Annotated in this window: 143 protein-coding genes, 1 tRNA gene and 1 pseudogene; 74 read left to right on the top strand and 71 right to left on the bottom strand. The window is 39.9% G+C overall.

Features of this window, described 5'->3' with window-relative positions; genetic code table 11:
* Positions 1–107: 107 nt before the first annotated feature.
* Complete coding sequence (locus ACC612_RS07600) at positions 108–377, top strand: hypothetical protein (protein WP_371853899.1); 270 nt, start codon at positions 108–110, stop codon at positions 375–377.
* A 77-nt stretch (positions 378–454) separates the two neighbouring features.
* Here ACC612_RS07600 and ACC612_RS07595 read toward each other — a convergent pair whose 3' ends face one another.
* Positions 455–934, bottom strand: coding sequence for a DNA-deoxyinosine glycosylase (locus tag ACC612_RS07595; RefSeq protein ID WP_371853898.1), 480 nt, complete (start codon positions 932–934; stop codon positions 455–457).
* 279 nt (positions 935–1,213) lie between these two features.
* On the opposite strand from ACC612_RS07595, the gene ACC612_RS07590 reads away from it, so the two are divergent.
* On the top strand, positions 1,214–2,350 hold the full coding sequence (locus ACC612_RS07590; RefSeq protein WP_371853897.1) for a tyrosine-type recombinase/integrase: 1,137 nt from the start codon (positions 1,214–1,216) through the stop codon (positions 2,348–2,350).
* Positions 2,351–2,757: 407 nt separating this feature from the next.
* Positions 2,758–3,303, top strand: coding sequence for a YkgJ family cysteine cluster protein (locus ACC612_RS07585; protein ID WP_371853896.1), 546 nt, complete (start codon positions 2,758–2,760; stop codon positions 3,301–3,303).
* Between the two features lie 272 nt (positions 3,304–3,575).
* Here ACC612_RS07585 and ACC612_RS07580 read toward each other — a convergent pair whose 3' ends face one another.
* Together ACC612_RS07580 and ACC612_RS07575 are read right to left on the bottom strand one after the other, a co-directional pair.
* Positions 3,576–4,145: a hypothetical protein gene (locus ACC612_RS07580; protein ID WP_371853895.1), complete on the bottom strand. Its 570-nt coding sequence runs from the start codon at positions 4,143–4,145 to the stop codon at positions 3,576–3,578.
* A 427-nt stretch (positions 4,146–4,572) separates the two neighbouring features.
* A complete protein-coding gene (locus ACC612_RS07575; protein WP_371853894.1) occupies positions 4,573–5,373 on the bottom strand; it encodes a hypothetical protein in 801 nt (266 codons plus the stop codon).
* A 197-nt stretch (positions 5,374–5,570) separates the two neighbouring features.
* Here ACC612_RS07575 and ACC612_RS07570 point away from each other — a divergent pair, with 197 nt between their 5' ends.
* Positions 5,571–5,732, top strand: a complete 162-nt coding sequence (locus ACC612_RS07570; protein WP_371853893.1) for a hypothetical protein — start codon at positions 5,571–5,573, stop codon at positions 5,730–5,732.
* A 159-nt stretch (positions 5,733–5,891) separates the two neighbouring features.
* Here the strand turns inward: ACC612_RS07570 and ACC612_RS07565 are convergent, their stop codons facing one another.
* Positions 5,892–6,662: a hypothetical protein gene (locus ACC612_RS07565; RefSeq protein WP_371853892.1), complete on the bottom strand. Its 771-nt coding sequence runs from the start codon at positions 6,660–6,662 to the stop codon at positions 5,892–5,894.
* A 114-nt stretch (positions 6,663–6,776) separates the two neighbouring features.
* Here ACC612_RS07565 and ACC612_RS07560 point away from each other — a divergent pair, with 114 nt between their 5' ends.
* From ACC612_RS07560 to ACC612_RS07540, 5 genes are all read left to right on the top strand, one after another.
* A complete protein-coding gene (locus ACC612_RS07560) occupies positions 6,777–7,607 on the top strand; it encodes a viperin family antiviral radical SAM protein (RefSeq protein WP_371853891.1) in 831 nt (276 codons plus the stop codon).
* Complete coding sequence (locus tag ACC612_RS07555) at positions 7,594–8,217, top strand: AAA family ATPase (RefSeq protein ID WP_371853890.1); 624 nt, start codon at positions 7,594–7,596, stop codon at positions 8,215–8,217. Before ACC612_RS07560 ends, ACC612_RS07555 begins: the two co-directional genes overlap by 14 nt.
* On the top strand, positions 8,214–9,029 hold the full coding sequence (locus ACC612_RS07550) for a viperin family antiviral radical SAM protein (RefSeq protein ID WP_371853889.1): 816 nt from the start codon (positions 8,214–8,216) through the stop codon (positions 9,027–9,029). Before ACC612_RS07555 ends, ACC612_RS07550 begins: the two co-directional genes overlap by 4 nt.
* 42 nt (positions 9,030–9,071) lie before the next feature.
* Positions 9,072–12,083, top strand: a complete 3,012-nt coding sequence (locus tag ACC612_RS07545; protein WP_371853888.1) for a tetratricopeptide repeat protein — start codon at positions 9,072–9,074, stop codon at positions 12,081–12,083.
* Between the two features lie 227 nt (positions 12,084–12,310).
* Positions 12,311–12,970 carry a hypothetical protein gene (locus tag ACC612_RS07540; RefSeq protein ID WP_371853887.1) on the top strand — a complete coding sequence of 220 codons (660 nt, stop codon included), beginning with the start codon at positions 12,311–12,313 and terminating at the stop codon, positions 12,968–12,970.
* Positions 12,971–13,047: 77 nt separating this feature from the next.
* Here ACC612_RS07540 and ACC612_RS07535 read toward each other — a convergent pair whose 3' ends face one another.
* The 14 genes from ACC612_RS07535 to ACC612_RS07470 all read right to left on the bottom strand — a co-directional run bounded on the left by ACC612_RS07535 (position 13,048) and on the right by ACC612_RS07470 (position 41,657).
* Positions 13,048–13,803: a hypothetical protein gene (locus ACC612_RS07535; protein ID WP_371853886.1), complete on the bottom strand. Its 756-nt coding sequence runs from the start codon at positions 13,801–13,803 to the stop codon at positions 13,048–13,050.
* Positions 13,803–15,803: a BREX-3 system phosphatase PglZ gene (gene pglZ, locus ACC612_RS07530; protein WP_371853885.1), complete on the bottom strand. Its 2,001-nt coding sequence runs from the start codon at positions 15,801–15,803 to the stop codon at positions 13,803–13,805. The genes ACC612_RS07535 and pglZ overlap by 1 nt, the downstream gene beginning before the upstream one ends.
* Entirely contained in the window at positions 15,800–18,730 is a 2,931-nt protein-coding gene (locus ACC612_RS07525) for a DEAD/DEAH box helicase (RefSeq protein WP_371853884.1), read from the bottom strand. The genes pglZ and ACC612_RS07525 overlap by 4 nt, the downstream gene beginning before the upstream one ends.
* A 2-nt stretch (positions 18,731–18,732) precedes the next feature.
* The gene (locus ACC612_RS07520) at positions 18,733–20,571 is read right to left on the bottom strand and encodes an ATP-binding protein (protein ID WP_371853883.1); all 1,839 of its coding nucleotides are present in this window, start codon (positions 20,569–20,571) and stop codon (positions 18,733–18,735) included.
* A gap of 1 nt (position 20,572) precedes the next feature.
* Positions 20,573–23,248, bottom strand: coding sequence for a DNA methyltransferase (locus ACC612_RS07515; protein ID WP_371853882.1), 2,676 nt, complete (start codon positions 23,246–23,248; stop codon positions 20,573–20,575).
* The gene (locus ACC612_RS07510) at positions 23,245–24,354 is read right to left on the bottom strand and encodes a YhcG family protein (protein ID WP_371853881.1); all 1,110 of its coding nucleotides are present in this window, start codon (positions 24,352–24,354) and stop codon (positions 23,245–23,247) included. Before ACC612_RS07510 ends, ACC612_RS07515 begins: the two co-directional genes overlap by 4 nt.
* Before the next feature lie 66 nt (positions 24,355–24,420).
* Positions 24,421–28,161 carry a DUF6079 family protein gene (locus ACC612_RS07505; protein ID WP_371853880.1) on the bottom strand — a complete coding sequence of 1,247 codons (3,741 nt, stop codon included), beginning with the start codon at positions 28,159–28,161 and terminating at the stop codon, positions 24,421–24,423.
* A complete protein-coding gene (brxF, locus tag ACC612_RS07500; RefSeq protein ID WP_371853879.1) occupies positions 28,158–28,673 on the bottom strand; it encodes a BREX-3 system P-loop-containing protein BrxF in 516 nt (171 codons plus the stop codon). The genes ACC612_RS07505 and brxF overlap by 4 nt, the downstream gene beginning before the upstream one ends.
* Positions 28,674–28,953: 280 nt before the next feature.
* Positions 28,954–31,353, bottom strand: a complete 2,400-nt coding sequence (locus ACC612_RS07495; RefSeq protein ID WP_371853878.1) for an ATP-binding protein — start codon at positions 31,351–31,353, stop codon at positions 28,954–28,956.
* Between the two features lie 3 nt (positions 31,354–31,356).
* Positions 31,357–32,469 (bottom strand): exonuclease SbcCD subunit D, encoded by a 1,113-nt coding sequence (locus tag ACC612_RS07490; RefSeq protein WP_371853877.1) that lies wholly within the window; start codon positions 32,467–32,469, stop codon positions 31,357–31,359.
* Between the two features lie 84 nt (positions 32,470–32,553).
* Positions 32,554–33,000: a ribonuclease III domain-containing protein gene (locus tag ACC612_RS07485; protein ID WP_371853876.1), complete on the bottom strand. Its 447-nt coding sequence runs from the start codon at positions 32,998–33,000 to the stop codon at positions 32,554–32,556.
* A complete protein-coding gene (locus ACC612_RS07480) occupies positions 32,997–35,138 on the bottom strand; it encodes a hypothetical protein (protein ID WP_371853875.1) in 2,142 nt (713 codons plus the stop codon). The genes ACC612_RS07485 and ACC612_RS07480 overlap by 4 nt, the downstream gene beginning before the upstream one ends.
* Entirely contained in the window at positions 35,135–38,575 is a 3,441-nt protein-coding gene (locus ACC612_RS07475) for a hypothetical protein (RefSeq protein ID WP_371853874.1), read from the bottom strand. The genes ACC612_RS07480 and ACC612_RS07475 overlap by 4 nt, the downstream gene beginning before the upstream one ends.
* A 22-nt stretch (positions 38,576–38,597) precedes the next feature.
* Positions 38,598–41,657 carry an ATP-dependent helicase gene (locus tag ACC612_RS07470; RefSeq protein WP_371853873.1) on the bottom strand — a complete coding sequence of 1,020 codons (3,060 nt, stop codon included), beginning with the start codon at positions 41,655–41,657 and terminating at the stop codon, positions 38,598–38,600.
* 327 nt (positions 41,658–41,984) lie between these two features.
* Between ACC612_RS07470 and csa3 the strand changes: the two genes are divergently transcribed.
* From csa3 to ACC612_RS07440, 6 genes are all read left to right on the top strand, one after another.
* A complete protein-coding gene (gene csa3, locus ACC612_RS07465) occupies positions 41,985–42,584 on the top strand; it encodes a CRISPR-associated CARF protein Csa3 (RefSeq protein WP_371853872.1) in 600 nt (199 codons plus the stop codon).
* 285 nt (positions 42,585–42,869) lie between these two features.
* Positions 42,870–45,227, top strand: coding sequence for a TerB N-terminal domain-containing protein (locus ACC612_RS07460; RefSeq protein WP_371853871.1), 2,358 nt, complete (start codon positions 42,870–42,872; stop codon positions 45,225–45,227).
* On the top strand, positions 45,215–46,552 hold the full coding sequence (locus tag ACC612_RS07455) for an ATP-binding protein (RefSeq protein ID WP_371853870.1): 1,338 nt from the start codon (positions 45,215–45,217) through the stop codon (positions 46,550–46,552). Before ACC612_RS07460 ends, ACC612_RS07455 begins: the two co-directional genes overlap by 13 nt.
* Positions 46,549–48,717 carry a DEAD/DEAH box helicase gene (locus tag ACC612_RS07450; RefSeq protein ID WP_371853869.1) on the top strand — a complete coding sequence of 723 codons (2,169 nt, stop codon included), beginning with the start codon at positions 46,549–46,551 and terminating at the stop codon, positions 48,715–48,717. Before ACC612_RS07455 ends, ACC612_RS07450 begins: the two co-directional genes overlap by 4 nt.
* Positions 48,718–49,044: 327 nt before the next feature.
* Positions 49,045–49,404, top strand: coding sequence for a hypothetical protein (locus tag ACC612_RS07445; RefSeq protein WP_371853868.1), 360 nt, complete (start codon positions 49,045–49,047; stop codon positions 49,402–49,404).
* A gap of 22 nt (positions 49,405–49,426) precedes the next feature.
* Entirely contained in the window at positions 49,427–49,642 is a 216-nt protein-coding gene (locus ACC612_RS07440) for a hypothetical protein (RefSeq protein ID WP_371853867.1), read from the top strand.
* 340 nt (positions 49,643–49,982) lie between these two features.
* On the opposite strand, the gene ACC612_RS07435 is transcribed toward ACC612_RS07440, so the two are convergent.
* Positions 49,983–50,066: transfer RNA gene (locus ACC612_RS07435), tRNA-Leu, on the bottom strand.
* A 194-nt stretch (positions 50,067–50,260) separates the two neighbouring features.
* Here ACC612_RS07435 and ACC612_RS07430 point away from each other — a divergent pair.
* Entirely contained in the window at positions 50,261–51,019 is a 759-nt protein-coding gene (locus ACC612_RS07430; protein WP_371853866.1) for an MBL fold metallo-hydrolase, read from the top strand.
* Between the two features lie 103 nt (positions 51,020–51,122).
* Here ACC612_RS07430 and ACC612_RS07425 read toward each other — a convergent pair whose 3' ends face one another.
* Positions 51,123–51,665: a DJ-1/PfpI family protein gene (locus ACC612_RS07425; RefSeq protein ID WP_371853865.1), complete on the bottom strand. Its 543-nt coding sequence runs from the start codon at positions 51,663–51,665 to the stop codon at positions 51,123–51,125.
* A 268-nt stretch (positions 51,666–51,933) separates the two neighbouring features.
* Here ACC612_RS07425 and ppsA point away from each other — a divergent pair, with 268 nt between their 5' ends.
* The 5 genes from ppsA to ACC612_RS07400 all read left to right on the top strand — a co-directional run bounded on the left by ppsA (position 51,934) and on the right by ACC612_RS07400 (position 59,862).
* Positions 51,934–54,348, top strand: a complete 2,415-nt coding sequence (gene ppsA, locus ACC612_RS07420; RefSeq protein WP_371853864.1) for a phosphoenolpyruvate synthase — start codon at positions 51,934–51,936, stop codon at positions 54,346–54,348.
* 138 nt (positions 54,349–54,486) lie between these two features.
* Positions 54,487–55,527, top strand: a complete 1,041-nt coding sequence (locus ACC612_RS07415; protein WP_371853863.1) for an AI-2E family transporter — start codon at positions 54,487–54,489, stop codon at positions 55,525–55,527.
* Between the two features lie 499 nt (positions 55,528–56,026).
* The gene (locus tag ACC612_RS07410; RefSeq protein WP_371853862.1) at positions 56,027–57,319 is read left to right on the top strand and encodes a hypothetical protein; all 1,293 of its coding nucleotides are present in this window, start codon (positions 56,027–56,029) and stop codon (positions 57,317–57,319) included.
* 3 nt (positions 57,320–57,322) lie between these two features.
* The gene (locus ACC612_RS07405; protein ID WP_371853861.1) at positions 57,323–57,589 is read left to right on the top strand and encodes a hypothetical protein; all 267 of its coding nucleotides are present in this window, start codon (positions 57,323–57,325) and stop codon (positions 57,587–57,589) included.
* Positions 57,590–57,927: 338 nt separating this feature from the next.
* A complete protein-coding gene (locus ACC612_RS07400) occupies positions 57,928–59,862 on the top strand; it encodes a hydantoinase/oxoprolinase family protein (protein ID WP_371853860.1) in 1,935 nt (644 codons plus the stop codon).
* Positions 59,863–59,974: 112 nt separating this feature from the next.
* On the opposite strand, the gene ACC612_RS07395 is transcribed toward ACC612_RS07400, so the two are convergent.
* From ACC612_RS07395 to larA, 3 genes are all read right to left on the bottom strand, one after another.
* A complete protein-coding gene (locus tag ACC612_RS07395; RefSeq protein WP_371853859.1) occupies positions 59,975–60,865 on the bottom strand; it encodes a DMT family transporter in 891 nt (296 codons plus the stop codon).
* Between the two features lie 34 nt (positions 60,866–60,899).
* Complete coding sequence (locus ACC612_RS07390) at positions 60,900–62,504, bottom strand: DEAD/DEAH box helicase (RefSeq protein WP_371853858.1); 1,605 nt, start codon at positions 62,502–62,504, stop codon at positions 60,900–60,902.
* A gap of 715 nt (positions 62,505–63,219) precedes the next feature.
* Positions 63,220–64,458, bottom strand: a complete 1,239-nt coding sequence (gene larA / locus ACC612_RS07385) for a nickel-dependent lactate racemase (RefSeq protein WP_371853902.1) — start codon at positions 64,456–64,458, stop codon at positions 63,220–63,222.
* A gap of 364 nt (positions 64,459–64,822) precedes the next feature.
* On the opposite strand from larA, the gene eif1A reads away from it, so the two are divergent.
* Positions 64,823–65,161 carry a translation initiation factor eIF-1A gene (gene eif1A, locus ACC612_RS07380; protein WP_371853857.1) on the top strand — a complete coding sequence of 113 codons (339 nt, stop codon included), beginning with the start codon at positions 64,823–64,825 and terminating at the stop codon, positions 65,159–65,161.
* 105 nt (positions 65,162–65,266) lie between these two features.
* On the opposite strand, the gene ACC612_RS07375 is transcribed toward eif1A, so the two are convergent.
* Positions 65,267–65,473: a TRAM domain-containing protein gene (locus tag ACC612_RS07375; protein ID WP_298683665.1), complete on the bottom strand. Its 207-nt coding sequence runs from the start codon at positions 65,471–65,473 to the stop codon at positions 65,267–65,269.
* A gap of 516 nt (positions 65,474–65,989) precedes the next feature.
* On the opposite strand from ACC612_RS07375, the gene ACC612_RS07370 reads away from it, so the two are divergent.
* Together ACC612_RS07370 and acnA are read left to right on the top strand one after the other, a co-directional pair.
* On the top strand, positions 65,990–66,415 hold the full coding sequence (locus tag ACC612_RS07370) for a hypothetical protein (protein WP_371853856.1): 426 nt from the start codon (positions 65,990–65,992) through the stop codon (positions 66,413–66,415).
* Between the two features lie 284 nt (positions 66,416–66,699).
* The gene (acnA, locus tag ACC612_RS07365; protein ID WP_371853855.1) at positions 66,700–69,477 is read left to right on the top strand and encodes an aconitate hydratase AcnA; all 2,778 of its coding nucleotides are present in this window, start codon (positions 66,700–66,702) and stop codon (positions 69,475–69,477) included.
* Between the two features lie 101 nt (positions 69,478–69,578).
* Here acnA and ACC612_RS07360 read toward each other — a convergent pair whose 3' ends face one another.
* The 5 genes from ACC612_RS07360 to ACC612_RS07340 form a co-directional block, all read right to left on the bottom strand.
* Positions 69,579–70,190: an ABC transporter ATP-binding protein gene (locus ACC612_RS07360; RefSeq protein WP_371853854.1), complete on the bottom strand. Its 612-nt coding sequence runs from the start codon at positions 70,188–70,190 to the stop codon at positions 69,579–69,581.
* Complete coding sequence (locus tag ACC612_RS07355) at positions 70,180–71,157, bottom strand: oligopeptide/dipeptide ABC transporter ATP-binding protein (RefSeq protein ID WP_371853853.1); 978 nt, start codon at positions 71,155–71,157, stop codon at positions 70,180–70,182. The genes ACC612_RS07360 and ACC612_RS07355 overlap by 11 nt, the downstream gene beginning before the upstream one ends.
* Positions 71,158–71,215: 58 nt before the next feature.
* Positions 71,216–72,073, bottom strand: coding sequence for an ABC transporter permease (locus tag ACC612_RS07350; RefSeq protein WP_371853852.1), 858 nt, complete (start codon positions 72,071–72,073; stop codon positions 71,216–71,218).
* Entirely contained in the window at positions 72,070–73,053 is a 984-nt protein-coding gene (locus tag ACC612_RS07345; protein WP_371853851.1) for an ABC transporter permease, read from the bottom strand. Before ACC612_RS07345 ends, ACC612_RS07350 begins: the two co-directional genes overlap by 4 nt.
* 127 nt (positions 73,054–73,180) lie before the next feature.
* The gene (locus tag ACC612_RS07340; RefSeq protein ID WP_371853850.1) at positions 73,181–74,827 is read right to left on the bottom strand and encodes an ABC transporter substrate-binding protein; all 1,647 of its coding nucleotides are present in this window, start codon (positions 74,825–74,827) and stop codon (positions 73,181–73,183) included.
* Between the two features lie 518 nt (positions 74,828–75,345).
* Between ACC612_RS07340 and nikR the strand changes: the two genes are divergently transcribed.
* On the top strand, positions 75,346–75,789 hold the full coding sequence (gene nikR, locus ACC612_RS07335; RefSeq protein WP_371853849.1) for a nickel-responsive transcriptional regulator NikR: 444 nt from the start codon (positions 75,346–75,348) through the stop codon (positions 75,787–75,789).
* Between the two features lie 131 nt (positions 75,790–75,920).
* Here the strand turns inward: nikR and ACC612_RS07330 are convergent, their stop codons facing one another.
* Positions 75,921–76,151: a DUF1699 family protein gene (locus ACC612_RS07330; protein ID WP_371853848.1), complete on the bottom strand. Its 231-nt coding sequence runs from the start codon at positions 76,149–76,151 to the stop codon at positions 75,921–75,923.
* 392 nt (positions 76,152–76,543) lie between these two features.
* Here ACC612_RS07330 and ACC612_RS07325 point away from each other — a divergent pair, with 392 nt between their 5' ends.
* From ACC612_RS07325 to ACC612_RS07295, 7 genes are all read left to right on the top strand, one after another.
* Complete coding sequence (locus tag ACC612_RS07325) at positions 76,544–79,831, top strand: disaggregatase related repeat-containing protein (RefSeq protein WP_371853847.1); 3,288 nt, start codon at positions 76,544–76,546, stop codon at positions 79,829–79,831.
* 273 nt (positions 79,832–80,104) lie between these two features.
* Positions 80,105–80,866, top strand: a complete 762-nt coding sequence (locus tag ACC612_RS07320) for a class I SAM-dependent methyltransferase (RefSeq protein WP_371853846.1) — start codon at positions 80,105–80,107, stop codon at positions 80,864–80,866.
* 27 nt (positions 80,867–80,893) lie between these two features.
* Complete coding sequence (locus tag ACC612_RS07315) at positions 80,894–82,492, top strand: ABC transporter substrate-binding protein (RefSeq protein ID WP_371853845.1); 1,599 nt, start codon at positions 80,894–80,896, stop codon at positions 82,490–82,492.
* Between the two features lie 117 nt (positions 82,493–82,609).
* The gene (locus ACC612_RS07310; RefSeq protein WP_371853844.1) at positions 82,610–83,554 is read left to right on the top strand and encodes an ABC transporter permease; all 945 of its coding nucleotides are present in this window, start codon (positions 82,610–82,612) and stop codon (positions 83,552–83,554) included.
* A 4-nt stretch (positions 83,555–83,558) separates the two neighbouring features.
* Positions 83,559–84,434 carry an ABC transporter permease gene (locus ACC612_RS07305; RefSeq protein ID WP_371853843.1) on the top strand — a complete coding sequence of 292 codons (876 nt, stop codon included), beginning with the start codon at positions 83,559–83,561 and terminating at the stop codon, positions 84,432–84,434.
* Positions 84,431–85,381, top strand: a complete 951-nt coding sequence (locus ACC612_RS07300; protein ID WP_371853842.1) for an ABC transporter ATP-binding protein — start codon at positions 84,431–84,433, stop codon at positions 85,379–85,381. The genes ACC612_RS07305 and ACC612_RS07300 overlap by 4 nt, the downstream gene beginning before the upstream one ends.
* A 2-nt stretch (positions 85,382–85,383) precedes the next feature.
* Entirely contained in the window at positions 85,384–86,052 is a 669-nt protein-coding gene (locus ACC612_RS07295; RefSeq protein WP_371853841.1) for an ABC transporter ATP-binding protein, read from the top strand.
* Between the two features lie 165 nt (positions 86,053–86,217).
* Here the strand turns inward: ACC612_RS07295 and ACC612_RS07290 are convergent, their stop codons facing one another.
* Complete coding sequence (locus ACC612_RS07290) at positions 86,218–86,877, bottom strand: TetR/AcrR family transcriptional regulator (RefSeq protein WP_371853840.1); 660 nt, start codon at positions 86,875–86,877, stop codon at positions 86,218–86,220.
* A 190-nt stretch (positions 86,878–87,067) separates the two neighbouring features.
* On the opposite strand from ACC612_RS07290, the gene ACC612_RS07285 reads away from it, so the two are divergent.
* Complete coding sequence (locus ACC612_RS07285) at positions 87,068–88,003, top strand: SAM-dependent methyltransferase (RefSeq protein ID WP_371853839.1); 936 nt, start codon at positions 87,068–87,070, stop codon at positions 88,001–88,003.
* A gap of 81 nt (positions 88,004–88,084) precedes the next feature.
* A complete protein-coding gene (locus ACC612_RS07280; protein WP_371853838.1) occupies positions 88,085–88,897 on the top strand; it encodes a nitroreductase family protein in 813 nt (270 codons plus the stop codon).
* A gap of 35 nt (positions 88,898–88,932) precedes the next feature.
* Here ACC612_RS07280 and ACC612_RS07275 read toward each other — a convergent pair whose 3' ends face one another.
* Together ACC612_RS07275 and ACC612_RS07270 are read right to left on the bottom strand one after the other, a co-directional pair.
* The gene (locus tag ACC612_RS07275) at positions 88,933–89,511 is read right to left on the bottom strand and encodes a TetR/AcrR family transcriptional regulator (protein WP_371853837.1); all 579 of its coding nucleotides are present in this window, start codon (positions 89,509–89,511) and stop codon (positions 88,933–88,935) included.
* Positions 89,512–89,563: 52 nt separating this feature from the next.
* Positions 89,564–90,802, bottom strand: coding sequence for an aldo/keto reductase (locus ACC612_RS07270; protein ID WP_371853836.1), 1,239 nt, complete (start codon positions 90,800–90,802; stop codon positions 89,564–89,566).
* A gap of 226 nt (positions 90,803–91,028) precedes the next feature.
* Between ACC612_RS07270 and ACC612_RS07265 the strand changes: the two genes are divergently transcribed.
* The 8 genes from ACC612_RS07265 (at position 91,029) to larC (ending at position 99,178) form a co-directional block, all read left to right on the top strand.
* On the top strand, positions 91,029–91,604 hold the full coding sequence (locus ACC612_RS07265) for a TetR/AcrR family transcriptional regulator (RefSeq protein WP_371853835.1): 576 nt from the start codon (positions 91,029–91,031) through the stop codon (positions 91,602–91,604).
* A gap of 92 nt (positions 91,605–91,696) precedes the next feature.
* Positions 91,697–92,824: an MBL fold metallo-hydrolase gene (locus tag ACC612_RS07260; RefSeq protein WP_371853834.1), complete on the top strand. Its 1,128-nt coding sequence runs from the start codon at positions 91,697–91,699 to the stop codon at positions 92,822–92,824.
* A 311-nt stretch (positions 92,825–93,135) separates the two neighbouring features.
* Entirely contained in the window at positions 93,136–94,119 is a 984-nt protein-coding gene (locus tag ACC612_RS07255) for an alpha/beta hydrolase (RefSeq protein ID WP_371853833.1), read from the top strand.
* A gap of 14 nt (positions 94,120–94,133) precedes the next feature.
* Positions 94,134–95,075, top strand: coding sequence for a DUF3737 family protein (locus tag ACC612_RS07250; protein ID WP_371853832.1), 942 nt, complete (start codon positions 94,134–94,136; stop codon positions 95,073–95,075).
* A 189-nt stretch (positions 95,076–95,264) separates the two neighbouring features.
* Positions 95,265–95,606 carry a cyclophilin-like fold protein gene (locus ACC612_RS07245; RefSeq protein WP_371853831.1) on the top strand — a complete coding sequence of 114 codons (342 nt, stop codon included), beginning with the start codon at positions 95,265–95,267 and terminating at the stop codon, positions 95,604–95,606.
* A gap of 344 nt (positions 95,607–95,950) precedes the next feature.
* Positions 95,951–97,150, top strand: coding sequence for an aldo/keto reductase (locus ACC612_RS07240; protein ID WP_371853830.1), 1,200 nt, complete (start codon positions 95,951–95,953; stop codon positions 97,148–97,150).
* Positions 97,151–97,190: 40 nt separating this feature from the next.
* Positions 97,191–97,982 (top strand): nickel pincer cofactor biosynthesis protein LarB, encoded by a 792-nt coding sequence (gene larB, locus ACC612_RS07235; RefSeq protein WP_371853901.1) that lies wholly within the window; start codon positions 97,191–97,193, stop codon positions 97,980–97,982.
* Between the two features lie 5 nt (positions 97,983–97,987).
* Positions 97,988–99,178, top strand: coding sequence for a nickel pincer cofactor biosynthesis protein LarC (larC, locus tag ACC612_RS07230; protein WP_371853829.1), 1,191 nt, complete (start codon positions 97,988–97,990; stop codon positions 99,176–99,178).
* A gap of 627 nt (positions 99,179–99,805) precedes the next feature.
* Here the strand turns inward: larC and ACC612_RS07225 are convergent.
* From ACC612_RS07225 to ACC612_RS07215, 3 genes are read right to left on the bottom strand one after another with little or no spacing between them, the layout of a single operon-like run.
* Positions 99,806–100,501, bottom strand: a complete 696-nt coding sequence (locus ACC612_RS07225; RefSeq protein WP_371853828.1) for an ABC transporter ATP-binding protein — start codon at positions 100,499–100,501, stop codon at positions 99,806–99,808.
* Positions 100,502–100,503: 2 nt separating this feature from the next.
* Positions 100,504–101,706, bottom strand: a complete 1,203-nt coding sequence (locus ACC612_RS07220) for an ABC transporter permease (RefSeq protein WP_371853827.1) — start codon at positions 101,704–101,706, stop codon at positions 100,504–100,506.
* Positions 101,693–102,865, bottom strand: coding sequence for a COG1361 S-layer family protein (locus ACC612_RS07215; RefSeq protein ID WP_371853826.1), 1,173 nt, complete (start codon positions 102,863–102,865; stop codon positions 101,693–101,695). The genes ACC612_RS07220 and ACC612_RS07215 overlap by 14 nt, the downstream gene beginning before the upstream one ends.
* A gap of 195 nt (positions 102,866–103,060) precedes the next feature.
* Between ACC612_RS07215 and ACC612_RS07210 the strand changes: the two genes are divergently transcribed.
* Positions 103,061–103,900, top strand: coding sequence for a TrmB family transcriptional regulator (locus ACC612_RS07210; RefSeq protein WP_371853825.1), 840 nt, complete (start codon positions 103,061–103,063; stop codon positions 103,898–103,900).
* A gap of 88 nt (positions 103,901–103,988) precedes the next feature.
* Here the strand turns inward: ACC612_RS07210 and ACC612_RS07205 are convergent, their stop codons facing one another.
* Both ACC612_RS07205 and ACC612_RS07200 read right to left on the bottom strand, forming a co-directional pair.
* Positions 103,989–104,792, bottom strand: a complete 804-nt coding sequence (locus ACC612_RS07205) for a methyltransferase domain-containing protein (RefSeq protein ID WP_371853824.1) — start codon at positions 104,790–104,792, stop codon at positions 103,989–103,991.
* 118 nt (positions 104,793–104,910) lie between these two features.
* Complete coding sequence (locus tag ACC612_RS07200; RefSeq protein ID WP_371853823.1) at positions 104,911–105,339, bottom strand: hypothetical protein; 429 nt, start codon at positions 105,337–105,339, stop codon at positions 104,911–104,913.
* A 247-nt stretch (positions 105,340–105,586) separates the two neighbouring features.
* Between ACC612_RS07200 and ACC612_RS07195 the strand changes: the two genes are divergently transcribed.
* Positions 105,587–106,564 (top strand): radical SAM protein, encoded by a 978-nt coding sequence (locus ACC612_RS07195; protein WP_371853822.1) that lies wholly within the window; start codon positions 105,587–105,589, stop codon positions 106,562–106,564.
* A 148-nt stretch (positions 106,565–106,712) separates the two neighbouring features.
* On the opposite strand, the gene ACC612_RS07190 is transcribed toward ACC612_RS07195, so the two are convergent.
* From ACC612_RS07190 to ACC612_RS07150, 9 genes are all read right to left on the bottom strand, one after another.
* Positions 106,713–107,273, bottom strand: coding sequence for a cysteine hydrolase family protein (locus ACC612_RS07190; protein ID WP_371853821.1), 561 nt, complete (start codon positions 107,271–107,273; stop codon positions 106,713–106,715).
* 246 nt (positions 107,274–107,519) lie between these two features.
* Positions 107,520–108,401: a PhzF family phenazine biosynthesis protein gene (locus ACC612_RS07185; protein ID WP_371853820.1), complete on the bottom strand. Its 882-nt coding sequence runs from the start codon at positions 108,399–108,401 to the stop codon at positions 107,520–107,522.
* A 21-nt stretch (positions 108,402–108,422) separates the two neighbouring features.
* Entirely contained in the window at positions 108,423–109,013 is a 591-nt protein-coding gene (locus ACC612_RS07180; RefSeq protein ID WP_371853819.1) for a GNAT family N-acetyltransferase, read from the bottom strand.
* A gap of 43 nt (positions 109,014–109,056) precedes the next feature.
* Positions 109,057–109,287 (bottom strand): hypothetical protein, encoded by a 231-nt coding sequence (locus ACC612_RS07175; RefSeq protein ID WP_371853818.1) that lies wholly within the window; start codon positions 109,285–109,287, stop codon positions 109,057–109,059.
* Positions 109,288–109,300: 13 nt separating this feature from the next.
* Positions 109,301–112,063: a heavy metal translocating P-type ATPase gene (locus ACC612_RS07170; RefSeq protein ID WP_371853817.1), complete on the bottom strand. Its 2,763-nt coding sequence runs from the start codon at positions 112,061–112,063 to the stop codon at positions 109,301–109,303.
* Between the two features lie 20 nt (positions 112,064–112,083).
* Positions 112,084–112,293 (bottom strand): heavy-metal-associated domain-containing protein, encoded by a 210-nt coding sequence (locus ACC612_RS07165; protein WP_371853816.1) that lies wholly within the window; start codon positions 112,291–112,293, stop codon positions 112,084–112,086.
* Positions 112,294–112,627: 334 nt separating this feature from the next.
* Positions 112,628–112,771 (bottom strand): hypothetical protein, encoded by a 144-nt coding sequence (locus ACC612_RS07160; protein WP_371853815.1) that lies wholly within the window; start codon positions 112,769–112,771, stop codon positions 112,628–112,630.
* Between the two features lie 336 nt (positions 112,772–113,107).
* Complete coding sequence (locus ACC612_RS07155; protein ID WP_371853814.1) at positions 113,108–114,007, bottom strand: EFR1 family ferrodoxin; 900 nt, start codon at positions 114,005–114,007, stop codon at positions 113,108–113,110.
* A gap of 63 nt (positions 114,008–114,070) precedes the next feature.
* Positions 114,071–115,087 carry a restriction endonuclease gene (locus ACC612_RS07150; RefSeq protein ID WP_371853813.1) on the bottom strand — a complete coding sequence of 339 codons (1,017 nt, stop codon included), beginning with the start codon at positions 115,085–115,087 and terminating at the stop codon, positions 114,071–114,073.
* Between the two features lie 253 nt (positions 115,088–115,340).
* On the opposite strand from ACC612_RS07150, the gene trxA reads away from it, so the two are divergent.
* Both trxA and ACC612_RS07140 read left to right on the top strand, forming a co-directional pair.
* Positions 115,341–115,745 carry a thioredoxin gene (gene trxA, locus ACC612_RS07145; protein ID WP_371853812.1) on the top strand — a complete coding sequence of 135 codons (405 nt, stop codon included), beginning with the start codon at positions 115,341–115,343 and terminating at the stop codon, positions 115,743–115,745.
* 11 nt (positions 115,746–115,756) lie between these two features.
* On the top strand, positions 115,757–117,268 hold the full coding sequence (locus ACC612_RS07140; protein WP_371853811.1) for a methanogenesis marker 14 protein: 1,512 nt from the start codon (positions 115,757–115,759) through the stop codon (positions 117,266–117,268).
* Between the two features lie 44 nt (positions 117,269–117,312).
* Here ACC612_RS07140 and polX read toward each other — a convergent pair whose 3' ends face one another.
* Together polX and ACC612_RS07130 are read right to left on the bottom strand one after the other, a co-directional pair.
* Positions 117,313–119,037 (bottom strand): DNA polymerase/3'-5' exonuclease PolX, encoded by a 1,725-nt coding sequence (polX, locus tag ACC612_RS07135; RefSeq protein ID WP_371853810.1) that lies wholly within the window; start codon positions 119,035–119,037, stop codon positions 117,313–117,315.
* Positions 119,038–119,070: 33 nt separating this feature from the next.
* On the bottom strand, positions 119,071–119,748 hold the full coding sequence (locus ACC612_RS07130) for a DUF166 domain-containing protein (RefSeq protein ID WP_371853809.1): 678 nt from the start codon (positions 119,746–119,748) through the stop codon (positions 119,071–119,073).
* Positions 119,749–119,821: 73 nt separating this feature from the next.
* Between ACC612_RS07130 and ACC612_RS07125 the strand changes: the two genes are divergently transcribed.
* The 3 genes from ACC612_RS07125 (at position 119,822) to tmk (ending at position 123,314) form a co-directional block, all read left to right on the top strand.
* Complete coding sequence (locus ACC612_RS07125) at positions 119,822–122,458, top strand: cation-translocating P-type ATPase (RefSeq protein ID WP_371853808.1); 2,637 nt, start codon at positions 119,822–119,824, stop codon at positions 122,456–122,458.
* A gap of 71 nt (positions 122,459–122,529) precedes the next feature.
* Complete coding sequence (locus ACC612_RS07120) at positions 122,530–122,658, top strand: hypothetical protein (RefSeq protein WP_371853807.1); 129 nt, start codon at positions 122,530–122,532, stop codon at positions 122,656–122,658.
* 44 nt (positions 122,659–122,702) lie between these two features.
* Positions 122,703–123,314, top strand: coding sequence for a dTMP kinase (tmk, locus tag ACC612_RS07115; protein ID WP_371853806.1), 612 nt, complete (start codon positions 122,703–122,705; stop codon positions 123,312–123,314).
* Between the two features lie 56 nt (positions 123,315–123,370).
* On the opposite strand, the gene ACC612_RS07110 is transcribed toward tmk, so the two are convergent.
* Both ACC612_RS07110 and ACC612_RS07105 read right to left on the bottom strand, forming a co-directional pair.
* Positions 123,371–123,628 (bottom strand): hypothetical protein, encoded by a 258-nt coding sequence (locus ACC612_RS07110; protein WP_371853805.1) that lies wholly within the window; start codon positions 123,626–123,628, stop codon positions 123,371–123,373.
* A 20-nt stretch (positions 123,629–123,648) separates the two neighbouring features.
* Positions 123,649–124,359, bottom strand: coding sequence for a HisA/HisF-related TIM barrel protein (locus ACC612_RS07105; RefSeq protein ID WP_371853804.1), 711 nt, complete (start codon positions 124,357–124,359; stop codon positions 123,649–123,651).
* A 47-nt stretch (positions 124,360–124,406) separates the two neighbouring features.
* On the opposite strand from ACC612_RS07105, the gene ACC612_RS07100 reads away from it, so the two are divergent.
* From ACC612_RS07100 to ACC612_RS07090, 3 genes are all read left to right on the top strand, one after another.
* Complete coding sequence (locus tag ACC612_RS07100) at positions 124,407–125,105, top strand: (5-formylfuran-3-yl)methyl phosphate synthase (RefSeq protein WP_371853803.1); 699 nt, start codon at positions 124,407–124,409, stop codon at positions 125,103–125,105.
* A gap of 211 nt (positions 125,106–125,316) precedes the next feature.
* The gene (locus ACC612_RS07095) at positions 125,317–126,273 is read left to right on the top strand and encodes an NAD-dependent epimerase/dehydratase family protein (protein ID WP_371853802.1); all 957 of its coding nucleotides are present in this window, start codon (positions 125,317–125,319) and stop codon (positions 126,271–126,273) included.
* Positions 126,274–126,330: 57 nt separating this feature from the next.
* Positions 126,331–126,579, top strand: coding sequence for an AbrB/MazE/SpoVT family DNA-binding domain-containing protein (locus tag ACC612_RS07090; protein WP_371853801.1), 249 nt, complete (start codon positions 126,331–126,333; stop codon positions 126,577–126,579).
* Between the two features lie 44 nt (positions 126,580–126,623).
* Here the strand turns inward: ACC612_RS07090 and ACC612_RS07085 are convergent, their stop codons facing one another.
* The gene (locus ACC612_RS07085; RefSeq protein WP_371853800.1) at positions 126,624–126,947 is read right to left on the bottom strand and encodes a transcriptional regulator; all 324 of its coding nucleotides are present in this window, start codon (positions 126,945–126,947) and stop codon (positions 126,624–126,626) included.
* 281 nt (positions 126,948–127,228) lie between these two features.
* Between ACC612_RS07085 and ACC612_RS07080 the strand changes: the two genes are divergently transcribed.
* From ACC612_RS07080 to ACC612_RS07040, 9 genes are all read left to right on the top strand, one after another.
* Positions 127,229–128,803, top strand: coding sequence for a glycosyltransferase family 2 protein (locus ACC612_RS07080; protein WP_371853799.1), 1,575 nt, complete (start codon positions 127,229–127,231; stop codon positions 128,801–128,803).
* A gap of 132 nt (positions 128,804–128,935) precedes the next feature.
* The gene (locus ACC612_RS07075; RefSeq protein ID WP_371853798.1) at positions 128,936–130,645 is read left to right on the top strand and encodes a polysaccharide deacetylase family protein; all 1,710 of its coding nucleotides are present in this window, start codon (positions 128,936–128,938) and stop codon (positions 130,643–130,645) included.
* Complete coding sequence (locus ACC612_RS07070) at positions 130,639–131,415, top strand: hypothetical protein (protein ID WP_371853797.1); 777 nt, start codon at positions 130,639–130,641, stop codon at positions 131,413–131,415. Before ACC612_RS07075 ends, ACC612_RS07070 begins: the two co-directional genes overlap by 7 nt.
* The gene (locus ACC612_RS07065; RefSeq protein ID WP_371853796.1) at positions 131,412–132,083 is read left to right on the top strand and encodes a methyltransferase domain-containing protein; all 672 of its coding nucleotides are present in this window, start codon (positions 131,412–131,414) and stop codon (positions 132,081–132,083) included. The genes ACC612_RS07070 and ACC612_RS07065 overlap by 4 nt, the downstream gene beginning before the upstream one ends.
* 42 nt (positions 132,084–132,125) lie before the next feature.
* A complete protein-coding gene (locus ACC612_RS07060; protein WP_371853795.1) occupies positions 132,126–133,199 on the top strand; it encodes a DUF354 domain-containing protein in 1,074 nt (357 codons plus the stop codon).
* Between the two features lie 65 nt (positions 133,200–133,264).
* A complete protein-coding gene (locus tag ACC612_RS07055) occupies positions 133,265–134,308 on the top strand; it encodes a polysaccharide deacetylase family protein (protein WP_371853794.1) in 1,044 nt (347 codons plus the stop codon).
* 263 nt (positions 134,309–134,571) lie between these two features.
* A complete protein-coding gene (locus ACC612_RS07050) occupies positions 134,572–135,750 on the top strand; it encodes a glycosyltransferase (protein WP_371853793.1) in 1,179 nt (392 codons plus the stop codon).
* Positions 135,751–135,979: 229 nt separating this feature from the next.
* The gene (locus ACC612_RS07045) at positions 135,980–136,501 is read left to right on the top strand and encodes a hypothetical protein (protein WP_371853792.1); all 522 of its coding nucleotides are present in this window, start codon (positions 135,980–135,982) and stop codon (positions 136,499–136,501) included.
* 56 nt (positions 136,502–136,557) lie between these two features.
* Positions 136,558–137,046 (top strand): serine protease, encoded by a 489-nt coding sequence (locus tag ACC612_RS07040; RefSeq protein ID WP_371853791.1) that lies wholly within the window; start codon positions 136,558–136,560, stop codon positions 137,044–137,046.
* Positions 137,047–137,056: 10 nt separating this feature from the next.
* Here ACC612_RS07040 and ACC612_RS07035 read toward each other — a convergent pair whose 3' ends face one another.
* The 6 genes from ACC612_RS07035 to ACC612_RS07010 all read right to left on the bottom strand — a co-directional run bounded on the left by ACC612_RS07035 (position 137,057) and on the right by ACC612_RS07010 (position 146,363).
* Positions 137,057–137,524 (bottom strand): hydrolase, encoded by a 468-nt coding sequence (locus ACC612_RS07035; protein ID WP_371853790.1) that lies wholly within the window; start codon positions 137,522–137,524, stop codon positions 137,057–137,059.
* A 144-nt stretch (positions 137,525–137,668) separates the two neighbouring features.
* Positions 137,669–138,265, bottom strand: a complete 597-nt coding sequence (pdxT, locus tag ACC612_RS07030; RefSeq protein WP_371853788.1) for a pyridoxal 5'-phosphate synthase glutaminase subunit PdxT — start codon at positions 138,263–138,265, stop codon at positions 137,669–137,671.
* A 29-nt stretch (positions 138,266–138,294) separates the two neighbouring features.
* Entirely contained in the window at positions 138,295–139,191 is an 897-nt protein-coding gene (gene pdxS / locus ACC612_RS07025; protein WP_371853786.1) for a pyridoxal 5'-phosphate synthase lyase subunit PdxS, read from the bottom strand.
* A 95-nt stretch (positions 139,192–139,286) separates the two neighbouring features.
* A complete protein-coding gene (gene gyrA, locus ACC612_RS07020) occupies positions 139,287–141,773 on the bottom strand; it encodes a DNA gyrase subunit A (RefSeq protein ID WP_371853785.1) in 2,487 nt (828 codons plus the stop codon).
* 10 nt (positions 141,774–141,783) lie between these two features.
* Positions 141,784–143,688, bottom strand: coding sequence for a DNA topoisomerase (ATP-hydrolyzing) subunit B (gyrB, locus tag ACC612_RS07015; protein ID WP_371853784.1), 1,905 nt, complete (start codon positions 143,686–143,688; stop codon positions 141,784–141,786).
* Between the two features lie 395 nt (positions 143,689–144,083).
* Positions 144,084–146,363: a PGF-pre-PGF domain-containing protein gene (locus tag ACC612_RS07010; protein WP_371853783.1), complete on the bottom strand. Its 2,280-nt coding sequence runs from the start codon at positions 146,361–146,363 to the stop codon at positions 144,084–144,086.
* Positions 146,364–146,814: 451 nt separating this feature from the next.
* Here ACC612_RS07010 and ACC612_RS07005 point away from each other — a divergent pair, with 451 nt between their 5' ends.
* Both ACC612_RS07005 and ACC612_RS07000 read left to right on the top strand, forming a co-directional pair.
* Entirely contained in the window at positions 146,815–146,988 is a 174-nt protein-coding gene (locus ACC612_RS07005) for a hypothetical protein (RefSeq protein ID WP_371853782.1), read from the top strand.
* A gap of 26 nt (positions 146,989–147,014) precedes the next feature.
* On the top strand, positions 147,015–147,581 hold the full coding sequence (locus ACC612_RS07000) for a cysteine hydrolase family protein (protein ID WP_371853781.1): 567 nt from the start codon (positions 147,015–147,017) through the stop codon (positions 147,579–147,581).
* 93 nt (positions 147,582–147,674) lie between these two features.
* On the opposite strand, the gene ACC612_RS06995 is transcribed toward ACC612_RS07000, so the two are convergent.
* The 5 genes and pseudogenes from ACC612_RS06995 to ACC612_RS06975 form a co-directional block, all read right to left on the bottom strand.
* On the bottom strand, positions 147,675–147,875 hold the full coding sequence (locus ACC612_RS06995; protein ID WP_371853780.1) for a hypothetical protein: 201 nt from the start codon (positions 147,873–147,875) through the stop codon (positions 147,675–147,677).
* 111 nt (positions 147,876–147,986) lie between these two features.
* A complete protein-coding gene (locus ACC612_RS06990) occupies positions 147,987–148,451 on the bottom strand; it encodes a desulfoferrodoxin family protein (protein WP_371853779.1) in 465 nt (154 codons plus the stop codon).
* A gap of 57 nt (positions 148,452–148,508) precedes the next feature.
* Entirely contained in the window at positions 148,509–148,763 is a 255-nt protein-coding gene (locus ACC612_RS06985) for an AcrB/AcrD/AcrF family protein (RefSeq protein ID WP_371853778.1), read from the bottom strand.
* Positions 148,764–148,774: 11 nt separating this feature from the next.
* Complete coding sequence (locus ACC612_RS06980) at positions 148,775–149,050, bottom strand: monomethylamine transporter (RefSeq protein WP_371853777.1); 276 nt, start codon at positions 149,048–149,050, stop codon at positions 148,775–148,777.
* Between the two features lie 6 nt (positions 149,051–149,056).
* Positions 149,057–150,428, bottom strand: a pseudogene (locus tag ACC612_RS06975) (APC family permease).
* Between ACC612_RS06975 and ACC612_RS06970 the strand changes: the two are divergent.
* Positions 150,374–150,808, top strand: a complete 435-nt coding sequence (locus ACC612_RS06970) for a sensor histidine kinase (protein WP_371853776.1) — start codon at positions 150,374–150,376, stop codon at positions 150,806–150,808. The pseudogene ACC612_RS06975 and the gene ACC612_RS06970 overlap by 55 nt on opposite strands.
* A gap of 2 nt (positions 150,809–150,810) precedes the next feature.
* Entirely contained in the window at positions 150,811–151,218 is a 408-nt protein-coding gene (locus ACC612_RS06965; protein ID WP_371853775.1) for a response regulator, read from the top strand.
* A 144-nt stretch (positions 151,219–151,362) separates the two neighbouring features.
* Here ACC612_RS06965 and ACC612_RS06960 read toward each other — a convergent pair whose 3' ends face one another.
* On the bottom strand, positions 151,363–152,133 hold the full coding sequence (locus ACC612_RS06960; protein WP_371853774.1) for a tetratricopeptide repeat protein: 771 nt from the start codon (positions 152,131–152,133) through the stop codon (positions 151,363–151,365).
* A gap of 765 nt (positions 152,134–152,898) precedes the next feature.
* Between ACC612_RS06960 and ACC612_RS06955 the strand changes: the two genes are divergently transcribed.
* The 3 genes from ACC612_RS06955 (at position 152,899) to ACC612_RS06945 (ending at position 154,027) form a co-directional block, all read left to right on the top strand.
* Positions 152,899–153,345, top strand: coding sequence for a PepSY domain-containing protein (locus tag ACC612_RS06955; protein ID WP_371853773.1), 447 nt, complete (start codon positions 152,899–152,901; stop codon positions 153,343–153,345).
* A gap of 82 nt (positions 153,346–153,427) precedes the next feature.
* Complete coding sequence (locus ACC612_RS06950) at positions 153,428–153,670, top strand: hypothetical protein (RefSeq protein WP_371853772.1); 243 nt, start codon at positions 153,428–153,430, stop codon at positions 153,668–153,670.
* A 63-nt stretch (positions 153,671–153,733) separates the two neighbouring features.
* Positions 153,734–154,027, top strand: coding sequence for an ArsR/SmtB family transcription factor (locus ACC612_RS06945; protein ID WP_371853771.1), 294 nt, complete (start codon positions 153,734–153,736; stop codon positions 154,025–154,027).
* A gap of 505 nt (positions 154,028–154,532) precedes the next feature.
* On the opposite strand, the gene ACC612_RS06940 is transcribed toward ACC612_RS06945, so the two are convergent.
* The 4 genes from ACC612_RS06940 to ACC612_RS06925 form a co-directional block, all read right to left on the bottom strand.
* On the bottom strand, positions 154,533–155,336 hold the full coding sequence (locus ACC612_RS06940) for a tryptophan-rich sensory protein (RefSeq protein WP_371853770.1): 804 nt from the start codon (positions 155,334–155,336) through the stop codon (positions 154,533–154,535).
* Between the two features lie 221 nt (positions 155,337–155,557).
* Positions 155,558–155,641 carry a type II toxin-antitoxin system HicA family toxin gene (locus tag ACC612_RS06935; RefSeq protein WP_371853900.1) on the bottom strand — a complete coding sequence of 28 codons (84 nt, stop codon included), beginning with the start codon at positions 155,639–155,641 and terminating at the stop codon, positions 155,558–155,560.
* 42 nt (positions 155,642–155,683) lie between these two features.
* The gene (locus tag ACC612_RS06930) at positions 155,684–155,890 is read right to left on the bottom strand and encodes a type II toxin-antitoxin system HicB family antitoxin (RefSeq protein ID WP_371853769.1); all 207 of its coding nucleotides are present in this window, start codon (positions 155,888–155,890) and stop codon (positions 155,684–155,686) included.
* Positions 155,891–155,991: 101 nt separating this feature from the next.
* Positions 155,992–157,194, bottom strand: coding sequence for a Fic family protein (locus tag ACC612_RS06925; protein ID WP_371853768.1), 1,203 nt, complete (start codon positions 157,192–157,194; stop codon positions 155,992–155,994).
* 396 nt (positions 157,195–157,590) lie between these two features.
* Between ACC612_RS06925 and ACC612_RS06920 the strand changes: the two genes are divergently transcribed.
* The 3 genes from ACC612_RS06920 (at position 157,591) to ACC612_RS06910 (ending at position 161,822) form a co-directional block, all read left to right on the top strand.
* On the top strand, positions 157,591–157,974 hold the full coding sequence (locus ACC612_RS06920; protein ID WP_371853767.1) for a B12-binding domain-containing protein: 384 nt from the start codon (positions 157,591–157,593) through the stop codon (positions 157,972–157,974).
* A 174-nt stretch (positions 157,975–158,148) separates the two neighbouring features.
* Positions 158,149–158,397, top strand: coding sequence for a hypothetical protein (locus tag ACC612_RS06915; protein ID WP_371853766.1), 249 nt, complete (start codon positions 158,149–158,151; stop codon positions 158,395–158,397).
* Between the two features lie 155 nt (positions 158,398–158,552).
* Positions 158,553–161,822 carry a tetratricopeptide repeat protein gene (locus tag ACC612_RS06910; RefSeq protein ID WP_371853765.1) on the top strand — a complete coding sequence of 1,090 codons (3,270 nt, stop codon included), beginning with the start codon at positions 158,553–158,555 and terminating at the stop codon, positions 161,820–161,822.
* Between the two features lie 50 nt (positions 161,823–161,872).
* Here ACC612_RS06910 and ACC612_RS06905 read toward each other — a convergent pair whose 3' ends face one another.
* The gene (locus ACC612_RS06905; protein WP_371853764.1) at positions 161,873–162,265 is read right to left on the bottom strand and encodes a zinc-ribbon domain-containing protein; all 393 of its coding nucleotides are present in this window, start codon (positions 162,263–162,265) and stop codon (positions 161,873–161,875) included.
* 100 nt (positions 162,266–162,365) lie between these two features.
* Between ACC612_RS06905 and ACC612_RS06900 the strand changes: the two genes are divergently transcribed.
* On the top strand, positions 162,366–163,406 hold the full coding sequence (locus ACC612_RS06900; RefSeq protein WP_371853763.1) for a YhcG family protein: 1,041 nt from the start codon (positions 162,366–162,368) through the stop codon (positions 163,404–163,406).
* Between the two features lie 44 nt (positions 163,407–163,450).
* Here ACC612_RS06900 and ACC612_RS06895 read toward each other — a convergent pair whose 3' ends face one another.
* Positions 163,451–163,777, bottom strand: a complete 327-nt coding sequence (locus tag ACC612_RS06895) for a hypothetical protein (protein WP_371853762.1) — start codon at positions 163,775–163,777, stop codon at positions 163,451–163,453.
* Positions 163,778–163,801: 24 nt separating this feature from the next.
* On the opposite strand from ACC612_RS06895, the gene ACC612_RS06890 reads away from it, so the two are divergent.
* Both ACC612_RS06890 and ACC612_RS06885 read left to right on the top strand, forming a co-directional pair.
* On the top strand, positions 163,802–164,026 hold the full coding sequence (locus ACC612_RS06890; RefSeq protein WP_371853761.1) for a hypothetical protein: 225 nt from the start codon (positions 163,802–163,804) through the stop codon (positions 164,024–164,026).
* Positions 164,027–164,038: 12 nt separating this feature from the next.
* Positions 164,039–164,476, top strand: coding sequence for a site-specific integrase (locus tag ACC612_RS06885; RefSeq protein WP_371853760.1), 438 nt, complete (start codon positions 164,039–164,041; stop codon positions 164,474–164,476).
* A gap of 247 nt (positions 164,477–164,723) precedes the next feature.
* Here the strand turns inward: ACC612_RS06885 and ACC612_RS06880 are convergent, their stop codons facing one another.
* Positions 164,724–166,364: a hypothetical protein gene (locus ACC612_RS06880; RefSeq protein WP_371853758.1), complete on the bottom strand. Its 1,641-nt coding sequence runs from the start codon at positions 166,362–166,364 to the stop codon at positions 164,724–164,726.
* Positions 166,365–166,685 lie beyond the last annotated feature (321 nt).

The raw sequence follows: 166,685 nt of genomic DNA, 5'->3' as shown, positions 1-166,685 counted from the left end.
GTTCCGATAGGAAAGCATATATTATCGTTGGGAATAATGTCAATTGTTCTTAGTTTTGTTTGCATTTTTGGTCGAATACAACAAAATTAAGAACACTTATATTACTTTTGACTGTCAAAGTTGGGTTTAAAGATGCTTTTGTTTTAACATTGGATCATGAGCACCCTAAGAAACATAATCTTGTTGTGTCTTTGAACATTATCAATAAAATGAAAGGTGATATACCACCTAGGCAATTCAGAGAGATTGTTATTGCATTAGGTGATTTCTTTAAACAAGAAACGAGTGAAAGAATGGATACCAGAAAATCACAAGCTCTTGAGAGGGTTTTAAGGGAAATATATCTAAATTATTATGAAAAAGAAATAACCGCATAGCATGTGGTTATCTTTTTACTTTTCTATTCCAAGTTTCATCATTGATGACTCCAAAAATGATGAATATGATCATTTTTTTAAAGTAGACCAGTTATTGCGTTCTTCCATTGTTCAGAGCGACCAATTGAACCATTATTTGCAGAACTAGAAGATGGAACCCTTAAAACCTCTACATTATTTAGTATTTTGCAATTTTTTTTGTATTTTTCTTCTGCTGCTTTTCCATTACAGATTATTTTCTTTACTTGAGTTAAATGAGAAAAGTCATTATACTCTGGTTTTTTGATGTTTTTGTCTAAACTCCCTTCTATTTCAGCAGATTCTATAACATCCCATAATCCTATTTTGTATTCCTGTAGAATATTGATTCTGTTTTTATATTCTAAATTCAAAAAGTCGGTATTAAGCACATCACTCATTATATTCCAGAATTGATTTCGAGAATCATAATAATATTGATTTTCATCCCTTGATTTTTCACCGGGAAAAGTTCCGATAATCAATATTTCTGTATTGGCATAAATTATTGGATCTAAACCTTTGGTTCTTTTGTTCATTACAAACATTCACACCCTTCAAATATGATAAACTTTGTCAATTAAACAAGTACTTAAAATTAAAACTGTTAGATAAAAGCGTACACTTATTCGAGCCAAGAAATAATTAAATAAAATAATTAAATTTTTGAAGAGTGGCATTTTTGAAGCTTAACTACAACTCTTTAAAATTATGCGAGGGGTGGGATTTGAACCCACGAAATCCTTCGATACCAGATCTTAAGAAATGAGTGAATTACAATACCAGACTATTAATATGATGAAATCATATATCAAAGTATGCGGAAATTGCCAGAATTTGAGGGTGGGAATGCCAAGATAGCCGAGGGCTTCTTAAGGCATATGAAATTGAAAGGAAAGAAAGAGAAGACCATAAATGGCGATATGTGGCAACTGGCCAGTTTCCTTAAGCATTTTGATTACAAGCCTGCCGACGAGATCACCAAGGAAGAATTAGAGGATTTCTTCATATATCGAAGAGAAAGCTGCAGACCAGCTACAGTCCACAACAATTTCATCTTTACCCGCACATTCTACAAATGGCTTTTACCGGAACAATGGGAGGATATGTTTCAAGACATTACTGTAAAAGCTCCAAAAAACAGGCTTCCTGTTGAGGAATTGCTTTATGACCATGATGTAAAAAAATTGCTGATGGGGTGCAACAAACAGAGAGACAGAGCTCTTTTGATGCTTTTATGGGATAGCGGGGGGCGTGTCAGTGAATTAACAGGGTTGAATGTTGGCCACTTTGAGACAGATAAATATGGAGCTGTTATAATCGTTGATGGAAAAACAGGAATGAGAAGAATCAGATTAATAGACTCTGTCCCGGATATGCAGCTCTGGCTTAACCAGCATCCAGAGAGAGATAATCCGCAGGCTCCTTTATTCGTTACAGATAGGCTATATGATGGCGAATATAGAAGACTTGACCGACACACAATTGCAAATATCATTAAAGGAGCTGCTGATAAGATAGGCTTCCGGAAAAAGATACATGCCCACGCGTTTAGACACGGAAAATTAACTGATCTTGCAAAGAAAGGTTTCAACGAAATGGAATTAAGGATATTTGCAGGATGGGAGGATACTTCCACTATGCCTGCCACTTATCTTCATTTATCAGGGGCAGATGTGGATAAAAAATTACTGCAACATCATGGTATTATAGAAGAAAAACCCGAGGAAGAGAAAACCGGACAGTTGAAACCAAGGGAATGTCCAAGATGTGGAAACAAGAATCCAGCCGATGCAAAGTATTGTAGCCATTGCTCCTTAGTACTTGATGCCAAAACAGCAATGAATTTGAAAGAAGATAGTATAAAGGCTGCAGATGCCTTTGCCAAGCAGATGCAGGACCCGGAGTTTATAGCTAAAGTTGCCCAGATGATGGCACAACAAATGAAAACTTAATCTTCTTTTTTTATTATATTAACTCCAAAATCATGGGATTTACATTAGAAAATTTAGATATTAATAATAAGGCTTTGTAGAAATCGTCTCTTTTCGAGGAGCGAATCAAATCTAAATTTTCAAATAATGTGTCTGTATATATCGGTCTAGAAATGATGTTTCAGGCCAATGATACTGATTTTTAGAGGGATTCTACAAAGCCAATAGTAATGGATTATTTAACTGATTTTGCTCTTAATTAAGAATATAAATGTCTTCAATGAGAAAAATTAGAATATTATGATGGCGTGAACAGAATACATTTACTTTTTGAATATCAATAGAAGGGTTTGCATATAAATGGAACATTGAAACAATATAATGTGTGATTTAGAAATGTATATATGTAATCTTGTCAATTTTTTATCATGTATGAAGTGCTTAGGTTAAGAGATTTACCGTTTTTCCAAACAGTTCAAGAAATACTCTCGTTTTATACATGTCCACCAACATGTCCTGCAATCTGCTGTAAAGTTACAGACATTGATGTGGATGAAAAGGATAGAAAGATATTGAAGAAGGCAGCGAAAGGGAATACAACCATGATTAAACCTTCCACTGAATACGAAAGCCGCCATTATAAAATAAATCCCCCATGTCCTTTTCTGGAGCATGACAAATGTAGTGTATATCACAGAAGGCCAACTATTTGCAGGTTATTCCCGTTTAACATTTGTCACAATCCAGAGGCATTAATTCTATATCCCTGTGATGTAGGAGCAAGCTTATTCGATGACTTTATAGATTATTCTAATTGTGTACTAAGGCAACCCATTTCAGAAAAAATGATTAGCGACTTTAGACAATCGCATAGTTCTTTTACTCTAGAAACAGATAGGGATTTGCCAATTGCTATGATTGGCATTGAAATCAGCGACCTTGTACCTTTCAAAAAGTATCTGGAATCGAAATAAGTTGCAGGGACTCGAAAAGGATTCTCATGCACAGAGTGGAAGCTTTATTCCTTCCTTTTCATCAATATAATAGTAATCAATTATATGAACTATAAGTGTATACAAATATGCTAATGATTATGCGCCCATACCTTAGTGGCTCGACATAATCAGCCATGATTGCATCACGTTCCATCAATCGAGCCATTGATTTATTTTAAAGTTCATATATGGGAAAATGCTCAACATTTGATGGGTATATAAGAAATTGCTGAGAATTCAGACGCTGCAAATCAGGTTGTCAATGATCTCAACTCGAGTTCTAGCATGTGTATATCTTCGTCAACAAGTTCCTTTAATTCATCATACATTTTAAGAGAGTTGTCTGTGGATATATAATTACTACAGTGACCGTCTTCAGTGAAAATTCTAAATATGGCTTTTGTACGCTTTTCTTGGAATAGATACTTTTTCCAGCGCATGTCAAAAACATTCAAGCAGCCATCATATGCATCATCACGGTCACCCGAATACCATAACTCCCTTGGCTTGGTATTATTGTCTTGCTGAACATCGCCCCACATATCTCCATCTTCGGTCTCTTTGTATTCATTCAAGAAATCTGACAGTGGATAATACAGATCTTCAAGCTGCTTTGAGATGAATTCTACCTTCCTATCTTTTTTACTATCATCCAATGCATCTCTGGTATGTATCATTTGTATCATAGTAATTATAGCAAGTATACCGGCAAAAAATACATTTATTCTTGATGCGATTTGTTCCGGTAATCCAAGTGCAGATATTGCTAAGAATCCAAGTAATAAAACGGATAGAAGCAAATACTTTGTTGAGTATCTCATGGTAATTAAATAGATCTACTTCTTGAAAACAATTTGTTCGAATTGGATTCCATGGTCTCCTTCGTATGGTTTGGTATAGTTATTCTTGCCAACCTATATCGTTGGAGGGATACCGGCGGGGAAAACATCATATGTATTGTGGTGAGTACCATTGTCCTTACGTCGGTGTATGAAGATGCTTACAAAAAATACAAATAGGACTATAGATAATCCCGGAATCTGTAGCAGCGTAAAGTAAAATCTGGCCCTCTGTCATAATCAGTCCTCATTAATCATATAATTAAACAATATTGCAACAAATTGCAACTTGATATAGTATCCAATAAGGCGCGCATAACTAGCAACCAATACTTAACATTTATTTGGGTAGAACTTAAATAAACGTGCGACACGTGTGCTGTGAATCCCACAATATCTAGGCTATCATTTAAGCAAAAAGATAGGGATAGTTCTTGTTCATTCTTTCAAGCATGTAAAAAAAAGGAATCCAATAATGCTGTGCGTCCTGCTCACTCGCTTTCATCCTTTTAGTAAATATACTTTGAAGAATATTTTCGGGAACATCATACAGTAATTCAACGTCTTCAATCCCAGACATATATCCTTCGATCCATGCTGGGTAGGGATTGAACTTAGGATCATTTACATCTTCTAATATTTTTCCCAGAATGTCCAGTCTTTTATTTTCAGAGCTGTTAATAAAGTTTAGCACAAACTTAAACGCAAGTACATTTTCACAAATGATGCTCATCAGTTGTTTTTGATCTTCTGGGCTCAATTGATGATCTAAACTCACAGATTTGAGGTTGCAGGTGTCCCGCAGGTAATTTACGTCATCTTTTTCTGAAAGAGAGACATTCCTTGCTGATAAATAATCAAGTGTTTCTATTTTAGGGATTGCGGTGGCAAAAGTGTTTATGAGTTGATATGCATTTGTTCTGAAATAATTCGAATTAATGAGCCTATAAAAATCACGGAAATTCTCATAGTATATTGTTATAAATTTATTAAAGTCATCTATTATGAAAAAATACAAATCACTGCCATTCTTGAAATCGGGATCTTTGTAAACTAATTCCATTTCAACTAATTGATCCAAATGATTTGAGATTCCTTTGTTCTCTCTGATTTGGTGTTCCACTCTCAAATATTCGCGAATGTCTCCTTTTTTTGCTTTTCCACCCTGGTTCAACAAAAATAGCAAAATTTCTTTCTTTGTCTCTCCCACAGGCTTTGCGTTTCCCCTACCTCGTGTCATGGTTTAACTAACGTATCAATCATATTTAACAAATCGTATTAGGTACCCATTGGTATGGTATACCCTTGTATTTGAACAATTCTCAAACCCTCGGGTTCCCTTGCCAAAAAAATCGCAATAAACAGTTAAGATCATTCAGTTATTACCAAACAAGTGAGGCTTAACTGATGGTTGACCTTGAACCAAGTAATTTGTTACATCGAAATAAAACACCTGCGGAATTTGCCAGAGACCATAAGGATATTCTTGAAAATCTGGCGAAGCATGGCAGTCCTATAGAACAGGCAATGGCAAAAGCCTACATAGAACTCTATGGGAATTCTGAATGATTGCTGAAAAAAAGTAAAAATCAGCACTGAAGTATTTCGAATTTCTGAAAGAGAAAACCCGTCAATATTGATGAAAGCTGGCTTATGAGAAATAAGTTGAAAATGCGAAAAGGATGCGAATGACAAAACATAATCTTTGATAACTTGAATCAAGGAATTCTATTTCCCTTTGAGACTCACAAATTTCAAAGTAAATTCCCCATCAGAGGTCAAAATGTACTCTTTCTCTTTCTTGCTGCCTTCGATATGCCTTTCATCGATAAGATTCCAGTTGAGAAGGTCTCTTGTCAAGGAGTTAAATACACCATCTTTTAGATTCCTGTCGGCTCTTTTCTTATCTCTTATCGGAATATATTCCTTTGAGAGTTTTTCAAACAAACTTTTTCTTGGCATTTTCTTCAAATTTTCATCATCAGAAGGCTTTTGTTCATCCAGGAGTCTTAATATGGTTACCCTGTTTGGGTTTGCCTGAAAATCTTCAATGTGCACTTTGGGGATTGAGATTGTTTTAGCTATTTTTTCTATATTTATGTGGTAAGGTGTTGCTTCGAACCATAAAGCCATCATGAATAGACCAATTGATAATGCTTTGGTTCCGCTGGATACGTTAAAGTAGTATTTAGCATGGGGGCTTTTCTTATATATTTCAAAAACTGCCTCCTTGATATGGTCAAGAGTGTCGGCTTCTATAATAATCTCATGTACTCCTTTTTGTGCAATCGGAGTGGCTAGTTCTTTTAAATGTTCTATAGACCTTCTGATATTTTCTCTTGTTTTCTGGTTTTTTGGATCATCTGTATCTTCGTATATTCTTTTTTCAGCAATGACATAAACTTCGGATGCGGGTGAAATATTGTAAATCGCTATTGGAAATGTGTTGTGAACATTCTCTCCAGCACTCATTATGTGGATTTTTTCATTTTTTATCATACTATGGCTCCTCTATGTTTGATTAAAATTAGTTTACTATTTAATCAATCTATTTATTAAACAATAGGTAAATCTAAAAAATTAATATATTTTTTTAAAATGCATTTTCATCTGATGATAAGCAAAACAATTAGATCCGTAAACTGGCACGTAACCATGAACTGCAACTACAAGTGCAGGTTTTGTTTCTACAAAAACATGAGTGGGGAATTCAAAGATATCGAAAAAGCTAGAAAGAAACTTGAAACATTAAAAGCAAAAGGGATTGAAAAAATCAATTTTGCTGGTGGAGAGCCACTATTGTACAAAAACCTGGACCATCTTTTGAAGACGGCAAAATCTATGGGCTTCACAGTTAGCATTGTCACAAACGCAGCTCTACTCCATGAGAATAATCTCAGGAAAATGAGTGAGTATGTGGACTGGATTGGTATATCTGTTGATTCTGCTGATGAAGTAATTGAAAAGGAACTGGGAAGAGGAAACGGAAATCATGTTGAACATGTCCGCAGGGTTTGTGAATTCGTTCACGAATATGGCATGAAGTTAAAGATCAACACCACAGTCACCAAAATGAGTTATTCTGAAGACATGAAATCTATTATATCGTCTCTCTGTCCAGATAGATGGAAAATCTTTCAGATACTTCATATGAAAGGCCAGAATGATGATGCATTAGATCTTACTATTACCAAGGAAGAGTTCAATATTTTCAGAAGCATAAATGGTGAACTTGTACTCAAGAATGGTGCAGCTCCGACATTTGAATCTGCTGAAGATATGCTGGAATCCTATTTCATCATAGGTCCGGATGGAGACATTCTCTTGAGCAAAGGCAATCAACGCTCATCAATACCTTTTGAATCACTTGAGCATATGGAGCTCATTGATCTGGTTGATGCAGACAAGTACCGAGAAAGAGGAGGCGATTATGACTGGAAATAAACTAGTCATTCCTTCTTCAGAAACCCTCCAGGATAATCTGAACTTACCTGAGAGAAGTTCATTGAGAAGAATCTGCTTTACGGGCGTAAGGGGAGTTGGAAAATCAAGTGTACTGCAGGAAATAAACAAAGAAGATATCAATGTGTGTTTTACCTCTGGTTCTGATATTCTGCAGTATATGATGGGAGATGCTTACTCTCAGTTCGAATTCTTCCCTGAGTACAAGAAATATGGTTACAGATTGAAGATAAGGGATACACTTCACAAAATACAGGAAGAAAATGGTATGGATTTACTAGTTGATTCTCACCTAACGGTCTACAATTTGAAGTCTGGTGAAATTGATGTGATCTTTACTCATATGGACTATGAGTTTTACACGGATATAATCCTGCTTGATTCATATCCTGAACGCATTCTTGATCATCGCCAAAGAGATACTAAAAAGAAAAGGATCACTAATCTGGCCATCATTCGGGATGAACTTAATTTTGAAAGAAGGAAAGCTGCTGAGATTTCAAAGAGATATGGAATAAGACTCCATGTAGTTCAGATGGGTGAGGATGCTGCTGAAAAAATGATAGACATTTTATTCAGGTGCAAAGTATGAAGGATCTGAGAAAGGTTTTTCAGCCAAAGACCATCATTGATTCGGTAAACTGGCATGTTACATTGAAATGTAATTACAATTGCAAATTTTGTTATGTAAAAAAACAAAAATCAATGATAACCGAAATACTCGACGCAGAAACTATATTGTCAAGATTGCATGATTTGGAATTTGAGAAGATAAACATTGTTGGAGGAGAGCCTTTGCTTTACCCTTTTGTATATGACATCATAAAAATGGCAAAGAAGATGGGATTTGTAACAACTCTCAGAACTAATGGATCACTTTTGACAAGTTCAAAGATTGAAATACTATCTCCGTATCTTGATTGGATAGAACTTCCTCTTGATTCAAATAGAGAAGAAATTGAAAAAGAACTAGGAAGAGGATGTGGAAAGCACATACAGAAAATTCTGAAGGTTTCGAACATTCTTAAATGTACTGATGTCAGATTGAAGATAAACACCATTATTACACAACTAAATTGCAAAGAGGATTTGAAACCAATTATAGGTGTCTTAAATCCAGACAAGTGGGAAATATTGCAGGTACCTGACATAAATGATGAAAGTAGTTCGAAGTTCTTAATCAGTAATCGAGAATTTCTAAATTACCAAAAATTGAATGAAGACATTATATTGAAATCGGGAGAAAGGCCTGTTTTTACTCAATGTAGATATCCTGTTGATTCATATTCTATGCTACTAACTTCCAAAGACATCCTTAATAACTCAAAAAATAGATATACAGTATTGAGATTAAAATGTGCTGGAAATATAGAAACAATTGAAAAAGACAGTATTCACGATTGATTTTGTCTGTACAACTGATTTTACTTTGGAGTGAGTGGAAGAATGAGTAAAATTGACTATAACGTAATCAAAGAGTTTTTCTTTGAAACATATTTAATTGATAATCATCTCAAGGTAAGAGGAAAATTTAAACAGTGTACGACAGAGATAGAAAAAGAAAAGCTGTACCATCATTTTCAATTGAATAATCTTTTTTTGATCAGGAGATGCTCTGATCCTGGCTTCTATCTTTTTGTCCTCAACAAAGTAAACAAAGATGAAAAAATAAAAGTTATCGTGAAAAACTATGCAAGTAAATTACTCACTTCAAGTTTTAACTTTGAACAAGAACTATTTGGATCTTTCTCTGGTGAAATTGAAGAATCATTTTTTGACAAAGAGATTAAAAACCCAATAACTTGGCCTTTTTCATCGCCAATAGATATAGCCAAGAACTTTGGTGAGGTGAATGGAAATTCTTTATATTATTTTTCTAAAAGACTTCAGCATTCGATTGATAAAGGGGATGAAAATGAATTCTTAGTGATTTCACAACTAATCAGTGATTACGAATCTGGGTATTTCAAAGGCTATCAGATATTTAGTGAGGATAACTTATATGGAGAACAAATTGGTTCACATCGCTGGTTATACTCTCATAGCCAATACATACTTGAAAATATAAAATTCAGTTCACATTACTCATTTTCTCATTCTTTTAGTATTCACAATTTAGTAAAATTGAATCCTCATGATGTTAGATTTGTGAAAAGCCTTGTGAAAATATTGGGAGAAATGACAGCTGATGAAGAACTCTCAATGATAGATACTTTAATAAAATACAATAAATTTATAAATGATGCTTTTTCAGTTGCTTCACTTATTTGGTTCAATTCGCATAGCGAAATGGATAAAATAGACATTTTAAATAATGAATATCCTTTTGCAATATCTGAAAATACAATTGAAGAATATGAGTCTGCTATATGTGAATATGGTTTCAATAAGAATGAGAAAAATGATTATTTTGATTTATCGATATTTGCGCATGAACTTTTTCAGTCATGTTTTTTTGAAGAAGCTAGAATAATTTGGACCTATATCCTGAAAAACACGGAGAAAACAAGTACTATGTTCAGTTGTTATGATAATTTAGCAACAACTCTTCGGGAACTTGGCAAATATGATGAAGCTCTATATTATTACAATAAATCACTTGTTTTAGCGGAAGAACTTAGTAAATCAGAGAACCAGAACGAAAAAAAGAATTTTGACTGGAAGCAATTGACCAACGATGAAACTGAAAGACAAATATTAAGACACGTCGAGAAATATATTGATAAAAACTGCGAGTATACATCTAAGATGGCAGTTGAGTTGAAAAATATTGGGGAAATGTACTATAAATTGGGGAAAACTGAAATTTCCGAAAAATCATTCCTTGAAACTGAAGAAAAATGTCTTGGATTATCCCTCTCTGAAAAAAGTTCTATCTTTTTCAATTTAGCCTGTGCAAATAGAAGATTGAACAGATTCAATGAAGAATTCAAGTATTTGTCAAAAGTACTAAAAGAAAAAGGGATAAATCCACAGGCCGAAGAACGTGCTCTAGATAGAATGAATGTACTCAATTCTATGGAATTTATGTTGCATGATGGTGGTTTTGATTATAATAAATTGAAAAAAATTGAAAACAAAATAGAAGTTGATAAACTTTCAGAGATTGGACTATCACTTTTCCATACATTTCAATTCACAAAATCACTGCCCTATTTCGAAAAGGAGTATGAGATTGAAAAACTCAATGGTTTTTCTTGTTTCAATTCACTAAATTATATGGCGACATATAATCTATACTGCTGTAATCTTCTAAAAGCAAAAGACTTGTGCAAAGAACTAATCGATAACTCTCATAATCCTATTTTTGTTGCCATTGCTAAAATCAATATGGGTCTAATTGAGATTAAAGAGACCAATTTTGAGGAAGGGATCAAGCAACTTGAAGCGTCTTGTGACATATTTAGCCAACTAAACGAGGGATTATTAGAATTTATAATTACGATTATTAACACATCAACTTTGTTGTGGTCAAAGGGAAATGTTGATAAAGTCATTGATTCGCTTGAAAAGAAAATAATTTCAAAGAACATTGATTTTCATCTAGTAGCTGGTTGCGCCTACTTGGAAGTGGGATTCTTCGGAAGTGCATTAGAATATTTTGAAAAAGGACTAACAAAAAAAGTGGATATCGAAACAAAAGCACTTCTCTTGTACAATAAAGGACTTGCATATTCCAGCATTGGTAAAACAGATGAAGCGATAATGAACTATCAAAAATCCCTCGATTGCTTAAAAAGTGTTTATGCCTGGGAAGCAATGGCAAGAGAATACAGAAGGGAATTAGAGACTTTAAAAGCAAAGGAATGTGTTGAGGAAGCAATAAAATTGGCTTCCGAAGAGGATAAAGCGAGTCTCAAATATATAAAACAAGAACTTGATTTGCTCTCAAGCGAAAGGCTGAATCTGAACTCTTTAAAAGACGATAATATCAGAAAAACGTTATATTCTGCTGAAAAACTGATGATCAGTGATATCAAGAAAATGGAAGATATCAATGACCGTGATTTCTCTACAGCTTTGCATTATTATGGTAAAGCTCTAGAGAATATGCTTGACAATCAGATTTCAAGCAAGATACGCCAAGTTATTTACGATAATTTTGGAGACTGTATTTGCGAAGAATACAACTATTTATTAGGCAGGGACTTCCCTCAATACCTAAAATACATGCTTGACAAAAACAGAAAAGGATCTATTGGATTAAATGGTTGGAGAACAATATTGCAATATCTAAATGAAAAAAGTAAGAATCCTGTATACCAAAAGTTCAAGGATGAATTACAAAAACGTTATACTACAGAGGATATACAAAAAATAAAATTTGCATGTGGTATGATTAGTGCTTATAGGAACCAATCGGTACATAAAGATGTAAAAAGCTATGATGAGGTCCTAAAAGTAAGGCAAAAGATAGTATTGCATTTGAACAATGTCATTTACACGTTATATAAATGATGACTTAATCATTAAGACCTTCAAAATCAAAATAATCATTGTTTGAACTATTCTAAATAAACTTGGATTTGAAAGGATAAGAGCAACTGAAAGCTTTCTTATGGCAACATGAATTATCAGTAGAGTTACTTTTAAAAACAATTAAGAGGATTCTATTATTTTAATGTAGACAGGATACAATATAATTCAACAACAACTTTATAATATCTTTATCTAATTAAAAGTCGATGCAAGTAACTGTTTTCACGGAAGAATCAGGAATAAAATTACCAGAAATTAAAAAGTGGAAGAATTCACTCGGCAGGGGAAAAGATATTGGTAAAGATAAAGAGATAAAAGCATTACTTGAAGAAAACAACCTTTCTCTACCAGAGCACAACATTGAATTAGAAAAAAGGTATCGTGAGATTTTGCAGGACTACTTAAGGCCTGCAAGAACAATGTTTGCTGGTATGTTTACCGAAGTTCGTGATTTCAAAGATAATTTGTCTAATTACAATATATCCCTTTACATAATATCCGGCAGATATGGCCTTTTGGGACAAGATGAAGTTATAATACCTTATGTCTCCAACATCTCTAGTGTTAATGATATTGAGATTCTTGACAAAAGAACCGGTTTTAGCCAAAGAATGCTGGAAAAAACTACAGAATCAACTATCGTAATTATACTCTTGCCAATACAGTTTATCAGTTATCTATTAACTATAGATTGGTTTTCTTTTTTAAACTCTAATTCTACAATTGTGTTAGTTACAAGCAAGCACTTTAAAGAAAAGTTTTCAGATATGCCTAATATAAAACTATTGGAAAGAAGGGGTGTTGCAAGAATGGGATCATATAATCGAGAAGAGATAATTTCAATTATTGAATCTTTAAGCGAATAATTACTTGTGTAGATTCCATCATTTTTTGCATAATGAAAGTACAGTTATCAAGCCAGAATAATGGTAAAAGTATAATCTTACTTCTCCTTTAACTCCAAATAATCCTCATCAACCCCATAATGAATTGTGTTAATTCGATTTGTTTTTTGCAAAATGGAACCAGCTGTTATTAATGGTACTTGGAACGGGAAAAGCGCAGGCGAACTTGTTATCATTTTCAAAGAACATTTTCCTTCCTGCATTGCGTATAGTATTGATTCGATAAGTAAAACAGATGTATCTTTCTCAAGCATAGGGAACTGTTTTGCTCTTTTATAACATCCCTTACACTCCGAATCCTTCAAAACATCCCATACTACAAGAGAGCGAATTACATATCTTGCGTATCTACTGACGGTTTGTCTATCGCCATACTGCTCTTTAAGCCTGTTGATTATCTGCTGGTGAGTAACTATTTCCTGGAGATTCAATAACCTTCCAATATGCAAAGCTACATTAAACCAAAATGGATAAGCTGCCGAGATCATAGCCCAGTGGATTGCAAGAGCTTGAGAGGGATACTTGCTCAGCATTGAAAGTGCTGAATCACGAAGGGGTATGATTTCTTGATCAGGTGATACCCAGATTTTCATTAAAATATTGACAACAAACTTACATGTGTTCTCACTACGCTGTTCTTCTGAGCCACTGCCTCTGTGGACTAAAAGATAATCGTTCAACTCCTTACGTATCGATTTTTCATCAATTCCTGCAAGAAGCATACTGGATGTTTTTTCCATCCATTCATAGCGAATAACCTGTTTTATACCAATGGTGTCGTGCCTTTCACTCATTAATGAATCCTCTTTTCAAATATCACCATAGGTACGATGACTTCTTCTATGGAGATTCCACCATGCCCGACTATGACTTCTCCTTCCTTTACAAATGCATCGCTCCCTTCAGCCAGCAGTGGGAAATAGTTCGGAGGTAAACCTATTGGATCCCATTTAACTGCAAAAGGTAATGTTTTGGCAACTGAATCTCTCAGTTCGGAAGTTGGATAAACCCTTACTCTTTCACCACGAGTTTCAGCTATAGCTCCCTCGGAAGGACGTCCTTTTCCACTACATTCGATATTACCATGGTCTGATGTTAGCCACACCTGGTAACCATGATCTAAAAGGTATCCGATAAGAGAGGAAAGAAATCCTTCCTTACACCATTGTTTGATCTGATTATGCATGCCTGCAGTACCTAACTGCATTCCATGCATTATCTTGTCAACCTTATCTACAACCAGACCAATGACTTTGGATTGATCGAGATTCAAGTTTTCATCAAGGATTTCACTGGCATTGCCATCTCCCAAACTGCGCTGGTAACCAATTTCCAGACGTGACAAACCCAGTTCTTCCCAGAACTGCCGCCATAGATTGCTTTCATTGTTTGTTGTGTTAATCGACATTGGATAGTAAACAGGTGGTCTACCTGAGAAAGCTGCCTGCCTTGATACGGAAGTCAATGTAGGTATCCAGGCAAAAGTCGCTGATTCTCTCATGACAAGACCAGGGTCTTGTTCATGGAGGATTTTTCTGATAGTGACCCATTGGTCAAGGGAAAGACCATCGACAACAACAAGAGCTAACTTCATGTCTCCCTCAGATTCCAGTTCTCTTGCCATACGACGAGGAACATGGTGAAGCATTGCAGGATTTGTCGGAGGAAGGTTGATCAGGCCAGCATAATGTCTGATAAGCCAATTTGTAAAGTTGGTATCTACAAGATCACTGATTTGCTTATATTTTTCCAGTTTTTCCCTTTGGTCCGTTGTATGAATCAGAGCTCTTAATTCTGCCCATTTCATCGCGAAGTCGATCCATTCTAAGTAGCGGGACTCAGGATAAGGAAGCGTTTTTTCGATAATCTCAAGAAGGCTGTTAATACGAAGCTTGGGATCAATGTCATGCCTTTTAGATATACCGCTTATGATCCAGGGATTGGTTTCGATACAAATGTCAGTTTTTTGAACTGGAGTGAGTTTGCCTTCAACAAAAAGATTGTCAACGTAAACACGGATGTCTTCGTGATTGAATGGCAATGTAATTGGTCCTGTATATTTCATATTGTAAGCCGACGTTTCTTTAATGATCTGATTTCTATGAGCCAGCACATCAAGGAAAAGGGGCCAACGTTCCTGTAGAAACGCAAAAAAAGCTCCATCATCGGAGACGATAGTGTCAAGTGGCCAGTCATGAAAACGATTGTTATCTTTTAATAGCTGAACTAGTCGATCACACAAGACCGGCGGTATTTTGAGCTTATTGTAATGAATCCTAAGTAGTGTACGAAGTAGTTCTACATCATTGTTGATAAGATTTGCTGCAATTCCAAAAACATGTAAAAGTATAAAATCCTTGGTAGTATTATCACCTAGCTTATTTGGAGAATACTTGGTTTGAGCATCAAATAACTCATCTAAAAAACTGCGATCCAGTTTTTCGATAACTGGATAGCTGAGATTGGGAAAAAGATCTCCAAGATTGAAGGGTAATTGTCTCCCGGCTTTAAGGAGATCATGAGGCAGATCATCTAGCTCGGAGTTATGTAGCCTAAGTATGACTCCCTGTTTGGTTTGTATTCCCTGATCCCACAAGCTTCGGTATCCTGACTCATAGGCATACCGGAATTCAACAGGATCATTGAAATCAATTAGATCAAAACCGCGGCTTTTGAGTTCAATTGAGAGTCTTTCTTCGGTAAGCAGGTCGTCAGGGTCATTTACTATGGTAAGTTTGCTTACATTTGGTATGAACTCACTGAGTATAATGTCTCTCCAGCTACCTGTACTCATAAGTCTCTCCTTTGTATTTGCATCAGCAACAGTGGTTTTATCTCCGGTACGGTCTGCCTTGCAATTTCAAGCTCTTTTTTCCATTCGTTCTCTTCAGAGATGCATTTGTCCAGACGGTATTGGCGAACTTCGGGAAGACCTATCCGCTCAATAGCTTTTCTCCTAGCTGTAAATGCGTGATACCCTCTTGTTTCTTCATGTTCAATGGCAGAAATATGTTGCTGTTGCAGAGCATCAAAGTGTTTTTTCCCGGCAGATTCGGCAGCATTGATAAGTTTCTCATATGCTTCTGTTGATGCTTTGTGTTCAAGAGAACGCAAAACCTTGAGCTTGGTTGTCTGCAGCAGATCCCATATATGGCGGGCAGTTGGAAGAAACAACTTTCCTTGGTCAGAAACAAAGACACTTAGATACATTCGTCTTATCTGTGGAATTGTCATGGCATGACTGGTATTGTGTGTGCCTGCAAGCAAGCGGATCTCGAACAGTCCCCACAGACCGGATATGTTGGATGATAATTCATCTATGGAAACACATGGTATTGGTTGTCCTGATGCTATCATTGGTAGATTGAGGGCCAATCCTCTGATCTTATTATCTTCCAGATTAAGTAACGAAATGTCATTACTGAGTTCGGCTTGATTTGAACTGAAGGTACACTTCATAGAAACTTTACTGTCAGGCCACTTAAGTTCCCACGAATCTCTTTTGCGCATTGCCTGACCACCGTGGGAGTTGAGATAACCAACTGTCATACTCTCTACCCAATGAGGCAGGGGATGAGAGCGAAGACGTTCTGCGGTTTGCAGGTCCGGTTCCTCGGAAATCCCGTAGATAGGTGATGATTCGCGGATCTCGTGGATCTCTTCCCTTATCTTTGATACGGTATAATCAACTGAAGTTTCAATATTTTCAGGATCAAGAATCGCTGAAGCAAAAACACCTTCAAACAGCTCTCCGGCCTGAGCGGAGTCAAGCACATCTCCTGTTTTGTCGATACCAAATTCATCCAGAATGACAGAGAGCTTCTGCTCCAGGACTTCTCTGACCCTGAATTCTATTGAGTCCTGGAAAAGGAAGTTTATTGCCCTTACGGTCTTGATCTGGCCAATACGGTCCACACGACCGATACGTTGTTCCAGCCTCATTGGATTCCAGGGAATGTCATAGTTTATGATAACATGACAGAACTGCAGGTTCAGACCTTCGCCACCTGCGTCGGTGGAGATGAGTATACGGGCCCTGTTGCAGAAGTCGTCCTGGAACTTTTTTCGTTCGTCCATATCCATGGAACCGTTAAGTGTCACTACAGAGATACCTCTGGCTTCAAGGAATTCCTTGAGCATCTGTTGGGTTGGGACGAACTCGGTGAATATCAGTAATTTGAGGTCTGCTTCATTTTCATCAGCCTGAAGCTGATATATCCATTCTATCAGTGTTTCTGCCTTGGCATCCGGTCCTTCCTGCTCACATTTACAGGCAGCTTCAAGGAGTTTTTCCACCTGGATTCTTTCGTTCTGCATGGCGGAAATACGGAATTTGAGCAGCTGATCAAGCAATTCCTGCCCACCCATGTCATAAAGTTCATCGATGTCATCACTGGAATCTGTTATTTCTTCCAGGCGCTGAGAAGTTCGAAGTTCTATGTCTTTGAGAACTTCAAGCCGACGCTCCAGTGTAGTCCGAATAGCTCTTGTACTTGAAACCACGAGCCTTTGCATCAGTATCATCAGGAAGCCAATGTGCTGCTTCTTTTCCCTTAGTGCCTGGTTATAGCCTTCGCGGACGTATTCGGTTACAGCCTCATAGAGCATCTGCTGTGATCTGTGTCTAACTTCCCATGCCACAGGTACCATCTTAGTTACACGAGGTTTGAATAGCGGCTTACCTTTTCCATCAACTGCCTTGCGTTTCTCCGTACGGATCACATAAGGCGCCACACGCTCACGGGAAACACTGTCCATATCCGGGAAGGTTTTGTCATCCAGCAGGCTCAGCAAACGGTGAAATGCATCACTTTTACCCTGATGTGGTGTTGCTGAAAGCAATAGAAGGTACGGTGCAGCCTCTGCCAGTCCTCTTCCAAGCTTATATCTGGCAACCTGATCCGTGCTACCTCCCAGTCTGTGTGATTCATCAACAACGACCAGATCCCACCCCGCGGTGATCAGGTCTTCAAACCGGGAGCGGTTATATTCATCAATACGTTCCTGGCTCCATCCCCTGCGCTTATCCATGGGCTTGACAGAGTCAAGGGATACGATCACCTGATCGAACATCCTCCATGGATTTGCATGCTGCAGTTCATCAGGTTCATCCAGGAATCGAAGCTTAGTACCCTGTGCCCAATAGCGGGAATAATTGCCGCTGATCATTCTTTTTATCGTCGCAAGGTCCTCGCCGAAAACGAGCTGGAAATCTTCATTGAAATGCGTATGCATCTCACTGACCCACTGGGTAGCCAGACCCTTTGGTGCAACAACAAGGATACGACGGACCAGTCCCCGTAATTTGAGCTCACGCATGATAAGTCCTGCTTCAATGGTCTTTCCAAGACCAACCTCATCTGCCAGCAGGTATCTTACCCTTTCTCCTGAAACAGCTCTTGAGAGAACACGTATCTGATGCGGAAGTGGAATGACATTAGACTCCATCGGAGCCAGCAGTACAGGCCCATCCGAATCACATGAACCACCCTCCAGTACCTCAGCCACCTTTGCCGCTGCAGCGACATAAGCAATCCGGTTTGCCTCGATCTCCGGCTGGATCTCTGCATCTAGTGGTCGCAGTGCTGACTGCGGAACCCTGACCACAGTATCCTGATTTGGAAGCCAGATACGGTAAACTATGTTTCCCCACAGGTTCTGTTCTTCTATTATTTTGCAGGGGGAATTGTGGAGGGTGGAGTATTGCCAAATAGTTGTCATTTTCAATTAATTCTATTGGCTATTTCAAGGAACCATAATTTTACTTCTTCATATCCATTTCTTGCTTTTAAGCGGTCAAGGGTCATTTTGTCCGCAGCATCTTCATTTAGCCAATGTTTAAGGCGTCTACGTTGAATTATTCCTTGACCGTTAAGTGCTGCTTTTATCTCGCTTTCTACGTCACAGTCATCTGTTAAATTAAATGAGAAAACTGTATTTGTGACTGGACTTAAAGCTTCATTTATCGAATCTAAATGAAGATAATTTTCCATCTCCCTTTTAATTGTTAAAAAAGCAATTGAACCGTCATTTCTGTAATTTACGGAATCTCTTGAGGATTGATACTTGTATGTGCCGTCAGTTTGCAGTTCATCTCGATCATATATATGAACCTCGGGTAAACCAAGGTTTTTGAGATAATGCTGATTTACCCACTCTTGAAGTGTGCTTCCTCCAAGCACAACTAAAGCTACTTTAGGGTTTGCAAATATATCTATAAATGAACTGTTTTCGGAAATGAAAAGAAAATTCATTCTTTTTAAAAATCTTAAATCGTGAGGACCTTCTACACATACTAAGACTTTGGCACGTTTATCTGGGATTACTCCTAAGTCGGAAGCTACTTGCTCTATCACGTCATCTGTACCTAATTTTATAGAGCGCCCATTCTCAGAATCCAGAATAATGTGGCGAATAGAATCAACAGGCAACAATGAAGCTAATCCGGGAACATGTGTTGTTAACAAGACTTGACAGCCATCTGATTCTGCAATGGTCTGAAGAGCTGTAATAACTTTTTGTTGATTGTTAGGATGCTGGGCAGTTTCTGGTTCTTCTACAGCATAAATTATATTTCCTTTAGCATGTTCTTCCCTGAGCCTTTCGGCTTCCGCACGGAAAAAGCTAAACAGTATAAGTCTTCGAACACCACTTCCTCTTTTGTTTATAGGTATACCATCATCGGTGATAAGTGATAACTTAAATAATCCTTCCCATTTTGGATCAGATTTGAACTCCGGGTTTAATTGAGAAGCAAGCGCACTATCAAAGTCAGACAGTTTTACTAAAGTTCTACTTGCTACTTCCAAAGCGCGCGATTGAACTTTTTCTTTTACAGTGTCTAATTCATCTTGAACTTCCTGTAAAGCTTGTCTTATTGCAATTTTCAATGGATCTTGAACTTCATCATCTTCGTCTGTAGATGATCTGTCTGCTCTGAATAAAGCATAGTCGGGAAGGCATTTTGAAAGATTTTCCCATATTGCTTTAGCATCCTCTTTGTCTAACTGTGTCTCAACTTTTTTAAGTTGTAAATCATTACATTTTTCCCATATTGCTCTTCTTAAAGCTACGTTTGAACGTCGGTCCACAGACCCGTTTACACCAAACCTTTCAGCCATAGATTTAAGGTCACTATTCTTTTTGTGGAGCAAATTCTCAAATCCAGAAGCTGTAGGATGCATACAGACTGCAGATACTTTAGGTTTACCAATTTTACCATCCGAAAACGGATATATTTTATGAATTTCAAGATCATGATTCTGATTCAAAAGATATTCTTGAGACAATAACGTTGTGGATGTAGAGTCTATAGTAATTTCTTCTGGTAAATTAGTGAAAACACATCCTATACGCACTTCACAAGTACAACCAGAATGTACACATACATCACTAGAGTCCATTTTTCCTAAAGGATGATCAAAGAAAACTGCTAGAGCATCAAAAATCGTAGATTTACCTATATCATTTCTGCCAATAAATGCTGTTAATTGATTAATTGGTATTCGATGTTGATTTTTGTATCCTCTATAATTTTGTATCACTACTTCTTTAAGGAACATCTCATTCTCCTCCAACCCTAGTCACAGCCTGATCATACCACATCAACAACTTCGGATCCTCTTCCAGCACACTATTCGGTATCAGGTCAGCCACCTTAATAATAGTAGAATAATCCCTCTCCTGCCATGCCTTCTTAAAACCAGTCCGCACAGCCTCCATCCTGAACACTTTGAGTTTCTTCGTAGACTGCTTGTACTCATCAAACTCTTTCAACAGGGACCTCTCACGCAGTTTCTCCAAGTCACCCGCCTTGTTAGGATCAGGCACATACCATCTGTCCTTAGCTTTTGCCATCAATGCAGGATCATCTTTCTGTAGGTTACGCATCTCCGGCCAGTTAGTAGAAAGATAACCATGTATCTGGCTTGGCACGTCACCAATACTATTGTAGCTGAGGAAATTCTGGTTTAGCAATTCCCTCAGGTCCAGTTGCTGCTCGTTCTTGCTCCATCCGCCAAGTTCCTGCATGAACTGCGGATTGATATCCTGGAATGTCTGCGGCTTTGCCTTAAGAAGCTGACGCAACCACTGGATTGCAGAAGCCTCGTCCGAAACGAAAAGTTTTGTCTGGATGAGCTGTCCTGATGTCAGTTTCTTCCGGTCGTACTCTGCAGCCTGTTCAGGCAGGAAGTACATACCATCGCGCTCAATGAACCGCTGGCCAAGCCCTATCTGGAACTCTTGGCTTGAGATTGGCACGGGATATCCTTTACGGACGTAGTAGGCTACCATCTGATCGAAAAGAATTCTTGGATCACGTTCTGGTATCAGTTGCAATAAAGCACCTTGATATTTGGTAACTGGAAGGTATTCTAAGTGAGTTCTTACAAAATCCCAGACACCTGCTTCAGTTTGGGCTTCTTTCTGGAAGCGTTCTTCAAAGCCACCATTGGGCCTGTAGGCAGAGATAACTAGGTCCTGCTTAACTGCTGTTGGGGTTGTGACAGCCTTAAAAGTACCTTGTTTTTTATCAAGAGCTGACACATTGGCAACGATAAAGCCTGCCTCAGCAAGAGCAGCCTGTATTGAGTTCCATATAGATGCTTTTGTGTTTGAAAATTCCACTGTTATCCAATGACCTGGTTTTAGAATTCTGTAAGCTTCTTGAAATGATAGTGTCATTAATTGACGATATTCTGCCTCTCCTTTTCCCTGACTCTTATTAACAATTGCTTCAAAAGAGTACTGTGTAAAAACTCGAAGCCAAGACTCGTTTATGAAATTTAATTCTGAGTACATTAAATTGCGTCCAAAAGGAGGATCCATAAAAATGTAATCTACAGAAGCATTGGGTATAAAACTTCTCACAGTTGCTGTTTGAGTACTTATTACACACCTTTTATCAGATGATATTAGATTAATTATATCTGGTAATAGTGTAATTAGTTTTCGTACTTTACGATTGATTACCTCTAACGCATTTTTCTCTTGGATTATGTCGGCAATTGTTAGTGTGCCCGGTTGGCCACCGCCTCCACCAAAATAGGATTGTTTTTTATTAATGTAGTTTTGAACTGATAGGAAAGCCCATATTAGATAATTGCGAACTTCAACATTTGAGATACTCTTTATATTTTTGTAGAGTGTACTCGCAACCAGTAAACTCCTAGGCAAATAAAAATGATTTACCTGAGTAAGTCCAGAATGTTGTCTTGGAACATACATATCACCGAATCTATCGCCTTTGAACATCATTAGTTCTGTGGGAACTTCAGTGTTCTTAATGACATCTAAGCATCGGCGTATAAGTAACTCATCATTAAAATTTGGTTTTCTGCTATTCTTATGTCCATTTCGAGATTCATAAATTTTAACAATACTGCGTTTCACCTCTCCATCTGCAGAACGAACTTTTGTTAAAGCAGATTTTTCAATTAATACCAAACAATGAGGACACTTCAATTCACTTTTAAATTGTTCTGATTCATCAACTAATATTTCCCAAAAAATAATTTCCTCACTACAATTTGGACAAAAGTAATGGTCGGACCAGACTGCATATTGAAGTATCCCACTTTGGGATTCATCTTCAGATACATACACCCAACCAATTTCTTGGTTTGTGCGTTCTAAGACTTCTTCCCATGTCTTTTTCAAGTCAATATCTTTAATAGGATGACAGTAATTATATGCAATAAAGGTAGCATAGGGGCTAAGATCCGCTACAATTGATTTTCGATTGAGAGAAGAAGCAGCAAGAGCTGTCATTCCCGTACCACAAAATGTATCCGCAACTATATCCCCCGGTACAGTAAAATGTTGAATATAATGCTGTATTGCTCGATAAGGCACTTTGGTGTGGTATGAGTGGGCATTGTAGATAGGATCGTTCTTGCCTTCGCTCACATCGGCTGCAAAGGGTTCCCTGTGGTACTTGAAGTCTGCAGGTTTATCAGGCTTTTCTGATTCCCATTCTTTGATGAAATCCGCGATCCAGGGATTCGGACAGGCGGTGTAGTATGGTGGGTCACTCAGGTGCAGGATGTCTTCGTTCGAGCCGATGGGAAAGCCTTCGATTTTGCGGAACTCCGGGTCCTGCAGTTTTTCGCGCAGCTTCTCGGTGAAATAATTGCGGCGGTCTTCTTCGTTTTCGAAGGTCATTCCAAGGCAGGTGACCTGCTTTGGAGATTTACTGCTGCCTTCGGAGAAATTGTCATATAAAGTAGTATCAGTCATTTTTCGATCACCTTTCTGTCCTCAAGGAAATTGCGTTCACGTTTGAGTTCCCTTTCCAGCTCCTCTTCTGAAGGCAGGTACATCATATATTTCGAAGCAAAAAGCTGCTTGCTCTCGTTCAGAACAGAATACTTGGCGATAGCCTCATTCTTTTCAGAGCACAGAATAAGTCCCACAGTCGGGCTATCACCCTCCAACTTGAACTTATCCTCATACATACGGACATAGCTATCCATCTGTCCGATATCCTGATGCGTCAGTGCACCTATCTTCAGGTCGATCAGTACAAAACACTTAAGGATATAATTGTAAAACACCAGGTCCACGTAAAAATCTGTATCCTCAAAACGCATCCTCTTTTGCCTGGCGACAAAGGAAAAACCTTTCCCAAGCTCCAGGAGGAAACTTTGCAGGTTATCAATAATAGCAGTTTCCAGAACATTCTCCCGCAGTCCCGGATACTCCTTCAGGTTCAGGAACTCCAGAACATATGGGTCACGGATGAACTCTTCAGGCTGCACCTGCACTAATTTTTCCCGGGCTTCCTGGCGCACAGCCACCTTGTCCCGGCTTGCCAGCAGGCGGTCGTAATACAAAGTGGATATCTGCCGGTCCAGTTGCCGGGTAGACCAGTGCTGGTCAGCCGCCTCGTGCATATACCACTCACGGGCCTTTTCATTTTCCACACGCAAAAGCAGCCGGTAATGGGTCCATGAAAGCTCTGGCCTTAACTCATAACCTCTTTCAACAGATTCGTGACTCATTGCGTCACATTTTCCGGCAGGCAGAGATTTGTGACGCACTGCGCCACATTTTGAGAACTTCAGGTAGAACTGCCGCATGTATCTGAGATTGGATGCATCAAATCCCCTTCCGAATTCCTTTGTAAGCCGGAATGAAAGGTCACTTAATACGGCTTTCCCGTATTCTGCACGTGCTTCCCCTCTCTGCTCATGTTCAACTATCAGAAATCCGATCTGCCAATAGGCCTGCACCATAGAAAAATTGATGGCCTGGTAAGCATTATTCCGGGCACTTTGCAAAACAGAACGTATCTCACTATAAAGTACATCAACTTCTTCTAATTCACGTTCATTTGCACCCATCAAAGATTCAGCTCCTCTGAACAGTTAGACAAAGAGTACACCTGCATCTCATATTGCTCATGTTTTTCACTCCAGCACTATCCTCACCTTAGCCGGGTCCTTGCCTCTTGTGAGACTGTCAACATAGTCATTGAGTAGGCTCTTGAACTCAGCCGGGCTCGCGGGCCCTATTTCTGCAAGCATTTCAACGAGTTCTGATTTCTTCACCGGGATCTTCTGCAGGCCGGCCAGAACGGTCTTGACTGTCTGTACAAAATCATTATTTAAAGGCTGAGGTAGCTCTTTTGTAGATATAAACTCCTGCACCAGTTTTCTGGAATCTTCATGGAGAAGCTCGTTTACATTTGACTGCGTGACAGGGTCTTCCAGATTATTCAGAAGTGTCTTAGTCCACTGATCAATTATCTGGTCCAGCTGAGTATCCATTTGGTCCAATAGAACAGATGCCTGAACTTCACCCTCCATCGATAGCCTAAACTGGCAATGCGGACACACAGGACCGGAACTTAGGTCCTTTTCCGTAAGATTGAAGCAGCTCTTAAGCCCTGCCAGCCTGTTCTGAAAATCAGTAAGCTGTTGCCTTGGCATGAGATCAATACCTACGAGTTTGACTAAAGTGTGCAGACGCGCATCATTCATCAATGCTGCTTTTTGCTTATCACCATTGGCGCCCAGGCGTGATTTCGTATGTAATGAAATGTAGATATTGATGTATTCCTGCTTAAGCTGCTGCAGCTTAGTGTTTATTTCCTGGGATTTGCCGGAAAGTGCAGAAAGATTTGCCTGCTGCAGATCGGTCATGATATCTTTGCGAATGGCATTCAAACGGTCAACCCACTCATGATCAGCAGGCAATGCCGCCTCTGCTGTTGTTAACCATGAAACGATAGAACCATGATTCATCGCAAACTCACGCAGAGACTCAAGATCATCCAGTGCCATAACTGCTTTTTCGTGGGACGACACCTCTTGCGCACTATATCGGAAATTCTTAAGTTTTCCAGGTGTTGAGTAAACCTGCAACGATTCAAAGAATACTTTTGCTTTGTCTATTCCATCGGTCTGGTTAGCTAGGTCAGTACCGATAAGCAGATTCTGTCCCCAGAATGAAACGCCTTCACGCATAGTCTGTTGTGCAGTGACGATACGTTTGACAATCTTTTCCACGGCATTCTGGAGATTCTGAACAGGCTCGTCCTTGCCCTGGGTAACAAGCTGTGCCATACCCTCCGGCATACCCAAAAGCTCGAAAAGCGCTTTAAGTGCTGGTAAATTCCATTCCTTGGGCTGTTCGATATGCTTGAAGCGGGTCAGATCATCCATAGAAGTGGCAGCCAACTGCTGAAGTCCTGTGGCATCGAACTTTTTGCCTGGGATAGACAGTACAATATCACCGGAATATACAAGTGCTGCAAGAACCACTACCACCCATTCCGGTTCGAGCCGTGCAGCTCTTGGATCCATATATTCAAGTCCATGGTCATCAAATACGATCTCACTGCGGTTCACAACCTGCCCATGACCTTTTGTTTTAAAGGTGTCGAGAATGAATTTAGCGTATCTGGACCTATGAGAATCTATTCTCTCGCCATCTAGCAGTTCCAAAGCATCCAGAACAGCAGTTGCTTGTTTGGTACGATTTTGACCTGCAATAGCCCTCAAGGCATCCTGAGCAGCTTGTTCCCTATTATTTCCTGTTATCAAAACTGAGAAGAACGGATACTCAGGAGCCTGGTCAGTGAAACGTGGTTCCAGGCACAGGCCTGCAATAGTGTTGACCAGATCACGGAAATTAACACTCTCTTGCGAGGTTAAACCGGAAAATCCTTTGATCGACTTTCCTTTTGCCCATTCCACCATTAACTTTGTACGTCCCTGATACGTTACCTCAAAAGTATCAGTCATATGTTTCTGCAGCCACTGTACAAGCTTCTTCAGGAATCCGTTTGCTTTTGATTCGTAGGTCGCTTTGGCATGGCCTGAAGATGTAGAAGCAAGGTCCAGAGCAGCAGCATATCCTCTTAAAGCTGCCTGGAATTCATCGTCTGTTCCTTTCAGCCGGAAAAATACCTCATCGGGATTCTTTTCATTGATATAGCGCGATAATTTAGCACTATAATCGAAGATTTGGATGAAATACAAATAGAAATCACGCTGAGGCACGGCAGTAGAACGCTCATCCGGAGAACCGAAGAACAGATAACCAGTCCGTGCGGCTCTGCGCTCCCGCCATTCAAGTTCATGCTGCCATATCTTGTAACCTGTCACATATGTCGAGTCCGTGCACTCCATTACTCTTTTCAGAGCTTCATAGTAATAACGATCAAGCTGGGAATCATCAAAGGTCTCTGCTCGCTTTTCGATCAGAGCATCGAAATCATCGGTCTTCTTCAGATCGAGATAGAACTGCCTGTTTTCCTGATTAAAGGAAATGAATTGTCCATTGACGGTCTTATGGATTTCACGTAGGACTGTTTCAACATGGGTTTGAAGGTCTTTATCTGGATCATCACTACCCATCTCGTCTATCATTGGTTCAAAAAGTAATAAACTGTCACGAAGCTCTTCAGCCGTAGTACCAAGGGTTGCGTATATATCACCTGTTGTAAGGCGATGTACAGACAGCGCATGTATCAGGCGCAAAGCCATTGGTTTATAAACTGGTCTGGTAAAAGCCTGCTGTATTCGGGACTCTAAAACCTGACTGCAATCTACTACTGCCCTTACCTCAGGAATGGACCGGAACGAAGCATTCTGCTTAAGTGTATCCCAATAACTGTCATAAGAGATTATACCGGGTCGATCTTCAGGTACCTCTTTGCTCATAATGGATTTCATTTCCATTGAGAGCGTTTTGAGAACTTCACGTTTTTCAATTATCCTGACACGTTCAAAAGTATCAATATAATCTGGATGTACTGGGAAAAGGCGGATAAATTCATCCATTCGTTCATTAAGCCCACCGTAGAACTTTGCAAATGGAGTAAGATATTCACGTATCAGTGCCTGCTGTTCAGCTGTTTTCTTAAGTAAACGCTCGGAAACGACAAACTTTACATCATTACGTGCAATTACAATCTGCTCGAAGCGGTCCTTCACTCTGCGAATACTGTCAGCTACAAATGCAAAACGCGGACTATCAAATATGGCCTCCTGCACACCAGCCATAAAGCGGAAGCGCAGGTCTTTGCAAACCTCTCCTACTTCCCTCAGGAAATTCAGATCAAGAATTATTTCCTGATCTTTGCGGGTACGTAAATAATCCAGGAGTTCATCCACAACCAGAAGCAGTCCATGATCCGGGTATACCTGGTGGAAAGCTGTCATCATTTCTTCGAAGGCTCTTTTATGGCTGATCACTTGACCTGCTTCAGGAAAAACATAATTGATTTGCAGTTTGTCAAGCTTCTCCTCAAGTTCAGCTACCAGAATATCGCGCAATGACATCGTAGTTGCGCCAATCTCTGTACGGATAACCTTGAACCTGCCAGCAATCTGTTTTGCGGAATCGGCAACATCTTTATGGCTTATTGAATCTAACAAAGAAGCGTCTTCTGCAAGGCTGGAAATAACTGACATCAAATGTGATTTACCGGTTCCATAATTGCCCACGACCAATATTCCCTTATTATCTATTGGCTGATCGAATTGTAATTGAGGAATGACAAGACCAGTAAGCCTCTCTGCCATTTCGTCTGAAATTACATAGGTATTTACTAAATGATGAGCTGTAGTGGATTTGTCAGCATCTCGTAGCTGAACCACCGATTCAATTGGGTCGAATTGAATAAGGTCTTTATACATCATATTTTGTCCTGCCTATAAGTTAACTTTATTAGATCCTCTGTTTTCGTTTTGTCCATATTCACTATCAGTATATCTTCTGAGTCATAATTTTTGTATTCTGGGTGGCCGGGTTCAGCATATATCAGCTTTCCATCTTCTGAATGACCAGTCCAAGATGCTATGAAAATGTATTTTCTTGAGAGTTTTTGCAGAATTCTAAGAGGATCCTGTTTTAATCCCTTATCAAAAAGAATCTCAATGTTATCCAGAATCTTTATTGAATGTTCATCGTCAACAATATCATCCAAAATTTGAGAGAGACGGAGAGAACGTTGCTTCATTGTCAATTCTAGTAATTGCTCCGAAAGCTTCAAATTAACATTAATGACTGGGATACCAAGTTCCTCAGCAACATCTTTAAGGAGAGTAGTTTTACCTGAGCCAGCTTCCCCAACTAGCAGAACAAGTTTGTAATACAAATCATCTGTCTCTTTCAGAGATTGCCTTAACTTGTCTTGAGTTGTATGTATCATACTTTCTCCGCATCAATACTTAAACTCACTAATTATTTTTAAACTTACCTGTTTATTTTGATTATAATCCTTATAGTAAACCTGTTTCATCACTTACTTATTAAACTATCACTAAAGTGAAACAAATACATACACCACCTCCAACTATTGGCAGTGTCTTTATTTTGCTGTAAATTCCCCTGTACCTCTTGTATGTTCCTAATCGTCCATAGAAAAATGAGGATTTCGATTTTTTTCATGTCGACAATTTCTTTTCTAACATGTTATATAAAAGAAAAGACTACAGCTCAATTATAGTTCCTTGTTCTCCCCAGTCCTTATATGCATCGTTATGACTGAACAAAAACACCTGCCTAGTCTGAGAAATTTCCTCAAAGAATGTTTTAACTGATGCCAATCTTATGGCATCAAAAGTATGCATGGTATCGTCTAAAAAAACAGGAACGCTCCTTTCGCCAGAAATCAGGTCTCCAATTATTATTCTCAAACCAAGGTATATTTGATCCTGTGTTCCTCTGCTTAGTGTATCAATGTTAACAAATGACTCCATCTCAGGAACCTGGACAGCTAGATCCATGTCAGAACTTAGGGAAATCGTTGAATATTTGTCATTGGTAACTCTTGATAACCAGGGTGTCATTTTCTCTGCAACCTGTGGTGCAAAACGTGCCTTTATCTCTTTATCAGTCTCATCCAGATACTTTAATAATATCTCTAGAAGCTGAGCTTTGTACTTCATTTTTTCTTTTTTATTCTGTAGATATTCAATTTCCTCTTCTAGTTCAAGGTCGTTAATATCTGAATTGAGACTTTCTTTTACTCTGCCCTTTGATTCTGCGTACTCACGGTCTATTTTGTCAACTTCTCTTCTAAGATTATCAATATTCACTATTGAATTGACCTCTTCTTCGCTAAACGACACATAGTCAAGTTTCTGTTCTTGCCATTCTACATCCAATTTTATTAACTCCGAAGCATTTGTTCGAAGTAATTCTCTAAGTTCTTCCTTCGAGTTACTAGCTAAAAGATTATTCAATGCCTTCTTTTTCTCTTCTATTGTCACACGGTATCTTTTCAATTGAGATACTTCGTGTTCAAAGCTATCATATGAATAATTTGGAATACTACGTATAATTGAATCTAATTCTGATGAATTTGAATCAAAGCTCGCCTTTTCGGCTGAAACATCACCCTCTAGCTGTTCTATTCTGGAGCGCAACACTTCAATATCTCGAAGAAGTTTAATGTATTCTTTTGACCTATCTTGGAATGTAAGAGGATCAAATGAAGGTATATTCGATTTTATTTTAGAGAATTCTTTTTCATACTCATTTTTTTCAGCTATCAAATGTTCATCAGGTTTCTCTGTACTTTTTGCATTAAATGTTCTATATGCAAGAATACCTAAGACAATACCTACAGCAGTACCTGCAATAATATTGCCAAGAATCATACCTGCAATTAACCCTGCAACAACCAAAATGAAACTAACAATATACCCTTTTTGAGAAGATGGAGGTGAGGCAATTTCTGGTTGTTTTTCAATCTGGGGGGAGATTATCTTCCACCTGTTTATCTTAGAGTTAATATTTTGAATCTCTTCCTCTGAATAGTTATCAAAACCATCATATTGATTCTGAATCCCATTCTTGTTATCCAATTCCTTTTTTACGTCATTAGCTACTTTTTGCTTATCTTCAAGGCGTTTTTTAGCTTCATTACAAGAAGTGGTTAAACTGTGGATCTTATGTTGTTTCTCATCAGAAAGAGTACTATATTTTTGTTCAAGGGGTTTCGATTCAGATTCCGTATCAAATACTTCTTTTTCAAGAGAGGAAATCTGATCTAAGCTACTCTGTGCTTTTTTATTAGCACTTTCAATTTGTTCTATCCTCTTTTCAATTCGGTTTTTAGCATCGTACAGCTTTTTTCTATTTTCTAATTCTTCCAAACGACTACTCTTTAGATTTAATTCACTCTCCAGATCATCTTTTGCTTTTGTATTCTTAGTATGATTCTGTTTTTTAGTTCGAGCTTCAATAAACTGTGAGTTTAGCTTACCAATTTCCTGTTCAATTTGGGGAATTTTTGCTCCTCTTCTACTTGTAGAAATGAGGTCTTTGTGCATATTATTTACATTTGCAATGACCTTTGACAGGGAGGAATCAACTTCTTTTGATCCCGCTGTAGACTGTTCGATCATTTCTTTCAATCTATTGAATGTAGTCTTTTCAGCAGAGTTTTTTTGCTGCAATATCGTAATATCATTTTGCCCGATAACTAGTGTACTAGAAAAAACACGCAATTCCTTGAATCCAAAATGTTTGTCTACAAAATCAGTAATTTTACTTTTACTACTTGAGATTTCTGTGAACTTTGTTCCCACTTTTTTCCATAGACTTGATTTGTTATTTTTGATGTCTCTTTTGATTTTATATAATCCATCATCCAAATTGAAATCCAATTCAACAGTGCATATATCGCCATTATTCCATGAACAGAAATATTCTTTTTCCGATGGTTTGCAATCAAACAATGATACCAAAATTGCATCTAATATTGTTGATTTCCCTGCTTCATTAGGACCTGTTATAACATTGATCTTATCTGAGAACGAGAACTCTTCTTTGCTGGCAAATTGCTTAAATCCATGAACTTCCAGTCTTTCCAGATTTATCATTGTTTAACCTCCAAATAAGCTTACACCAAGCATATACGCCTCTGTTAACCGTTTCTTTTCCACAGGATTTTCACATTCTTTGATAGCACCAAGCATTTTGCGTTTAAATATACTGATAGCGGAGTAATCACTTCCAATAGTCAGATCCTCTGGAAGAAGAAGTTCGGTTTCAACTTTAAGATCAAAATATTGGTTATTGAAAGCATTTAGAATATTTTCAATATCTATGAAATTGCCCTCTTTAGCCCATCCCTTTATCTTCCAGCGCAGAAGTTTATTTCTATCACTATTCTTCTCTAATATATCAGCTATTTTGGCTTCATCCCATTCTTCTATTGATTCTGGAATCTGTACATAGGTCTTTTCTCCTACGGGTATCTTTTCTATTTGTACACCCGCTGAGTCAACATTGACTGCAGCAACATAACGTTGACCTATTTCATCATATCCCAAACTCTCAGGACTTCCTGGGTACAAGGCAGGAGGCTTAGAAGTAACCTGTCTGTAGGAATGAAAATGTCCAAGTGCTACATAATCTACATCAAGCTTTTCAATGTCGTTCACTGAGATAGGACAATATTGTGAACCTTCAGCATTACTGGACCACAGATTATTAGCTGGTTCTACAGATCCATGAATTGCAACTATTGTTGGTGTACCTTCAACCGTTTCAAAATTTCGTTCTTGTAACTTCGGAACTGTCCTGTTTTCTTCACTAAAAGCACTTGCAAAAACAATCAAACCAGGTAGTTCAATTCGTTCAAATCGTCCTGCATCTTTTACGATAATTGTGTCACTTGGAAAACTCGCTTTATTGTATAGTGAATCATCACCAATTGGATCATGATTCCCTGGAACTATAACACACCACTTGCCAGATGAACCAAGTTTTGAAAGAACACTTGAAACCATTGAAATTGTGGCTGCATTAACAGCACGTTCATCGAACAGGTCACCCACAATTAAAAGCCCATCCAGATCTCTGTCAATTACCAGATCAACAATCTTACGTAAAGTTTGTAGAATATCCTCTCTACGAATATTTCCTTTTTCATCTCCAAGACCTTTGAACTTAGCACCTACGTGAATATCTGCTGTGTGAAGAAAACTAGCCATTCCTAAACTCCATTTTATTTTTAACCTATTTAACTTTTTTATACAAATATATATCGAATTACCTTATAATGTTGTGGTTGAAAACTACTCATCAAACCACATAGCTATCTGATTCTTAGTATTATCAAAACCTCCATCTAAATAGATGGCACCTGCAATTGCTTCCATTGTCTCGGCCAGTAAGTGGTCACTTTCAACATGATTCTGAATTAATTGACCCTTTCCTAACTTTATGTGATGCGTGATACCTAATTTTTTAGCAACTAATGCAAGCCCTTCTTTCTTTTCTGCCTCACTCCTCTGTATAGTGATAGCTCCCCTTGTAGAATTACCGTTCAGCATCATTTTTTCAGTTAGAACTAGCTTCAGAACAGCATCTCCTATAGTTTGAAATTCACTCTGATTTCTGCATTCATGCTCATTTGAATATGCTTTAGTCGTAAGAGCCTGGTCCAGTAAACTTTGATTCTTGAATTGATATCCAAGTGTAGTCTCTATAGAATCAATATTCAACATGATTTTCCAACTCATTGATCTTTCTCCATTTCCATGTATTCACGTATATACTTGAATGGGAATGGCAAAACAGTACTTTGTCCTGTTCTTACAAAATCTACATCCATTGTGGGAAGTATGTCTTTGAATACAAGTTTCGAATCATTAACAGCTTTAATCTTACGAAGATGGCAGGCATTTGAGAACGAGTACTTAGATACACTATCCTTACGTGCTCCTACAAAATAAAATGCTTCAGACTCATTTTCTCCAAAATATTTTATGTCTATAGACGAATCAAAAAATGTATTTAGATTATCTTTGCTCTTTGAAAAATGTAGCCTCACGCCATATTTATCGTAAAGGGTGCTTCTTAGTTGAATTGCTTCCTTTGAATTTCTCCCAAGACAAGAATTCAGTATTCCCTTAAATTTTAATTTTGAGAGCTCTTGAGAGGCGAGCATTTTCAGCTCTTCTTTTAATTGCTTCACTCTTTCAAGTTTTAAATCACTTGTTTCAGCAAAACATTGTTCAACAATAGAAAACAACTCAATCCCTGTTCGCATTCCTTCGGGTAATTCAGCATCAACTTCTTTAACAACCTCCTTGATTTGGACGAAATACGGAATTGTTATTTCTTCGGTACTGTAAATCAGATTTTTGTCTCCATTTCCAGAAATGATAAGTCCTTCTGGAAAAAGATGGGTTCTACGGGAATTACGTTTTACCTCTGAAAGTAACTCCACATCTTCTTCATTTTCTCCATACCAATTAAGAGAAGTCGGATTGATTGATCTGAGATCAAAATGACCATCTGGATAAATATCCATGAATACAATTATTTTTCCTTTTTGATCATAACTCGCAAATGTCCATGTCTTTTTTGCTTCTAACTTAGTCCAATCAAAAAGGCTTAAGTGTCCCTCTCCGATATCTCTCTTAATCAATTGTTCTTTGACAATTGTTTTAATCATTGAGTTTGTTGAAGATTCATCCGATAGTACTTCTTTATTATCTATTGTTATATTTTGTCTATAACTATTGGAATCAGATGCCAAGTATTCATCTTTCTTATTATTTTTTTCATAATGCTCTTTATTATAGATGATTCGAAAGTTAAAAGAATCCTTTTTATCTCTTTTTCCTACGGTTATCAATTTATGATCTGTTAGGTATGGAGAAAAAGCTTCCTTTAATGTCTTAACCATATTTGATGATTCTTCTGATCCGATTCTATCTACTATATGGATAGGTTGTCCATCAAGCTTTGAACGAAGATGCTTTGGGTCTTTTAAGATAGTTTCTGTTAATTCAATGGTATGTGGTTCATCCAATTGTCTAAATTCAATTGACATATACTCAGAAAGGTGTTCTTCAATACCATCTATAACTTGATGCAAAATACCTACTCGACTTCGGTCATAATCTCTGACTGAACCAAAGTTGATAAAATCAAGGTGAGCTTTTGTATTCCTAAAACCAACTGGAATATAAGTTATTTTTGCATCTGGTTTCCCATCACTAGGTAGCCATCGACGAAGAGTACCCGTTCCTTCATGCAAAACATATTTTTGATGTTCATCTACTTTTTTAGCATCTATTATTTCTGCTTTTATGTCTCTACGAATAGCTATGAGCTTACTAAAACGTTTTATTTCGACTTTAAGCAGATGATTATTACTATCAATTGAGACTCTGGCAGCATCAATATAATCTTGCTTTTTAAAATTCTGATCAGGAACAACAAATAATCCACCTGTAAGATTACAGTAATAGAATTGTTCATAGCGTGATCTGGAAGATGCAAGTGAATTTATCAAAATTTGAGCAAGCCAATCTTCGCAGATGCAAGCAAAATCATCAGTTCTCAATGCACTCGGAGAAACTTCAATGACAGCCTCTTCTGAAAAATCGCCATCTATTCTAATCCTTGATATAAGTTCATAAGTATCAAGTTCATGTTTACCGATTTGTCTTTTGAACATCGCATACGCATATTTGCTATATTCATACATCACAGCATGTGCTTTGTAATCATCTCCAATTAGAAGGTCTAATTGATGAGCACCATTCCAATTACCTTTGTTCTGCCTTGTAAACCGAATAAATGCAAAATCGCGTTTAATAGCTTCAATGTTAAAGTCAAATTTCAGAAGATTTGTTTGGATACTCACTTATAGCACTCCTCTCCGATAAATTTTAACGCTTCACTGCTGATGGATTGATTTTTGCAGATAAATGGAATTTCTATAATTTTACCATCTGTAGAAATTATTGGCTTGAAAGACGCTTCTGAATTACCGAGAATATTTACAATAAGCACCTTCTCTGCATTGCATTTCTCCATTTTACCACGAATCTTTGCAATTACATCCTCTGCATTAACAGCAAATGTATCGTCCCAGAACTTAAAATCAAAATAGATGTTATTTGATGTTTTGAAATCAAAAAGTTCAAATTCCGAAACATCAAGTTCCTGAAGTTCAATTCCCATGAACTCATGCAGAATGAATTTCCCACTGACCTCTCCCAATGCTCCTTTATAGATATTATTGAAGATTGGTGGTGCAATTATAAGTTCACCCTTTTCAAAACATGTAGCCCATCCATTTTCAGAAAATAGCTGGAACAAAGGTTTTATCGACATCAGTTCAGCAAGTCTTGCAGCCTTTTCACTGACTTCCTGAATACCTCTGTCCTCTGAGAAAAAGACATCTATTTCTCCATAATCTCTTTCCTGAGAATATCTATAGTGGTTCCCTGTAACTGGAAGGTCAATGTAGATAAGACTCCACCTTGGATCACAATTGTTCTTGTCAATGATTGTTGGATGTTTAAGTACCTGTTCTCTAAGACCTTGCCAGGTCTTTATGTTATTCTCATCCCAAGGAGTTCTCAATTGCTGATGAATAAACGATGAAGTTCTACCACTTCGACTCGAAGCTCTGTTCTCAAAGTAAACAATTTCTTCTGGAACTATAATTTCTTCAGCTGCCGATTGTTTTAAAGCAGTATATTCGCGGACAGGTATCACATCTTCAGGCAAATGGAAGTTGGCCAAATTTTTTCTTATCGATGAATCTGCAAGGATATGTATCACAGGTGACTTCATGTTCGTCCTGCATATTCGTCCAACTGCCTGAATTATCACCTTATTAAGGAAACGTGTGTATGCATTGGTTTGATAAAGGTCAGTAAAGTCTTCAGCATTCCTTTTTAATTTGTATTTACCTACATGTCTATGAAAAGCTTCATCGAGCTTGCTCTTAAATGCTTTTGGAGATATTGAACCATTTTCAACAAGAAATTCTAATTGGAATATGTATTTGATGAAATCTTCATCTTTAATGTCATTCCCATATATGTTTACGAGAATATTTGTAGGCTTATCCAGATATATAGCACCGATATCCATTTCTTTTCTTTCAATGAAATCATTGATCTGTACTGGTTGGAATGATTCTGGAATTGGATGCTGCATATTTTGTCCAGCACCTAATGTTTGGTAGGACGATATGATCAGACGCTTCTTCCCTTCTCCAATAGCAGATAATAGTTTATGTTTATTTATTTCAAAGTCGTCACTTTTTAGAACTTGAATAATTTCACATACAGGTCCTTTGATAGCGATATCTGATGATTCTGCAATCATTTGTGCAAAATCATGAATTATCTTTAAATCGAATTTGGGATCTTCAAATTCTGGAAATTTATTGAAAAAACACAAAAAGGAATTGATATCAGGATTATCCAATAAGTATTTCCAAACCGTGAGGATTCGAGTATAGCGAGATAGGATGTATTCTATGCTCTGATCATCATCCTCTGAGTTATGAACTTGGACCCTGGTTTTAAGTGCTAAAGCGGCTTCTTTATCCTTTAATAAGTCTTCAAGCTTGATCAGTGGATCTTCTGCTTCAATAAAACTCGTTTTGATTGAAACGTTATCATACCCTTGAGTCCTCTCACAAAATTGTTCTTTCAATCTATCCAATTGCTCTCCTGAAAGTCGGACAAATCTATTACCAAGACAGGAACGTAAATAATCTAGATCATAATTGCCTATATTTGTATGAAGTCCTGCAGTGGCAGATATTCCAACTACCATTGCTTGTGAACAAATATTTGCAAGGAAGGATTCAGGTGTCCTGGAAAAGTTGTACATGTAAATATTAGATTGAGTGTCATGCTCGTCGCTGTCCACAATATCATAATATCTAAAACCAGAATCATAGAATCCATGGTTCTTTAGAGATGGAGTACCTGATCTCCGTCCATAAGGAATTTCTCCTTCCATAATGGTCTTTGTGAGAAATTCTACATCATCCCTATCCAACCTGAAATGATTAAGAACTGTACGCACAGATGATTCAAGTGGAAACTCCTCTTTACATGAATCTTCTTCCTGCTTAAGATGCTTATAGTTCTCGGCTAGGTTGCTAACTCTTTTTTGGAAGTAAGTCAGGAATCGAGCGATATCTGTCAACAAACTGTGAACATTGATACCATCTGTTTTATCTCCATATGCCACAGTCTTGATCCAATTTATACGGTTAGTTGAGTCAGACTCAATTTCTATCCTTTTATTTTTAGTATCAAGGACATGATGGAACTGATAGTCATAAAACAGAAAGTTCCTTTTGGTAGTTGAAATAACATCATGAGACTTGCATGTGTGATGTAAATGGTATTTATAGAATATTTTTTCAGCTTTTTGCTTGAAAATGTCAGCCATCATATCAAATGAAAGCCAGTTATTCTGTTCTTTCTGTGATTTCCTGTGGTTTGATTCTTTGAGAAGATTTTCTGGAAACTCACTCTGCACAAGACGATCATGTATGTTTAAAAACAGGTTAAGCATATTGACATGATGCTTAATACCTGATTCTATTATGCGATTTAATACAGTTTCTTTAGTCGCGTCAAATTCATCAATAAAGACTAAAGAGTTGTCACTATATTTGTTATAGAAATAATATGACTTTTCTACAAGAGGCGAATTCTTCAGAATAAACTTATCCATACTCATGAAGAGAATTGTCTTATCTTCAACAAAAACAGCAGGGTATAGTTTGCCAATCCATTGATAATTGGAATCATCTCCAATAGCATCCAGACGTTTTTTCTTAGATTCAAAATTACGATAAAGGTCATCAACAATCGATTTTCTAAAAGCAGGTTCCAGATTTTTCTCAATATCTTTTCTGAAGATTTCTGATATCGTTTTATTAAAAGGATTTGTGTTCAAAATTTTAATAGACTTGATTAACTGTGAATAAATATCTGTTTTGAACTTATCAGGAATAAATGCATCCAGATATGGAAGGTTTTCTATTACAGTCTTGGAATTTGAATCAATGAACAAGACATGTTTATCATAGGCATCTTCCTTGCCGTCGGTTATGAAGCGTTCCCTTAGCTCATCATAAGGAAGGTTTTTCTTGAGATTTGTTACAAATATAATCTTTCTGTTTTGATCAGCAAATCTCTGGTAATTTTCGTAGATGAAACTCAATACGTCATATGTTTTACCAAATCCAGTAGGCATGCTGAGTAGAAGCAAGCCATTTGCAGTATCATCCAGACAGTGTTGTTCAAGAATTTGTTTCATTTTTACAACCTATTGTATGGTATTATTCTCGGTTCAAATCACATATTCCCTTATAGTCACAGAACCGACAGTTAGGTTCTTCCTTCACTTCAAAATCTTCCCCTAATATGCGAATTACATTTTCCTTGATCTTATTAACAACAGCCTCAACACCTTCCTCGCTCACATCAATCAACCTCATTTCAGCAACACCAGGATTCACATACATATGGCCTGCCTGCATTGGTAACTTACCATACATTTCCCTTACAGCAGTGCAGTAAAGAGCTATCTGGACATCATCAAGCAACTCTTTTTTGGAGTAAGGAGTCTTATTTGTCTTGTAATCGATAACAATATAATCTCCATCAGGTGTCTTATCCAGACGATCTATAGAACCTCCGAACTTAGCACCATCAAGACTTAGGTCAAACCATTTCTCGACCTCGATTGTTTCATTGGGATTAGTACTTTCAAAATCCATCCAGAAATCAAGCATCTTTTGCATCTTGTCGTGTTCTTGATGTTCCTGTGTTTCAGAATCAAAACCAGAAGGATCCCATATAGACTCAAGTAGTTCTCTAGCTACAGAAATATCAGGGCTTTCTCCCTGCATCATCAACCTGGACATTTGCTCATAAACCGCATGAACATCCGTACCTACCTGGAAAAAGGTCTTTTGTGGTGTTGGTATTTTGAGCACATAACTATACTTGAACTTAAGCGGACAATCTTCATACATCCTGATAGCTGATGCAGAAAAACGCATATCATCTTTAACCAGTGGTGGTAACTTGCCGTCAACCATTAATTCCAATTCATCTGAAGGAACCGGATTTACCCGCAATAGTTCTGAAGCATCAAAAGCCTGAAGGTTACCATTTGATTCAAGTTCCCTAATCTGAGCAAGCACAATCAAAGACTCAATAGCCTGTTTTATCTGTCCCTGACTAGTATATGTTCTTACAAGACGTTCAAGCTCATCCTTTTTCCTTTTCAATGTCGAATCTTCAACAACATCGCAGTTCTCCTCATAGCAGGGAGCTTCAATGAAGTCCACAAGTGGATTGTCCACATATCCAATATTCTCAAGGAACTCACTGGGTTTTACACCACGTTTATTGCCTGTATACCTCTCTGGAAATACAAGGTAAAGTTGTTCTTTTGCCCTTGTCATTGCTACATATGCAAGCCTTCGTTCCTCTTCAAGGTGCAAGGTTTTATCATCAGCATCTCTCTGAACACCCTTTGCCAACTCGGTAGGAACAGTAAACTTCTTACGTGTGAGCTGAAGTGGAAGGTGTCTTGCCGCCATATCACATACAAAAACAACCTTTGCTTCCTTCCCCTTTGACTGGTGTATTGTCATTATCTTGACAGCATTGTCATCGGTGGACTCTCCATCTTCAATTTCAAGATTGAAAACGAGGTCTAAATGTTCAATTACCATCTCAAACTCAGAACCACCATCTATAAGTTCAAGATCTTCGACCATGGACACTAGCGAATTAAGGATTTTGATGTTCTTTCTTGATTGAACGCTGTCCTCTTTTAGTTGTGAACGATAGATATCTGCCATATCTGTAAGCAGGTACTTGACAGTGTCAGAAGGTAGATGATTTTTCTTAAATTTAGTAAGCTCATCAAGTCTTGCAACAATGGACTTTACAAGAGGTTCCTGGGTAATACCAGCTTCCTCAAGATGGTGTGACAGAACAGAATAGATACCATCACCTTGAATATCCTCTTCCTTACTTAACTTGCGTGCAAGCATATTGATTTTCTGAAGATTATGTTCACTTAAGCCTTCTCTACCAAATATCTTTGCAAAAGCAACACCATTATTGAATGGGTCTGCCACTACTCGCATATAGGCAATTGCTTCCTGAACTATAGGGAAGTGGTTCAACTGCAATGAGCCAACATATTCTGAAGGTATGAGGTACTTATGGAGTGCATCACTGAATTTTTTACCGTCAGCACATTTCCTTGTTAATATGTAGATATCTTTAGGTTCCAATCCCTGTTCGTTAATTAATTGATTGATCTCTGATGCCACCCATTCAGCTTCGCTTGTATCATCCGGCGCCTTCACTACCATGACCTTTGAACCGTCACCATTTGCAGAAACTATTTCCTTTTCTTCCCTCTCCGGATTGAATCCGATAAGCTGTCTGGAAAGTTCAACTATTTGTGAACTGGAACGGTAATTTAACTCAAGAGCTATCTTTTCAATATCAGGATAGTACTCCTGCAACTGCCTTATATTAGAAAGATAGGCTCCCCGAAAACGATAAATACACTGGTCATCATCTGCCACGCATGTCAGGTTATTTCCATCTGCCAGTAGACTGACCAGATATAGCTGAGAATAGTTTGTGTCCTGGAATTCATCAACAAGAATGTAATCATAACGACTTCTGACTTCGTTCCTGACAACACTGTTTTTCTCAAGCAACAAACACGTCTTTGAGATCATGTCGTCGTAGTCAAGGAAGTCCCTGTTATGTTTATATTGCTGGTAATGTTCATAGAACCTGGCAAGATCCCGTAATTTCAGAAGAGTGTCAATTTTTTCTTCATCCAATTTGGCTTCCAAGGATAGCTGTGTATCAACATAATTATGGATGTTTGAGGGTAGTATTAGATGATCCTGGAACTGGGAAACACCTTCAAGCAAGTTGTCAATAAGATCATAAGGAGATGCTGGAATGGTGATGTTCTCAAACCCGAATATGTCGATGTGTTTTATGCCCCATACACTCGAATGCTCTTTTGAAATAAGCCTGGCCCTAGAGTTTATTCCAAGGTCAAAGGAGAATTCTCTGATGATATTATTGCAAAATGAATGGAATGTAGATACCTCGATACCGCTTCCAGAGTTTCTGTTTCTCTCTATTCTTTCTTCCATCTCTCCAGCAGCCTTGTCCGAGAATGTCAGAGCCAGTATCCTTTCAGGTTTGAGGCCGTTCTCTATAAGTTTCACGATCTTCTCAGTTATTGTGAAGGTCTTTCCCGAACCCGGGCCTGCTAGAATGAGCAGGGGTCCTTCTGTGTAGGATACTGCTCTTAACTGGTCTGAATTTAGTTTTGTTCCAACCAATATCATCTCTCCTTTTTACAAAATCAAATTAGTCTGCCATCAATTTCAATTAAAATCTTTTTATTTAATCCTGCTGGAATTTCATGATTGAGGACAGAATAACCTGTTGCTACCTTCTCTATATCCGTCGCGTACCACCGCTCCAACCAGGCACACCTATTCACTAAACAATACATGTACCATATTTGTTTGTAAATGTTTACTATATACAAACTATATTAGATATAAAGTCTCTGATAGTACACATATATATGCCTATATAGTGACTTGTAATTAATGATTCCTGATTAATAACAAATATATACCATTCATTTGAATATAACAACAATGACAGATTCAACCTTAATAACCACGCTTTACAACCTTGAACCTGTGCTGGTATGTGTGACCAGGCTTTCCCCTTCAAGGATAATCATTCTTACCGAAGAAAATGCAGTTGAAAGAAAGGTCCAAGCAGAGAATACACTCGAAGCCACCTTTGGCAAGGTGATAGAGGTCAAAAAAGCAATTACATCATTATATGACCCCGTAAGGGTTGCAAAGGACGTTGCCGACATTATCGAAAAAGAGCATGCTTTAGGCAGAAGTGTCCTGATAAATGTATCCGGAGGAAGAAAACCCCAGGCATTTGGTGCATTGTTTGGTGCTTATGCCCGCAGCGACATGGTTAAGAAGGTGGTGTATGTCACTGAAGAAGATAATTTCATGATCGAGTTCCCCATTCTAAGCTTTAACTTATCTCCTACAAAAAAGGCAATTCTGGAGCTTATACAAGGTGGAACATCTGCAGTAGAGAACATTGCCGCCAATGTGGGCATCTCAAAAGGTATGGCATATAACCACTTGAGGGAATTAAAGGCGATGGGATATATTTCGGATAATGGTGGGTATTCACTAACGGATTCTGGTAGGTTAGCAGTTATATGATCAATAATTCGGAGTAGTATCTGGCAGCGTAACTAAAAATACTGTAAAAATATGTAGTCGTGTTTGTTGAACTTTAAGAAGAGAATTTTAATAAAAATATTTGAAGAGTTTTTACTATTCCTACGGATATAGCCCCGAGAAAAAAGAGAAATACTACACGATGATAAGTAAAGTGTGAGGAAATTACTGCAAAAGAACAAGACTTAAGAAGATTAGTGCTATCTTTTATAGAAAACACTTCATGAATAAAAATCTGATTTAATTAATGTTTTCAGGCATGTGATTATGAGTAAACTTGAAAAACTTCAACCGGATGCGACTGTGAAATATATTTCCGCAAATAGTAGACGAAGAAAATTACCTGGAAAAGGTTTTAGAATCCTTTCTTTTATGCCAGCTTTTAATTGGATCTCGTTGCTCTATCTCGGCCTGATTAACTCCAGTACTCTAAATGTCATGTGTGCTATCGCTTATGCAGTAATAACATTTACAAATACCTCCTTATCTGCTCTTATTTGGATATTGGGTATAGTTCATTATGATATAGCATATCGAAACGTAAAAACGCAGATTATCGGCGATTCGGTGAAGTCCACTACACAAACAAAAACAACTCCTATTCAGAATAGCACCTCGGTATCTAATGGATTTTCCGATATTGTTGTTCCCGAGGAACAAGAGTTAAAACAATCAATTTCTGTAATGCCTTCTTCTGTGTTGGAAGGTGTTAGGGGTGACTTTTCTCCTAAAAGCACTTCCACAGCCAGTGAGTTTCCCAATGTTGTTGCTTCTAAGGAACAGGAGTATAAAAATAGATTTTCCGATATTGTTGTTCCCGGAGAACAGGAGTCTAAACAATCACTTCCTGTAAAGCCTTCATATGTTTCGGAAGATGTCAGTGTTTTCGTTTCTGAAAATACTGCTGTCTCTAATGGATTTTCCGATATTGTTGTTTCTGGAGAACAGGAAGAAAAACAGTCAATTCCTGTAAAACCTTCATATGTTTCGGAGAATGTTAGTGTTTCCATTTCTCTTGAAAACTCTTCATACACAAAGTTTTTCACAGATATGAAGAGGAATGCTTTAAGAGAAGAGAAAACTGCAGCATTTGTCCCCTTTAAGACTTACTATCCAACGTATGACAGTATGAACAAGGATCAACAAGCATGGTACTTTTATTGGCGCTCACAAATTCGCCAAGGAAATTACATGGATACCGATGTGAGTTACATTTTTGTGTTGGTTTATGAGCTTCTCAGCGGTATCGGGTGGCAAGATCCACAGGAGGGACATCAAAAATTCATCCAATTATGGGCAGCATATCGAAAAAAATCCTCTTCCTTAGAGTATTATCTAAGGAGATGGACATTTGATTTCACGCAGCAATACAATTTGGAATATAGTTTTTCCGGTGTAGATGATCATTCTATATTATATCCCTCTTCCATGACAGATATTTTAATATCACGACATGCGGAAGATATGCCGCTTAAGCTTCCTTTCTCGTTGATTAATAACTTATGTGATTATCCTCTTGTTAACAGCAAATTTTACAAAGATGGGAATCAAGATCTCATGCATGAAGCGATCCCAAGGGTGATTACACTAGCAGATTCTGCTTTACGTAAAAATAAACAAAAAGGAATTTTAGATACTTATGGACCACCTGGTATAGAAAAGCAGGAATATTATGCTTTTACAAGTGCCGTATGCCCATACGCCAACAAAAAAACATACGCTACCGCAAAGGATTACTCCACATATCCCAAGTTAAGAGTCTATATCAATGAGCTTGTCAGGTATAGCGAAAATACTCTGCGTGAATTGCGAGGATGCAAGGGACGATTACGCGGTGTAACGATTGATGAGGAAACTGCAAAACTGGTTAAAAAATTCTTGAAAAAGCAATATGGGCTACAGGCGACACAAGAAAATGAGCCTCTGAAAGAGCCAAAAGTCCTATTAGATGTTGAAAAGATTAAAAAACTCAGATTAGATTCAGATGCTGTGCGTACAGCGCTTGAAGTGAAGGAAACAACCATTCCTGATAAAAAAGCGTTATTAACCGATGTTCAAGAAGTCACCGCAATCTATACCGCTATTTCACCCAGCGCACGCAATCTTTTAGACCGATTGGAGAAATCATCATGGGAGTGCAGTGCAACTCAGGGAGATGAAACTTTGATAGCGGAGATTAACCGTTTGGCTGAACGTTATCTCGGTTGCTCACTTTTAGTGGCAGAGGCTTCCAAAATAATCGCCGAAGATGATTACCAGGATGAGCTTGAGTATATTTATAAGAACAAAACTGCAACTTTATCCGAAGGAAATGGCTCTAGATTATTTGATTCATCAGTATTAAAACCTGAGATGAAAGAGTTTGTTGATTCTCTTTTACCGGTACAACAAAAATCTCTCTATGTGCTGATAACAAGTGAAAAACCACAGAGTGATTTAGAAACAATTGCCGATGAAGCACTTACAATGCCGCAGCTCCTCTTAGATGATATTAATGAGCTGGCATTGCAGATAATTGGAGAAATTATTGTTGATACTGCAGATCAGAAACCTCAGATTTTGGACGAATACATAGATTTACTCAAACAATCTGTTGCAAGGGAGAAAATAAAATGCAGTCTGTAAAGATCAGTCGCCGTGAGTCAGCGGCTCTTATGAACTCATTAACCGCAGGAGTGGTGCCCAGAATCGGTCTGCGACATATAGCTGTTGGCAGAAAAAGTGAAGTAAATGCCTTTTTACATGACCTTGCGACCATCGAAGACGGTGGTGCATCTTTCCGCTTGGTTTCTGGGCAATACGGCAGCGGAAAAAGCTTTTTGCTGCAAATGATTCGTAACAATGCAATGGAACGGAATTTTGTAGTAGCCGATGCAGATTTGTCCCCAGAGCACCGTCTTACCGGAACAAAGGGTCAAGGGCTTGCTACCTATCGTGAGCTTATGCAGCATCTTTCAACGCTCACAAGACCAGAAGGGAGTGCGCTTGAATCTATTCTGCAAAAATGGATCAGTTCTTTACAGTCCAGTATAACAAAAGCAAAAGGTTTTCATCCAGGTGACCCCGAAATTGTTGATGCTGTCAGCAGTGAAATAAGCGAAGTCTTGACCGATCTGTCTGAAATGGTATACGGTTTTGCGTTTTCTTCTGTTATTGAGGCTTACTGGCGAGGAATGAAAACTGGGGATGAAAATTTGAAGCAGGCTTCGTTGCGATGGCTTCGAGGAGAATTTGCTACAAAAACCGAAGCTCGTCAGTATCTATCGGTGGATTGCATCATAGATGACCAAAGCTGGTATGAATTTTTAAAGTTATTTGCTGTTTTTGTAGCCAAAACTGGATATAAAGGTTTGTTGTTGTTTTTGGATGAAGGCGTGAATCTTTATAAGATTACACACAAACAAGCCAGGGATAGTAACTACGAGAAAATATTAACTATTTTTAATGATACCATGCAGGGGAAAGCGCAATATATTGGTGTTTTTCTTAGCGGAACACCTCAGTTTATTTACGATGAACGCAGAGGCCTTTTTAACTATGAAGCATTGCGCTCACGTCTTGCTGATAATCGTTTTGGTGCCCAGGGTTTTGTGGATTATACGAGTCCTGTAATTAAGCTCAATCAACTCTCTGTCGAAGAGATTTACGTATTGTTACAACGACTTTGTGAACTTCATGGTGCGTATTACACATACTCGTGCCCTTTTGGAGAAAAAGAACTCGTTGCCTTTATTAACACTGTAATTGCACGTTTAGGTGCGGATCAATTGTTGACCCCACGTGAGATTACTAGAGATTTTTTAGGTCTTCTGAATATTCTGCATCAAAATCCCAATCTTACTTTTGATATGCTGATAACAGAAAGAGGATTCTCAGTAAAGAGTGCGGAACTAAACCCTGAGGATGTATCCATAAAAGATGATGATCTCTTCGCCGAGTTTGATATATGAGCCAGACAGCTTTTGAGCGCTATGCGCCATTTATACAAGAATATATTTATAGAAAACAGTGGACAGATCTGCGTGAGGTCCAGGTCGAGGCTTGTGAAGCAATTCTGGACACAGATGATCATGTTATCATCGCTTCAGGAACTGCTTCTGGCAAAACAGAAGCGGCTTTTTTTCCCATATTGACCTCTCTATATCAAAATTATCCAGATACAATTGGCGTTATGTATATTGGACCGTTAAAAGCGCTGATTAACAACCAATTTGAAAGGCTTAGTGAATTGTTTGAGGAAAGTTATATCCCTGTCTGGCCTTGGCACGGGGATGTATCGCAAGCGATGAAAAAACGTGCGCTAAAAGAGGCACAGGGAGTACTCCAAATTACGCCTGAATCACTGGAAGCATTGTTGATGCTCCGTTCTGGTGATGTAACACGTTTGTTCTCTGATTTGCGATTTATAATCATCGATGAAATTCATGCGCTTATGGGAACAGATCGTGGTTTGCAAGTGCTTTGTCTCTTATCACGGTTAGAAAAAGTTGCAAACTGTAAACCTAGACGCATTGGACTTTCCGCAACGCTGAATGACTATGAAACGGCCATGCAATTTTTAGCAGCAGGAAGCAAACGAAAAGTACAGGCAGTGGGTATCAAACATCACAAACGTACAATTTCATTGTGCGCTGAAAGTTTTATACTACCCAATGACCCTGAAGAAGCCGAAAAAGTTATGCAGGAATATAATGATTTTCTTTATGAAAACTGCCATGGTAAGAAGTGCTTGATTTTTACTAATAGTAGAGGTGATGCAGAAAAAACAATTGCCGACATGAAAGAAATTGCACTGAAGAAGAATGAGAGAGATGTATTTTATGTCCACCACGGCAGTGTTTCAGCCTCTCTCCGGCATGAAGCGGAATCTGCTTTGAGAGACATTAATGGACCTACCGTTGCAGCTGCCACACTGACATTGGAATTGGGCATCGACATTGGCGACTTAGATTCTACTATACAAATTGGTGCACCCTATTCCTGCGCAAGCTTTGTGCAGCGTCTTGGGCGTTCTGGAAGACGCAGTGGAAAATCGCAAATGATGTTTCTTGACGTATATAAACCATCAGACAGAAACCCTTTTGAGCAAATGCCATGGGAATTATTGCGTACCATTGCAATCATTCAGCTTTATCTTGAGGAGCACTGGGTAGAACCATTTGAGCTTAAGGCAAAACCGTTCAGCTTGTTGGCACATCAAACGCTCAGCACTTTAATGACATTTGGTGAACTTAGTCCCTCTGAGCTAGCAAGAAATGTCTTGAAGCTTCCCGCTTTCTATAGTACAGTCAACCAAGAGGAATATCGCAAACTATTGCAGCACATGCTGGCTAATGACTATTTGCAGCGTATTGAAGACGGAAATATCATCGTTGGCTTAAAAGGCGAAAGGATTACAAACCATTATTCTTTCTATGCGGTGTTTCAAGATGAACAGGCTTATCATGTACACAGTCAAGACGGCGAAATCGGCACATTGGACAGCTGTCCAATTGTAGGCGAAGTCTTTATTTTGGCTGGTCGAACATGGAAGGTACTTGATGTTGATGAAGAACGTAAAATCATATATGTTAACCCTGTAAAAAACAACCGCATACCATGTTGGAATGGTTCTGGAGGCCGTATTCATACAAAAATTATCCAGAGAATTAGGCAAATTTTGAGGGAGGATATTAGATATAGTTATTTGCAGCCTAAAGCATCGCAGATCATAGATGATGCGCGCTTTATTGCCAGAGAAGCAGGGATACTGCAAAAAAGTATTATTCCTTATGCTGAGCGATCGTTTTACTTGTGTCCGTGGGTAGGAAGTAAAACATTAGAGACAATTAAGAATCTGCTAACATGCAGTCTGAAAGATTCACTTCGAATTTATTCCGTTTTTGAGGGACATCATTATTTGCAGATAACAAGTGACATGTCTGTTGCCGAGTTTACCGATAAGCTGTCCAAACTTCAAATCAACTTCCATGACCCCGATTTGGTACTACCCGAAAATCAAGTACCAAGAGTTGATAAATATGATAAAATGGTTCCTGATGAATTATTGCGAATGGCATTTCTTTATAACGAATTGGACGTGAAAGCGGCCGTTGAGGTACTGAAAGGACTATAATAATAGAGCGAGGTGCAACTGCACTCGCTGTGTTTTTTCCCATTCACTTAGAATAAGATTCGTTGTTTATTGGTTTCATGTGGCTCAATAACTTCTGGATAATCCTTTCTCAGATTTCTCACAAATCTTTATGCCTTGTGAATTGGCATCTGGTAAGTAAATTGAAATTGTTCTTCCTATTTTCATGGATTGAGCCTCAAAAATGAATGCTATTACGGATTAACTTCAGGACATGTCTCGCCCACATTATACATAACTTGATACTGATTACCTGGTTTAATCAAACATAGTAAATAATTATTTATCCAGACAGTATAATATATTCTTATGTTCAATCTTATTCAAGAAAATCTTGACCTCATGCTTACAGGTTCTACAATGGCACTTTTTGGTGGTATTTTCTATACAACTACCGCTTACTCCTTTAACAGTGGAGGCAAATTTTGTAGTAAAGAAAGAGCTCTTTTAATATATTTAATTTCCATTCTTTTAAGTGGATACCTTACTTTATTTGTCCAAGAATTCTGGCAAAGTATTACAGCACAATTTTCATTGCTGAATATGTTAGGCGCAGTTATTATAGTGGGTATGAGTGCAGTAAATCATTCTATTAAGAACTGGAAATTTACAGACAAAAAATCTCTTGTGATTTATGCTTTAGGAGTTATTTTGCTATTCTTCTTTTAACAAAAAAGGGAAAACAGGAAACATGAGTGTAGATTCAGATGCATTTAAAAAGCTCAAGCCAAAAGCTAAGGATGAAATAGTTAAACGCTTTAATGACATTGAATCCGAATTAAATGTCAAAATTCCAACTAGCTTTATGCAATTGGTTGATGAGGAATTTGAGACAAAGTGCCCAAACAATCTAGAAGAGTTTTATAATTGGATTTCATATATTCATAAAAATTTTATGCCTTTTTAGATGAGTTAGTTACACAAAGCGAAAAATTAGATTCACAAAGCATAGATTTTATTGATAGATTAATAACTCAACTTTATAATTAGACAAATGGAAAAAGACTTGGTAACAATTCATGGTCCCATTTCCCTAAAATCGGGAATTATTAGAAACAAAATTGCTCATGCTGATTACTATCATGAAAGTGATTCAAAAAAGCTAATTTTTGGAAATAAGTCTTATGAAGTAAAAACGGTGAGGGATACTTTTAGAAGTTTCTATGGATTTTATTGTTATTTACTTCTGATATTTTTAGAAGAAAGGAATCTTTTTGATTTGCTAGATAAACTGAAAGAAATTAAAATGCGAGGGATGGGATTTGAACCCACGAATTCCTTCGAAATCGGATCTTAAGTCCGACGCCTTTGACCAGCTGGGCAACCCTCGCACATTGATTTGGTTTTTGTCACTGATTCTTTTTTTTCTATTTTGTCTTTTTGGTAAGTCCTTCACTCTTTTTCTTAAGTCTGGCGCCTTTGACCAGCTGGGCAACCCTCGCTTGAAGAATAGTTGTTGTGGACTTCTCCCAGTGTGGACTACCCCATAATTAAAGTTAAGTTACTTAAGCCTTATTCTTCATCTATGAAACTCACGTTCTTAGGCACAGGCACAGGCATCCCTCAGGCAAGGGCACAGTCCGGGCTTATTATGGAAGTAGAGGTCGGCGGGAAGAAAAAACCCCTGCTCTTTGACTGCGGATGCGGCATACTGCAACGGATTTACGAAAGTGGTTATGACCATCGGGATATTGATACCATCTTTCTGACACACCTACACCTGGACCATGTCTCGGACCTTTTGGGGCTTATCAAGGCCAACTGGCTCGTAGGACTTACCCAGGCACACATTTACGGGCCTGTGGGTACAGCAGGATGGTTCTACAAACTCATGGAACTTTACCCATACCTCAGGGACAGGCTACAGGTAAAGATCACCGAACTTACAGGCGGTGATGTTGTAAATGTGGCAGACTGCACCATTCACACCGCACACGGACGCCATAGTGTAACAACAATTGGTTACAGAGTGGAACACGCAGGCAGGATCGCCGTCTACACAGGTGACACAGAACCCTGTCATAGTCTCACCGAACTTGCCCAGGGAGCGCATGTCCTGGTGTACGAATGCTCCTTCCCACTGGGATTTGAAGTGGATAACCATACCACCCCCGATATGCTCACAGCCCACATCTCAAAGCATCCCCTGAATGTGGATAGGCTTTACCTGACACATCTATACCCGCACATGCAGGGGCATGAGCAGGAAGCCATCGATCATATACACACAGTCTTCCCCAAAGAAGTGCACATAGCAGAAGACTTGATGCAAGTAGATGTATAACCTGTGTAATCAATGCATATTACACATTAAAAACATATATAAGTATCTGAAAATAAGTAAAAAAGTAGACAGATTAAAGAGATGTAATCAAATCTGATTACTCTCATTCTTCTGCTGCAAGCAGGTCTACAATTGCATGTCCGAACTTTTCGGCAGTCTTCGGGTCTCTTGCAGTAACAATGTTCCCGTCCACAACTACATCCTTATCCTTGTAGATACCACCGTATTTCTCGATCTCTGCAATGCATTCCTTATCCTTGAACACAGTGCAATCCCTGTCTTCCAGGACCTTTGCCCTTGCAAGCACCACTGGTGACACACATATAGCTGCTACAATCTTGTCCTGATCAAAAGCGTCCTTGACAAGCCTTTGCAAATCCTTGCTAGGCCAGAGGTGTTCTCTTGAACCTCCACCGCCTGCAATGATAAGGCCGTCAAATTCAGCCATGATGGCATCCTTTATACTGAGATCTGGCTTAATCTTGCCCCCAAGCGCGCCATGAGCTTCCTTTGTGCTGTTGCTGGCAACAGTAATGCTCACACCTGCGTCTTCCAGGACATCTCTTGGTTCAAAGTACTCTTCATCTCTGAAGTTATCCTGGGCAACCACCATCAATATTTTTTTATCTTCAAGTTCCGAACTCATAAGATCACTATTATGAAATTTTAATATTATATCTGTGTTTTATCTGCATGCTGTACCACAATAAGACAAGTATACACAACAGTAACAGGTATACATCCATCTCATCCTCACACGCAGAAGTGCAGGCAAACACTAGCATAATTTATACCTGCACATAAGGCACGTATTTTGTCCCTAAAACCCTATGTTCTAATTAAGGAATAAATATTTATCGCAGATAGCCAGCCTATTTACAAGCAAAGGAAAACAAAAAATAAGGGGGATTTTTATGAAAACAACATCTGCAGCAAGATACATCCGCTGGTTTGAGGAAATAAGGATTGAAGACATACCAGAGGTAGGGGGCAAGAACGCTTCCATTGGGGAAATGTACAGAGAACTCCAAAACACAGGTATCAAAGTTCCCAATGGTTTTGCCATTACAGCAGATGCATACTGGCACATGCTGCAAGCCGCAGGTTCTGTCGATGCCCTGAAAAATGTCATGAAAGGTCTCGATACCTCTAATGTAGAGGACTTGTCCATAAGAGGCCGAAAAGCAAGAGACATTATATTGGAGGCCGGAATTCCAGATGATCTGTGGGCAGAGATCAAGGCTGCATACGACAGGCTTTGTGAGGAGTACGGGCCTGATACCGATGTAGCAGTCCGCAGTTCTGCTACTGCCGAAGACCTTCCCACTGCTTCTTTCGCCGGCCAGCAGGAAACGTATCTTAATGTACATGGCTATCCAGCCCTGAAGATCGCATGTACCCGTTGTTTTGCCTCCCTTTTCACGGACAGGGCAATATCATACCGCGTCACACACAACTTCGATCACTTCAAAGTCGGTCTTTCCATCGGTGTCATGAAAATGGTACGCTCGGACCTGGCTTCCAGTGGTGTTATATTCACCATTGACACAGAAAGCGGTTTTAAAGATGTGGTTTTCATAACAGGAGCTTACGGCCTGGGTGAAAACGTTGTGCAGGGGGCAGTAAACCCCGATGAGTTCTATGTGTTCAAACCCACGCTTAAAGCAGGTTACAAGCCCATCATCCAGAAAAAGCTGGGCAGCAAGGACATAAAAATGATCTACGGTGTGGGGGATTCCAAAATCCAGACTCGCAATGTAGATGTTCCTGAATCATACAGGCGCAGGTATTGCATAAACGATGAGGAAATACTAACCCTGGCTAAGTATGCCGTCACTATAGAGGACTATTATTCTAACAAAGCTGGAAAGCCCGTGCCCATGGATATAGAATGGGCCAAGGATGGCATGACAGGCGAACTCTTCATAGTACAGGCCAGGCCGGAAACGGTACAGGCCCACAGGTCACGCGATATCCTGGAAACCTACTATCTTGATCAGCGCAGCACAGTACTTGCTGAAGGCAGGAGCGTGGGAGGCAAGATCGCAGCCGGAAAAGCCCGTGTTATCACTGAGGTATCCCAGCTTCCCAGTTTCCGTCCTGGCGAGATACTTGTTGCTGATACCACCACTCCGGACTGGGAACCGGTCATGAAAACAGCAGCTGCAATAGTTACTAACAAAGGTGGCAGGACATGCCATGCAGCCATTGTGAGCCGAGAGTTAGGTATCCCTGCAGTGGTGGGTACGGAAAATGCAACTGAAAAACTCAGTACAAGCACAGAAGCAACCGTAAGCTGTGCAGAAGGAGATGTGGGCAGGGTATACGAAGGCATCCTGCCTTTCCATGTAGAAACAGTGGATCTAAAAGGTCTCAAGCGTCCCAAAACCGAAATAATGATGAACCTCGGTAATCCTGAAGAAGCCTTTTCTCTTTCAATGATCCCAAACGATGGTATAGGACTGGCACGGCTGGAGTTTATAATCACCAGCTACATCAAGGTCCACCCCATGGCTCTGGTACATCCCGAAAAGGTAAAAGACGAAACTACGCTTTCCAATATCAGGCAACTGACCCGGGGCTATAGCAGCATGACAGATTATTTTGTTGAAAAGCTGGCCCAGGGAGTGGGCACGATCGCTGCAGCCTTCTATCCTAAACCTGTTGTAGTGCGCATGAGTGACTTCAAGTCCAACGAATACGCAAGTCTGCTGGGAGGAAAATACTTCGAGATAGAAGAAAGCAACCCCATGCTAGGATTTAGGGGCGCTTCCAGATACTATGATGACAGGTACCGTGAAGGCTTTGCTCTGGAATGCCAGGCCATGAAAAAAGTAAGGGATGAAATGGGTCTTAAGAACCTCATTCTGATGATACCCTTCTGCCGCCGCGTGGAAGAGGCAAAGCAAGTGATCGCAGAGATGGAAAAACATGGTCTTAAGAGAGGAGAGAATGAACTGCAGGTCTATGTGATGTGCGAGATCCCGAACAACATACTTCTTGTGGACGACTTCAGCAAATACTTCGATGGTTTTTCAATAGGTTCCAATGATCTCACACAGCTTACCCTGGGAGTGGACAGGGATTCGGAGATCCTGTCATCGTCCTTTGATGAAAGAGATCCCGGTGTCATGAAAATAGTTTCCATGGCAATTCAGGGAGCTAAACGCAACGGTAAGCACAGCGGCCTATGTGGCCAGGCACCCAGTGATTATCCTGAATTTGCAGAGTTCCTTGTAAGGGAAGGCATAGATTCTATATCTCTAAATCCAGATTCCATCATGAAGATCACCATGAAAGTGCTGGAAACAGAAGAAACGTACAGATGATCCACATATGCAGGAATTGCAGGTCTCTTCCGTTCCTCCGCCTGCACTCCTGCTCCCATATTCTGCTCTGCTTTTTGTCAGTTAAATTATTTCAGGCCAACTGTTACTATTTTATACTATTGATGCATAATGCCATTTATGGAACGTCCTTTTAAGATGGCAATGGCACTTTTATTGCTGGGTGTCCTTGCAGTTGTGCTTGCCAAAGCTCTGTTACCTTATCTCAATGCATTTTTAGGTGCTTTTATTCTCTATGTCATCCTGCGTCCCATATACCAGTTAATGATACGAAGGGCACATTTGCCTCGAAGCGTTTCTGCCATTATAGCCATTTTTCTTTCCGTGCTTCTCATATTAGTTCCTTTATACTACCTGATTTCTACCATAATTGTAGAGATACAGAGCTCATTACAAAATATTGGAACCGTTTTTACTTATGCTGAAACTGTGCGTACTTTTCTGATGGATTTGCACTTGGAACAGCTACCCATTCATATAGACATCAGGAGTAAGGTAATGGAAGTAGCTTCTTCAGTTGCCAATTACAGCAGTGCAGTATTGCTCAGCGCAGTCCAGAGTATAGGACAGCGTGTAATAGAGTTTGTCATTATGTTTTTTTTGTTATACTACCTGTTAACGGAAGAAGATTCAAGTTTTGCAAAGAGCTTGTATTCTGCTATTCCTTTCAACAGGGAAAATGCAGATAAACTGCTGGATGAATTCCGGATAATTGTCAGGACAACCCTTGTTTCATCGCTTATCATAGCCATAATCCAGGGAGGACTGCTTACCATAGCTTTTCTCCTGCTGGATGTGCAAGGAGCTATTCTGTGGGGCACGATTGCTGCACTCATGTCCTTCATGCCATATGTAGGTGCAACTGTAATATGGGCTCCTGCAGCCGTTATTCAACTATTGCAGCAAGATTATGTTGCAGCAGTGGGCATTCTGATTGCAGGTCTCATTATAAGCTCCATGGACAATCTGGTAAGGCCTTTCATCCAAAAACAATTGGGTTCTCTTCACCCAATGATATCCCTGCTTGGTATTATCATAGGCATCAATCTGTTTGGCCTCATAGGTTTGGTAGTGGGTCCTCTTTTGTTGTCATATTTCATTTTGGTCGCCAAGATGTTTAACGAAGAGTACATAGAAGCTTATAGAAAATACAATAATTGAATCAATTTTATTTTTTTAATAATAACAATAATAATAATAATAATAATAATAATTAGTCCTCGATAGAATTAGTTTAGTTCAATAATATGTACTTTGTTTCATATCTTATTCCTATACACCTCATTTTGTATATTGTAACTTCAAAGTATTTTTAAAGCTTATTTGGTAAAGTCAAGCCTAATTAACCTTTTTTCTGCTGAGGCACTCCAGTATTCACGTGCATTTGAAGTTGATTTTGTGAAGTAAATATAGTAATAAAGTAAAGTGAGTATTTATTTGAAGATGCTAATAAGACGTTTGACGAAAAACGTCTGGTAAATAGGAGAAATATGAATACAAGAGATATACAAACAGTAACTTACATTTCTGCATTCTTCTTAGTAAGCATGCTGGCAATAGAATCTTGATTTCTCCAAATCCACAAGATATAAATATGAGTTTAAAATATAATATTTAACTATATAATATTTATAGACAAGAAGGGATAAAAACGAAAATCATGAAACTAATTACTTACGTTGCTATTGTGCTGATGTTGACAAGCCTTGTTTCAACGAGTGCCTTTGCTGCAAATTCGAAAGATATTGATGATGGCAATAAAGCTACCAAGAGCTTGGTGAAAGAAGCAAAAAACCAAGAGGAAGAACAAAACAAAGTATTCCTGAGCGGCAATAATAGCACAGATGGCAGATTCGCTGTACAATTGAGAGTAACAAATGAAGAGTACTTTGCTGCAAAGGAAAAACTGCAGCAGATCAATGCTAACATAAACAGTGGTAAGATCAATGGTTCTTCAAAGGAAGTATTTGAAGTAAAACGGGAATATTTACTTGAAACTGTTAACTATACCATATCCAATTTAGAAGATCTGAAAGAAAAAGTTGATGCCTCTAATAGAGTAGATGCCGATAAGGTCACTGCTGATATCGATGGCTACATCTCTAAATTAAATGCTGAAAAAGATAATATAAAGAATGCAACAACAAGCAAGGAACTTGCAGAGTCTGCAAGAATTATTCGTGACATCTGGAAAGATGCGGTAAAAGATGCCTATAAAACCAGGACAGAATTTGTAGATAATAAAGTATTTCTTTATTTGAATAAATCTGCGTTCCTTTCAGAACGTCTTTCAAAAGAAGTAGCAACACTCCGGCAACAGGGCGAAAATACCACAGAACTTGAGTTAATGCTTCAGGAATACAATGGTTTTATGGAACAAGCCCAGCAAAATAGAGAACATGCAAGAGAAGCATATCAGAACGGTGATGAGAATGCACGTGAATACTGGAGTGCCTCAGCAGAAAATCTGAAAGATGCAAATTCGGTACTTGCTGAAATTTCTCAAATGCTTAAAACATACAGGCATGGACTCGTTTCCCTTAATGGAAATGACATACTTTTAGCTAAAGGAAACGGTACTGCTGTGCTTTCAGGCGATTTGGATACAGATATGACAATAAATGATTCACAGCTTGTGATTAAAGATCTTGCAGGCGATGCAAAAATAACTATCACTAACGATGACTCTGCAATTGTGCTCAAATTGGACAATTCTGTGGCAGATGAACTTAAAAGAGCACTTGTATATTCTAATTTTACCGGTAAGGCCAGTATATCAGGTAGCAGACTTACTATCATGGTAAGAGGAAGTGACCTTGATCTGGAAGTAAAAGGCACTGGAAATGCAGTACTATCAGGAGAAGGGACATATACTGCAGGTTCGGATGAAGTAAGCAGGCAATGGAATTACAATTCAGATAGTCAGTCTGAAGATAGTTCACAGGAGGACTAAGAGATGAAGTACGCCAGTATTTTTGTTTTGGCTATAGTCATCTGTAGCATTGTACTTTCCGGGTGCACCGATAAAAGGGATACTTCCTCTGAACTGACATTACCAAATGTATCACCTGCTAATGACACTGCAACTGCCGATGCAATACTGACGCAAGGCAACGCAAGTATAACTGATACTGAAATACAAGATATGGATAAGGAAATGCAGGAATTGGAAGCTCTTATTGTTGAGCTGGAAAAAGAGAACATCACCATTGAAGAGATTTGATGTCAGCTACCCACGGATAAAGCCGTGGGCTTCCTTCCTTAAGAATTGTGATTGCAACAATATGATTGGATCATTCTAGGTTCTATATTTAATTGTTATTCTAAATTCTTTTTATAACTTGATTTTCACTTATTTTTTCCTATATTGTACGCAAATTATCAATTATATATATGTTTTGTTTTTACATTTTCATCACTGATAAACTAAAAATAAAATGACGCTGATTGATGCTATTTTTTAGATTAACGCCGTGAATTTGTTGGTAGGAAAATACATATACTATGTATTTCCAACACTCTAACAAATCAAATACATAATCAGTACGGAGTTCGACAAAAATGAGTTACAGCCTTGGCATAGATGCTGGAGGGACGTATACTGATGCTGTTCTTCTAAGGGATGAAGACAATATCATTATCCAATCAAATAAAGCGTTAACAAGCTACCCAGACCCACTGGATGGGATCAAGCGATCTATTAACGGATTGGATCCTGAATGTCTTAAAAATGTAAAAGTCGTATCTGTATCCACAACACTTTCCACAAATAGTATACTTGAAGGTACCGGTTTTCCTGTTGCCATGATACTCATCGGAAAATATGAGATCAAACAAGAACTTCCAACCAATCATTTCATACAGGTCAGCGGTGGTCATGACCACAACGGTGTTGAAACTTACTGCTTGGATATTGATTCCATCCGGGAATTTGCCCTGCAGGTAAAAAGTCAGGTTTCAGCTTTTGCAATATCTTCTTATTTCAGTATCAGAAACCATGATCATGAACTGATGGCAAAGGAAATTGTCAGGGAACTTACAGGTCTTCCTGTTGTCTGCAGCCATGAGCTCTCTCAGGACCTTGGAGCATTTGAAAGAGCAGTGACAGCATTCCTTAATGCACAACTGATTCCTGTGACTGAGAGATTCATGACAAACGTTGAAGCAGAGATTAAGTCAAGGGGAATCGATGCAAAAATATTTATGCTCAAATGTGACGGGTCTGTTATAGGCATACAAAGTGCTCTCAAAAAACCCATTGAATCCATTTTTTCAGGGCCTGCCGGAAGTCTTGTAGGGGCTTCTTTCCTTGCAAAAAAGGATACATGTGCCGTCATAGATGTAGGAGGCACCAGTACAGACATTTCAGTTATATACAACGGTGTCCCTGATATGAGTGACTCCGGAGCTGTTGTCGGCGGATGGAAAACCAGGGTCAAAGCAATAAAAATGGAAACATCCGCAATGGGTGGGGATAGCCACGTCTGGGTCAAAGGAAAAAATATTAATATAGGTCCACGAAGAGTTATTCCCCTATGCAGAGCTGCTGTGCTTTATCCCGATTTCCTCGAGCATCTCAGAACAAATCCAATGCCCACTAAAGTGCAGTTGGGTATCAACTATCAGCCTACTAAATTCTATCTAAGGACAGACTATCAGGTACTTAATGTCAGCGAAGAGGAAAACAAGATACTCGATGCTGTAAAAAAGCATCCTACTTCTATAACGGAGATCTTCAACCGGATAAAAAAGTACCCTGCCAGCAGTGTACTGGATAGCCTGATCCAAAAAAGGCTCTTACAGCCCATAGGTTTTACACTCACGGACGCTTTGCATGTGCTTGGGGAATACACAGATAGAAATGTAGAAGCTGCAAATACAGGTGCTGATCTGCTTGGTTCGTTGATAGGCATGGACCGATATGAATTTGCAAGGCACATCAAGGCAGAATTTGCCAAGAATATGGCATGTGACCTCATCTCATTCTTCCTCGAAGGAGTAGAGAAAAAAGAAATAAGAAAAATATTTGATATTCAGTCACCTACAAAGTTCAAAGTTGAGGTTCCTGTTGTGTTGATCGGAGGACCTACAACTGCTTTTGTAGAAAATATGAAGGAAATACTGGATGCAGAAATAATCCTTCCGGAATATTCGAATGTAGGGAATGCAGCCGGTGCACTAGCTGCAAAAGGGATCAGAAGATTTGAAGTGCTTATAAGACCTGCATCCATGGCAGCTCCTGATTGGGAATTCCTTGTGTTTTCAGAACATGGGAAAAGTAATTTCTATGAATACAAGGAAGCACTTGATTATGCCATTTCCCTTGGGCAAACCACGGTCCATAGTTATATGAAAGAATCCGGGCTCGATTCAAATCATATTACAATAGATGTGCAAAAAGAGGAAATAATTCCTGTGGGATGGAAAACACCAATGGAAACAAAAATTGTTGTACTCGGTGTTGGAAACAGGAAAACTGAGCAGGATTGCTGTTAAGCACCTAGCTTTGTTATAAGAGAACAAAATAGTAAGAGAAGAATAGTAAGAGAAGAAATGGCTGTGAGGCCAGCTTAAGGGGTGAGGCTTCACTTCCTATGATCTCTTCATCCTACATATTTTCATCTGTTACCATAGGTACATTCCGAAAAGATGCCAGCACAGCACCCAGAAGGATGAACATACATCCTGCCATTGTGTTAAAGAAGATAGGAGTGTGCAGCAGGACGTGATCAAAGAATATCACGCTTACAGGCTCCATGATGGCAATTATGCTGCTGGTCTGGGCTGGCAGTTTGGCCAGTCCTTTAATATATAGTATTGAAGCAACTGCTGTATTCACAAATGCAAAAAGTATTATCATCACGATGTTTTCTGCAATTGAAGGCAAAGTAACATCAAATGCAGCAGGAGAAAGCATCAATATGCCAATGAATGTTGACCAGAATAACTGTGCCGGTCCGGTATAATCATCCTTAAGATATCTTACAGTGATGATAACTCCTGCAAAACACATGCCTGAAATAATGCCTGCAATAATTCCGATAAAGCTCTTTTCTCCGAAATTCAGCTGTGATGCCATACCAGCAGGATCAACAATAAACAGAATGCCTGCTGCGGACAACAATAATGCAACCACTCCTGTTAGACTGACTTTTTCCTTTAGGAATACTGGTGAAAGCAGTGTTACATACATAGGAGCTGTGTAAAGAAGAAGTATCGCAGCAGATAGTGTAGTGTATCTTATGCATATAAAATATGCAAAGATAGTGAATGTATTGAACAGTCCCAAGAGCAAAAGGTAGCTTTTTCTTTTTGTTGGCAGAAGTTGTTTTACCCCTCCAGTCATCAAAAAATAAATCGCAAGGAAAAGTATCCCTACGAAATGCTTGTAGAATATAATACTGCCTGTAGACATCCCATGGATGTTTGCAAGGAATATTCCTACCATTCCAAAGAGTATACTTCCACTGATCAGTTCAAGATATGCTTTTTGGGACATGTCCATAGATGGGATTTGAGTTGCCGTTGGCAGGCTATTTCTTTCTGTTTTCCCTTACATTACTGTTCATTGCCAGCTCTACAAATGGCCGGTTTCTTTTGCGCATATCTGCAAACCTTTTGAGTAACAGATCAGCCTGTTTTTTGGGGACTGTGACAAAAGAGAACTTTGAGAACACTTCAATGGTATCGAGCTCAAGATCAGTTATGCCCGACTCTCTGCTGAGAAAATCTGGCATTTTTTCAGGAGTCATACCTTCGTAATCTCCAATAGCTACAAAAAGCCTTATTTTGCCATCGTCTTTTTTAGAGCTGCCTGCATCCAGTTCAGGATAATGCTCTTCCTTGAGAGTATCCTGGAAATAATATTTAAGGAGAGATGCAACCACGGCAATGGACTGTTGTTTGTCCAGCAGTTCGTTAGCCAATTTCAGGAAATCAGTGTATTCTCCTGCTTTTAGGACCTGTCCGATATCCTTTTTGAAATTTTTAGTGCGCACAGTGACAATCTCTTTCGGAGATGGTATTTTCTCCAGCCGGACCTCAGCATTTGCAGCTCTGACGAATGATTCAAACCTCCTTGAATCGGCAGGAGTAATGAAAGTGATTGCGGTACCTTGTTTCCCTGCTCTTCCGGTACGGCCTATCCTGTGAATATAAGACTCAGCATCCTGAGGTAAGGAATAATTGATCACATGCGTGAGTTCCAGTACATCGATCCCCCGTGCCGCTACATCTGTAGCCACAAGAATGTTGAGCCCCTTGCTTCTGAACTTTTTAAGGATGCTTTCTCTCTGGTCCTGAGTCAGATCTCCATTCAGTGCATCAGCTGCATAACCTCTTTCACCGAGTTTTTGTGAGACCTCAACAGTATCGCTTTTAGTATTACAGAAGATAAGTCCATAAAAACCATCGTTTATATCGATCAGCCTGCAGAGAGTCTCGAACTTTTGTTCCTCTGCAAGCTCATAATAGACCTGGTCAGTGAATTCTGCAATGAGGTCTTCCTGTGACACTGAAATGTATTCGTGGTTTCGCATGTGCTTTTTAGCAAGCTTGAGTATAGGTGTTGGCATAGTTGCTGAAAATAGCAGCATTTGTTTGTTCTCATTTGTATTTTTGAAGATTTCTTTCACATCTTCTATGAAACCCATGTTGAGCATCTCATCGGCTTCGTCAAGCACAAGATGGGAGATAGAGTCCAGTTTGATGTTTCCTTTTTTCAGATGGTCGATGATCCTTCCCGGAGTACCCACAATTATGTCAGCACCAGATGTTAATGTCTTAAGCTGCTCTTTAATTGACTGGCCGCCGTACAAAGGCACTATAGATAGATTTTTTTCTCCTTTGAGAGATTCCAGCTCCTCAGATACCTGAAGTGCCAGTTCTCTTGTGGGAGTCAGGACTAAAACCTGTATGTTGCCTGTGTTCCCTGTAAGTTTTTCAATGAGGGGAATACCAAAAGCAGCAGTCTTTCCTGTGCCGGTTTGTGCCTGTCCTATTATGTCTTTCTCTCCTTTGAGAAGAAGAGGGATCACACGTACTTGTATTGGAGTGGGGTTGAAAAAGCCTTTTTTTTCCAGAACATCCAGCATGTTCTGTGATATATTGAACGCTTTGAAATTATTGAATTTAGTCATATGTTCACTTTTGTCCTGTAACATTTTTCGAATGCAAATGCACTGCTATATAGTTGTATAAATTATATAATACAGTATAATATAGAGATAAGCAAGACTACTTCATTGCTTCAGATATGTAGAATAACTGAACTCATGTATATAAAGTAGTCTTGAGAAACTGCATGAATAAAAAACAAAATGAGGAGGTTTTACCCCTCTTTAAAACCAGATCATTGAATTTGGTTATTTCTTTTTCTGGCCTTTAGCAGGTGCTTTTGCAGCTCCTTTTGCTGGTTCAGGTGCTTTTGCTCCCTTCTTCTGCTCTTCTTTCTTTGCCATTCATCTCACCTCCAATCGGAGAAATACCATTTTGCCTATCACATGATATTTTGAGGCAATTCAACAGGCTGTACAAGGCTCTTAGCAGTATATATACTGCATTCAGCATTTAAAGCCATTAGCAGACTTTATAGATCGATATAACTTTGATTTGATCCTAGTTATTCAATCTATAATCTTGTGTACTTTCAATATATATAAAACTAGCGAATTTTGTTCATTTTGGACATCTAGGTCTCCATTGACTTTAAAATGTACTAAAAAATATGGATTCCAAATATCCTCTTTTAAAAATAATGCGGACTTTGTTTCAAGTAACATGAAACATAATCAATGGTAAAAATCGATAAGAACTGGCATGTTTCTCAATAAGTGGGATATCATGCAAGTTCCGTCATTTTAACAGAGGCACTGTCAGACTTCCTTGTGGAAGGATAACAGCATAAGGCTCTTTGCCTGCGGCGCGGGTGGCATCTATTGCCTTATCGAAGGTTTCTTGTAGGTCCGTGTGAGGCTTAAGTCTTGCCATTTTTAAAGTATCAGTGTCAAGGTCCGAAACAGCCCACATCTGTGCATGCATTCCTATCTGCACCATCTTCGCAGCTTTATGGTAACCAAGCTTATAGCCTTCAGCTATTTTCTTCATTACATCTTCTGAAGTCTGGGCGCAGCAAAGCAGCTTGAGGAAAGTATCATCTCCGACTCCATCCCTGCATTTTGATACGAGTATGATAATACCACCGTTCTCCAGTGCAAGCTTCCCATTTTCTAAGGCTTTCTGGGACTGGTACAGATCAATGTCCATAGGGTATGGAGCTACAGTAAGGACAATATTTCCTGTTTTATTACAAGGTGTGCAGAAAACCTCATTGGCTCTTTTGACTGCTAAATCAAAAGATAGTTTGAGATCTCCGGCAATCATTGCATATAATCCATGCTCAGCTGTAAGGACAGTCTGTATGGAAAATACACGCAGGTCTTTCAGCACCTTCATGGCATCTTCCATATCTTCAGCCACCGGATTACCTTCGAGAGCCAAAGGTGCTGCTTTATCAGAAAGAGCATGCATGTGGTTCATTTCAATGGTTCTGTATGCAGCTACGCCCGGAAGGAAGGATTTCCTGCCTCCTGTATAACCTGCAAAATAGTGCGGTTCAACGCTTCCTATTACCAGGATGTTCTTAGTCTCAGTAACAAGCCTGTTCAGATACATCTCGGTTCCATTGCTAGATTCCCCGAGATATACCATATCCTCATCTTTGCGTGCATCGTGCACGTATATATTGTTCCTGAAATCCTCGAGGAAATCGCCAAATATATACCTCAGTTCATCTTCAGTAGGTCCTCTATGCGCACCTGTAGCTATCAGGAATTTTACGTTAGGATGATCCTTCAGAACAGGGTGGAGTTCTTTGAGCACCTTGGATGTCGGAGTGGGCCTGGTAGCATCGTTCACAAGAACCAGTAACTTGTCGCTTTTTTTTGCATAACTGGCAAATGATTCCATTCCTATTGGTTCTTCAAGAGCCTGTTTTATAATTTCGGACTCATTGCCAGCCTTGACCTTTGCCGGAGCAATGATCTCATGAGGAACAGTGACATCCAGATCAACATATTCCTGGCCATAAGGTATCTTTACTATAATGAGGATCTCTCCTTTGATGGATATATTGTTTTAAAATAATGATCTTGATCAACGATAGAATAACTTTTCCTGTCATAAGCAAGAGGACTTATTTAACTATTGCCAGTCGGGTTATGCGTTCAAGTTATATAGTTTAGTCCGCTAGATATAATAGCAGAGTGAAGTTGTATAATTATCATTGAAGATTTTCTTTTTCTGAATGTAATGTATGGTTTTGTTCTGAAGTCGATCAAGCTCAGAAGTTATTATAGGCAATGTTTTTGAAGTATTTTTGACAGGCCTGTAACCCTTCTTACTTTAGGTTTAGACTATAGTGTTATTTGATTATTAATACAAAAAAGGTGGAATTAATTTGGCCAATTATAGAAGCAATAATAGAAAGAAAAACTCACAAAGCGGTAGTGCCAGTCCGGACCAGATCACAAAAGTACGTACTCCTCGCCAAAGAGATAATGAAGTATTTGCTACAGTAGCTAGTCTGCTTGGAGCTAACCGGGTAAGACTGCAATGTATGGATGGAATTGTACGCATGGGAAGAATCCCAGGATCAAAGAAAAAAAGTATGTGGGTAAAAGAAGGGGACCTGGTCATTGCTACTCCATGGGAAATACAGGATTCAAAAGCCGATGTGATCTGGAAATACACAAGACCACAGGTGGACTGGCTTTCACGTAAAGGCTTCCTGAAATAATCTGAAGCAACCTTTTAAATTCTTTTTTAACCTTTATTGATAAAAGAAAAAGAGATAAGGAAAATCATAATAACTGATCTTCCTTAGAATCTGATTTAATTAATATTACTCTACAACTTCAGCAAATGCGAACTTGCGCATGACCTTTGTGACCTTTATAGTCACTTCATCGCCCACAGATGTACCTGGAACGAAGATCACGAAACCGCTTACTCTGGCAATTCCGTCGCCTTCTTTTGCAATGTCTTCAATGGTTACTTCGTATTCCTTTCCAGCATCAACTGGAGCAGTTGATTCATTTTTGTTGAACAACAATTTCACTTCCTTTACAAATACGCTAGAAGGTGCACTTGCTGGAAGCATACGGAAAATAGCAGTTACAAAGTAATACCATTAAAAGCCTTATGTTCTCAAAACAGTTACACACTCAAAGCAAGGATATCCATGCAATATAGATATATAAATTTTTGCTGGATAAGCAGTAAAACCATGCATTTCTATCATTTTAGTAGTTTTCCAGTATGCCAATCTTAGTACATACATTAGAAATAGATCTGTATAGTTATAAATTGAATATCAAAAAGAAATATTAAGGTTATGTAAAAATCGTATCTTTTTGATATTCAATTCGAGGAACTGAATTCCAATTCAGTCTCAATTGATTTTACATGAATTTATTTTTACTTAAGGAGCCTGCATTCATGTTCTTTTGGTTGAGCTATTCTTTTTTGTATTTTTGTACAGCATATCGCAATACAATTTGCATTAATTTTAAATAGTAGTAACTAGGTAGTTGACTTCTGATTTAAAATAAAACTGGAGATTAAAATGAAGAATAGTGCAACAGCACAAGGTAATATACATGTTCCCCAAGGTTTCAGTTCCTCCACAATAAAGGTCTATTTCTGGCTGGGGATCATGTCAGCTCTAGCTTTTAGACTCATACTCATAGCAGATCATTACAATCCACTATTAGGAAAGGCCATGTTCTATCTAGGAGTAGTAGGTTATATGGTATTTTTTGCACACAGATATCGAGTTTCCAAGAGAAGGTTAGCAGTGCTGGAAGACCTGAAGCTTTTGGAAAAGCTTGAAAGTGGCAAGAAGTTAACTGAAAAGGACCTTGAAGGACTGCATTACATTATCTGGAGCCTATCGGTTTCCAAGGAAAGGATAAATTATCTAATTATTTTTGCATTCTCCGTTATTTCGATAATCATTTCCCTCTTACTTGATCTGGGAATAGTTGGATAATTTTATGTCAAGATTGCCAGACCATCTTAACGCTGGCAATACCTAAATCTATTATTGCAGCAAACGTTTTTATTTGTAGATTATACATAAATCCATATTCTGGCATTGTTTCCCAGCAAGGGTAGTCTACAAATACCTTGAGATACCTTGTCAACTGGCAATGTTAATGTTCAGTGCTGACATGAATACTTGGCTAGCAACTGTCATGAACAACTTTACGATAACACAATCATCAGGCATGTGCCTGAAATCTCATTACACGTTTTATGATCATAGGTGACAATATGACCGGAAAAGGTAATCCGTTCGGTGCAAAAGAGACCGTTAATATTTGTGATGAAAAAGTGACGATCTACCGTCTGAGCAAACTTGAGGAAATGGGTATCGGGAATATATCCCTCTTACCCTATTCAATTAGAATACTTCTTGAATCCCTTTTGAGAAATGCTGGAAGTGAATCTGTATCCGAGAAGGATGTCCGTACCCTTGCTGCATGGAGTCCGGAAAAGACACAACAGTCAGAGATCCCGTTTATTCCTTCAAGGGTCATACTTCAGGACTTTACAGGTGTTCCAGCAGTTGTGGACCTGGCTGCTATAAGATCAGCAATGCAAAGGCTTGGTGGAAATCCAGCTGAGATCAATCCCGTAGTCCCTGTGGATCTGGTCATAGACCATTCCATACAGGTGGATTACTATGGAACTTCTTATGCCATACATTGTAATGAAAAATATGAATTCCACCGCAACCAGGAAAGATATGAACTGCTGCACTGGGCTCAGAGAGCTTTCAATAACCTGAAGGTAGTTCCTCCCGGAACAGGTATCATCCATCAGGTGAACCTTGAATATCTGGCACCACTGGTCCATTTCAGGGAAACTGCAGAAGGAAAGGTTGCATATCCTGATTCACTTGTAGGTACGGACTCACATACCACCATGATCAATGGGCTTGGAGTCCTCGGATGGGGAGTTGGCGGCATAGAAGCAGAGGCTGTGATGCTGAACCAGCCCTACTATATGGCTGTGCCGGAAGTAATAGGTTTTAGGTTATACGGTAATCTGAAGGACGGTGTAACAGCAACAGATTTAGTGCTCACTGTAACTCAAATGTTAAGAGAACACGGTGTAGTAGATAAGTTTGTAGAATTCTACGGTCCGGGCATGAGGGCTCTTGACCTGACAATAAGGGCGACTCTGGCGAACATGGGCCCAGAATATGGTGCTACAATGGGATTCTTCCCTGCCGATGAAAAAACCATGCAATATATGCTTATGACAGGCAGGGACAAGAAGCACGTAGATATGGTAAGAGAATACCTGAAGCTGCAGGGACTATTCGTGACTGATGACTCCCCTGAGCCTGAATTCACACATACACTGGAACTTGACATGGGCACTGTAGAGCCATGTCTTGCAGGTCCAAAAAGACCTCAGGACCGCATACTGCTGTCAGAAATGCCAAAAGTATTCCATAAGGCAATGGAAACTGCATTCAAGGAGAAAAGAGGCGGAGAGCTACTTGCAGCAGACCCGGATTATAACCGCTGGCTGGAAGAAGGTGGTTATACCCTTGCAAAGGATAAGATCCCTGGCCATTCAGGTCTTGTCAAGATGAAATGTGCTGCAGATGATGTTGCTGTTGCCCATGGTTCTGTTGTAATCGCATCGATCACATCATGTACTAACACATCCAACCCTGCAGTGCTTATGGGTGCAGGTCTGCTTGCAAAGAAAGCCGTAGAAAGAGGCTTGAAAGTAAAGCCTTTTGTAAAGACCAGTTTATCTCCGGGATCAAGGGTAGTTACGGATTACCTTAAAGCTGCCGGATTGACACCATATCTTGAAGCCTTGGGATTCCATGATGTAGGATATGGATGTACCACCTGCATAGGCAACAGTGGCCCTCTTAAGGATTCAGTGTCTCAGATGATAAAGAACAAGGACCTTACAGTTGCTGCAGTGCTTAGCGGCAACAGGAACTTTGAGGGCAGGATCAATGCTCAGGTAAAAGCGAATTATCTTGCTTCTCCAATACTGGTAGTCGCATTTGCTCTTGCAGGTAATGTGGACATTGACCTTGCCAAAGAGCCAGTTGCATGTGATCCTAACGGGCAGCCAGTGTATCTAAAAGATATCTGGCCAGGAAGAGAAGAGATCAATGATTACGTTTCCAAGTATGTTCTTCCCGAGATGTTCGATAAAGAATACTCCAATGTGTTTGAAGGCACAAAACTCTGGAGAGAACTGGATGCACCCAGTGGTACACAATATAAATGGAATCCAGAATCCACGTACATTCAGGAACCACCATTCTTCAAGGATTTCCCTCTCAACATCGGAGATAAGCAGGATATAAAAGGTGCTAGAGTTCTGGCAATGCTTGGTGACAGTATAACTACTGATCATATATCACCAGCAGGCTCCATACCTGCTCACTATCCTGCAGGTGAATATCTGCAAAGCCATGATGTGGATGAAAAACATTTCAATTCATACGGTGCACGCAGAGGAAATCACGAAGTCATGATGCGTGGGACTTTTGGTAATGTGAGGCTTAAGAATCAGCTTGTGCCTGGAAAAGTGGGGTCATGGACCCTTCACCTGCCTGAAAAGCAGGAGATGTACATCTATGATGCTGCCATGAAATATGTGAAAGATAAAGTTCCTCTGATAGTGATTGCAGGCAAGGAATACGGTACCGGCAGTTCCCGTGACTGGGCTGCCAAGGGCACACAACTTCTGGGAGTGCAGGCAGTGATTGCTGAATCATTCGAACGCATTCACCGCAGCAACCTTATAGGCATGGGAGTTCTGCCTCTGCAATTCAAGGAAGGTGAAAATGCCAAGTCTCTTGGTCTGGATGGCACTGAAATTTATGATCTGCTGGACATCTCTAAGTTGCAGCCAGCCAGCGAACTCAAGGTAGTAGCTCATAAAGAAGATGGAACAGAAAAAATCTTTAATGTAATTGTCAGGCTTAATTCTTCCATTGAGGTGGAATACTTCCGCAATGGTGGAATACTGCACAGGTTCCTGAGGGAAAAGGTAAAAGGGAACTAAAGCTCCCTTTTTTTACTTTTTGGCTTTGTAAATCTTGAGAGATCCGCAAAAATTTGTACCAGAAATTTCTATAAAAAGGAGGATTTCCTCAAAGCCGCAAGTCAGGTCTTATTTATACGGGATATGTCAATAACATCGTGGCATAATCTATTCATTAATTTTTTTTCATGGCTCACGACCAGAACTCCTATATTCATCTTTTCAACAATCCCCAAAATACTTTCCCAGATCTGAGCTTGAGTAATAGCATCTACCATTGTAGTTATTTCATCAGCTATTAAAAATTTAGTATTAGGCCCCAAAGCCCTTGCAAGAGCAAACCTCTGGAGTTCTCCCCCGGAAAGTTCATTTGGCCATCTATTAAGCCAGTTCTTCTTTATTCCAAAGGAATCTAAAACGTCCTGTGAAACAACATGGCCCTCATTTAAGATATCCTTCATTTTCCATTTTGGATTCACAGCTTTTTCAGGGTGCTGGAAGATAAGCTGGACCGGATTATATACGCCTAACGGGATTTTTTCCCCGTCTATGCTTACAGTTCCACTATAGTTGGTTTCGTAGCCTGAAAGTATCTTACATAAGGTGGATTTGCCACTTCCGCTATCCCCTATTAGCCCCAATACCTCCCCGCTGCCTAACGATATATCCACATTCTTTAAGATCCAATTATCCTTCTTGTATCCAAAACATATATTTTCACCCTTAAGACGCATTATTGCACCTCACCAATCCTTCATTTATCTTTTTCAATTGAGGGGTGCCTTTAGAGCAAAGCTCATTCTTTCTAGAACACCTTTCATAGAAGAAACATCCTTCAAGAACTTCATCCTGCATTGGTTGATGGCCTTTTATTGCCTGGAATTTATTTTGGGGAAGGGCATTCCACAGAGCACGTGTATATGGATGGCGCAAATTTTCTCCTTCATTCTTAAAATCTTCTGTATTAGCTACCTCTAAAATCGTGCCTGCATAGAAGATTGCAATCTTATCCGATATTTTTAATGCAGCTTCGATATCGTGAGTTATAAGTATTACTGCACATCCTTTATTTGCCATGTCTTTGAAGTAACTCAGTGTTTCGTTCAGATTTTTTTCATCCAATCCCGGAGTAGGTTCATCTGCAATTATGAGCTTTGAGGAGTTCATTAAGGCAGTAGAAACCAAGACTCTTCTGGCCATGCCCCCCGATAATTCATGGGGAAACATTCTGTCAACATCTGGTTTCAAATCGTATTTATGGAAAATATTTCTCTGCGTTTTCTTCATCAATTCTTTATTTTTTTCTTCAACACTTCCTATTACCTGATTGGAAATCCTCATTAAAGGATCAAGATAATTTACAGATTGAGGAATAAGGGCTATTTCCTTACCCCTTAATTCTTCCTTTTTTTCCTGAGTCAGGTTTTGGCCGTTATAGTTCATTTCGCCATATAGTTTTGCGTTTGAAGGTAAAATTCCTAATATCGCATGTGCAAGAAGGCTTTTTCCAGAACCGCTTGATCCTACAACAGCTAAGATCTCGCCACTATAAGCTTCAATACTTAAATTTGAGATCACTTTTAGTTCAGTTTGCCTAAGTCCGGAAGCATATTGAATGAAAGACAGTGAAATATCTTTTACATTTAATAGAGCTTCACCCTTCTTCTTTTTTTCAACATTCATTTCAGTTTTATTTGACATACTTCACCTCTTTTGATATTTTTTGTGTTTTCAACATAACAAAATATCTGCAGGTCATCTATTCGTGAGCTTTTTTCGGATCCATAAGCTTTGCCAGATTTTCACCGATCACATCAAATGCCAGAACTATTATTAGCAGTGATACTCCTGGGAAGAATGCAAGCCACCAGTATCCTGCTGACAAATACTTCATAGATTCTGATAGTATTATACCGATAGCCGGTTCGTGTGGTGAAAGTCCAAAACCCAGAAAAGTAACCGAAGCTTCATGCAAAATAGCATGTGGAAACATTAAGATCGTACCTAATATGAACTGAGGAATTAAATGAGGCAGAAAATGTTTTACAGCTATCCACCATTTGGATTTACCAAAATTTCGGGATATATGAATATATTCCTGGGTCTTTAGCTGCTTGATTTCTGCTCTTACAACTCTTGTCAGACTTGTCCAATGAGTTAATGCAACTCCAATGATTACTCCCGTAGCCCCTCCTCCCAGTCCGATAGAAATCATGATTATTAAAAGAAGATGCGGTATCGAAAGGGATAGGTCTACCAGCCAGGATACAAATGAATCTTCTACTTTTCCTATGCTTGAAAGTAAACCTAATATTACACTCAATACAGTACTGATCGTGGATGCGAAAGCTCCTATCAATATACTTAATCCCAGTCCTCCCAGGGTTCTTGTAAACATATCTCTTCCCATCCAGTCAGTTCCAAACGGATGTTCAAGAGAAGGGGCAAGGTTCTTTGATCCAAAATCAGTAGGCAGTGACTTGCTGTCTAGAAATAAACTGGAAATTACGATTGTAATTAACAACAGCGACATAAATCCTATCAATAGAATGGTTCTTTGCCTCAGGTTCATTCCTATGAAGGATCTTTTGTTCATTGTTACAACAGCTGTACTCATGATGATATCTCCTGCTGTTTTATCCTGGGGTCAAGGAATTCATAGATGATATCAGCAATCAGATTCCCGAAAAACACAAACAACGCGCTTATGATGACTATTCCTAAAAGAAGAGGCACATCAGATCGTAGACCAGCTGCTACTGTAGCCTGTCCTATTCCGGGATAAGAAAAAACCTGCTCCACAAGGACAGCTCCTCCGAACAATTCGCTGAATCCAAGAAACTGCAATGTGATGGCAGGAAGAGCTACATTTCGGATTCCATGCCTTAGTATAAGATCGAATCCTTTTTCCCCTCTTGCCTTTGCAAATAACACATAATCACTTGACATAACTTCAATTAATTTTTCACGAGTGAACATTGCAATTGAGGCAACTCCCAGTAAACTCAGGGTTATTGTAGGGAGGATCAAATGTTGTATCCGGTCGAAAAAAGTCACATCTGTAACTCCTATAGGTACACTTAGACCTACAGGGAACCATCCTAAATACACTGAAAATACAAGTAACAGGATCAATGCCAGCCAGAATGTAGGGGTGGCGGCTAAAAGATAGCAGTAAGTTTTTATTGCCTTATCAACCAAAGTTCCACTTTTCATTCCTGCTATTATTCCTAAAATGAACCCCAGGATTCCCGATGTTAACCAGGAGGAAAACATCAGAACTAAAGATGCTGTAAATCGTTCTTTGATAACATCAATAACAGGCATCCTGTAAATCAATGAAGTTCCAAAATCCCCTTCAAGGATGTTATTTGCCCAGTTAAGGAATTTTTCCTGCGGGGAAGTGTTAACTCCCCAATATTCTTCTAATTTTGCCTTTTGTTCCGGCTGTATACTCATCTCCCCAATATAAGCTCTGACAGGATCTATCGGAGACTGCTCGATAATCCAAAAGCTTGCAATGCAAACAACTATCAAAAGGAGGATCAATTTGATAGCCTTTTTTCCAATAAAAAACCCTAGTTTTCTGTGTTTCACTCCTAAACCTCCCTGTTACCGGGTGCCAATATTCCTGATATACTTCCAAGAAAACAATGTTGAATAGATATTCTAAAAAAGAGGTTGTACTGAGGATTTCCAGATCCTCAGCATCTTAAACCTCTGCCTAATTTTCCGTGCGCTTCCATTCAAGAATGTTTCCAAAGATATCAGCACCATGAGGCTGGATTTTTGGAGTTCCCATGTCTATATCCTCATCTACAATGTATACATAATTGATTGTTGCCATCCACATCCATGTAGCATCTCCTTTTTCAGAGAATCCGGTTTTTCCATCCCAGGCGGCCAGCTGCCAGTTCTCATTTGCAGTGTTCTGATCAGAGCTGGTTATGGCTTTCCTCAAATAGGAGTCCACAACAGAGTTGTTGTACATAATTATGTTATTGTAGTTTGCAGGATCGTAGCTCTTGCTATAGTATTTTAGGTACATGTCGGTGGGGTCCAGTGAACCATATCCGAAAACGATTGGAGTTGAATGAGCAAGGGTATCGATCTTATCCCAGCTTGCACCCTCGGGGTTAATGCTTATACCAATCTTTTTGGCTTCTTCTGATATAGAAACAGCTAATGCCTGTCTTTCCTGTGCAGTTGCCGCGTATAACAAAGTAAATTCGGCTTTTTGCCCATTTTTCTCAACGATGCCATCGCCATCAGTATCCACCCATCCGGCATCACTTAAGATTTTCTTAGCCTCATCAATGTTTCCATCTTCAAATATGGCTTCCTTGTTTCCCCACGGTACTTTATCTACACCAGTGAATTCCTCTTGGCCCTGCCCGTTCAATGCACCATTGATCAAAGCCTGCCTGTCTATTCCAATATTTAATGCTTTTCTTATTGCAGCATCAGAGGTTACGTTGTTTCCGATCGTATAGCCATTCTCTGTTTTTTTACCTGTATTGGCCTGCATCGGGAAACTTATTCCGCGGGCATCAATGGAATCCAGGGATACTATTTTCATGCCGTTTACATTCTGATTGGCGTAAGAAGATGGAATTTCAGCCAGATCTATCTGTCCCGATTTCGCAGCTGCAAAGGCAGTATCTGCTTGCATATATACTATAGTCAGTTTCTTGAAGTATGGTGTTTCACCATAATAATCAGGATTGGCTTCGAGAATTACTTGCTGACCTTTATCCCATTTTACGAACTTGTACGGGCCTGATCCTATGGGATTCTGACCATAGTTTTCTCCATAAGCATGTTCAGGTACAATCCCAATTACTACGAGTTTATTAATGAATGTGGCCTGATTGTCATTTAGTTTAAATTCAACTGTTTCGTTATTGAGGGCTGTAGCTTTTTCAAGCATAGAAAGGTCCACTTGACCACTGGCGTTTGATGCTGTGTTAAATGTGAATGCTACATCCTTAGCTGTTAGTGGTACTCCATCATGGAATTTAACGTCGTTTCTTATTTTAACAGTCCACGTTAATCCATCCTCACTAACTGTGTAGTTTGTAGCAAGATCGTTGATCAAATTTGCATTACTATCTTTTTTAAACAGTGTGCTCTGAATCAACGGTTCATGGTTATAACCCCACCCTGTAATTGGATTAAAACCCGCTGCAGGTTCCCCACCATGGGTACCTATAGCTGCAACTAATTCATCTGTACTTGTTTCTCCGGTAGCTACTGCTTCTGCACTTGTTTCATTTGCAGTTGTATCACCTGCATTTCCTGCACATCCGGAAAATGCAACGACTCCTATTATTATTAGTCCTATCAATAAAAGGCTCAGTGATTTGTTCATTTAAACTCCTTCTCCACTTGTTTTCGAACCAAATTTATTTTTTATGGTATGTATTATAAGAGTATTTTTACTGTCTATGTACACTATTTATTACTAAATTTATGTTTAAAAATACTCTTAATTTAGTAAATATATCCTACTTAGTAATTAGCTTCATGTAAAACAATAGTTATATTTAATACTTTTGTTGATTAAAGTATTACTACAAAAATTAAAATGTAATTTGCGTACAAATCAGTAATCAAATAGAAATTATAACATATGTATTACTATTTTCATAACACATAAAGCATGTATGTTTATAGATCCATATATTTGATTTAAATCCCAGCAAAAGTTGAGCAGAACCATGAAGGAATGGATTTTTGGGGTTCTATCCCATCTAATTACCTATTTTAGACAAAATTATCGAATAATGTTACACCTATGATTATTCTCTAATTATCATAATATTGCATAAAAAGTACTATTATCTTTTAGTATCACTATATTTAATACTAAAATTATTGGGTGATTGTATGGAACAAGAATTAATGAGAATAGGTGTTTCACTTCCTGATAACCTCCTTACTAAATTTGACAGTATCATTGATCAAAGAGGTTATTCATCGCGCTCTGAAGGCATCAGGGATGCTATAAGAAGTTATATAACGCATTATGAATGGATGAATGATGTCAAAGGCAGGCGTGTTGCTACAATCACATTGATCTATGAATACATGAAACGTGGGTTATCCAGTTCTCTCACTGAAATCCAGCATGATAATTCATCTTTGATAAAATCCTCGATAATTACTCACCTGGATAATGACAATTGTCTGGAAGTCATCGTTTTAGATGGAGAAAGGCAGGATGTCAGGTCAATGACTGAAAAGTTGATGTCACTTAAAGGTGTTAAATATGTGAAATTAAATACTGCACATCCTCCAGAAGCTACTACTCAAATCCTGGAAGAAGTCTAAAAACGTTAGAACTTTAAACAGTTTTTATTTTTCAAATAAGCGGCAGACGAATGTTACTAATATACTTTTAATGATGATCTGTTTGCTTCAGAGAGAGACTATTGAATAGTTCCTGAGATCTTTGCTTGTAATTACATGTCACATTCAAGCAGTTTGACACCCCGTATTTCAAGGCATTTCTTTACATAATTAGACATAGTTTTATGATGAGAACTTGAAATTTGAAGTGCTTTGATCTGTGGATATTGTATAATAAGCGTTAATATGTCTGTATTGTGTGGTTTGAATGTAAGGTGAACAATTTCTGCTTTTTGGTCCACTGCAGTGATTTCTTCTTTGGAATTGATAACCCTTGTTTTCATATCTTATTCCCTTTTAAAATAACATTTTACAGCACAGGTTTTATAGAATCCCCATTTTTTTAAGTACGTTCTTGTATTTATATCTTTATCCAAAGTGTTTCAAAGTAAATGATTATAATCCACAATTCCATGCTAAATCAATATAGTAAAAATCATATCATGATTCCTCTTTGCTGTTCAAATGAGCATTTCTGGCTAATTGATGAGGAATAACATTACTTGCAATATTTATTCCATTGTCACACTAATACTATTACAAGCTGATATCGTACCCGTAATAAAAAATATAAAAATATCTCCAGAATTTTCTCATAGAGTTTATATAGTTAGTTCACTAAATTAACTAATGAGCAATTTTTGATCCTCTCGTATTCAGCAAACGGGTGGTACAAATGCAAACCAAATTAAACAAATCAACTTTTCTTCAAATCGTAATGTTGATGACCATGATCACAGGAATAGGGTCAGCCGATGAGATCAATATAGAACTTCTCAGCAACTTTGGAGGAAATGCATATGATATTGAAGTAGTTGGTAAATATGTATATCTGGGTCAAGGACAAGATTTCGTTGTGTTGGACATCACAAATGTCAATAAGCCATCTGAAGTAGGCAGAGTGATTACCCCTTCGATAGTAAGCGCTATAGATGTATCAGGAAATTATGCTTATGTAGCAGATGGTAGCAGTGGTCTTACAATAGTTAATATAACTAATCCGGAAGCCCCAAAAATTATGGGTACTTATACAGGTACTTATGACACACCTGCTTATTCTGTTGCTCTATCCGGCAAATATGCCTATGTGACTAATGAGTTTCCGGGTAACCTTGAAATTATAGATGTCAGTAATCCGTCATCTCCAAAGCTTGCAGGAAATTATGATACATCTGATAACGGTAATGCAAATAGTGTTGCCATATCAGGCAATTATGCGTATGTAGCTGCTGGTGGTCTTATAATATTGGACATAGCTAATCCAATATCACCACAACTTGTAAGCACTTATAATGACGACATTTACGCACTTGATGTCGTAATAGAAGATAATTATGCTTACGTAGCCGATGCCTACAAGGGCTTGGTAATTTTAGACATTACAGATCCTGCATCACCAATCCTTGTGGGCAACTATATTGCTGAAAGTGGAATTGGATACACCCGTATAGCAGTATCAGATGGCTATGTCTATGGAACAGAATATAATGGTCTTTCCATTATAGATATCATTGATCCGGGATCACCAGATCTTATGACCACTTACACTACAGATCATAATACAAACGGCTTAGCTGTAGCAGGCGATTATACATACCTGATAGGTTCCGGCCTTGAAATAGTAGATACAAGCAATCCCTCATCGCCAGTGCATGTGAACAATTACTACAATGGAGACTGGGCATTGGATGCAAGTATAGCAGGTAACTATGCATACATCACGGGCTGGAACGGTCTTACAATCGCAGATATTAGCAATCCGTCTTCACCAATCTTTACAGGTAACTATGATATTGATGAAGCGGACGAAGTTGATGTACAAGGCAATTATGCATATATAGCAAGCGGAGGAAGTGATTCCGTTCTTGTCAGCATTATAGATGTTACAACCCCTTCATCACCAACACTCGCTGGTAGTTCCAGTATTTTTGCAGATAATGGAGTTGGTATTGATGTGCAAGGTAATTATGCATACACAGGTGTAGGTTTCCCCGGTCTTTCAATCCTGGATATCAGTGATCCAGCATCAGCAAAATTTATCGGTGACTATGGGAGCTATGGCCCGGAAAACTATACGTCAAAAGTTGTAGTATCAGGTAATTATGCATATGTACCACATGATCTGGAGCTTTCCGTTTTGGATATCACTGATCCATCCTCACCACTTCTTGTCAGCAGTTATGGTACTACAGTATCTGATGTCGCAGTATCTGGAAAATATGCATATCTAGCTGCAGGAGCTCTTGAAATTGTAGACATTACAAATCCTGCAGCTCCAAAACTTGCAGGTAGCTATGACAGTATCAGTGCGTCCTATGTTGCTGTATCCGACAGCTATGCTTATGTTGTTGGCGAAAATAGCCTTGCTATTCTGGATATTAGCAATCCCAGCTATCCAAAGCTTGCAGGTACTTATGATAGTAGTGAGATTAACGGCTATGTCACTGTAGCAGATGGCTATGTATACGTTGCCAATAAGGATAGAGGTCTAACTATTCTTCGTGTAGAGACCTCTTCAGTTACTGATACAGAAACTACTGTTTCTTACACACCTGCATATGACAACAGACTGCGAGAGTCATCTCCAAACAGTGTTCTTTCTACCACAACTTATCTTGATATCGGAAAGAGCTCATATCGCTGCAGGGATGTGATGTGGTTTGATCTTAGCATGTACGATAAGACGGACAAAATATCCAAGGCTAAGCTGTCGCTTTACTGGTATTATCCCGAAAGTAAGACACGTACTTCCGATACTGTAGTTGAAATTTACAGACCAGTGGAATGGAATCCAAAGTATGTTACCTGGAGGTCCAGGATGTCTGGTGTGCTCTGGAGCACAGCCGGTGGAAACTGGTATGATATGAACAACGTTAGCCAGGGTAGTACGCCGTATGCATCAGTTACATTTACAGGCAATACAGCACCTGATAACAAATACTATGACTTTGATGTCACACAGCTTGTGCAGGAATATGTAAATGGTACGTATCCAAACACTGGTTTCTTACTCAAGGCAAAGACAGAGAGTGGAAATTACATTGCCTTCTACAGTTCTGACTGGCCTAATGATGAGCAAAAGCCAATGCTAACTATCACTACAGCCCCAGATTCAGTTGACAATCCGCCGGTTGCAAATGCTGGTGCTGATAAAACTGCAACCACAGGTTCAGCCGTCACTTTCAATGGCAATGCTTCCACTGATGACAAAGGCATAGAATCATATTCATGGGACTTTGATGCATCAGATGGAATTACTTCTGAAGCTAGTGGAGTGATAGCTACAAAAACTTATGATGCAGCAGGAACCTACACTGTGACTCTCACTGTCACAGACACCGGAGGACAGAAATCTAATGACACGCTACAGGTAGTTGTCACTGGTCCGGTTAGCATAGCTTCTTATACTCCTGTGTATGACAACAGATTGCGTGAGTCATCGCCAAATAGTGTTCTTTCCACTACAACTTATCTTGATATCGGAAAGAGCGCATATCGCTGCAGGGATGCAATGCTCTTTGATCTCAGCAGTTACGGGATAACTGATACGATCTCAAAGGCTACACTTTCTCTCTACTGGTATTATCCAGCAGAAACTACCCGTACTTCTGATACTATAGTTGAAGTTTACAGACCAGTGGAGTGGAATTCAAAGTATGTTACCTGGAGGTCCAGAATGTCTGGTGTCCCATGGAAAAATGCTGGTGGAGAATGGTTTGATATGAATGGTGTTTCGCAAGGTGCTACACCCTATGCATCAGTTACATTTGCAGGCAGCAAAGTACCTGATAACAAATACTATGACTTTGATGTCACACAACTTGTGCAGGAATATGTAAATGGTACGTATACGAACACTGGCTTCTTACTCAAGGCAAAAACAGAAAGTGGAAATTACATTGCTTTCTACAGTTCAGAATGGTCTGATGATGAGCAAAAGCCAATACTAACTATAACGGGTTAACTGGGGAGAAAAACAAACCATTGGAGTGAAAGCAATTTTCACTCCCTTTCTTTTTCATCCGAATATCTTCTAATCAGATAAGGTAATGTATCTAATTTTGCTTTTAATTCAATAAGAATCATCCAGTAGATGATGTTTTAAATCATTTTTAGAGTAAATTCTTCATAATTACTTTTAATTTATAGCGTTTTCTCTCAGATGAGTAAAATTTATCATAATATGAGTTATTACGAATCAATAAATTATTAATACTATATTGTCTTTTATGCTGGCATGGTAACACCAGACACTAAGATCAAAGAAGAAATCACCAGCAAGTGGGATGATTCATCTACTACCTATGATACACAGCATGGGCATGCTGTAAAAAGTGCTGAAGAAGCAAAAGCCTGGAAAGAAGTCTTTAACAAAGTGTTTCCCACAGGGAAACTGAAAATTTTGGACGTGGGCTGCGGTACAGGGGAGATAAGTCTTCTTTTGGCAAGCATGGGACATCAGGTCACAGGGCTTGATCTTTCTGACAAAATGATGGAAAAAGGAAGAATCAAAGCAAAAAATCGTGGGCTTAAGATCGATTTTAAGGTAGGGGATGCTGAGAATCCACCGTTTGATGAAGGATCTTTTGATGTAGTCATCAATCGTCACCTGCTCTGGACCCTTCCACATCCGCAGGATGCCGTAAACAACTGGAAGCGTGTGATAAAGCCAGGAGGCAGGGTGATTATCATCGATGGCTTATGGGATGACGGTTCCATGGACACGAAATTAAGACGTTTTGTCAGCAATGTCGGTGTCATGGTGATGGAGAGGAAAAATCCCTGGAAAGGATACTATTCAAATGAACTCAATGCTGCACTTCCCAATGCAGGTGGCACTCCTCTTGAAAGGTCCACAGATTATCTCAAAAATTCAGGCCTTAAAGACATAAGATCGCAGGATATCACATACATCCGCGATATCCAGAAGCGATACATGCCCTGGCACAAGCGTGTAGGGCACAAATATGGCTATTACCTGATCTACGGTTGCAAATAATTTCAACTATGAAAGGGGATGAATGATATGAAAAAGCAGAATGTATTGAGTTTAATATTGATGTTAATGGTGGTATGTTCGGTCATGATGTCCGGATGCACCTCCAGTTCCTCTGATGCAGCAAGCACGGGGAATGTAAGCAACACTGAAGACACACAGCAGAACGAAAGCACTCTTGTGCTTGGCGAGATGTGGGCTATAGATTCAATTGATCCCGCAGAGGATGGCACTGTTCTTTGTGAAAAAGCAGCCTGTTTGGAAACACTTGTGGGAGCAAATGAAGATTTCTCACTAAAACCTGCACTTGCCACATCCTGGGAACGACTGGATAACAAGACCTGGCAGTTCAATCTCAGAAATGATGTCCTTTTCCATGATGGCAGCAAGATGACTGCAGCAGATGTCAAGTTCTCCCTGGAAAGGGTCATGAATATTAGCCCCAGGGTCAATTCCATGCTTAAAATAGCATCCATAGAAGCTGTGGATGATTACACCATTAAGATAACAACAACTGAACTGAACCCCATACTTGCCGGTGTGTTGCACTATCCTAACACTGCTATCATAAGCAGCAAATCAGTAGATTCACAGGGCAATCTGGTGAAACCCATAGGCACAGGCCCATACGCATTTGAATCTTTCAATGAACAGACCGGTGAGCTCACAGTAGTGAAAAACAAGAACTGGTGGGGAGGCGAAGTTGGTCTTGACAAGATGATACTCAAAGGTATCCCTGATCCAAATACAAGAGCAATGGCTATTGAAAGTGGAGAAGTTGACTTTACAGTGGACGTGCCATACAGCGAAACAGACCGCATCGATGCCCTGGATGGTATAAGTGTGGAGAAATACATGACACCGCGCGTGTACAGGATATCAGTGAACCTGGCACATCAACCCCTTGATGATGTAAGAGTCAGACAGGCTATTTCCTATGCCATAGACAGGGATGACATAGTAGAACATGTGCTTTACAATGTAGGCCAGCCTGCAGCCGGTCCATTCCTACCCACAATGATATGGGCCAACAAGAACCTCACACCCTATAAACAGGACCTCGATAAGGCAGGAGAACTGCTCACAGAAGCCGGATGGGTGGATACCAATGGAGATGGAATCCGTGACAAGAATGGCAAGGACTTAGAATTCAAACTCATGACGTATTCAGAAAGACCTGGATTGCCACCTATGGCTGAGACCATCGCCGCTGAACTGAAGGAAGCTGGAATCAAAGTAACTGCTGAAGTCATGGACTACGGTGCAATAGAGGATAATACAGAAAGTGGCAACTGGGATCTTTATCTGGCAGCCTTTAACATTGCCATGGTTCCTGATCCAGAGTATGTGTTAAACAATTGGTATTACACTGATGGACCCGACAACGGCCCTGGTTATTCTAACCCCAAAGTGGATGCCTTGATCGATGAAGCAAGGGATATTACAGATCTGGATGCCCGCTACAAGAAGTTCAATGAGGTAGAAGCCATTGTCTATGAAGAGCAGCCGATGATCATAGTAGCATACTACGGCTGTGCCATCGCGAAGAACGATAACCTCAAGGGCTATGTCTTTGATCCCACTGCCCATGACTACCGCGTAAATGCTGGAATGTACATGGAGAAATGAAAAATAAACAAAATGGACGAGATCTATTGTAAGCACCGGGGGTCCGGTGCTTTCACTTCCCTTTTTATGATCTTGATATCCCCAAAATAAATCCATTCAAAAGGTTGTGGCAGCCAGATGTATCGCTATATCTTAAAAAGAACTCTTTTCATGGTCCTGTCAGTATTTATCGCCTGCATGATGACTTTCATGCTGATGAACGTCATACCGGGCGGTACTCCGGAGATTATACTCAAACACACTTTTGTTGGACTAGAAGAAAGCGTTAGTGATGAAGAACTTGCGACTATCTCAGAGCGGTACAATCTCAATGATCCTCTTTATCTGCAATTTACTAGGTGGATGCAAACAGGTTTGCTACATGGTGACCTGGGAACCTCTTATGTTTACAATCGACCAGTACTGTATCTACTTGAGCTACGATTTCCGGCAACTATCCTTCTCGCCATGACCAGCATGCTGATAGCAGTGCTTTGTGGTGTATCTCTTGGTATATATTCAGCCCTGAAAGAGAACAGATTCACTGATCACTTATTGCGTTTCATAAGCCTTTTTGGCGTATCCATGCCAGGATTCTGGGTGGGTTTGCTGTTGCTGCTAATATTCTCTGTGAAACTTAAAATGATTCCAATTGCAGGGTATGGGAGCATCGAGAACCTTCTGCTGCCCTCACTGGCATTGTCTATTCACTCTACTACGGCTATCCTTAGGGTCACAAGAACCAGTATGCTTGAAACCCTTGGTCAGGATTACATCAAGTTTGCTACAGCCAAAGGGCTTCCCATGAGAGTTATAATCACTCGCCACGCCCTGAAAAATGCCATGCTGCCCGTAATAACGGTGCTTGGTTTCCAGATGGGACACCTGCTGGGCGGTTCTGTGATAATAGAGGAAGTATTTGCATGGCCAGGCATTGGCAGCTTGCTTGTGAATTCCATCACTGCCAGGGACCTACCGGTGGTACAGGGCTGCATAATTCTGATTGTTACTATGTTCTTGCTTGTGAATTTCCTAGTGGATATCCTTTATACCTATGTTGATCCGCGCATAAGGTACGGTTGATTTCATGAAAAAAAGATCAATGATTACCCGTATATTACAAAATGAAACACTTTGCAGAGCAGCTGAACGCAAGTCTATGCTTGTATCCATGGCAATGCTTTGCATTTTAGTATTCATAGCCATTGCATCCCCCGTATTATCACCATATGATCCTAATGGTATTGATCTTAAGAACAAGAACCTACCTCCTTCATCGGAACATTTGCTGGGAACAGATTATCTGGGAAGGGATATGCTTAGCAGGATAATGCACGGAGCTACTACATCACTGTCAATTGCAGCTGGTGTAGTAGTACTTTCGCTTATCATCGGCATAAGCCTTGGATGTATAGCGGGTTATTATGGCGGACTGGTGGATGAGGTAATCTCACGTGCAATTGATGTTTTCCTGGCTTTTCCGGGAATTATCTTTGCCCTGGCTATGATGGGGGTGCTTGGTCCAGGATTAATGAATCTCATGCTTTCATTGGCTTTAGTGCAATGGTCCTCGTATGCAAGACTCATGAGAGGCCAGGTGCTTTCGGTCAAAGAACAGGAGTACGTGCTCTCAACGCAGCTTTTAGGTGCCAGCAATCTGCATGTCATGAGAAAACACATAATTCCAAATGCCATCGCCCCGATAATTGTGCTGGCTACCATTGATTTTGGACATGTGATTCTCTCAGTGGCAGCTCTTAGTTTCCTGGGATTGGGATTGCCTGCTGATATTCCGGAATGGGGTTCCATGCTTAGTGCAGGCAAGGAGTTCATGAGAACTGCACCCTACCAGACGATATTTCCGGGTCTGGCTATCACTTTATTCGTTGTAATCTTCAGTATTCTCGGAGACGGGATGCGGGATATCCTTGACCCGCATGATCAGGGAGGCGATCTGTATTGAAAAGCAATAATAGAAATAATACACTTGAAGTAAAGGATCTGTATGTTGAATTCTCTACAAGGAATGGAGCAGTAAGAGCCGTAGATGGAGTATCCTTCCAGCTAAAGGAAGGTGAATCATTCGGTATAATCGGTGAAACCGGCTCCGGTAAATCCGTGATTGGACTTGCTGTACTGCGTCTGTTATCTGCCAATGCCAGGACAAGGGGCAGTATAATGTTTGAAGGCCGGGATGTTTTTGGCATGGGTGCCAGAGAACTGGGGGAACTGCGAGGCAAAATGATATCATTAATGCCTCAGAACCCTGCTACTTCCCTGAACCCTGTATTAAAGAATCACGTTCAGGTTACTGAAATATTTGAACAGCATGGTATAAAAAAGAAAGATGGCTTACAGAAGGCAATGTCCGTTATGAGCAAACTGCTTCTCAGTGATCCTGAAAGAGTATGCAGTCAATATCCGTACCAGCTTTCCGGTGGTATGAAACAACGTTTGCTTGCAGCTATTTCCCTTTCCATGCATCCGAAGCTTTTGATCGCCGACGAACCCACAAAGGGACTTGACAATGAAGCCAGGGAAAAAGCCATTGAACTATTCCGGAACATCAAACAACAGTACGGCAGTTCCATGCTCATTATCACTCATGACCTGGATTTTGCACATGCTGTATGTGACAGGGTGGCTGTTATGTATTCCGGGAGGATTATGGAGATCAACGAAGCTGAGAGAATTGTTAAATCTCCATCCCATCCCTATGCAAGAGGCCTTGTGCAGGCTCTTCCACGTAATGGTCTCGTGCCACTGGATGGCCATAGTCCAAGCAGGATTGATCTGCCGAAGGGTTGTTTGTTCTACCAGCGTTGTGAGTCACGTTCAGATGTGTGCTGCCTGAAACACCCCCTCACAAAACTTCATGAAGGAGGATTGGTCAGCTGTCACCTGTATTAGAAGTGAAGCACCTGCATAAGAAGTTCAATGGCAGGAATGTACTTGAAGACGTGAGCCTTGCTATTTATCCGGGTGAAACCCTCGGCCTCTGTGGCAAAAGTGGTTCGGGTAAGACTACCGTAGGGCGCTGTATAGTCGGTCTTGAAAGACCAGATAGCGGAGAGATCCTATATGGTGGTGTAAATTTTCTATCCGAAAACAAAAGAAATTCTTCTGTCGCAAGTACCAGAGTACAGATGATATTCCAGCATCCTGAAACATCCCTAGACCCTCGCATGAAAGGTATGGACAGTATCATCGAACCATTGCAGATACACAGCAAATGTAATGGAGAGCAGATGCATGACAAAGCCAGGGAACTTGCAGATATGGTGGGTCTTAGCATGGAGCATCTGCACCGCTACCCCAGCCAGCTAAGCGGTGGTGAGATCCAACGTATAGTTCTTGCCAGGATCTTGTCCATAGGACCCCAGCTCATAGTAGCCGATGAGCCCACATCCATGCTGGACGTGTCAGTACAGGCGCAGGTCCTGAGGCTCATGCAGCGCATCCAGGAGGAAAAAGGCATTTCCTACCTGCTCATATCCCATGATATCGAGCTACTACATCAAGTATGCGACAGGATAGCATATCTGGAGGAGGGAAGCATCTTGAGGGTGGAGGAGATGTAAAAAGGTAAGAGTGTTCTATTCGATGAATTTTCAATACTGACTGAAATTACACTCTGAGTAAAATGAGCCAAAAATGTTGGTTAAAACCTATAATATGTTAGGAATTCTACAGAATCCGTTTTTGCTGAGATGTCTCGAAACACGAAAAGTGAATGAGATTTCAGATTACTCCGTGTTCTGTAATCTATTATTACAATCCTTAAATCGCTCACAATCCATGGGGCATTGTGCATGTTTTACACTTATTCCAAATAGACCCTGGATTATTTCGATCCATCGGGAACGGACTTCATTCCAATCAACACCAAGAAGAATAAGAACCCGCATGCCGTTGAATAATGACGCGATAGCGACCGCAAGGGTGCGCGGATCTGTCCTGGAAGAAATAAGTCCTTTCTCTTGCTGTTCTGTAATTTCACGGGCCGGCTGGTCAATACCGTGCTTCATGCCTTCGACAGATCGTATCATGACTTCTGGTTTGTGCACCGTCATCCCGAGAATATCGAAATACAACGCATGAATTTTGGGGTCAGATGACATAATCTGGTCAAAGATCTCTATCCATGCATCAATCGGGCATATGTCGGAATTCTGGACAGATTTTATATCGCGATACTGTGTCTGCAGGTAATTTGCACTTTCTACGACCAGTTCGTCCTTATTCTTAAAATAACGGTAAAGTGCTGGTTTACTGACATCAAGGCGACGGGCGATATCTTCCATTGTGGTATTACAGTATCCTTTCTCACACATTACCTCCAGTCCTGCTTCAACGATTCTCTTTTTAGCCTCTTCTCTGTACTCTGGAAGCATTTTCGACAACATGATCACCCTCTCAAGCTTTGGTGTCAATTCATATATAACTTACCACTAAAGCACTAAAGTTACTATTAAGTAACTTTAATTACTATAAAGTACTAACGTTATGATGCCTATCGGCTATGGCAAAAAATCCGAAGAAATTGGGATATCAGAATCAAGATAAGCAGAATCAGGTTCTAGGAGATGAGACATTATGGAAAAAGCGAACAATACAGAAAACAAAATGGTTGAAATCGGAGAAAAGAAAAAAGGATCAAGTCTTACAGCCGAGAACGTAGCTTTTGTCAGAGCGCTTGAATCTCTCAAGCCAGAGGGTGAACGCATATGTTATGATCCCTATGCTGTTCGGTTTCTTAGCCCACAATATGCGATGTTTATGGAAATGGCTGCTCATAACCCATCTAAAACTCCATTCCCTGGGGTTCACAATTCATTAGCAGCAAGAGTTAGATATTTTGATGATTTCTTAAAAGGGTTTGTTGATGATGGGCTTGAGCAACTGGTCATCCTAGGTGCAGGGTACGATACCCGAGCATACAGAATAGAAGGATTAAGAGACAAAGTTAGAGTTTTTGAGGTTGATCAACCAGGAACTCAAAACGTGAAAATGGAAAAGATTAAAGATATTTTTGGCTCGCTCCCAGATCACGTTACATATGTTTCGGTGGATTTTGAAACCGAAAATTATGGGCAGCGGTTGATAGAACATGGATATGAAAAGTTTCAAAAGACTGTTTTCATAATGGAAGGACTCATCTATTACCTTGAGCCAAAAGCCGTGGATGATATGTTGTCATTCATCGTAAAAAACTCCGGTACTGGGAGTGCCATCATCTTCGATTATGTCTACAAATCCAGTATTGACAGGACAGATGGAATATGTGGGATTAAATGTAAGGCGTGCGATCAGAACGAAATAAAGAATGGTATAAAAGACATGGCACAACATGGAGAAACTCAAAAATTTGGCATCATGGACGGAATGCTAGAGTCATTTCTTATCCAACGAGGTTTTTCCCACGTTTGCAGTGTAAACAGTAAGGATTATAAGAAAGCCTATTTCCATGGAGTCAATGAAAGCCGGCCAGTGTGCTGCCGATCATATTTTGCCCATGCAGTAGTCAAATAATAAACATTCGCCGGCAAATAAAAAAGAGAAGTAAATAAATACTGGCTGATTACATTAACTCTGACCAGGATTTGATAATTTATGACATTCCTAATTGTAAATCAGGATCTGTGTACACAATGTGGTATTTGTGTAAAGGTATGTTCTTCAGATATAATCGATTTAACTGATGGAATCCCTCAGGTGCAGGAAAAAAATGTTGCACATTGCATTTACTGTGGACACTGTGAGGTTTTCTGCCCGTCTCAGGCTCTTGTACTTAATCTTCGTCCGGAAGAGAAAGTTGTACTTCCTGCCGATGCAGGCAACATTTCTCAAAAGGATATGGAATTCAATCTAAAGAAACGCAGGTCTGTGCGCCATTTTATCAAAAAGCCTGTGCCGCAGGAGAAAATCCTTGAAGTTCTTGATATTGCCTGTTATGCTGCTTCCGGATGCAACGGGCAGCCGGTTCAGTGGCTGGTAATCCATGACCCGGAGAAAGTAAAAAAGATTGCAGGACTCACTATAGAATGGATGAGAAGTCTGGAAAATACTCCACATCCAATGAGCAGTTTTGTTCCAATGCTTATTTCTGCATGGGAACAGGGAGAAGATCCTATTTGTCGGGGAGCCCCGCATCTGCTTTTTGCTCATATACCTGAAGATAATCTGCTTGCGCCGGTTGATGCCATTATTGCCCTTACGCATTTTGATATAGCTGCACCGGCATTTGGAATCGGTACTTGCTGGGCGGGCTTTGTCGCGGCTGCTGCTACATTCTATGCTCCTCTGCAGGAAGAACTTGGCCTGCCTGCCGGACGAAAATGTGCTTATGCAATGATGTTCGGCCATCCGAAATATAAAGTGTATGGAATTCCTCGCAGGAAGCCTCTTGAAGTAATGTGGCAGTAACTCTTTGCATGGGGAATGGGTGAATGAGGTAACATTCACTCTTTCATAATTCCATGCAGTATCAGATCGATGGATTGGCTTAGAACAGCATGTTGCTTCTTTGGAGCTTTCTCGCGTGAAGCGGCAAGAATTGCGGACATGAGCCCGGATGAGACTATGGAGATTATTACTTCAGGCGGATAATTCCTTATCCAGCCTTCTTTTATCCCTGTTTCTATCTGGTCGTGGAGAAATGCAAAATTTGAAATACCTTCCTCATGCGCAGCTTTTGAAATAAAGGGTGAGTAGCAGAACTGTTGCATGAAATGTATCTTTCTGGGGTTTTCAAGACCCCATTTGGCAAATTCCATGCCAATATTATCCAGTATTTCCATGCAGCTGCCATTTGTTCTGGCTGCTTCACTTAACACTGATCCTGATTCTTTCTTTATATCAAGGTACAGAGTCTCTATAAGTTCTTCTTTCGTTTTGAAATAATGGAAAAGCGTGCCAGTTGCCACTCCAGCTTCCTTTGCTATCAATGATGTCGGAGTGCCATGAAATCCCCGTTCTGTGAAAAGTAGCAGAGCAGTATCAAGGATTGCCTGTCTTTTATCGGTTTGCTTCTCGGTCATGTGATTTAATGAATGCAGGTTTTTGTTATTTTTAAATATCTGTCTCTTGCTTCTAGTTCTTGCTACTTTGCCGGTTTCGCAGTAGAGTTACTTGCCTGAAAAGTGGCAGTATCAACTTCATGGTCTTAGCGGTGAGTTTTGTTATCGGCTTTTCGAATTGGGCTTCCACTTCTTTCATCTTTTCAGGTATATCAATATGCTGAGGACAATGCTTCTTGCATTTCCCACATTCCACACAAAGGGAAGCAGCGCTGTTCTTTCCAAGAATACCCATCTGATGTATGAGATACCTGTATTGTGTATCATGATCACTTATGCCCTTGAATATCATCTTACTGTTGTACAGGTCAAAACATCCAGGTATATCAACGCCGACAGGACATGGCATACAATACCCGCAGCCTGTGCACGGTATCATCATAAGGTTCCTATACTTTTCTGCAACTCTTTGGACGGTCTCCAGCTCCTTTTCTGTCAGTGAATACGGATACCCCTCTGATGCTGTCCTGATATTCTCATCTACCTGAGATATTTCGTTCATGCCTGAGAGAACAAGAGTAACTTCCGGATGGTTCCAGATCCATCTGAGAGCCCACTGTGCAGGTGTTCTTTTGACATCTACTTCATTCCATATCTTTGCCACCTCAAGTGGTATGTTCCTGACAAGGCTTCCACCGCGCAGAGGTTCCATCACGATAACAGCAATACCTTTCATTGCTGCGTATTTCAAACCTTCTGTTCCTGCCTGGTGTTTCTCATCAAGGAAATTATACTGTATCAGACAGACATCCCAGTCATAGGAATCAACGATTTCTTTAAAAACTTCAACATTATCATGGAAAGAAAAACCGGCATTCCTTATACTTCCATCCTTTTTTGCTCTGTCAAGGAATTCCAGAACTCCTTTTTCTTTTATTTTCTTCCAGCCGCCTGCTGTGAGGGAATGAATGAAGTAGTAATCAATATGATCAGTACGTAGCCTGTTTAACTGGATACTCAATAATTTATCCATGTCCTGCTGGTCCTTAACAAGCCAGTGTGGCATTTTTGTGGCAAGTCTTACTTTTTCACGATAGCCATCTGACAGGGCTTCTCCAAGAAAGGCTTCGCTCTGATCTTTATGGTAGGTCCATGCGGTATCAACATAATTTATTCCGCTGTCAATTGCATGGCGGACAAGGGCTGTAGCTTTCTGTCGATCAATAGCACCATCCTTTTCGGGAAGCCTCATGGCTCCAAGTCCGAGTATCGATAATTTGTCTCCTCTTTTAGGCACTTCTCTGTAGAGCATTTGTTCTGTCTCCAATCCTATTACCACTAGACTGATTAGTCAATCTAGTATTGTGCTTTGAAGTATTTAGAATTTCCGTATTTTTTGCTTTAAGGAGGAGTCGAGATGTTGATGCAGGTTGAGGGCTGATGCTTTTACAAATTTAAGGAAAAGCACCATAAACTATTTATTTAAAACCTTTTTATTATTACATAAATGACTAATTAGTCAATCTCAGAGATAATTCATGAAAAAACAGGTTGAAGACAAAAAAGCAGCCCTTCTGCAAGCAGCTCTGAAGCTTTTTACTGAAAGAGGCTTCCACGGAACATCCACTGCCCAGATTTCAAAAGAAGCAGGTGTAGCCACAGGCACTTTATTCAATTATTTCCCTACTAAAGAGGATCTCATCAATGGTCTGTATTTTGATGTGAAGGGAAAATTAAGTCGCAGCATGGGGGAAGATCTCCAGACACAGAGCACCTTTCATGATAAATTAAAGAAAATCTGGTACAATATGATTGAATGGGGACTCTACAATCCAGAAGATTTTCTTTTTGTCGGACAGTTCTGCTCTTCTCCTTACATAACAAACTATACCCGTGAAGTAGTCATGAAAGAATATGTTTTCCTTCATGATCTTGTGAAAGAAGGAATAGCAAATGGCGATATTAAGGATTATTCTGCAGAACTGGTCATTGCAATGTTCTATCAATCCAGCAGGACAGTGGTGAACTTAATTCTGGATTCAGAACCACAGGACAAAGATAAGGTTATTGAAGATGGATTTAAGATTGTCTGGGAAGGTCTGGCCAAAAAATAATATTTTTTTCATCACATTAGTGAGTGACCGGTAGCTCTAGAATCAGCTCGACAGGGACTCATATCATGAAAAATGAATAGATGGATCGGAAAATGATCAAAATCAAAAAGACTGTGTTTCATTTATTCTGTTTTTTGCTTCTACTTTGTGTAGGTATTATTTTATTTATGAACATACACCCAGCTTTCGGTGGTAATCCAACGAAAGAACAAAAGGAAATGTATCAAAATTTGAATAATTATGTTAATGGAAAATTTATTAATGAGTATCCTATGGAGTTGGCTATAAATTCCTCATACTCTTCATCAACTAATGAGGAGTCTACTTCAGAAGCTAAAGCCCGCAATCCGACGGTTCCGATTCCTGTTTCGGCCATTGACTGGAACAAAATAAAAAGTGAAAATGATAGTCTGACCTGGTTTGGACACTCTGCTTTTCTGCTTAGCGTTGATAATAAAAAGTTATTGATAGACCCTATGCTGAGTAACATTGCGTCACCTGTTTCATTTGTGGGAATTAAAAGATATGAATACAGTGAAGATATAATGCTGCATCTTATTGAGGATATGCCACCTATTGATGTAGTTTTTATTACACATGACCATTATGACCACTTAGATTATCAGTCTATTGTAAAACTAAACAACAAAACATCACATTTCTTTGTTCCACTTGGGGTTAGTGCCCATTTGGTTAGATGGGGTATTCCAGAAGAAAAAGTTACTGAACTCAATTGGTGGGAAGAAACGGAGTATCAGGGCTTAACCGTTGCTTTGACACCTGCAAGACATTTTTCAGGAAGAGATCCATTTAATATTAATAGTACACTCTGGGGTGGATGGGTCATTCTGGGAAACAAAACCCGAATATATACCAGTGGAGACGGTGGATACGGTCCACATTTTAAGGATATCGGGAACCAATACGGACCTTTCAATATAACCTTGATCGAAGGTGCCCAATATGACCGGCGTTGGGCAGATATTCATATGGTGCCGGAGCAATCTGTTCAGGCTAACCTGGATGTGAATGGTAAGACTATGATGTTGACGCATTGGGGAGCATTTACATTAGCTAATCATGGTTGGAATGAACCAATAGAAAGGGCACTAGAAGAAGCAAATGAAAGAGAAGTAAATATAATTGTCCCGAAGATTGGTGAGACAGTACTGTTAGATTCAGACATGCAAATGCCTCCTGCTTCGTGGTGGGATATCTGACATGGAACTACATAATCCAGGTTTATCGTTAGCAGAGAACATTGAGAAGCCTTGTATCATTGAGGAAAAATGGAGAGGAACTTCGATTCATTATTCCTATTATATTATTTCCTGTAATGCTTATCTTTATATACCAGGATACATATCATAGACCTGACTGATTAGTCACTCTTTAATACTCTTCCCTATTTGAAGTTGTGCAAAAAATCGTGACTGATTACTCAATCACATTATTTGTTGAATATATAACACTTCCAGAAAAAGAAAATAGAGGATTTGATCTGAGTCATAACATAAAAGGAGAACTAAAAATGTCGGAAAATATGGAATCTAAAAATGAATCTAATGGGAAAACCTTTGAACTCAGTGAAAAGGTAACTGTAGAAAAAGTATCCTATAAGAACAGGTACGGAATTACCGTTGCAGCAGACATGTACCTGTCAAAAGATATGGACAAGTCTAAGCAATATCCGGCACTTGTTATAGGAACGCCTTATGGTGGTGTAAAAGAGCAAGGTGCTGGCATCTATGCACAGAATATGGCAGAAAGAGGATTTGTTGCCATTGCATTCGATGAATCATATAACGGAGAATGTGGTGGTGAACCAAGACATATTTCATCTCCGGATATATTTGTTGAAGATTTCAGTGCAGGAGTAGATTTCCTCGGAACACGTCCTTTCGTGGACAGAACCAGGATCGGTGCTATCGGTATCTGTGGCAGTGGTGGATTTGCAATTACAGCAGCGCAGGTTGATCTCCGTCTAAAAGCCGTTGCCACTGTAAGTATGTATGACATGAGCAGAGTAATGAGAAAAGGCTGGGAAGATTCAATGACTGATGAACAGCGTGCTCAAATCTTTGTTCAACTAGGTGAACAGCGTTGGAAAGATTTTAAAAATGGTAATCCAGAAGTGTCAATAGGTTTCCCTAAAGAGCCTGTTGATGCTATTCCCGAAGGATTAGATCCTATTTCAAGTGAGTTTTTTGAATATTATGGAATGAAACGCGGACATCATCCGAATTCAATAGGTGCATTCACTGCGACAAGTAGCATGTCATTCATGAACTTCCCTTTGCTGAACTACATTGATACGATTTCACCAAGACCAATTCTGTTCATCATTGGTGAGAATGCTCATTCCAGATATTTTAGTGAAGATGCCTATGAAATGGCTGCTGAACCCAAAGAACTCTACATTGTTCCCGGTGCAAGACATATCGATCTGTATGATAGGACTGATATGATCCCATTTGACAAACTGGAATCATTCTTCAAAGAAAATCTAGCATAAAAAAGGTTCAAATAATGAGTCAAAAAACTAATGCGTTTAACGACTTGACAATGGATGAAGAGCGTGCCCTGTACGGCACACATGAAGCGACAATCACTCGTTGCATCTTTGATGGCCCTCGCGATGGAGAATCTGCTTTAAAGGAAAGTGCAGACATATACGTTTCAGATTGTGACTTCAGGCTTCGTTATCCATTCTGGCATGTCAGGAACGCTCATATTGAAAATAGCCGTATGACAGAAACATGCCGTGCTGCATTATGGTATAGCAAACATGTGACAATAAAAGAAAGTCATATTGCAGGCATTAAAGCTGTAAGGGAATGCGAAGATATCACTATTGAAAATTGTAGTATCCATTCATCCGAATTTGGATGGTTATCACGCAGAATAACGATAAAGAATACAGAGCTTGAGTCTGAATATCCATTCTTCTACAGCTCAGATATCATGCTTGATAACTTTGTATTGAACGGTAAATACTCTTTTCAGTATGTGGAAAATGTCGAGATCCGGAATTCCCGTCTGGATACAAAAGATGCTTTCTGGCACTGCAAAAATGTCACAGTCTCAGACAGTATTGTAAAAGGTGAATACCTCGGTTGGTACTCTGAAAATCTCAAACTTGTCCGGTGTAAAATAATCGGAACCCAGCCGCTTTGTTATGCAAAAGGCTTGATTCTGGAAGATTGCGAAATGATCGATTGTGATCTTGCCTTTGAATACAGCGATGTTCATGCTGCAATTACAGGTTCGATAACAAGTATAAAAAATCCATGCCGCGGACATATCATTGCGGATTCGATTGGAAAAGTGATATTGGATAAGAATCAACCAGAAGATGCTTCATGTGTCATCGAAATCCGGAAAGAGCTGTTTAATGAAAAAATTCACAATTCGGATACTTATAATGGAAATGTTTTCAACAAAAACGATCTGTCTGTGCAAGAAACATAACAAGGTGAGGCTTTGTCAATGAAAATTACTCCCAAATATAATGGAACAAAATTCATCGTAATTTGTTTTGGAGTTTTTTTGCTGGTAAATTTAGTGATGGGATGCATTGAACATGAGGATCAAAGAAACACCAGTAATCAATCAGAAGATGAACACGATGGAACTAGACAAGGAAGGGAGGAAACAGGAATGATAATCAGTATTCAAGCAAATGGAGAAACAACGATCTTTGAACTCAATGATGGGAACGCTGCAAAAGAACTCTATGAACAATTGCCTTTAGCGGTCGATGTTGAAGATTACAGCAGTAATGAAAAGATATTTTATCCACCCCAAAAACTCGATACAACTAACACGCCCCTGGCAAATGCACGGTTTGGAACGCTTGCATATTATGCTCCATGGGGAGACGTGGTAATGTTTTATGATAGCTTTGGCTCTGTAGGTGGATTATATGAGTTAGGATATGTCATATCAGGCGGCGAGCATATTAAAAACATGTCAGGTACGATACAGATCAACAAAGTGTAAACATAAGCAAAATCGCGGTCTGGAAATGATAAAAACCAACAATTAAAGATATACTGAACAGAGAGGATGATCTTTTTGACTAAAGAAGAATTTACGAGTTTTGGAGAAGACACAACGAAAATTCGGATAGGTACTTTTTCGCATTCCAGTGAAATACATGAAACTACCAGTCTGATCAATGAAAATGTATTCAGTCAACATCTGACTGGAAAATAATTTTTCATTTTTTTCAATGAGTGATTGGTCAATCAAAGCAAATATATACTAACAAATACAAGTGTGACTGACTGTTCAGTCATTATATTATAATACTTAGACAAATCGAAATAAAAGGAGAACTAAAAATGCTGTATAGAAAAATGCCAAAGAATGGTGATGAGCTTTCGATACTTGGTTTTGGTGCCATGCGCCTCGCCTCAAAGGAAGACGGCAGCATAGATGAAGAAAGAGCAACCAAACAGGTACGCTATGCAATTGACCAGGGAGTGAACTATATGGATACGGCCTGGCCATACCACATGGGAGCAAGCGAGCCATTTCTGGGTCGTGCCCTTGCCGATGGGTACCGTGAGAAAGTGAAGATTGCAACAAAACTTCCCTCGTGGCTTGTAGAGAAGCGTGAAGATATGGATAAGTTCCTCAATGCCCAGCTTGAGAAACTGAATACCGATCATATAGATTACTATCTCATACATGCCCTCGTTGGTGACCTGTGGGATAATGTTGAAAAATTAGGTGTGGTCGATTTCCTCAACAAAGCCAAACTTGACGGACGTATCATTAATGCAGGTTTCTCCTTCCACGGTGCATCAGAAGATTTCAACCGGATAGTGGATGCTTATGACTGGGACTTCTGCCAGATCCAGTACAACTTCCTAGACGAAAAGAACCAGGCAGGTACAAAGGGTCTGGAATATGCAGCTTCAAAGGGTCTTGGCGTTGTTATAATGGAACCCCTTCGCGGAGGGAACCTTACAAAGAACGTACCTAAGGCTGTAAAAGAAATCTGGAAAGAAGCTCCGACAAAGAGATCACCTGCAGAATGGGCTCTCCGCTGGGTATGGAACCACCCCGAGGTCACCGTGATTCTTTCCGGTATGAACGAGGAGGCTCATGTTGAGGAGAACCTCAGAATAGCAGAACAGGCATATCCAGATTCACTGACAGAAGGGGAACTGCAGCTTGTAAAGAGAGTTGAAAACAAGTATCGTGAACTGATGAAAGTGGGATGTACAAGTTGTCAGTATTGCATGCCCTGTCCCGCAGGTGTGAACATTCCACTTTGTTTTGAGCATTATAACAATCTTGCACTGGTGGACAATCCTGAAGGAGAAAAATTCATGTATGCTGCACGGTTGGGAGGTGCTGTCGCTCTCGGAGAACCTGAGTTTGCATCCCTGTGTATCCAGTGCGGACAGTGTCTTGAGAAATGTCCACAGCACATTGACATACCAATAGTTCTTGAATCAGTTGTAAAAGAACTTGAAGGGGCCGATCTTGAGCAGAGAGCTGCTATGGCAAGAGAGATGTTCAAGCAGGTCTAACGACCAGGAAGATCCGAATTTTCCAGGTAAAGGGTGCTACATGGAACTCACTGATATACTGACAGACGTCAAAGATGGAAATATAGATCAAAAGACTGCGGAGCAACTGATCCGTAGTCTTGGTTTTGTGTCCTATTCGGATATCGCAAAAATTGATTCTCACAGAAAAAACAGAACAGGAGTCATAGAGGCTATTCTTGCGGATTGCAAAGAGCCAAGTAGTGTTGTGGCAATTGCAAGGGTCATGGTCTCGCAGAGCAAGAGAGCTCTTATCACACGAGTATCTGCAAAACATCTTGAAGCCCTGAAGGCAGCATTTACTGACGATGAACTTGAGTGGAACAGTCGGGCCCGTACAGTTGTAGTCCATGATGGTACTCCTGCTCCCAGAACCGGGGGAGTTGTGGGGATTATCTCTGCAGGCACTGCAGATATTCCAGCCGCAGAAGAAGCAAAGGTTGTAGCTTCCGAGATGGGATGTGAAACTGTTGCGGTGTACGATGTGGGAGTCGCAGGGATCCACAGACTCGTTCCGGAACTTCAGAATTTGAAATCGAAGAATCCAGGAGCCATCGTGGTTGCAGCAGGAAGGGAAGGCACACTTCCCACGATAGTATCGGGACTGGTCGACGTACCAGTGATAGGCCTTCCGGTTTCCACAGGCTATGGGGCAGGTGGCAAAGGAGAAGCTGCTTTGCTGTCGATGCTCCAATCCTGTTCTACACTTGCAGTTGTAAATATTGATGCTGGTTTCGTTGCAGGAGCATATGCAGCAAGGATAGCAAACATGATTGCAGCTGCAGGAACTGAATTGAAGATAAAACAGGAATAAAGATTATGAGATCACTGATATTCAATCCTTTTTCCGGAGCAGCCGGAGATATGATCCTTGGATGCACTCTGGACCTCGGAGCTGACAGGGAAGCCGTAAAAGAACTCATAGAAGCTTCTGCACCTGTATCTGTTGATATAAAGGAAGTTGTAAAAAAAGGCATTAAAGCTCTGGATGTCAGGATAAATGTACCTGAAAGAGAGCATGCACGCACATATCCTGAACTTGTGGACTTGATAAAGGAGTCAAAACTGCCTTCCCGAGTGGAGGCAAGTGCTCTTGATATTTTTTTGAAGATGGCAGAAGCTGAAAGCTTGGTTCATGGAGTAGATGATCTTGAAAAACTCCATTTTCATGAGGTGGGACAAAGTGATGCCCTTGCAGATGTAATTGGCTCTTCGGCAGCTATCCATTCCCTTGCATGTGATTCTGTTTACTGCACTCCCATCAATGTGGGAAGCGGGACAATAGAATGCGCACATGGAACTCTACCAGTACCAGCTCCGGCGACCCTTGAACTGCTCAGGAAAGGAAAACTCTATTTCAGAGGTGGTAATGAGCAAAAAGAACTTCTGACTCCAACTGGAGCTGCTATTCTTTCTCATTTTGCAAGACCTGTGGAAACTTTTCCCCAGGGCAGGGTAATTTCAATAGGCTACGGAGCTGGAGATACAGAACTTAACGGGCCCAACGTGCTCCAGGGAGTAATTTCGGAGTTGGATTCCTGCCTGATCCCGGATATGATAGAAGTACTTGAGACCAATGCTGACGATGTGAGTGGAGAAGTACTGGGTAACCTGTTCGAGGAATTGCTTGCTATGGGGGCGAGAGATGTTGCAATTATCCCGGCAACAATGAAAAAAGGCCGACCTGCTCATATTATCAAGGTCATTGCAAAACCAGAGGACAGCGCAAAGCTCGCCAGGAAGATCATTATAGAGACTGGATCCCTGGGAGTAAGAGTTATTCCGACGCGACACAGGTTAATGGCTGCCAGGAGAATGGAGTCACTTAAATTTGAGATTGAAGGGGAAATATATGAAACTGCGATCAAGATTGCCAGTGACTCTGAAGGTGTTCTGCTCAATATCTCTGCCGAGTTTGAGGATTGCAAGAAAATTGCAAAAACAAGCAGCATTCCTGTAAAAGAAGTTATGAGAAGGGCAGAGGAGGCTGCAAGAAAGCTCTTCTTCTAAAATTCTCAAGCGACTTAAGTTGAGTAAAAAGCTGTATGACATATACATACCATATAGAAATATTGTAGGTGTTAGACCATTTAAAGTAATGCTGGAGCTGAGTTGAATAACGTTTTGGTGATGGCTTACAGCATGATGTAAGTTTACATTCTCAGGTTCGTTTGAATCTGCATATATGAAGTATTAAATATTGCAACGCCTTCCTATTCAATTAGACAAGAGAAGCAGGCTATAACCAAAAAAATCAGGAAATTAGTAAGGGAAATGAGTGTCTATAAAGAGATGTAGATACTTTTCAGCTACATCCTCCCTATTTCTGTGTAGTGGAATGGATTATAGTTTCATCTGAAAAAAACATTCAATGAATGGAAATCCTCGCTGATTTCAGTAGAGCTATGTAGAAAACCTATTAAAACCAACATCTTTCGCCTGAAAATATCTGTTATGGAACGGTATATACAGACATATTTCGTAAAAATGTCAATTTGATTAGTTCCTCGAAAAGAGAGGATTTCTACATAGCCTGAATTTACATTCTTTAACCATGTATGTTCCTCCTTCAATTCAGTTATCATTTTATTCAAGGTGAATCGGAGATACCTTTCCAAGCTGATGGCTTATAGTAGTTCAAAGACCCTGCATTTTATCTCTATCTACTAGTCCGTCCTTAACCCAGATAATACGGTCTGCTTTCTCACCTTCATCTTTCTCATGCGTAACCATTACTATAGTTTGTCTGATCTCCTCATTGAATTTTTTGAACAGATTTATAACATCCTCCGAGGATGCAGAATCAAGATTAGCCGTTGGCTCATCTGCAAAAAGGATTTTTGGCTTATTGACTAATGCTCTTGCAATGGACACTCTCTGCTGCTGACCACCAGAAAGCTCGGAAGGGTAATGATACATCCGATCTTCAAGCCCCACTGCAGCAAGTATCTCCTCTGCCATTTTCTCGTACTCTTCTCTGTTCAGATTCCTGGCCATTGCCGTAATATAAACATTTTCAATAGCTGTAAGTTCTGGTATCAGGTTATATGACTGAAAAACATAACCTAACTCATGGAGTCTGAACCAAGTCCTCTCTTTCTCAGAAATGTTGATGACGTCATGTCCATCTATGGTTATACTTCCTTTTGTAGGCTTATCCAGAAGTCCCAGCTGATGCAATAGAGTGCTTTTGCCACTTCCGCTCTTCCCCATAATGGCAACAAACTCTCCCTCCTTTATTTCAATACTGATATCTCTGAGAGCGTAGGTCTTTACGGCACCCGTGACATAAAATCTTTCAAGATGCTGGGTTCTGATCATTGTCCTTTCCATGTTTACCCTCCAAATATTGCATCCAGTATGTTCTCATCTGCCGCCTTTCTCGATGGAAAAAGTCCTGCTACTACTGATGCCAGTATAAGCGTGAAACTGGTAGTCACAAGTCGCTCTGTAGTCAAAATAGGAACTACCGGCCCAATGGGCATGCTCAGTGGATGTATTGCCAGAAGTAATAGTAACAGTTTCATTACCAGGTTTCCAATTATAACTCCTGTTATACCATAGGCTAATGACTGAAGAATATAAGATCCCAGGATTATTTGTTTTTTAATGCCAACTGCTTTGAGTATTCCAATTTGTTTTCTTTTATTTGTAACGTTGATGAATATAATGATGTATATTGTTGCAAAAGCAGTTAGAAGCCCGATTGTACCGGTTATCTTATTCGTTATCTGGAGACTTCCAACAAATTGATTGATGGCACCCATCTTTGTCTGCCATTTATTGATTTGTTCACTGACTCCAAGATCCACAATTTCTTCTGTATAAGTTTCTTCCAGTCCTCTATCTGGGAGTGCTATTAGAATATTAGATGCAATATCATTTGTAGAATTAAATATCGTGTGGTACTGGTCAAAGTTGACTATTATTTTATCATCGACAAACCTTGACCCAGTTTTGTATATTCCTTTTATGTTGTATTCTTTTACAAACCCGTTGCTAAAGCTTAATATGATCTTATCTCCTATATCCACATCAAATCTCTTTTGAGTGTCCCCTTCTTCAGCATACGATTTTACCAAATTTGCTCCTATAAGCATTTCATCAGTATCTTTTTCGGAAAGATACTCACCTACAATAACACTGTTCCAGTAATCAGACACATGTTTCTCATTTTCAGGCTCTATAAAAAGAACAGGATTTCCTATCTCTATATTTTCATGTCTTGCCACTGTACTGGCATCCAGCCTTCGTGCAACCCCTACTACTCCAGGAATTCTTCTGATATCTTTTACAAGGTTTCCTGAACCTGAAATATAAAGTTCATCTTCCTGAGGTTCGATCATCAGATGTCCAGTTTGTCCCCTGATCATCCCCTCCTCAAATTCGTACCCAAGACCGTCAATGATCGATGCAAAGAAAGTAATAGAAAGAAAACTCATTGCCATTACGGCAACAATAACCATGAAAGTAACCTTACTTTTAGTGAGATTCTTATATGCTAGAAAAGCCATTACTTTAAAATCATTCTTGTCCATTTTTAACCTGCCTCTTTTTTAATACCAGATAGATCACAGATCCGGCTATGATTGCAATTAAAGCAAGAGTAAAAATCAAATTGCTCTTAGGTCTGTTAACTTCCACGGGTATTGTATGATGAACTTCATGTGAATCAAAATCATCAGAATAGGAAATGGTCAGGTTAAAGTTCTTCTTACCCGCGGACCCCGGGTTAAGATCAAAATAGAATGGTGCATCATCGTCAGATTTAAGCTGTCCCACAAAAGACTTGTAATTTCCTTCTTCAGTTGTCAATTGTACAAGCACTTGTCTAGCATCACCATTTCCTGTATTCTCTATAATGCCCGCAATGTGAACTTCGTCCAGAGGTGTGATTTGAGTAGGTGTGATCTTTATACTCTGAATTCCAATCTCTGCCCTGTTTAGTATATTAATCCCAATATTGTAAGTTGATGTGTAATTGTTTCCCTGCTCATCAATATATTCGAGCTTAACAGGAAATTGATAGGCGTCGGGATCCTGATCATTTTTTACGATGAAATTTAATTCTGTTTGTGATGTTTCTGTGGGCATTATTTTATTGATCAATTCAATGTTAGAACCAAGAATCAAAACATTTTCAGATTCTGAACTAATTTTTATGTTCTTAGCTATGCCAGTACCAACATTTTTCACTGATAGCTGCAATGGAAACGTATATCCAGGAGATATTTTATCAATGGCATCAGTTTTTATAGTGAGATCAGGTTTCCCTATAATCTGTACATAAACATTGTTGTCAGAAGGATTAAGGATCACATCATCGACATAAACATCGAACTCTATTGGATAAATTCCAGAACTGGCATTGGAATCCACAGTCAGATAATAGGTGTTATCGATCGATGATCCAACACTTAATGTTCTCTTGTTCTCAAAATTCTTACTTTCACTCTTCAAATAAAATGGATACTTGATATCTATTTTTACTGAAAAGTCTTCTATGCTCTTTACGCCTTCGTTGATGACCCTTATTTTAAGAGTTACATCGTTTCCCGGCTCTGCTGGTTGAGGCGTGATTTCTATAGTAGTTATTCCAATGCCATTGACACCTGCAGAACAAACCATTGAGGTACTTATAACAAACAATAATAGAATACCCATGAATAAACCGATATGTTGTAAATTTTGTTTCATTAGAACACCTGTTCTTACTATTTTGCCAATCCAGTTCTATTGATCTGTGTTATTGGATGCTGTTTTAGTTCAATGTAATGGGATTGATCACAATTATTGGTACAACATCAAAATGTGTAATATATATATAAACAACTAACTAGTTGTTTATATTTAGAAATTTCACTCTCTAATAAACCATGGGTAGGTTAAATCGTGGAAGATGAACAATTACTGAGGAATCTCGGATTCAATAAATACGAAGCTGTTGCATATTTGACTACATTGAAGGAAGGAATTATAGACGCCACAGAATTGTCTAGAAGATCAAAGATACCTATGGGTAAGATATATGCTGTTCTAGAAAACCTGGAGAATATGGGATTTATTGAAGTCCAGCATTCGAGACCAAAAAAATATCGTGCTGTGGAGACAGATATTGCATTTGAGAGTTATTATATACGAAAAGAAAATGAAATAAACAGAGAGTTGGATACATTTAGGGAAACAATAGATAATATTGAAGATAGATTATCTAATTTCAGCAGTCAAACCGAAAAAGAGAATAACTTTTGGTCAGCTGCCATGGGAACTAAAGAAGTTATGAGGCTTATCAAACGAGCCTACCAGGAAGCAAAAAAAGAAATCTGTGTTGTTGTCCCAAGAAGGATTAAATCAATAGAATCTGAGCAATTCAAAGATATGTTTTCTTCGATGTTCCATGATGCGCTTCTTCCTTTGATCCAAAAAGGAATATCGATCAAAATTATTGATTCCAATCCGGTTCTATCGGCATCATTGAAACAGTTACATGAATCTATCAAAGATGAATTGATACTGCAGAATGTTGCTAAATACCTTGAAATAAGGTCACTAGATACTACTCACAAATTTATTTTAATTGATGGACATTTGGTTATACTAGAAATCAACGATCCGATAAATTCAGACAAAACATTTGGAATGATTAAAATCTACAATAAGACAATGTCAAAGGAGCTTCATAATAAATTTCAAGAATTGTGGGAGAATAGCGAAACATATAGGTCATTCTGATTAACACTTAATAATCCGCAGTGACATAAATGCTCATGGGATTGTGCATAAAAAATTAGAAAAGTAATATTCTTTTGTTTTTTCTCCTTCATTTCCTCCCCATCCCTTTAAAGAACATATAGTTAAAAGTTCCCTCTTCTGAAGCTGTTTTGTGCAAATCCTTTATTCCTTTCTCAAAAGTTTCCGCATCAATGATACCCATTTCAATTGCTTTTTCCCTCACACCTTCTACCATAGGGATGATGGTAAGTCTCACGAATCCTTCTTCCATGTGGGGGCGGCTGGCATCGCTGTAGACCATACGTGGCGAGACTTTCACGTCCCTGAAACCTGCTTTGCTAAGCAGAGGATAAACCTGTCTGCCTATTAGGGAATTGCCTCCAAGCATAGCCTGTGAAACTACCAGGCTGTTCCATGCCTTAAGTGCTGCCTCTGTCTCCGGGTGGAAAAAACATGAGCCGTGATCTCCTTCAATGACCGTTATGGTGCCATCTTTTTTCAGCACTCTCATGAGTTTCTTCAGGGCTTCCAGAGGCTGCTCCAGATGTTCCAGTACAAAGCACACGAAAACATGGTCAAAGCTCTCATCCTCAAATGGCAGATCGAAAATGTCTGCCTGCCTGAAGGTAACATTGGAAACACCATGCTCCTTAGCCCGTTGCATGGCCAGCTTAAGCGAATTTTCAGAAATGTCAATAGAAGTGATATCAGCATCCGGGCTATTCTTTGATAGAATCACTGTCTGTGCTCCTATACCGCATCCTGCTTCCAGGACTTTTTCCCTTGGCTGGTAATGAGTATCGCTGTGCAACAGTTCTTCCAATGTTGTGGCCTGGTCGTGCAACCTTAAAGCTTCTCTTTCAGAATAGCCGTGGACATATTTATTGCTCATATTCTCCCTACTTTTTTTCTAATTGTGAAAATCCCATTAGACTTTCACTTATATTAGAGTACTGTCTGCGATCATTGGATCATATACAAGAAGAAGCTAAAAGAATCATCAAGGAATATCAGCAAATGAAATATTCCTTTTTAGAATTAATGTACAACAGCACTGGAATTGATGTTATCAAAGAGCTGGCTGCTATTATGATCAAAGAGTTAATCGTTATTGGAGGGAATATGAAAAATGCAAGCAATCCATTGACAGCCTCAAACAAGAGCCATGGCAGTCCAAAAGTCAACGCAATCCTTTTGAGCTTATAGAATCCATATGTGAGAAATAATCCGACAATTCCAAAGATGAAAGCAAATATTGTGCCCACAAACCCATATACAATTTTTCCTAATATGAAAGCCGGTATTTGAGGCATGATTTGAATAAGCTGTGCAAGTGATCCTAATAGTAGCAATGTAATTACAATATTAAACCCGGTTGGCTTCTCCAATTCCTTTGAGAGCATATTACATGCCGGGCCCATTACTATATCATTTGACACTTGTCTCACCATCTTTTAGGCTCTTTGCATAAAATGCTCTCTATACCTATAAATTACTATTGCATTGAAAAAAGTTACATATTATATAATATGAGTTTTTTTACTCTTTTTCTTACTTAATATTTTACTGAAAACAAATACTATAAATGCTGTTATAACGGTCATGACCTTCCTAACAGGCCTTGGAACAGAAAGTATCAAGTATTTCGTAGCACAGTTGTAAAGCATTAATCTTATCGGTAAGATCATGAGACCAGAAGTAAAAGCAGAACTCATTGCCGCAGGTTCCGTGGATATGGACCCCTCTCTGCTGGGCCGCACCACCATACCTACAGCAGGTCCAGGTGCTGGAAAGCTTGCCTTTTTCTTTAATTCCAATGGCCATAGGGTGCGCCTTGGCATCAACTCTGAATCTCTTCTCAAAGGTAAAAAAGAAAATGGAGAGCTTGTGATTATGAAAGATGGCCGGGAAATCGCCCGTGGTATAATTGAAGAAGAACTCATCCACTGCCCGGACCAGGCTTTTATTACCATGTGTGAGAAGTGCATCTTTGACTGTAAGTTCTGTCCGGTGCCCAGACTGCAGGGTAAGGTCAAGACCATGGACGAGATGCTTACAATGATAGAAAAGGCCCATGCCACCGGTAGGATGCATGCTATATCCATAACATCAGGTGTAGAAATATCACCAGAAAATGAAGTTAACAGAGCCGAAGAGCTCATCCGCAGGCTTAGGGAAAAATACACTGTGCCCATAGGTGTCTCAGTTTATCCCACACAGGATTCCACCCGCAGGCTCAAAGATGCCGGTGCTGATGAACTTAAATATAACGTCGAGACCATGGACCGGGAAGTATTCAACAAAGTGTGTCCCGGAGGCGGTCTGGAAGATGTGCTTGCGGGTCTGCGTGAAGGTGTGGAGATCTTCGGACGCAATAAAGTTTGCTCGAATTTTATAATCGGCCTGGGTGAAACCGATGAATCTGCTATGAAAGGCATTGAGGAACTTGTGTCCATGGGAGTAGTTCCTATCCTAAGGGCTGCCAGTCCGCATCCCCTCAGAAAAGGAGAGGCATTTATAGAAAGGCCATCCGGTGAAAGGCTTATGTGCTTGACACGCTTCCTGCGTGAAAAGTTGGATGAATACGGTCTGCGGGCCGATACGTTCCAGACCATGTGCCTGCCATGCACAGGATGCGACCTGAATCCTCATAGTGATATGTAATTGTTCTTTATGAGTCTCATTCCGTAGCACTAAGTAATTGATTTAAATCTGGATTTGCTAGTGCAGAGGATAGATACATCCGTAAAAATAAACCGAAAGATGAAATAATAGCTTCACACCTTGGGAACCTTTCCATAAAAGGAAGTGATTAGGTACATTTATTCAGGCGTTCTATTATTTCATTGACACTGAGAATATTTGCATAAACACTTCCCAACGCCGCCATAAAAGCACCATGAACGTCTTTTGCATCTATATTTCCACCATTGAAAGTCAAATCTCTCGCTGCACACGCATCGAATCCTACAGTGCACTCATATCCTTTATCAAACGCCGCCCTGACGGTTGCATCAATACACATCTGTGACATCATTCCGCATATAATAAGTTCTTTAATCCCACTGGTTCGGAGATGCTCGCTTAAGACCGTGTCCCGGAAGCTGTTTGGAAAATGTTTTTTGATAACGACTTCATTTGAACGAGGCAAGACACTCTCATGGAAAGCTATTCCATCCGTATCCGGCAGAAAGAATGTAGCTCCTTTTCGTGTTGATATATGCTGAATGTGGATTATTGGCAAATCACGTACCCTGAAAAAATCCAGCAATCTTTGTGCAGCATGACTTGCCTTGACAGAACCAGGTACCTCCATCCTGCCATCGGGGAAGTAGTCTTTTTGTATATCTGTTAACAACAATGCAATGCTCATTGATATCCCTCTATATATTGTAAATTTAGTTTTATCCAATTCCATATTAATAAACTCAATATTATTACCTTGTATTACGTGAATTCTGTCACCGGTTTCTGTAATATATGAAGGCCAATTTTTTATTATTTCCATGTAATCTGTTGTAATCACTCGAAGTTCTATCGTGCTTTTTGCCCAACTTTTCGGTAAAAATAACTAATATCAACTTATATTTGAAATTTAACCTGTGGAAGGTATTTTCTCCTACAGATAGTATTTACCTGTAATACGATCTGTGGCACTACCACCGAAAAGCAAAGTACCGTTTAGAGTTCTTAGTTTTACGGTATTGAATTCCATGCTTGTTCCGCCTTGCTCAATAGAAATATCATTGCCGGTCCACATCTTGTTCTTTAGCATATAGTAACCAAAAGCACTGTTACCTGAGCCCGTGGCAGGATCTTCCAGGTAACCGAATTTAGGAGAGAAGACCCTTGTATGAGCAAAATTTCTAGTATTCTTTACTTCCATTGAAAAGACCAATATGATGTCAATTGCATTTTCCATGCAGAATATCTTAAGACTTTGTTCATCCGGAAAGAGATTAAGTTCAGCTGCAAGGGTTTCTACAGGAAGGATCAGGGTCGAAAGCCCTGCATCAATTACATCAACGGGATACTGATTTGATATATTAGAGCTTTCCAATCCTATATTCTCTGCAATGATTTCCACAGACAGCTTTGTTCCGATAAATTTTGGCTCAGGAGCTGATATGTATACAGCATCCTGCTCGGTTATTTTATTATAGACCTTCAAAGCACCTTTTCTGCGGGTATGAATGACCAGCTCATTCAGGGAAAGGAGCTGTGGAGTGCTTTTAAGTAGGCTGTACATGCAGGCAATGGTTCCGTGTCCGCAAAAATCTACTTCACACTCTGAAGAATAGTATGTAAGCTCAAACTGGAATTTGTGGGATTTTTTGCAATATACAACCTCTGATACAAACCCTTTATGCTGCTTTGCAATATTCAGCGTTTCCTCATCCGTGAGCGTTTGATTGTCATCCAGATAAATACATGCTGCAGGATTACCCAGGGATTTTTCTGACGTAAAAGCATCAATTTTTTTGTAATTGTATTCTCTCATAGAATCCCTTTCAATTCAGGATTACGGCATGTCTTCTGGATCACAGGTCAAATAAGTACACTCAACTGTACTCCTAAACTCATCTTTAAGGACAGCATATATACAGCCATCCTGGACAACATTGTTTTTGATAATATTATTTTTAAGGACGGCTTCAAGCCTGAAACCCGCTTTTTCAAGGACTCTTCTTGAAGCTGTATTTCTGGCAAAAGGCTGTGCATAAACCCTGATAATGTCGAAGTTCTCGAACAGGTACTGTGTCATACACCTGACCACCTTTGGCATGAGCCCCTTTCCCCAATATTCTTCAGCCAGAAAATAACCGAGTTCTGCATTCCTGCGTTGTACATTTTCTTTGAAGTACGCAGCTATGCTGCCTGCAACAACACCATTTATTACAATAGCAAATGCTTTGGAAATACCTTCATTCTGCCTACAGAGGTGAATGAATTTCCTGGCATCGTCAATAGAATATGGATTAGGAAAACCATCCCTTAAATTATCGGCTATTTTTTTATTGTTCGCAATAGCTGCAAGCATCTCTGCATCTTCATCTTCCCATAGCCTTAAAGTGAAATCATCAGTAACTATTTCGATGTTGCCTTTTTTCATGAGAAAATCATCCAAAAAAGTAAAATCAGTAATAATTTCAGAATCAACGTAGCTTTTTCTCAATTATCTCAGGCCACACTGAAGCTGATACTATCATGCTCAATACAAACACGAACACCATGCCCGCAATGATATCCACCTGGCTGTACAAAGGCACAGCTCTGGAACTGTTCACAGTTACGGCAAGGCCTGCAAAAATGATCACGAGCAAAAGTGAGGAAAGGATGCTGGCAATCAGCGAGTATTTTCCTTTATTGTTCGAACTTTTATCCATGCTGATCATCACCTTATTTTATCCGGCTCCTTTTCATAAGCAGTGAATTTGTCGTGACGGACACGGAACTCATGGCCATGAAAGCCGCAGCAAGCTCGGGAGTTATCAGTATCTTGTGGAACAACGGGAACAGTACTCCGGCAGCGAGAGGTATGCCTATGCTATTATATCCGAAAGCCCAGAACAGGTTCTGCTTGATCTTGTTCATGGTAAGCTTGCTAAGAGTAATAGATGCAACCACATCCCTCAAGTCATTCTTGATGAGCACGATACCTGCTGATTCCATAGCAATGTCCGTGCCTGCACCCATAGCAATGCCTATGTCAGCCTGGGTCAACGCAGGAGCATCGTTGATACCATCTCCTACCATAGCAACAATGCGTCCTTCTTCCTGTAGTTTCTTTATCTTGGAAGCTTTGTCCTCAGGCAGCACTTCAGCAAGTACCCTATCAATCCCTGCTTCTTTTGCAATTGCCTCAGCGGTCCTCCGGTTGTCTCCGGTGAGCATCACAACTTCGATTCCCATTTTCCGGATTTTCTGCACGGCCTCTTTTGAGTTCTCCTTGATAGTATCCGCAACGGCAACGATCCCGATAGCCGTTCTTTCCTTTGCAACTATCATGGCAGTTTTACCCTCAGCTTCAAGTTTTTCCATATCTGTATTGATAGAAAAAATCTCAACACCATTGTCTTCCATAAGCCTGCGGGTCCCAAGCAACACTCTGTTTCCATTGATCGTGGCCTCAATACCTTGTCCTGCAATCGATCTGAAATTCTCCGCATTTCCAATGTCCAGCTGCTTCTCTTGAGCCGCCCTGACAATAGCCTCACCAAGAGGATGCTCCGATCCCTTCTCGGCAGTTGCTGCAATTGCAAGCACTTCATTCTCATTATGGCCTGCAGTAAGTACAATATCCGTAAGCTCAGGTTTACCTTTTGTGAGTGTACCGGTCTTGTCAAAAACAATGGTATTTACTTTCTGAGTAAGTTCCAAAGCTTCTCCGCCTTTGATAAGGATACCGTTCTCAGCGCCTTTGCCCGTACCCACCATGATAGCCGCAGGTGTGGCAAGTCCCACGGCACATGGACAGGATATGACCAGCACTGTAATGGAAATAAGCAATGCAAAGAGGAAAGGACTAGTTATACCGGAAACTGATGTTATATCATATCTTTCGTATCCGATAAAGAACCAGAAGAAGAATGCTGCAAGCGCAATGATATGAACAGCCAGGATGAAGTTTCCCGCCACTACGTCAGCTATCCGCTGGATGGGAGCCTTTGATGTCTGGGCGTTCTCAACCAGCTCAATGATCTGTGCAAGGGCAGTGTCAGCACCAACTTTTGTAGCCCTGAACTGCAGGTAACCGCTTTTATTGATGGTGGCTCCGATGACAGTATCTCCGGAAGCTTTCTCTACTGGAATGCTCTCCCCGGTTATCATGGATTCATCGACAGCAGAACTTCCCTGTACTACCACTCCATCCACTGGTAGTTTTTCCCCTGGCCTGACAACAACAACGTCTCCTACCTGCACATCTTCCACTGGAACTTCTTTTTCTTCTTCAACGACAAGAATACGCGCAGTCTTAGCCTGCAAGCCGATGAGTTTTTTGATGGATTCAGATGTCCTGCCCTTTGCCCGGGCTTCCAGATATCTGCCCAAAACGATGAAAGCGATAAGCATGACTGCAGTATCATAGTACATATGATGATAGCCCGGTCCCAGATCCAGGAATGAAGATGCTACACTGATCACATAGGCTGCTCCGGTACCTGTAGCAATGAGCAAATTCATGTCCGTGACACCGTGTTTGAGGCCTTTGTAGGTACCTTCGAAGAATTGTCTGCCTGGAAATATCATTACTATTGTGGTAAGCAGGAACAGCACGATGTCATTTGTCAGGATATCCGGCACAAAGGATAACAGCTGCGGGAATCCCATTTTCATGCTGCCTAGCATCAACGGGATGACCATACCGCCCGCTATGAGCAGGTTCCTTTTCTGCTGCCTGATCTCTTCTTCCCTTTCCTTGCGTTCCCTGTCTTCCAGAGTTTTCCTGTCCACTTCAAGGGATGCCTTGTATCCTATGCCGTCCACAGCTGCTTTCATCTGATCCGGAGAGACCAGCGAAGCATTGTATTCCACATGAGCTTTCCCCAGAGAAACACTCACGTTTACGGACTCAACGCCATCAAGCTTTCTGAGTACTTTCTCCACATTAAGGGCACATGAAGCACATGTCATGCCTTCTATCTTGAGGTTCAGACTGTCCCTTACAACTTTGTATCCTATGGATTCGATAGCATCTTCCAATTCCTGCAGACCTACAAGAGCAGGATCATACGAAACATAGGCCCTTGCCATTGGAAGGTTCACAGAAGCAGAAGCCACACCCTCCAGCTTTTTGAGTGTGCGCTCAATATTAAGAGCACAGGCAGAGCACTGCATCCCTGATACTTTCAGGGTGATCTCTTCAAGTTTACCCGGCTCAATATTTTTTTTAACCTTTTCGTCGTCATCGGATATAGGCAATGGGCATGTCTGCTGTTCATCAACGGTAGCACATTCCTCTCCGGTTTCATAACCTGCATTCACCACTGCCTGCTTTATAGTTTCAAGGTCTGTAATTGCCGGATCAAAGTCAGCTGTAGCACTTTCATCTTCAAGTTGTACTTCTACTGAATTGACCCCGGCTACCTTGGAAACTGCCTCTGTCACACGTTTGTGACAGTGCATACAGGTCATGCCGTAAACTTTGAATTTGGTTTTCATGCAACCTTACATTAGAAATATTAAGCTACAACTTCATATCCTGCGTCTGTAACAGCCTTTTTGATCTTGTTGATGTCAGTGATAGAAGAATCATACTCTACAGTTGCATTCTTGTTTCCAAGGTCAACCTTTACGTTTTTTACCCCCTTAACTGCTTTAATGGCTTTCTCCACGGTTGCCTGGCAGTGTCCACACATCATTCCCTTTATGTTGATTACCTCTTGTGTCATGATTTCACCGATTTTATTATTCGTTATTCCATTAATGGTTTGGTTGGCTGACTATAATATCCTTATGCAAGTATACTAGCCCAAAATCTCCCTGATCTTAAAAACTCTCTTAGATTCTCTCAGTGCTAAAAGCTCTGGGGCTCTATAGTTACTGGCTTTTGAACCAGACATACTAAATCAGCATATTCTCTAAACTCTAACTCTTATGCATATGCAAAAAGATATTTCAAAGAAAACCACCTGAGAATAAGTAAAACTAAGATTATGCCTACAATAAGCAAGATTGCAGACTTCTTTATGGATTTATCTGACTCATTTTTGATCTGCAACATAATTACCAATCTTGCAGTTCAATTACTTCAATGATCTTTGTAATTCCATATAGGGCAATACATAACAAAATGAACAAAATAAAGGCAAATACCACGCTGCCGGGGAAAATGACTCCATTGATTAAAGCACCTATGAAGTCTACCATTTTTCACTCACCTTTTGTATTTATGGTTGATAAACAGTACAATGTTTGAATATATAATCTTATTTCCTTTTACTGTAGGTAGCGGATACCCATTTTGAATACATGCCTATTTTATGCTGCAGAAAGGTTGTGGGCCAGATATCCAAAATGTATGGAGATGATTATGAGAAGGTTGAATCGGAGGATGCGATCCATTGGGAAGCCATAAGTTGATTTTATAGAAAAAAATCTTAATCATGCTTTGATTTCTTCACCATGGACATAAATAGAAAATGAATTAACTAAAAAAAGTAGTTACTAGGAACTATCTGATATGTTCAAGCGGTAGAGTGGAACTCAATCCTCAAGCAAATATTCCTTTACGCCTTTCCAGATGTATCCTTTCGCGAGATCCTCTACAAGAGCTGGATGAACGCCTTGCATTCTCTTTTCAAGAGCTTTCAGATCGTATCCCTCTTTCAGATCGTATCCCTCTTTCAGAACGATAAATTTGAGAGTTCCTGCCTCAATAGCTTGTTTGGGACACCCGTAAATGCATTTTAAACAAAGGATGCATTTTTCTCCAAAAGTCGGTTTGTTATCCAGCATAATGATGTTGTCTGCTGAGCAATTCTTTGCACACCAACCGCAGCTGTTGCATTTTGCATTTACCCGCAGATTCCTTCCAAAGAATCTTGCTCCGGTTTTTTCCATTTCCCCAATTCTGGAGAACACGCGGTCTATGAGCTTTGGTCTGGTCCTGCGTACGACCCTTTCCAATAAATCATCAACAATAAGCTTTACCTTCGATGGCAGTACATCAAGTAGTCTGATAGCCAGTCCATCATCTGTTTTCATCACCCAGTTCGAAGGCATGACTATCATTTTTTCATAAACTACTCTGTAATTTTTCCTTTCCAGCCTGCGTATGGAACTTAAACGGCATGCCGTGTTGGGCGTGATCTCTCCACCCCCTGAGACGGAAATTACTGCCACAGGAATCTTTTTCGCACCAGGAAGACTATCTATCCACTGATACACAATTCGCGGAGCATTAAACGCATGCACGGCAAATAGCAATATCAATAGGTCTTCTTTTTCATCCGAATAAAGGTTTCTTCCTCTGATCTGGGACTTTGTAACAGGTAACCCGCGTCTGTTCAGTTCATTCTCAAAAGTATCAGCAACCCTGGCCGTGCTTCCAGTACCTGAAAAATAAGCAATTTTTACAGTCTTGATCTGGGATGCTGAAGTCATAGCAGGGCTCCCTTGATTAATATAATCTAAACTTTGATCTCAAAACTATCTCTTAATCTGAATTCAACTCACTCTGATGGCTGCTTCTATAGCTTCTTTCCACAAGACAACATCGCCACAGTTAAGCTCAAAGCAATTATTTTCGTTCATATTTCCTTTAAGTAGAAGCTTACTTCTGCCTAAAAATCCTCCTTTTATCTCAGTGCCTAGCGTATGTTTCAAGCTTATTTCCCTTGAAATGCCTGAATACTGATTTTTTGAGATTCTCTTATTTGTAAGCACTATGAACTCATCTTTTGTTCTCTCAAACTTTAGCAGGTGCTCCCCTCGTATGTATTCCTGCTGAAGGCATTGTAGCATCTCTGCTGCCTGTTCTGGCTTTTTGGCCCGCATGCTCATGACAGTTACCTCTTTGCCTCCCATGACTATGTGTAGCGATGGCATTTCCTGCGCCCAGCCCAGCATATCCTTAACTTCCAGTGAGTACAGTACATCTTTTCTTTTAGATAGGAGATTGATTGTATTTTTTATCAGAAAGATACGCTTGTTGGTGCAGACCATAACGACCCTTTCACCTCTGAAGAGCACTTCTGTCTCTCCGAGAGTCTTTTCGCCTTGCTTGAGAACAGTACCCTCAATGTCGCCAACTTCTCTATTTTCAGACATAGCATGCTGCTGTATTCTTATATCCAAGCTTTCAGGCATATAATGTTCCAGCATTTTTACAAGCAGTCGTCCATCAAGCAGTTTCACATTGTGTTCTAAGGCTTCTTTTTGCGCTTCCTTCGTAAAACCCGAAGTAGTGGCTATGATAACTCCGTCAACGTTATCCCTGTAGCGCAGGCTGCTGTATTCTCTTATCTCCTTAACACCCACTGGTTCAGAATAGCGCTTGGCCTGTACGATCCAAGTATGGGACAAGCCAAAGTTCTCGATTGATATCAGAATATCCACTCCCAGATCCCTTGATCTCTGCGTAACCTCCGCTTTGTATCCCATCTTTGCGAACAGATTACCAAGAAGTTCTTCAAACTCATAGGGTTCCAGCCCTAGCAACTTTTCAATTGTCCAGGTGTTCATATCAGAGACTGCCTAATACAGATCATTATGAATATTTGCGAGAGAATATGACTGTCATTACTTTCTTCTGATTTATATTCTTGGTCCAGTATAGTTTATCAGTCCAATCTAAGAAACATGTAACTCTGTTGTGCGATAATTACACAACCATACAAAACTTTATTTCCTAACATATCATATTGGTCATTGTTTCCTTGGACATTACAGGATTAGGCTTTTAATATAACGGAACAATCATTCGAGGATGAGTAACATGGATGATCTGGAAGCGATCAGGAAAAAAAGACTTCAGGAACTCCAGCGTTCCCTTGAAGCCCGCCAATATCCGGCAGAACCTATAGCTATCACAGATGACAGTTTCAACCAGTTCATATCTCAGCATCCTCTGGTAGTAATAGACTGCTGGGCTCAGTGGTGTGGCCCCTGCCGTATGCTGTCTCCAATAATCGATCAGCTTGCATCCGAACTGCAGGGAAAGGTTGTGTTTGGTAAACTTGACACAGACCAGAATCCAATAATTTCACAGAATATGGGAATATCAAGCATCCCCACATTGTTGTTTTTCCAACATGGCCACTTAATCGACCGTGTTTCCGGAGCATTACCAAAGCAATTACTTTTACAAAGATTAAGACCATTAATGGATGGTCACAAATAGGAGCTTATAATATGGGTCATAAACCAAGAATTGTAGAGAGTCCTTCAGTACGGTTGATCGATCTGAAGTCAGGTTCTAATGCATATTTCATTGTAGCTTCAGTGGAAGTTGGCAACACTACTACCAAATGTATCCTTACAGCCACGAACCTGGAAGATGGAAAAACACGCCTCGTCACCAAAACTGTGACCATGACCCGTGATGTAAGGGCACCTAAAAAAGGAGAAGAAATATTTGGCCGGACTCTCAGTGGTGTAGAGCTTACCAGGCAATCCATTGCTGAACTTGTGAAGGATACGCTTCTAAGAGCAGTGGACAAGGCAAATCTGGACATAAAAACTGATATCCATTTTGTGGTCCGCTCAACAGGTGTTGTTGCAGGTTTTGATGCACCCGAAGAGGTTGGTGAATTCATAAAAGCATTGGCTGAAGGTTGCCTTATGGCAGGTGTCCCTCCAAACCGTATGACTCCGCCAATGTCTGTATCAAATATGCAGGAAAAGATCCGCAAATACTCCAAACTGGAAAAGGTCGTATTTGATGGAGCAGTTGCTAGTGTCACTCCACCCAAAGGTGCTACTGGCGTGGAAATCGTGGCGAACGAAATGGAAGGAGAACTTGCAACAGCAGGTATCAAAGAAGGAGCAAAGTGGGTAGATGTGGATTTCCGTAACCCATGTATTTCTATGGACTTCGGTACCACTCTTGACGGAAGGATCATTGGACAGGAATTGCCCTATGCCAGGACCATTGGTAACTTCTGTGGCTATGCAGGTGCTATTCCGGATGCACTTATTAAAGGTACAGGCAAGGTTGACCCACAAAAAGGCACTGCTCTTGAGATTTTCCAGAATATTGGTAAGGATGATGTTGGAAGCCCAGAGCTGCGTAAAAGTTCATCGGCTGAGTTCAAATTACTTCCAGGCATTTCTTTGGGTAAATTCTCCACTATGTTTAAGGGAAAACAGATATTAGAGTACTCGCAAAATATCCATCAGTACATACGTATTGAAAAAGTACCCCAGGGTTTTAAAAGATACGGAAGTGTCCCTGTAAATCCTAAAGCGGCAGAGGAAATGGGTGTTGTGCTCATAGGCTGTGATGTCGGGGTCAATGGCTCTGATATGGATAAACTTACTGCTATCGGTGGCGAGATATACAAGAAACATGGACTTAGCTTTCTTTTTGCTGTAATAGATGACGTTATGGCCAGGGTTATCCAGAGGCTTATAAAAGTCACACAGGAACAAGGACTTTTGTTTGAGAACTCTGCCATTGGTATAACCGGACGTGCAGGAATTACCGGCAACAAACCGAAGCTGGTATTAAAATATCTTGAAGAAATGGGAATAGACCATAATATAGATGCACGTGTTGTATTTGTGGACGATGGTCTGGCAAGAGGGTCTGCTGTCATGGCGCGGTGTATGAATTCCCTTGGAACTACATTCAACCCGTTGGGTGGCAGAAGTGGCGGAAAATGCATTCTTGCCCAGCGTATCAAATTACAATCCGGAAAATGAGTATTGGGAAGGCAAGAGCCTTACCCTTAACATCTCCTTTTTTCCTAAGAGATGCCTAAGAACTTGCATATATCCTTTAGATGTAATGTATTTATGACATCATTAGATGCTATCCAGGCTCTTCTTGCAGTACCAATTCCATATCTTATGTTGCCAAATTGTTCCAGCGAATGGGTATCCGTATTAATGGCCAGTTTTATTCCCCTCTCTCTTGCCATCATTGCAAACTTATCATTAAGATCAAGTCTCTGAGGAGATGAATTAATTTCCAGTACTTTTCCATACTCCAGTGCAGTGTCCATGATCTTTTCCATGTTCATCGCAAAGGGCAGCCTCTTGCCGAACTTTCTGCCAGTGGGATGCGCAAGGATATGTACATGTTCATTCTCCAAGGCAGATACTATTCTCTGGGTCATGGTTTTACTATCCTGCTCAACAGAGCCATGCACAGCCACCACAACAATATCAAGCTGTTCCAGCAATTCATCGCTGTAATCCAGTGTTCCTTCAGGAAGTATATCGCATTCCGTACCTGAGAGTATTCGTATGCCTTCGATGCTTTCGTTAAGCCTCTCTATTTCTTTGATGTGATCAAGCAACCTTTTTTCCGAAAGCCCGTTTGCGATCTTAGAGGATGCAGAGTGATCAGATATATTAATATACTGATATCCAAGTGCCTTTGCTGCAAGAGCCATTTCCTCTATTGTATTATGCCCATCACTCCAGTTGGAATGCACATGAAGATCACCTTTAATGTCACTAACCTCTATAAGCCTAGGGATCTTCTTTTCCATTGCTGCTTCTATTTCTCCCCAATCTTCGCGCAGTTCGGGTGGAATGAACTGAAGTCCAAGTCTCTCATATTGTTCATGTTCTGTGGAGAAAGGTATTTGCTCTGCGGTGGTAGCATTCTTTAATCCATATTCACTAAGATGGAAACCCTTTGAGAGGGCGATCTGACGAAGTTTTACATTATGTTCCTTCGAGCCTGTGAAATGCTGAAGCAGTGAACCGAATGCGTCATCTTTCACGATCCTCAGATCCACCTGGATATTTCCTTTATAGATGATGGAACCCTTGGTATTTCCCTTTTCCAAGACTTCCTGCACGTTATCCATAAGTGTAAAAACCTCTATAGCCTTTTCAGGCTCATCTGAGCGTGCGATAAGGTCAATATCCCCTACAGTATCTTTCCATCTCCTTATGCTTCCAGCGATCCGGACTTCCCGGATCAATGTTCCATCCAGAAGTTTTTTAGATATTTCCTCAGCTATAGGCAATGCTACGCCTAAGGGAAATCTTCCTATATTACCCTCTGCAAGCTGTCGCTTTGCTGCAATTAGAATGTGTTCTTCCGTTTTCAAACCCATTCCTGGTATCCTGCGTATGCGATGTTCCTCTGCAGCCTTGAGCAATCCCTGTAGATCTTTGACACCCAATTTGCTATACAAAAGATGTGCGGTTTTAGGCCCTATTCCCTGCACAGCAGTGATCTCTTCGATGTCTTGCGGAATGGTGTGCCTTATCTTCTCGAAGGCCTTGAATGTGCCCGTATCAAGCATTTCCTTTATCTTGGCTTCTATTGCTTCTCCAACTCCCGGGATACTGCCAAGCTCATCCTTTCGACGCAAGACGTTTATGTCCTCTTCAAGTTCCTCTATATGCCGTGCAGCTTTCTGGTATGCTTTTATCTTGAAAATATTCTCTCCTTTGAATTCGAGCATCTCTGCCATTTCAAAGAGACGTTTTGCCACTTCAGCGTTATCCATCCGGAACATATAATGAGGGAGTTGCACAAAAAACTAATGTTCCTTTTTCCGGATAGCCTGCTCAATAGCTTTTGAAACGGCATCTTTATGCAGTTTTGCAGATTCATGGATGCCGCCTTTGTTGCCTCTAACCGCACGGCATGGATACTGCTGTATTAAAAGACCAGCCTTTGCGGGTGCATCTTTAAGAGATACGCCTTTTAGGCCATCAGCCATGTGCCAGGTGCTGCCGCAGGGCGCTCCTCGGATAACTTTTACGTGTTCCACTTTATCTTTATTAATAGTAACCTCAAGCATTGGGCTCGATAATTTATCAGTAAAATCACTGATAGCAGGATTTGAACTGAGGTTACAGCAGATATCATCCACTTCTATGTATATGCCATATTCTTGGGATATCTGTTCAAGTTCCTTTACAGGCGCCTTTGATGCACCTCCGGGAACTATTAGGCTGCGAACACCTGCCTTACCTGCAAGCCTGGCAATTGCAGGTGTGAGATCCGGGTGTAGAGAATATGTTACAAGTATCTCTGTATTGAATACTTCTGTATTCAGATGCAGTCCTTCAAGAAAGTCTTCAGGTTCGTCTATGAAATCAGGAAGTAATGCCGGAATCTCAGCCGAGATAACTTTAAGGTCGGTTTTCTGAAGTATAGTCTCTATCAGCCTTTTACCATACTTGCCTCTGGTGATCACGCCAATGTTTGTCATGTACATTCCCTTTAACAGGGAAAATGTATCATGCAGATAAATTATTTATCTTTTGGACATTCTCTTTGTTTTTATGGGGGAAGAAAAGTGGTGTGGTATCCCTGCTGAGGATATCTTTTCACTATTTGCCAGTGATCAGGATGGTCTGAGCAACGAAGAAGCCAGTATAAGGCTTGCCAGGGATGGATATAATGAAGTATCGGCCAGAAAAGAACACGGACCAGTTTATCGTTTTCTTAAACAGTTTGCAAGTCCTCTGATCTACCTGTTGCTGATAGCTGCGGTCATCACTCTTTTCCTTGAAAAATATGCAGATGCTGTTGTTATCGCATTAGTGGTGCTGGCAAATGCTATCATAGGATTTATACAGGAAGGTAAAGCACAGCATGCTCTGGAATCGCTTTCAAAGCTGCTGGTACCTGAAGCCAGGGTATTAAGGGATGGTGTCAGCATGGTGCTGCCAAGTAGGGAACTTGTGGTAGGAGATGTGGTGCTGCTGGAAGCCGGGGACAGGGTGCCTGCAGACCTGCGTCTGTTCTATGTGAAGAATCTGAGGGCAGATGAGTCTATCCTTACAGGAGAATCCGTACCTGTAGAAAAGAACACTGCCACCATTACCACCGGTTGTGTCTCTTTCGGAGACCAGAAGAACGTCTCTTTTGCCGGAACACTCATTTCCCAGGGTCAGGGACGAGGCATAATCGTTGCAACAGGTAATGACACACAGATAGGCAGGATATCCGAATTTATCAGGGAAAGCAAGGAAATCTCAACTCCCCTGCTGCGTAAGATGGCACGCCTGAGCGTTATCCTCTCTGTTGTGATAGTAGTCATTGCAGCACTTACATTTGCAATTGGTTTATTGCAGGGATACGATACTATTGAAGTCTTCATGGCATCGGTGAGCCTTGCGGTTGCTGCTATCCCCGAAGGATTGCCTGCTGTTATCACCATTTCCATGGCAATAGGTGTCAACAGGATGGCGGCAAGGAATACTATAATCCGCACGGTGCCTGCGGTAGAAACCCTCGGAAGTGCCACTGTGATCTGTACTGACAAGACCGGTACTCTCACCAGGAACCAGATGACGGTAACACAGGTGTATGCTGCAGGCAAGTTCTATACTGTAACCGGTGCAGGTTATTCTCCTGATGGCGATTTTTTACTGGATGGAGTCAAGACGGATCCGCTTGAAGATAAAGCTCTTGTGGAAACCCTAAGGGCAGGTGTACTCTGCAATGACGCTTCTTTCAAAGGAATGGATAGCATAGATGGTGATCCAACGGAAGGTGCATTGCTTGTATCTGGCCTTAAGGCTGGCAAGTTCTATTTACCCCGTAAGGATGTGGTCCCCTTTGAGCCGGAGCAAAGGTTCATGGCCACCTTGCATGAAAGAGAGGATGGCTCAAAGGTAATTTATGTAAAAGGCTCACCTGAAAAGCTCCTCCAAATGTGCATTTCACAGTTTGACGGACACAGCCTTGGCCCCATTGATCAGGAAGGCGTGATGATGGCCGCTGAACAGATGGCATCAGAGGCTTTGAGGGTACTTGCCATGGCATACAGGGAAGTTCCTGCGGATACAGAGAGCATTGAAGCAGAGGATATAGGGGATCTTGTATTCGTGGGGCTGCAGGGTATGATGGACCCTCCGAGAGATGAGGTGATGGAGTCCATAGCAAAATGCAAAACAGCCGGCATCAGGGTCATAATGATCACCGGGGACCACCTGAAAACTGCTTATGCTATTGCAAAGAAAATAGGGATCGAAACAGAAGGTGCTCTTTCAGGAAGTGATATGGAGACAATGTCAGATGAGCATCTTAGCGAAAGGCTAGATTCGGTTTCTGTGTTCGCACGCACCTCTCCCGAAGATAAGCTTAGAATAGTAAAGCTGCTTCAGAAGAAGGGGGAAGTGGTAGCTGTGACAGGAGATGGGATCAACGATGCTCCTGCTCTTAAAACAGCAGATATTGGCATAGCTATGGGCAAAACAGGTACAGAGGTTGCAAAAGAGGCTTCTGACATGGTGCTGGCAGACGACCACTTCTCATCCATTGTAGCGGCGATAGAGGAAGGAAGGGATGTTTACAGCAAGATACAGAAGATCATATTATGGACCCTGCCCACAAACGGCGGACAGGGTTTATCCATAGTGTTTGCAGTGCTGCTGGGAATGACATTACCTCTGGTACCCCTGCAGATCCTCTGGCTCAACACAGTAACAGCTATCGGACTTGGTGTACCCATCACTATGGAACCAAAGGAAAGAGGGATTTTAAGAAGGCCGCCAAGACCACCTAAGGAATCCATTCTTGTTCCTCTTATAAATAGAAGGATCGTATTCGTGTCACTGCTGATCGTTGCAGGAGCTTATCTTACTTTCTTCCTAAAACTAGGCAGAGATGGAAATCTAGATGCAGCGCGCACAGTTGCTTTGAATACAATAGTTTTCTTCCAGATCTTCTATCTGTTTAATTCCAAGTCCATGTATGATTACGTCTACCCAGACCTGATATCGAACAAGTTCATGCTGCTTGGTATTGGTATTGTGATATTGCTTCAGTTATTGATCAGTTATAATGCTACTCTAAATTCCATCTTTTCCACAGCTCCTCTTCTGGCCGTGGATTGGCTGATGATCATAGTGGTCTCCAGTACAGTGTTCTTCCTGATAGAGTTTGAAAAATACCTGTACAAGAGACACTAAATAAAATATCTGCTTAGAAGTAACCGACATAATTATATGTAATTTTATTTATAATTCAAATCGGCGAGATAATGACAGAGATCAATCAATCTATGGTATATTTCAAATGCGGCTCATGTGATTATGTCTTTGAGTCAGACCCGGACATCTTCGAAGTAACATGCCCACAGTGCGGAAGCGGGAACACTTATCGTATCTGAGCGGTTATGTATTAATAATTCCTAGCTTTATTGATACTCATTGCATGAAAGGCAAATTAATCACTTTAGAGGGTATCGATGGCTCAGGCAAGTCAACCATATGGCGGTTACTGCAGGACAACACCAGGTTTTCTCAGTGTGCCTTTACACGAGAACCTACTACAAGCTGGCTTGGGGATGCCGTAAATCGTGCCTTGCGCAGCGATACGGATCATATAGCGGAACTCATGCTCTTTCTGGCAGACCATGCTGATCATATTTCCAGGCTTGTTCGCCCTTCTCTTGAAAATGGTTCGCATGTTATATCAGACCGGTATTCTACAAGCAGGTGTGCTTATCAGGGGGCTACACTTCAGGGCCTTTTTGAAGACCCCCTGGACTGGGTGCGAACACTACACAAAGGCTGGACTATTGATCCGGACCTGATAGTTCTTTTTGACATTGATCCGGCTGTGGCTGTCAAACGTTGCGGGGATCGCGGAGAACAGTCAAAGTTCGAGAAGATTGAGTTCCTGAAAACAGTGCGCAATAACTATCTTCGTCTTGCAGCAGAAGATCGTAGAAGATTTGTGGTGATCAATGCTGAAAGGTCTTTAAATGAAGTTAAAGACGAAGTATTCGAAATTATTGCTAATGCATTAGAAGGCCGGGAATAGAGAAGTAAATAGTAAATAGTATCCACGGCCTTTTCTTATGCATCTGGTTTTGTGGGTTATAACTTGTTAGTATCCGCAAATTTTATGAGCGTTTCTCCCAGGTCCCTTATGTACTTGGGATTTAGGTTGAAACGGCCCCTTTTCTGACCAGCCCGCTCTTTTGCTATTTCTACATACTCATTTTCGTATTTCTCACTTGTAGCAAGACTTATAGTAAGGAACCAGCCGCCTCCCATTTTGATCTCTGCAAAGCCTTCTTCTATTGTGATCTCAGATTTAGCATCAGATTTAGTACCAGTATCTTTCTCTTCCAAACATGTCACCTTTATTCTCGTCAGTGTTGTGCCATAAATAGCGGTATTGAACCATTGTGCAATGAAGTTGCCACAAGGGCTCCTTTGATTCCTATACTCTCAAGCTTTTTGATATCTTGGACATCTTTTACACCGCCTCCAAGAAGCACGTCGTGTTTGGAGATGGAAACAATGTTACTTAAGAATTGTGAATCTACACCACTGGATGTACCTACCCTGTCCATATCAAGGATGATGATATTTTGTATGTCCAGAGCATTGAGCTCGCGTATGATCTCAGTAGGTTCACTAGGCATGAGAGGATCAGAAGTAAGTACTTTCCCATGCTTTTTATCAATACTTACATTTACTCTACCTGGCAGAAGTGCAGCAACTTCCCTTATGGTCTGCAAGGACGCGGTCTCAGTCCCAAGGATAATGGTATCCGCAAGAGCACTTGCTTCAATTACATTTTCTAGTGATGAGACACCAGGATCCAGCATCGTAGTGACTCGTGAAGAGATTTGCTTTATCGTCGCAAAATTGGTGTTATGGGGACCTTCTGCCTGCAGGGCATTGAGATCTGCAATATAGGCTTCCTTTGGTTTTACCTCCTCCAGGAGCTGTAGAGGTTCTGAGGTTGTACAGATGCGGCTTGTCAGGTGTACAGGACGGTAGTTCTTCCTGTTTCCACCTTGTGCATGCACCACATTCGAATTATATAAATCCAATACGAAAACGATACGAAACATATATTAACTGATAGGCGCTCTCATGCTATAAAATAGAGGTTATTACTATGAAATTACTGGTCAGCCCAATAAACGAAGAAGAGGCAATCGCTGCATACAAAGGTGGTGCTGACATAATTGATGTCAAGAACCCAAAAGAAGGCTCTCTGGGAGCGAACTTCCCCTGGGTCATCAGATCAGTGAAGGAAGCCATTGGTTCTAAAAAACCCATAAGTGCAACGATTGGTGATTTCAATTACAAACCCGGGACTGCATCTCTGGCAGCTCTGGGTGCTGCTGTTGCAGGTGCCCAATATGTAAAGGTCGGTCTTTATGATGTGCAGACTGAAGATCAGGCTCTGGAAATGCTAACAAATATCAACAAAGCTGTCAAGGATTTCGATCCTTCCAGAAAGGTTGTCGCATCCGGCTATTCTGATTACAAGCGCATTAACTCTATTTCTCCATTCCTGCTTCCGGCGATCGGTAAGAAAGCTGGCGTGGATGTTGTAATGGTCGATACTGGCATCAAGGACGGCCGCTCTACTTTTGAATTCATGTCCGAAGAGGAACTTGCGCAATTCACCGGGTCTATTCGTGAGTTAGGGATGGAATCTGCTCTTGCGGGAACTCTTAAGTTTGAAGACCTGCCTACTCTTAAGCGCATCCAGCCAGATATAATCGGTATCCGCGGTATGGTCTGCGGCGGCGACCGCACTGCCTGTATCCAGCAGGAGCTTGTAGAGAAACTGAAGAAGTTGATCTGAGCTACTCCAGCTTGGATCAGACATTTTTAACTTTTTTGTTGAATTTATTGAGATTCCAGTTTCTACAAAAGTACTATTCGTATATTTTTTATAACTTATAGTTCACTTTAAGTCCCGGATTTTCTGCTATAAATATTCAAAACTATTAAATATGTTTCTGGGATTATGTTTTCTATTAACTATTACCTTATGTTTTAAGAATGGTGAAAGAATGATCTTGGAATCAGCTAAAAAAGTACTTGTTACAGGTGGTGCTGGCTTTATTGGAAGTCATGTTGTAGACAGGCTTCTTGAAGATGGACATGATGTAGTGGTTTTTGATAACATGACTTCAGGCAAAATGGAGTTTATTGCACATCATATGAATAAACCGCATTTTAAGTTCATAAACGGGGACATGCTCCAACCTGATCAGATTATCAATGCATGTGATAATGTTGAGCTGGTATTTCACCTTGCAGCCAATCCTGATGTAAGGATTGGAGTTTCTAACACCAGAATGCATTTTGATCAAAATATTCTGGCCACATACAACCTTCTTGAAGCTATGAACAAGCAGGGAGTAAAGAATATCGCTTTTACCTCATCATCTACCATTTATGGGGAAGCGAATGAGATTCCAACTCCTGAAAATTATGGCCCACTTATGCCAATTTCCATGTATGGGGCATCTAAGCTTGCCTGCGAGGCGATGATAACAGCCTACTGCCATACTTTTGATATGAGATCCTGGATCTTCCGTTTTGCAAACATAATAGGTGACAGGGGCACACATGGCATTATTGTTGATTTTATCAATAAACTGAAAAAAGAGAACTCTCAATTGGAGATCCTTGGCGACGGCAGACAATCAAAATCTTATCTCCATGTGCGGGAATGTGTGGATGCCATGATGTTCGTTGTTAATAAAGGCGATGACCAGTCTAATATTTTCAATATCGGTTCAGAAGATACCATTTCTGCTACCCGTATAGGCGAAATAGTAGCTGAGCAGATGAAACTTGACCCGAAATTCGTGTATACAGGAGGCTCACAGGGATGGAAAGGTGACGTGCCTAAAATGATGCTTTCCATCGAGAAACTAAAAGAATTAGGCTGGAATCCTGAAATGGGTAGCGAGGAAAATGTAAGAGAAACTGTAAAAGCCCTTCTTTTAGAGATGCAATAGGAAAGTATTAGTAAAGCATTTAAATATTTATAGCACACATATAATCAAGATAATAATATGGCTATTAGTGTTAAGGTCACCAGTGATCACAAAATTCAACTTCCTGATGCTGTGATCAAAAAAATGAATCTGTCGATTAATGATGAGATTGTAATAGAAGTTGAAGATAACAAATTGGTTCTCACGAAAAAAGAAGTGAATCAGACTGATAGTTATAGTGGATCACCTAAGAAAGTCTGGAACAATGCAGATGCTGAAGAGTATTTGAAAGATGAAGGGAATTCTGGAGACAATAGCGGATATTGATTCAGAATAACTAAAAGGACAAAAATGTTCGAAGCATCTTTGCTTTAATCGTTCTTGCAGCTTGAATTGCAGCCAGAATAAGGATCACGTAGCATTGTGCAAATACCACATATACGCTGGGGGAGATTTTCAACTTCCTCTCTGCTCAAGTCTTGTGCAAGTGATCTTATAGCCATCTTAACATCATCTTCGAATTCTATTCTGTACCCTCTCTTCTTTGAAAGATATTGAGAAATTGCAGAAGGAGCCATATCTAGCAGACGGGCAGTTTCCTGTTGGGATACACCAATATTCACAAGCTCTTCAGCTATAGCTGCCCTTATTGCTGGCAGCACATCCCATACTATAGTTTGACAAGGTAATTTCATCGGAACATAATTTGCATTATTGGATTAAATCGTTGTGGCCAAGCTATTTCAGTATACTTAAAAAATATATAAATAAATTGCGAATTTGTTTGTCAGATTTACTTTGCATTCATTTTGCCTTATATTAGGATATTTATTTAAATGAAACTGAATTATAAAGAAACATTTATATTGGTTTGCAGTGATAGATATCAGATAATTATGCACATAGCGATACAAAGCGAATGTGAGGTTTACTTAAAGTATACCACCTTCCGGCTTTTAATGCGGGGGCTAAATATTTGACAATAGTTGCTGTAATTCCTGCTTATAATGAAGAAGTATATCTTAGGGATGTCATTAAGAAAACGCGATCGTATGTTGATGACATTATAGTTGTTGATGATGGTAGTGATGATGCTACATCATTCATTGCTACCAGCATGGACACAAAACTTGTTTCCCATCCAAAACCCCTTGGTAGAGCAGAGGCTTTAAAAAGTGGCTTTCAGGAAGCATATAAAGTAAAGCCAAAGATAATTGTAACTATCTATCCAAACGGCTGTCATAATCCCGACGATATTCCCAGACTTCTGGAGCCAATTTTCTGGTTACAATCCGATGTTGTTACCGGGGAGTTCAAAGGCCATGAATGTATGCCCGTTATCCTAATTGATAAAAATGGTAAAAAGCAACAGGCAGTGGTAGGGGAAACATGTGACTTTTCTGAAAGCCAATATGTAGGCTTCAGTGCCTTTTCATCCAATACTTTTGATTTTCTGAAATTTGATGGGACAAAAGTTCCGGTTGAGTTTTCTTTGCTTAAGGATGTGCAAGATGCAGGCCTTGACGTAAAAACTGTTGAAGTAGGCATGTTTAATAATGAGGCACATGCTGTTTTATACTCAAAGAAGATTGGCGTAGTTATTCCTGCATATAATGAAGAAAAACTCATCAAGATTACTGTTGATGGCATCCCTCCATACATTTCCAGGATCTATGTGATCAATGATTCAAGCACAGATTCCACCGCAAAGGTACTGGAATCAATAAAAGACTCTCGCTTGCATGTGATCACACACGAAGTGAATCAGGGAGTTGGAGCAGCCATTCTGCATGGATACAAAAGAGCTCTGAAAGAGAACATGGATATTATAGTGGTTATGGGTGGAGATAACCAAATGAACCCTGATCAGCTTCCGAAACTGCTCATGCCAGTTATTCAGGGTAAAGCTGATTATACCAAAGGCAATCGCCTCATGAGCAAAGAGTTTAGAGGTGGTATGAGCAAATGGCGTTTGTTTGGGAATTCGATTCTTTCCCTGATTAATAAGATCAGTAGCGGCTACTGGCATATTATGGACCCTCAAAACGGCTATACAGCTATTTCCCGAAGAGCCCTATCTGGGATTGATATAGATACTCTTTTTACTTACTACGGTTACTGTAACGATATGCTTGTGAAACTCAATACCTTTGGGTTCCGCACAATGGACATTACAATGCCAGCTCGTTATGGTCAGGAAAAGTCTTCTATCAAATATAGCAAATTCATGTTCCGTGTATCCAGGATGCTATTTAGGAAATTCCTATGGCGTTTGAAGATGAAGTATATGGTACTGGATTTCCATCCTTTAGTGTTCTTCTATGCCCTTGGAATGACACTTGTGCCTCTTGGTGTATTATTAGGGTTGTATATAGGCGTAACTAGACTGTTCTTAGGTTGGGCAGTTTCACCAAATTTTCTGATACTTGATGCTCTTCTCCTAATTACCGGAATACAGTTTACTCTGTTTGCAATGTTGTTTGATATGCAGGAGTCTGACAAAAGAATACAAAATGGAGAAATAGAGGCCCAAAATGGGAACTGGAACTAATTAATATGTTTTTAGACATAATAATTACAAATCCGATAAGTTACATGATACTGTAGAGATGATGACACTTAGAACATATCATTTCCATGCAATAGTAAAGCTTGCTCTATCTTCTGCCAGTGGTGATACCTGATGTTTTCTCTTGAGAAACTTGATTTTTCTCTTCCAAAATTTCGACAGATATGCGAATCAATATCCAGGAACTATCCAACTATAACGGTTTTAGACTATTTTGAAAAACGACACCCTGATAAATTTATAATAATGCGGCATGATATAGACCGATTTCCGGGAAATGCACTGAAAACTGCAAAGGTAGAGCATGAGCTTGGGATCAGGGCAACGTATTATTTCAGATCAAATAATGGGATATTCCACACTAAAATAATAAAGCAAATTGAAAAAATGGGTCATGAGATTGGATATCACTATGAGGTGTTAAGTGAAACCAACGGTGACCAGGAAAAGGCTATCGAACTTTTCCGTAGTAACCTGGAGAAATTGAGGAAGATTAGTACTGTCAAAACAATTTGCATGCATGGAAGACCCCTATCAAAGTTTGACAACCGTGATCTTTGGAAGGCCTATAATTATAAGGACTATGGTATAGTAGGAGAGGCTTACTTATCCGTAGGAGATGACCTTAACTATTTTTCAGATACCGGCAGGTGCTGGGGCATTAAGGACAATATGAGAGATTACATCCCAAGTAATGCACAGCAGATTGACCTCAATGATACAGATGGCCTGATAGGGCTTATAGAAAGCAAAAAACAAAATAATCTTTATATTCTTACGCATCCGGAAAGATGGTCATCAAATATTCTTTCGTGGAGTGCATACTATTCCATGGACCTTGGAGTCAATTTTGGTAAAAATATATTGATCCAATATGCCGGGAGAAAGAATCTCTTGCATGTAGACCGCAGTTTATCAATAACTGTAGACATTGAAGATTGGTACCATATTCCTTCGGTGTGTGGATCTGACTTTTCGGTCTATAAAGATGTAAAAGAATTCTTTGAAAATTGGGAAGGAAGATATGACTATTTGAGCGAGCCAACAAAAAGAGTTCTCGATATTCTTGATGAATTCCATATGACTGCCACGTTCTTCATTGTAGCGGATGTTGCAGAACATTATCCGGGTTTAATTGAATCTATTGCTGCAAGGGGACATGAAATCGCCTGTCATGGAGCTGACCATAGGTGCAGCATTAACCCAAATACAAAAAAACCGTTGTTGACAATAGAAGAGTTCGAGAAGAGTACGATGGAAGCAAAGGAAATACTAGAAAAGGCTTCCGGACAAAAAGTAATTGGTTTCCGTGCACCAAATGCAGCAGTGACGGGACAAATGCTCGATTCACTTCGAAAAATGGGCTTTGAGTATGACTCCTCAGTATCTGTGAATTCATTATATAATAAGACAGATTCTTCCTTGAATTGCGTTTCGACAATTCCTTATTTCCCGGCACCTGGAAGCTTGGAGCCTGCTAAGACCGGAGATCTTATAGAGTTCCCATGGTCCTACTACAATATTGGGATAAAAATACCCACATCAGGTGGACCAATGTTGAGGTTTTTGGGTGCTAACCTGATCTTAAAAGGAATCCGGCAAAGCCTTAACAGAGGACATACTATATTTTACTTCCATCCTATTGATATTTGCAAGGAAGAGTTTCCAAAAGTTGGTAAAGGTCGTCCCTTCTATTGGGTAATTAAAGGAGATATTGTTGAACAGAGGATTCGCTACATACTAAAGAACCTCGATGACGTGAAGACAGTCCCATTGAGAGATCTGGTAAACGATTTGAAATCAAAAGGTGATTCCAAATGTTAAATTTTCAGGATCTCGATTTTACAACAGAGAAGTTCCACCAGCTCTGCTCTGCATTAGCTGATAACTATACATCCATTACCATAGAGCAATACCTCAGTGCAAAAAATGATCTTCCAGAGCGTTTTGTCCTGATGCGCCACGATGTTGATGGGAAGGCAAAGCCTTCACTGAGGACCGCTCTCATTGAAAAGGAATATGGCATACATGCAACTTACTATTTCAGAGCAAAGAAAAACATCTATGTGCCTGAGATCATACAGCAAATCGAAGGAATGGGACATGAAATTGGATACCATTATGAAACTTTGAGTGATGCAAAGGGCGATTATGAAAAGGCAATAAAGATGTTTGAAGAGGAAGTAAAAAGGTTCAGAGGTATTTGCACCCTGAAAACAATCAGTATGCATGGAGCTTCTTTATCTAAATTTGATAATCGTGACCTGTGGAAAAAATATGATTTCAAGAATTTTGGGATAATCGGAGAAGCTTACTTATCACTTGGAGAGAACCTCAACTACTTTACTGATACTGGCAGAGGCTGGAATTCAAAATATAATCTGAGAGATTTCATTCCAGGCAAGAAACAAAAGTACTGTGTAGATACCACCGATGAACTCATTGAACTTGTAAAGAGTAAAAAATTGGATAATCTCTATATCACATTACATCCTGATCGATGGACATCAACTACTTTTAGATGGAGTTTATTCTGGTTGCAGGACCTCGCATTCAATTCAACAAAAAGAGCATTGAGGATGATGAGAAAATGAACCTGTTTGAAAAAATTCGCCTCAAATTAATTTTAAAACTTGGTTTCAAATATTATGATGAAGATAAATATTTGATACAGACCTGTCTGCATTCAATTGGAAAAAAAAATCCGAATGTTCTTGATGTTGGTTGCGGAACAGGACATCATGCATTCATGTTTGAAAAATATGGTGCCAATGTAATTGCCTTTGATTATGATGAAAGTAAAATAAAGGAAGCGAATGAGAATAAATCTAAACGCAATTCTAACGTGAAATTTTTAATAGCTGATGGTAACTATCCTGAAAAATATTTTACTGAAAAATATGATATTGTCTTCATGGCAGGTTTCTCTTTATTTGCGATCAATCTTAACAAAGATGTCATGAGAAAATATCTCTCAATGCTTAATGAAGATGGCAGGCTTGTCATGGTACATAATTCCAATCTTACAGGTCTTGTAAGAAAAACCGCTTGGAGAAACCATAAAAAAGAAGAGGTATATTCTTTCTTTGAAGATGCAGGTGGAAAAGTTGAAAAGTTCTATTTCTATGACAGGCATATTACTGTAAAGATATTACGCCGCTTTGCTATTAGCAACATGTCAACAAGACTGCATGTTCTAGTATCTAAAATAACTAAGCTGCCTTGTGCTTTGGTCTTTATCGCAAGTAACAAGAAACAGTGAATTTATATATTATAAGAGTAGATTATTTGTAATGGTGAAGACATGAGAATACTTTTTAATATTGGTCATCCAGCTCAAGTTCATTTCTTTAAAAACGCATTTCGTATCCTTGAAAAAAAAGGTCATGTTTGTAAGATGACAGCTGTTTCCAAAGAAGTGTCTTTGGTTTTATTGGATGCATATGGAATCCAGTACGATGTAGTTGGAAGTGCAAAACCATCCTTTTTTTCAAAAGGCACAGAACTATTGAAAATCGAACGTAAACTTCACAAGATTGCACGATCCTTCAAGCCTGATATTCTCGTTGGCGGAGTCGGCAATGCATATATTGCTCACCTTGGAAAAATGATTGGTAAGCCTTCTATTGTTTTTGATGATACGGAACATGCAAAGATAGAACATATGCTGATGGATCCTTTTGCAACTGTGATATGTACCCCCTCTTCTTTTACGAACGATCTTGGAAAGAAGCAGGTAAGGTACAATGGATACCACGAGCTTGCATATCTTCATCCGAATTACTTCAAGCCTAATCCAGCCGTCTTAAAAGATCTCGGACTAAATGAAGGAGATCCGTTCATAATATTGAGATTCGTTTCCTGGGATGCAGACCATGATTATGGTCATCATGGAATACAGAACAAAATCAAGCTGGCAACAGAGCTTGAGAAATATGGGAAAGTTTTCATTACTTCAGAAATTGGTCTTGTGCCTGAATTGGAGAAATACAAACTCAAGATTGCTCCGGAAAAATTGCATGATATGCTATATTATGCAACTATGTGTATAGGAGAAGGAGCTACAGTAGCAGTTGAAAGTGCACTGTTAGGCACTCCGGCGATATATATTTCTTCTTTAATAGGTACAATGGGTAATTTCATTGAACTTGAGCAGAAATATGGACTTATATTAAATTACAATGATTCTGCTCAAGCCTTAGACAAAGCAGTTGAACTTCTCCAATCTCCTGATCTTAAAAACAGTTGGATAAAGAAAAGAGATAAATTATTAGAAGACAAGATCGATGTTACTGCATTTATTGTGTGGTTTATAGAGAACTATCCCGACAGTTTTAAGAAGATAAAAGAGGATAAAGATATACCTTCTATGTTATAAATTTAAATTGCGCTGAAAATATTCGCACAGTTTCTGTGCTATTATTAAAAAACGGGTGTTAGCGGATGTTAGAAAGGAACTCTGAACTCTGGGACATATACACTAAAAAGGAAGAGTATTCTGCAAAGGAACTGGACAAACATAACAGATTTAGTTATGCTAACAGTAAGTACAAAGACATTTTTGAACCTGTGGTTTCAAAATATCTATTGTCAAACGGACCTGAAATAACATATCCAGATGACAGGAAATTTGCAGTATGTCTTACCCATGATATTGATGATATATATCCTCCTCTTCGACATATGCTTCTATCTTCATTGTATTGCTTAAAGCATCTGGATTTCAAAGGACTCAAATCTCAAACCCTCTGGACCGTCAATGGGAAAAAGCAATCCCCTTATCTAAATTTTAACCATATAATGGAGATAGAAAATAAATACGATGCAAAGTCCTCATTTTACTTTATAACTGCAAGAAAAGATCCGCTTCGCTTCCGATATGATATAGAGGACGTAGAAACAGAGTTAGGAGAGATCCTGGATAATGGATGCGAAGTCGGTTTGCATGGCGGATACTATGCTTATGACAATTTTGAGAGTATAAAGAGCGAAAAAGAAATATTGGAAAATATTTTAGGTAAAAAGATCATTGGTTATCGCAACCATTACCTGAGATTCAAAGTCCCTGATACATGGGAACTGTTGACAAAGGCCGGATTTAAGTACGATACATCTTTTGGATACCCAGATATGATCGGCTTTAGAAATGGTATGTGTCATCCATTTAAACCATATAATTTGAACAAAAATGAGACCATTGATATATTGGAAATTCCACTTGTGATCATGGACGGTACTTTATTTTCTTATGCAAAGTCCTTTGAAGATGCATTTAATACTGCTAAAAAATTAATAGATACAGTTGAAAAGCATAATGGTGTAATCACCATCCTGTGGCATAATAATACATTTAGCTGGCCAGCGATGAAATACTGGGAACTATTATATGAAAAAATACTGGCGTATTGTCACAACAAAAACGCATGGATTACCAGCGGTGAAGAAATCTATAATTGGTGGTTAAAAGAAGGAAAACTCTCAATTTGAGATCTTCAGGCATTCCCTTTTTAGCTACAATTTATTAATTGAAACTACATTAATATTAGGCAATCTTTGCGATTGCAATTTTAATTGCACATCCTATCAATTTTCAAAGCGTTTTTATGACCGCGAAATATAAGAATATGATGATATATTTCTAAGCGGATATTTTGCTTTTCATAATTGATGTTGAAGAAGAACAAAAGATCAAGCTTTGGAAATTAGTTCTCTTATCATAATAAATTATAAAGTCAGTAGTGGGTGCTCTCTTGAGTATAAGTAATAAAAAAGCTTTGTTTTTGCTACAATCATATAATAATTTTCAAAAAGAGTCTGTTAATAGTATATGCGGATATTTTAATGAATGCTCAGCATTAGTCCGTTCAAATCCAATTTCGGAGATATCTAAATATGTCCGTGTTCCCTTTCTGGCAACATTTAAACTGGATTACAAGATAGACCTGACAAATATCCCTTCAAATTTGAACGTACATGCAACTCCAATTCTTTATGCGCCGATCGATTCTCAATATAAGAAACTTGGAGATAAGCATTTTGATGCTGCAGATAAGTCAATTAAAGAGAATCATATTGAATTTGACATTGTCCACTCTCATTTTACCTGGTCATCCGGATATGCAGGAGCAAAAATAAAAGAAAAGTATGATGTTCCTTTTGTGGTAACAGGTCATGGATACGACATTTATGATCTACCTTTTAAAAGTGAAGAATGGAAAGAAAGAATAGAATATGTACTCAATACTGCTGACAGCATAATTACAGTCAGTAAAAGTAATCTGGCTTGTATCCAGAAACTGAATGTCAGAACTCCGGTTCACATTCTACCTAATGGTTATAGAAGTGATCAGTTTTACCAGATGGATATGGAAAAGTGCAGAACGAAATTAGGTTTGCCTCTCGATAAAAAGATAATAGTCGCCGTTGGAAACTTACTGAAAATCAAAGGTCACAGCTATTTGATCGAAGCTATGGCTGAAGTGGTCAAGCATAGATCAGACGCTGTGTGCTTCATTGTTGGCGGTGGAGCGCTGGAAAAGAAACTCAATGAGCAAGTCAGAAAAGCAGGCTTGCAGGACCATGTAACGCTTGTAGGTAGTAAACTTCATGGTGAGATTCCCCTTTGGATGAATGCTTGTGACATCTTTGTGCTTCCCAGTTTGAACGAGGGCAATCCAACCGTTATGTTTGAGTGCCTGGGATGTGGAAAACCATTTGTGGGGACCAGAGTTGGCGGAGTTCCCGAGGTCATTGTCTCGGAAGACTATGGATTACTAAGCGATCCGGCAAATTCAATGGAATTAGCAGAAAATATTTTATCGGCTTTGGACAAAAGATGGGATGAAACTAAAATCAAAGATTATTCTGCTCAGTTTACCTGGGCTGAGATCGCAAAGAACATTGCGAAAATATATGAAAAACTCTTTTAATTAAATGATGGGGGAGTGTTCAGATTTGAGCACTCATATTTTTGATGAAAAGCTTGATTCTAAGCAGTGATAGAACAACATTTCCTTGAGAACAAACTTGCTCAGAATATGCATCCTATTACCACAATTATGATATTTCGATAACCTCATATTCCAAAGGATCACTATATTATAAACAAATAAATGTTCAGATTGCGCTTTATTCAAACTATAATACGGGAAATCTGGAATGGTAGATGTGAACTATAAACTGACGTTCTTATTGTTTTTACTAATAGTACTTTTAATTGGAATTCCTATGGCTGCAGCAAGACCCACATATTTGGCAGCTTTCAAAGAGAATTACAATACAGATGGCACAAAACTTGACACGTGCAATACCTGTCATACTTCAGGAGGGGGATCTCCAAGAAACCCTTATGGACTTGAATATTCTACAGGTGGAAGGGATTTTGCCTCAATTGAGGCTCTAGATTCAGATAACGATGGCATTACGAATATAGACGAGATCAATGCTCTGACATTTCCGGGAGACTCAAAAGACTTCCCGCAAACTACATCTGAAATAACCACTAATGAAACTCAGCAACTACTGAATGCTGAAGTTTCAGTTGGTAATGCAACTTCAGAAATAGCAAGTACTGAATCAATAAACAATACAACCCAAGCACAGAAGGTTTCTGGATTTGAAGCACTTCTTGCAGCTATAGGATTTTTATCCATTGTAGGTCTTCATAAGAAAATTAGATGAAATCAATGGAACAGACAAGTCAGTACAAATACAGCTAAGGGACCGATTATAAGTTAATGATAAAGTCCGGAGGTTCTTTTTACTACAAAGGAAAGAGCTGCATTATAGGTGCTATCATTCTATTAAATGGATTGCATCATCTAGTGGCGACTTCTCACATATTGAGTAAAATAGGGGACCATTTAGAAGTTAATGGAATGCAAGTTGCTGTTACGAGTATCCTAAAAGATTTAGATCTGGCTCTGGTAGAACTTCCTTCAGTATGCGAAGTTGAATTAACCAATCTTGGAAACGCAGCTGTGTTGGAAGATGCTATTCTTTTCAATGAGATACATTCTATCAGATGCAGAGTACTTAGTGCTGGAGCATCACTTATATATTTGAGCTTTCCTTGCTCTGATATGCCACAACCAGGAGATAGTGGTTCTCCCATCCTGCAGAAGGGAAAGGTGATTGGTTTTATTTCCTCGGCACTACTAACTGATTGTATGGGAGTTGCAATCTCAGCTAATGTTCTTCTCAATATGAGAGGATTTGGAAGATGATTGATAAACCTCACTCAACCTCTGCCAGGATCACAACATGGTTTTTCCCATATTTCTTTGCACATTTTGGACATGTTGTGTACCACATGAACCATTTCTTGATCTCAAGCCCCTGTTTTTTTGTATATTCCTTAAAATCATCACTCCATTTATTCGTATCCTTGAAAGGGCCCTCATAGACCTTGCTCAGGAATTTTCCGCTAAGAGTAGTGTTTTCAGCATATTGGATCTCTTTATCTACAGCCAGATAAACGTCCATATTCCATTTTGAAGTATGATCGGAAAGGCAAAGCCAATCAGGTATATTTGCCCCCGCGTTTCGTACTTTTTCATCAAGCCTTTTCATCACTTTGCCAAAGTTAATGGGCATATAGAAAAGTGTGAAGACATTATCCTTTACGAATCTCTTATTCTCCCATTCTATGATCTTTCCATCCCACGGTTCCGGGTCAAATCTCGGGCAGCATTCTTCATCCATACAAACAACTCTATAACTAATAGAAGGAGTGCCGTATAAATAGTTTACTAAGTGGTTACGACTTTGGATCACTGTACTCATTGAATAAAAAGTACTATCCAAAACTAAAAAAGTAACAGGAAAGTAATAGCCTTACAAAAACCCTTACAAAAAGACCTTGTTGAGGAAATACTGGTGTACTCTGCTGTCCAAAGTAAGTTCAGGGTGGAATGCCAAAGCGAATAGGTTTCCCTGTTCTGCTGCCACTATCATATTATCAATGGTTCCAAGCACTTTCACATCCTTTCCGGCATGTGTGATAGCAGGGGCCCTTATGAAAACGGCATTATAAGGAGCTTCAAGAAATGTCAGCTCAAGCTCGGTCTCGAATGATTCACGTTGCCTACCGAATGCGTTCCTGTTGACCTGAGTGTCCATCAGGCCAAGCAGATGCTGATGGGTTTTCCTTACCTGTTCATCGCCTTCTTTTGCAAGCAAAATAAGACCTGCACATGTACCCATTATCGGCATACCTGCTGCATGCATTGCCCGTATTTCATCAGCAATGCCTTCCCTAAGTAGTAGTCTGCCAAGTGTGGTACTTTCCCCACCTGGCAGCACAAGAGCATTACATGTGGGAACCAGACCCTTATGCTTTATGGTTATGACCTCTGCCTGTTGTCCCCTTTCAGAAATAGCACGCTCAAGAGCCTCAACATGCTCAGAAACATTGCCCTGAATTGCAATAACACCTATACGCACTTAATACACCTTGAAAAAAGAAAGAGGATTTACCATCCTCTGGTTTGTAAAGCCTGCTCCGGAGGAATGGTATCTGTGCTGATACCTTTCATTCCTGCACCAATACCCTTGGATATCTCTGCAAGCTTCTCTGGCTTATCATAATTGTTGACTGCTTCAACTATGGCCTTTGCCATAAGTTCAGGATTCTCTGCCTTAAAGATACCAGAACCTACAAACACACCATCAGCACCCAGTCTCATCATAAGGGCTGCATCTGCTGGTGTTGCCACGCCGCCTGCTGCAAAGTTAACAACAGGTAACCTCTGAAGCTGTGCAGTTTCGATGACAAGTTCAATAGGAGCTTCTATCTCGCGGGCTGTGAACATCAGTTCTTCCTTAGTCTTGCCTGCAAGAGCCCTTATTTCTCCGGTGATCTGTTTCATGTGACGAACTGCTTCCCTGACGTCTCCGGTTCCTGCCTCACCTTTGGTACGTATCATTGCCGCACCTTCATTGATCCTGCGCAGTGCCTCTCCCAAGTTACGGGCTCCGCACACGAAAGGAACAGTAAACTGTGTTTTATCGATGTGGAACTTCTCATCTGCAGGTGTAAGTACCTCAGATTCATCCACCATATCAACACCAAGGGCCTGCAGAATTTCAGCTTCCACAAAGTGACCGATACGTGCCTTTGCCATTACTGGAATGGTAACACATTCGATGATCTCCGTTATTATCTGGGGATCTGCCATTCTTGCAACACCCCCGGCTTTTCTTATATCAGCAGGTACTGCCTGAAGGGCCATAACCGCAACTGCTCCGGCATCTTCTGCTATCTTTGCCTGCTCGGGATTTGTCACATCCATTATGACACCTCCTTTTTGCATGCTGGCAAAACCGCGCTTTATAAGTTCAGTACCATGTCTTAGTTTCTCAAGTTCCATAATTATCATCCTGTAATTCTATCTTGGACATCCTACACGTTCACGTATTAATAAATGTTCCTAATTGCAGGTCATGCTTATAAGCATTACTTATTCTACTCTTCCTCAGGCTCAATACGCGCCACACCCACCACTTTGTCATCCTGGCGCACATCCATGATCTTGACACCCTGGGTATTCCTGCCCTGTACCCTGATATCTTTGACCGGGATACGGATAATTATACCGTCGGAACTGGTAAGCATTACTTCATCTTCCTCACGCACAGCCTTCACATTTACCACAGGACCATTACGCAAGCTTGTTACTATGGTGATGACACCCATACCTCCACGATGCATTGTCCGGTATTCTCCAAATTCAGTACGTTTACCGAATCCATTCTCAGTAATTGTCAATAGAGTAGAGCTCTCATCCACAACATCCAGGCTTACAACTTTGTCTCCCTGCTCAAGCTTAATGCCACGCACACCCTGCGCACTTCTGCCCATGGGTCTAACATCAGCTTCAGAGAACCTAATAGCTTTCCCGTGCCTTGATACCAACACCATGTCTTTCGACCCATCGGTCTGTGCAACGTTTACAAGCTCGTCATCTTCCATCAGGGTGACTGCAATGATTCCACCCTTACGCGGGTTGCTGAAATCCGAAAGAGATGACTTTTTAACAGTTCCCGAGCGTGTGGCCATGAAGAGGAACTTATCATCTGAGAACTCTGTGACTGGAATCATAGCAGTAACATATTCTCCTTCTCCCAGTTCCAGCAGATTGACTATGGCTTTACCTTTAGACTGCCTGCTTCCCTCAGGAATCTCATAGACCTTCTTCCAGTATAGTCTTCCCTTATTAGTGAAGAATAGGATATAGTCATGACTGGAAGCAACGAAGATATTCTCTACGAAATCTTCTTCCTTTGTTTCCATACCAATAACACCTTTCCCTCCCCGACGCTGCTGGGAATATGTGCTTACAGGCAGACGTTTAACGTACCCACTGTTAGTAAAAGTGACTATTACATCTTCCTGCGGTATGAGGTCTTCAAGGTCAAGTTCCACATGTGAAGCCATGATCTGTGTTCTACGCTCGTTATTATACTTCTGTTTAAGTTCGACAAGCTCTGATTTTATAATGCCGTATTTCTTCTCATCACTTTGCAGAATGGACATATACTCGGCAATGAGCCTCATAAGCTCTGCGTACTCATCTTCCACTTTCTGTCTTTCAAGACCAGTGAGCTTCTGCAGGCGCATGTCAAGAATAGCCTTTGCCTGTATCTCATCAAGGCCAAAGTTTGAGATCAGACCGGACCTTGCTTCCTCTACAGTTCTAGAAGCACGGATCAGAGAAATAACGGCATCAAGATGGTCAAGAGCTATCTTCAGACCACGGAGTATGTGTGCACGTTCCTCAGCTTTCCTTAGCTGGAACTGCGTACGTTTCTGGATGACATCCATCCTGTGTTCCAGGTATATCTGCAAGATACGCTTAAGATTAAGTTCCAAAGGCACATTATCCACTAGTGCCAGATTAATGATACCGAAGGTAGTCTGCATCTGGGTGTGCTTGTACAACTGGTTCAGCACAACATTCGGATCATTTCCCCTAGTAATTTCTATCACTACCCGGATACCATCACGGTCAGACTCATCCCTCAGATCGGATATACCAACGATCTTTTTCTCCCTGACAAGTAATGCAATATCTTCAATAAGCTTGGACTTGTTCACCTGATATGGTATCTCGCTTACAATGATAGCGTTCTTGTCCTTTCTTATTTCCTCTATGGTAGCCACAGCCCTCAGCTGTATTCTGCCTCTGCCAGTCTCGTAGGCTTCCCTTATGCCCTGCATGCCCAGAATAGTTCCACCAGTTGGAAAATCCGGACCCTTGAGCACTGACATAAGGTCATGTATGCTGGAAGAAGGATTATCGATAAGCATGAGAGTTGCGTCCACTACTTCTCCAAGATTATGAGGAGCCATGTTAGTGGCCATACCTACTGCAATACCAGTAGAACCATTGATCAGCAAGTTTGGCAATTTTGCTGGCAGTACAGTAGGCTCTTCCAAGGAACCATCATAGTTAGGGTTCATCAGGACCGTTTCTTTATCCAGGTCCTGGAGCATTTCATCAGAGATCTTTCCCATGCGTGCCTCAGTGTAACGCATGGCAGCAGCAGAGTCACCATCAATAGAACCGAAGTTACCCTGACCATCTATCAAAGGATAACGCAGGGAGAACTCCTGCACCATCCTTACAAGACTTTCATAAACAGCAGAATCACCGTGAGGATGATATTTACCCAGCACGTCTCCCACTACACGGGCCGATTTCTTATAGGACTTGTCGTGGGTTATCCCTGCTTCATACATAGCGTAAAGTATCCTCCTGTGCACAGGTTTCAAACCGTCCCTTGCATCAGGAAGAGCACGTCCTACAATTACACTCATGGCATAATCGATGTAGGAGTTCTTCATTTCGTCCTCTATAAGGACAGGGACTACCTTCTCACCGGTCTCTGTGGGCTGGATACCCAGAGGATTTTCATCCATTCCATTATTTTCTTTATTATCATCTGCCATCTACCACACCTCAGATATCCAGGTTAGTGACCTGTTTGGCATTTTTCATAATGAAGTTCTTACGAGGTTCTACCTCATCACCCATTAGTACAGAGAACATTTCATCAGCAGCAACTGCATCCTCCAAAGTGACCTGCAGTATGGTCCTGGTTTCGGGATTCATTGTAGTTTCCCACAACTGCCCGGGATTCATTTCTCCAAGACCCTTGTAACGCTGGATATTGACGCCTTTATCTCCTGTTTCCTTAAGTTTGGCATTGAGTTCCCTGTCAGAATAAACATAGTGTTCTGCCTGACCTTTTTTGATACGATAGAGAGGAGGTTGGGCTATGTAGACATATCCTTCATCGATCAGCGGACGCATATATCTGAAGAACAACGTAAGTATAAGAGTTCTTATATGAGCACCGTCCACATCAGCATCAGTCATAATAATGACTCTGTGATACCGAGCCCTGCTTATATCGTAATCATCCCCTATTCCGGTTCCCATGGCAGTTATAAGGGACAAAACCTCATTGTTCTTGAGTATCTTGGAGAGCCTTGATTTTTCCACGTTAAGGATCTTACCACGGAACGGCAATATTGCCTGGAAACGCCGGTCACGACCCTGCTTGGCAGAGCCTCCTGCAGAATCTCCCTCCACTAGATACAATTCACATTGTGATGGGTCTTTTTCAGAACAGTCTGCAAGTTTACCTGGAAGGGTGCTTATATCAAGAGCATTCTTACGTCGGGTAAGTTCCCTCGCCTTTTTAGCTGCCTCCCTTGCACGCTGGGCATCCAGTGCTTTCTGGAGGATCACATTTGCAATCTTTGGATTTTCCTCCATGAACTCAGCAAGCCCTTCAGAGACCATAGATTCAACAATACCTTTAACATCACTGTTTCCAAGCTTGGTCTTGGTCTGGCCTTCAAACTGAGGATCAGTAAGTTTAACATTGATGATCGCTGTCAAACCTTCCCTGATATCCTCACCAGAGAGCTTATCTTCGCCTTTGGCAAGATTGTTCTTCTTGATGTAATCATTGGCAACCCTCGTAAGCGCTGCCTTGAAGCCCACAAGATGAGTACCGCCTTCATGCGTGTTTATGTTATTCGCAAAGGAATACACTGACTCATTATAACTGTCAGTGTACTGCATAGAGATCTCTACAATAGTTCCTTCTTTTTCCCTTTCGAAGTATATAACGTCCTTATGGAGCACATTGCGCTTCTGGTTGAGGTGTTCGACAAAGGAAATGATGCCTCCTTCGTACTGGAACACATCTTTTTCTTCTTCATGCGCTCTTTTGTCAGCTATAGTGATCTTGACCCCTTTATTGAGGAATGCAAGTTCCCTCAAACGGCTTATGAGAGTCTCATAATTGAAAACAATGGTCTCCAATATCGATGCATCAGGCTTGAAAGTTACTGTTGTACCAGAACCTTCTGTTTGTCCAACTACCTGCACAGTACCAGTTGGTATACCTCTTTCATAACGTTGATAATACAGATTTCCGTCACGTTTTACATAGACATCCGTCCATTCTGATAAGGCGTTTACCACTGAAACACCCACACCGTGCAGACCACCGGAAACCTTGTACGAACTTTTATCGAACTTACCACCGGCATGCAGTATAGTCATTACTACTTCAAGAGCGGACTTATTGTACTTGGGGTGGTTGTCTACAGGTATACCTCTTCCATTGTCCTGTACTGTTACAGAACCGTCTGTGTTGATAGTAACATCAATCTGAGAACAGAACCCTGCAAGTGCTTCATCGATACTGTTATCCACTACTTCATATACAAGATGGTGCAAACCCCTGCTGTCAACACTACCTATATACATGCTAGGACGTTTGCGCACAGCTTCCAGGCCCTCAAGCACCTGGATATGCGTGGCATCATAAACATCTTTCTCGCCCATATGTTAATCTCCATGAATCTGATGAATAAACAACTTGAACTGTATTGAAAACCTCATGGTCTTAAATATTCAGAAATGAAAGTAGAATTGCTGTTGTATATCTACTGATACATTTTTCTTAAATTTTGCGCTGCACTTAGTATAGCATTCATTATTCATAAAGGTTTATATAATAAAATAGATGGAATGATAGAATGTGCGATAACATGTACTATCTTTTGTTATATTTTATTGTTCGGTAATAATAAACAAAATATAGAATCTATTCTAAGGAAAAGGCGATACAGATGCGCCTTTATAAAATTTTTGTGCTAACTAAGTTCATTCAAATGGCCTACAGTTACACTGTGACCATTTGAAAACTTTCTATACAGCTTTTCACACTAGAAAGCACTTCACTTTTTCAGCCACTTGACATATTCAGATCCAACTCCAAATATACCTACAAATAAGACGGTAAAAACGATTGACCAAATTATTAGTTCAGTTATTTTGTTCTTTTGTGCGATATCTTCTGCATCTATACTATTTTCTACAGTATTCTCTTCAATAGGAGAGGCTAAAGTCTTTCCAGCTGTAATGACGAACGGAGAAAATCCTTGAGTTTGAGCCTCAAATATCGCATAATTCTTTGTGTTGTTTTTCAAGACAGTGGGCAGCACTTGCCATGCAGTTCCATTATATCTCTGCATTTTTATATCTTCGAGGTTTACCCCCATTTCCTGGATCCATGAATTGTTTACCTGGAACATAATCCTGGGTTCCTTTATGTTATCAGATGTGACAAAGCCATTTTTACCTACCCAAATGTTAACGTATTTGTACACACTCCCTTCAGGAGTGCTGTTCACAAGCTTTGAACTGTTGTTCAACACTTCAATTGTAGATGCAATTTCTCCTGAGTTCTTGAGGGAATAGAAACTAACGGATTGAATTGGATTACCTTCCTTTGAGAATTCATAGGTTACATTAGTATTTATTCTAAGGTATTCACTATCAAGATCTTTCAATACTACATTTTCAAAGTCCTCAACACTACCTGCAGCACCGCCTCCTCCACCACTACTGCTACTCTTTTGACCACTGCTTCCTCCGCTACTTTCTCCTTTACTACTAACGGAAGAAGAGGAAGAAGATGTTGTGAGGATAATATTTACTGCTTCTCCTTTCAATCCATTTTCACTGTATGGGATCAGAGTGTAATTATAAGTTGCAGATCTGTTCAGATCACGATGAGTGTATGTTGATTCAGTTACATTGGCAAGGAATGTACCATTATAGCTTATCTGTACCATTGCAGTATCTTCAGAAGCATCCCACTCTAATGTGATCGAACTCGACTTAACACCCTTTCCATTGACATTAAAAATTTCAGGTAGCTTTAGTGTAGTAGATGAATCACTTACCTGTCCAGTATTAATATTTCCTGAATTGTCTACTGTTTCCGTACTTATGGTATGCTCTGTTCCATCACTAAGTCCTGTTGCATTATAATAGTTGTTGGAAGTGGTTGTGACGAATATGCCATCTATATAAATTCTCACATAGCTGAAATCGTTATCTACTGGTTTTGTCCAGGTCCAATATATCCAACTTGCACCTACACTGGTTTCTTGGATATTCATTACAGATCCCGGAGGTGTTCTGTCTATGATTTTAGTTGTTGCTTGACTGCTTATTGTTGCATGATTGATATTTCCTGCTGTATCCACAGTTTTGACACCTATTGTATACAAAGTGTTTTCAGCAAGGCCTGTTGCATTGTAATAATTATTGGATGTATTTGCAATAAATACTTCATCTATAAAGATCATCACATGACTGAAATCAGCATCTTTTGGGTTTGTCCATCCCCACGTAATCCAACTTGTTCCAACAGAAGTTTGTTTCAGGTTAGTAACAGAAGCAGGGAGAGATTGTCTGGCAGCATCAAAAACTACTTCAGCTGCTTTAAGAGCTGTGACAGCCTGATTTACTTCTGCTTGCATTGCCCCTGTGTTATCAACAACTGCCTGTGCTGTTACAATTGCTGTTATAAAAGCATCTATTGCTGTTTGTGGATACTGGCCTACTCCAACTCCAGGCACTGCAACTGCCACTTTTGTATTGTAAGTAGCAATAGCTGTTGTTAATGCACTTTTATCTATAAATGTTATTTTTGCAGCATCGAAAGTCATTTCAGCTGCTTTTAGGTCACTCAGGACCTGATCAACCTGTGCCTGTGTTGCCCCTGCATTATCAACAACTGCCTGTGCTGTTGTAATTGCTGCCCTGAATGTATCTGTTGCTGTTTGTGGATACTGGCCTAGTTCAATTCCGGTAACAGTACTTGCTATTTTAATATTGGCAGAATCAATACCAGCCATCAGATCATTTTTGTTCACTGCAATGACAGTGATCCTTACAGTTTCAGAATCCTGTAAATTATTATACACTGCAAGGAATGTAACATAATAATCACCTGCACTACCAGCAGTTGGCGTCCAGCTGAATGTGTGTGTATTTGGATCAAATGTTGCTCCTTCTGGAACATTTACCGCTGAGTATGATATTATAGCGTTAACGTCATCATCTGTTGCAGAGAGAGGAATAATCAATAGTTCATTTTCCCTTACAGATTGATGACCACCTATTGGTGCAAAATGTGGAATTGCTGAACTAATACCAGTTATCATTAAAAAGAAAGCTGGTAATACAATAAATACACAGATTAATCTAGTTAAATTTAGTCTCATTTTAAAACCAACATTATAGGTTAAAAAGAATTTTTGTTATATCTTAATGTTCATATCTGACAATATAGATCACATTAATTTCATATATATCAGAAATGACCAAATCGCAATTCAACCCCTATTTTTTCCTTTAATTTTTATGCCATTTTCTTAAAGCGATATATACTTTCCTCCAAAACGTATTATAAATATATTTCAACCTTAAGTTAAGGAATCAAACTTAAATTTACCCTATATTCTTCTATATTATCCACTATTAGCTCAGTTTTGAGAGAAGCAAGAGATAATTTTTGTATTATACATGACATATAAACATAATTATAACTGAAAATGGAAATATAATAACACATAGCGATAGTGATTTCAATTAGTTTTCTACTGAGTTAATTTGATGGCCTCCAATAGATCGAATAGTAACACCGCTAGTTACAAATTCGAAACATGTGTAACCGAAGGAGAGCAAGGCTGGCTACAGATGACAAAAATCTTGGACAATTCAGAACAGCCCAAAAGTATGGAAAAATACCCTGAAACTCTTTTTTCTGAAGTCCTGGAAATACCATAAATATAATTATAGTAAGGAGAAATATTATGCTAACCCTTGTATTATCTATAGATACTGTAAGGGGATTCTGTGATAAAGGAAATATGCAGAATCCTCGAATGAAAAACATCATACCAAATATTGAAGATCTGATGGAAAGGGTTCAGAAAAAACGAGATGGAGAGATTATTTTTGTGTGCGATAATCACCAGGAAGATGATCCTGAATTCAAGAGATTTCCAAAACATTGCATAGCAGGCACTGAAGAAGTGGAAGTTGTTCCACAACTAAGGCGCTTTCTGATGGCACCTAACAATAACTATGTTCCAAAAACCAAGTTTAATGCCCTTTTAGGCAATCGCTTAAAAGAATCTCTTGCAAGAATTAAACCTGACAGGATTATAATAGTCGGAGTGTGTACAGATATTTGCATCCTCTATACGGTTGCTGCCCTTAGGGAACTGGAATACGAAGTTATTGTTCCTAAGGATTGCGTGGAAACATTTGATGCTCCTGATCACAATGCAGAAGATGTCAACAATGCAATGCTAAAACATATGGCTGATATATTGGGAGTGGAAATAGTCCCAACACAGGCAGGAATTGGTATATAAAAGTAATTTGAAACTCCCTGTGGAAATAGCCTATCAAAATAGTGCCTGAACGTGGCTGAAACAAAAATAGGGTTGTAGATATTAAAAATTGTTTCAACCACTTACCTTTAGGGAAAATTCTTCATAAAGTTCGTGTTTATAGTTTGAATAATCTTCTTTGTCTTTCTCCATTGATTTAATGAACTTAGTGATACTCAAATAAGCTTTTGAAGCTTCATCAAATCCAAATTCATCCGAAAAATTTTGTAATATTTTTAAAGCACTTAATATTTCAGAAGATTCTATAAGAACCACTATCAATTCTCCTTCTAAATCGATTCTACATCACCTATACATCTCTGATTCAATGTCAATAATCTCTAAGTTTATGGAAGGCAAAAGGGATGTTTTTATGCATCCCTTTCATCATTTCCACTTACAGGGTTTGCCTTCACCCTGTACTTTTGACATGACCTCGATGCGTTTGGAGCCTTCCCAGAGTCCGTGCACATTGCAACTTTCTACTGCAATTAGATCTGTAAGCACTGATTTTGTGCCACACTCCCCACAGATATTGACTCCAAAAACATTACATTCTTCTATCACCTTCATGGCAACAACCTCTTCAGGAATTGTTACCATGAACTCTGCAACAGGACTTGTATCAGATGGTGATAGTTGCACCTCTCCTAATTTTCGTCCGTGCATAGAGAGCTTAATCCATTCAATGTAATGAGCTTGTTCCATTACGTGTGGAACTGTCACCTTTAAAGTGAAAGGCTGTCCAGCGAGCACCAGTTCCGGAGCCTCTATTAAAGGCACATGTTTCTGCTCAAGCTCTGTGAGATTAGCTGGATCTGCAGCCCTGTTGATCTTTTTCTTATCAACCATTTGATCACCTTTTTCCTCCAATTATTTAAAGTAAATTAAATGCCAGCAGAGCCGACATTAGAATTTATAGTGTTTCACAGAGTGGTATAGTATAACCACAAAGAACACTATTATTACTCCAAGGGATGTGAAATAGGACACTGGATCCCATGTAAATTGCATGGCTCCGCTTTCTCCCCAACCCACAAGCACAGTTCCCTGCAAAACTACCGGTGTTACCACGCAGGTAAAAGCAACTATGAAGATAAAGAGGATGTCAAAGATCCTCATAAACACTCCTTTTTCACCTTCTTCTTGAATTACTCCTGCCATCTTATACCTCCTTAATCATAATATTCGAATTCGAACATGTGTTTCTTGATGGATTTATACACGCCTACACATCCCAATGTTTCTATTCCCAGCAACAGGATTATGAACAGTATGTACAGTCCAATAAGAATGGGTGGTATTGTGACACTAGCTCCTATTATTGACACTATGTTGTATATCATATATAGTTCAGAGAAGTACAGCAGTGCTAGCAGTAGCACGATGACACCAGCATCCTGATGCAATTTGCTGTGGTATCTGTTATTGTCGATATTTGCCAACTTCATCCCACCTTATTTGCTTCCATTAAGTACCGGTTTTGGCCATCCCATATCGCGTTCCCAGTCATGCTCACTCTCTATGCTCTTGTACCTCCAGTTGAAGTAGAAGTACGCTACTATGTAGAACACCAACCCAAAGATCAGGTTGTAACGGTATCCCCAATTAAGCGTTGACAGGATCACTACTGCCAGGAATATGGTAAAATAAGCTATCCATGGCTGCAGTGGTCCTATAAACGGACGTACCTTGCTTGAATGCTCAGGGAACATTTTTCTGAATCTTATCAGGGAAAATGGGATCATCACATAGGCCACCATTCCTGATGTAATTGAGAAAGTTATAACCTGATCTAGGAAACCACTGAATGCAAAAGCTATAGCAATAGGCATCGTAAATATTACTGCTCTGTAAGGAGTGTAATATCTCGGGTGCACAGCTGCAAACCAGTTTGTCAGGAAATGGTCCCTGGACAATGCAAACCAAGACCTTGAAGAGTCGCACACGCAGCCGTTTGCACTGGCAAGGCAGGTGAACAGCGTACCTATAGCCAAGAACACTACCAAGAAGTATATACCGCTTGACGTTGCTGCTTCATAAAGAGGATATACAGATACACCAAGTACTGATGCGGGTATAAGGCCAGCACATAGATATAGCGTCATGCCTGCTGCAATAAGCAGGGTGATCATACCAGCCTGTTGTCCCAGAGGAACCGCCCTTGAGGGATGCTTACATTCTTCTGCGCACATTGCTGCACCTTCGATTCCCAGATAGAACCATGGACCGAACTGCAATGCAGCGAATATTCCCACAATTCCGTTGGGCATCGCTCCTGCTATCAGCTCTGCAGGATTCCATGGTATGCTTCCTATTCCTGGGATATTGGCAAAGAAGAACACGATTATAGCTATGAAAGCTGTCATGGTTAGCGCAAAGTTAAGAGTAAGTGCGGCCACAACTCCGCGATAGTTGATAAATGTAAGAATTGATATCACAAGCAATGTAACTGGTAATCTGTATCTCCGGGAAGATCGATTGGGCTATAGATGCTACAACAATTGAGTCGGCGGCTTCCAGAGCTATATATTCCATGTATACTGCAAGGCCGACTATGGCAGCAGCACCAGGTCCTACGAACAATCTTGCCCAGTCATAGGGTCCTCCTGCCAGCTTCGTGGCAGCTCCAAGCTCGCTGGCACACAATGAAACCATAACATACATTGTACCAGCAACAAGTAGTGCAAAGAGAGAACCAAGTATACCTCCTTTTGCAACTGTGAAGTTCCACCCCATGTATTCTCCGACAAGAACTATACCAATCGGGAGATATGGCCACAATTGATTTCGCAGATTATACCCGAAATTTACTGGATTTCCTGTCAAAGTCCTATTTTATGGAATCTAAGTCGATCAAGTTGAATTCGAAGATAGGGAATGTTTATTTGGGAATGGATACTGCCATGCCTCTGGGAATGATTATAAACGAATTGGTATCCAATTCCCTTAAACATGGGTTTCAGAATGCAGTAGAAGGAAATGTTAACGTCACTCTTGAGCTTAATGGTAATGAATTCACTCTTGAGGTAAGTGATGATGGAATAGGATTCCCTGAAAATGTCGATTTCAGGAAAACAACTTCTCTGGGCTTGCAGCTTGTAACGACCCTTGTTGATCAGATAAATGGAACTATTGAACTTGAAAGGACCAGAGGGACATCTTTCAAGATTCATTTTAAAGAGTTAAAATGTAAGGTTAAGGTGTGAAAATGACCGACGCCAAGATACTTGTAGTTGAAGATGAGAACATAGTTGCTCTAGAAATAAAGAAAAGATTACAGAAACTGGGTTATATAGTCCCCGGTGTGGCGTCAACAGGTGAAGACGCAATCATCAAGGCTGAAGGAATACTTCCAGATCTTGTTCTGATGGACATAATGCTCAAAGGTGAGATCGACGGCATACATGCTGCCGGAGAGATTCGTAGTCGTTTTAATATACCTGTGATATATCTTACTGCATATTCGGATGAAGAAACATTAGAGAGAGCAAAATTGACCGAACACTATGGCTATATTCTCAAGCCTTTTGAGGAGGAGGACCTGCGCACAACCATAGAAATCGCACTGTATAGACATAAGGTTTCAAGTGGAAAGGAAAGTCAAAAAAGTCCCTGATTCAGAAAGACATTTGGTACTCGAATGTTGTATTGCCAGCAAGACACTAACATTCAATTTCCAAAAAATGATAGAACTGATAAAGACATACAGTATTAAAACAGAACACAATTATGCTGCAAAAACGATCTTTGGCTTTTGATCTTATTTATTATTCTTGTTCTTGCCAAGTTCTTGAAACACTATTTCCCTGAACTTTATAGCATCCTCAAATCCAGGTTTGATTTTTAATGATTGATTAAAAGCTTCGAGGGCTTCTTCATACCTTTTTTGCTTAAAAAGTATTTCTCCTTTGCAATACCATGCCTCTGCATTATCCATTTGAATCCTTGAAGATGAATTAAGTGAGATCCATGTGAACCGTGGGAACTGGAATTGAAGGGGGTGAGAGCATGCTATGGACTGGTCAAAAGCCGCAAGTGCAGCTTCATAATTTCTAAGTTCTCTTAGTACATTTCCCTTGCAGTACCATCCTTCGGGAAAATCTCCATATTTTTCCAATGCAGTTTCCAGATTAATCAAAGCTTCATCATATCTCTGAGCTGCATAAAGCACAAAGCCTTTTCTGAACAGAATTTCGGGATCATCTGGGAATTTCATGAGTATTTTTTCAAGAAGTTCAAGTGATGTATGGTATTGCTCCAACATATAGTGTGCATAGATTTTGCTGTACCACGAATTAATAAGATTTGATGTTAACCCTTTTGCTGCTTCATGATCATCATCGAGTTTGAGCATACATATCTCTTCTGCCCATAGTTGCTCTGCCAGATCATAAGCAACTATGGCCTGTTCAAATTTGTGCATCTTAAGAAGAATATATCCTTTATTATAAGCCTGCAACGCATCATTATGCGTCTTTTTGATGCTTTTCTTTGCAGCATCAACAGTAAAAAATTTGTCAAGAAATTTCATTGATCAACCCTCCACTGTGAACTAAGGATTAAATAACCCCTCTAAGACTGAATTTTTCATTTGTGACATCTTATGTTTTATTGTAGGAGGAACTTGGTTCAGTGGATGTGCTGCTGGCTTCAGGCATAGTCAAGGGTTCCAATCCTAAAGCAGTTCTTATATCTCGTAAGCAAGGTCTCATCATATATCTAATTACCAAGGTAAGCTAAGCCAGCTGATAAACAGCATGACAACAGCTATACCAGTCTTTTTGCCATGGATATGTTCATGTTGAACTATTCCGGATATAACATTAAGCCATGTGAAAATGACAGTACCATGATCAAATTACTTCTGTTCTTATACCCTTAATCGGCATCCAATTCCATAAAGAATTCTTTCGACAACAGCCCAAACATTGTCAGGCTCCTTGTATACAAATATGCTGATACGGTAAATAACACTCTTTTTCCCGTCAAGGGGTATGTGTCAATGATCTCAGATCCAACTATATTCGAATTGTATAAGAGAAAATCCAATAGGATAGTAGGATCACTTTCTGATTCAGCATCTTGCCCGCGAAATACAGCATTATGCCATACACAGGACTCATGAAACTGCGCGATTTCGTCACATTGAAATCAAACCTGTTACTTCTTGCTTAGCCATTCATTTTGCTGTTTTCCTTTTGAGGAATAGTGTGATCCAACAGTCATATATACTACATATACACTATATGTATTATATCCACTACATATATCTGAAATGAATTCAAGAGGCAACAAGATGAGAAACAGAACAATAGCAATACTTGCAATAGTACTTCTTACAGGGTTGGCTGCAACTGCCCTAGTAAGTGCTGAGACACCTCTCTTGCAGCGTGCTCCCGGTTATGTAGGAGGATTTTGCAACTGGGGTGCAGGTGTGAATGGATATGGCCCAGGTTACTGCACTGCCTATGTAGGTCAGGAACTCAAGGTGAAGACTGTAGATGAAGCTCTTATGATAGCCAAAGAGAATATTTCAGCTGCTGTAACAGAAGATGATATTTACCAGATGGGGAGATGGTGGGTAGTCTATTACACTGTAGATGACACTGCCAAGCAAGGCCGCATCGATGCATATACAGGCGAGGTTTACCCTGACTTCTTCGCTTCACAATATACTGCCATGGGCCAGTATAGACAGGGAATGGGCAGGGGTTATGGCATGATGGGTGTGAGGAGATATTAAATCCCATCTCCATTTCTTGAATATTATGAAGTGCTCTTTAAATCCGAAAAAACATATATTATTTATTAAAAAATGACTGTTTATGGAACATATAGAGGTGAATTTCTTGGTAGGCATGATGGGATATGGCATTTATGGCGGTTTCCTTGGTTTGTTTGTCGAACTATTGATTGTACTTATTATAGTCGTAGTTGTGGTCATGTTGCTTAACAGATCTAATTTTGTAGGTTCAGGTAACAATGAGAGGCTCGTGAAGGTAGAAAAGGACGTGGAAGAGATCAAGAAAACAGTGGAAGAGATAAGGAACAAGCTCAATGAAATCTGATCTCAAAAGATAGACTTATAGCGATCGAAAGTATAATAGGGCTGGCTCAGAGATGGTTCCTGAATGACCCAATCACTTGAACAAATAGTACACATAGGGGAAGCACTGGCTCATCCAGTGAGAATACAATTATTGTACATGCTGTCTGAAAGGGAAAGATACATCTATGAGCTTGCCAAAGATCTGAATCTTTCAAGGCAGGTAGTGGACCTGCACCTCAAGCGCCTTGAAAAAGCAGGCTTTGTGGAAAGTGACCTGCGGCTTGAAGAGAACGATATGCGTGCAAAGAAGTTTTTCCGTTTGAAGGAGTTTGATGTGAAACTTTGTACAGCTGATCTGAAAGATATATTCAGCTGATTCATTCTATTTTTGAAAAAAGGATGCTTCAATATATTTGTATTGAAGACCACTCCCCAGTTTTTCAGATTGCCGAGTTAAAAGAAGTCAAAAGAAAGATGGGGTGTGAGCGTTAGAAAAAAGCTTAAATCTTTGATGAGCTGCTTGACTCCAGGCAGTGGATTGTACAGTACATCTCCTTGCGTGCTGATTTGCTCTGAACATACATTTTACTACCACAGTTCTGACAGGTTACAGTTATAAATTCCATATTGTTTTTCTCCTCTTTTGTTTTTCAGGCTAGGAATCCACTTTCAACCTTTAGGATCGCTTTGTGGTTCCGTCACCTTGCTATTGATCTGATACATACCTTCTCAAAATATGTATATAATCATTTCTATAGTATTGAATATACTTATGCTCATTATGATGAGATATGCTTGCTACACCATACTTGTTGATGCACTAGAAAAGAAGGAAAAATAAAAAAACTTTGAAGCTAAAATTTACCTCATAAATAGTGTCTTTAAATGGCCGTCCTTTTCCTTGCGGACATCAGGATGTATGCTTCTGCAAGGAGTAACACAAAAATACAAACTGCAGTTGTGGTAATAACTGCAGGATACTCGCCAGCGAATCCTTCGGATGAAGTGTGTTTCAGTAGTATTCCTGCATAGGCCCAGACAATAACAAGTCCGTAAGCGATATCTCTGTTCCTTAGCATCGTTGCGATCGCTATGATGAGTCCTGCACTTATCATTATGATGGCCCAGATCTCTTCGGCCAGACCAAAACCCTTCCATCCAATGCTGACAAGAAGAACAGTAGCATTAGCAATAGTTGTCACTGTGATCCATCCAAAGTACACACTGAATGGGAGCCTAATGAAAAAATATTCTCTTTGAGAAAATCCTTGGTTCTTCGTCGCCTGATTTATCTGTATCAGACAAACAAGGATCACTATCATCAGTAACATGGACAATGGGATCATGTGATAATGCCAGGCGAATATCCAGGCTGTATTGGCAATGGAAGAAACTGAGAACAGTACTCCGGTTCTACTTAACAGCTCGGACCTCATGGCATTTGTATGATCTCGGAAAAAGCCAAGCTGGTGCAATGTATATCCTGCAAGCAGCAGGTATATGAGTCCCCAGATAGCAAAGGTAAGTCCAGCAGGGGCAAAGAGATTAGGATAGGAATCTGAGATCTGCCCAGTGTTCACTCCATTGATCGGGAGGGCGTTGGCCAGACCATTGACGATAACCATTACCAGAAAAGTTATTGCCGTGATAATTTTGATAATTGAATCTCTTTCATTTCTTTCCATTGTTGTTCCCCTCATATTGTAAAGTATAACCCTTCTTTGACAGTAAAGCAATAGAAGTGTTCTTAGTTGTGTGTATTTAAGAGCTGTGCAATACAAGATAGATAAGTTCCATCGGAGGTCATGGATTTACGAAATTCTCTATCGTTTCTTTAAAAATCTTCCAGCGGGACATTGGCTTGCTTCAGAATACTGTTCAAAGTACCTATTTTAAGTGGATCATGTTAAGGTACAGTTACTGGATCGTGTCCGCGTTGCAAAAATACGTGACTTCCCTTTTGCCTAACTACTACAAAATCAAGTTTCACCAGAGCGCCTTGATAGCCTTCTGGCCGGAGATCACTGGCAGTTCAGGCACTTGCAACATCAACCTTTGCTATCTCGCCAAGTACCCTGGCCAGCTCCTCGGTAACTTCAAGAACCAGCTCGATAGCTTCCTTGATGTTCTCCAGAGCTTCCTCTTTGGTATCCCCTTCACTTATCGCTGCCGGAAGTTCCAGGCAGCGTGCAGTGTATCCACCTTCTTCTGCAGCCTCAAGGACTATTGTATACTGCATAACTATTCATAAGCGGTTCTTGTATATTAAAATTGATTTGTGTAGCGGAGTAACGTACAAAAGGGCAGCCCATCTATAATTAAAACAAGTTGAAACCCACTCTAAATGATATTCGTGCCTCTGCTTATTATGTCAACGTATTCCTTGAAAAGGTACATCTTATATCTTTTTTTACCAGTGATCTCGTTCAGAATACCGATTTCCTCAAATCTGGTTACAAGGTTATTTGCAGTGACGGACGATATATTTAACCTATCAGCAATGTCCTTGCTGCTGATAAGGGGCCTGTCGAACAGCAGATTTATCAACCTTATGGCGTGGATGCTTGAGATCGAGTTCTCATAGACCTTATTTGTCATATCGTCTTTTAATTTTATGATCTCCCTTGCGGTGTTAACCGCTTCCTGGGAGGTTTCACTAACACCTTTGAGGAAGAACTTAAGCCAATCTTCCCACGCGCCTTCCGTACGTACTTTCATAAGCAGGTCATAATATTCGCTTCTATTGTTCTTCAGGTAAAAACTCAGGTACAGAAGCGGCTTTGACAGTATTTCTTTCCAGACAAGATAGAAGGTGATGATAAGCCGTCCCATCCTGCCGTTGCCATCAAGGAATGGATGAATGGTTTCGAACTGGGCATGTATCAATCCGATCTTGATAAGCACCGGAATGTTGTCTTTTTCATTCAGGAACCCTTCCAATGCTTGCATTGCAGGTATGGTTATAGCCGGTGTTGGTGGTACAAACATCGCTTCTCTTATTGAAGCGCCTGGTGTACCTATATAATTCTGAAGAACTTTGAAATTGCCGGAATTCAGCCCATCCCCTCTTGTTCCCTCCAGCAGGGTCTTATGAATCTCTTTAATGAGGTCCAGGGACATCGAGGTTTCGACCAGTCTTTCAATTCCATAGTTTAAGGCTTTGATGTAATTTACGACTTCCTTTACTTCGCTTATATCTTCTTTTGGTACAAGGTCCGCTTCAAATTCCAGAACTCCTTCAAGGGACGCCTGTGTGCCTTCGATCTGTGAACTCAGAAGAGCTTCTTTCTTAACGTACATTGCAATGAAAAGGTCCGGGTTTGGTAGAACCGAGGTGATGCCATCAAGCCTTGCAAGATCCCTGTCGGCCTTTGAAAGCAGCAAATGCAGTTCATCATCATATTGGATAGGAGGCTCTGGTGGCAACTCTTTGGGTATGAAAGATCTGTAACCTTCAGGCGTCAACACAAATTTCCCGGCTCTGTCATTCATAAGACAACGATCCTTTACTAAGAGTTCACTTACATAGTTTAAGTTAAGCATCCTTTACTTAGAATCTAGTTTGCATTTTAAGTTAAGGTTTCTTTACTTAAAATTGTATCTTCAACTTTAAGTTAATGTTCCTTTACTTAGAATGACAACCCTCAAATCGATCTCTTGCCATCCAAACATGGATACGATTTAGGGCGCGCAGAAGGGCAGCCTGTCAAATAACCAGTAAGCTAAAACAATAACCTCAGATTCAAACCTTAACTAAGTCAGAAATATGAACAACATCGTGACACAATCTATTTATTAAATTTTTTCATGATTCACGACCAAGACACCTATTTTCATCTCTTCGACGAGATCTAAGATTTTAAGCCAATTCTATATCTAATCAGAAAAGCTATATCAAAAACTATTTATCAATCTCCTGTTTCCCTTAAGATAGGAAACATGTTGAAGGAAGATAAACTCCTAGCCATAGGATATGATGCTCTTGTGCAGATCAATGAAAAGAAAGTCATTGAAACTGCCAGAGAATGGATGGAAAATAAATATGAGCCTAGAAAGCTTCTAAACAAACTGGCAGAAGCCATGGTGGAGATCGGCAGGAAGTTTGATGAGAAGGAATATTTCCTTGCGCAGTTCATTTTATCCTCGAATATTATGGAAAATGTTACCAAAATGATCCTTGAAGAAGCTGCAGTAACAGAAATGGTACCTGAGCATAAAGGAACCATAATCATGGGTACTGTCAAAAATGACATACACGATCTAGGCAAAAAAATAGCTGCGAGCATGTTGCGTGTAGAGGGATTTACAGTCATCGATCTCTGAAAAGAAGAAAGAGGACGGTACACTCGTCAGGTGGGCCCAGCTTTCCAAGTTCAACCCAAAAACGGAAAAGTACGAGAATTTCTCCATCTTCAAAGACGACCTGGAACTGCTGGGCCTTAAGATCCCGGACCTGCTCACCCTGTTTATATCCTCTCCAAACTCGCAAAACGTAACATGAACGCATACCTGAACATGCAGTCCATGGACCTCCTGGATTCCCGGTTCAGGGACAGGATGCAGGCAATTCTCATCCCCCAAATCCACAAGCAAGACCAATCAGGCAAACCCCTCATCCCCGAAGTCCAGGCCATCACCAAGGATAAATGGGGCTTCTATAATTTCCTGCCCCAATCCTACTTCTTTGATGTCTCGCAGGTTCTGGACCTCTATGACACCTCCGAAGAACTCGACCCTTTAACCTGATTTACCGTTTCGCCCGCTTCGCACATCATGGCAAGCGACCCAGGCCGCCCGCCTGATGGCGGCGGCAGGTAAGGATATTGAACTGAAGCAAGTAAATGAGAGTAATCTTTTTCAAGATTTCAACCTAATAGAAAAACTCTTATAGTATTTTGTTCATGAGATTAATAGGTGGAGGTTTTCATTTGCCTGTTGGTCCCGAACGTGTCTACGAAAAACACCCGTCAATCAGAAGAGAAGTGTATATTGACTTATTCAATGATAGACTTGCAAATTTGGGACAACAGAGGTATAATGTGCTTAATTTCTATGGGGAAGCAGGAATTGGCAAAAGCGAGTTATTAAAACAACTTAAGCAGGAATTAGATGAAACTTCTGATGAAGTGCCATGGGCATCAACTGATTTATCTGATATAGCTGGAAGAACTGTCAGCACTTATCTTATGGAATTGAGTGATCAATTAAGTTCAAAATATAGCCTCAACTTTGAATTCTTCAATATTGCTCATGCAATTTACTGGAAAAAAGTTCATCCTGAAATCCCCTTAAGTTCTGAAATCAAGAAATTTGCCAAAAAGGATGGATTATTTGGAAAAGCAATCCAAATCCTTGATGATTTTCCACTCTTCGCCATCCCTCACCATATATGTGAACTAATTGCACAAATACCAGAAAGCGTGAAATCGTTATGGAGAGAGAATGACTTCGATCCATATCAAGTTCCTGAGATGGATGCTTATAATATTGAAAAGTTGCTCCCATACTTATTTGCAATAGACCTTAAAACGAACTTAGCAGATAGCTCAAATAGCGTTGTTATTTTCATGGATACATATGATTCCCTCTGGAAAAATCAATCAGATACAGTGAAATTCAGAGAAAATGATGAGTGGTTGCGGGATAGATTAATAGCAAATGTAGATAATCAAAAAGTTCTCTGGGTAATATGTGGCCGTGAACAACTGAAATGGGAAGTCATTGATGAAGACTGGGCTTCATATATCAAAAAGGAACCATTGCTTGTTTTTAACGAAAATGAATGTACTTATTACCTTGAAAACTGTGACATATCTGATAAACAAATCCAAAGAAGAATATATGAAGGTAGCCGTGGAAATCCTCTGTACCTTTACTTATCAGCGAATACCTTCCACAGAATAAGACAAGTCAAACAAAGGGCCCCTATACTTGATGATTTTGCAAAGACACCAGATGGTATTTTTGAGCGCTTTGTGAAGTACCATAAAGAAGAAATAGATACTCTAGAAGTTCTTTCAGTACCGAATTTTTGGGATAAACACTTGTTTGAAAAATTAGTTACTGAATTTAAGACAGGATTCCCACTAGCAGATAATTCTTATTTGAATTTGCATCGATTTTCTTTTATTTCACAAATTCAAAACAACGGGTGTAAATTACATGATCTTATGAGAGACTCCATTCAAGAACGTATGAGTCCTGAAATTAAAGTTAAAGTACATGCTTTCATGGCTGTATACTACGATTCCCAGCTAGAACAAATAAATATAAAAAATATAGAAGAACAGCAAAAAACAGCTCTAAATGAAGGATTCTATCATGTAAAATGTGCATCTACCCCAAAAGATTTATTTGAATGGTTTATGCCAAAAGCAAGGTTATTTGATGAAGGTGCATTGTGGCAATGGTTAGAACCACTCTACATAGATTTACATGCGTATCTGGAAAATGTTTTTGGCCCAGATCATCCCGGTGTCGCTACAACATTGAACAACCTCGCTGAACTCTATAGACATATGGGAAATTATCAGAAAGCTTTACCACTATACCAACATGCTCTAAATATTCGTGAACGTCTTCCAACAGAATATCTTTCTGATGTTGCCACCACTTTGAACGATATAGCTGGCCTATATAAGCAAATGGGGAACTATGAAAAAGCTTTACCTCTCTACCAGCGTGCCTTGAATATTTTTGAAAGTGTGCTTGAGCCGAACCATTCTTATGTAGCTAGAACCTTGAATAATATTGCAAGTCTCTACAAACAAATGGGAAACTATCAGGAAGCTTTGCCTCTATGCCAGCGTGCCTTAGATATTTTTGAAAAGGTAGATGGTCCTGATCATTCTTATGTTGCTCTTACTTTAAACAATCTTGCAGACCTCTACCAAATTAAGGGAGACTATGAAAAAGCTTTGCCTCTCTACCAGCGTGCTCTGAATATTGCTGAAAATGTGCATGGTCCTGACCATCCTTATGTAGCTACTACCTTGAACAATCTTGCTGGCCTCTATCATTCCATGGGTTACGATGAAAAAGCTTTACCTCTATGTCAGCGTGATCTTGAAATTTCAGAACGTCTTCTTGGTGCTGATCATCCAGATGTAGCTACTACCTTGAACAATCTTGCACGCCTATATGAATCCATAGGTAACTATAAAAAAGTTTTACCTTTATATCAGCGGGCTCTGGATATAAATGAACGGGCTTTTGGTGCTGACCATCCGGCTGTAGCTACAACCTTGAATAATCTAGCCGGTTTCTACCAAGGAATGCGTGACTATGAAAAAGCTTTACCTCTATACGAGCGTGCTCTGGATATTCGGGAGTATCTTTTTGGTACTAATCATACTGATGTAGCTAAAACCTTGAATAATCTAGCCGGTCTCTATCGAAAAATGGATGAAGATGAAAAAGCTTTACCTCTATGTCAACGTGCTCTAAGTATTTTTGAAGATGCGTTGGGTCTAAATCATCCATATGTAGCTGTAACCTTGAACAATATTGCAAGTATCTATGAATACGCGAGTAATTATGAGCAAGCATTACCTCTATATCAGCGGGCTCTGGATATTGTTGAACGTGTTCTGGGTCCGCAGCATCCTTATGTCGCTGCAACCCTGAACAATCTCGCAGGGCTCTATCATTCCATGGGTTACGATGAAAAAGCTTTACCTCTATGTCAGCGGGCTCTGGATATACGTGAACGTGTTCTGGGTCCGGAACATCCTGATGTCGCTACAACCCTGAACAATCTCGCAGCGCTTCACCAATCCATGGGCAATTATGAACAAGCCTTACCTTTCTATCAGCGGGCTCTGGAAATTTCTGAACGTGTTCTGGGTCCACAGCATCCGGATGTCATTACATACCTGAACAATCTCGCAGGGTCCTATAGACACATAGGCAATTATGAGCAAGCCTTACATCTCTGTCAGCGTGTTCTGGATATACGTGAACGTGTTCTGGGTCCGGAACATCCTGATGTCGCTACAACCCTGAACAATCTCGCAGTGCTTCATGAATCCATGGGTAACTATGAAAAAGCTTTACCTCTTTACCAGCGGGCTCTGGATATTTTTGAAAGTGTTCAGCATCCGGAGCATCTTTATGTTGCTACAATCAAGAGCAATATTGCCGGTCTATATAAAAAGATGAAAAGGTCTTAGCTGTGTATCAGCGTTCATTTGAAAGTATCATCCAAAAATAGAGAGAATGCTTAAACACTCTCCCTCAATATCTTCGCGATCTTAGGCTCTTTCTCCACAAGCTCCATCAAAGCCATGGCAATATCAGACCGCTTCTTTTCAATATCAACAGCGACATCAACCCTCAAAGCCATACCACAGCGGGAACAGAAAGTCGAAGTCGGCCCGTTCACCTGCCCGCACCTGGGACACAGCGTACTTGTAAGCTGTGGCATTGTATCCTCTTCCTTGATGATACCGTGGATCTTCAGGATAGCTTCATCGATCTGCTTGCCTGACAAGTGCACATAGGTCTGAGGCATGTTAGAACCCTGCACCCATCCCAGATGTTCCTTCATCTGGGATTCCGTCAGGTATTGTGCAAGATCTGTGCTCCTGGAATGCCTGAAAAGATGGTTGTACACTCTTTTCTCAACCCCTGAAAAGGAAATACCAAAATTACTTTATCTGAGTGTATAATACTACTTCCATAGTATCTACTGATATCTGAATGGGTTTCAAGCTATGAGCAGCAAGACAAGTATTTTACCTGATGGTTACGGAAACTGGCTGTCCAGCCTGAAACAGAGGATAGCCGGTGCACACCAACGCATCCTGCTGGCTGCCAATAAAGAGCAGATCCAACTGTACCACGAAATTGGCCGTGAGATCCTGGACCGTCAGAGCCAGCAGGGTTGGGGTGCCAAGGTGATCGAACGGCTCTCCATGGACCTGCGAGAAGCTTTTCCCGATATGAAAGGCTTGTCTTCGACCAATCTCAAATACATGCGGTTCTTTGCCCAGAACTGTCCTAACCTTAGATTTGGTCAGCAGTCTGCTGACCAATTGCCCTGGTTCCACATTGTCACCCTGCTTACAAAAGTGGAAACTCCCGAATTACAGGAATGGTATGCAAGGGAAGCTATTCAGCAGGCATGGTCCCGTGAAACACTGGAAATGCAGATAAAAAACCAGCTTCATCTTCGCCAGGGTGCCGCCATCACCAATTTACAGCAGCGTCTTGCGTCTCCACAGGCAGGTCTTGCCTCCCAGGTGCTCAAAGATCCGTATCACTTTGATTTCCTGGGTCTTGGAGACGAAGCTCACGAACGGGATATTGAGAACGCCCTTATACGTCACATTACCCACTTCCTGCTGGAGCTAGGTGCTGGTTTTGCTTTCGTGGGACGCCAGGTAAGGCTTGAAGTGGAAGGTGATGAGTTCTTCATGGACCTGCTTTTCTACCATACCCGTCTGAAATGCTACATTGTAGTCGAGCTCAAGGCCGGAGCCTTCAAACCCGAACACATAGGACAGCTCAACTTCTACCTTTCTGCAGTGGATGCACAGATCAAAACACCTGAAGACCGACCCACCATCGGACTTCTGCTCTGCAAGACAAAGAAAAGGCTCATCGCAGAATACGCTCTCTCCGGCGTGGATAAACCCATGGGAGTGGCAGAATACCAGCTTGTCCGCGCTCTCCCCGAGCCTCTGGACACCTGCCTCCCCACCATCGAGGAGCTGGAAGCCAGTTTACCCAAAGAACTGGAAAATGAGGACTAATTATCTAGAACAGAAGTATCAAAAAAGTAGTGAGGGGCATCCCCTCACACACTTTCCCTCAATATCTTCGCAATTTCCGGTTCCTTCTCCACAAGCTCCATCAAGGCCATGGCAATATCAGATCGCTTCTTTTCAACGTCCATAGCACTATCCACCCTCAAAGCCATGCCACACTTTGAACAAAATCCAGAAGTTGAACCGTTCACCTGTCCGCATCTGGGACACGCGATACTTGTAAGCTGTGGCATTGTGTCCTCTTCCTTGATGATACCGTGGATCTTCAGGATAGCTTCATCGATCTGCTTGCCTGAAAGGTGCACATAGGTCTGAGGCATGTTAGAACCCTGCACCCATCCCAGATGTTCCTTCATCGTTTTAACGAATGGGATGCACCAATGGCACACAAAATAGATGATGAAGGTGTAAAAGTCAAGAGAAAGGCAGGGATGTATGAGTTTGATCTAATCACGTGTACACCCTTGATCATGACGAGTATCGAGGATGGAAGATGTGGAATTCTTTTTGTTGACGCTGACGGGACACTAAAGAAACTATCGAACATTGAAACTACAACCGCTATAAGTACAAAGGACGAGCTAAGGACCATCTTTGATGTTTGATTGTGGTCTGGAATGAGATATATAGAGATTCAGAGGCTCTATGAACATCCAGAATGGTGGCTATCAAGTAGAAGAACTATACACTTACCAGAAGCAGCACAGAAGAAAGTAAAGAGAAAACAGCTTGAAAGGTATGTACATCCTGTACCCCAGGTACTTGAGAGCGAGCTTAGACATTTCTTCAAGGGTAGAAAACCTTCAGCATTACAGACATGGAATGAGAATTTGAATAGGTGGGCTACAAGAGCAGAGATTGATCCTGTTGGAATAAGTGCGAAGACTACTAGGAAGACTATAGAATCCTGGATGGTTGCTGCAGGTGTGCCGCTAAATGTTATCTGTTTGAGACAAGGACATGATAGTATGACTTCTATGAACCACTATCAAGGACTACCATTTACAGAAAGTGAGAAGATTGAGATACACAAAAGGTTAATAGGGTGGGTATAAACGAAAATAATTGGCCATGTTGCATACCTAAAAACCATTGTCCTAAACTAAAAATACCCCTTGTTAACGAGATGTATGAGCTTATTTATGCCAATTTTGCTAAGTGTCTCGAAAAGAGGAGACTTCTAAAGAACCTATAGTTAAACACCTTTGATTTGTAACTTATGAGTTTTGAAATCATGTCTTATTGACAGTAATGCCAATATCATAAGTTTTAAACAATCGGTTGTTAACTATAATATGGATATTATAATCTAAATGTCTCTTGTTTAGTTACAAAGCTAGCTTGTCTTTCAATATTTTTGTAACCATATTGGTTTATCAACGCTAATAATATAGTCATTTTTGCAGTTGCAGAAATGATATAGGGATCCTCTAAGTATTTCTGGAGCGAGTCGAATGAAAAACCTTCGATAAAATTATACCCTTCCCACTTGTCACGTGCACTCATAAAATTTAATTCATTGCTTTTCATTCGGAGTTTAACTATTCCTAAAGCTTGTGGTAAAAGATTGTCTAGCCTTATACCAAAACCTAAAAATACACAGTCCCTTTGTTCGATATCTATACCAATTTCTTCTCTTAGACATCTTTGAGCAGTAATAAATGGGTCAGGATTCCCATACTCATTTTTATCCATGTCTCTTATCATGTTTTCTGCAGTAGCAAGTGATAATTTCGAAGGATTCATAAAGACCTGCTGAGACCTTTTCTGAAGTAATATTTTATTATCTTCAGTTATAGTGGCCAAGGCTATCCCAAACATATTAGCCAGTTTTGAATTAAATAGATAACCGGGGTTGTGTAGGTCTTGGTTGACAACATACTTTTGTCTTATGGAAGTTCTTTTCTGTGAGTAGTCATCAATAAATAGTTCATCGACACTCTGGTTTGTAACGACACTTGTGTAAAAATCAACTGGAGCAAAAGTCAAACGAAGTTGTAACTTTCGAGTGTTATATTGCTTCTGATAATTTCTTATGGGTTTGATTTTAATAAGTCTATAACCCGGATTATTATCAAAAGCTTGCCCTCTTTCATTAGTGATGTTTTTTTTTTTGTTCAACTTTTCAACAATTAATATTTTCATCTCTTCTTCAATTTCTAGCTTTTCATCTATGTACTCACAGGTTATATCGGCGTGAGTAAATTCATCTTCTCTTTTTCCAGTTCCATACCATAATATGAATGGTAGTTTTATGTTCCCAATTTTATAAAAGTTATCAATTGTTTTTTCATTTACTTTCGTTCTCAACAATTGTGAATTCACATATTGTTCTATTTTTTTATCATTAAGACAATGTTCTGTTTTAACCTTTTCAATCAACATTTCTAGTATAAGTTCGTAGTCTCGTTTATCATATTGATTTAGGAAAGAATGTAACCCATCAAAGGAATCTCCGATAGGCAAAATTATTTTTTTAGATATTTCATACAGGTTATCATTGAAAGAAGGAAGTGATGCAAAATTAATTACTTCTCCCTTTTTAGGTATTAGAATGACCGCAGAAGGAAAATAAAAGTATTTTCGATCAATTTTCAACTCATTTATAAAAGGTTCCTTCTTTAACTCTTTTTTAAAATAATTCTTCACTGAATCAGGATCTAGATTAGTTTCGTTACTTTTTATTTCCTCTGGGTGTATGTGAGGTATCATTACTTTATACCTAAATTTCTCAGCTTTTTGAATTTCAAGTCCTAATGACTGCACTATATCTATTGTAGGTATCGGAGATCCTTTTTTTTGAAAAAACAAGTTGTATATGTTTGTTATTATTATTCCAGTATCAATATTATGTCCTTTATAAGTAATTATTTTAGTTTTATACTGTGGAATTTCTTTTGCAAATAGAATTCTTCGGTCCTCTAGAGAACTTTCAGTAAACATGCTAAGCAATTAAATCAATATAATATTTAACAAACTCGGCGTTGTATAAACACGCCATTATCAATATCAATAGGTTACAAAGGAGATTTTTAAATTTATCTGCTCTAATGAAAAAAGTAATAAAGCTAAAAATATGAACGTTTAAAGTTGCACTCCCCATCATTTTTATGACCACTCCCTGCCATATAAACTAATTTAGGGTCCTTTTGAAATAACATTCAAATGGAGGATTTAATGAGGCCATTTTTAGCTGCAAGTAGTCAATAAAACCTCCCCCATAAAAAGTACATTTTATAATTTGATTAATTACGCAAATCAGGA

It is taken from the genome of Methanomethylovorans sp. (assembly GCF_041447285.1).
In the GTDB taxonomy this organism is placed as follows: Archaea; Halobacteriota; Methanosarcinia; order Methanosarcinales; family Methanosarcinaceae; genus Methanomethylovorans.
Note: the sequence above shows the minus strand (reverse complement) of the source record. Positions and strands in the feature narration are given on the sequence as shown.

What these genes read in the sequence shown, in the direction of transcription:
- ACC612_RS07595 (WP_371853898.1), bottom strand. Translation starts at nt 934, where the DNA reads ATGAACAAAAGAACCAAAGGTTTAGATCCAATAATTTATGCCAATACA.
- ACC612_RS07590 (WP_371853897.1), top strand. Translation starts at nt 1,214, where the DNA reads ATGCGGAAATTGCCAGAATTTGAGGGTGGGAATGCCAAGATAGCCGAG.
- ACC612_RS07585 (WP_371853896.1), top strand. Translation starts at nt 2,758, where the DNA reads ATGTATGAAGTGCTTAGGTTAAGAGATTTACCGTTTTTCCAAACAGTT.
- ACC612_RS07580 (WP_371853895.1), bottom strand. Translation starts at nt 4,145, where the DNA reads ATGAGATACTCAACAAAGTATTTGCTTCTATCCGTTTTATTACTTGGA.
- ACC612_RS07570 (WP_371853893.1), top strand. Translation starts at nt 5,571, where the DNA reads ATGGTTGACCTTGAACCAAGTAATTTGTTACATCGAAATAAAACACCT.
- ACC612_RS07565 (WP_371853892.1), bottom strand. Translation starts at nt 6,662, where the DNA reads ATGATAAAAAATGAAAAAATCCACATAATGAGTGCTGGAGAGAATGTT.
- ACC612_RS07560 (WP_371853891.1), top strand. Translation starts at nt 6,777, where the DNA reads ATGATAAGCAAAACAATTAGATCCGTAAACTGGCACGTAACCATGAAC.
- ACC612_RS07555 (WP_371853890.1), top strand. Translation starts at nt 7,594, where the DNA reads ATGACTGGAAATAAACTAGTCATTCCTTCTTCAGAAACCCTCCAGGAT.
- ACC612_RS07550 (WP_371853889.1), top strand. Translation starts at nt 8,214, where the DNA reads ATGAAGGATCTGAGAAAGGTTTTTCAGCCAAAGACCATCATTGATTCG.
- ACC612_RS07545 (WP_371853888.1), top strand. Translation starts at nt 9,072, where the DNA reads ATGAGTAAAATTGACTATAACGTAATCAAAGAGTTTTTCTTTGAAACA.
- ACC612_RS07540 (WP_371853887.1), top strand. Translation starts at nt 12,311, where the DNA reads ATGCAAGTAACTGTTTTCACGGAAGAATCAGGAATAAAATTACCAGAA.
- ACC612_RS07535 (WP_371853886.1), bottom strand. Translation starts at nt 13,803, where the DNA reads ATGAGTGAAAGGCACGACACCATTGGTATAAAACAGGTTATTCGCTAT.
- pglZ (WP_371853885.1), bottom strand. Translation starts at nt 15,803, where the DNA reads ATGAGTACAGGTAGCTGGAGAGACATTATACTCAGTGAGTTCATACCA.
- ACC612_RS07525 (WP_371853884.1), bottom strand. Translation starts at nt 18,730, where the DNA reads ATGACAACTATTTGGCAATACTCCACCCTCCACAATTCCCCCTGCAAA.
- ACC612_RS07520 (WP_371853883.1), bottom strand. Translation starts at nt 20,571, where the DNA reads ATGTTCCTTAAAGAAGTAGTGATACAAAATTATAGAGGATACAAAAAT.
- ACC612_RS07515 (WP_371853882.1), bottom strand. Translation starts at nt 23,248, where the DNA reads ATGACTGATACTACTTTATATGACAATTTCTCCGAAGGCAGCAGTAAA.
- ACC612_RS07510 (WP_371853881.1), bottom strand. Translation starts at nt 24,354, where the DNA reads ATGGGTGCAAATGAACGTGAATTAGAAGAAGTTGATGTACTTTATAGT.
- ACC612_RS07505 (WP_371853880.1), bottom strand. Translation starts at nt 28,161, where the DNA reads ATGATGTATAAAGACCTTATTCAATTCGACCCAATTGAATCGGTGGTT.
- brxF (WP_371853879.1), bottom strand. Translation starts at nt 28,673, where the DNA reads ATGATACATACAACTCAAGACAAGTTAAGGCAATCTCTGAAAGAGACA.
- ACC612_RS07495 (WP_371853878.1), bottom strand. Translation starts at nt 31,353, where the DNA reads ATGATAAATCTGGAAAGACTGGAAGTTCATGGATTTAAGCAATTTGCC.
- ACC612_RS07490 (WP_371853877.1), bottom strand. Translation starts at nt 32,469, where the DNA reads ATGGCTAGTTTTCTTCACACAGCAGATATTCACGTAGGTGCTAAGTTC.
- ACC612_RS07485 (WP_371853876.1), bottom strand. Translation starts at nt 33,000, where the DNA reads ATGAGTTGGAAAATCATGTTGAATATTGATTCTATAGAGACTACACTT.
- ACC612_RS07475 (WP_371853874.1), bottom strand. Translation starts at nt 38,575, where the DNA reads ATGAAACAAATTCTTGAACAACACTGTCTGGATGATACTGCAAATGGC.
- csa3 (WP_371853872.1), top strand. Translation starts at nt 41,985, where the DNA reads ATGACAGATTCAACCTTAATAACCACGCTTTACAACCTTGAACCTGTG.
- ACC612_RS07460 (WP_371853871.1), top strand. Translation starts at nt 42,870, where the DNA reads ATGAGTAAACTTGAAAAACTTCAACCGGATGCGACTGTGAAATATATT.
- ACC612_RS07455 (WP_371853870.1), top strand. Translation starts at nt 45,215, where the DNA reads ATGCAGTCTGTAAAGATCAGTCGCCGTGAGTCAGCGGCTCTTATGAAC.
- ACC612_RS07450 (WP_371853869.1), top strand. Translation starts at nt 46,549, where the DNA reads ATGAGCCAGACAGCTTTTGAGCGCTATGCGCCATTTATACAAGAATAT.
- ACC612_RS07445 (WP_371853868.1), top strand. Translation starts at nt 49,045, where the DNA reads ATGTTCAATCTTATTCAAGAAAATCTTGACCTCATGCTTACAGGTTCT.
- ACC612_RS07440 (WP_371853867.1), top strand. Translation starts at nt 49,427, where the DNA reads ATGAGTGTAGATTCAGATGCATTTAAAAAGCTCAAGCCAAAAGCTAAG.
- ACC612_RS07430 (WP_371853866.1), top strand. Translation starts at nt 50,261, where the DNA reads ATGAAACTCACGTTCTTAGGCACAGGCACAGGCATCCCTCAGGCAAGG.
- ACC612_RS07425 (WP_371853865.1), bottom strand. Translation starts at nt 51,665, where the DNA reads ATGAGTTCGGAACTTGAAGATAAAAAAATATTGATGGTGGTTGCCCAG.
- ppsA (WP_371853864.1), top strand. Translation starts at nt 51,934, where the DNA reads ATGAAAACAACATCTGCAGCAAGATACATCCGCTGGTTTGAGGAAATA.
- ACC612_RS07415 (WP_371853863.1), top strand. Translation starts at nt 54,487, where the DNA reads ATGGAACGTCCTTTTAAGATGGCAATGGCACTTTTATTGCTGGGTGTC.
- ACC612_RS07410 (WP_371853862.1), top strand. Translation starts at nt 56,027, where the DNA reads ATGAAACTAATTACTTACGTTGCTATTGTGCTGATGTTGACAAGCCTT.
- ACC612_RS07405 (WP_371853861.1), top strand. Translation starts at nt 57,323, where the DNA reads ATGAAGTACGCCAGTATTTTTGTTTTGGCTATAGTCATCTGTAGCATT.
- ACC612_RS07400 (WP_371853860.1), top strand. Translation starts at nt 57,928, where the DNA reads ATGAGTTACAGCCTTGGCATAGATGCTGGAGGGACGTATACTGATGCT.
- ACC612_RS07395 (WP_371853859.1), bottom strand. Translation starts at nt 60,865, where the DNA reads ATGTCCCAAAAAGCATATCTTGAACTGATCAGTGGAAGTATACTCTTT.
- ACC612_RS07390 (WP_371853858.1), bottom strand. Translation starts at nt 62,504, where the DNA reads ATGACTAAATTCAATAATTTCAAAGCGTTCAATATATCACAGAACATG.
- ACC612_RS07370 (WP_371853856.1), top strand. Translation starts at nt 65,990, where the DNA reads ATGAAGAATAGTGCAACAGCACAAGGTAATATACATGTTCCCCAAGGT.
- acnA (WP_371853855.1), top strand. Translation starts at nt 66,700, where the DNA reads ATGACCGGAAAAGGTAATCCGTTCGGTGCAAAAGAGACCGTTAATATT.
- ACC612_RS07360 (WP_371853854.1), bottom strand. Translation starts at nt 70,190, where the DNA reads ATGCGTCTTAAGGGTGAAAATATATGTTTTGGATACAAGAAGGATAAT.
- ACC612_RS07355 (WP_371853853.1), bottom strand. Translation starts at nt 71,157, where the DNA reads ATGTCAAATAAAACTGAAATGAATGTTGAAAAAAAGAAGAAGGGTGAA.
- ACC612_RS07350 (WP_371853852.1), bottom strand. Translation starts at nt 72,073, where the DNA reads ATGAGTACAGCTGTTGTAACAATGAACAAAAGATCCTTCATAGGAATG.
- ACC612_RS07340 (WP_371853850.1), bottom strand. Translation starts at nt 74,827, where the DNA reads ATGAACAAATCACTGAGCCTTTTATTGATAGGACTAATAATAATAGGA.
- nikR (WP_371853849.1), top strand. Translation starts at nt 75,346, where the DNA reads ATGGAACAAGAATTAATGAGAATAGGTGTTTCACTTCCTGATAACCTC.
- ACC612_RS07330 (WP_371853848.1), bottom strand. Translation starts at nt 76,151, where the DNA reads ATGAAAACAAGGGTTATCAATTCCAAAGAAGAAATCACTGCAGTGGAC.
- ACC612_RS07325 (WP_371853847.1), top strand. Translation starts at nt 76,544, where the DNA reads ATGCAAACCAAATTAAACAAATCAACTTTTCTTCAAATCGTAATGTTG.
- ACC612_RS07320 (WP_371853846.1), top strand. Translation starts at nt 80,105, where the DNA reads ATGGTAACACCAGACACTAAGATCAAAGAAGAAATCACCAGCAAGTGG.
- ACC612_RS07315 (WP_371853845.1), top strand. Translation starts at nt 80,894, where the DNA reads ATGAAAAAGCAGAATGTATTGAGTTTAATATTGATGTTAATGGTGGTA.
- ACC612_RS07310 (WP_371853844.1), top strand. Translation starts at nt 82,610, where the DNA reads ATGTATCGCTATATCTTAAAAAGAACTCTTTTCATGGTCCTGTCAGTA.
- ACC612_RS07305 (WP_371853843.1), top strand. Translation starts at nt 83,559, where the DNA reads ATGAAAAAAAGATCAATGATTACCCGTATATTACAAAATGAAACACTT.
- ACC612_RS07290 (WP_371853840.1), bottom strand. Translation starts at nt 86,877, where the DNA reads ATGTTGTCGAAAATGCTTCCAGAGTACAGAGAAGAGGCTAAAAAGAGA.
- ACC612_RS07285 (WP_371853839.1), top strand. Translation starts at nt 87,068, where the DNA reads ATGGAAAAAGCGAACAATACAGAAAACAAAATGGTTGAAATCGGAGAA.
- ACC612_RS07280 (WP_371853838.1), top strand. Translation starts at nt 88,085, where the DNA reads ATGACATTCCTAATTGTAAATCAGGATCTGTGTACACAATGTGGTATT.
- ACC612_RS07275 (WP_371853837.1), bottom strand. Translation starts at nt 89,511, where the DNA reads ATGACCGAGAAGCAAACCGATAAAAGACAGGCAATCCTTGATACTGCT.
- ACC612_RS07270 (WP_371853836.1), bottom strand. Translation starts at nt 90,802, where the DNA reads ATGCTCTACAGAGAAGTGCCTAAAAGAGGAGACAAATTATCGATACTC.
- ACC612_RS07265 (WP_371853835.1), top strand. Translation starts at nt 91,029, where the DNA reads ATGAAAAAACAGGTTGAAGACAAAAAAGCAGCCCTTCTGCAAGCAGCT.
- ACC612_RS07260 (WP_371853834.1), top strand. Translation starts at nt 91,697, where the DNA reads ATGATCAAAATCAAAAAGACTGTGTTTCATTTATTCTGTTTTTTGCTT.
- ACC612_RS07255 (WP_371853833.1), top strand. Translation starts at nt 93,136, where the DNA reads ATGTCGGAAAATATGGAATCTAAAAATGAATCTAATGGGAAAACCTTT.
- ACC612_RS07250 (WP_371853832.1), top strand. Translation starts at nt 94,134, where the DNA reads ATGAGTCAAAAAACTAATGCGTTTAACGACTTGACAATGGATGAAGAG.
- ACC612_RS07245 (WP_371853831.1), top strand. Translation starts at nt 95,265, where the DNA reads ATGATAATCAGTATTCAAGCAAATGGAGAAACAACGATCTTTGAACTC.
- ACC612_RS07240 (WP_371853830.1), top strand. Translation starts at nt 95,951, where the DNA reads ATGCTGTATAGAAAAATGCCAAAGAATGGTGATGAGCTTTCGATACTT.
- larB (WP_371853901.1), top strand. Translation starts at nt 97,191, where the DNA reads ATGGAACTCACTGATATACTGACAGACGTCAAAGATGGAAATATAGAT.
- larC (WP_371853829.1), top strand. Translation starts at nt 97,988, where the DNA reads ATGAGATCACTGATATTCAATCCTTTTTCCGGAGCAGCCGGAGATATG.
- ACC612_RS07225 (WP_371853828.1), bottom strand. Translation starts at nt 100,501, where the DNA reads ATGGAAAGGACAATGATCAGAACCCAGCATCTTGAAAGATTTTATGTC.
- ACC612_RS07220 (WP_371853827.1), bottom strand. Translation starts at nt 101,706, where the DNA reads ATGGACAAGAATGATTTTAAAGTAATGGCTTTTCTAGCATATAAGAAT.
- ACC612_RS07215 (WP_371853826.1), bottom strand. Translation starts at nt 102,865, where the DNA reads ATGAAACAAAATTTACAACATATCGGTTTATTCATGGGTATTCTATTA.
- ACC612_RS07205 (WP_371853824.1), bottom strand. Translation starts at nt 104,792, where the DNA reads ATGAGCAATAAATATGTCCACGGCTATTCTGAAAGAGAAGCTTTAAGG.
- ACC612_RS07195 (WP_371853822.1), top strand. Translation starts at nt 105,587, where the DNA reads ATGAGACCAGAAGTAAAAGCAGAACTCATTGCCGCAGGTTCCGTGGAT.
- ACC612_RS07190 (WP_371853821.1), bottom strand. Translation starts at nt 107,273, where the DNA reads ATGAGCATTGCATTGTTGTTAACAGATATACAAAAAGACTACTTCCCC.
- ACC612_RS07185 (WP_371853820.1), bottom strand. Translation starts at nt 108,401, where the DNA reads ATGAGAGAATACAATTACAAAAAAATTGATGCTTTTACGTCAGAAAAA.
- ACC612_RS07180 (WP_371853819.1), bottom strand. Translation starts at nt 109,013, where the DNA reads ATGAAAAAAGGCAACATCGAAATAGTTACTGATGATTTCACTTTAAGG.
- ACC612_RS07175 (WP_371853818.1), bottom strand. Translation starts at nt 109,287, where the DNA reads ATGGATAAAAGTTCGAACAATAAAGGAAAATACTCGCTGATTGCCAGC.
- ACC612_RS07170 (WP_371853817.1), bottom strand. Translation starts at nt 112,063, where the DNA reads ATGAAAACCAAATTCAAAGTTTACGGCATGACCTGTATGCACTGTCAC.
- ACC612_RS07165 (WP_371853816.1), bottom strand. Translation starts at nt 112,293, where the DNA reads ATGACACAAGAGGTAATCAACATAAAGGGAATGATGTGTGGACACTGC.
- ACC612_RS07160 (WP_371853815.1), bottom strand. Translation starts at nt 112,771, where the DNA reads ATGGTAGACTTCATAGGTGCTTTAATCAATGGAGTCATTTTCCCCGGC.
- ACC612_RS07155 (WP_371853814.1), bottom strand. Translation starts at nt 114,007, where the DNA reads ATGACTTCAGCATCCCAGATCAAGACTGTAAAAATTGCTTATTTTTCA.
- ACC612_RS07150 (WP_371853813.1), bottom strand. Translation starts at nt 115,087, where the DNA reads ATGAACACCTGGACAATTGAAAAGTTGCTAGGGCTGGAACCCTATGAG.
- trxA (WP_371853812.1), top strand. Translation starts at nt 115,341, where the DNA reads ATGGATGATCTGGAAGCGATCAGGAAAAAAAGACTTCAGGAACTCCAG.
- ACC612_RS07140 (WP_371853811.1), top strand. Translation starts at nt 115,757, where the DNA reads ATGGGTCATAAACCAAGAATTGTAGAGAGTCCTTCAGTACGGTTGATC.
- polX (WP_371853810.1), bottom strand. Translation starts at nt 119,037, where the DNA reads ATGGATAACGCTGAAGTGGCAAAACGTCTCTTTGAAATGGCAGAGATG.
- ACC612_RS07130 (WP_371853809.1), bottom strand. Translation starts at nt 119,748, where the DNA reads ATGACAAACATTGGCGTGATCACCAGAGGCAAGTATGGTAAAAGGCTG.
- ACC612_RS07125 (WP_371853808.1), top strand. Translation starts at nt 119,822, where the DNA reads ATGGGGGAAGAAAAGTGGTGTGGTATCCCTGCTGAGGATATCTTTTCA.
- ACC612_RS07120 (WP_371853807.1), top strand. Translation starts at nt 122,530, where the DNA reads ATGACAGAGATCAATCAATCTATGGTATATTTCAAATGCGGCTCATGT.
- tmk (WP_371853806.1), top strand. Translation starts at nt 122,703, where the DNA reads ATGAAAGGCAAATTAATCACTTTAGAGGGTATCGATGGCTCAGGCAAG.
- ACC612_RS07105 (WP_371853804.1), bottom strand. Translation starts at nt 124,359, where the DNA reads ATGTTTCGTATCGTTTTCGTATTGGATTTATATAATTCGAATGTGGTG.
- ACC612_RS07100 (WP_371853803.1), top strand. Translation starts at nt 124,407, where the DNA reads ATGAAATTACTGGTCAGCCCAATAAACGAAGAAGAGGCAATCGCTGCA.
- ACC612_RS07095 (WP_371853802.1), top strand. Translation starts at nt 125,317, where the DNA reads ATGATCTTGGAATCAGCTAAAAAAGTACTTGTTACAGGTGGTGCTGGC.
- ACC612_RS07090 (WP_371853801.1), top strand. Translation starts at nt 126,331, where the DNA reads ATGGCTATTAGTGTTAAGGTCACCAGTGATCACAAAATTCAACTTCCT.
- ACC612_RS07085 (WP_371853800.1), bottom strand. Translation starts at nt 126,947, where the DNA reads ATGAAATTACCTTGTCAAACTATAGTATGGGATGTGCTGCCAGCAATA.
- ACC612_RS07075 (WP_371853798.1), top strand. Translation starts at nt 128,936, where the DNA reads ATGTTTTCTCTTGAGAAACTTGATTTTTCTCTTCCAAAATTTCGACAG.
- ACC612_RS07070 (WP_371853797.1), top strand. Translation starts at nt 130,639, where the DNA reads ATGTTAAATTTTCAGGATCTCGATTTTACAACAGAGAAGTTCCACCAG.
- ACC612_RS07065 (WP_371853796.1), top strand. Translation starts at nt 131,412, where the DNA reads ATGAACCTGTTTGAAAAAATTCGCCTCAAATTAATTTTAAAACTTGGT.
- ACC612_RS07060 (WP_371853795.1), top strand. Translation starts at nt 132,126, where the DNA reads ATGAGAATACTTTTTAATATTGGTCATCCAGCTCAAGTTCATTTCTTT.
- ACC612_RS07055 (WP_371853794.1), top strand. Translation starts at nt 133,265, where the DNA reads ATGTTAGAAAGGAACTCTGAACTCTGGGACATATACACTAAAAAGGAA.
- ACC612_RS07045 (WP_371853792.1), top strand. Translation starts at nt 135,980, where the DNA reads ATGGTAGATGTGAACTATAAACTGACGTTCTTATTGTTTTTACTAATA.
- ACC612_RS07040 (WP_371853791.1), top strand. Translation starts at nt 136,558, where the DNA reads ATGATAAAGTCCGGAGGTTCTTTTTACTACAAAGGAAAGAGCTGCATT.
- ACC612_RS07035 (WP_371853790.1), bottom strand. Translation starts at nt 137,524, where the DNA reads ATGGATGAAGAATGCTGCCCGAGATTTGACCCGGAACCGTGGGATGGA.
- pdxS (WP_371853786.1), bottom strand. Translation starts at nt 139,191, where the DNA reads ATGGAACTTGAGAAACTAAGACATGGTACTGAACTTATAAAGCGCGGT.
- gyrA (WP_371853785.1), bottom strand. Translation starts at nt 141,773, where the DNA reads ATGGCAGATGATAATAAAGAAAATAATGGAATGGATGAAAATCCTCTG.
- gyrB (WP_371853784.1), bottom strand. Translation starts at nt 143,688, where the DNA reads ATGGGCGAGAAAGATGTTTATGATGCCACGCATATCCAGGTGCTTGAG.
- ACC612_RS07010 (WP_371853783.1), bottom strand. Translation starts at nt 146,363, where the DNA reads ATGATAACTGGTATTAGTTCAGCAATTCCACATTTTGCACCAATAGGT.
- ACC612_RS07005 (WP_371853782.1), top strand. Translation starts at nt 146,815, where the DNA reads ATGGCCTCCAATAGATCGAATAGTAACACCGCTAGTTACAAATTCGAA.
- ACC612_RS07000 (WP_371853781.1), top strand. Translation starts at nt 147,015, where the DNA reads ATGCTAACCCTTGTATTATCTATAGATACTGTAAGGGGATTCTGTGAT.
- ACC612_RS06990 (WP_371853779.1), bottom strand. Translation starts at nt 148,451, where the DNA reads ATGGTTGATAAGAAAAAGATCAACAGGGCTGCAGATCCAGCTAATCTC.
- ACC612_RS06985 (WP_371853778.1), bottom strand. Translation starts at nt 148,763, where the DNA reads ATGGCAGGAGTAATTCAAGAAGAAGGTGAAAAAGGAGTGTTTATGAGG.
- ACC612_RS06980 (WP_371853777.1), bottom strand. Translation starts at nt 149,050, where the DNA reads ATGAAGTTGGCAAATATCGACAATAACAGATACCACAGCAAATTGCAT.
- ACC612_RS06970 (WP_371853776.1), top strand. Translation starts at nt 150,374, where the DNA reads ATGGCCACAATTGATTTCGCAGATTATACCCGAAATTTACTGGATTTC.
- ACC612_RS06965 (WP_371853775.1), top strand. Translation starts at nt 150,811, where the DNA reads ATGACCGACGCCAAGATACTTGTAGTTGAAGATGAGAACATAGTTGCT.
- ACC612_RS06960 (WP_371853774.1), bottom strand. Translation starts at nt 152,133, where the DNA reads ATGAAATTTCTTGACAAATTTTTTACTGTTGATGCTGCAAAGAAAAGC.
- ACC612_RS06955 (WP_371853773.1), top strand. Translation starts at nt 152,899, where the DNA reads ATGAGAAACAGAACAATAGCAATACTTGCAATAGTACTTCTTACAGGG.
- ACC612_RS06950 (WP_371853772.1), top strand. Translation starts at nt 153,428, where the DNA reads ATGGAACATATAGAGGTGAATTTCTTGGTAGGCATGATGGGATATGGC.
- ACC612_RS06945 (WP_371853771.1), top strand. Translation starts at nt 153,734, where the DNA reads ATGACCCAATCACTTGAACAAATAGTACACATAGGGGAAGCACTGGCT.
- ACC612_RS06940 (WP_371853770.1), bottom strand. Translation starts at nt 155,336, where the DNA reads ATGGAAAGAAATGAAAGAGATTCAATTATCAAAATTATCACGGCAATA.
- ACC612_RS06930 (WP_371853769.1), bottom strand. Translation starts at nt 155,890, where the DNA reads ATGCAGTATACAATAGTCCTTGAGGCTGCAGAAGAAGGTGGATACACT.
- ACC612_RS06925 (WP_371853768.1), bottom strand. Translation starts at nt 157,194, where the DNA reads ATGCTTAACTTAAACTATGTAAGTGAACTCTTAGTAAAGGATCGTTGT.
- ACC612_RS06920 (WP_371853767.1), top strand. Translation starts at nt 157,591, where the DNA reads ATGTTGAAGGAAGATAAACTCCTAGCCATAGGATATGATGCTCTTGTG.
- ACC612_RS06915 (WP_371853766.1), top strand. Translation starts at nt 158,149, where the DNA reads ATGAACGCATACCTGAACATGCAGTCCATGGACCTCCTGGATTCCCGG.
- ACC612_RS06910 (WP_371853765.1), top strand. Translation starts at nt 158,553, where the DNA reads ATGAGATTAATAGGTGGAGGTTTTCATTTGCCTGTTGGTCCCGAACGT.
- ACC612_RS06900 (WP_371853763.1), top strand. Translation starts at nt 162,366, where the DNA reads ATGAGCAGCAAGACAAGTATTTTACCTGATGGTTACGGAAACTGGCTG.
- ACC612_RS06895 (WP_371853762.1), bottom strand. Translation starts at nt 163,777, where the DNA reads ATGAAGGAACATCTGGGATGGGTGCAGGGTTCTAACATGCCTCAGACC.
- ACC612_RS06890 (WP_371853761.1), top strand. Translation starts at nt 163,802, where the DNA reads ATGGCACACAAAATAGATGATGAAGGTGTAAAAGTCAAGAGAAAGGCA.
- ACC612_RS06885 (WP_371853760.1), top strand. Translation starts at nt 164,039, where the DNA reads ATGAGATATATAGAGATTCAGAGGCTCTATGAACATCCAGAATGGTGG.
- ACC612_RS06880 (WP_371853758.1), bottom strand. Translation starts at nt 166,364, where the DNA reads ATGTTTACTGAAAGTTCTCTAGAGGACCGAAGAATTCTATTTGCAAAA.